The organism is Serratia nevei (assembly GCF_037948395.1).
In the GTDB taxonomy this organism is placed as follows: domain Bacteria; phylum Pseudomonadota; class Gammaproteobacteria; order Enterobacterales; family Enterobacteriaceae; genus Serratia; species Serratia nevei.
Genome location: NZ_CP149940.1, coordinates 1 through 228,623, shown reverse-complemented (window position 1 = coordinate 228,623; position 228,623 = coordinate 1). Strand labels below are relative to the sequence as shown.

Annotated in this window: 201 protein-coding genes, 6 tRNA genes and 3 other RNA genes (1 of these 210 running past the window's edge); 63 read left to right on the top strand and 147 right to left on the bottom strand. The window is 61.3% G+C overall.

Translation table 11 applies throughout. The features are described 5' to 3' along the window. Together fadB and fadA are read left to right on the top strand one after the other, a co-directional pair. Positions 1-1,951, top strand: partial view of a fatty acid oxidation complex subunit alpha FadB gene (gene fadB, locus V8N38_RS01050; protein WP_147840564.1) — the 3' portion only. The gene continues 239 nt to the left of window position 1, outside the view; the window shows 1,951 of its 2,190 coding nt (coding positions 240-2,190); its start codon lies off the left edge, out of view; its stop codon occupies positions 1,949-1,951. 10 nt (positions 1,952-1,961) lie between these two features. Then, entirely contained in the window at positions 1,962-3,125 is a 1,164-nt protein-coding gene (gene fadA, locus V8N38_RS01045; RefSeq protein ID WP_025304928.1) for an acetyl-CoA C-acyltransferase FadA, read from the top strand. A 172-nt stretch (positions 3,126-3,297) separates the two neighbouring features. Here fadA and fre read toward each other — a convergent pair whose 3' ends face one another. From fre to pepE, 3 genes are all read right to left on the bottom strand, one after another. Next, entirely contained in the window at positions 3,298-3,999 is a 702-nt protein-coding gene (gene fre, locus V8N38_RS01040; RefSeq protein WP_004934474.1) for an NAD(P)H-flavin reductase, read from the bottom strand. A gap of 50 nt (positions 4,000-4,049) precedes the next feature. Continuing rightward, positions 4,050-5,546 carry a 4-hydroxy-3-polyprenylbenzoate decarboxylase gene (gene ubiD, locus V8N38_RS01035; protein WP_025304926.1) on the bottom strand — a complete coding sequence of 499 codons (1,497 nt, stop codon included), beginning with the start codon at positions 5,544-5,546 and terminating at the stop codon, positions 4,050-4,052. Positions 5,547-5,632: 86 nt separating this feature from the next. Then, a complete protein-coding gene (gene pepE / locus V8N38_RS01030) occupies positions 5,633-6,358 on the bottom strand; it encodes a dipeptidase PepE (protein ID WP_060424139.1) in 726 nt (241 codons plus the stop codon). Between the two features lie 246 nt (positions 6,359-6,604). On the opposite strand from pepE, the gene rfaH reads away from it, so the two are divergent. After that, positions 6,605-7,093, top strand: coding sequence for a transcription/translation regulatory transformer protein RfaH (gene rfaH, locus V8N38_RS01025; RefSeq protein ID WP_033644965.1), 489 nt, complete (start codon positions 6,605-6,607; stop codon positions 7,091-7,093). Positions 7,094-7,138: 45 nt separating this feature from the next. Here the strand turns inward: rfaH and hemB are convergent, their stop codons facing one another. The 12 genes from hemB to udp all read right to left on the bottom strand — a co-directional run bounded on the left by hemB (position 7,139) and on the right by udp (position 17,759). Next, complete coding sequence (gene hemB / locus V8N38_RS01020; protein WP_147840563.1) at positions 7,139-8,161, bottom strand: porphobilinogen synthase; 1,023 nt, start codon at positions 8,159-8,161, stop codon at positions 7,139-7,141. A gap of 14 nt (positions 8,162-8,175) precedes the next feature. After that, positions 8,176-8,958 carry a 3'-5' ssDNA/RNA exonuclease TatD gene (tatD, locus tag V8N38_RS01015; RefSeq protein WP_070915677.1) on the bottom strand — a complete coding sequence of 261 codons (783 nt, stop codon included), beginning with the start codon at positions 8,956-8,958 and terminating at the stop codon, positions 8,176-8,178. Between the two features lie 53 nt (positions 8,959-9,011). Beyond that, positions 9,012-9,782, bottom strand: coding sequence for a Sec-independent protein translocase subunit TatC (tatC, locus tag V8N38_RS01010; protein WP_004934456.1), 771 nt, complete (start codon positions 9,780-9,782; stop codon positions 9,012-9,014). Positions 9,783-9,785: 3 nt separating this feature from the next. Beyond that, positions 9,786-10,355 carry a Sec-independent protein translocase protein TatB gene (gene tatB / locus V8N38_RS01005; protein WP_060424141.1) on the bottom strand — a complete coding sequence of 190 codons (570 nt, stop codon included), beginning with the start codon at positions 10,353-10,355 and terminating at the stop codon, positions 9,786-9,788. Between the two features lie 3 nt (positions 10,356-10,358). Next, on the bottom strand, positions 10,359-10,622 hold the full coding sequence (gene tatA / locus V8N38_RS01000) for a Sec-independent protein translocase subunit TatA (RefSeq protein ID WP_004934452.1): 264 nt from the start codon (positions 10,620-10,622) through the stop codon (positions 10,359-10,361). 80 nt (positions 10,623-10,702) lie between these two features. After that, complete coding sequence (ubiB, locus tag V8N38_RS00995) at positions 10,703-12,334, bottom strand: ubiquinone biosynthesis regulatory protein kinase UbiB (protein WP_147840562.1); 1,632 nt, start codon at positions 12,332-12,334, stop codon at positions 10,703-10,705. Then, positions 12,331-12,939, bottom strand: a complete 609-nt coding sequence (gene ubiJ, locus V8N38_RS00990) for a ubiquinone biosynthesis protein UbiJ (RefSeq protein ID WP_060424142.1) — start codon at positions 12,937-12,939, stop codon at positions 12,331-12,333. The genes ubiB and ubiJ overlap by 4 nt, the downstream gene beginning before the upstream one ends. Before the next feature lie 13 nt (positions 12,940-12,952). Continuing rightward, the gene (ubiE, locus tag V8N38_RS00985) at positions 12,953-13,708 is read right to left on the bottom strand and encodes a bifunctional demethylmenaquinone methyltransferase/2-methoxy-6-polyprenyl-1,4-benzoquinol methylase UbiE (RefSeq protein WP_025304918.1); all 756 of its coding nucleotides are present in this window, start codon (positions 13,706-13,708) and stop codon (positions 12,953-12,955) included. Between the two features lie 78 nt (positions 13,709-13,786). Next, the gene (gene rmuC, locus V8N38_RS00980) at positions 13,787-15,334 is read right to left on the bottom strand and encodes a DNA recombination protein RmuC (RefSeq protein WP_147840561.1); all 1,548 of its coding nucleotides are present in this window, start codon (positions 15,332-15,334) and stop codon (positions 13,787-13,789) included. A 140-nt stretch (positions 15,335-15,474) separates the two neighbouring features. Next, complete coding sequence (locus V8N38_RS00975; RefSeq protein WP_141957706.1) at positions 15,475-16,005, bottom strand: DedA family protein; 531 nt, start codon at positions 16,003-16,005, stop codon at positions 15,475-15,477. A gap of 79 nt (positions 16,006-16,084) precedes the next feature. Further along, on the bottom strand, positions 16,085-16,867 hold the full coding sequence (locus V8N38_RS00970; protein ID WP_038874176.1) for a tyrosine-protein phosphatase: 783 nt from the start codon (positions 16,865-16,867) through the stop codon (positions 16,085-16,087). Between the two features lie 130 nt (positions 16,868-16,997). Beyond that, positions 16,998-17,759 carry a uridine phosphorylase gene (gene udp, locus V8N38_RS00965; RefSeq protein WP_004934432.1) on the bottom strand — a complete coding sequence of 254 codons (762 nt, stop codon included), beginning with the start codon at positions 17,757-17,759 and terminating at the stop codon, positions 16,998-17,000. A 487-nt stretch (positions 17,760-18,246) separates the two neighbouring features. On the opposite strand from udp, the gene V8N38_RS00960 reads away from it, so the two are divergent. Beyond that, entirely contained in the window at positions 18,247-19,074 is an 828-nt protein-coding gene (locus V8N38_RS00960; protein ID WP_147840560.1) for a dienelactone hydrolase family protein, read from the top strand. An 84-nt stretch (positions 19,075-19,158) separates the two neighbouring features. On the opposite strand, the gene metE is transcribed toward V8N38_RS00960, so the two are convergent. Next, entirely contained in the window at positions 19,159-21,447 is a 2,289-nt protein-coding gene (gene metE / locus V8N38_RS00955; RefSeq protein WP_075335012.1) for a 5-methyltetrahydropteroyltriglutamate--homocysteine S-methyltransferase, read from the bottom strand. Positions 21,448-21,537: 90 nt separating this feature from the next. On the opposite strand from metE, the gene metR reads away from it, so the two are divergent. Then, positions 21,538-22,482 (top strand): HTH-type transcriptional regulator MetR, encoded by a 945-nt coding sequence (gene metR, locus V8N38_RS00950; protein WP_038874173.1) that lies wholly within the window; start codon positions 21,538-21,540, stop codon positions 22,480-22,482. 36 nt (positions 22,483-22,518) lie between these two features. Here metR and V8N38_RS00945 read toward each other — a convergent pair whose 3' ends face one another. Further along, on the bottom strand, positions 22,519-23,379 hold the full coding sequence (locus V8N38_RS00945) for a carboxylate/amino acid/amine transporter (protein WP_048232416.1): 861 nt from the start codon (positions 23,377-23,379) through the stop codon (positions 22,519-22,521). Positions 23,380-23,530: 151 nt separating this feature from the next. Between V8N38_RS00945 and V8N38_RS00940 the strand changes: the two genes are divergently transcribed. Further along, entirely contained in the window at positions 23,531-23,860 is a 330-nt protein-coding gene (locus V8N38_RS00940) for a hypothetical protein (RefSeq protein ID WP_038874168.1), read from the top strand. Here V8N38_RS00940 and V8N38_RS00935 read toward each other — a convergent pair. The 12 genes from V8N38_RS00935 to V8N38_RS00880 all read right to left on the bottom strand — a co-directional run bounded on the left by V8N38_RS00935 (position 23,841) and on the right by V8N38_RS00880 (position 36,252). Further along, positions 23,841-24,797, bottom strand: a complete 957-nt coding sequence (locus tag V8N38_RS00935) for an AEC family transporter (protein ID WP_049202434.1) — start codon at positions 24,795-24,797, stop codon at positions 23,841-23,843. The two genes, V8N38_RS00940 and V8N38_RS00935, sit on opposite strands and share 20 nt — an antisense overlap. Positions 24,798-24,857: 60 nt before the next feature. After that, entirely contained in the window at positions 24,858-25,595 is a 738-nt protein-coding gene (gene ugpQ / locus V8N38_RS00930) for a glycerophosphodiester phosphodiesterase (RefSeq protein ID WP_047729384.1), read from the bottom strand. Beyond that, a complete protein-coding gene (locus tag V8N38_RS00925; RefSeq protein WP_060424153.1) occupies positions 25,595-26,665 on the bottom strand; it encodes a sn-glycerol-3-phosphate import ATP-binding protein UgpC in 1,071 nt (356 codons plus the stop codon). The genes ugpQ and V8N38_RS00925 overlap by 1 nt, the downstream gene beginning before the upstream one ends. A 5-nt stretch (positions 26,666-26,670) precedes the next feature. After that, positions 26,671-27,516, bottom strand: coding sequence for a sn-glycerol-3-phosphate ABC transporter permease UgpE (gene ugpE, locus V8N38_RS00920; RefSeq protein WP_019455301.1), 846 nt, complete (start codon positions 27,514-27,516; stop codon positions 26,671-26,673). Then, positions 27,513-28,400, bottom strand: a complete 888-nt coding sequence (gene ugpA / locus V8N38_RS00915) for a sn-glycerol-3-phosphate ABC transporter permease UgpA (protein WP_147840559.1) — start codon at positions 28,398-28,400, stop codon at positions 27,513-27,515. The genes ugpE and ugpA overlap by 4 nt, the downstream gene beginning before the upstream one ends. Before the next feature lie 78 nt (positions 28,401-28,478). Then, on the bottom strand, positions 28,479-29,798 hold the full coding sequence (gene ugpB / locus V8N38_RS00910) for a sn-glycerol-3-phosphate ABC transporter substrate-binding protein UgpB (RefSeq protein ID WP_049195230.1): 1,320 nt from the start codon (positions 29,796-29,798) through the stop codon (positions 28,479-28,481). A 312-nt stretch (positions 29,799-30,110) separates the two neighbouring features. Next, a complete protein-coding gene (locus V8N38_RS00905) occupies positions 30,111-31,298 on the bottom strand; it encodes a PLP-dependent aminotransferase family protein (RefSeq protein ID WP_049202437.1) in 1,188 nt (395 codons plus the stop codon). Positions 31,299-31,342: 44 nt separating this feature from the next. Then, complete coding sequence (livF, locus tag V8N38_RS00900; protein WP_038874157.1) at positions 31,343-32,044, bottom strand: high-affinity branched-chain amino acid ABC transporter ATP-binding protein LivF; 702 nt, start codon at positions 32,042-32,044, stop codon at positions 31,343-31,345. A 1-nt stretch (position 32,045) separates the two neighbouring features. Beyond that, positions 32,046-32,816, bottom strand: a complete 771-nt coding sequence (gene livG / locus V8N38_RS00895; protein WP_025304904.1) for a high-affinity branched-chain amino acid ABC transporter ATP-binding protein LivG — start codon at positions 32,814-32,816, stop codon at positions 32,046-32,048. Continuing rightward, the gene (locus V8N38_RS00890; protein ID WP_060441197.1) at positions 32,813-34,096 is read right to left on the bottom strand and encodes a high-affinity branched-chain amino acid ABC transporter permease LivM; all 1,284 of its coding nucleotides are present in this window, start codon (positions 34,094-34,096) and stop codon (positions 32,813-32,815) included. The genes livG and V8N38_RS00890 overlap by 4 nt, the downstream gene beginning before the upstream one ends. Beyond that, positions 34,093-35,019, bottom strand: coding sequence for a high-affinity branched-chain amino acid ABC transporter permease LivH (gene livH / locus V8N38_RS00885; protein ID WP_038874154.1), 927 nt, complete (start codon positions 35,017-35,019; stop codon positions 34,093-34,095). The genes V8N38_RS00890 and livH overlap by 4 nt, the downstream gene beginning before the upstream one ends. A 117-nt stretch (positions 35,020-35,136) precedes the next feature. After that, positions 35,137-36,252, bottom strand: a complete 1,116-nt coding sequence (locus V8N38_RS00880) for a branched-chain amino acid ABC transporter substrate-binding protein (protein ID WP_025304902.1) — start codon at positions 36,250-36,252, stop codon at positions 35,137-35,139. A 405-nt stretch (positions 36,253-36,657) separates the two neighbouring features. Here V8N38_RS00880 and panM point away from each other — a divergent pair, with 405 nt between their 5' ends. The 3 genes from panM to V8N38_RS00865 are packed head-to-tail and all read left to right on the top strand — an operon-like array spanning position 36,658 to position 40,326. Further along, a complete protein-coding gene (gene panM / locus V8N38_RS00875) occupies positions 36,658-37,050 on the top strand; it encodes an aspartate 1-decarboxylase autocleavage activator PanM (protein ID WP_060441198.1) in 393 nt (130 codons plus the stop codon). Beyond that, entirely contained in the window at positions 37,047-38,264 is a 1,218-nt protein-coding gene (locus V8N38_RS00870) for a DUF3142 domain-containing protein (RefSeq protein WP_147840558.1), read from the top strand. Before panM ends, V8N38_RS00870 begins: the two co-directional genes overlap by 4 nt. A 43-nt stretch (positions 38,265-38,307) precedes the next feature. After that, complete coding sequence (locus tag V8N38_RS00865; protein ID WP_371935056.1) at positions 38,308-40,326, top strand: hypothetical protein; 2,019 nt, start codon at positions 38,308-38,310, stop codon at positions 40,324-40,326. Between the two features lie 63 nt (positions 40,327-40,389). Here the strand turns inward: V8N38_RS00865 and rpoH are convergent, their stop codons facing one another. From rpoH to ftsY, 4 genes are all read right to left on the bottom strand, one after another. Continuing rightward, positions 40,390-41,247, bottom strand: a complete 858-nt coding sequence (gene rpoH / locus V8N38_RS00860) for an RNA polymerase sigma factor RpoH (protein ID WP_038874147.1) — start codon at positions 41,245-41,247, stop codon at positions 40,390-40,392. Positions 41,248-41,564: 317 nt separating this feature from the next. Next, positions 41,565-42,518: a permease-like cell division protein FtsX gene (ftsX, locus tag V8N38_RS00855; protein ID WP_033636680.1), complete on the bottom strand. Its 954-nt coding sequence runs from the start codon at positions 42,516-42,518 to the stop codon at positions 41,565-41,567. Further along, positions 42,508-43,179, bottom strand: a complete 672-nt coding sequence (gene ftsE, locus V8N38_RS00850; RefSeq protein ID WP_004934337.1) for a cell division ATP-binding protein FtsE — start codon at positions 43,177-43,179, stop codon at positions 42,508-42,510. The genes ftsX and ftsE overlap by 11 nt, the downstream gene beginning before the upstream one ends. 5 nt (positions 43,180-43,184) lie before the next feature. Continuing rightward, positions 43,185-44,855: a signal recognition particle-docking protein FtsY gene (ftsY, locus tag V8N38_RS00845; protein ID WP_147840556.1), complete on the bottom strand. Its 1,671-nt coding sequence runs from the start codon at positions 44,853-44,855 to the stop codon at positions 43,185-43,187. Between the two features lie 242 nt (positions 44,856-45,097). Here ftsY and rsmD point away from each other — a divergent pair, with 242 nt between their 5' ends. Beyond that, the gene (gene rsmD / locus V8N38_RS00840; RefSeq protein ID WP_033636678.1) at positions 45,098-45,718 is read left to right on the top strand and encodes a 16S rRNA (guanine(966)-N(2))-methyltransferase; all 621 of its coding nucleotides are present in this window, start codon (positions 45,098-45,100) and stop codon (positions 45,716-45,718) included. Next, on the top strand, positions 45,708-45,980 hold the full coding sequence (locus V8N38_RS00835) for a DUF1145 family protein (RefSeq protein WP_004934327.1): 273 nt from the start codon (positions 45,708-45,710) through the stop codon (positions 45,978-45,980). Before rsmD ends, V8N38_RS00835 begins: the two co-directional genes overlap by 11 nt. A gap of 3 nt (positions 45,981-45,983) precedes the next feature. Here the strand turns inward: V8N38_RS00835 and V8N38_RS00830 are convergent, their stop codons facing one another. After that, positions 45,984-46,340, bottom strand: coding sequence for a DUF2500 domain-containing protein (locus V8N38_RS00830; RefSeq protein ID WP_060424177.1), 357 nt, complete (start codon positions 46,338-46,340; stop codon positions 45,984-45,986). Positions 46,341-46,498: 158 nt separating this feature from the next. On the opposite strand from V8N38_RS00830, the gene V8N38_RS00825 reads away from it, so the two are divergent. Continuing rightward, positions 46,499-47,125 (top strand): lysoplasmalogenase, encoded by a 627-nt coding sequence (locus V8N38_RS00825; RefSeq protein ID WP_049200035.1) that lies wholly within the window; start codon positions 46,499-46,501, stop codon positions 47,123-47,125. Between the two features lie 40 nt (positions 47,126-47,165). Here the strand turns inward: V8N38_RS00825 and V8N38_RS00820 are convergent, their stop codons facing one another. Next, positions 47,166-47,543 (bottom strand): AprI/Inh family metalloprotease inhibitor, encoded by a 378-nt coding sequence (locus tag V8N38_RS00820; RefSeq protein ID WP_038874139.1) that lies wholly within the window; start codon positions 47,541-47,543, stop codon positions 47,166-47,168. A 55-nt stretch (positions 47,544-47,598) separates the two neighbouring features. Continuing rightward, on the bottom strand, positions 47,599-49,062 hold the full coding sequence (locus V8N38_RS00815) for a serralysin family metalloprotease (protein WP_084826269.1): 1,464 nt from the start codon (positions 49,060-49,062) through the stop codon (positions 47,599-47,601). A gap of 682 nt (positions 49,063-49,744) precedes the next feature. On the opposite strand from V8N38_RS00815, the gene V8N38_RS00810 reads away from it, so the two are divergent. Beyond that, on the top strand, positions 49,745-52,063 hold the full coding sequence (locus tag V8N38_RS00810) for a zinc/cadmium/mercury/lead-transporting ATPase (RefSeq protein WP_147840555.1): 2,319 nt from the start codon (positions 49,745-49,747) through the stop codon (positions 52,061-52,063). An 89-nt stretch (positions 52,064-52,152) separates the two neighbouring features. Here V8N38_RS00810 and tusA read toward each other — a convergent pair whose 3' ends face one another. Next, positions 52,153-52,398, bottom strand: a complete 246-nt coding sequence (tusA, locus tag V8N38_RS00805) for a sulfurtransferase TusA (protein WP_025304890.1) — start codon at positions 52,396-52,398, stop codon at positions 52,153-52,155. Positions 52,399-52,618: 220 nt separating this feature from the next. Here tusA and V8N38_RS00800 point away from each other — a divergent pair, with 220 nt between their 5' ends. The 3 genes from V8N38_RS00800 (at position 52,619) to V8N38_RS00790 (ending at position 54,398) form a co-directional block, all read left to right on the top strand. Beyond that, positions 52,619-53,278 carry a 7-cyano-7-deazaguanine/7-aminomethyl-7-deazaguanine transporter gene (locus tag V8N38_RS00800; RefSeq protein ID WP_060424186.1) on the top strand — a complete coding sequence of 220 codons (660 nt, stop codon included), beginning with the start codon at positions 52,619-52,621 and terminating at the stop codon, positions 53,276-53,278. Positions 53,279-53,319: 41 nt separating this feature from the next. Next, positions 53,320-53,754, top strand: a complete 435-nt coding sequence (locus V8N38_RS00795) for a GNAT family N-acetyltransferase (protein WP_147840554.1) — start codon at positions 53,320-53,322, stop codon at positions 53,752-53,754. An 80-nt stretch (positions 53,755-53,834) separates the two neighbouring features. Beyond that, positions 53,835-54,398 carry a DcrB family lipoprotein gene (locus V8N38_RS00790; protein WP_060424192.1) on the top strand — a complete coding sequence of 188 codons (564 nt, stop codon included), beginning with the start codon at positions 53,835-53,837 and terminating at the stop codon, positions 54,396-54,398. 35 nt (positions 54,399-54,433) lie between these two features. Here the strand turns inward: V8N38_RS00790 and glpC are convergent, their stop codons facing one another. The 3 genes from glpC to glpA are packed head-to-tail and all read right to left on the bottom strand — an operon-like array spanning position 54,434 to position 58,537. Further along, positions 54,434-55,633, bottom strand: coding sequence for an anaerobic glycerol-3-phosphate dehydrogenase subunit GlpC (glpC, locus tag V8N38_RS00785; protein WP_060441205.1), 1,200 nt, complete (start codon positions 55,631-55,633; stop codon positions 54,434-54,436). Further along, positions 55,630-56,898, bottom strand: coding sequence for a glycerol-3-phosphate dehydrogenase subunit GlpB (gene glpB, locus V8N38_RS00780; RefSeq protein WP_147840566.1), 1,269 nt, complete (start codon positions 56,896-56,898; stop codon positions 55,630-55,632). Before glpB ends, glpC begins: the two co-directional genes overlap by 4 nt. Further along, positions 56,888-58,537 carry an anaerobic glycerol-3-phosphate dehydrogenase subunit A gene (glpA, locus tag V8N38_RS00775; RefSeq protein ID WP_048795660.1) on the bottom strand — a complete coding sequence of 550 codons (1,650 nt, stop codon included), beginning with the start codon at positions 58,535-58,537 and terminating at the stop codon, positions 56,888-56,890. Before glpA ends, glpB begins: the two co-directional genes overlap by 11 nt. 364 nt (positions 58,538-58,901) lie before the next feature. Here glpA and glpT point away from each other — a divergent pair, with 364 nt between their 5' ends. Then, entirely contained in the window at positions 58,902-60,254 is a 1,353-nt protein-coding gene (gene glpT / locus V8N38_RS00770; protein WP_047729425.1) for a glycerol-3-phosphate transporter, read from the top strand. Positions 60,255-60,337: 83 nt separating this feature from the next. Beyond that, a complete protein-coding gene (glpQ, locus tag V8N38_RS00765; protein ID WP_015376272.1) occupies positions 60,338-61,417 on the top strand; it encodes a glycerophosphodiester phosphodiesterase in 1,080 nt (359 codons plus the stop codon). Positions 61,418-61,633: 216 nt separating this feature from the next. Here glpQ and yigL read toward each other — a convergent pair whose 3' ends face one another. Together yigL and pldB are read right to left on the bottom strand one after the other, a co-directional pair. After that, positions 61,634-62,431, bottom strand: a complete 798-nt coding sequence (gene yigL, locus V8N38_RS00760) for a sugar/pyridoxal phosphate phosphatase YigL (protein WP_019452532.1) — start codon at positions 62,429-62,431, stop codon at positions 61,634-61,636. Between the two features lie 4 nt (positions 62,432-62,435). Beyond that, positions 62,436-63,479 carry a lysophospholipase L2 gene (gene pldB / locus V8N38_RS00755; protein WP_147840553.1) on the bottom strand — a complete coding sequence of 348 codons (1,044 nt, stop codon included), beginning with the start codon at positions 63,477-63,479 and terminating at the stop codon, positions 62,436-62,438. A gap of 147 nt (positions 63,480-63,626) precedes the next feature. Between pldB and rhtB the strand changes: the two genes are divergently transcribed. Then, positions 63,627-64,247, top strand: coding sequence for a homoserine/homoserine lactone efflux protein (gene rhtB / locus V8N38_RS00750; protein ID WP_147840552.1), 621 nt, complete (start codon positions 63,627-63,629; stop codon positions 64,245-64,247). A gap of 48 nt (positions 64,248-64,295) precedes the next feature. On the opposite strand, the gene rhtC is transcribed toward rhtB, so the two are convergent. The 3 genes from rhtC to pldA are packed head-to-tail and all read right to left on the bottom strand — an operon-like array spanning position 64,296 to position 67,683. Further along, positions 64,296-64,916, bottom strand: coding sequence for a threonine export protein RhtC (gene rhtC, locus V8N38_RS00745; RefSeq protein ID WP_142109126.1), 621 nt, complete (start codon positions 64,914-64,916; stop codon positions 64,296-64,298). Positions 64,917-64,928: 12 nt separating this feature from the next. Further along, positions 64,929-66,761: an ATP-dependent DNA helicase RecQ gene (gene recQ, locus V8N38_RS00740; RefSeq protein ID WP_060424201.1), complete on the bottom strand. Its 1,833-nt coding sequence runs from the start codon at positions 66,759-66,761 to the stop codon at positions 64,929-64,931. Positions 66,762-66,804: 43 nt separating this feature from the next. Next, positions 66,805-67,683 carry a phospholipase A gene (pldA, locus tag V8N38_RS00735; RefSeq protein WP_004934270.1) on the bottom strand — a complete coding sequence of 293 codons (879 nt, stop codon included), beginning with the start codon at positions 67,681-67,683 and terminating at the stop codon, positions 66,805-66,807. Positions 67,684-67,886: 203 nt separating this feature from the next. Between pldA and V8N38_RS00730 the strand changes: the two genes are divergently transcribed. Continuing rightward, entirely contained in the window at positions 67,887-68,357 is a 471-nt protein-coding gene (locus tag V8N38_RS00730) for a thioesterase family protein (protein ID WP_033649641.1), read from the top strand. A gap of 66 nt (positions 68,358-68,423) precedes the next feature. After that, positions 68,424-69,311, top strand: a complete 888-nt coding sequence (gene rarD / locus V8N38_RS00725) for an EamA family transporter RarD (RefSeq protein ID WP_060424204.1) — start codon at positions 68,424-68,426, stop codon at positions 69,309-69,311. 16 nt (positions 69,312-69,327) lie between these two features. On the opposite strand, the gene corA is transcribed toward rarD, so the two are convergent. After that, positions 69,328-70,278, bottom strand: coding sequence for a magnesium/cobalt transporter CorA (gene corA / locus V8N38_RS00720; protein WP_004934262.1), 951 nt, complete (start codon positions 70,276-70,278; stop codon positions 69,328-69,330). A 445-nt stretch (positions 70,279-70,723) separates the two neighbouring features. Here corA and V8N38_RS00715 point away from each other — a divergent pair, with 445 nt between their 5' ends. Next, positions 70,724-71,197, top strand: coding sequence for a WbuC family cupin fold metalloprotein (locus tag V8N38_RS00715; protein ID WP_025160392.1), 474 nt, complete (start codon positions 70,724-70,726; stop codon positions 71,195-71,197). A 45-nt stretch (positions 71,198-71,242) separates the two neighbouring features. Here V8N38_RS00715 and uvrD read toward each other — a convergent pair whose 3' ends face one another. The 6 genes from uvrD to lptM form a co-directional block, all read right to left on the bottom strand. Further along, positions 71,243-73,405 (bottom strand): DNA helicase II, encoded by a 2,163-nt coding sequence (gene uvrD / locus V8N38_RS00710; RefSeq protein ID WP_038874108.1) that lies wholly within the window; start codon positions 73,403-73,405, stop codon positions 71,243-71,245. A gap of 78 nt (positions 73,406-73,483) precedes the next feature. After that, the gene (gene yigB, locus V8N38_RS00705) at positions 73,484-74,200 is read right to left on the bottom strand and encodes a 5-amino-6-(5-phospho-D-ribitylamino)uracil phosphatase YigB (protein WP_147840551.1); all 717 of its coding nucleotides are present in this window, start codon (positions 74,198-74,200) and stop codon (positions 73,484-73,486) included. Then, the gene (xerC, locus tag V8N38_RS00700) at positions 74,200-75,111 is read right to left on the bottom strand and encodes a tyrosine recombinase XerC (RefSeq protein ID WP_033654013.1); all 912 of its coding nucleotides are present in this window, start codon (positions 75,109-75,111) and stop codon (positions 74,200-74,202) included. The genes yigB and xerC overlap by 1 nt, the downstream gene beginning before the upstream one ends. Next, a complete protein-coding gene (locus tag V8N38_RS00695) occupies positions 75,108-75,821 on the bottom strand; it encodes a DUF484 domain-containing protein (protein ID WP_060424209.1) in 714 nt (237 codons plus the stop codon). The genes xerC and V8N38_RS00695 overlap by 4 nt, the downstream gene beginning before the upstream one ends. Beyond that, positions 75,818-76,642, bottom strand: a complete 825-nt coding sequence (dapF, locus tag V8N38_RS00690) for a diaminopimelate epimerase (RefSeq protein ID WP_049200051.1) — start codon at positions 76,640-76,642, stop codon at positions 75,818-75,820. Before dapF ends, V8N38_RS00695 begins: the two co-directional genes overlap by 4 nt. Positions 76,643-76,713: 71 nt before the next feature. After that, entirely contained in the window at positions 76,714-76,920 is a 207-nt protein-coding gene (gene lptM, locus V8N38_RS00685; RefSeq protein WP_048232385.1) for an LPS translocon maturation chaperone LptM, read from the bottom strand. A 78-nt stretch (positions 76,921-76,998) separates the two neighbouring features. Between lptM and cyaY the strand changes: the two genes are divergently transcribed. Then, positions 76,999-77,319, top strand: a complete 321-nt coding sequence (gene cyaY / locus V8N38_RS00680) for an iron donor protein CyaY (RefSeq protein WP_049200053.1) — start codon at positions 76,999-77,001, stop codon at positions 77,317-77,319. A 36-nt stretch (positions 77,320-77,355) separates the two neighbouring features. On the opposite strand, the gene V8N38_RS00675 is transcribed toward cyaY, so the two are convergent. After that, positions 77,356-79,908 (bottom strand): class I adenylate cyclase, encoded by a 2,553-nt coding sequence (locus V8N38_RS00675; protein WP_019452546.1) that lies wholly within the window; start codon positions 79,906-79,908, stop codon positions 77,356-77,358. A 316-nt stretch (positions 79,909-80,224) separates the two neighbouring features. Between V8N38_RS00675 and hemC the strand changes: the two genes are divergently transcribed. The 4 genes from hemC to hemY are packed head-to-tail and all read left to right on the top strand — an operon-like array spanning position 80,225 to position 84,250. Then, positions 80,225-81,166, top strand: a complete 942-nt coding sequence (gene hemC / locus V8N38_RS00670) for a hydroxymethylbilane synthase (RefSeq protein WP_038874089.1) — start codon at positions 80,225-80,227, stop codon at positions 81,164-81,166. After that, a complete protein-coding gene (gene hemD / locus V8N38_RS00665; protein ID WP_060441211.1) occupies positions 81,163-81,903 on the top strand; it encodes a uroporphyrinogen-III synthase in 741 nt (246 codons plus the stop codon). Before hemC ends, hemD begins: the two co-directional genes overlap by 4 nt. Before the next feature lie 22 nt (positions 81,904-81,925). After that, the gene (gene hemX / locus V8N38_RS00660; RefSeq protein WP_147840550.1) at positions 81,926-83,050 is read left to right on the top strand and encodes a uroporphyrinogen-III C-methyltransferase; all 1,125 of its coding nucleotides are present in this window, start codon (positions 81,926-81,928) and stop codon (positions 83,048-83,050) included. Positions 83,051-83,053: 3 nt separating this feature from the next. Next, positions 83,054-84,250, top strand: coding sequence for a protoheme IX biogenesis protein HemY (gene hemY / locus V8N38_RS00655; RefSeq protein ID WP_019452550.1), 1,197 nt, complete (start codon positions 83,054-83,056; stop codon positions 84,248-84,250). 707 nt (positions 84,251-84,957) lie between these two features. On the opposite strand, the gene V8N38_RS00650 is transcribed toward hemY, so the two are convergent. From V8N38_RS00650 to trxA, 20 genes are all read right to left on the bottom strand, one after another. Next, a non-coding RNA gene (locus V8N38_RS00650) (RtT sRNA) lies at positions 84,958-85,086 on the bottom strand. A 32-nt stretch (positions 85,087-85,118) separates the two neighbouring features. Next, a tRNA-Pro gene (locus tag V8N38_RS00645) sits at positions 85,119-85,195 on the bottom strand. A 74-nt stretch (positions 85,196-85,269) separates the two neighbouring features. Next, positions 85,270-85,356, bottom strand: a tRNA-Leu gene (locus tag V8N38_RS00640). Positions 85,357-85,397: 41 nt separating this feature from the next. Further along, a tRNA-His gene (locus V8N38_RS00635) sits at positions 85,398-85,473 on the bottom strand. A gap of 63 nt (positions 85,474-85,536) precedes the next feature. Beyond that, positions 85,537-85,613, bottom strand: a tRNA-Arg gene (locus V8N38_RS00630). A 135-nt stretch (positions 85,614-85,748) separates the two neighbouring features. Further along, entirely contained in the window at positions 85,749-87,152 is a 1,404-nt protein-coding gene (thrP, locus tag V8N38_RS00625) for a bifunctional threonine/serine APC transporter ThrP (protein ID WP_038874078.1), read from the bottom strand. Positions 87,153-87,517: 365 nt separating this feature from the next. Then, on the bottom strand, positions 87,518-88,258 hold the full coding sequence (gene wecG, locus V8N38_RS00620; RefSeq protein WP_147840549.1) for a lipopolysaccharide N-acetylmannosaminouronosyltransferase: 741 nt from the start codon (positions 88,256-88,258) through the stop codon (positions 87,518-87,520). A 14-nt stretch (positions 88,259-88,272) separates the two neighbouring features. Continuing rightward, positions 88,273-89,640: an ECA oligosaccharide polymerase gene (wzyE, locus tag V8N38_RS00615; protein WP_147840548.1), complete on the bottom strand. Its 1,368-nt coding sequence runs from the start codon at positions 89,638-89,640 to the stop codon at positions 88,273-88,275. Further along, complete coding sequence (locus V8N38_RS00610; protein ID WP_033649866.1) at positions 89,637-90,722, bottom strand: TDP-N-acetylfucosamine:lipid II N-acetylfucosaminyltransferase; 1,086 nt, start codon at positions 90,720-90,722, stop codon at positions 89,637-89,639. Before V8N38_RS00610 ends, wzyE begins: the two co-directional genes overlap by 4 nt. After that, on the bottom strand, positions 90,719-91,969 hold the full coding sequence (gene wzxE / locus V8N38_RS00605) for a lipid III flippase WzxE (protein WP_048232375.1): 1,251 nt from the start codon (positions 91,967-91,969) through the stop codon (positions 90,719-90,721). Before wzxE ends, V8N38_RS00610 begins: the two co-directional genes overlap by 4 nt. Before the next feature lies 1 nt (position 91,970). Further along, entirely contained in the window at positions 91,971-93,101 is a 1,131-nt protein-coding gene (rffA, locus tag V8N38_RS00600; RefSeq protein ID WP_147840547.1) for a dTDP-4-amino-4,6-dideoxygalactose transaminase, read from the bottom strand. Beyond that, positions 93,088-93,819, bottom strand: coding sequence for a dTDP-4-amino-4,6-dideoxy-D-galactose acyltransferase (gene rffC / locus V8N38_RS00595; RefSeq protein ID WP_147840546.1), 732 nt, complete (start codon positions 93,817-93,819; stop codon positions 93,088-93,090). Before rffC ends, rffA begins: the two co-directional genes overlap by 14 nt. After that, positions 93,797-94,678, bottom strand: coding sequence for a glucose-1-phosphate thymidylyltransferase RfbA (gene rfbA, locus V8N38_RS00590; protein WP_147840545.1), 882 nt, complete (start codon positions 94,676-94,678; stop codon positions 93,797-93,799). The genes rffC and rfbA overlap by 23 nt, the downstream gene beginning before the upstream one ends. A gap of 48 nt (positions 94,679-94,726) precedes the next feature. Then, positions 94,727-95,794 carry a dTDP-glucose 4,6-dehydratase gene (gene rffG / locus V8N38_RS00585; RefSeq protein WP_147840544.1) on the bottom strand — a complete coding sequence of 356 codons (1,068 nt, stop codon included), beginning with the start codon at positions 95,792-95,794 and terminating at the stop codon, positions 94,727-94,729. Beyond that, complete coding sequence (gene wecC / locus V8N38_RS00580) at positions 95,791-97,053, bottom strand: UDP-N-acetyl-D-mannosamine dehydrogenase (protein WP_147840543.1); 1,263 nt, start codon at positions 97,051-97,053, stop codon at positions 95,791-95,793. The genes rffG and wecC overlap by 4 nt, the downstream gene beginning before the upstream one ends. Continuing rightward, on the bottom strand, positions 97,050-98,180 hold the full coding sequence (gene wecB, locus V8N38_RS00575; protein WP_147840542.1) for a non-hydrolyzing UDP-N-acetylglucosamine 2-epimerase: 1,131 nt from the start codon (positions 98,178-98,180) through the stop codon (positions 97,050-97,052). The genes wecC and wecB overlap by 4 nt, the downstream gene beginning before the upstream one ends. An 84-nt stretch (positions 98,181-98,264) precedes the next feature. Next, on the bottom strand, positions 98,265-99,317 hold the full coding sequence (wzzE, locus tag V8N38_RS00570; protein WP_084826287.1) for an ECA polysaccharide chain length modulation protein: 1,053 nt from the start codon (positions 99,315-99,317) through the stop codon (positions 98,265-98,267). 20 nt (positions 99,318-99,337) lie between these two features. Further along, on the bottom strand, positions 99,338-100,435 hold the full coding sequence (gene wecA, locus V8N38_RS00565) for a UDP-N-acetylglucosamine--undecaprenyl-phosphate N-acetylglucosaminephosphotransferase (protein ID WP_004934192.1): 1,098 nt from the start codon (positions 100,433-100,435) through the stop codon (positions 99,338-99,340). Positions 100,436-100,731: 296 nt separating this feature from the next. After that, on the bottom strand, positions 100,732-101,991 hold the full coding sequence (gene rho, locus V8N38_RS00560) for a transcription termination factor Rho (RefSeq protein WP_004934188.1): 1,260 nt from the start codon (positions 101,989-101,991) through the stop codon (positions 100,732-100,734). 400 nt (positions 101,992-102,391) lie between these two features. Continuing rightward, entirely contained in the window at positions 102,392-102,718 is a 327-nt protein-coding gene (trxA, locus tag V8N38_RS00555; protein ID WP_004934187.1) for a thioredoxin TrxA, read from the bottom strand. A gap of 131 nt (positions 102,719-102,849) precedes the next feature. Here trxA and rhlB point away from each other — a divergent pair, with 131 nt between their 5' ends. Both rhlB and ppx read left to right on the top strand, forming a co-directional pair. Next, the gene (gene rhlB, locus V8N38_RS00550; protein ID WP_060424233.1) at positions 102,850-104,136 is read left to right on the top strand and encodes an ATP-dependent RNA helicase RhlB; all 1,287 of its coding nucleotides are present in this window, start codon (positions 102,850-102,852) and stop codon (positions 104,134-104,136) included. 5 nt (positions 104,137-104,141) lie between these two features. Further along, positions 104,142-105,638, top strand: coding sequence for an exopolyphosphatase (ppx, locus tag V8N38_RS00545; RefSeq protein ID WP_047729463.1), 1,497 nt, complete (start codon positions 104,142-104,144; stop codon positions 105,636-105,638). A 178-nt stretch (positions 105,639-105,816) separates the two neighbouring features. Here the strand turns inward: ppx and rep are convergent, their stop codons facing one another. Next, the gene (gene rep, locus V8N38_RS00540) at positions 105,817-107,841 is read right to left on the bottom strand and encodes a DNA helicase Rep (RefSeq protein WP_004934177.1); all 2,025 of its coding nucleotides are present in this window, start codon (positions 107,839-107,841) and stop codon (positions 105,817-105,819) included. Positions 107,842-107,950: 109 nt separating this feature from the next. Here rep and ppiC point away from each other — a divergent pair, with 109 nt between their 5' ends. Continuing rightward, positions 107,951-108,232: a peptidylprolyl isomerase PpiC gene (gene ppiC, locus V8N38_RS00535; RefSeq protein ID WP_004934175.1), complete on the top strand. Its 282-nt coding sequence runs from the start codon at positions 107,951-107,953 to the stop codon at positions 108,230-108,232. A gap of 24 nt (positions 108,233-108,256) precedes the next feature. Here ppiC and V8N38_RS00530 read toward each other — a convergent pair whose 3' ends face one another. The 9 genes from V8N38_RS00530 to bcsR form a co-directional block, all read right to left on the bottom strand. Beyond that, positions 108,257-109,759, bottom strand: coding sequence for a M16 family metallopeptidase (locus tag V8N38_RS00530; RefSeq protein WP_142109119.1), 1,503 nt, complete (start codon positions 109,757-109,759; stop codon positions 108,257-108,259). A 260-nt stretch (positions 109,760-110,019) separates the two neighbouring features. Next, positions 110,020-111,306 (bottom strand): dicarboxylate/amino acid:cation symporter, encoded by a 1,287-nt coding sequence (locus V8N38_RS00525; protein ID WP_038874048.1) that lies wholly within the window; start codon positions 111,304-111,306, stop codon positions 110,020-110,022. A gap of 273 nt (positions 111,307-111,579) precedes the next feature. Then, a complete protein-coding gene (gene hmsP / locus V8N38_RS00520; RefSeq protein WP_060424237.1) occupies positions 111,580-113,586 on the bottom strand; it encodes a biofilm formation regulator HmsP in 2,007 nt (668 codons plus the stop codon). Positions 113,587-113,814: 228 nt separating this feature from the next. Continuing rightward, a complete protein-coding gene (gene bcsC / locus V8N38_RS00515) occupies positions 113,815-117,288 on the bottom strand; it encodes a cellulose synthase complex outer membrane protein BcsC (RefSeq protein WP_147840541.1) in 3,474 nt (1,157 codons plus the stop codon). Next, complete coding sequence (bcsZ, locus tag V8N38_RS00510) at positions 117,270-118,382, bottom strand: cellulose synthase complex periplasmic endoglucanase BcsZ (RefSeq protein WP_141957658.1); 1,113 nt, start codon at positions 118,380-118,382, stop codon at positions 117,270-117,272. The genes bcsC and bcsZ overlap by 19 nt, the downstream gene beginning before the upstream one ends. Before the next feature lie 5 nt (positions 118,383-118,387). Next, positions 118,388-120,694: a cellulose biosynthesis cyclic di-GMP-binding regulatory protein BcsB gene (gene bcsB / locus V8N38_RS00505; protein WP_147840540.1), complete on the bottom strand. Its 2,307-nt coding sequence runs from the start codon at positions 120,692-120,694 to the stop codon at positions 118,388-118,390. Between the two features lie 62 nt (positions 120,695-120,756). After that, complete coding sequence (gene bcsA, locus V8N38_RS00500) at positions 120,757-123,360, bottom strand: UDP-forming cellulose synthase catalytic subunit (protein ID WP_147840539.1); 2,604 nt, start codon at positions 123,358-123,360, stop codon at positions 120,757-120,759. Next, the gene (gene bcsQ, locus V8N38_RS00495) at positions 123,357-124,097 is read right to left on the bottom strand and encodes a cellulose biosynthesis protein BcsQ (RefSeq protein ID WP_060424245.1); all 741 of its coding nucleotides are present in this window, start codon (positions 124,095-124,097) and stop codon (positions 123,357-123,359) included. Before bcsQ ends, bcsA begins: the two co-directional genes overlap by 4 nt. Before the next feature lie 3 nt (positions 124,098-124,100). Next, on the bottom strand, positions 124,101-124,292 hold the full coding sequence (gene bcsR, locus V8N38_RS00490) for a cellulose biosynthesis protein BcsR (RefSeq protein WP_033649881.1): 192 nt from the start codon (positions 124,290-124,292) through the stop codon (positions 124,101-124,103). Positions 124,293-124,481: 189 nt separating this feature from the next. Here bcsR and bcsE point away from each other — a divergent pair, with 189 nt between their 5' ends. From bcsE to bcsG, 3 genes are read left to right on the top strand one after another with little or no spacing between them, the layout of a single operon-like run. Beyond that, positions 124,482-126,050 (top strand): cellulose biosynthesis protein BcsE, encoded by a 1,569-nt coding sequence (bcsE, locus tag V8N38_RS00485; RefSeq protein ID WP_147840538.1) that lies wholly within the window; start codon positions 124,482-124,484, stop codon positions 126,048-126,050. Continuing rightward, positions 126,037-126,240 (top strand): cellulose biosynthesis protein BcsF, encoded by a 204-nt coding sequence (bcsF, locus tag V8N38_RS00480; protein WP_147840537.1) that lies wholly within the window; start codon positions 126,037-126,039, stop codon positions 126,238-126,240. The genes bcsE and bcsF overlap by 14 nt, the downstream gene beginning before the upstream one ends. Further along, the gene (bcsG, locus tag V8N38_RS00475; protein WP_147840536.1) at positions 126,237-127,892 is read left to right on the top strand and encodes a cellulose biosynthesis protein BcsG; all 1,656 of its coding nucleotides are present in this window, start codon (positions 126,237-126,239) and stop codon (positions 127,890-127,892) included. The genes bcsF and bcsG overlap by 4 nt, the downstream gene beginning before the upstream one ends. Before the next feature lie 299 nt (positions 127,893-128,191). Here bcsG and dppF read toward each other — a convergent pair whose 3' ends face one another. From dppF to V8N38_RS00400, 15 genes are all read right to left on the bottom strand, one after another. Beyond that, entirely contained in the window at positions 128,192-129,181 is a 990-nt protein-coding gene (dppF, locus tag V8N38_RS00470; protein ID WP_060424251.1) for a dipeptide ABC transporter ATP-binding subunit DppF, read from the bottom strand. Continuing rightward, a complete protein-coding gene (dppD, locus tag V8N38_RS00465) occupies positions 129,178-130,158 on the bottom strand; it encodes a dipeptide ABC transporter ATP-binding protein (protein ID WP_038874024.1) in 981 nt (326 codons plus the stop codon). The genes dppF and dppD overlap by 4 nt, the downstream gene beginning before the upstream one ends. 15 nt (positions 130,159-130,173) lie before the next feature. Further along, positions 130,174-131,076 (bottom strand): dipeptide ABC transporter permease DppC, encoded by a 903-nt coding sequence (gene dppC, locus V8N38_RS00460; protein ID WP_038874021.1) that lies wholly within the window; start codon positions 131,074-131,076, stop codon positions 130,174-130,176. Positions 131,077-131,087: 11 nt separating this feature from the next. Further along, a complete protein-coding gene (gene dppB, locus V8N38_RS00455; RefSeq protein WP_043129106.1) occupies positions 131,088-132,107 on the bottom strand; it encodes a dipeptide ABC transporter permease DppB in 1,020 nt (339 codons plus the stop codon). A 170-nt stretch (positions 132,108-132,277) separates the two neighbouring features. After that, entirely contained in the window at positions 132,278-133,885 is a 1,608-nt protein-coding gene (gene dppA, locus V8N38_RS00450; protein ID WP_047729481.1) for a dipeptide ABC transporter periplasmic-binding protein DppA, read from the bottom strand. Positions 133,886-134,486: 601 nt separating this feature from the next. Continuing rightward, a complete protein-coding gene (locus V8N38_RS00445; RefSeq protein ID WP_060441224.1) occupies positions 134,487-136,178 on the bottom strand; it encodes a glycosyl hydrolase family 18 protein in 1,692 nt (563 codons plus the stop codon). 424 nt (positions 136,179-136,602) lie between these two features. Further along, a non-coding RNA gene (locus V8N38_RS00440) (RtT sRNA) lies at positions 136,603-136,731 on the bottom strand. Positions 136,732-136,766: 35 nt separating this feature from the next. Further along, a non-coding RNA gene (locus V8N38_RS00435) (RtT sRNA) lies at positions 136,767-136,895 on the bottom strand. A 35-nt stretch (positions 136,896-136,930) separates the two neighbouring features. Continuing rightward, positions 136,931-137,007: transfer RNA gene (locus tag V8N38_RS00430), tRNA-Pro, on the bottom strand. A 120-nt stretch (positions 137,008-137,127) separates the two neighbouring features. Next, entirely contained in the window at positions 137,128-138,459 is a 1,332-nt protein-coding gene (locus V8N38_RS00425) for an MFS transporter (RefSeq protein WP_038875891.1), read from the bottom strand. A gap of 95 nt (positions 138,460-138,554) precedes the next feature. Continuing rightward, on the bottom strand, positions 138,555-140,099 hold the full coding sequence (uhpB, locus tag V8N38_RS00420) for a signal transduction histidine-protein kinase/phosphatase UhpB (RefSeq protein WP_147840567.1): 1,545 nt from the start codon (positions 140,097-140,099) through the stop codon (positions 138,555-138,557). Next, positions 140,096-140,686, bottom strand: coding sequence for a transcriptional regulator UhpA (gene uhpA / locus V8N38_RS00415; protein WP_038875895.1), 591 nt, complete (start codon positions 140,684-140,686; stop codon positions 140,096-140,098). The genes uhpB and uhpA overlap by 4 nt, the downstream gene beginning before the upstream one ends. Positions 140,687-140,804: 118 nt before the next feature. Next, a complete protein-coding gene (gene eptB / locus V8N38_RS00410) occupies positions 140,805-142,499 on the bottom strand; it encodes a kdo(2)-lipid A phosphoethanolamine 7''-transferase (RefSeq protein WP_060441225.1) in 1,695 nt (564 codons plus the stop codon). Positions 142,500-142,722: 223 nt separating this feature from the next. Next, positions 142,723-143,148 carry an organic hydroperoxide resistance protein gene (locus V8N38_RS00405; protein WP_004934114.1) on the bottom strand — a complete coding sequence of 142 codons (426 nt, stop codon included), beginning with the start codon at positions 143,146-143,148 and terminating at the stop codon, positions 142,723-142,725. A 160-nt stretch (positions 143,149-143,308) separates the two neighbouring features. Then, the gene (locus V8N38_RS00400) at positions 143,309-143,773 is read right to left on the bottom strand and encodes a MarR family winged helix-turn-helix transcriptional regulator (RefSeq protein ID WP_147840568.1); all 465 of its coding nucleotides are present in this window, start codon (positions 143,771-143,773) and stop codon (positions 143,309-143,311) included. 97 nt (positions 143,774-143,870) lie between these two features. Between V8N38_RS00400 and V8N38_RS00395 the strand changes: the two genes are divergently transcribed. Continuing rightward, on the top strand, positions 143,871-144,470 hold the full coding sequence (locus V8N38_RS00395; protein WP_049274352.1) for an HD domain-containing protein: 600 nt from the start codon (positions 143,871-143,873) through the stop codon (positions 144,468-144,470). Here V8N38_RS00395 and V8N38_RS00390 read toward each other — a convergent pair whose 3' ends face one another. From V8N38_RS00390 to V8N38_RS00375, 4 genes are all read right to left on the bottom strand, one after another. Then, positions 144,471-145,841 (bottom strand): carbohydrate porin, encoded by a 1,371-nt coding sequence (locus V8N38_RS00390; RefSeq protein WP_371935064.1) that lies wholly within the window; start codon positions 145,839-145,841, stop codon positions 144,471-144,473. It lies immediately after the preceding gene. A 151-nt stretch (positions 145,842-145,992) separates the two neighbouring features. Beyond that, positions 145,993-147,396, bottom strand: coding sequence for a glycoside hydrolase family 1 protein (locus V8N38_RS00385; RefSeq protein WP_038875902.1), 1,404 nt, complete (start codon positions 147,394-147,396; stop codon positions 145,993-145,995). A 14-nt stretch (positions 147,397-147,410) separates the two neighbouring features. Next, positions 147,411-149,273, bottom strand: coding sequence for a PTS beta-glucoside transporter subunit IIABC (gene bglF / locus V8N38_RS00380; RefSeq protein ID WP_147840569.1), 1,863 nt, complete (start codon positions 149,271-149,273; stop codon positions 147,411-147,413). A 260-nt stretch (positions 149,274-149,533) separates the two neighbouring features. Next, entirely contained in the window at positions 149,534-150,292 is a 759-nt protein-coding gene (locus V8N38_RS00375; protein WP_147840570.1) for an SDR family NAD(P)-dependent oxidoreductase, read from the bottom strand. A 114-nt stretch (positions 150,293-150,406) separates the two neighbouring features. On the opposite strand from V8N38_RS00375, the gene V8N38_RS00370 reads away from it, so the two are divergent. Both V8N38_RS00370 and V8N38_RS00365 read left to right on the top strand, forming a co-directional pair. Continuing rightward, positions 150,407-151,270, top strand: a complete 864-nt coding sequence (locus V8N38_RS00370; RefSeq protein WP_147840571.1) for a LysR family transcriptional regulator — start codon at positions 150,407-150,409, stop codon at positions 151,268-151,270. Positions 151,271-151,363: 93 nt separating this feature from the next. Beyond that, entirely contained in the window at positions 151,364-152,113 is a 750-nt protein-coding gene (locus tag V8N38_RS00365; RefSeq protein ID WP_060441230.1) for an NAD-dependent epimerase/dehydratase family protein, read from the top strand. A gap of 52 nt (positions 152,114-152,165) precedes the next feature. Here V8N38_RS00365 and V8N38_RS00360 read toward each other — a convergent pair whose 3' ends face one another. The 8 genes from V8N38_RS00360 to V8N38_RS00325 form a co-directional block, all read right to left on the bottom strand. Beyond that, a complete protein-coding gene (locus tag V8N38_RS00360; RefSeq protein WP_019452598.1) occupies positions 152,166-152,402 on the bottom strand; it encodes a DUF4282 domain-containing protein in 237 nt (78 codons plus the stop codon). A 192-nt stretch (positions 152,403-152,594) separates the two neighbouring features. After that, positions 152,595-153,761 carry an MFS transporter gene (locus tag V8N38_RS00355; RefSeq protein WP_039568202.1) on the bottom strand — a complete coding sequence of 389 codons (1,167 nt, stop codon included), beginning with the start codon at positions 153,759-153,761 and terminating at the stop codon, positions 152,595-152,597. 176 nt (positions 153,762-153,937) lie between these two features. Then, positions 153,938-154,450 (bottom strand): DUF962 domain-containing protein, encoded by a 513-nt coding sequence (locus V8N38_RS00350; protein WP_147840572.1) that lies wholly within the window; start codon positions 154,448-154,450, stop codon positions 153,938-153,940. Positions 154,451-154,521: 71 nt separating this feature from the next. Continuing rightward, positions 154,522-154,965 carry a universal stress protein gene (locus V8N38_RS00345; RefSeq protein WP_060423462.1) on the bottom strand — a complete coding sequence of 148 codons (444 nt, stop codon included), beginning with the start codon at positions 154,963-154,965 and terminating at the stop codon, positions 154,522-154,524. A 21-nt stretch (positions 154,966-154,986) separates the two neighbouring features. Next, positions 154,987-155,760 (bottom strand): siderophore-interacting protein, encoded by a 774-nt coding sequence (locus V8N38_RS00340; protein WP_060423466.1) that lies wholly within the window; start codon positions 155,758-155,760, stop codon positions 154,987-154,989. Continuing rightward, complete coding sequence (locus V8N38_RS00335; RefSeq protein ID WP_060441233.1) at positions 155,741-157,186, bottom strand: efflux transporter outer membrane subunit; 1,446 nt, start codon at positions 157,184-157,186, stop codon at positions 155,741-155,743. The genes V8N38_RS00340 and V8N38_RS00335 overlap by 20 nt, the downstream gene beginning before the upstream one ends. Beyond that, a complete protein-coding gene (locus V8N38_RS00330) occupies positions 157,183-158,226 on the bottom strand; it encodes an HlyD family secretion protein (RefSeq protein WP_147840573.1) in 1,044 nt (347 codons plus the stop codon). Before V8N38_RS00330 ends, V8N38_RS00335 begins: the two co-directional genes overlap by 4 nt. A 41-nt stretch (positions 158,227-158,267) precedes the next feature. Continuing rightward, positions 158,268-159,803 (bottom strand): MFS transporter, encoded by a 1,536-nt coding sequence (locus tag V8N38_RS00325; protein ID WP_147840574.1) that lies wholly within the window; start codon positions 159,801-159,803, stop codon positions 158,268-158,270. Between the two features lie 140 nt (positions 159,804-159,943). Between V8N38_RS00325 and V8N38_RS00320 the strand changes: the two genes are divergently transcribed. After that, positions 159,944-160,846, top strand: coding sequence for a LysR family transcriptional regulator (locus tag V8N38_RS00320; RefSeq protein ID WP_060424403.1), 903 nt, complete (start codon positions 159,944-159,946; stop codon positions 160,844-160,846). A gap of 20 nt (positions 160,847-160,866) precedes the next feature. Here V8N38_RS00320 and V8N38_RS00315 read toward each other — a convergent pair. The 3 genes from V8N38_RS00315 to V8N38_RS00305 all read right to left on the bottom strand — a co-directional run bounded on the left by V8N38_RS00315 (position 160,867) and on the right by V8N38_RS00305 (position 163,594). Next, positions 160,867-160,961: transfer RNA gene (locus V8N38_RS00315), tRNA-Sec, on the bottom strand. A gap of 98 nt (positions 160,962-161,059) precedes the next feature. Beyond that, positions 161,060-162,403 (bottom strand): esterase-like activity of phytase family protein, encoded by a 1,344-nt coding sequence (locus V8N38_RS00310; protein WP_147840575.1) that lies wholly within the window; start codon positions 162,401-162,403, stop codon positions 161,060-161,062. Positions 162,404-162,478: 75 nt separating this feature from the next. Next, positions 162,479-163,594, bottom strand: coding sequence for a cyanate transporter (locus tag V8N38_RS00305; RefSeq protein ID WP_309531289.1), 1,116 nt, complete (start codon positions 163,592-163,594; stop codon positions 162,479-162,481). Positions 163,595-163,804: 210 nt separating this feature from the next. On the opposite strand from V8N38_RS00305, the gene V8N38_RS00300 reads away from it, so the two are divergent. After that, the gene (locus V8N38_RS00300) at positions 163,805-164,659 is read left to right on the top strand and encodes a LysR family transcriptional regulator (protein ID WP_041037265.1); all 855 of its coding nucleotides are present in this window, start codon (positions 163,805-163,807) and stop codon (positions 164,657-164,659) included. Positions 164,660-164,665: 6 nt separating this feature from the next. Here the strand turns inward: V8N38_RS00300 and V8N38_RS00295 are convergent, their stop codons facing one another. Continuing rightward, entirely contained in the window at positions 164,666-165,106 is a 441-nt protein-coding gene (locus V8N38_RS00295; protein WP_147840576.1) for a DNA-binding protein, read from the bottom strand. Further along, positions 165,057-165,677, bottom strand: a complete 621-nt coding sequence (locus V8N38_RS00290; protein ID WP_147840577.1) for a nucleotidyltransferase domain-containing protein — start codon at positions 165,675-165,677, stop codon at positions 165,057-165,059. The genes V8N38_RS00295 and V8N38_RS00290 overlap by 50 nt, the downstream gene beginning before the upstream one ends. Positions 165,678-165,882: 205 nt before the next feature. Between V8N38_RS00290 and V8N38_RS00285 the strand changes: the two genes are divergently transcribed. From V8N38_RS00285 to V8N38_RS00275, 3 genes are all read left to right on the top strand, one after another. Next, a complete protein-coding gene (locus V8N38_RS00285; protein ID WP_147840578.1) occupies positions 165,883-167,271 on the top strand; it encodes an amidohydrolase family protein in 1,389 nt (462 codons plus the stop codon). 100 nt (positions 167,272-167,371) lie between these two features. After that, positions 167,372-167,923 carry an isochorismatase family protein gene (locus V8N38_RS00280; protein WP_060441240.1) on the top strand — a complete coding sequence of 184 codons (552 nt, stop codon included), beginning with the start codon at positions 167,372-167,374 and terminating at the stop codon, positions 167,921-167,923. Between the two features lie 2 nt (positions 167,924-167,925). Further along, a complete protein-coding gene (locus V8N38_RS00275) occupies positions 167,926-168,849 on the top strand; it encodes a GlxA family transcriptional regulator (protein ID WP_087762496.1) in 924 nt (307 codons plus the stop codon). Here the strand turns inward: V8N38_RS00275 and V8N38_RS00270 are convergent. Further along, on the bottom strand, positions 168,844-169,836 hold the full coding sequence (locus V8N38_RS00270) for an acyltransferase (RefSeq protein ID WP_147840579.1): 993 nt from the start codon (positions 169,834-169,836) through the stop codon (positions 168,844-168,846). The two genes, V8N38_RS00275 and V8N38_RS00270, sit on opposite strands and share 6 nt — an antisense overlap. Positions 169,837-170,053: 217 nt before the next feature. On the opposite strand from V8N38_RS00270, the gene V8N38_RS00265 reads away from it, so the two are divergent. Beyond that, positions 170,054-171,301 carry an MFS transporter gene (locus V8N38_RS00265; RefSeq protein ID WP_147840580.1) on the top strand — a complete coding sequence of 416 codons (1,248 nt, stop codon included), beginning with the start codon at positions 170,054-170,056 and terminating at the stop codon, positions 171,299-171,301. 53 nt (positions 171,302-171,354) lie between these two features. On the opposite strand, the gene V8N38_RS00260 is transcribed toward V8N38_RS00265, so the two are convergent. Next, positions 171,355-171,981 (bottom strand): LysE family translocator, encoded by a 627-nt coding sequence (locus tag V8N38_RS00260; RefSeq protein WP_147840581.1) that lies wholly within the window; start codon positions 171,979-171,981, stop codon positions 171,355-171,357. Between the two features lie 121 nt (positions 171,982-172,102). On the opposite strand from V8N38_RS00260, the gene V8N38_RS00255 reads away from it, so the two are divergent. Continuing rightward, positions 172,103-173,014 carry a LysR family transcriptional regulator gene (locus tag V8N38_RS00255; protein WP_147840582.1) on the top strand — a complete coding sequence of 304 codons (912 nt, stop codon included), beginning with the start codon at positions 172,103-172,105 and terminating at the stop codon, positions 173,012-173,014. An 11-nt stretch (positions 173,015-173,025) separates the two neighbouring features. Here the strand turns inward: V8N38_RS00255 and V8N38_RS00250 are convergent, their stop codons facing one another. The 10 genes from V8N38_RS00250 to fdnG form a co-directional block, all read right to left on the bottom strand. Continuing rightward, positions 173,026-173,301, bottom strand: a complete 276-nt coding sequence (locus V8N38_RS00250; protein WP_033636570.1) for a type II toxin-antitoxin system RelE/ParE family toxin — start codon at positions 173,299-173,301, stop codon at positions 173,026-173,028. Beyond that, entirely contained in the window at positions 173,301-173,561 is a 261-nt protein-coding gene (locus V8N38_RS00245; RefSeq protein ID WP_041037283.1) for a CopG family ribbon-helix-helix protein, read from the bottom strand. The genes V8N38_RS00250 and V8N38_RS00245 overlap by 1 nt, the downstream gene beginning before the upstream one ends. An 82-nt stretch (positions 173,562-173,643) precedes the next feature. Further along, complete coding sequence (selB, locus tag V8N38_RS00240) at positions 173,644-175,485, bottom strand: selenocysteine-specific translation elongation factor (RefSeq protein ID WP_147840583.1); 1,842 nt, start codon at positions 175,483-175,485, stop codon at positions 173,644-173,646. Further along, positions 175,482-176,876 (bottom strand): L-seryl-tRNA(Sec) selenium transferase, encoded by a 1,395-nt coding sequence (gene selA / locus V8N38_RS00235; RefSeq protein ID WP_147840584.1) that lies wholly within the window; start codon positions 176,874-176,876, stop codon positions 175,482-175,484. The genes selB and selA overlap by 4 nt, the downstream gene beginning before the upstream one ends. 68 nt (positions 176,877-176,944) lie before the next feature. Next, complete coding sequence (locus V8N38_RS00230) at positions 176,945-177,550, bottom strand: glutathione S-transferase (protein WP_038875954.1); 606 nt, start codon at positions 177,548-177,550, stop codon at positions 176,945-176,947. A 40-nt stretch (positions 177,551-177,590) separates the two neighbouring features. After that, positions 177,591-178,235, bottom strand: coding sequence for a DcrB-related protein (locus V8N38_RS00225; RefSeq protein WP_147840585.1), 645 nt, complete (start codon positions 178,233-178,235; stop codon positions 177,591-177,593). 114 nt (positions 178,236-178,349) lie between these two features. Continuing rightward, a complete protein-coding gene (gene fdhE, locus V8N38_RS00220) occupies positions 178,350-179,279 on the bottom strand; it encodes a formate dehydrogenase accessory protein FdhE (RefSeq protein ID WP_038875958.1) in 930 nt (309 codons plus the stop codon). Beyond that, entirely contained in the window at positions 179,279-179,914 is a 636-nt protein-coding gene (gene fdoI, locus V8N38_RS00215; RefSeq protein ID WP_004934017.1) for a formate dehydrogenase cytochrome b556 subunit, read from the bottom strand. The genes fdhE and fdoI overlap by 1 nt, the downstream gene beginning before the upstream one ends. Next, the gene (gene fdxH, locus V8N38_RS00210) at positions 179,911-180,813 is read right to left on the bottom strand and encodes a formate dehydrogenase subunit beta (RefSeq protein ID WP_033649532.1); all 903 of its coding nucleotides are present in this window, start codon (positions 180,811-180,813) and stop codon (positions 179,911-179,913) included. The genes fdoI and fdxH overlap by 4 nt, the downstream gene beginning before the upstream one ends. A 12-nt stretch (positions 180,814-180,825) precedes the next feature. Next, positions 180,826-183,873, bottom strand: coding sequence for a formate dehydrogenase-N subunit alpha (gene fdnG / locus V8N38_RS00205; protein ID WP_147840586.1), 3,048 nt, complete (start codon positions 183,871-183,873; stop codon positions 180,826-180,828). A gap of 418 nt (positions 183,874-184,291) precedes the next feature. On the opposite strand from fdnG, the gene sodA reads away from it, so the two are divergent. The 4 genes from sodA to V8N38_RS00185 all read left to right on the top strand — a co-directional run bounded on the left by sodA (position 184,292) and on the right by V8N38_RS00185 (position 188,619). Next, entirely contained in the window at positions 184,292-184,912 is a 621-nt protein-coding gene (sodA, locus tag V8N38_RS00200; protein ID WP_004934003.1) for a superoxide dismutase [Mn], read from the top strand. Positions 184,913-185,037: 125 nt separating this feature from the next. After that, the gene (locus V8N38_RS00195) at positions 185,038-186,966 is read left to right on the top strand and encodes a methyl-accepting chemotaxis protein (RefSeq protein ID WP_060424318.1); all 1,929 of its coding nucleotides are present in this window, start codon (positions 185,038-185,040) and stop codon (positions 186,964-186,966) included. A 99-nt stretch (positions 186,967-187,065) separates the two neighbouring features. Continuing rightward, the gene (yiiM, locus tag V8N38_RS00190) at positions 187,066-187,737 is read left to right on the top strand and encodes a 6-hydroxyaminopurine reductase (protein ID WP_087762489.1); all 672 of its coding nucleotides are present in this window, start codon (positions 187,066-187,068) and stop codon (positions 187,735-187,737) included. 102 nt (positions 187,738-187,839) lie between these two features. Next, positions 187,840-188,619 (top strand): class I SAM-dependent methyltransferase, encoded by a 780-nt coding sequence (locus V8N38_RS00185; RefSeq protein WP_060424323.1) that lies wholly within the window; start codon positions 187,840-187,842, stop codon positions 188,617-188,619. An 11-nt stretch (positions 188,620-188,630) separates the two neighbouring features. Here the strand turns inward: V8N38_RS00185 and V8N38_RS00180 are convergent, their stop codons facing one another. Both V8N38_RS00180 and V8N38_RS00175 read right to left on the bottom strand, forming a co-directional pair. After that, entirely contained in the window at positions 188,631-188,993 is a 363-nt protein-coding gene (locus V8N38_RS00180) for a YibL family ribosome-associated protein (protein WP_004933989.1), read from the bottom strand. Positions 188,994-189,066: 73 nt separating this feature from the next. Beyond that, positions 189,067-190,533 (bottom strand): PLP-dependent aminotransferase family protein, encoded by a 1,467-nt coding sequence (locus V8N38_RS00175; RefSeq protein WP_038875970.1) that lies wholly within the window; start codon positions 190,531-190,533, stop codon positions 189,067-189,069. Between the two features lie 142 nt (positions 190,534-190,675). On the opposite strand from V8N38_RS00175, the gene V8N38_RS00170 reads away from it, so the two are divergent. Beyond that, the gene (locus V8N38_RS00170; protein ID WP_025304783.1) at positions 190,676-191,284 is read left to right on the top strand and encodes a LysE family translocator; all 609 of its coding nucleotides are present in this window, start codon (positions 190,676-190,678) and stop codon (positions 191,282-191,284) included. Here the strand turns inward: V8N38_RS00170 and V8N38_RS00165 are convergent. The 7 genes from V8N38_RS00165 to V8N38_RS00135 form a co-directional block, all read right to left on the bottom strand. Next, positions 191,281-191,832: an MltR family transcriptional regulator gene (locus V8N38_RS00165; RefSeq protein ID WP_016929575.1), complete on the bottom strand. Its 552-nt coding sequence runs from the start codon at positions 191,830-191,832 to the stop codon at positions 191,281-191,283. The genes V8N38_RS00170 and V8N38_RS00165 overlap by 4 nt on opposite strands. Positions 191,833-191,926: 94 nt before the next feature. Next, positions 191,927-193,072 (bottom strand): mannitol-1-phosphate 5-dehydrogenase, encoded by a 1,146-nt coding sequence (locus V8N38_RS00160; RefSeq protein WP_147840587.1) that lies wholly within the window; start codon positions 193,070-193,072, stop codon positions 191,927-191,929. Positions 193,073-193,130: 58 nt separating this feature from the next. Further along, on the bottom strand, positions 193,131-195,050 hold the full coding sequence (locus V8N38_RS00155; protein ID WP_147840588.1) for a PTS mannitol transporter subunit IICBA: 1,920 nt from the start codon (positions 195,048-195,050) through the stop codon (positions 193,131-193,133). A 540-nt stretch (positions 195,051-195,590) separates the two neighbouring features. Further along, complete coding sequence (locus V8N38_RS00150) at positions 195,591-196,310, bottom strand: DUF3053 domain-containing protein (protein WP_016929578.1); 720 nt, start codon at positions 196,308-196,310, stop codon at positions 195,591-195,593. A 308-nt stretch (positions 196,311-196,618) separates the two neighbouring features. Beyond that, positions 196,619-198,688 (bottom strand): glycine--tRNA ligase subunit beta, encoded by a 2,070-nt coding sequence (gene glyS / locus V8N38_RS00145; RefSeq protein WP_038875981.1) that lies wholly within the window; start codon positions 198,686-198,688, stop codon positions 196,619-196,621. Positions 198,689-198,697: 9 nt separating this feature from the next. Further along, positions 198,698-199,615 carry a glycine--tRNA ligase subunit alpha gene (gene glyQ, locus V8N38_RS00140; RefSeq protein WP_004933966.1) on the bottom strand — a complete coding sequence of 306 codons (918 nt, stop codon included), beginning with the start codon at positions 199,613-199,615 and terminating at the stop codon, positions 198,698-198,700. Positions 199,616-200,360: 745 nt separating this feature from the next. Beyond that, a complete protein-coding gene (locus V8N38_RS00135; RefSeq protein ID WP_089186628.1) occupies positions 200,361-202,349 on the bottom strand; it encodes an autotransporter outer membrane beta-barrel domain-containing protein in 1,989 nt (662 codons plus the stop codon). Between the two features lie 196 nt (positions 202,350-202,545). On the opposite strand from V8N38_RS00135, the gene V8N38_RS00130 reads away from it, so the two are divergent. The 8 genes from V8N38_RS00130 (at position 202,546) to ghrB (ending at position 209,984) form a co-directional block, all read left to right on the top strand. Beyond that, on the top strand, positions 202,546-203,112 hold the full coding sequence (locus V8N38_RS00130; RefSeq protein ID WP_038875986.1) for a DNA-3-methyladenine glycosylase I: 567 nt from the start codon (positions 202,546-202,548) through the stop codon (positions 203,110-203,112). Continuing rightward, on the top strand, positions 203,109-203,555 hold the full coding sequence (locus V8N38_RS00125) for an N-acetyltransferase (RefSeq protein WP_049200599.1): 447 nt from the start codon (positions 203,109-203,111) through the stop codon (positions 203,553-203,555). Before V8N38_RS00130 ends, V8N38_RS00125 begins: the two co-directional genes overlap by 4 nt. Before the next feature lie 254 nt (positions 203,556-203,809). Further along, positions 203,810-204,472, top strand: coding sequence for an OmpA family lipoprotein (locus tag V8N38_RS00120; RefSeq protein ID WP_016929583.1), 663 nt, complete (start codon positions 203,810-203,812; stop codon positions 204,470-204,472). A 126-nt stretch (positions 204,473-204,598) separates the two neighbouring features. After that, positions 204,599-205,633: a LacI family DNA-binding transcriptional regulator gene (locus tag V8N38_RS00115; RefSeq protein ID WP_060424330.1), complete on the top strand. Its 1,035-nt coding sequence runs from the start codon at positions 204,599-204,601 to the stop codon at positions 205,631-205,633. A 166-nt stretch (positions 205,634-205,799) separates the two neighbouring features. Then, positions 205,800-206,552 (top strand): sugar phosphate isomerase/epimerase family protein, encoded by a 753-nt coding sequence (locus V8N38_RS00110; protein ID WP_147840589.1) that lies wholly within the window; start codon positions 205,800-205,802, stop codon positions 206,550-206,552. 7 nt (positions 206,553-206,559) lie between these two features. Next, positions 206,560-207,525: a sugar kinase gene (locus tag V8N38_RS00105; RefSeq protein WP_038876064.1), complete on the top strand. Its 966-nt coding sequence runs from the start codon at positions 206,560-206,562 to the stop codon at positions 207,523-207,525. A 139-nt stretch (positions 207,526-207,664) separates the two neighbouring features. Beyond that, complete coding sequence (locus V8N38_RS00100; RefSeq protein ID WP_147840590.1) at positions 207,665-208,933, top strand: MFS transporter; 1,269 nt, start codon at positions 207,665-207,667, stop codon at positions 208,931-208,933. 73 nt (positions 208,934-209,006) lie between these two features. Continuing rightward, on the top strand, positions 209,007-209,984 hold the full coding sequence (gene ghrB, locus V8N38_RS00095) for a glyoxylate/hydroxypyruvate reductase GhrB (RefSeq protein ID WP_060424337.1): 978 nt from the start codon (positions 209,007-209,009) through the stop codon (positions 209,982-209,984). A 1-nt stretch (position 209,985) separates the two neighbouring features. Here the strand turns inward: ghrB and V8N38_RS00090 are convergent, their stop codons facing one another. Continuing rightward, positions 209,986-210,138 (bottom strand): hypothetical protein, encoded by a 153-nt coding sequence (locus tag V8N38_RS00090; protein WP_187181583.1) that lies wholly within the window; start codon positions 210,136-210,138, stop codon positions 209,986-209,988. Positions 210,139-210,334: 196 nt separating this feature from the next. Between V8N38_RS00090 and V8N38_RS00085 the strand changes: the two genes are divergently transcribed. From V8N38_RS00085 to V8N38_RS00070, 4 genes are all read left to right on the top strand, one after another. Then, positions 210,335-212,398: an alpha-amylase gene (locus tag V8N38_RS00085; protein ID WP_147840591.1), complete on the top strand. Its 2,064-nt coding sequence runs from the start codon at positions 210,335-210,337 to the stop codon at positions 212,396-212,398. Between the two features lie 135 nt (positions 212,399-212,533). Next, positions 212,534-213,784 carry a valine--pyruvate transaminase gene (locus tag V8N38_RS00080; RefSeq protein ID WP_060441256.1) on the top strand — a complete coding sequence of 417 codons (1,251 nt, stop codon included), beginning with the start codon at positions 212,534-212,536 and terminating at the stop codon, positions 213,782-213,784. 75 nt (positions 213,785-213,859) lie between these two features. Further along, complete coding sequence (locus tag V8N38_RS00075; protein WP_004933932.1) at positions 213,860-214,081, top strand: ribbon-helix-helix domain-containing protein; 222 nt, start codon at positions 213,860-213,862, stop codon at positions 214,079-214,081. Next, on the top strand, positions 214,081-214,461 hold the full coding sequence (locus V8N38_RS00070) for a type II toxin-antitoxin system VapC family toxin (protein WP_147840592.1): 381 nt from the start codon (positions 214,081-214,083) through the stop codon (positions 214,459-214,461). The genes V8N38_RS00075 and V8N38_RS00070 overlap by 1 nt, the downstream gene beginning before the upstream one ends. A 10-nt stretch (positions 214,462-214,471) precedes the next feature. On the opposite strand, the gene V8N38_RS00065 is transcribed toward V8N38_RS00070, so the two are convergent. From V8N38_RS00065 to ibpA, 3 genes are all read right to left on the bottom strand, one after another. Beyond that, positions 214,472-216,130, bottom strand: a complete 1,659-nt coding sequence (locus V8N38_RS00065; protein WP_047729572.1) for a putative transporter — start codon at positions 216,128-216,130, stop codon at positions 214,472-214,474. Between the two features lie 167 nt (positions 216,131-216,297). Next, positions 216,298-216,726 carry a small heat shock chaperone IbpB gene (gene ibpB, locus V8N38_RS00060; RefSeq protein ID WP_147840593.1) on the bottom strand — a complete coding sequence of 143 codons (429 nt, stop codon included), beginning with the start codon at positions 216,724-216,726 and terminating at the stop codon, positions 216,298-216,300. Positions 216,727-216,826: 100 nt separating this feature from the next. Next, positions 216,827-217,240, bottom strand: a complete 414-nt coding sequence (gene ibpA / locus V8N38_RS00055; RefSeq protein WP_004933919.1) for a small heat shock chaperone IbpA — start codon at positions 217,238-217,240, stop codon at positions 216,827-216,829. Positions 217,241-217,549: 309 nt separating this feature from the next. On the opposite strand from ibpA, the gene V8N38_RS00050 reads away from it, so the two are divergent. Further along, positions 217,550-217,897 carry a YceK/YidQ family lipoprotein gene (locus tag V8N38_RS00050; protein ID WP_016929593.1) on the top strand — a complete coding sequence of 116 codons (348 nt, stop codon included), beginning with the start codon at positions 217,550-217,552 and terminating at the stop codon, positions 217,895-217,897. A gap of 30 nt (positions 217,898-217,927) precedes the next feature. On the opposite strand, the gene V8N38_RS00045 is transcribed toward V8N38_RS00050, so the two are convergent. Together V8N38_RS00045 and V8N38_RS00040 are read right to left on the bottom strand one after the other, a co-directional pair. After that, the gene (locus V8N38_RS00045; RefSeq protein ID WP_055316928.1) at positions 217,928-219,208 is read right to left on the bottom strand and encodes a DUF3748 domain-containing protein; all 1,281 of its coding nucleotides are present in this window, start codon (positions 219,206-219,208) and stop codon (positions 217,928-217,930) included. Between the two features lie 132 nt (positions 219,209-219,340). After that, positions 219,341-219,661 carry a hypothetical protein gene (locus tag V8N38_RS00040; RefSeq protein WP_147840594.1) on the bottom strand — a complete coding sequence of 107 codons (321 nt, stop codon included), beginning with the start codon at positions 219,659-219,661 and terminating at the stop codon, positions 219,341-219,343. A 36-nt stretch (positions 219,662-219,697) separates the two neighbouring features. Here V8N38_RS00040 and V8N38_RS00035 point away from each other — a divergent pair, with 36 nt between their 5' ends. Further along, the gene (locus tag V8N38_RS00035; protein ID WP_147840595.1) at positions 219,698-220,666 is read left to right on the top strand and encodes a threonine/serine dehydratase; all 969 of its coding nucleotides are present in this window, start codon (positions 219,698-219,700) and stop codon (positions 220,664-220,666) included. Continuing rightward, a complete protein-coding gene (locus V8N38_RS00030; RefSeq protein WP_147840596.1) occupies positions 220,653-221,594 on the top strand; it encodes an ornithine cyclodeaminase family protein in 942 nt (313 codons plus the stop codon). The genes V8N38_RS00035 and V8N38_RS00030 overlap by 14 nt, the downstream gene beginning before the upstream one ends. A 25-nt stretch (positions 221,595-221,619) precedes the next feature. Here the strand turns inward: V8N38_RS00030 and yidA are convergent, their stop codons facing one another. The 5 genes from yidA to dnaA all read right to left on the bottom strand — a co-directional run bounded on the left by yidA (position 221,620) and on the right by dnaA (position 228,623). Next, positions 221,620-222,435: a sugar-phosphatase gene (yidA, locus tag V8N38_RS00025; RefSeq protein WP_087762483.1), complete on the bottom strand. Its 816-nt coding sequence runs from the start codon at positions 222,433-222,435 to the stop codon at positions 221,620-221,622. Between the two features lie 124 nt (positions 222,436-222,559). Beyond that, a complete protein-coding gene (gyrB, locus tag V8N38_RS00020; protein ID WP_147840597.1) occupies positions 222,560-224,974 on the bottom strand; it encodes a DNA topoisomerase (ATP-hydrolyzing) subunit B in 2,415 nt (804 codons plus the stop codon). Positions 224,975-224,992: 18 nt separating this feature from the next. Next, positions 224,993-226,078, bottom strand: coding sequence for a DNA replication/repair protein RecF (gene recF, locus V8N38_RS00015; protein ID WP_033636531.1), 1,086 nt, complete (start codon positions 226,076-226,078; stop codon positions 224,993-224,995). 45 nt (positions 226,079-226,123) lie between these two features. Beyond that, positions 226,124-227,224, bottom strand: coding sequence for a DNA polymerase III subunit beta (gene dnaN / locus V8N38_RS00010; RefSeq protein WP_004933892.1), 1,101 nt, complete (start codon positions 227,222-227,224; stop codon positions 226,124-226,126). Positions 227,225-227,228: 4 nt separating this feature from the next. After that, complete coding sequence (gene dnaA / locus V8N38_RS00005) at positions 227,229-228,623, bottom strand: chromosomal replication initiator protein DnaA (RefSeq protein ID WP_004933889.1); 1,395 nt, start codon at positions 228,621-228,623, stop codon at positions 227,229-227,231.

Below are 228,623 nucleotides of genomic sequence, written 5' to 3'. Positions count from 1 at the left end.
GGCTGAAAAGCTGCAAGAGTGGCTGGTGTTCGCCAACAACGTCTTTAACCGGCTGGAAGATTTGCCGGTGCCGACCATTTCGGCCATTAACGGCTATGCGCTCGGCGGCGGTTGCGAATGCATTCTGGCGACCGATTTCCGCGTCGCCTCACCGGACGCGCGCATCGGCCTGCCGGAAACCAAATTGGGCATCATGCCGGGCTTCGGCGGTTCCGTCCGCCTGCCGCGCCTGCTGGGTAACGACAGCGCGCTGGAAATCATCGCCGCCGGCAAAGACGTCAGCGCCAAAGACGCGTTGAAAGTCGGTCTGGTGGATGCGGTAGTGGCACCGGAAAAACTGGCCGAAGCGGCGCTGAAAATGCTGCAACAGGCGATCGACGGCAAGCTGGACTGGCGCGCCGCGCGTCAACCTAAGCTGGAGCCGCTGAAGCTCAGCCCGATTGAAGCCGCGATGAGCTTCACCACCGCCAAAGGCATGGTGCTGCAGACCGCCGGGAAACATTACCCGGCGCCGATGACCGCGGTGAAAACCATTGAAGCCGCCGCCAAGCTGGGCCGCGATGAAGCGCTGAAACTGGAAACCGCCAGCTTCGTGCCGTTGGCGCGTTCCAACGAAGCGCGAGCGCTGGTCGGCATCTTCCTTAACGATCAGTTCGTGAAGGGCCAGGCGAAAAAGCTGGCCAAGAATGTGGATGCGCCGAAACAGGCGGCGGTGCTGGGCGCCGGCATCATGGGCGGCGGCATCGCCTACCAATCGGCGCTGAAAGGCGTGCCGGTGATCATGAAAGACATCAGCGACAAGCCGCTGACGCTGGGCATGAGCGAAGCGGCCAAGCTGCTCAATAAGCAGCTGGAGCGCGGCAAGCTGGATGGCCTGAAAATGGCGCAGGTGCTGTCGACCATTCAGCCGACGCTGGACTACGCCGGCATCGAGCGCGCACAGGTGATCGTTGAAGCGGTCGTCGAGAATCCGAAGGTCAAAGCCGCCGTGCTGTCGGAAGTGGAAAACCTGATCGCTGAGGACACCGTTCTGGCGTCGAACACCTCGACCATTCCGATTAATCACCTGGCAAAATCGCTGAAGCGCCCGCAAAACTTCTGCGGCATGCACTTCTTTAACCCGGTACACCGCATGCCGCTGGTTGAAATCATCCGCGGCGAACAGACCAGCGATGACACCATCGCCAAAGTGGTGGCCTACGCCAGCCGCATGGGCAAAACGCCAATCGTGGTGAACGACTGCCCGGGCTTCTTCGTCAACCGCGTGCTGTTCCCGTATTTCGCCGGCTTCAGCCTGCTGCTGCGCGACGGCGCCGACTTCCGTCAGATTGATAAAGTGATGGAAAAACAGTTCGGCTGGCCGATGGGCCCGGCCTACCTGCTCGACGTCGTGGGCATCGACACCGCGCACCACGCGCAGGCGGTAATGGCCGCCGGCTTCCCGGATCGCATGAGCAAAGACTATCGCGACGCCATTGACGTGATGTTCGACAACCAGCGCTTCGGTCAGAAAAATCAATTGGGCTTCTACCGCTACAGCCAGGACAGCAAAGGCAAACCGCGCAAGGACAACGACGAGCAGACCGACGCGCTGCTGGCCGAAGTGAGCCAACCGCGCCAGACCATCAGCGACGAAGAAATCATCGCGCGCATGATGATCCCGATGATCAACGAAGTGGTTCGCTGCCTGGAAGAGAAGATCGTCGCCAGCCCGGCGGAAGCCGATATGGCGCTGGTCTACGGCATTGGCTTCCCTCCGTTCCACGGCGGCGCGTTCCGCTACCTGGATACGCTCGGCACCGCCAACTATGTTGAGCTGGCCCAGCGCTACGCACACCTCGGCGCCCTGTATCAGGTGCCGGCCGGTCTGCGCGCCAAGGCCGAACGCAATGAAAGCTACTACCCGGTGGCGACACCGCTGTCCGACGTCGCTACCCGCCAACCGGCATGAGGTCATAAAGATGGAAAACGTAGTTATTGTTGATGCCGTACGCACGCCGATGGGCCGCTCCAAGGGCGGCGCCTTCCGCCAGGTGCGCGCCGAAGATCTCTCCGCTCACCTGATGCGTGAAGTGCTGAGCCGCAACCCGGCGCTGGATGCCGCCGAGATCGATGACATTTACTGGGGCTGCGTGCAGCAGACGCTGGAGCAAGGCTTCAACATCGCCCGCAACGCCGCGCTGCTGGCCGAGATCCCGCACCGCGTGCCGGCGGTGACCGTCAACCGCCTGTGCGGCTCTTCGATGCAGGCGCTGCACGACGCGGCGCGCGCCATCATGGTCGGCGACGCGCACGTCAGCCTGATCGGCGGCGTGGAACACATGGGTCATGTGCCGATGAACCACGGCGTGGATTTCCATCCGGGGCTGAGCCGCAGCGTGGCCAAAGCCGCCGGGATGATGGGGCTGACCGCCGAAATGCTGGCCAAGATGCACAACATCAGCCGCCAGATGCAGGATGAGTTTGCCGCCCGCTCCCACCAGCGCGCGCATGCGGCGACGCTGGCAGGTTACTTCAAAAACGAGATCATACCGACCAACGGCCACGACGCCGATGGCGTGCTGACCCGTTACGATTTCGATGAAGTCATTCGCCCGGAAACCACCGTCGAAAGCCTGTCGGCCCTGCGTCCGGCGTTCGATCCGGTCAACGGCACCGTCACCGCCGGCAGTTCTTCCGCCCTGTCGGACGGCGCTTCCGCCATGCTGCTGATGAGCGAATCGCGCGCCAAAGCGCTCGGTTTGAAGGCCCGCGCCCGCATCCGCTCGATGGCGGTCGTCGGCTGCGATCCTTCCATCATGGGTTACGGCCCGGTGCCGGCCAGCAAGCTGGCGCTGAAACGCGCCGGTCTGAGCGTGCAGGACATCGATCTGTTCGAGCTGAACGAGGCGTTCGCCGCCCAGTCGCTGCCGTGCATCAAGGATCTGGGGCTGATGGACAGCATCGACGACAAGATCAACCTGAACGGCGGCGCCATCGCGCTCGGCCACCCGCTGGGGTGTTCAGGCTCCCGCATCTCGACCACCCTGTTGAACAACATGGAACGTCGCGACGCGCAGTTCGGCCTGGCGACCATGTGCATCGGCCTGGGCCAGGGCATCGCCACCGTCTTCGAACGCGTTTAGCTGTGTCTATCTTGGGATGACCGCGTCACCACTTCAAATCGCGGCATCCCGCCAAGTTTAGTTGCCGTTCTTCCCGCCTGTCAGGGGCGGGTTTTTTATGCCTGAAGTTTGCCGGCGCCCAAATAAAAACGGGGCGACCCTCGGCCACCCCGTTCACTGCGCATCGCCTCTGTCAGATAAACGAAAACGCGTCGCCGAACATATGCGCTTCCAGCGCGCCGCGCTCGGCGCAGAAACGCTCACGGGCGATTTTCGCCATCTCGAAACGCCCGGCGATATAGATATCATGCTCCGCCAGCGTGCCGAAATCCTGCAGCACCGCGCTGAGCACGGTGCCGCTGCGGCCGCGCCATTCGGCTTCCGGCTGCTCGACCACCGGGATCACCTTCAGATTCGGATGCTGCAACGACAGCGCTTCCAGCTCGCTCAAATCGTACAGGTGCTTCAGCTCACGCCCGCCCCAGTAGATCGAAATGTCGCGATCGGGCTGCTGCTCCAACGCGGTCAACAAGATTGAACGCGCGTAAGAGAAACCGGTGCCGCCGGCGATCAGCACCAGCGGACGGCTGCCCTCTTCCCGCAGCCAGGCGTCGCCGTGCGGCACGTCGACGGTGATCGCCTGCTCTTTCAGGATGCGATCCATCACCGCCATGGCATATAGATTCAGCTCCGAAGCGCCGATGTGCAGCTCGATATAATCTTGCTGCGTCGGGGTAGATGCCAGCGAGAACGGACGCTTGTCGCGCTCGTCCATCACCACCATCAGATATTGCCCTGCCTTGAAAGAAAACGGCTGCTCGGGCACCAGACGTACCCGATAAACCGTATCGGTAATGGCCTCTACCGAGGTCACTTTACAGCTCAATATTGTCATGCGTTCCCTCTGTCGGGTCATCAATGCAAAGCTGAGAACAGGGCCTGACGCTACAGCGTCGGTTCCCTGTCACTGAAGATTGCGAGCTCATCCCAGATTTCGTCGACGCGCGCACGTACCTTTTCATCCATCTGAATCGGACGGCCCCATTCGCGATCGGTTTCACCCGGCCATTTATTGGTGGCGTCCAGCCCCATCTTCGAACCCAGGCCGGAAACCGGCGAGGCGAAGTCCAGATAGTCGATCGGCGTATTCTCCACCAGAACGGTATCCCTTGCCGGATCCATTCGTGTGGTGATCGCCCAAATCACGTCGTTCCAGTCGCGCGCATTGACGTCGTCATCGCAGACGATAACAAATTTGGTGTACATAAACTGCCGCAGGAACGACCAGACGCCCATCATCACGCGTTTAGCGTGGCCGGCGTACTGTTTTTTCATGGTCACTACTGCCAGGCGGTACGAGCACCCTTCCGGCGGCAGATAGAAATCGACGATTTCCGGGAACTGTTTTTGCAGGATCGGCACGAACACTTCATTCAGCGCCACGCCCAGGATCGCCGGCTCATCCGGCGGGCGGCCGGTATAGGTCGAGTGGTAGATCGCGTTGCGGCGCTGGGTGATGTGGGTGACGGTGAACACCGGGAACTGGTCGATTTCATTGTAGTAACCGGTGTGGTCGCCGTAAGGGCCTTCCGGCGCCATTTCACCCGGCTCGATATAGCCTTCCAGCACGATTTCGGCGCTGGCGGGCACTTCCAGATCGTTGGAAAGGCACTTGACCACTTCGGTTTTATTGCCGCGCAGCAGCCCGGCAAAAGCGTATTCAGACAAGGTATCCGGCACCGGCGTGACCGCACCGAGGATGGTGGCGGGATCGGCGCCCAGCGCTACCGCGACCGGGAAACGCTCGCCGGGGTGCGCCTGGCACCACTCCTGATAATCCAGCGCGCCGCCGCGATGCGACAGCCAGCGCATGATCACTTTGTTCTTGCCCAGCACCTGCTGGCGATAGATGCCGAGATTTTGCCGTTCTTTATGCGGGCCGCGGGTCACCGTCAGCCCCCAGGTAATCAGCGGCGCGGCGTCTTCCGGCCAGCAGTGCATCACCGGAATACGGCCCAGATCGACATCCTCACCCTGCCATACCTGCTCCTGACAAGGCGCGGATCCCAGCACCTTGGTCGGCATGTTCAGCACCTGCTTGAACTTCGGCATTTTGTCGAACAGATCGCGGAAGCCTTTCGGCGGCTCAGGCTCTTTGAGGAACGCCAGCAGTTTGCCGACTTCGCGCAGCGCGCTGATGTCTTCCTGCCCCATGCCCATCGCCACGCGATTGGCGGTGCCGAACAGGTTGCACAGCACCGGCATGTCGTAGCCTTTCGGGTTTTCAAACAGCAATGCCGGGCCGCCCGCCCGCAGGGTGCGATCGGCAATCTCCGTCATTTCCAGGTAAGGATCGATCGGCTGGCTGATGCGTTTTAGTTCCCCTCTCTTCTCCAGCAACGAGAGGAAATCGCGTAAGTCACGGTATTTCATGCTGATCATTATAACGGCCAGTGGGGAGGGCATTATAAGCCCTCTTCACGGTTGTTGCTGCAATTTTGTTAACGCCGCCCGCTGCGGGGTGGCCCTCAGCCGCAGTTGAACGGCACCAGCGTGGCCAGCGCACGCGTATCCTGATATTCGCGCGTCTCCTCGCCGTGGCGGAACACCTTGAAGCCCTGCCCGTTAGCGCTGAAGTAACGCAGCGCATCGCCTTCAACGTGCAGCAGGCTGCCTTCACGCAGCGCCACCACCGATTCACTCGGGTTGACCGCGCAGAACTCCGCCAGGCGCTCGTCACGGGTTTCGCCCATGTGGCCGCTGATATGCGCGTCGATGTAATGCGGGTTGATCTGCACCGGGAACAGCCCCAGCGCTGGCAGCACCACGCTGCAGCGCACCGGCATATCATTGGTGGTACGAATGCTCGGCGTAGCCACGTTGCAACCGGCGCTCCAGCCGACGTAAGGCACCTCACGCTCGCGCACCGCGCGCTGGATAGGCACGATCAGGCCTTGTTCGTGCAGCATTTGGTTCAGCAACCAGGTATTGCCGCCGCTGACCAAAATACACTCCGCCTGCGCGATCGCCGCCGCCGGCGAAGCGGCGTGGTGGATACTGGTGACTTCGATGCCCAGCGTTTGCGCCAGCTCCTGCGCACGCTGGTCGTAGTCATAACGGATCAGGGCGTAAGGGATAAAGACGGCGGATTTGATGCCGCGACGCGCAATCATCGCCAGCAGTTGGCTTTTGGCGTACCCCAGCAGCTCGGCTTCGCCAGACAGCTTGCCGTTGCTCAACAGAAACAGCTCCATTTCTTTCCCCCTCGGTCAAAAACGATGAATAGCGTCACAGCCGGTAGCGCAACGCCTTGCCATACTGTGACGGTAACAAATTTTCAGCCCTCTGTTATACCAGCGCCGTATCGATAAGTGTGTGACCCCTCGCTAATAGCCGCATATTCATAGAGATAGGTGATGTTACACGCTGAAACTTGCATCACTATGTATCCGGAATAGCTTTTGATATGCTTACCGGCTGGCAGAAAGGCATGTGAAATTATGGAATCCTGGTATCTACTTTATTGCAAACGCGGTCAGCTGTTGCGAGCGCAGGAACATCTGGAACGGCAGCAGGTAAATTGCCTCAGCCCGATCATCACGCTGGAAAAGATCGTGCGCGGCAAGCGCATCGCGGTCAGCGAACCCCTGTTTCCCAACTATCTGTTTGTGGAGTTCGACCCGGAGCGCATTCACACCACCACCATCAGCGCCACCCGCGGCGTCAGCCACTTCGTGCGTTTCGGCGCGTTGCCGAGCGTGATCCCGAGCAAGGTGATCGATGAGCTACGCACGCACACCAGCGAAACCTATGTCGATCCGGAAACCCCGCAGCCGGGGGATACCGTTCTGATCGTCGACGGCGTATTCGAAGGGCTGCAGGCGATCTACACCGAGCCGGACGGCGAGGCGCGTTCCATGTTGTTGCTGAACCTGATCAACAAACAGGTCAGTCAAAGCATCGACAACCGACAGTTCCAGAAGATGTAATGCAAAAGGCGCCCTCAGGCGCCTTTTTGTTGGCTCAGTTGGCGCTTAACGACGCATCGCGTCGTCGTGCAGCCACTGGGCGACACGCTTGGCGAAGTAGGTCAACACACCGTCGGCGCCGGCGCGTTTGAAGCACATCAACGATTCCATCACCGCAGGTTGTTCTTGCAGCCAGCCGTTCTGAATCGCCGCCATATGCATCGCGTACTCGCCGGACACCTGATAAGCGAAGGTTGGCACGCCGAAGGTATCCTTCACGCGGCGTACGACGTCGAGGTACGGCATGCCCGGTTTCACCATCACCATGTCCGCGCCTTCCTGCAGATCCTGTGCAATCTCCTGCAGCGCTTCGTCGCTGTTGGCCGGATCCATCTGATAGGTCTTCTTGTTGCCGCCCTTCAGGTTGCCGCTGGAGCCCAGCGCATCGCGGAACGGGCCGTAGTAACAGGAAGCATACTTGGCGGAATAGGCCATAATCTGGGTATTCACCAGGCCCTGCAATTCCAGACGATCGCGGATCGCCCCGATGCGGCCGTCCATCATGTCACTCGGCGCCACGATTTCCGCACCCGCTTCGGCATGGGACAGCGCCTGACGCACCAGGATGTCTTTGGTCACGTCGTTAATCACATAGCCCTGCTCATCGATGACCCCGTCCTGCCCATGCGTGGTGTAGGGATCGAGCGCTACGTCGGTCAGAATGCCCAGCTCAGGCACCGCGTCTTTCAGCGCGCGCACCGTGCGCTGCACCAACCCTTCCGGGTTATAGGCTTCTTCCGCATGCAGCGATTTCAGGCCCGGCTCGATCACCGGGAACAGGGAGATCACCGGCACGCCGAATTTTGCAATGGTTTCCGCTTCTTTGACCAGCAGATCGATCGTCATGCGCGATACGCCCGGCATCGAGGCCACTTCTTCCTGACGGTTGCTGCCTTCCATGACAAACACCGGATAAATCAGGTCGTTGACCGTCAGTTGGTTTTCGGCGACCAGGCGGCGGCTGAAGTCATGACGGCGCACGCGGCGCATACGGCGACCAGGGAAGGTACCCGGAAATGCATAGCTCATAGTTTTCTCCTAGCTCAAACCAGCCGGAATAGCCGGCGGGCGTTCTCATCGGTTTTTTGCCCCAGCCATTGCGGCTCTTCCTGTCGCCAGACGGCGACCTGATGCACGATATGGGGCAGGAAACAGGGTTCGTTGCGGCGAGATGCGGGTTTAGGTTGTAAATCCCGGGGCAACAAATAAGGGGCGTCCGTTTCCAGCAACAGACGCTCGGCCGGGATCTGCGGCAACAGGGCGCGCAATTCCAGGCCGCGCCGCTCGTCGCAGACCCAACCGGTAATCCCGATCGACAGGCCCAGCGACAGGCAGCTTGTTAATTCTTCGGCGGTGCCGGTGAAGCAGTGCACCACGGCCGCGGGCAGTTTATCCAACCACGGCGTCAGTAGCTCGGCAAAACGTGCGTGTGCGTCGCGGCAGTGGAGAAACACCGGCAGCGCCAACTCCGCCGCCAGCGCCAGCTGCGCGGTGAACGCCGCTTCCTGCTGCGCGGGCGTCGAGAAGTTGCGATTGAAATCCAGGCCGCATTCGCCGATCGCCGCCACTTCAGGGCGCGCGGCCAACGCATAAATCTGCTCGGCGGTGTGTTCATCCCAACCGCTGGCGTAGTGCGGATGCACGCCGGCGGTAGACCAACCGTAGCCCGCATGTTGCTGCGCCAGTTCGGCGGCCTCGCGGCTCTCCGCCAGATCGGTGCCGGTAATCAACATCCCCGTCACGCCCGCAACGCGGGCGCGTTCCACCACCGCCTGGCGGTCTTTGGCGAATTGGCTGCTGGTGAGATTAACGCCGATATCAAACATGGTTTTTTCCAAAGCAAAAGCCGCCCAATGGGCGGCTTCGCAATCAATGTGGATCAGGGTGCTGGGGGTTCGTCACCCTCGTCTTCTTCTTCCGCCTGCGGGCGACGTTTACCGGTATAGAAGCGAGCGAAGAACACCCCCACTTCAAACAGCAGATACATCGGTATTGCCAACAGGGTTTGCGAGAACACGTCCGGCGGCGTCAACAGCATGCCGACCACAAACGCGCCGACCAACACATACGGCCGTTTCTTCTTCAGATCTTCCGGCGAGGTGACGCCGCTCCAGCACAGCAGAATGATGGCGACCGGCACTTCGAAGGCGACGCCAAACGCCATAAACAGCGCCATGACGAAATCGAGGTAGTTTTTAATGTCGGTCGCAATGGTCACCCCCATCGGCGCGGTCTTGGCAAAGAAGCCGAAGGCCAGCGGGAACACGATGAAGTAGGCGAAAGCCATGCCGAGGTAGAACAGCAGGCTGCTGGACACCAGCAGCGGCATCATCAGGCGGCGTTCATGCTTGTACAGCGCCGGTGCGATGAATGCCCACACCTGATACAGAATCATCGGCGCTGAGACGAACACCGAGACGATCATGGTCAGCTTGATCGGCGTAAAGAACGGTGACGCCACGTCGGTAGCGATCATGCTCGCCCCGGCCGGCAGCTGCTTGAGCAGCGGCGCAGAGACCAGCTGGTAGATGTCGTTGGCGAAAAATACCAGCACCACGAACACCGCCAGCACGCAAATAATCGAGTTCAACAGCCGCTTGCGCAGCTCTATCAGATGACTGATAAGGGGTTGGGTATCTTCAACAGCCATGTATTAACGATCGCCACTAGGTTGGTGAGACGCTGGGGTTTTATCCGCAACAGGTTCGACAGGTGCCGGCGCGGTTTCCACCGGCGCTTTAGCCTGCTGCGCTGGCACTGGCGCGGCCGGTGACACAGGCGCGACGGCCTCAGGCTCCGCTGCCGGTTTTGGCACGGCGGCGGGCGCGCTGGCGCTGGTTGCCGCTTCCGCCGGCGTCACGCCGTCGTGCAAGGCTTCCGGATCGGTGACCTGCGGGTTATGAATGGTGTTCGCCAGCTCTTCTTTCTCGCCCCGGTAGGTGCGTTTCAATGATTCCGCCGCGTCTTTCAGCTCATCCATTGACGCCTTCAGCTCCGGCGTCAGGTTCTGCAAACCGGCCTGTTCCGCTTTTTTCAGGCTGTCCTGCAGCTCCTGCAGCTTCAGTTCCTGAGACAGTTCGTGCTGCACCGAGGCCGCCAGCGAGCGCAGCGCGCGGATCCAGCCCGACACCGTTCTGACCGCGACCGGCAACCGTTCCGGCCCCAGAACAACCAGGCCGATCACCAGCACCAGCAGCAGCTCACTAAACCCAATGTCAAACACGGTTTATACCTGCTCTTTGTTCTTCGACTCTTCCGGTTTCACTTCCGGCTGCTTATCGGTAATAGGCTTGGCCGAGAAGTCAGCGTCATCCAGGCTGCTTTTCTCAGCCGTGTTGGGGGTCGACGGCGTGTCGTCGCCGATCGCCTTCTTGAAGCCCTTGATCGAGGCGCCGAGATCGGAGCCCAGCGTGCGCAGTTTTTTGGTACCGAACAGCAGCACCACGATCACTGCGATGATCAACAATTGCGTAATACTAATACCGCCCATTTTAATTACCTCTAATTTTAAAGGGTCTTTCAAAGCCAGCCCGCATTATAGGGCCGACTTTACCAGAGTGACGAATTAAATCAGGTGGTTCGCTTCCAGCCAATCACCCAGCATACGATGCCGGCGGCCATCATCCAGGCAGGAAACACCTCGATTTGCCCCAGCAGCAACAGCGTGCCGCTTACCAAGAGTGTAGCGCCAACGCCGAACAAATAACGTGACTGCCCCTGACGAACCCGCTGAGCCTGCATTTGGTTGGTCAGCTTATCAACGCTTTGTTGCAACAGTTTATGCTGCTGCAGGCTGTCGTAAAACAGCTCGGGCAGTTCCGGCAGCTTCTCCGCCCAGAACGGTGCTTTTTCTTTCAGCGCGCGCACCACGGCAGGGATGCCGACCTGATCGCGCAGCCAGCTCTCAAGGAACGGCTTGGCCGTGGTCCACAAATCCAGCTGCGGGTAGAGCTGGCGCCCCAGTCCTTCAACATACAGCAAGGTCTTCTGCAATAACACCAGCTGCGGCTGCACTTCCATATTGAAGCGGCGTGCGGTGTTGAACAGGTTCAGCAGCACGTTGCCGAAGGAAATCTCCGCCAGCGGTTTCTCGAAAATCGGCTCGCACACGGTGCGGATGGCGAATTCAAAGTCTTCCACATTAGTGTCGCGCGGCACCCAACCGGAGTCGACGTGCAGTTCCGCCACCTTGCGGTAATCACGGTTGAAGAAGGCGATGAAATTTTCCGCCAGGTAGCGTTTATCATCCTTGTTCAGCGAGCCGACGATGCCGCAGTCGATGCCGATATAGCAAGGATCTTCCGGATGTTCGTAGCTGACGAAAATATTACCGGGATGCATGTCCGCATGGAAGAAGCTGTCGCGGAATACCTGGGTAAAGAACACCTGAACGCCGCGTTCCGCCAACAGCTTCATGTTGGTGCCCTGCTGCTCCAGCGTGGCGATATCCGAGACTGGAATGCCGTAGATGCGCTCCATCACCAATACGCTTTCACGGCAGTAGTCAGAATAAACTTCCGGTACGTACAGCATCGGGCTGCCGTCGAAATTGCGGCGCAGCTGAATGGCGTTGGCCGCTTCGCGCAGCAGGTTCAATTCGTCCAGCAAGGTTTTCTCGTACTCACGCACCACTTCGCTCGGGCGCAGACGGCGGCCGTCCGGCAACAGCTTCGGCACCCAGCCGGCCAAACGGTACATCAGGCGCACGTCGGCCTTGATGATCGGCCCGATATCCGGCCGGATCACCTTCAGCACCACTTCCTGGCCGGTGGTTTTCAACCGCGCGGTATGCACCTGCGCGATCGAAGCAGAGGCCAACGGCTGCTGATCGAAATCGTCGAACCAGGTTTCCAGCGGGCCGCCCATCGCCAGTTCAATATGTTTACGCGCCAGCGCGCCGTCGAAAGGCGCGACCCGGTCCTGCAACAAAGTCAGCTGATCGGCAATCTGCGGCGGAAACAGATCGCGGCGGGTCGACATCATCTGGCCGAACTTGATCCAGACCGGCCCCAGTTCCTGCAGCGCCAGCCGCAGGCGTTCACCCAGCGGCTTGTCCTTGTGCCGATTCGGCATCCAGAACAGCAGCCGGCGGCCGAAGCGCAGCGGCAGCGTCAAACGCATTTTAGGGATCAGTTCGTCCAGCCCATAGCTGAGAAAAACGCGGACGATAAAATACAAACGGCGCAGTTCGCCTGGGGTCATCGCTTGCCCTCCAACTTGTCCATGCGGGCAGACAGCGCTTCCGCGCTGCGGGCGAGTGCATCAACTTCCTCGTTGAACCACACCACTTCCAGCGGCCCCGGTGCCAGACGCCACTCTTCCGTCAACGCCTCCGCCATGTCCTGCTGCCGGCGCATAAAGCCGGTTTTCAGCAGCGAGGCGCCTTTTCCCAGCGCCTGCGTAATGCCCTGGGCGGCGATATCGCCGATATAGGGCGCCAGCCACTCCGCCGGATCCCACTCCGCCAGATCGAGCAGGCCAACCAGCTGTTGCACCACCTGAATATCGCCTTCCACCGTCAATTCGCCGCTGCGCATCAGCACCGGCAACTGCTGGCGATCGCGCAGCTTCAGTAAGGCGGGAATGCGGCTGCGCACGGTGCAATCGGCGCTGTCCTCAGACTGCCCCAGCACGTCCACGCGCAGTTCGCTGAACACCAGCACCAGCGGTGAAGCCAGCTCTTCCAGTTCGATACGCAGCACCTTGCCCGCCAGGCGTTGGCGAGCGGCTTTCATGCTGCGATCGCGAAACAGCAGATTATTCAGCGAGGTTTCCAGCGCACCGGTCAGCAGAGGGGTAAACAGCATCGGCATCTCCCTCTCAGAACTTGAAGCCGCGATGCAGGGCGACAATCCCACCGGTCAGGTTGAAATAGGTGACGTTTTCAAAACCGGCGTTGCCCATCATGCCCTTCAGAGTTTCCTGATCGGGGTGCATGCGGATCGATTCCGCCAGGTAGCGGTAGCTGTCCGGATCCTTCACCACCAGCTCGCCGATCTTCGGCAATACGTGGAACGAGTAGGCATCGTAAGCTTTGCTCAGCGGCGCCAGCAGCGGCTTGGAGAATTCCAGCACCAGCAGGCGGCCGCCCGGCTTCAGTACGCGGAACATCGAGCGCAGCGCTTTGTCTTTGTCGGTGACGTTGCGCAGGCCAAAGGAGATGGTGATGCAATCGAAGTAATTGTCCGGGAAAGGCAGCGCTTCGGCGTTGGCCTGCACGTAATTGATGTTGCCGACGATGCCACGATCGCGCAGCTTCTCGCGTCCCATCTTCAGCATCGAATCGTTGATGTCCGCCAGCACCACCTGCCCCTGCTCGCCGACCATGCGGGAGAACTTGGCAGCCAGATCGCCGGTACCGCCGGCCAGATCCAGCACGCGCTGCCCACGGCGCACGCCGCTGCAGTCAATGGTGAAACGCTTCCAGATACGGTGGATGCCGAACGACATCAGGTCGTTCATCACGTCATACTTTGCCGCTACCGAATGAAAAACGTCCGCCACCATGGCCTGTTTTTCGTCTCTAGCGACGGTGCGAAAACCGAAATCGGTGGTTTCCTGCGGTTGATCTGCCATTGTCCTGCCTGCTATTCAGTCAATTTTGTGTGGATGAGTGTACCAGAAGCCTGGGGAATACCCCACCTCGCCACGGCCTCAGCCGTGCGAAACGAAGCCCGGTTCCCCGGCGGTATCGTCATCGTCTTTCGTCTGCGGCAGCGCGGCGACATCATCGTCGTTCGCCTCTTCCGCTTCATCGTGTTGCGCGCCGGCTTGCTGCGCCAGCAGCGGGTTGATCGGCCGTTTGACCTCAACCCCCAACGCGCGGAAACCTTCAATTTGGCCGATAAGGTTACCACGGCCTTCGCTCAGTTTGTTCATCGCCTGACGATAACTGCCCTGCGCTTTGTCCAGGCTCTGCCCCAGCGCGGACATATCGTCCACGAACAGCCGCATCTTGTCATACAGTTTCGCCGCGCGATCGGCGATGCGCTGGGCGTTCTGACTTTGATGCTCATAGCGCCACAGGTTGGTGATAGTGCGCAGCGCCACCAGCAACGTGGTCGGGCTGACCAGCATGATGTTGTGCTTGAGCGCTTCGCTGATCAGCTCCGGCTCGCGATCGATAGCCAGCAGGAAGGCAGGCTCGACCGGAATGAACATCAGCACATAATCCAGCGAGCGCAGCCCCGGCAGCTGCTGATAGTCCTTGCGGCCCAGCATGCGAATGTGGCCGCGCAGCGAGGCGATATGTTCGCTCAGCGCCGCTTCGCGCTCCACCTCGTCTTCACCGTTGAAATAGCGCTCGTAGGCGATCAGCGACATCTTGGCGTCGATCACCACGTCCTTGCCCTGCGGCAGGCGCACGATCACATCGGGCTGCATGCGGCTCTGGTGATCCACCCGCACGTTGACCTGCGTTTCATACTCGTGCCCTTCGCGCAGGCCGGAGGCCTCCAGCACCCGGCTCAGCACCACTTCGCCCCAGTTGCCCTGCGTTTTGTTGTCGCCTTTAAGCGCCTTGGTGAGGTTAATGGCCTCGCGCGCCATCTGTGCGTTCAACTGCTGCAGATTACGTATTTCGTGCGTCAGCGTGTGACGTTCCCGCGCCTCCTGACCAAAGCTGTCCTGCACCTGACGGCGGAAACCGTCCAGCTGTTCACGCAGCGGCAGCAGCAACCGATCCAAGCTTTGCTTATTTTGCTCTTCCACCTTGCGGCCGCTGTGTTCAAAAATGCGGTTGGCGAGGTTTTCAAACTGGGTGGTGAGGCGTTGTTCGCTGTTGATAAGCAGGCGCTGCTTCTCCTCCGCCGCCATGCGCGTCTCTTCCAGACGGATGGTGACTTCGCGCAGCTCGGCCTCCTGCGCGCTGTTAACCTCGCGCTGGGCGCGCAGCTCCTGGTTGAGCAATTCGCATTCGTTGCGCCAATGGTTGAGCTGTTGAAGCTTTTCATGCCCGGCCGCCAGCTGGCTGTGCAGGTTACGCAGCTCCAGCTCGCTCTGCCGCAGCAGCTGCTCATGGCGCTGCAGAGCCTCCTGCCGCGCCGCCGTTTCCTGCTGCGCCTGCTGCAACGCTTGCTCCAGCAACCGCAGCTCGGTTTCATGCTGCGCATTCGTCTGTTGCACCCGCAGACTGGCGATCAACCACCCCAACAGCATGCCGATCGTTACGCCGCCAATCCCATAAATCAGACTGGTATCCACCCTGCCTCCTGTTGCACCTTGCCGTTCCGGCGTTTCGCACGCCCATTGCCCGTCACGTTAAGGGGAGCCTGTATGGATGTCCAGCCTGATTTTGCCCGCCGTGCACAATATTGCGCGGCGCTGCGCAATTTAGCGAGAAATCAGCCCAGCCACTGGCTGAGCCACTTGATGCCGAATGCCCCCGGCGCCAGAATGCCGAACGCCCAGATCATCGCCGACGTGACGTTGGCTAACTGGAAATAACGCTGCGGCATGCCGCAAATGCCGCCCACCAGCGGCACCACGGCGCGCAGCGGGCCGAAAAAGCGGCCGATGAAGATGCCCAGCACGCCCCAGCGTTCAAAGAACGCGTGGCCGCGCGCCAGCAGCTGCGGATTGCGCGACAGCGGCCACATATGCGCCACCCGGTCCTGATAGTGATAGCCGACCCAGTAAGAGAGCCAGTCGCCGAAAAACGCCCCTACGGCGGCAGCGGCCCAAATCGGCCAAAAGGCGATGCCGCTTTCGCCGATCAGCGCGCCCAGCGCCAGCAGGATCACCGTGGCCGGCAGCAGCAGCGACAAAAACGCCAGTGACTCGCCGAACGCCAGGAAAAAGATGATGGGAATGGCCCAGCCTTCGTGCTGACGCACGACATCGCTGACCCAGTTGATAACGTCATTGAGGCTCAATGCGGGGCTCCTGATACGCGATAATTCGCCGCCTAGGATAGGCCGGGGCGAGTTAAACCCCGGCTAAACGCGCGGCGATTTACTCGAGGTAGAACGCCTGCAGCGCTTCGCGCTGGGCTGCGCCCAGGCCGTATTCCGCTTCCAGCCAGCGGTCGGTGGAACCGTATTGCTGACGGATGCAGCCCAACGCCGTCATCAGGAACTCCTCGCGCGCGCTGAGCACGTAGGCGAATTGCTCCAGCGCCGCCGCATTCAGCTTGATAGACAGCTGATCCAGCATCTGCTCGCGGAAAGTGGCCAGCGTGGTTTCGGTCAGCAGATAGTCTTCCAGCACCGTCGCTTCGTCGGCCCCCAGCGCGAACAGCACCAGTGCCGAACCGACCCCGGTGCGATCCTTGCCGACCGCGCAGTGCTGCACGATGGCGCCGCCGCCAGGATTGCTCAACAGCTGCGCCAGCCGCTGATAGGCCGCATTGCCGAACGGCAGGCGGCGATACAGCTCCAGCATGAACGCCCGGGCGTCGAAAGCGGCCAACGTTTCGTTGGTGAGCTTCTCCAGGTTGGCGTTGACTTCGCTGCTCAGCGGGTTAGCCGGCACGTGGTGATAGTCGGCGCCACTCCACAGAATATCCGGCTTGGCCTGCACCTCGTCGGCATCGCGGTAGTCCAGCACCGAGCGCACCGGCACGCCGGCGAGAAAGGTGCAGTCGTTTTCCGTCAGCCGCTCGAGGGAACCGGAGCGGAACAGCAGGCCGCGCTTGATGCGGCGCCCGTCGGCCACGCCGTTGCCACCGAAGTCGCGGAAATTGATGCCGCCGTCGAGCGGCGCGAGCGAAGGATGAAGCAGGATCTGGGCGGTCATAAACGTCCTCGTTGTTTTTGTTATGACAACGCGCGGCAGCCATCGGCGCAGCGCTGAGGAGTATCACCGTAACAGATTCGCCGCGAATGGAAAAACGGGCCGCGTCGGCGGCCCGCTGGGGGAAAGGCGATTACAGCAGGCGGCGGGCGGCGTCCACCACGATCTGCACCGCTTTGCTTTCGGTGTTTTTCATGGTCTCGGCGTTCGGGATCTCTTGCTGGGTGCGGTTGACGATCACCCCGGCCACCATGCCGGCACGCAGGCCCTGGCTGGCGCACATGGTCAACAGCGTGGCGGATTCCATTTCATAGTTCATCACGCCCATCGCCTGCCACTCTTCCATCGAGCCTTTGAAGCGGCTGACTACGCGGCCGGAGTAAGTGTCGTAACGCTCCTGGCCCGGATAGAAGGTATCGGAGGAGGCGGTCACGCCGATGTGCGTGGTAGCGCCGCTGGCCTTGGCCGCTTCCACCAGCGCGGTGGTGCAGGCGAAGTCAGCGACTGCCGGGAACTCCATCGGCGCAAAGTGCAGGCTGGCGCCGTCGAGGCGTACCGCCGCCGTGGTGACCAGCACGTCACCGACGTTGATGTTCGCCTGAATGGCGCCGGTGGTGCCGATGCGCAGGAAGGTGCGAATGCCCAGCTGCGCCAGCTCTTCCACCGCAATAGAGGTAGACGGGCCGCCGATACCGGTAGAGCAGACGATCACCGCCTTGCCGTCCAGCTCCGCGCGCCAGGTAGTGAATTCACGATGGGAGGCCAGATGCACCGGATTTTCCATCAGCTTGGCAATCTTCTCTACGCGCTGCGGATCGCCCGGCACGATGGCAAGCTGGGCCCCTTGTAAATCGTTCTTGGTGAGGCCGAGATGAAAAACGTCAGACTGAGACATACGAGACTCCTCATGGATCATGTTTATTGGGAGGAACAAAAAAGCACTCTACTGAAAATCGCCGCTTAATTTCGTGACGATAGTCACTATGAAAAGAGAAACAAATTACATGCTACATATTTTTTGTGATTTTTATCACAAAAAAGCACTATAACGCCCCCAGAGCGCACCGCTATACCTCAGTCTAGCCGACAAATCTTGCCGCCCTCTGCCCGTCGGTTGCCGGCTGAAACTATTTAGCTGATCAATCCCAAATAACCCCATCTTATCGGTTGCTTAGGGACAAAAAAGCCCTCTAACGCACCTTATGGCACTTACGCGGGGCAAAACGCGTAATAACATGATAAAAAGCGCTTAAAAATGCCGCAAAGCCAGATAATTAGCCGTTTTTTATCAACTTGTCCGAAAGTGCGCCACGCAGCGCCAATAATGGATAATCTTTCCTATAGTTAATCTCAGCGCTTTTTTCTATTGCACGGAGACCGCAATGAAAACCGAACATGTGATGACATTAGAACTGGCTCAGGGGGGATTCGCCCCGGCCGCCGCGCCGTTGGCCGCCTCCGCGATTATCACCGACGAACAGGGCATTCACGCCGGGCAAACGACCATTCCTTCTCAGGGCGACGCGCTGCCGGCCTACGTCGCCAAACCCGCCGACCAGAGCGGCCCTTTCCCCATCGTGCTGGTGGTGCAGGAAATCTTCGGCGTCCATGAACATATTCAGGATCTGTGCCGCCGCCTGGCCAAGCAGGGCTATCTGGCGATCGCGCCCGAGCTCTATTTCCGCCAGGGCGACGCCAACGACTACACCGATATCGGCGAGCTGTTCCAGCAGTTGGTCACCAAGGTGCCGGATCGTCAGGTGCTGTCGGATCTGGATCACGCCGCGCACTGGGCTATCCGCCACGGCGGCGACGCCGGCAAGCTGGCGATCACCGGTTTTTGCTGGGGTGGCCGCATCACCTGGCTGTACGCGGCGCATAACCCGCAGTTGAAGGCGGCGGTCGCCTGGTACGGCAAACTGGTCGGCGAGAAAACGCTGAATTCACCGAAGCAGCCGGTCGACGTCGCCACCCACCTGTCGGCGCCGGTGCTGGGGCTGTATGGCGGGCAGGACAGCGGCATCCCGCTGGAGACGGTGGAAACCATGCGTCAGGCGATCCGCGCCGCCAACGCCGAGGCCGAAATCGTGGTGTATCCCGAGGTCGGGCATGCGTTCAACGCCGATTATCGTCCCAGCTACAACGCCGAAGCGGCGCAAGACGGCTGGCAGCGCATGCTGGCATGGTTCGCCCAGCACGGCGTCAAATAATTTCCCGCGCATAAAAAAGGGCGCCGAAGCGCCCAATCATCACACCAGTAAATCTATAAGCGGCGGTTTATCCGCCGCACGGCATCACGCGTGCTCGCGCAGGCGCTGTGCCGCCAATACCATGTTGGCCAGCGACTGTCGGGTTTCCGGCCAGCCGCGGGTTTTCAGGCCGCAATCCGGGTTAACCCACAGGCGTTCCGCCGGGATGTTCTGCGCCGCTTTACGCAGCAGCGCTTCAATCCATTCCACGCTCGGCACGTTCGGCGAGTGGATATCGTAGACGCCCGGCCCGATTTCGTTCGGGTATTCGAACTCTTTGAAGGCTTCCAGCAGATCCATATCGGAACGCGAGGTCTCGATGGTGATCACGTCGGCGTCCAGCGCGGCGATGGAGTCCATGATGTCGTTGAACTCGCAGTAACACATGTGGGTGTGGATCTGGGTGTCGTCCCGCGCCACGGCGGCGTTCAATTTGAAGGCGTCCACCGCCCAGTTCAGGTACGCGGCCCAATCGGATTGACGCAGCGGCAGCCCCTCACGCAGCGCAGGTTCGTCGATCTGGATGATGCCGATACCGGCTTTTTCCAGATCTTCCACCTCGTCGCGCAGCGCCAGCGCAATCTGCTTGGCAATCACTTCGCGGGTCACGTCTTCACGCGGGAACGACCAGCACAGGATGGTCACCGGCCCGGTCAGCATGCCTTTCACCGGCTTGTCGGTCAGCGACTGGGCGAATTTGGCCCATTCGACGGTGATGGCTTCCGGGCGGCTGACGTCGCCGATGATGACCGGTGGCTTCACGCAGCGGGAGCCGTAGCTCTGCACCCAGCCGTTTTGGGTAAACACGAAGCCGTCCAGGTTCTCGCCGAAATACTCCACCATGTCGTTACGCTCGGCTTCACCGTGCACCAGCACGTCCAGCCCGAGGCGCTCCTGCTCGACGATCGCCTGTTTGATGTGCTCACCGATGCTGGTGCGGTAGTTGTTGCCGTCCAAACGGCCCTGTTTGAAGTCCAGACGCAGGCCGCGGATCTCGGTGGTCTGCGGGAACGAACCGATGGTGGTGGTCGGCCAGGCCGGCAGGTTGAAACGCTCGCGCTGCGCCCTGGCGCGCTCGGCGTAAGCGCTGTGGCGTTCGCTGTCCTGCGCGGTGATCGCGGCCAGGCGACGCTCAACCTGTGGGTTGTGCACGCGGCTCGACTGACGGCGGGCGCGGATCGGTGCGCTGTAGGCATCCAGTTCAGCCTGCCTGGCCGCGTCAGGCGCGTTCAGCGCCGAGCTCAACAGCGCCAGCTCGGCGCATTTTTGCAGCGCGAAGGCGAACCAGCTTTTCACTTCTTCGTCCAGACGGCTTTCCACGCTCAGGTCGATCGGGCTGTGCAGCAGTGAACAGGAGCTGCCGATCCACAGTGGGCGGGTGCCCACCAGCGGCTGAAGACGTTCGAACCAGCGGCTCAGATCGGCGCGCCAGACGTTGCGGCCGTTGATGACCCCCAGCGACAGCAGCCAGTCGTTCGGCAATGCGGCGCTCAGCGCGGCAATATCGTCATGGCCGGCGACCAGATCGACGTGCAGCCCCTGCACCGGCAGCGTGCGGACGGTATCGAGGTTGTGGCCGACGCTGTCGAAATACGTGGTCAGCAGCAGCTTCACCTGCCCCTGCAGCGCGTCGTAAGCCGGTTTGAACGCATCCAGCCAGGCTTGCGGCAGCTCCAGCACCAGCGCAGGCTCGTCAATTTGCACCCACTCGACGCCGCGTTTCGCCAGCTCGGCCAGCACCTGTTGGTAAACCGGCAGGATGTCTTTCAGCAGCGACAGGCGGTCGAACGGCTCGCCCTTCACCTTACCCAGCCACAGATAGGTCACCGGGCCCAACAGCACCGGCTTGATGCGATGGCCGAGCGCCAGCGCTTCGTCCACTTCGTCCAGCAGCTGAGTCCAGCCCAGCTTGAACTGCTGGCCTTGCTGGAATTCGGGCACCATGTAGTGATAGTTGGTGTTGAACCATTTGGTCATTTCCGCCGCGGCCGCCGGCTCGCCGGTCGGTGCGCGGCCACGGCCGATGCGAAACAGCGTGTCCAGATCGATCGAGCCATCCGCATTCTGATGGCGCGCCGGCACGTTGCCCAGCAGCAGGCTGGTGGTCAACACATGATCGTACCAGGCGAAATCGCCGACCGGCACCAAATCCACCCCGGCCTGCTGCTGTTGCTGCCAATGACGAGCGCGCAGCTCGCGGCCAACCGCCAACAGCTCTTCCTGCGTTGAGTTGCCGGCCCAGTAGCTTTCCTGAGCTTTTTTCAGCTCACGTCGTAGCCCAACGCGAGGAAAACCCAGTGTGTGATTCAAAATTGCCATCGTCATATTCCCCATTTAGCCGTCCAGATGTTTACACATCCATAATCAGCAGGTACTGTATTAACCACAAGCGCAATTTATTCACTGTCAATGTGAAGGACTCTCATGATCGAACTGAAACATTTACGGACGCTGCAGGCCCTGCGCAACAGCGGTTCGCTGGCGGGGGCGGCGGCCCAACTTCATCAGACGCAGTCTGCCCTGTCGCACCAGTTCAGCGATCTTGAACAACGTCTGGGCTTCAAGCTGTTCGTGCGCAAGAGCCAGCCCCTGCGCTTCACCGCCCAGGGCGAGATCCTGCTGCAGCTGGCGGAGCAGGTGCTGCCGCAGATCCAGCAGGCGCTGCAGGCCTGCCACGAGCCGCATCAGACCACGCTGCGCATCGCCATCGAATGCCACAGCTGCATTCAGTGGCTGACGCCGGCGCTGGACAACTTCCGCCGGCGTTTCCCGCAGGTGGTGATGGACTTCACTTCCGGCGTGACTTTCGATCCGCAACCGGCCTTGCAACAGGGCGAACTGGATCTGGTGATGACGTCGGATATTCTGCCGCGCAGCGGTCTGCACTATTCGCCGATGTTCGATTTCGAGGTGCGCCTGGTGCTGGCGCCGGATCATCCGCTGGCCGGCAGGCCGCACATCGAGCCGGAAGACTTGAGTGACGAAACGCTGTTGATTTACCCGGTGCAGCGCCAACGGCTGGATATCTGGCGGCATTTTCTGCAGCCGGCGGGCGTCAGCCCGGCGTTGAAGAACGTCGATAACACGCTGCTGCTGATCCAGATGGTATCGGCGCGAATGGGGATTGCGGCGCTGCCGCACTGGGTGGTGGAGAGTTTCGAACAGCAGGGTCTGGTGGTGACCAAAACCCTGGGTGACGGCCTGTGGAGCCGCCTGTACGCTGCCGTGCGCGACGGTGAACAGCGCCAGGCGGTGACCGAAGCCTTTATCCGCTCGGCCCGCCAGCACGCCTGCGATCATCTGCCGTTTGTGCGCGACGCCGCACGTCCCGGCGCGACCGGCGCCAAAGCGTTGGCGGCCGGCGTATAAACTTTCGGGCCCCCCGGACCGGGGTGGCCCGCCCGCTTAGCCGAGCTGTTTCGGCGCCACCCAGCGGCGATGCACCCACAGCGAAGCGACGATCACCGCCCCGCCGATGATAAAGCTCGGCCAGTGCGGCTGCTGTTGCCAGATGGCCAGGTTGACCAACAAACCGGCCGGCACATGCATATTGTTCATGATGCCGAGCGTGCCGGCATCCACCTGCGTCGCGCCGTAGTTCCACATGAAGTAGCCCAGCCCCGACGCCACCACGCCCAGCCAGATCAGCACGCCCCACTGCAGATTGGTGGTCGGCAGCTGCTGCGGATTGCCCCACAGGAACCAGGCCACCACCGCCACCGCCGCCGCCCCCAGGTAGAACCAGGAAAATGCGGTGTGCTGCGGCAAGGGGTGCACTTCCATCAGGCGCTTATAGCCGACCATGCCGATGGCGAAGCTGATATTCGCCGCCTGCACCAACAGCAGCCCCCACCAGAAATGCTCACTCAGCTGGTGATAACGGATAATCGCCGCGCCCAGCACCGCCAGCAACGCGCTGAAGACATAGCCCCAACGCAGGCGTCGGCCGCTCAGCAAGTCGTAGATCAGCGTGATGTACAGCGGCGTCAGCACGGTGAACAGCAGGAATTCCGGCACCGTCAGGTACAGATAGGCGCGGAAGCTGAACAGGTACATGATGCCCAACTGGAAGGCGCCCACCAGCATATACAGCAGGATCACCTTGAGTTTGATGTTGCGCCAACGCAGAAACGGCAGAAACACCAGCGCCGCCAGCCCGATGCGCACCAGCGCCGAGAATCCGCTGTCGACGTGGCCCGCCAGGTACTCGCCAATCAGGCTGAAAGAAAATGCCCACAGAATGGTGGTTATAACCAAAAGCAGCACGATGGGTTCACCCTAAAAAGACCGAAAGGGCGATTGTAACGGAAGATGCGCACCGCGTTGGTGAAAAGGCGGTTTACATCCGAACAAAAGATAAACTACCGGCAAAATTTCACCGCTGGGTTAGGCTTAATAAAAAGGCGAGGTAACCATCATGAAAACTTCTCACATCCTGTTCGCCCTGCTGTGGCTGCCCGGCCTGGCTGCGGCGGCCAACGGCGTAACCGATCTGCGTTCACAGCAGCAGTTTCTCAACCAAAGCAGCCAGCAGGCCCAGCAACAGCGCCTGTTGAACAATCGGCAAATGGACCAACGCCGCCTGCAGCAACAGCGGCAGTTCGACAATCAGCGGCAACAGCTGATGCAAACCACGCCGAACGGCGGGCAACTGCTGCCTAATGGCAATCAGCCGCGCGATCCGTTCAATCGCACCGCGCCGGCGGTGCCGCAGGCACCGATGCCGGCTACGCCCGCACGCCCATAACGGTGAGGATCAGCGGCGTGGTGATCGCCGCCAGCACGGTGGACATCACCAGGCTGGTGGCGGCCGGGCCGGTGAGCGTATTGAACTGGCGCGACATCAGGTAGACGTTCACCCCCACCGCCATCGACCCCAGCAGCACCACAACGCGGGTTTCCATCGGCGGCAGATCCATCATCCAGGCCAGCAGCCAAATCACTAGCGGCTGCACCAGCAACTTCAGCACGCAGATGGCGCTGCTCAGCTGCCAGCCTTCGCTGATGCGGTACTCGGCAAGCCCCATGCCCAGCACCACCAGCGACAGCGGCGCCGCCACCTGGCCGAGCATGCTGACCGGCCGATCGACGAAGGCCGGCAGCGGCAGGCCGGTCAGGCTGAACAGGGTGCCGGACAAGATGCCGACGATCAGCGGATTGGTCAGCACGCTACGCGCGGTTTTAACGAAACCGCTCAGCGTCGGCGAACCATTGCGCGCCCATTCGATCGACACCGTCACCAGCGTCCACAGGATCAGGCCGTTGAACACCAGCACCAGCGCCACCGACGGGATCGCCGCCTCCCCCAGCATCACGCCGGCGATCGGCAAGCCGAGCATCACGTTATTGGAGAAAATACCGCCCAGCGCAAACACCGATCCGGCGACGCCATCCAGCCGGAAGAGATGCCGGGCGACGAGGCGGCCAAGCACAAACACGATCAGGCAACTGCCGAAGAACGCGATCAGCAGCCGGGCGTCGACCGCCGGGCGCTGCGAGAAGTCGCACATCATGCGAAACAGCATGGCGGGCAAGGCGAGGGAAAACACGAAGCGCGTCAGGCCATCGGTGATGCTGGCAGGCCATTTCCCCCAGCGAATCAGCCCATAACCCAACGCAATCAGGACGAACAGCGGTAAAGACAGCACGATCTGGTGCCACAGTGACAGGATAAAGCCAGGCATCGCATTCCTTCCGGTGGTGCGGCGGCAAGGCTTGTCGTCGCGGGATTCATCGGTGCCGGATTAAAAATCCGGGCCGATCAAATCTATCCGGTCGGTGCAAATGCAGTCAACGCCCCAGTCGAGCAGCAGGCGCGCGCGATCCGGTTGGTTGACGGTGTACACCAGAATGCGCAGCCCGGCGTCTTTCAACGCTTTTACCCGCTCGGCGGTCAGCGCTTTGTGATCGATATGCAGCGAGACGCAGTCCAGGCGTTCGGTCAGCTCGCGCCAGTTGTCGTCCCAGTCCTCGAGCAGCAGGCCGCGCGGCAAATCCGGCACGGTGCGCTGCGCCGCCGCCAGCGCTTCTACCGAGAAGGAGGAAAGCAGCGGATCGGTCTGCCCTTGCCACAGCAGCCGCGCCGCCAGCGCCACCACCCGGCCGGTTTCATCGTCGCTGCCGGTGGTCGGCTTGATCTCGATATTGGCCATCAGGCCGTGTTCCTGGCAGCGTTCCGCCACCTCCGACAACAGCGGCAGCCGCTCGCCCTTGAAGGCCGAGCTGTACCAGTTGCCGGCGTCCAGCTGCACCAGTTTGTCCCACGGCAGCTCGCCCGCCACGCCCCAACCGTTGCTGGTGCGATCCAGCGTGTCGTCGTGCAGCAGAAAAATTTGCCCGTCCTGCGCCAGCTTGGCATCGAACTCGATCATCTTGTGGCCGTGGCGCGCGCCGACGTCGATCGCCGCCAGGGTGTTTTCCGGCGCCAGAGAACCGCCGCCGCGGTGGGCAACGATATGAGGGTAAGGCCAGGGTCTAGTCATCAATCCATCCGTAATCCGCTGTGGGTGTCAAAGAAGTGCAGCGCCTGAGCAGGCAGCTGCAAATATAGCGTACAGCCCGCCGCCGGCAAGGTTTCGTGCGACAGCCGCGCGATCACCCCGTGGCCGCCCCACTGGCCGTGCGCCAGGTTGTCGGCCCCCAGCAGTTCCAGCGTCTGCAGCTGCAGCGGCACGCCCTGGCCTTGCGCCACCAGTTGAATATGCTCCGGCCGAATGCCCAACGTCAACTGCCGCCCCGCCCACTGCGGTTTGGCCGCCGGCAACGGCAGCGCCATGCCGTCCGCCAGCAGCAGCTGGCCGCCGTCGGCGCTGAGGGTGCCGGGCAAGAGGTTCATCGCTGGCGATCCGATAAAGCCCGCGACAAACAGCGAAGCCGGCCGTTGATACACTTCGCTCGGGGTGCCGATCTGTTCCGCCACGCCCTTGTTCATTACGATGACCCGCTGCGCCAGCGTCATCGCCTCCACCTGATCGTGCGTCACGTACAGGCTGGTGGTTTTCAGACGACGATGCAGCTGTTGCAGCTCCAGGCGCATCTGCACCCGCAGCTTGGCGTCCAGGTTGGACAGCGGCTCATCGAACAGGAATACCGCCGGTTCGCGCACGATGGCGCGCCCCATCGCCACGCGCTGGCGCTGGCCGCCGGAAAGCTCGCGCGGTTTGCGTTTGAGCAGCGGCTCCAGCTCCAGGATGCGCGCCGCCTCCTCCACCCGCTGGCGGATATGATCCTTGCCGAAACCGCGGATCTTGAGGCCGTAGGCCATGTTGTCGTACACGCTCATGTGCGGATAGAGCGCGTAGTTCTGGAACACCATCGCGATGCCGCGATCCTTGGGCTCCAGATCGGTCACGCGCCGGGTATCGATATAGATATCGCCGCTGGTGGTGCGTTCCAGCCCGGCCACCATACGCAGCAGCGTGGATTTGCCGCAGCCGGACGGGCCGACCATCACGATGAATTCGCCGTCCGCCACATCGAGGTCGATCTGTTTGATCACCGGCGTTTTACCGTCGTAAGACTTGGTGACCGCCTGTAGTTTTAATCCTGCCATCGTCGTTATTTCTCGCTATCAACCAGACCGCGCACAAACCAGCGCTGCATCAGAAGCACCACCGCCAGCGGTGGCAATAAAGTCAGAATCATCGCCGCCATCACCTGGTTCCACTGGGTCGGCGCGCCGGAAGTGGAGATCATGCTCTTGATGCCCGCCACCGCGGTGCCCATCGAGGCGTCGCTGGTGATCAGGATCGGCCACAGGTATTGGTTCCAGCCGTAGATAAAGGTGATGACGAACAGCGCCGCCAGATTGGTTTTCGACAGCGGCAGCACGATGTCCCAGAAGAAACGCATCGGCCCGGCGCCGTCGATGCGCGCCGCCTCCAGCAGCTCATCCGGCAGCGTCATGAAGAACTGGCGCAGCAGGAAGGTCGCGGTGGCCGAGGCCATCAGCGGCAACGTCAGGCCGGTGTAGCTGTCCAGCAGGTTGAGGTTGGAGATCACCTCCACCGTCGGGAAAATACGCACCTCCACCGGCAGCATCAGGGTGAGGAAAATCAGCCAGAAGAACAGGCTGCGCAGCGGAAAGCGGAAGTACACGATGGCGTAAGCCGACAGCACCGACACCGCAATTTTGCCGAAGGTGATCGCCAGCGCCATGATCACGCTGTTCAGCAGCAGCAGCGAGAACGGCACCTTGAGGTTGCCCACGCCGCCCTGCCAGATATTGCGGATGTTCTCCCACAGGTGGCCGCCGGGCACCAGCGTCATCGGTACCTGAAACACCTGCTTGTCGTCCAGCGTGGCGGCGACAAAGGCCACGTACAGCGGGAACAGCACCACCAGCACGCCGATAATCAGCATCACATGGCTGAAGATATCCAGCCCGCGTCGATTCTCAATCATTGATAGCGCACCTTACGTTCAACAAAGCGGAACTGGATCACCGTCAGGCCGATCACCAGCAGCATCAGGATCACCGACTGCGCGGCAGAGCTGGAGAGATCCAATCCGGCGAAGCCTTCGCGGTAGATCTTGTAGATCAACGTGGTGGTGGACTGCACCGGCCCGCCGCCGGTGGCGGCGTCGATCACCGGGAAGGTATCGAAGAAGGCGTACACCAGATTGACCACCAGCAGGAAGAAGCTCACCGGCGCGATCAGCGGCAGCACCAGATGGAAGAAACGCCGCACCGGGCCGGCGCCGTCGATGGCCGCCGCCTCCACCAGCGAGCGCGGGATCGACTGCAGCGCCGCGAGGAAAAACAGGAAGTTATAGCTTATCTGCTGCCATACCGAGGCCAGCACCACCAGGAACATCGCCTGGCCGCTGTTTTGCGCATGGTTCCAGTTATAGCCCAGCCCGTTGAGGAAATGGGTGATCAACCCCAGGCCGGGGTTGAACAGAAAGATCCACAGCACCGCCGCCACCGCCGGTGCCACCGCATAGGGCAGGATCATCAGCGTGCGATAGAGGCGGCTGCCGCGCAGCACGTAGTCCACCAGCGCGGCGAAGAACAGCGACACCGCCAGCCCGATGCCCGCCACCAGGAAGCTGAAGATCAGCGTGGTGTAGAACGAGTCGAGATAGTAAGGATCCTGAAACAGCTGCTTAAAGTTATCCAGCCCAACAAACTGGCTGGACAGGCCGAACGGATCGAGGCTCTGCACCGAATACCACAGCGCCTCGCCGGCGGGCCATAAAAAGAAGATGGCGGTAATCAGCAGCTGCGGCAGCACCAACGCATAGGGCAACCAGCTGCAGCCGAAACCGGGACGGGAAGATGACATAGCAGTTAAACCATTAATCGGGTACGGAAGGATTGGCGTGAAGACGCGAGCCCGATCGGACGGGCCCGCGACGCAGGGTTACTTGGTTGATGCTTCGAAACGCCGCAGCAGCACGTCACCGCGCTGCACGGCGGCGTCCAACGCCTGCTGAGGCGTTTTCTTACCGGTCCACACGCCTTCCAGTTCCTCATCCACCACGCTGCGGATCTGCGGCATGTTGCCCAGGCGCAGGCCCTTGGTGAACGGCAACGGCGGCTTGTTCAGCATCTGGCGAGTGGCGACGTCGGCACCCGGGTTCTTGTCGTAGAAGCCCTGCTGCTTGGTCAGATCGTAAGCCGCGGTGGTGATCGGCAGATAGCCGGTCTTCTGGTGCCATTCGGCGGCGATTTCCGGCTGCGCCAGGTACTGCAGGAACTCGGCCACGCCCTTGTAGGTGGCGGCGTCTTTGCCGTTCATCACCCACAGGCTGGCCCCGCCGATGATGGCGTTCTGCGGCGCGTTTTTCGCGTCAGCGTCGTACGGCATCATGCCGACGCCGTAGTTGAATTTGGCGTAGTGCTTGATGTCCGCCAGCGAACCGGAAGAAGCGGTGGTGATGGCGCAGTCGCCGTTATAAAACTTCTCGGTGGATTCGTCTTTGCGGCCGAAGTAGGTGAAATCGCCCTTCTTGTTCATCGCCTCCAGCAGCTCGATGTGCTTGACCTGCAGCGGCTTGTTGAACTCCAGCTTGGCGTTGGTGCCGCCGAACCCGTTGTTTTCGCTGGCGAACGGCACGCCGTGCCAGGCGCTGAAGTTCTCCAGCTGGATCCAGCCCTGCCAGCCGCTGGCGTAGCCGCACTTCATGCCGGCCTCACGCAGCTTGGCGGTATCCGCCGCCAGCTCCTGCCAGGTTTTCGGCGGCTGGTCCGGGTTCAGGCCGGCCTTCTTGAAGGCGTCTTTGTTGTAGTACAGCACCGGCGTGGAGCTGTTGAACGGCTGAGACAGCAGATGGCCGCTCTTGTTGTCGGTGTAATAGCCGGCTACCGTCGGCACGAACACCGACTCGTCGAAGTTGATGCCGGCCTCTTTAAACACTTCGTAGACCGGTTTGATGGCCTTGCTGGCCATCATGGTGGCGGTGCCCACCTCGTAAACCTGCAGGATCGCCGGCGCCTTGCCGGAGCGGTAAGCGGCGATGCCCGCCGCCAGGCTCTGTTCGTAGTTGCCTTTATAAACCGGCACAATCTTGACGTCGCTGTGCGACTGGTTGAAGCGATCCGCCAGGGAATCCACTTCCTTACCCAGTTCGCCTTCCATCGAATGCCAGAACGGGATCTCGGTCGCCGCCAGCGCCTGAGTGCTGACCGCCAGGGTCAACGCGACGCACAGCGTGGTTTTGCGAATAGCGTAGGTGAGCATGCCTAACTCCTGAAAAAAGCTGGTGTAAAAGCGCGTGAGCGAAAAGAATCAATTCTTGATGAGGGAGTGCCCCCTATAGCTTTCGAGTTGCAGCTAGGCGGCAACCTGCTGGCACCCTGGAGCTTAGCTAACTAAGTGACAGGGGGGCAGTCGGGCAGCCAACAACGCTGCGGCTCGAAAGATGACGGGGGATAACATGCCATGCGCGGATGACAGAAAAATAACCGTTATATGACAGCCACATGACGGCAAGGTGAAGTGAAGATGGCGGTTTGATGTCGGCGGCGGGCATGGGCTCCGCCGCCGCGAGGATTACAGCGAACGGCGCAGACGCGCCACCGCTTCCTGCATCTGCTGTTCGGTGGCGGTGGCGAACGACAGGCGGAAGGTCGAACGATCCGGGTTGTCGGAGAAGAAGTATTCCCCCGGCACGAACACCACGCCCTGCTGCAGGGTAGCGTTCAGCCATTCGGTGGCGTTGAACGGCTGGCGGAAACGCGCCCACAGGAACATGCCGCCCTTCGGCTTATCGAAGGTGATGTAGTCGCCCAGCTCCTGCTCCACCAAACCGGCCAGGATCTCGCCCTTCTGTTTGTAGGCGGCGCGGATCTTGTCGATCTGCGCCGGCAGGCGGCCCAGGCCGAGGTAGCATTCGACGATGCTCTGCGACAGCGCGCTGGCGTGCAGATCCGCCGCCTGCTTGATGATCGCCACTTTATGCAGCAGGAACGGCGGCAGGATCGCCCAGCCCAACCGCAGGCCCGGCGCCAGGATCTTGGAGAAGGTCGAGGTATAGATGATGTGGTCGGTGTTGCCCAGCACCCGCTGTGACACCTGATGCAGCGTCGGGTGGCGCTCTTCGGTAAAACGCAGCTCGCCGTACGGATCGTCTTCGATGATCAGGAAGTTATGTTCGGCGGCCAGCTTCACCAGCAGTTCGCGGCGCGCGGCGCTCAGGGTGATGCCGCTGGGGTTGCCGAAGTTCGGCACCACGTACACACCCTTGATGCGCTGGGTTTTCAGCAGCTCGGCCAGCTCTTCCACCACCATGCCGTCGCTGTCGGACGAGACCGACATGATGTTGGCTTCCGCCAGCTCCAACGTTTGCAGCGCCGCCAGGTAGGTCGGGCGCTCCACCACGAACACGTCGCCGGGGTTGACGATGGCGCGCATCACCAAATCCAATGCCTGCTGCGAGCCGGCGGTGACCATCACCTCTTCCGCGCCAGCGGTGACGCCGCGCTCGGCGCACAGCGCGCAAATGCGCTCACGCAGCAGCGGGCTGCCCTCGGTCAGGCCATACTGGAACGCGCTTTTCGGCTGTTCGGTGATCGCCTGCTGGGTGGCGATGCTCAATCCTTCGAAATCGAACAGCGCATCAGAGGGGATGCCGCCCGCCAGCGAAATGACGTGTTCCATCTTGCTGTGTTTAAGCAATTCACGGATGGCCGAACTTTTTACGTTAACGATGCGCTGCGCGAGTAACCCTTCTGTCTTCATTTCTTCTTCTCGTACCTGATTATTTTAATTCGTAGGGGGGCGGATTAACCGCCCAGATACGCCGACCTCACTGCTTCGTTGGCTAACAATGCAGCCCCCGTATCTTCCAACACCACGCGGCCGTTTTCCAGCACATAACCGCGGTCCGCCAATTTCAGCGCCTGATTGGCGTTTTGTTCCACCAGGAAGATGGTCATGCCCTCTTCCCGCAGCTGCTGAATGATGTCGAAAATCTGCTGGATGATGATGGGCGCCAGCCCGAGCGAGGGCTCGTCGAGCAGCAGCAGCTTCGGCTGGCTCATCAGCGCGCGGCCGATGGCCAACATCTGCTGCTCGCCGCCGGACATGGTGCCGGCACGCTGGCTTCGGCGTTCCAGCAGGCGCGGGAACAGCGTGAACACCCGTTCGATGCGCTGTTGATACTGCCGGCGATCGGCGAAGAAGCCGCCCATCGCCAGGTTTTCTTCCACCGTCATGCGCGAGAAGACGCGCCGCCCTTCCGGCACGATCGCCACCGCTTCGCGCATGATGCGCGAGGTTTGCCACTGGGTGATGTCCTGGTTCTGAAAGACGATGCTGCCTTCGCTGGCGCGCGGCTCGCCGCACAGGGTGCCGAGCAGCGTGGTTTTACCGGCGCCGTTGGCGCCGATTAACGTCACGATTTCCCCCTGGCTTATCGTGAGACTGACCTGATGCAGCGCCTGAATTTTGCCGTAATGGGCGGATACCTGATTGAATGACAACATATTATTCTTCGCCCAAATAAGCCCGGATCACGTCCGGGTTGTTGCGGATCTCCGCCGGTGTGCCCTGCGCCAGCGGCGTGCCCTGATTCACCACGTAAATGCGGTCGGAAATGCCCATCACCAGCTTCATGTCGTGCTCGATCAGCAGCACCGATACCTTATGCCGATCGCGCAGCTCGACGATCAGGTGATCCAGCTCGTCGGTCTCTTTCGGGTTGAGGCCGGCGGCCGGTTCATCCAGCATCAGCAGCTCCGGCCGGGTCACCATGCAGCGGGCGATCTCCAGCCGCCGCTGCTGCCCATAGGCCAGGTTGCCCGCCGAGCGGTTGGCCATTTCCAGCAGGCCGACGCGCTCCAGCCACTCCGCCGCGCGCGCCAGCGCTTCGGCTTCGGCGCGGCGGAAGGCCGGGGTTTTCAGCAACCCGGCAAACACGCCGCTTTTCAGGTGCTGATGCTGCGCCACCAGCAGGTTTTCGATCACCGTCATTTCACGGAACAGCCGCACGTGCTGGAAAGTGCGCACCACCCCCATGCGGGCGATGGCCTGCCCCGCCAACCCTTCCAGGTGGCGATCGCGCAATTTGATGGTGCCGCCGGTCGGGCGGTAAAAACCGGTCAGGCAGTTGAACACCGTGGTCTTACCGGCGCCGTTGGGGCCGATCAGCGACACGATTTCACCTTCGTTCAGCGTCAACGCCACGTTGTTGACCGCCAGCAGCCCGCCGAAACGCATCGACAGGCCCTCCACCTGCAGCAAAGGTTGAACGCTCATGCCTGCTCCCCCTTGCCCGCGTGAATGTCCGCCGCCTGCAGCTTCAGCTGCGGCCGTTTCATCGGCAACAGCCCCTGCGGCCGCCAAATCATCATCAGCACCATCAGCGCACCCAGCAGCAACATGCTGTATTCATTCAGATCGCGCATCAGCTCGCGCGACACCACCAGCAGGATCGCCGCCAGAATGACCGCGAACTGCGAGCCCATGCCCCCCAGCACGACGATCGCCAGTACGAAGGCCGATTCGACGAAGGTGAAGGATTCCGGGCTGACGAACCCCTGGCGCGCGGCGAACAGCGTGCCGGCAAACCCGGCGAAAGCGGCGCTGATGGTAAAAGCGGTCAGCTTGATGCGCGTCGGGCTGAGGCCCAGCGAGCGGCAGGCGATCTCGTCTTCGCGCAGCGCTTCCCAGGCGCGCCCCAGCGGCATACGCAGCAGGCGGTTGATGACGAACAGCGTCAGCACCACCAGCAGCAGCGCCACCAGGTACAGGAACACGATGCGATCGCTCGGATCGTATTTCAGGCCGAAGAAGTTATGGAAGGTATCCCAGCCGCCGTCGCGCACGCTGCGGTTGAACTCCAGGCCGAAGAAGGTCGGTTTCGGGATCTGGCTGATGCCGTTCGGTCCGCCGGTGATCTCGGTATTGTTCAGCAGCAGGATGCGCACGATCTCACCGAAGCCGAGCGTCACGATTGCCAGATAGTCGCCGCGCAGCCGCAGCACCGGGAAACCGAGCAGGAAGCCGAAGGCGGCGGTGACGATGCCCGCCAGCGGCAGGCTCTCCCAGAAGCCGAGGCCGTAATAGTGATTCAGCAGCGCGTAGGTGTAGGCGCCGATGGCGTAGAAACCGCCGTAGCCGAGCACCAGCAGACCGGACAAGCCCACCACCACGTTGAGGCCGAGGCCCAGCATCACGTAGATCAGCGTCAGGGTGGCGATATCCACCGTGCCGCGCGAGACCAGGAACGGCCAGGCGACCGCCGCGACGATGAGCAGAGCCGCCAGCAGCTTTTGCCGCGGCGTGGTGCCGTCGAAGCTCGGCAGCACGAACGCCGGGCCGGAGACTTTTTTCAATCCCTGCTGCAGCAGCGGGCGCAACAGCTGGAAGAAAAAGACGATGACGCAGCCGATGCCGATCCACATCCAGCGCACTTCCGCCGCGCCGTGCACCACCAGCTTGGTGCCGTCCAGGCTAAGCTGCATGCCCATCAGGAATGACGCCATCACGAACAGCACCGCCGTGGCGATCAGCGCATTGAGCAGATTGAGTTTCATACTTTCTCAACCTCCGGACGCCCGAGGATGCCGGTCGGCATGATCAGCAGCACCACGATCAGCAACGCGAACGACACCACGTCTTTATATTCAGTGCTGAGGTAGGCGGAGGTCAGCGCTTCCGCCACGCCCAGCACCAGGCCGCCGATCATCGCGCCGGGAATGCTGCCGATACCGCCCAGAACCGCGGCGGTGAAGGCTTTCATACCGGCCATAAAGCCGATGTAAGGGTTGATGACGCCGTAGAACTGGCCGAGCAATACCCCGGCCACCGCCGCCATCACCGCCCCGATGACGAAGGTCAGCGAGATCACCCGGTCGGTGTTGATGCCCAGCAGGCTGGCCATCTTCAGGTCTTCCGCACAGGCGCGGCAGGCGCGGCCCATGCGCGAATAACGGATAAACAGCGTCAGCGCCAGCATCGCCAGGAAGGTCACGAGCCAGATGATCAGCTGCATGGTGCTGATGGTGGCGGCGAAGCCGTTGCTTTCCCCCAGCACCCACTGGCCGGTCACCAGGCTGGGCAGCGCCAGATCGCGTGAGCCCTGCGTCAGGCTGACGTAGTTTTGCAGGAATATCGACATGCCGATGGCCGAGATCAGCGCAATCAGGCGCTTGGAGTTGCGCACCGGCTTGTAGGCCACCCGCTCGATGCTCCAGCCGTAGGCGCTGGCGATGACGATCGAGACCAGGAACGCGGCGCCGATCAGCAACCAGCCGACGTCGATACCGAGCATCATCAGGGCGGCGATGACGATAAAGGAGACATAGCTACCGATCATGTACACCTCGCCGTGGGCGAAGTTGATCATGCCGATGATGCCGTAAACCATGGTGTAACCGATGGCGATCAATGCATAGGTGCTGCCCAACGTTAAGCCGTTGAACATCTGCTGCAGAAAATAGAGGAGCTGCTCTGACATACTCTGAACCCTTGGCTGCGAAACCCGCCGGCGGAGAACCGGCGGGTAAAGGGAGACGGGGCCGGCAAGCCGACCCGCCGGGCGCAGCGGGCTGCGCCCCACCCTAATCATTATGGCTTATTTGATCGGTGTGGACGTGCCGTTGGCATGCCATTCGAACACGCCGAACTCGAAGCCTTTCAGATCGCCCTTGTCATCCCAGGTCAGCGGCCCCATCACGGTCTCCACCGGCTTGCCGGTTTTCAGATCCTTGACGATATCCGCCGGCTCCTGGCTGCCGCTGCGCTCCATGCCGGTGGTCAGCGACTGCAGCGCGGCATAGGTGGTCCAGACGAACGGGCCGGTCGGATCCAGCTTCTTGGCTTTCAATGCATCGACGATCGGCTGGTTGGCAGGCACCTGGTCGTAGCGTTTCGGCAGCGTCACCAGCATGCCTTCCGAAGCGGCTCCGGCGATGTTGGACAGCGAGGAGTTGCCCACGCCTTCCGGCCCCATGAAGCGGGTGGTCAACCCGGCCTGCTTGGCCTGACGCAGGATCTGGCCCATTTCCGGGTAGTAACCGCCGAAGTACACGAAGTCGATATTTTCTTTCTTCAGGCGCGCCACCAGGGTGGAGAAGTCTTTGTCGCCGGCGGTGATGCCTTCGAACATCGCCACTTCGGTGCCCTGTTTTTTCAGGCTGTCGCGCACCGAGCGGGCCAGGCCTTCACCGTATTGCTGCTTGTCGTGCACCACGGCGATGCGCTTCGGCTTGATGTCGCTGAGGATGTATTTGGCGGCGGTCGGGCCCTGATCCGAGTCCAGGCCGGTGGTGCGCAGGATCATCTTGTAGCCGCGGGTGGTCAGATCGGCGTTGGTGGCCGCCGGGGTAATCATGATCACGCCTTCGTCTTCATAGATATCGGACGCCGGCTGGGTAGACGAGGAGCACAGGTGGCCGATCACGTAGCGAATGCCGTCGTTGATCACCTTGTTGGCGACCGCAACCGCCTGTTTCGGGTCGCAGGCGTCGTCGTATTCCACGCCAACCAGCTTGTCGCCCTTGATACCGCCCTTGGCGTTGATATCGGCAATCGCCTGGCGCGCGCCGGTAAACTCCATGTCGCCATACTGCGCGACCGGGCCGGACATCGCCCCGACGATCGCCACCTTGATGTCTTTCGCCATGGCCGCCTGGCTCATGGCCATCGCAATACAACCCGCCAGCAGTGCCTTACCTGTTGTTAATTTCATCCGCAAATCCCCATCTGTCGTTGTGAACGTACCTGTTGTGTTTGCCTGCGCCCGATCGTTATTGACCGCTTTTGTTATAAGTAATAATGATTTAGGCGTTTTATCGGCATTATTTTCTAATAAGACTTTATTTTTCATGCCATTAAACAGGAATTTTCTTCTGCAAATCAACTTCATCCGGCAGAAACAAGCGGTGTAAACAGGATAAAATTCGAATTAAATCTGCGCTCTTTACCTTGAGGCGTAGTGCGTTGTGCTGGTTAACAATCCGTTTACTAACTATTTACTCGGAAAATGCCCCGTGCAAAAAACATATTGCACAGTAATCGTACAGAAAAACTTACACAACGCTCTGCACAAGATCTATTACACTGTCGGCATCATTTAGCTGCGCGGAAATTCTGCATGAAACTGACCATCGAGCGCCTGACCGCGCTGTCCCCGCAAGACCTTATCGACCTCGGTAAAATTTGGCCGCACCAGCAGCCGGAACAGTGGCAGAGCTGGCTGAGCAACGGCAAGGCGCTGTTCGCCGCCCGCTTCAACGAGCGGCTGCTGGGGGCGGTGAAAATCGCGCTGCAGGACGACCGCGCCGAACTGCAGGACCTGCTGGTGCGCGAAGTGACGCGCCGCCGCGGCGTCGGTCTTTACCTGGTGCAGGATGCGCAGCGTCAGCTGCCACAGGTCGCCCACTGGCAACTGTCGACCGCCGGCCTGGCGCCGCGCGAACGCGGGGAAGTCGATAACTTCATGCGCGCCTGCGGCTTCGCACCGCTGGGCGATCTCTGGCAAAAATGAAACGCCGGCTGGCGGCGCTGGTCTTGATTGCGCTGGGGCTGGCGGCCGCGCTCCTCGGGCGCCAGCAGGCGCTGCGCCTGGCCTCAGGCTGGGATCAGCAGGTTTATGTCTGGCAGCGGGTCTGGACGCCGCAGCACGCCGATGCGCTGGCGCACAGCCGCGATCTGTTCGGTGGGCTGCGCGTGCTGGCGCTGCAGGTACATCCGCGCGAGGGCTGGCGGGAGATCCCAGCCGATCTCAGCCTGCTGAAGCAGGACGGCCGCCCGCTCTGGCTGGTAGCACGCCTCGACGGCCAGCTGCCGCAGCTGGACCAAGAAGCCATTATCCAACGTCTGCTGGCGCTCACCCAACGCTGGCAGGCGGCCGGGCTGCCCGTCACCGGCGTCGAGATCGATCATGACGCCGCCACCGCCCGCCTGCCGGACTACCAACGCTTTCTACAGCGGCTGCACCAACGGCTGCCCGCCGCTTTGCAACTCGGCATCACCGCTCTGCCGGCCTGGATCGGCTCACCCACTCTGCCCGGCGTACTGCAGCAGGCCGACAGTTCCGTCCTGCAGGTGCATGCCGTGCTCTCGCCGCAGCAGGGGCTGTTTGACGGCCCCTTGGCGCTGCGCTGGGTGCGGCAGTACGCCGCCGTCACACCGAAGCCGTTTCGCGTCGCGCTGCCGGCCTACGGCATGGCGCTGCTGGGGTTTGATGCGCAGGGCGCGCAGGTGGAGAGCGAATCCTCGCTGCGCGTGGCGGGCAACGGCCGCGAGCTGACGGTCGCGCCGCAGCAGATCGCCGATTTTCTGCAAGCGCTGGCGCAGCAAACGCCGCCCCGGCTGCGCGGCATTATCTGGTTCCGCTTGCCGCTGGCGGACGATCGGCGCGCCTGGTCGCTCGCCACGCTGCGAGCGGTGATCGAACGGCGGCCACTGAACGTCGACTGGCAGGTAAAATTTAGGCCTCAGCCACAGCAAAACGGGCTGTATGATCTGATAATTCATAACAACGGGCCGGTGGACGCCCCGCTGCCGCAAGAGGTGGTCATCCGCGCCGACGACTGCCTGGCAGCGGACGCGGTCGGCAACTACCGGCTGGAATCCGCACCGCAACGGCAACGCTTTATCCGCATCAGCGGCGACCAGCTGCGCGCCGGGCAATCCCGGCCGCTGGGCTGGCTGCGCTGCCAACAACTGACGCCAGGAGGCACCCTTGTCACACCTTGATTCGCGCGCGGCACGGAACACCCGCCGCCTTCTTCCGCTGGCCATGCTGATCGGCGCCGCGCTGGCGCTGCCGCTGAACGGCTATGCCTGCGGCCCGGATTTTCCTAACCGGCTGCTGATCGACCGCAACGGCACCCTGCTGTATATGCCGGAGGGCAATTTCGCCTTCGAAGCCGGCCGGCTGGTGCCGGCGGATAAACAGTTGCCGCACTGGCAAGCCCCGCCGCCGCCGATGCCGCCGAAACCGATGCCGCAATCGCCGGAAACGGTGGCGATCGGTAAAATGCGCGCCGCCAAAACGGTGGAAGAAGCTGACGCCGTCAATACGCAGGGGTTGTCCAACGCCGCGCGTCTCTATCAACTGGGCGCCGTCGCTTTCGCCAGCCACGATCCACGCGCCACAGACTATTTCCAGCAGGTGCTGAAGCTGCCGGCCGCCGAGCAGGGCGACTGGGGGCTGCGGGCGCAGTATTCGCTTGGGCGGGTCTTGATGGCTGACCACGGTACGCCGGTGAATGAATCGGGTGAAGCGGCGCCCGCCGCCGAGCATCCGCCTAAAGCCGAACTGGAACAGGCGCTGGCGGCGTTCCAGCAGGTGATCGATCGGGTGAAAAGCGGCGCCGCCGACCCCGATCAGCTGGCGCTAAGCAGCCTCGGGCAGCAGGCGCGCATCCACCTGTGGCTGGGTGACGTCGCCCCCGCCGCCCACCTGTACGCACAGCAGGCGGCGCAGGGCGATCCGAGCGGCGGGCAGTCGCTGCAGTACGTCTCCAGTTTCCTGGTCAATCCCGACCATCTGGAAACGCTGAAACAGGTTATCGGCGATCCCTTAATCCAACAGCTGGTGACCATTGAACTGTTCGCCCGCAGCGGCAACCTGCAGATGGCGGATACCGACGGCAACGGCCGCTCCGCACAGATCATCAGCCAGATCCTGACGCTGCTGGACGGCACGGTGAAAAGCGGCTTCGCCGGCAGCGATCGGCTGGCGGCATTGGCCTACCGTTCCGGGCAGTACCCGATGGCGGCCAGCCTGCTGAAAAACGCCGGCGACAGCGGCCTGGCGTGGTGGCTGCGCGCCAAAATGGCGCTGCGTGACGGTGACGTGAAAGCTGCCACCGCCGCCTATGCCAAGGCGGCAAGCGCATTCCCCGCCGACGAAAGCTGGGGCGAACAGCGCAACGCCGACTTCGTCGCGGAAACCATCGTGCCCGAGTGCCGGGTGGCCGGCGAACAGGCTATCCTGGCGCTCAACCGCGGCGACTATCTGCAGGCGATGGACCTGCTGTATCGCGGCAAGGCGATCTACTGGGCCGACGTGGCCGACGTGGCGGAGCGGGTGCTGACCGTCGATGAGTTGAAAGGCTTTGTCGATAAGCACGCCCCGGCGCCGACGACGCCGCTCAAGCCGGTTAACCCGGACGACTACGGCGGCCAGCAGATCACGCCGGAAGTGCAGCTGCGCGAGCTGCTGGCGCGGCGCTTGATGCGCGCCGGGCGGGCCGCAGAGGCGCAGGCCTACTTCGATATCCCCAACTACCGCCAGGCGGCGCAGCAGTATGCCGACGAGCTGAAGGCCGCCAAGGACAAGTCCGCCGCGCCGCTGACGCGCGCACAGGCTTACTATCGCGCCGCCAACCTGCTACGCGCCCAGGGGCTGGAGTTTACCGGCTATGAGATGACGCCGGACTACGCCATCTATGGCGCCGGCTATTCCTATCTGGGGGATGCGTTCGATACTCGCGAGCTGAAGCACAAAAGCTGGATAGACAGCGCAGAAGCGGCGCGCGCCAAGGCGGCGCTGCCGACGCAGGACAACCGTTTCCTGCACTATCGCTGGCAGGCCGTGGGGTTGGCGCAGCAGGCGGCCGATCTGCTGCCGCCGAAAAGCCAGGCCTACGCCGCCGTGCTGTGTAACGCCGCCAGCTGGGTTATCAAGCGTGACGCCAAGACCGGCCGGGCACTTTATCAGCGCTACATCAACACCGGCACCCGCTACCCGTGGGCGGCAAAATTCGGCTACGACTGCCCGGCGCCGGACTTCGCCACTGTTGCGCCATAACGCCGAATTTCAGGCATGAAAAAGCCCGGCTTGCCGGGCTTTTTTTTCGAATATCGCATCGACTCAGGCTTCGATCGCCATTTTCAATTTCTTCATGGCGTTCTTTTCCAGCTGGCGCACGCGCTCGGCGGAAACGCCGTACTGATCGGCCAGCTCCTGCAGCGTCGACTTGTTGTCGTCGTCCAGCCAACGGGCGCGGATGATATGCTGGCTGCGCTCGTCCAGACCTTCCAGCGCATAGGCCAGTTTGTCTGCGGCGTTGCTTTCCCAGTTATCTTCCTCGATGCCTTCGGCGAAGTCGGAGCTCTTGTCCTGCAGGTACAGCACCGGCGCCATCGCCTGGCCATCGCGGGCCTCGTCGTCCGGAGTCGGATCGAAGGTCATGTCCTGCGCCGCCATGCGAGATTCCATCTCGCGCACGTCTTTGCTGGTGACGCCCAGCTCGCGGGCCACCAGCTCCACTTCGTCCTGGTTGAACCAGCCTAAACGCTGTTTGGTTTTGCGCAGGTTAAAGAACAGCTTGCGCTGCGCTTTGGTGGTCGCCACTTTCACGATGCGCCAGTTGCGCAATACGTACTCGTGGATTTCCGCCTTAATCCAATGCACCGCAAAGGAAACCAGACGCACGCCGACTTCAGGGTTGAAGCGGCGAACGGCTTTCATCAGGCCGATATTACCTTCCTGAATCAGATCCGCCTGCGGCAGACCGTAGCCTGAATAGTTGCGGGCAATATGAGCGACAAAGCGCAGGTGAGACAGGATGAGCTGCTTAGCGGCATCCAGATCGCCCTGATAATGCAGCCGTTCAGCCAGCTCCCGCTCTTCCTCTGCCGTCAGCATCGGATAGGCGTTGGCTGCCCGGATATAGGCTTCCAAGCTACCTTGGGGTACTAAGGCTAAAGTTTGCATTTCTTTGGTCATTCAAACCCTCTCTATGAGAATACAAAATCATGCAGGTGATTATTACAGCGGGGAAATGATTGATTCTACGGCAGTTGCTGAAGCAAAAGCGGTTCCACACGCCGGGCACCTTAACATTTGCTGCAATTTTTGACCGTACTCCGCCCTATAAGTTCACCCTTTTTTGCAAGCATTGTTGCTGACAATACGTGACGAAGGTGCAGGCCGATAGGGAATTTGTGCGCTAAGAAGAGAGGTGTGGTGCTGACTTCGCTTGAGGTCACTCTTCTCCCGCAACGCGATCAAAAGCAGCAGGAGAAGAGTATACCAAAAAAATCTTACTGTGGTGTAAATCGGCGTAAATGTTGCACTGTCGCCAGCCAGGCGGCGATCCAGCCGATCATCGCGGAGATGATCAGCAGCAGCAGCGCCTCGTCCCAGCCCAGCCCGTGCAGGGTGAAGGTGGTGCCGAATACCTTGGCTACCCCGGCGACTACCGACTCCAGCTGCCACACCAGCGCGCCGGAGAGCACCAGCGACAGCAGCGCGCCGGCAAAGCCCAGCATCGCCCCGCCGTTGAGGAACGGCCGCAGGATAAAGCCGTCGGTGGCGCCGATCAGCTTCATCACGTTGATGGTGTCGCGACGGCTGAAGATGCTCAGACGCACGCTGTTGCCGATCACCAGGAACACCGCCACGATCATCAGCACGCCGATGATCGCCGCGATCTGGCCCGCCAGCCCGGTGAGCGCCGCCAGGCGGGCAAACCAGCTGTCATCCATACGCACTTCTTCCACGCCCTGCACCGCCGCTACGCGATCGCGCAGGGTGTTGAGGGTGTCCGAACTCTGGAAGCTCATCTTCGGCGTGACGATCGCCACCGCCGGCAGCGGGTTCTCTTCCAGCATGTCCAGCGCGCCGCCAAAGCCCGACCAGTTGCGGAACTCGCCGCGCGCTTCTTCACGCGACAGGTAGTTCACCTTCTCCACGCCGGCTTCCGCCTTGATGGCATCGAGCACTTTCAGCGCCGCGTCGTCATCGAGCGACTTATCCAGGTAGACCGTCAGCTGCGGCGTCGGGTACCACTGGCTGGCCGCGGTGCTGACGTTTTTCCACACGATGTAGCACACGCTCGGCAGCGTCAGGGAGATGGCGATCACCATCACCGTCAGCAGCGTCGCCAACGGCTGACGCAGCATGTCTTTGATGGCGTTCATCCAGGCGTAACGCCACTGTTCGCGCCAGCCGCCGCGCAGCGCCTTGCTCTTGGCGGTTTTTGCGTTATTGGCCATGGTGAGCGCCCCCTTGCATGCGGCCCTGGCTCAGCGTCAGGATGCGGTAATTACGGCGGGCGATAAGCCCGGTGTCGTGCGTCGCCATTAATACGGTGACGCCGACGCGGTTGAATTCTTCAAACAGGCGCAGAATGCCTTCCGACAGCGCGTCGTCCAGGTTGCCGGTCGGCTCATCCGCCAGCAGCACCGCCGGCTTGTTCACCACCGCACGGGCGATGCCCACGCGCTGCTGCTCACCGCCGGACAGCTGAATCGGGAAGTTTTTCGCTTTATCCAGCAAACCGACCTTGTCCAGCGCGGCGGAGACGCGGCGACGGATGTCTTCGGTACTGGCGCCGGCGATGATCAGCGGCATCGCCACGTTGTCATACACCGTGCGATCCAGCAGCAGATGGTGATCCTGGAAGATCATGCCGATCTGCCGACGCAGGAACGGCACCTCGCGGTTTTTCAAACGGCTGATGTCGTGGCCGCCAAACCAGATGTGGCCGGCGCTGGGCCGTTCGATACCGCAAATCAGTTTCAGCAGGGTACTTTTCCCCGCGCCGGAATGGCCGGTCAGAAACGCCATTTCCGCCGGGCGCAGATGGAAATCGACCCCCTGCAGCGCTTGCCGTCCGCCCAGATAAGCTTTACTGACCTGTTCAAAGCGAATCATCCGTATTAATCCTCTCGGGCAAAAAGTGCCTCAATAAAATCGTCAGCCTTAAACGGCCGCAAATCTTCGATGCCTTCCCCGACGCCGATATAGCGAATCGGGATACCGAACTGATCGGCGATGGCGAAGATCACCCCGCCCTTGGCGGTACCGTCCAGTTTAGTCAGCGTGATGCCGGTTAAGCCCACGGCCTCATTAAATAATTTCGCCTGACTGACCGCATTCTGGCCGGTGCTGGCATCGAGCGTCAGCATAACCTCATGGGGGGCCTGGTCGTCCAGTTTTTTCATGACGCGGACGATCTTCTTCAACTCTTCCATCAGGTGCGATTTGTTCTGCAGACGGCCGGCGGTATCGGCGATCAAGACATCGATGCCGCGCGCTTTGGCAGCCTGCACCGCATCGAAGATCACCGAAGCGGAATCCGCGCCGGTATGCTGCGCCACCACCGGGATACGGTTACGTTCGCCCCACACCTGCAGCTGCTCCACCGCCGCGGCGCGGAAAGTATCCCCCGCCGCCAGCATCACCGACTTGCCTTCCGCCTGGAACTGACGCGCCAGCTTACCGATGGTGGTGGTTTTACCCACGCCGTTCACGCCGACCATCAGGATGACATACGGGGTTTTCCCGCTGACATCCAGCGGCTGATCGACCTTGGCCAGAATTTCGGACATTTCCTCCTTCAGCTTGCCGTACAACGCTTCGGCGTCTTTCAGCTGCTTGCGGCTGGCGTGCTGGGTCAGGGAGGTGATGATCTTGCGCGTGGTATCCACGCCGACATCGGCGATCAGCAGCTGTTCTTCCAACTCGTCGAACAGGTCGTCGTCGATCTTTTTACCGCGGAACAGCCCCATAAAGCCGGAGCCAAGGTTTTGCTTGGTCTTCAGCAGGCTGCGCTTCAGGCGAGCGAAGAAGCCTTCTTTGGTCGGGCGCTCCTGCTCTTGCGCAGCGGCCGGCACCACAGGTTCAAGCGGCGCTTCTTCTTCCGGCTCGGGTTCTGGTTCGACGACTGGCTCAGGCTCAATGACCGGCTCAGGCTCGACGACCGGCTCAGGTTCAACGACCGGCTCAGGTTCAACGACCGGCTCAGGTTCAACGACCGGCTCGGGCTCAACGACCGGCTCAGGTTCGACGACAGGCTCAGGTTCGACGACAGGCTCTGGCTCAACACTCGGCTCAGACTCGACGACCGGCTCAGGTTCGACAACCGGCTCTGGCTCAACAACCGGCTCTGGCTCAACAATCGGCTCGGGCTCGACGACCGGCTCAGGTTCAACAACTGGCTCTGGCTCAACGACCGGCTCAGGTTCGACAACCGGCTCTGGCTCGACGATCGGCTGCTGCTGCGCCACTACCTGCTCGGTCACGCTGACAATCTCTTCGGCCAACGCTTGCGCCGTTGGGTGTTCGGCCGCCGCCGGCAGGTTCTCCGCGATTTGTTCGCCGGCCTGACCGTTATCCCACTCTCCCGGGGTGTCGACGGAGGCGGCAGGTTCAGATTCCTGGGCGGGGAGCTTGTCATCCAGCTTGGCGGCTGCCGGTTCAGCCGGCGTCTCCGCGGCCTGAGGCTCCGCCTGCTCTACCGGCTGCTCAGGTTGCTGTTGCTCTTCTTCCTTTTCCTTCTGGCCAAAGCCCAGCCAGGAGAAAAACCCACGTTTCTTATCTTTTGCCATGTTATGACTCTACTCCGTACCGAAGGCTCGCTTACCCTACATACCTGAAGGATATATGCTGACAATAATCCGCCGAGTCTATCACTTTCCCTCGCGCAGCAACACGCATCCGGCATGCTTTCCGGTGTGAAATCAGACAACAAAGTTTTACCGTTCCCCCCGACGCCCGTCACCGGTAGAATAGGGGCAACTTTTCGTTAACCTCTGCGGCCCCGCGCCGCAAAAGAAATCAAACAACGCTTATGACAAGACTCTCGCCACGGGCGGCGGCCAAAAAACCGCCCCAGGCCGCAGCCGGACAGATCCGCATCATCGGCGGCCAATGGCGCGGTCGCAAGCTTCCGGTGCCGAACAGCCCGGGGCTGCGCCCCACCACCGATCGGGTGCGTGAAACCCTGTTCAACTGGCTGGCGCCGGTGATTCAGGGCGCGCGCTGTCTGGACTGTTTCGCCGGCAGCGGCGCATTAGGGCTGGAAGCGCTGTCGCGCTACGCCGGCAGCGCCACGCTGCTGGAATTCGAACGGCCGGTGGCGCAGCAGCTGGAAAAAAATCTGGCGCTGCTGCAGGGCAAAGGGGTGGTTATCAACACCAACGCGCTGAGCTGGCTGGCGGGCGAGGGCCAACCGTTTGACGTGGTGTTTCTCGATCCGCCGTTTCGCAAAGGCCTGCTGGCGGAGACCGCCTTGTTGCTGGAGCAGCGAGGCTGGCTGGCCGACGAGGCCTGGATCTATGTAGAAGCCGAGGCGGAAAGCGCCGCGGCGGACGTGCCTGCCAGCTGGCAGCTGCACCGGGAGAAAGTCGCCGGCCAGGTGGCCTATCGCCTTTATATTCGTTCGCAAGAGAAAACCGACCATGCTGATTAATCTGGGCCGCCTGCTGATGCTGTGCGTGTGGGGCTTCCTGCTCTCTAACCTGTTCCATCCGTTTCCCAAGCCGCTAAAGTATTTCATCGACGTGGCGCTGTTCTTTATGGTGGTGATGCACGGCCTGCAGCTGGTGCTGCTGAAATCCACCCAGCCGAAGGATCAGCCGATCAGCTACTGGCAAGAAGCCAAGATCTTTATCTTTGGCGTGTTCGAGCTGTTGGCCTGGCAGAAGAAACAGCCGCCCATCAAGAAAAAGTGACCGCTACGGCTGAACGGTGAAAGAGACGAAGCGCGTGCCCTGCATGTTCAACGTGCCCTGCGCGCCTTGTTCTATCGGGTTGTATTGCCACTGTTTCAGCCGAAGCTGGATGTCTTCACCGCCCTGTACCGGGCGGAACACCACCTCGTAATACATCGGCTCATTGACCAGCGGTTCGCGCTGCGGCGCACGGGTTTTGGCGACCGGGAAGCTTCGCTTGTCGCTCACCGTCACCTGCAGACTGCGCATCGGTGCGCGGTCGTTTTCCGCCTCCTGCTGGCGCTGTTTGAAATAGCGTTGCGTGGCCAGCACGGCGATCAGCGCAATCACGGCGACAAAAAACAACGGTGGCTTACTCATCGGTTTCCCATTTCCTTCGCGGCCAAATCGGCGTAAACATAGCATTCTCAAGAAAGCATTGTCGATCGTCGGCAGGCTACCTACACTGAAATAAGAAGTGACATGGGTGACAGTTTGGAGCCGGTTGTTGCCGCTCCCTCATACATAAGGAAGACATAATGAGTTGGCCGTTCCTTGCCGTATTCTTTTCCGGTTGGCTGTTCGTCGACGCCTCATACCGTGGGCCGCGCTGGCAACGCTGGGTGTTCAAACCCGTCACGCTGCTGCTGCTGTTGCTGTTGGCCTGGCAGGCGCCGGTGCTCAGCGCGGCAGGTTATCTGATCGTACTCGGCCTGCTGGCGACGCTGATCGGCGACGCGCTGCTCCTGTTGCCGCGCGAGCGGGTGCTGTACGCCATCGGCGCCTTTTTCCTCTCCCACCTGCTGTATACCCTGAGCTTCGCCAGCCAGATGACGTTCAGTCTGTTCTGGCCGCTGCCCCTGGCGCTGCTGGCGATAGGCGCGTTGCTGCTGGCCACCCTTTGGACCCGGCTGGAAGAGATGCGCTGGCCGATCGTCACCTACGTGGCGATGACGCTGCTGATGGTCTGGTTGGCGGGCGAACAATATTTCCTGCGCAGCACCGATTTCGGCTTCTCGCTGCTGACCGGCACCTCGCTATTGCTGCTGGCCAACGTGGTTTGGCTGATCAACCGCTACCGTTTCACCTTCCGCGCAGCGGACGCCATCGTCGCTTTCTGTTACTTCTCCGGCCACTTCCTGATCGTGCGCTCACTCTACCTGTAACGACCTGCCGCGGGTTCGGCACGCCGAACCCGTTCCCACATCAAGCCAACGCTTTCAACGTTAAGGCATCATCGGCACCCAGCTGGTTGCGATACAGATCGCCGTCGCGCGAGAAGAACGCCAGCGTGCTGCCATCCGCCCGCAGCAGGGCGATGCCGTCCGGCGCCGGGCGCCAGCCCACCACCTCGGCCGCAAACACGCTTTGCAGACAACGTTGCCGATCCACCAGCTGATAGCCGTTGGTTTCACTTTGCTCATTCGCCAAAAACTCGATTTGGCATTGCCGTTCGCTGTCGGCCACCTGCCATTGCCCCGCCAGCGACTGCGCGGTCGGCAGCGCCAGGCTGCCGGCCATGACCGCACTCGTCACCATCATGCCGCCCGCCGCCAGAGCGGTGCGCGTTAAAGTACCTTTCATACCGGGCTCCCGCATCACGCCCGGCCGAGACTGCGCCGGGCGTGTCGTTGCTGTGTTACACGATAAAGTCGGTGGCGACGTCTACCTGACCGACGATTTTCACCAGGAAGTCCGGCGCCTGATGACCCCCGATGTTCACCGACAAATCGGTCACGTTGTTGGAAGCGTTGTAGCTGAGCAGCGCTTCACCGGCCGCGCCGCTGAAGTGATCGACGAAGTGGATGAAATCACTGCTCTGCGCCTCTTTGTTGAAGAACGACAGGTCAATTTTGTCGATCCCTTTCTGGAAGTCGCGGATCCAGTCCGAAGCACCCGGTGCAGAATCGCTGGCGGCAGAGAACACGAAGGTATCCTGGCCGGAACCGCCCCACAGCTCATCCGCCCCACCGCCGCCGAACAGCACGTCATTGCCCGCACCGCCTTTCAGGACGTTGTTGGCCGCATTGCCGACGATCACGTCATTGCCGGAACCGCCAATGGCGTTCTCGATGGTCACCCCGGCGGCGATCGAGACGTTGCCCTTCAGGCCGCCCACGTCGGAGAACGACTTCTCGTTCAGGTTGATGCGCTGGTTAGCGGTATAACCGGAGAAATCGAAGGTATCGTTGCCGCCCGCATCCCAGACCGCAAAGATCACTTTCTGCGAGTTGCTGGTGGTGCTGAGGAAGTCACGACCGGTGTTGGAGTTAAAGCCGTACACGGTGTCGCCGGTGCGGGTCGACAGGTTGGCGCCATACAGATGTTGAATGGCGGCAATGTCATCCAGCAGAGGAGCAGCGGCGTAATGACCGCCGTTGTCCCCACCGGTGTTGGTTTCGCTCCAGTAGCTCATCAGGCTGAACTGACGGGTATCTTCCGCGTAAGTGACGTCGCGGTAGGTCGGGTTGCCTTCACCGGCGTTGTAATCGCCCGGATGGCTCAGACCCAGCGCATGGCCAATCTCATGGGTGAACGTCTGGCGGCCGTAGTCTTCGGTCGCCGGATGCTTCACGTTGGACTGGTTGACGTTGTACCAGGTCTGGCCGCCCAGATCCTGGCCCTGCCAAATGGTGTTCGGCAGGAAGGCATAGGCCTGAGTGCCGTAATCATAGTGGCCGGGGCGATCCTGGCTGTAGTTGCCGAAGGTGATGTTGGCCTTTTGACCGGCCGCCACTTCGGTGAAGGTGATATTGGCGACGTCAGCCCAGGACTGCAGCGACAGCTTAGCCTGCTGCTGCTGTTCCGCGCTGAACTTGCTCAGCCCGGTGTCGCCGGCGACGTTGGTGGCAGAGAACTTATAGTCCGGGAAGGAGAAGGTTAATTTAACCGGTTGGCCAAATACCTTGTAACCGTTCCAGGTTTGGTTCTCACGGGTAATAAACAGCCCAGCTTGCTCGTTAGAAAATGAATCCTTGCCATTAATCTGAATCCCGTTGCCACGCTCATGATAATGCAGCAGGTCGGCTACAGCATCGTAGCCGGTTTTGGCGGCTGCGAAGTTGGATTCAGTAATTTCAATTGCCTTTTTAGTAGATTGCATTGGTTCGATTCCACTCATTATCTGATCGTTATCAATCAGACAGATAGACATAACCTCCCCGTAAGCTACGGTTAATGAACCTTAAGCTTGCTGGAAGGGGCTTATGCGCCGTTGCCGGCAGTGTGTTAGGTAGAATTAATGCATATATATCAGCAAATAAGATTTCCATTAAAAATGGTAATCGATTCCAATTATAGGCAGGGCCGCGAAACTGAACATAAAATAATCAACCTTTTATTGTCTCAACGAAAGTTTGTTATGCTGCTTTTTAGGCTTCTTTACAAAACAAATGAAACTTAACGAGGATAAGTTGGCACCAAACTTCAATAACAATGCGGCCTGCAGGCACAAGCGAATCATGCTGGCTTGGCACGGGCAAAAAGGTAAATTTTGCTAAAGCGTTATAGGTTAATAACTCTTTATTATTAGGTCAGGCGACTTTTTAGTTTCTATAGGAATATTATTTTCTTATTTAAACTAACGGCAGTGAGGCTTTTCACCCAAATAGGGGATAAGAAAAGCCTATAGATTTAAATTCGCATTATTCATTATTGAATGAATACCCCTTTATACACTCGAACGCCGTTAGCAATAATTCTCATCCGGCGCTTGACTCTGGAGTTGACTCCAGGGTGTAGAGTCAGCTGAGCAAACCCGTTTAACAGCCCGAAGGGGGGACGTTATGCACAATCAGCAAAACCATAATCATCAGGAACATCACCACACCGAAGGCGGATGCGGCTGCAACCACAGCCACAGCAAAACCCAGCATGGCTGCAGCAGCGAGCCGAAAAACGCCGCCGCACAGGCCGAACACACCCACCACCATCACGATCATGGCGATAGCGGCTGCTGCACCGCCGCGCCCGACGATCCGGATGAGGAAAGCGACAGGCTGGCCGCCGCTCCCCCTTCCGGTAGCCAACGTTTCAGCTGGAAAGTCACCGGCATGGACTGCCCCAGCTGCGCCAAGAAAATCGAAAATGCCGTCACCGCACTCCCCGGCGTCGACAGCGCGCGCGTGTTGTTCGCCACCGAGAAACTGGTGGTCGACGCGCAGTCCGACATCAGCCTGCGGATCCAGGACGCGGTCGCTCAGGCCGGCTTTACCCTGCTCGGCACTCAGACCGCCAAAGCCGCCGCGCCGAAAACTTCACGCTTCGGCGAATTCGCACCGCTGCTGCTGTTAACCACCCTGATGGTCGTCAGCTGGGTGCTGGATCGGGTTAACCCGGAGCTGGGCCGCATTGCCTTTATCGCCACCACGCTGGTCGGATTGGCACCGGTCGCCGCCAAGGCGCTGCGTCTGATTCGTTCCGGCACGCCGTTCGCCATCGAAACGCTGATGAGCGTGGCGGCCATCGGCGCGCTGTTCATCGGCGCCACTGCCGAGGCGGCGATGGTGCTGCTGCTGTTTATGGTCGGTGAACTGCTGGAATCCTACGCCGCCAACCGCGCGCGGCGCGGCGTGACGGCGCTGATGGAGCTGGTGCCGGAAGATGCGCTGCTGCTGCAAGGTACCGAGCGCAAACGCGTGCCGGTCGCCAGCCTGCGTCCGGGCGATGTGATTGAAATCGCACCCGGCGGGCGCCTGCCGGCCGACGCCGAGCTGCTCAATCCGTTCGCCAGCTTCGACGAAAGCGCCCTGACCGGCGAATCGGTGCCGGTCGAGCGTCAACAGGGTGAGAAAGTGGCCGCCGGCAGCCTGTCCGTCGATCAGGCGGCGCAGATGAAGGTGATCTCCGAGCCCGGCAAAAACGCCATCGACCGCATTTTGCAGCTGATTGAAGAGGCCGAAGAGCGCCGCGCGCCGATCGAACGCTTCCTCGATCGGTTCAGCCGTTATTACACCCCGGCCATTATGCTGCTGGCCGTCGCGGTGATCCTGGTGCCGCCGCTGCTGTTCTCACAGCCGTGGGATACCTGGATCTATCGCGGCCTGACGCTACTGCTGATCGGCTGCCCATGCGCATTGGTGATCTCGACCCCGGCGGCGATCACATCCGGGCTGGCAGCCGCCACGCGGCGCGGCGCGCTGATTAAAGGCGGTGCGGCGCTGGAGCAACTGGGCCAGATCCAAACTATCGCCTTCGATAAAACCGGCACCCTGACCGAAGGCAAGCCGACGGTGACCGACGTGCTGCCGATCGGCACACTCACCGAACAGCGGCTGCTGCAGCTTGCCGCCGCGGTGGAAGCCGGTTCACATCACCCGCTGGCACAGGCGATCATCAACCGCGCCGCCGAAAGCGGGACGGAGCTGCCGCTGGCGCAGGCGCGCCGCGCGCTGGCCGGCGTCGGCGTGGAAGGGATCGTGGACGGCAAGACCGTGCTGATCAGCGCGCCAGGCAAGCTGGCACCAGGCCTGCTAGACGCCCAATGGCAGAGCCAGGTAGACAAGTTGGAAAACGCCGGCAAAACGGCGGTGGTGGTGCTGGAAGACGGCGCGCCCATCGGCTTGCTGGCGCTGCGCGATACGCTGCGCGGCGACGCCAAACAGGCCATAGCCGAACTGAACGCGCTGGGTATTCGCGGCGTGATGCTGACCGGCGACAACCCGCGCGCCGCCGCAGCGATCGCCGGCGAGCTGGGGCTCGACTATCGCGCCGGTCTGCTGCCGGAAGATAAGGTCAGCGCGGTCACCGAACTGAGCGAACTGCGCCCGACGGCGATGATCGGCGACGGGATCAACGACGCCCCGGCGATGAAGGCCTCCAGCATCGGCATCGCCATGGGCAGCGGCACCGACGTGGCATTGGAAACCGCCGATGCCGCCCTGACCCACAACCGGCTGGTAGGCGTCGCGGAGATGATCCGCATCTCGCGCGCCACCCACGCCAATATCCGGCAAAACATCACCATCGCATTGGGGCTGAAGGGGGTCTTCCTGATCACCAGTCTGCTGGGGCTGACCGGTTTGTGGCTGGCGGTGCTGGCCGACTCCGGCGCCACCGCGCTGGTCACCGCCAACGCGCTGCGGCTGTTGAAAAAGCGCAGCTAAGTTCGGAAACCAATACGGGCGCGGCATACCGCGCCCGTTGTCATTTCGGGGAAAGAGACTTTTCTTTCATCGACACGATCATGCCGCCGTTATACGCCTTTACGCAACAGATAACGGTATGGCGCCTGCTCGGTCTCCTGCGCCACCAGCGTGTGTTCCATAAAACGGCAGAACCCCGGGATATCGCGGGTGGTAGCCGGATCGTCGGCGATAATCAGCAGCGTTTCGCCGTTGTCCATATGGCGCACGGTTTTACGCACCATCATCACCGGTTCCGGGCAACGCAGGCCCAGCGCGTCGAGCGTCTGGTCTGCCTGGGCAAATAAGTCAGTCATGCAATTTTTCTCGTTCAAAAACGATCGGCGAACGCTCGCCGCATCTCATTAGCGCCTAGTTTACGCCGGTAGTTTTTCTGTGCAAGATGCGTTAACGTTTGCGTTAAATTTAACCATTGCATTGGTTGCGCAAACGCGTATCATGCCGCCGCGCAGCGTTTTTTGCTGTTTTAACAAGACACACTGGGTTCCCTCACCCCACTGCTAAAAAGGCTACAATATGTATTCGTTTACCGCACAGCAGCGCTTCACGGCGTTGGTCTGGCTTTCGCTGTTTCATATCGCCATCATTACCTCCAGCAACTACCTGGTGCAGCTGCCGATCACCGTTTTCGGCTTCCATACCACCTGGGGCGCCTTTACCTTCCCGTTTATCTTCCTGGCGACCGATCTGACCGTGCGCATTTTCGGCGCGCCGCTGGCGCGGCGGATTATCCTGGCGGTGATGGTGCCGGCGCTGTTCATCTCTTACGTGATCTCCACCGTCACCTATCAGGGAGAGTGGCAGGGATTCGCGGCGCTGGGCAGTTTTAACCTGTTCGTGGCGCGCATCGCCGTCGCCAGCTTTATGGCCTACGTGCTCGGCCAGATCCTCGACGTTCACGTCTTCAACCGCCTGCGCCAGCGCAGCGCCTGGTGGGTGGCGCCGGCAGCGGCGATGTTCTTCGGCAACATCAGCGATACGCTGGCGTTCTTCTTCATCGCCTTCTACAAGAGCAGCGATCCCTTCATGGCCAACAACTGGGTGGAGATCGCGCTGGTGGATTACAGCTTCAAGGTGATGATCTGCCTGCTGTTCTTCCTGCCGATGTACGGCGTGTTGCTGAACATGCTGCTCAAACGCATCGCGGCGCGCAGCGGCAGCCTGCAGCCGAGCTGAGCCGTGCTATTCTGGGCGGCCCTATCCTTTGGAGGCCGCCCATGACCCCAATCGTTCGCAACGCCACGCTCGAAGAAATCCACCGTCTTTATCAACGCATCCCCGAATTCGGCAACCTGCATAGCCTGGCCGATCTGCAGCGGCGCATCGGCATCCCCCCCGCCAGCCTGTTGATCGCCGAAATCGACGGTCAGCCGGCCGGTTTTAAGCTCGGTTATCAACAGCAGGAAACGGTGTTTTACAGCTGGTTGGGCGGGGTGCTGCCGGCGTTTCGTCGCCACGGCGTGGCGCAGGCCTTGTTGGCCGAACAGGAACGCTGGGCGCAGGCGCAGGGCTATCACCAGCTGACGGTCAAAACCCGTAACCGGTTCCGCGCCATGCTGACGATGCTGCTCACCCATCACTATCAGATTGTTCAGCTGGAAAAGAAAGGCGAAGTGGCTGATTATCGGCTATTACTGGAAAAAAACTTGTGACAACATCTGCCTTGCATTTCAACCTGGAATAGGTTGCGATACGACAGTGAATCCCTACCGGAAAGGAATAAGGAAGCCCGATGCGTAAAGTAGCGAAATTGATGGGTATCAGCCTGCTGGCGCTTGGCCTCGCGGCCTGCGACGGCAACACCAAAGACACCAAGGCAGCGCCAGACGGCGCGGCGGCCAGCGCGCCGGCCGGGCAGCAGGTGAGCCTGCTGGACGGTAAACTGACGTTCACCCTGCCGGTCGGCATGGCGGATCAAACCAGCAAGTTGGAAAAACCGGCCAACAACATGCACGCATATGCTGACAGCACCAGCCAGCGCCTAGTGGTTGTGATCCTGGGCGACAAGACCGCCGACAGTCTGGAAACCCTGGCCCAACGGTTGGAAAACAACCAACGCGCGAACGACGCCAATCTGCAGCTGATTACCAACAAGGCTATCGACGTAGACGGCGTGCCGCTGCGTCAGCTGGACAGCATCGTCACCAACAGTGGCAAGAAAGCTTACTCTTCCATTCTGGTTGGCGCACTGAACAACAACTTGCTGACCATCCAGATCTCGCTGCCGGCAGACAATCAGCAGCAGGCGCAGACCGAAGCCGAAGGCATCATCTCCACCCTGAAGCTGAAGCAGTAATCCCACAGGGGGCCGGTTTGCCGGCCCTTTCGTTTTTACGCCAGCGCCTGCGCCAGCAGGGTGATCGGATGTTCACAGCGCTTGCTGGTGGACATTTCTATCTGCCATTTGCAGGTCTCGCAGTCGGTCACCACCAGATCCACCCCGCTCTCTTCTATCTGCCGGAACAGCGGCGCGCCGATACCTTGCGAAGTGGCATAGTTCTCCGATTTGAACCCGTAGGTGCCGGCGATGCCGCAGCACTGCGAATCCAGCACCACCAGCTCCAGCCCCGGTATCTGCCGCAGCAGCTCCAGGGTGTAGGCGGTCCAGCCCATCTTCTCCATATGGCAAGGCGTGTGATATGCCACCCGCAGCGGCGTGTGCTTCAACGGCAGGCTACGCCCCTGATTGATCAGGCGATAGAGATAGCGCGTCGCCAGCTCCACCCGATCGCGCACCGGGGTGGTGTCCACGTCCAGCAGATGAGGGTATTCGTCGCGCAGGGTGAAGGTGCAGCTCGATGAGGTTGCCACCACCGGGATACCGCGTTCCAACACCGTTTCATGCAGCGATTCGGCGTTGACCCTGGCCTGCTTTTTGGCCTGCTCGATAAACCCGTTGGCGATCAGCGGCACGCCGCAGCATTTCTCGCGTTTCAGCAGCTGCACGCCGATATCCAGCGCGTTGAACACCCGGATCAAATCCTTGCCCAGCTGCGGATGGTTATAGTTGACGAAGCAGCCGTGGAAAAACGCCACCTGCTCGGCGTAACGCTGCTGAGCCTGCGCCTGTTGCCGGTACCAGCGGCGGAAAGTGCCGAACGAGTATTTCGGCAGTTCACGGCGGTGATCGATCTTCAGCGCCTTGTCCAACAGCTTGCGCACCGGTTTCAGCCCGGTAGCGGCGTTGACGATCGGCGCGAACGGCGTCGACAGCGAGCCCATGATGTCGGTGTGGCTGAGGATGGCGTCGCGCAGCGTCGGCTTGCTCTGGGCGAAGTCGGCGCGGGCGCGCTGAATGATGTCGCCGATTTTGACGTCGGACGGGCAGGCCACTTCACAGCGCTTGCAGTTGGTGCAGTATTTCAGCGCTTCGTCGTACAGCGCCGGATCTTTCAACCGCAGCCGCTCGCCGTCCGGCCCCGCCTGTTTTGGCCCCGGATAGAGCGGGTTCACTTTGGCGACCGGGCAGTAGGTGGTGCAGACGGTGCATTTGATGCAGCTTTCAAAGCTGTGGTCCTGATGCAGGCTCATGCGTTTTCCTCCGCGGCGATCTGCTGCGCGACGTGCAGCGCACCGATCAATGACACGCCGGCGCCGCAGCCCTGCTGCAGCGGATCGTAGCCGCCGGCGACCGCGCCGATGGCATACAGATTGTCGAACGGCATTCCCTGTTTCATCGCCCGCAGCCTGCCGTCGGTGCGCACGCCAAACTGCAGATAAGGCTGCGGTGCAAACAGCTCGCGCCGGCTCCAGTCGGCGCGATCGGCGCGGCTGTGCACGTCCAGCCCGAAGATCGGCTCGCGTACCCCGTCGAAATCCGCCACCAGCCCATTGCTGAAGAAGCTGCCGCTGGCCAGCACCACCTGCTGCGCCCGCAGCGGAATATCGCCGTGGTTGCGGGTATATAGGCCGGTGACGCGGCCGGCTTCGCACTCGGCGCGCAGCACGCTGTCGCCAGGCATGAAAACGCCGCCCAGCTGTTGAAAACGCCGCCGCAGCGCCTGATGCAAACGCATGCCGGGCACCGAAGGCGGCAGCGTCGGCAGCAGCCGGATAGGTTTGCCGACCGCATCCTGCAGCACCGCCAGCGACGCGTCGTCCTCCAGGCCCAGACAGGCTGGCAGGAAGAGCGCGTCGGCCTCGCCCGCCAGCCGCCGCAGCTCCTCGGCCATCGGCGGCAGGCTTTCCATCAAATCCAGTACCCGGGCGATGTTCACCGCGCGGAACTCGCTGGGGTTATTGCGCAATCTGTCCAGCGCCGGCATGTGCAGATAGGCCACGTCCGTCTGCACACCGAGCTCCCGGCTCAGAGAGTCGGCGGCCATCTGCGGCTGGAAGTCGAGGAACCCCTCGATGCCGATCACCGCGATGCGCCGCCACGGCAGTTGGCCGGTCAGCGGCAGCGTCGGGATCGCCTGCGGGCTGAGCCAGGTGGCGCGGCGCGTGCCCAGCGGCGTAATGCGCAGATGGTTATTGGTACCCTCGCCCTGCAGGTTCAACCCGCAGCGCGCCAGCAGCCGCTGTGCGGCGGCGGACAGCGCCGCCACCCGACCGGGCCCGATCAGGGCATACGGATGCTGCGGCGCCTGCTGCGCCAGCTGCGGTAACGCCGCCAGCGGCATCTCGACCGGCGTGCCGTCCGGCAATCTCGCCAGCAGATCGAGCGAGCCGGAGGAGAAGTAGAGCGCGCTCTGGCCGGAACTGACCACCGCGCAGCGCTTGCCCTGTTCGGCCACGGCAATGGCGCAGCTCAGGCCGGCCAGGCCACCGCCAATCACCACTACGTCAAATCGCATCATCCGCCTCCTGCTCCTTGTCGGCCTGGGCCTCAAGCCCGCATAACCCCTGGTAAACCCAGCTGGTAAATTCACTCTCACGCAGCGCATCGCCCCAGGCGATCGGCCGTACGCCTTTCCACCGTTCGTTGAGGAACTGCGACAGCTGTGCGATGGACTGCTGCGGCGTGCTGACCTTGAAGCGCGTCAGCAGCCCGGCGGCGCGGCAGGCGCAGAGTTCCCCCTGGCAGGTGCCCATGCCGACGCGGGTGCGGCGGCGCAGATCCACCAGGTTATTGACGGTCAGCGAATTGACCGCATAGCGCACTTCCCCGGCGGTCACCGCCTCGCATTCGCACACCAGGCTGGTGTCGAGCCGATCGGCCGCCGGCACCTGGCTGGCGCGATCGCCGTGGCGGTAAATTGCCGAGCCGCGAATGCTGGCGGGCAGAGAAACCACGCTGCGCACCGTTTCCTCCGCCGACTGGCGGGAGCCGGGCAACGCGTCCTGCGCGGTGGTACACGGGCGGTTTACGCCAAGCTTTTCGCACACCTTATCGGTGGCCCACTCCGCCATCAGGCGGTAGGTCATCAGCTTGCCGCCGGTGATGGTGATAAACCCTTCCAGCCCGTCGCGAGCGGCGTGATCGAGCAGCACGATGCCGCGGCTGACGTTGCGCCCGCTGGGATCGTCGTCGCTGGCCACCAGCGGCCGCACCCCGGCATAGGCGCGCAGAATGCGGGTCTGCGCCAGGGTGGGCGCCAGCAGCGCTCCCTCGCGGATCAGAATGTCCACCTCCTGCGGGGTCACCAGCATGTTGTCAATTTGGTCGTAATCGATATGGGTCGAGGTAGTGCCGATCAGCGAGATGGTGTCGCCCGGCACCAGGATGTCGGCATCCGCCGGTTTGCGACAGCGGTTGATCACCATGTTGTTGATACGGTGGCCGAGGATCAGCAGCGCCCCTTTGGCCGGGAACATGCGGATGCGCAAGTCGGCGTATTCGGCGATCTGCTGGCCCCAGATGCCGGCGGCGTTGACCACCACCGGCGCATGCAGCTCATAACGCCGCTGATTCTGATGGTCGTAAACGCGCACGCCCGTCACCCGGTCGCCGCTGCGCAGCAGCCCCACCACCTGGTGGTAGGTCAGGATCTGCGCGCCGTGTTCACGCGCGTCCAGCATGTTGGCGGCGGTCAGCCGGAAGGGATCGACGGTGCCGTCCGGCACCCGCACCGCGCCGATCAGCGCCGGGTTGGCCGCCGGCTCCAGGCGCAGCGCCAGCTGCGGGTCGATCGCTTCGGCGTCGATGTCGGCCTGGCGACAGGCGGCGATAAACTGTTGCTGATAGTCCAGCGAGTCCTGCGGCAGGGTGATGAACAGCCCATCGGTGCGCTCGATGCAGTGGTGGGCAATGCGTTTCAGGATGCGGTTCTCTTCGATGCACTCGCGCGCCGACTCGCCGTCGGTCACCGCATAGCGCGCGCCGCTGTGCAGTAAACCGTGGTTGCGGCCGGTGGCGCCGGTGGCGATGTCGTGGCGCTCCAGCAAGATGCAGCGCAAGCCGCGCCGCGCACAGTCGCGGGCGATGCCTGCACCGGTGGCGCCGCCGCCGATGATGATCACATCCGTTTCGCCGCCGTCAAAATAGCTGCTCATGTCGCTCCCTCAGGATCGGTAGTTATGAGCCTATTGAGCCACGGTTATTAGGGTCTTTGTTTGATAAGGAACAATAACGAACATGAAACGAAATAAAAATGTCCACAAAAAACCATCAATGTGATCATAATCACGATTTTTGGACGTTTTTCTATTTCATAACGTTAACGAATCGCTCAAAATCCGCCGTGGTTTCATGAAAGTGTAACAATTGCGCCATTCGTCACAGCGACACCAGGCGTATTTGATGACAATGGCGCTCGTTATGGAACACAAAAACACCACATTCGATATCCGCTCAATCATCAAATGAACGTAAAAGGTCATATTGATGTGATAACAGATAAAGCCATCGGAGGCGCTCATGTTGAGTATTTTTAAGCCGGCCGCACACACCGCCCGTGTGCCGAGCGATAAGGTAGACCCGCTCTACCGTAAGCTGCGCTGGCAAATTTTCCTGGGGATCTTCTTCGGTTACGCCGCTTACTATCTGGTGCGTAAGAACTTCACCCTGGCCATGCCTTACCTGATCGAACAAGGCTTCAGCCGCGGTGACCTCGGCTTCGCGCTGTCGGGCATCTCCATCGCCTACGGCTTCTCCAAATTCATCATGGGTTCGGTCTCCGACCGTTCCAACCCGCGGGTGTTCCTGCCTGCCGGCCTGATCCTGGCGGCGGCGGTGATGTTGTTCATGGGCTTCGTGCCGTGGGCCACCTCCAGCATCGCCATCATGTTCGTCCTGCTGTTCCTGTGCGGCTGGTTCCAGGGCATGGGTTGGCCGCCGTGCGGCCGCACCATGGTGCACTGGTGGTCGCAGAAAGAACGCGGTGGCATCGTTTCCATCTGGAACTGCGCCCACAACGTGGGTGGCGGCCTGCCGCCGCTGCTGTTCCTGCTGGGTATGGCCTGGTTCAACGACTGGCACGCGGCGCTGTACATGCCGGCCTTCGGTGCCATCCTGGTGGCCCTGATCGCCTTCGCCCTGATGCGCGACACCCCGCAATCCTGCGGCCTGCCGCCGATTGAAGAGTACAAAAACGACTATCCGGACGACTACAGCGAAAAAGACGAAGAAGAGCTGACCGCCAAGCAGATCTTCATGCAGTACATCCTGCCGAACAAGCTGCTGTGGTACATCGCGGTCGCCAACGTGTTCGTCTATCTGCTGCGTTACGGCATTCTGGACTGGTCGCCGACCTACCTGAAAGAAGTGAAACACTTCGCGCTGGACAAGTCGTCCTGGGCCTACTTCCTGTATGAATACGCCGGTATCCCGGGCACCCTGCTGTGCGGCTGGATGTCGGACAAAGTGTTCAAAGGCAACCGCGGCGCCACTGGCGTGTTCTTCATGACGCTGGTGACCATTGCCACCGTGGTGTTCTGGATGAACCCGGCCGGTAACCCGACCGTGGACATGATCTGTATGCTGGTCATCGGCTTCCTGATCTACGGCCCGGTGATGCTGATCGGCCTGCACGCACTGGAGCTGGCGCCGAAGAAAGCCGCCGGCACCGCCGCGGGCTTCACCGGCCTGTTCGGCTACCTGGGCGGCTCGGTTGCAGCCAGCGCCATCGTCGGTTACACCGTGGACTTCTTCGGTTGGGACGGCGGCTTCATGGTGATGATCGGCGGCGGCGTGCTGGCGGTTATCCTGCTGCTGCTGACCATGCTGAACGAAAAGAAACACCACGCGGAAATCGCCGCCAAGCGCGGTTAAGCGTCACACGACTTTTGCATGATTTAAAGGCCGCCCTGCGGCCTTTTTACTACCCTGCCCCCAACAACACGGAGAAAAACGGAATGCGGACTCAAGTCAAAGCCCTGCTGACAGGGATCATTCTCGCCACCTCGATGGTCAGCGCCGCACAGGCAGCGGACAAAGTGGTGATCGCCCACCGCGGCGCCAGCGGCTACCTGCCGGAACATACCCTGCCGGCGAAAGCGATGGCCTACGCCCAGGGCGCCGATTACCTCGAACAAGATCTGGTGATGACCAAGGACAACGAGCTGGTGGTGCTGCACGACCATTACCTCGATCGCGTCACCGACGTCGCCGAACGCTTCCCGGACCGCGCGCGCAAAGACGGCCGCTACTACGCCATCGACTTTACGCTGGCGGAGATCAAATCGCTGAAGTTCACCGAAGGCTTTGAAATCGAAAACGGCAAGAAGGTACAGGGTTATCCTGGCCGCTTCCCGATGGGCAAATCCGACTTCCGCGTACACACCTTCCAGGAAGAGATCGAGTTCGTGCAGGGTCTGAACCATTCGACCGGCAAAAACATCGGCATCTACCCTGAAATCAAGGCGCCGTGGTTCCACAAACAGGAAGGCAAAGACATCTCCAGCAAAGTGCTGGCGGTACTCAAGCAGTACGGTTACACCGGCAAGAACGATAACGTCTACCTGCAGTGCTTCGACGCCAACGAGCTCAAACGCATCAAGAACGAGCTGGAGCCGAAGCTGGGCATGGATCTGAAGCTGGTGCAGCTGATCGCCTATAACGACTGGCAGGAAACCTACGAGCAGAAAGCCGACGGCAAGTGGGTAGAATACGACTACGACTGGATGTTCAAGCCGGGCGCGATGAAGAAAATCGCTCAGTATGCCGACGGCATCGGGCCGGACTACCACATGCTGGTGGTCGCGGATCAATCCAAGCCGGGCCACATCGTGCTGACCGACATGGTGAAAGAAGCGCATGCCAGCAAGCTGGCGGTGCACCCGTTCACCATCCGCGCCGATGCGCTGCCGAAGTACGTGACCGACGTGAACCAGCTGTATGACGTGATTTACAACCAGGCCGGCGTCGACGGTGTGTTCACCGACTTCCCGGACAAGGGCGTGCAGTTCCTGCAGAAGCAGGGCCAGCACAAGTAATGCCAAGGGCGCCGCAAGGCGCCCTTGAATTGCTGACAAAGGAGGAAAAAACGTGGTTTTTCCTCCTTTGTGGATATCAGTCGAAAATCAATAAATTGATTTTCCTTGTTTTTTAGATATTGCCCACTGTCAGCTCGGCAACGTCATCCGGTTTATCATTGACTTTAAGGGCGCCGCAAGGCGCCCTTGTTATTTCAGAGAAACGGCCGGGTGATTTCAGAGGAACATCTTGCGCAGGTAGTGCGGCACCGCGTTATCGACGTTGGAGCCGATCACTTCCAGCTCCGGCAGCATATCCTTCAGGCGCTGATGCGCATCGCGCATGATGCAGCCCTTACCGGCCATCGACAGCATCTCCAGATCGTTCATGCCGTCGCCGAAGGCGATGCACTCTTGCAGCGTATAGCCGATGATCTTGGCCACTTCTTCCAGCGCATGCCCTTTCGACACGCCACCCGCCATCACTTCCAGGCAGGTCGGGAACGAGAAGCTGACGTTGACCCGATCGCCCCAGCGCGCGTTGATGGCATCTTCCACCTGCAGCAGCCGCTCGTGATCTTCGCAGGTGAAGTAGACCTTACAGACGCCGTCGGTTTCCAGCAGGCCCGGCTCGAACAGCTGATATTTGAACACCGACTCCTGGAAGAACTCTTCCTGCTCCGGGCTTTCGCGGTTGATGAACCAGTCATCGTTGCGGTAGACGTTAGTGGTGATCTCCGGATCGTCGTGCAGCATGCCGTACAGATCGCGGGCGATATCCCCGTCCAGGTTATGGCTGAAGATCAACTCGCCGGCGGTGTTATGCACCCGCGCGCCGTTAGAGGTGATCATAAAGGCGCTGATCTCCAGGCTGTCGCGGATCTGCGCCACGTCGATATGGTGGCGGCCGGTGGCGAACACGAAATGCACGCCGCGCTGGGTCAGCAACTTCAGCGTTTCTTTGGCGTACGGCGACAGGGTATGGTCGGGAGACAGCAGCGTGCCATCTAAATCGGAAGCGACGACGTGATACATAGCGTTATGTTCTAACCTCTGATGGAGTTGTCGGCGGCAGCGCGCCGCCTAAGTGTTGAGCAAAGAAGCGCAGGATTGCGTTCAGTGCTTCGGCGCGCATCGCGTCCCGCTCGAACAGGATCTCATGGCGTGCGCCGTTGATAACCCACGGGAGCCCCCCTTCGCAAGGGCGCCCCGCGTCTGACAGAGCCTGACAAAAAGCCTGATGCGAACGGTTGTCGACCACCCGTTCCTCACCGGCCTGCAAAAGCAACAGCGGCGTTGTTATCTCCCCGGCCTGAGCGATAATCTGCCGGCCGGCGCGGATGCTCTCCCGCACCCAATGGTAGGTCGGCCCGCCCACCTGCAGCTCGGGGTAATCGGCGTAATAGCGCAGGCTGCGCCGATAGCGCTCGCGGCTGTGGGTCAACACGTTGACCACATAGGGCAACGGACGCCACTGGCCGGTGCCCACCGCGTAATAGTCGCGGATCGCCGGGCGGCTCTCCGCCCAGTCGAGGATGCGATCGGCCAACCAGACCGGCATCGGCAACTGTATGCCGAACATCGGCGCGCAAAACGCCGCCGCGTCGAACGCCTGCGGCCGGCGCTGCAGAAACTGCGCCAGGATCGCGCCGCCCATCGAATGCGCCAGCGCGAAGCGCTGCCGATAACCGCGCGATTCGACCTCGCGTTGCCAAAGCTGCTCGAAATCGTCCACGTAGTCGGCGAAGTTTACCACATGACCGCGGTGCGTATCCGCCAGTAAACGGCCAGAGCGCCCCTGGCCGCGATGATCGATGATCACCACGTCGTAACCGCAGTGGAACAGATCGTAGGCCACCTCGGGGTATTTCACGTAGCTTTCGATGCGGCCGGGGCTGACCACCACCACCCGCTGATGTCGCGCGGAGCGAAAACGCACAAAGCGGATCGGCACGCCGTCCACGCCGCTGAACTCGCCCTCTTCCCGCAGCCGCCAGAAGTCCAGCAGCGGCCCGGTGGCGAAGGCAGCGAACTGCGTTTCACGCGTTAACCAGTCATCGGAGCTGAGAGTGAACGAGGTCATCGAGAGCGTTTTCCCTGTGGGGCCGGCGGAAAATGTGACCGCTGGCACAAGAAATCATACTAGCGTATTGTGATTCAATTCTTACAAAAAACGGCGCCGCCTCGGCGCATTGTGGCACAAAACGACACTTTCAGGGAGCCGAGAACCATGACCTTGGACTGGTGGTTAACCTACGTGCTCACCACGCTTATCCTCAGCCTGTCCCCTGGCTCAGGCGCCATCAACACCATGAGCACCGGCATCAGCCACGGCTATCGCGGCGCCGCCGCGTCGATCGCCGGGCTGCAGGTCGGGTTGAGCGCGCACATCGTGCTGGTGGGCATCGGTCTCGGCGCGCTGATTTCTCAATCGCTGCTGGCGTTCGAGCTGCTGAAATGGCTGGGCGCCGCCTACCTGGTGTGGCTCGGCATCCAGCAATGGCGCGCCGCCGGGGCGCTGGATCTGCATGCGCTGGCGGGCAGCATGCCGCGCCGCCGTCTGTTCCGCCGCGCGGTGCTGGTCAACCTGACCAACCCGAAAAGCATCGTGTTCCTCGCCGCGCTGTTCCCGCAGTTCATCTTGCCCAATCAGCCGCAGGCCGAGCAGTATCTGGTGCTCGGCGTCACTACCGTGGTGGTGGATATTCTGGTGATGATCGGTTACGCCACCCTGGCGACGCGCATCGCCGGCTGGCTGAGAACGCCGCGCCAGATGCAGCTGCTCAACCGGGTGTTCGGTTCGCTGTTCATTTTGGTGGCGGGGCTGCTGGCGACCGCCCGCAAAGCCTGACAAAAAAGGCCGGGCATCGCTGCTCGGCCTTGGGCATGTCACTGCCGATCAGCGGGTAAAGATCAGGTGTAACCCGAAGCCGGTGAACAGCACGCCCGCCACCCCGTCGATCCACTTGGCCAACCGCTGGTAGCCGCGGCGCATCGCCGGCAGCGCGAACACCACCGCCACCAGGCTGAACCAGACGAAGGTCTCGGCGACGATCAGCAGGAACAGTCCCCAGCGCGCCCCGGCGCCGACGCTGTCGCCAACGAACAGCGAGAACACGCTGCCGAAATAGATCACCGCTTTCGGGTTGGACAGATTGGTCAGGAAGCCGCGAATAAAGCTGCGCCCGGCCTTCGGCAACGCCACCTGAGTCTCCGCCGCCGGCTGCGCTTGCTGCGCCCGCGCGGAACGCAGCAGCTGCCACCCCATCCAGCACAGGTAAATGCCGCCGCCGACCATGATGATCTGATGCAGCCAGGCCATCTTCTGCAGGATCAGATGCAGACCCATCAACGCCACGCCGGCCCACACCACGATGCCGAGCGAAATACCGACCACGCCCATCATCGCCTCGCGGCGCGAGCGGCTGGCGGCGGTTTGCGACACGAAAAAGAAGTCCGGCCCCGGGCTCATCAGCGCAATCAGATGCACCAGCGCCACGGTGAGAAACAGCATCAGCATGATTTATCGCCCTCAGTCTTCATCATTGTCGAGATGGTCACGGATCATCGCCATAAAGGGCGCGCCGAAACGCTCCAGTTTGCGCTGGCCGACGCCGTTGACGCTCAGCAGATCGCCGGCCTTGATCGGCATCTGTTCGGCCATTTCCAGCAGCGTGGCGTCGTTGAACACCACGTAAGGCGGAATGTTTTCTTCGTCGGCGATCGATTTGCGCAGTTTGCGCAGCTTGGCGAACAGCTTGCGATCGTAATTGCCGCCGTAGGATTTCTGGTTGGCGCTGCTGCGCGACTTCAGGCTCTGGATGCGCGGCACCGCCAGCTGCAGCGCCACCTCGCCGCGCAACACCGGACGCGCCGCCTCGGTCAATTGCAGCGCCGAGTGCATGGCGATGTTCTGGGTGATAAAGCCCAGGTGGATCAGCTGACGCAGCACGCTGGTCCAGTGTTCGGTGGTTTGATCGCGGCCGATGCCGTACACCGGCAGCTTGTCATGGCCGTATTCGCGAATGCGTTGGTTGTTGGAACCGCGCAGCACTTCCACGATGTACCCGAGGCCGAAGCGCTGGCCGACGCGGTACACGCAGGACAGCGCCTTGCGCGCGTCCTCCAGCCCGTCGTAGCGCTTGGGCGGATCGAGGCAGATGTCGCAGTTGCCGCAGTTCTCGTGCTTGCCTTCGCCGAAGTAGTTGAGCAGCACCAGACGGCGGCAGGTTTGCGCCTCGGCGAACGCGCCCATGGCGTTCAGCTTGTGGCGCTCGATGTCCAACTGCTGCCCGGCGGGTTTTTCCTCCAGGCAGCGGCGCAGCCAGGCCATGTCGGCCGGATCGTACAGCAGGATGGCTTCGGCCGGCAGGCCGTCGCGCCCGGCGCGGCCGGTCTCCTGATAATAGGATTCGATATTGCGCGGGATGTCGAAATGCACCACGAAGCGCACGTTGGGTTTATTGATGCCCATGCCGAAGGCGACGGTAGCCACCACCACCTGCAGATCGTCACGCTGGAACGCTTCCTGCACCTGCGCGCGGCGATCGTTGTCCAGCCCGGCGTGGTAGGCGCCGACGCTCAGCCCGCGGCTTTGCAGACGCGCGGCGGTGTCTTCCACCTTGGCGCGGCTGTTGCAATAGATAATGCCGCTCTTGCCGCGCTGATCCTGCACGAAGCGCCACAGCTGATCGAGCGGTTTGAATTTTTCCACCAGCGTGTAGCGGATGTTCGGCCGGTCGAAGCTGCTGACCTGCACCAGCGGGTCCTGCAGCGACAGCAGGCGCACGATATCGCCGCGGGTGGACTCGTCGGCGGTGGCGGTCAGCGCGATCACCGGCATCGACGGGAAGCGCTGTTTCAGCTGACCCAGCGCGCGATATTCCGGCCGGAAGTCATGGCCCCACTGCGAAATACAGTGCGCCTCATCCACCGCCAGCATCGCCGGCGGACAGTGATCGAGCAGGCTGAGGAAACTTTCCATCATCAGCCGTTCCGGGGCGATGTACAGCATCTTGATGGTACCGTTGCGGCAGCCGGCCATAACGTCCAGCTGCTCCTCGCGGGTTTGCGTCGAGTTGTAGCAGGCGGCGGAAACGCCGTAGGCCAACAGTTGGTCGACCTGGTCCTTCATCAGCGAGATCAGCGGGGAAACCACCAGCGTCAGGCCGTCCATCACCAGCGCCGGGATTTGGTAACACAGCGACTTGCCGCCGCCGGTCGGCATCACCACCAGGCAATCCTGCCCGCCGATCGCGGCGTTGATAATCGTTTGTTGGCCCGGACGGAATTGCTGGTAGCCAAAGGTATCGCGCAATACCTGTTCGGCCAGCAACTCTCTGTTAATCACTGCTGCGGTTGACACACACTTCCCCATTTTTTAATCGGTACACACCCAGCGGGTATGATTACATAATATCGTTCAGCATGACACCAACGCCCACCCGTGTCTGCCGGAAGTTATAGTCGATCAGCGATTCGCCGTAGCCGCTGAACACCTGGGTATAGAAACGCACGTTGCGGGTGATCGGATAGCTCCAGCCCAGCTCCGCGCCGCCGTAGCCGCTGTTCCAGTTGTAGTGGCTGTCGACGCTGAACACGCTGTCGCCCCAGGCGTAACCGACCTTCAACCGGTAGTATCCCATGTATTTGGTGATGTCCGGGTTGTCGTCGTTGCTCGAGCTCTCCGAGAAACGGAACCAGGGCTTGAGATCCACCTGCCAGTTGCCGTTTTGCGCCATCAGCCGCGCATAGCCGCGATTCCAGCTGCGCGACGTCGGATCCGAGCGGCCGTTAGACTGATGGTTAACGCCGATTTCAACATCGCGCAGCGTCCAACCGGCAAAGCGGTAATCGGTCGCCCACCCCACGAACAGCTGCGGCTCGTAGTTGGTTTCGCGGAACGGCGAAGACTCGCCGCGGTTGGACAATTGCCACCAGGAGCGCTGAGTATAAGATGCGCCGAGCACCGAGTTGTCGCCGGCAATGCCCCGCCACAGCGGAAACGCCAGGCTAAGCTGGTATTTCACCTCGTCCTTGCGCGCCTTGTCGGCCCAGTTGTACGTCTTGATGGCCTCTTTGTTGATATCGCTGGTGTCGGTGTACAGCAGGTAATTGGGATCGTAAGGATACAGCGTGAACGGATTATCGTGCTCCTGCAGCAGGTTGGCGATAATGCTGCCGCGCACCGCCGGCTTATCGTGAATCTGCTGCTCTTTGGCTTCCTCAGCCAATGCCAGCGCCGGCATCAGCAGCGTGGCGGAAACGATCCCTGACAAAATGCGCATAACCTCTCCTCACTCCAACGAAAAAGGGCAAGCCCGGAAAAAATCAGGCCATTTTACACACAAAGGAGGCTTTACCGCAGCGCAGGTCGGTTTTATTGGAATAGTCTGGAAAGCAACAAAGGTTAAGCATAAAATCAACATTCCATTAACCTGGACTGACCAGTTAGCTCCCTTAAAACGCAAAAGAAAAATGGAAACCCGCTATGTCGACCACACCACTGACCCTGGAAGCCGCCCGCCGCAAGATCGGCGAAATCTTTGTCTACCACATGCCGTTCAACCGCGAGCTTGGCCTGGAGCTACGCCGCTTCGACGATGATTACGTCGAGCTGAGCTTCACCAACCAACGCAAGCTGGTGGGCAACGCGGCACAGGAAATTCTGCACGGTGGCGTGATCGCCGCGGTGCTTGACGTCGCCGCCGGATTGGCCTGCGCCGGCGGCGTGCTGACGCGCCTGGAGCCGCTGATCGAAGAGGAGATCGCCGCCAAGCTGTCGCGCATGGGCACCATCGATCTGCGCGTCGATTACCTGCGCCCTGGCCGCGGCGAGCACTTCGTCGCCTCCGCCAGCGTGCTGCGCAGCGGCAACAAGGTCGCCGTCGCGCGCGTAGAGCTGCATAACCACGACGGCCTGCATATCGCGAGCGCCACCGCCACCTATCTGGTCGGCTGATGATTGTGTGCGGTGAGCGTCTTCAGTACACTCACCGCATCTTACGTTCCCCACCCGAGTGACGTCATGGACGCAAAGCAAACGCGTCAGGGCATTTTCTTCGCCCTGGCCGCCTATTTTATGTGGGGCATCGCCCCGGCCTATTTCAAACTGATTCAGCAAGTGCCCGCCGATGAGATCCTCACCCACCGGATCATCTGGTCGTTTTTCTTCATGCTGGCGCTGATCTCGCTGGGCCGCAGCTGGCCGAAAGTGCGGGCCGCCTGTCAAAATCGCAAACGGCTGCTGCTGCTGGCGGTCACCGCGCTGTTGATCGGCGGCAACTGGCTGCTGTTCATCTGGGCGGTGAACAACCACCATATGCTCGAGGCCAGCCTGGGCTACTTCATCAACCCGCTGGTTAACGTGCTGTTGGGGATGCTGTTTCTCGGCGAACGCTTCCGCCGCATGCAGTGGGTGGCGGTGGCGCTGGCGTTCACCGGGGTGCTGGTACAGCTCTGGCAGTTCGGCTCGTTGCCGATCATCGGTCTGGGGCTGGCGTTCAGCTTCGCCTTCTACGGCCTGCTGCGCAAGAAAATCGCCATCGACGCCCAGACCGGCATGCTGATCGAAACGCTGTGGCTGCTGCCGGTGGCGGCGGCCTATCTGTTCCTGTTCGCCGACAGTCCCACCAGCCACCTGAGCGCCAACCCGTGGTCGCTGAACCTGCTGCTGGTCGCCGCCGGCATCGTCACCACCGTGCCGCTGCTGTGCTTCACCGCGGCGGCCACCCGGCTGCGCCTGTCGACGCTCGGTTTCTTCCAGTATCTCGGCCCGACGCTGATGTTCCTGCTGGCGGTCACCTTCTACGGCGAAACCGTCGGCCAGGACAAACTGGTGACCTTCGGCTTTATCTGGGCGGCGCTGATCCTGTTCACCCTCGACGCGCTCTATACCCAGCGCAAGCTGCGCTGAGCCCGGCGCCGCCGGGTTACAGCCAGTTCTTGCGCTTGAAGTACAGGTAAGGGGCCAGGCCGGCCAGGATCATCAAGGTGATGGCGCCCGGGTAGCCGAACGACCATTTCAGCTCCGGCATGAATTCGAAGTTCATGCCGTAGCTGGAGGCCACCAGCGTTGGCGGCAGGAACACCACCGACACCACCGAGAAGATCTTGATGATGCGGTTCTGCTCGATGTTGATGAAGCCCATCGCCGCCTGCATCAGGAAGTTCACCTTCTGGAACAGCGATTCGTTGTGCGGCAGCAGGGATTCGATGTCGCGCAGCACTTCACGCGCCTGCTCCAGTTGGCCGGTCGGCAGACGCGCCTTGCGCACCAGGAAGTTGAGCGCGCGCTGGGTATCCATCAGACACAAACGCACCTTCCAGCCGATATCTTCCAGCTCCGCCAGCGTCGACAGCGCGGCGTCGTATTCGTCGCCCTGATGCCCTTCCATGATCACCCGGCTGAGCTGTTCCAGATCGCTGTAGATGTTCTCTATCTCGTCCGCCAACTGCTCAATCTTGGTTTCGAACAGATCCAGCAGCAGTTCGTAGGCGTTGCCTTCGAGCATGGTCTGGTTGCGGGCGCGCATGCGGTACAGGCGAAACGCCGGCAGTTCACGCTCGCGCAGGGTATACAGGCGGCCGTCGCGGATGGTGAACGCCACCGTGGAGTTGCCGGCATGATCTTCCGCATCTTCAAAGTAGAAGAAGGAGTGGATATGCAGACCGTCTTCGTCTTCGAAGAAACGGGCGGAGGCTTCGATGTCGTCCAGCTCGGGACGCGTCGCCAGGCTTTGTCCCAGCTCATTCTGCACGCGCTCACGCTCGCCCTCTTCCGGCTCGACCAGGTCAACCCACAGCGATGACGTGAGATCATCCGAGTCGTCCAGCTCCAGACGGGACAAGCGGCGGTTATCTAATTTAAAAGCGCTCAGCATGTGCCAAAACTCCGTGAAGGTAACGGGTGCGGACAACGCGTTGAAGCACAGAAACAGAGGGGATGCGTATCACCGATTTGTTTCAGACCATGAAGAGATCTGACTCATAGCGACGCTTTGCGGGGTCGCCGACAACCACGAAGGCTATCAGCAAAAACGGAGAGCCTTAGAAGTTATACCTGCGGCGCAGGTCAGTGAGCCAGTATCTACTGGGTGTGTCCAAGGCGTCTGTCCTCAATGATAATAGTGCGCGCATGTTACGCCGAGAGGAAAAAGCCTGTCAACACGTTAGGCGGGATAATTGCGCAACAAATCATCACGATGATCAATGGTAAAAATGGCGCTTAAACCGTGCTGAAAAAGTCGCGGCGATCGCTTACCGCCACCAAGAATGTTGTTAAGATGACATCACCCTAATGGTACGACAAGCATGCGGATTTAAATGATGAAACAGATTACCGCCCATGAACTGACCGCGATGAGCGAACAGGCCGCCAGCGTGGCCCGCCTGCGCGCGCACCGCACTTTACACGAAGAGTTGAGCGACCCGGTGCAACGCCTGGCGATCGCCATGGAACCCGGCACCTATATCCGCCCGCACCGTCACCCGCAAACCTGGGAATTGCTGACGCCGCTGCGCGGCCGTTTTGTCGTATTGCAGTTCAACGATGACGGCGTCGTCACGCAGCGCACCCTGCTCGGCGAAGAAACCAAAGTGCTGGAGATGCCGGCATTTACCTGGCATGCGGTGCTGTCGGTCGATGCCGGCGGCGTGGTATTCGAAGTGAAGCAGGGCCCGTATCAGGCACTGACCGAAGAGGACTGCATGCAATGGGCGCCGCAGGAAGGCGGCGAAGGCACCGAAGCGGTGATGCGCTGGTATGCCACCGCGCAGGTCGGCGATCGCTACCCTCACTGATAATGAACGATTGCAGGGGCGTGCCCCTGCAACTCTCCCCGCTCTTTATACCGTTTCCAGGCGAGCGTAGGCCGCCACCAGCCACTTGATGCCCTCACCCGGGAAAGCGATCTGCAGCCGGCTGTGCTCGCCGCTGCCCTCCAGATTGACGATGGTGCCTTCGCCAAACTTGGGATGGCGCACGCGCTGGCCCAGCTTGTAGCCGGTATCGTTCTCGCTGATCGGCGTGCCCATGCGGCGGTGATTGACCGGGCGCGATACGCTGGCGCGCAGGCGCACTTCTTCCACACACTCTTCCGGCAGCTCGCCGATAAAGCGCGACGGCCGGTGGTAAACCTCTTTGCCGTACAGACGGCGCGTTTCGGCATAGGTCAGCGTCAGCTTCTGCATAGCGCGCGTTACGCCCACATAGGCCAGGCGGCGCTCCTCTTCCAGACGGCCGCCTTCATCCAGCGACATCTGGCTCGGGAACATGCCTTCTTCCATGCCGACGATAAACACCAGCGGGAACTCCAGGCCCTTGGCGGAGTGCAGGGTCATCAGCTGCACCGCGTCCTGATAGGCGTCGGCCTGGCCTTCGCCCGCCTCCAGGGCCGCATGCGACAGGAACGCCTGCAGCGGCATCAGATCCTGATCTTCTTCCTGATAGCTGAACTGGCGCGTCGCCGTCACCAGTTCCTCAAGGTTTTCGATGCGCGCCTGCCCCTTTTCGCCTTTCTCCTGCTCATACATGATGAACAGCCCGGAATCGCGGATCACCCGGTCGGTCTGCACGTGGAGCGGCATGTCGGCGGTTTCATGCGCCAGCGACTCCACCAGTTCGATAAAACGCTGCAGCGCCGACGCGGCGCGGCCGGCCAACACTTTGTCCTGCATCAGCTCGCGCGTCGCCTGCCACAGCGTCAGCTGGCGATCGCGCGCCGCCTGGCGCACCACGTCGAGGGTACGATCGCCGATGCCGCGCGTCGGGGTGTTGACCACGCGCTCGAAGGCCGCATCGTCGTTGCGGTTGGAAATGAGGCGCAGGTAAGCCAGCGCATCCTTGATTTCCTGGCGTTCGAAGAAGCGCTGGCCGCCGTAGATGCGGTACGGCATCGCCGTCTGCAGCAGCGCCTCTTCCAGCACGCGCGACTGGGCGTTGCTGCGGTACAGGATGGCGCAGTCGTTCAGAGCCCCGCCGTTGTCCTGCCAGGTCTTGATGCGGTTGACCACGAAGCGCGCTTCGTCGAGTTCGTTGAAGGCGCAGTAGATGGAGATCGGTTCGCCTTCGCCGCCTTCGGTCCACAGATTTTTGCCCATGCGCCCGTCGTTGTTGGCGATCAGGGTGTTGGCCGCTTTCAGGATGTTGCTGGTGGAACGGTAGTTCTGCTCCAGGCGGATGGTTTCCGCGCCGGGGAAATCTTTCAGGAAGCGCTGGATGTTTTCCACCTGCGCGCCGCGCCAGCCGTAGATCGACTGGTCATCGTCGCCGACGATCATCACGTTGCTGTTGCCGCCCGCCAGCAGACGGATCCAGGCGTACTGGATGCTGTTGGTATCCTGGAATTCGTCCACCAGCACGTTGGTGAAACGTTCGCGGTAGTGGTTGAGGATATGCGGCTTGTTCAGCCACAGCTCGTGCGCGCGCAGCAGCAGCTCGGCGAAATCCACCAGCCCCGCGCGATCGCAGGCTTCCTGATAGGCCTGATAGATGCGCAGCCAGGTGGCCTCTACCGGGTTGTTGTAAGTTTCGACGTGCTGTGGCCGCAGGCCCTCGTCTTTCTTGCCGTTGATGTACCACATCGCCTGACGCGGCGGCCACTGCTTCTCGTCGACGTTCAGCGCCTTGATGATGCGCTTGAGCAGCCGCAGCTGGTCGTCGCTGTCGAGGATCTGGAAATCCTGTGGCAGGTTGGCTTCCAGGTGGTGGGCGCGCAACAGACGATGCGCCAGGCCGTGGAAGGTGCCGATCCACATGCCGCCCTGGCTGGTGCCGATCAGATGTTCGATACGGTGACGCATTTCCGCCGCCGCCTTGTTGGTGAAGGTCACCGCCATGATCGAATACGGCGAACAGTTCTCCACCGACAGCAGCCAGGCGATGCGATGCACCAGTACCCGGGTCTTGCCGCTGCCCGCCCCGGCCAGAACCAACAGGTTGCTGCGCGGCGCCGCCACGGCTTCACGTTGTTTTTCATTCAGGCTGTCGAGCAGATCGGAGACGTCCATAGGCACCACTAATGGTTAAGGGAAAACCCGCCGCTGACGGGTTTTTCACTGGAAATTTATACAGAGTTCTGGCAGGGATTATAACAATGCTGTCAGCGATGCCAACTGCGAAATCTCAATATGCGGCAGCAGGCGGCTGTCGGCGGCCCGCATCAGATCCCGTTGCCGATCGTTGATCCAACAGGCCTGCAGCCCCGCGCGCAGCGCGCCGGCGATGTCGGTAGTCAGATCGTCGCCCACGTGCAGGATCTGCTCGGGCGCCACGCCCAGCCGCTCGACGGCCAGGTGGTACATGTCCTGGTACGGTTTGGCGCGGCCGTCCGGCCCGGAGCGCAACACGAACTGGAAGTAGCCGTCCAGGCCACACTGTGCCGGATCGGCGTTGCCGTTGGTGATCGCCACCAGCGGATAGCGCGCGGCCAGCGCCTTCAGCGTGGCGTGGGTCGCTTCCGGTACCTCGATGCGGCTGCGCCACAGCGCGAAGTTTTGCATCGCCGCATCGGCCCCGATCGCCGCGTCGGCATCGCGCAGCCCCTGCCGGCTCAGCGCCAGATGAATGGCGCGCCAGCGCCACTGGGTGACGTCGTGGTAGATCTCCGGATCCTGCTCGCGCAGCTCCTGGCGCAGGCGGTGGAAATCCGCCGACTGGAAGCTGTTCAGACCGGGATGGTAGCTCTGCAGGAAGGCCACCGACTGTTGTTCGGTCTGTCTAATCACCGGGCGATTGTCATACAGCGTGTCGTCCAGATCGAAAGTCAGCGCCGCCAGCGGGCGCAGCGGGCGATAAAAATGCATCAGGATTTCCCCCGTTTGGCGCGCGGATGCGCGGCATCGTACACGTTCGCCAGATGTTGAAAGTCGAGGTGGGTATAAATTTGCGTGGTGGTCAGATTGGCGTGGCCGAGCAGCTCCTGCACCGCGCGCAGATCGCCGCTGGACTCCAGCATGTGGGTAGCGAAGGAGTGGCGCAGCTTGTGCGGGTGGATATGGCTGTTGACGCCCTGTTTCACGCCCCATTCGGCGAAGCGCTTTTGCACATTGCGCGTCGAAATGCGCCGCCCCTGATTGGACAGGAACATCGCGTCATCTTCCGGCCCGAACAGATCGCGCATCGCCAGCCAGTGTTCCAGCCAGGTGACGGCGGTGCGCCCGATCGGCAATTTGCGCTCTTTGCTGCCTTTCCCCATCACCCACACCTCGCCGGCGGCCATGTCGACATGGCGGCAATCCAGCCCCACCAGCTCGGAGAGGCGCAGGCCGGCGCCGTACATCACCTCCAGCATGGCGCGATCGCGCACCGCCAGCGGATCGTTGAGATCGATCTCCAGCAGCTGGTTCATTTCATCGACGTCGATGTTTTTCGGCAGATGGCGGCCGCTGCGCGGCGTGCGGATGCCTTTGGCGGGGTTGGCGTGCAATACGCCCTGGCTGACCAGCCAGTCGAGGAAACTGCGCAACGAAGAGAGCCGCAGCGCCAGGCTGGCGGACTGCAGGCCGGCGCGTTTGCTGCGCGCCGCCAGCATGCGCACCCGGGCGGCGTCCAGCGCCGTCCAGTCGGTGACGCCAATCTCCTGCGCCAGGCGCATCAGCGCCGCCAGCTGGCGCGAATAGCTGAGCTGCGTCAGCGGGCTGAGTTGCCGTTCTACCTTGAGATAACGCAGAAAAGCGTCCACCGGCTGCTGCAGGCTGGGCGCAATCGGCGTCATGCGCGTTCGACCCAGCGTTCCAGCAGTTCCGGCAGCATGCGCGCCAGTTGATTGAGCATCACCGTGCCCATGCCCTGCTGATAGTGTTGCGTATCGCGGCTGCTGAAGATCACCATGCCCAGTTCGCCGTCGTCGCCCAGCATCGACAGCGCCACCGAGCCAATCTGGCCAATCTGTTTGGCCTGCGGCAGCAGCAGCAGCAGTTCGGGGCCGTTCAGGCCGCCGAGGTAGTGTTGTTCGCTGCCCAGCCGCTGAATGCGGAACGGCTCGAACGCCGAACGCGTCAGCGCCAGGTGGGTAAAGTCGGAAGGCGCGCCGATCTTCCAGCGTTCGGCGAACAGGCGCACCGTGGCGCCGGCCAAACCGAAGCCGCGCGCCCAGCGCTGCAGCCGGTTGAGCATGTCCTGCAGGCTATCGGCGGTGGCCAAATCGGCCTGCAGGTGCAGCAACCGGGCGAACAGCGCTTCGTTGGCGCTGGCCTGTTCCATCAACAGCGTGATCTCTTCTTCCAGCCGTTCGATGTGATTGCGCTGGCGGGCCAGATGCCATTCCACCAGCGAAACGGTGCCGCGCACCGGGTGCGGCACGCGCATCTGCTCAACCTGGCGTGCGTTGCGAATAAAGAAATCCGGGTTCTGCAGCAGATACTGCATTACGGTGTCGTCATCCAGCGCCAGGCCGGCGACGCTCTGTTCTTCTACGCTCTTCATAGATGAATAAATCCGTCATAGACATGGGTTGCCGGGCCGGTCATAAACAGCGGGTTGCCCGGCCCTTTCCAGCGAATATGCAGGCTGCCGCCCGGCAGTTCTACATGCACCTCTTCTGACAGCAATTCCTGTTGGATCCCCACCGCTACCGCCGCACAGGCGCCGCTGCCGCAGGCCTGCGTTTCGCCGGCGCCGCGCTCGTAAACGCGCAGCTTGATGTGATCGCGGCTGACCACCTGCATAAAGCCGATGTTGGCCCGTTCCGGGAAGCGCTCATGCCCTTCCAGCACCGGCCCGAGCAGCTCCACCTTGGCGGTTTTTACATCATCCACCTGCAAAACACAATGCGGGTTGCCCATCGACACCACGCCGCACAGCACGGTCTGTTCCGCCGCGCGCATGATGTAGGTCTTTTCGGCCTTGGCGGCACGGAACGGCACCGCCTGCGGATCGAAGTTCGGCTCACCCATGTTGACGCACACCAGATCGTCGTCGGTGACGCTGAGCACCATGCGCCCGGTTTGGGTGCTGACGCGGATATCGCGCTTGTTGGTCAGCCCTTTCAGCCGCACAAAGCGCGCGAAGCAGCGCGCGCCGTTGCCGCACTGCGCCACTTCGCTGCCGTCGGCGTTGAAAATTCGGTAGTGAAAATCCAGCTCGGGATCGTAAGGCGGTTCTACCACCAGCATCTGGTCAAAGCCGACGCCCAGGTGCCGATCGGCCAGCCGGCGGATCAGCTCAGGTGAAAAATAGACATTCTGTGTAACGGCATCGACCACCATAAAGTCGTTGCCCAGACCGTGCATTTTGGAGAACTGCATATCATACTCCGCTATCTGGACGCGCTATCCGTCTTGATTTTGCGGCGGCGCTCGCCACCGCAAACAGGGTGTTACTGGTCGACCATCGACGGTTTTTGCTGAGAGCCAGACTGCTCCTGCTGGTTCTTTTGCACCTGATCGCCCGTTTGCACCGGCGGCTTGGCCGGTTTTTGGCCGGCGGAATCGGCAGGTGGGAAGTAAAGCGGGCCCTTCAGACCACAGCCGGCGAGGCCGGTAAGCAGAACTGCCATCAGCGCATAGCGTAGTTGTTTTTTCATTTGCATTAATGCCTGTAATTCATGCGTCCAAGGTCTCTATAATCGCAGGTGGATCATGAAAAGCAATAGGAATTGAATATGAACGACAGCGAGTTTCATCAGTTGGCCGACCAGCTGATGCTGAATATTGAAGAGACACTGGACGATTTTGACGGCGATGCGGACATCGATTACGAAACCAATGGCGGCGTGATGACGCTGAGCTTCGAAAACGGCACCAAAATCGTCATCAACCGCCAGGAGCCGCTGCACCAGGTGTGGCTCGCCACCAAGGCCGGCGGTTACCACTTCAACTACCGCGACGGCGTCTGGCTATGCGATCGCAGCGGGCAGCCGTTTTATCAGCTACTCAGCGAAGCGGCCAGCGCACAGGCCGGTGAGGAACTGCAGTTTTCCTGAGGCGATGCAGGGCTCGGCAACCGAGCCCTTGCGGCGTCAATGCAGCTGGAACTGCTGTTTGAGCGGCTGCGCCGCGCCATCGGCCACCGTCACGCACAGGCTGGACAGCACGTTGCTGCGGAACGGGATCACCTGCGTGCGACCGTCGAGCTGCACGATCTGATAGAACTGCGGCAGGTTGAAGTTGATGAAGCTGGAGCCGTAGGTGAAGCGATCGTGCGATGAGGAGTAGAAGCGGCTGACGTCGCGCACCAGCTCCTCTTTACTGCCCTCGCAGTGGTGATACACCTCCACCCGATTCGACTCGTCCAGAATATAGATGTTGAAGCCCTTGTCGTCCGAGGTGTCTTCGAAGAAGAACTGGATGATCCCCTCGCTGGCGAAGCCATCTACCACCGGCGGCAGATGCACCTGATCGGTTTCCACCTTGATAGACAGGCCGTGCAGCTTGTTGTTGGAGATGGCGCCGTAAAACTCCACCGCGTTCTCCAGCTTTTGCACCGACACGCTCAGGCGTTCGAAGAACAGCCCCCAGGTCTGCCCGGCGACGCGTACCGCCTTGAAGCGGCCGGGCTCCAGGCGGGTGCTGGACAGGCGCAGCTCAATGCACTCCGACACCAACTGCTGGATGCGGGTGCGGATCAGGCCGCGCAGGTGCTGGCTGTAGCAGAACACTTCCACCGACTCCGGCGGCGCGGCGTCCTGGTGCATTTTGCCGAGAATGGTTTTCAGCGCTTCCAGCACCGACTGTTCGCCGCTGAAATGCAGGGTGCGCACTTCGTTCCAGGAGTTGCGGTACAGCAGATCGATGCTGCCGACCAGGCACTGCTGCTGCTGGCCGAAGCTGAACACGTCCAGCTTGCGGAAATCGAAGTGCACCACCTGATTGCGGAAGGCGGCGGTCGGATCGTTTTCCAGATTGACGATGATCGCCAGATGGCGAATTTCGCACGGGCTGTACAGCGCTTTCGGCGTCGGCGCCGGCAGGCGCAGCGGGAAGTGATGAGAAACGTCGGCCACCAGTTCCTGCAGCTTGGCGGTGTCGCACAGGTTGCCGCTCTTGATGTGCAGGCGGGTCTGCGGAGTCAGCAGGCCGTTGAAATAGGCCCAGGCCACCAGCTTGTTCAGGTAGCGGTTATATTCCAGCGGCTGATGGCTGACGATCGAATCCATGGCCGGCGCCTGATTATACAGGTACCAGCCGGTGCGGTTGGCACGGCCAACCGGCACGTGAATAAAGGTTAAATCGTTTTCCGACAGGTCCGGCGAAATCTGCGGGTTCACCAGCGTCACCTTGCCGGGCAGCGCCTCGAACGCCGCGTACAGTTTGCGGGTCAGCACGCCGATATCCTGCGGGCTGGCGCTGACGCTGAGGTTGTTGCGGCGGGCGAAACGGATCAGGTTGCGGTAGCTCTGCATCATCGCGTCGAGCAACTCGTTATGCGCTTCACGCACCCGTTCGATTTTCCAGTTGGCGCGGTTGTCCAGCATCGCCAGACGCTCTTCGCTCCAGCCCCACTCGCTGACCAGCTGGCTGAGGATCTCGCGCCGCCAGCCGACGCAGGCCTTGGCCAACGACAGCTTTTCACACACTTTCAGGTAGAAACAGCGGCGGGCCAGATCGAGGCGGGTGGTGTCGTTGATGTCGGTCAGGTAGCGGGTCACGCGCTCGAGCATCATGCAATAGGCATCGAGCCCGAAGCTGACGATCTCCCCCTGATGCAGGCGGTGTTTGATGTCCGTCGCCAGCAGCTGGGTATTGGGATATTCCCAGGAATAGGCTTCCAGCAGCAGGGTCTTCAGCACCGCCTTGTAAGGCGAATCGATGCTCTTGTACAGCTGCCACAGGCTGGCGCCGAAGTACTCTTCTGCCGACAGCGAACTCAGGCCGCCGAGATCCAGCCACTCGTTCGGCGTCAGCGCGCCCTGCGCATACAGCGACAGCACGTATTCATCGTAGTGCGCTTCTTCTTCGCCCGGCACCATGTTCCACAGGATGCGTTTGCCGGCCAGGCGCACCGCGGTGCGATAGAATTCGTCGAGTAACAGGATATGCTGCGTCGAGCCGCAGTCTTCGCCGCCCAGGCTGCCGCTTTCATTATGGCGGAAGCGGTTTTCGTCGATCAGGAAGAAGCTGACTTCCACCCCCATCGAGGCGGCCCACTTCTCAAGCAGGCTGCATTTTTGCTGCAGGCGGGTGCGTTCTTCGTTGTCCAGCCAGGACTGGTGGCAGACCCAGATGTCGAGATCCGAGCTGCAGCTTTGGCCGATAGACGAGGTGCTGCCCATCGAGTAGACGCCGGTGATCGGCAGCTCGCCGCTGGCCGGTTTGTCAAACGGGCTGCCCCATTTGTCTTCTAAATCGTTCAGGTAATCTTGTTGAGTTTCATCAGGCGTGTAGAGGCAAATGCCATGGGGAACGTTACCGTTCAGGTAACCCGGCATCAGCGGGTGGTGGTGGTGCAGTAAGGTGGGCAGCAGACTGTATACCCGTTGAAACGCGGGCTTCATAGCCGCCAGGGCGCGATCGACGCGTAGCTGATTGATCGCATCCAGTCTCTGCTTCAATGTCTCGATGTAGAGGTACAAGACGTCTCGCCTGATTATCCCGGTGTTTAGAAAAAAACCCGTATTCCATAAGCGCCGTTAGTGTAAGAAGAATATTTGGCGACTTATTGCTGGAAACGTGATCAATTTAACACCTTGCTGATTGACCGTAAAGGAGGTAACGCTTCACAATTATTGTAGCGCTTCCCTAAACGATTTACCCGCAGTGTTAACTGCCCCAAAGCACATCACACGTCCCTTTGATTCCGTTGTCCTTTTTCCGCCTCCGGCTTCTTGCACTGACAGTATTGGCTCTCAGTGGTAGGATGGATGGCGAAATATAAAAACGGTAACAAGCATGTTAGACAAAATTATTCGAATTGCCACCCGACAAAGCCCGCTTGCACTTTGGCAAGCACATTATGTGCAGCAACGTCTGATGGCCTGCCATCCCGGCCTGCAGGTCGAGTTGGTGCCGATGGTCACGCGCGGCGACGTTATTCTGGATACGCCACTGGCGAAAGTCGGCGGTAAAGGCCTGTTTGTTAAAGAACTCGAGCTGGCGCTGCTGGAAGGCCGCGCCGACATCGCCGTGCACTCGATGAAAGACGTGCCGGTCGATTTCCCTGCCGGCCTGGGTTTGACCACCATTTGCGAACGCGAAGATCCGCGCGACGCTTTTGTTTCCAACCGTTTCGCCTCGCTCGATCAACTGCCGCAGGGCAGCGTGGTCGGCACTTCCAGCCTGCGCCGCCAGTGCCAGCTGCGTGAACGCCGCCCGGATCTGATCGTGCGCGACCTGCGCGGCAACGTCGGCACTCGCCTGGCCAAGCTGGACAACGGCGATTACGACGCGATTATTCTGGCGGTGGCCGGCCTGAAACGCCTGGGGCTGGAGCAACGCATCCGCAGCCCGCTGAGCGCCGAAGAGTGCCTGCCGGCGGTCGGCCAGGGTGCGGTCGGCATTGAATGCCGCCTCGACGATAGCGTCACCCGCGCGCTGCTGGTGCCGCTGAACCATGCGGCCACCGAAACCCGCGTACGCGCCGAACGGGCGATGAACACCCGTCTGGAAGGCGGCTGCCAGGTGCCGATCGGCAGCTATGCCGAACTGGATGGCGACAGCCTGTGGCTGCGTGCCCTGGTCGGTGCGCCGGACGGCAGCCAGATGGTGCGCGGCGAACGCCGCGGCCCGGCCGCCGAGGCCGAACGGATGGGCGTTGAGCTGGCGGAAGAGCTGCTGGCGCGCGGCGCACGCGAGATCCTGCGCGAAGTTTACCAGGGAAATCCGCCGGCATGACGATCCTGGTAACCCGCCCATCGCCTTCGGGCGAGCAGTTAGTGAGCCGGCTGCGCGCACTCGGCCGGGTTGCCTATCATGCACCGCTGATCGACTTCGCCCCCGGCGGCGATCTGCCGCAGCTGCCGCAGGCGTTGCAGCAGCTTAGCGTCGGCGATCTGGTGTTCGTGCTGTCGCAGCATTCGGTGAACTATGCCGATTCGGTCATCGGCCGCGCCGGGCTGAGCTGGCCCGCGCACCTGACTTATTACGCCATCGGCCGCACCACCGGGCTGGCGCTGCACCGCATCAGCAGTTTGCCGGTGGAATACCCGCGTGAACGCGAGATCAGCGAAACGCTGCTGCTGCTGCCGGCGCTGCAAAAACTGGCGGGCAAACGCGCGCTGATTTTGCGCGGCAACGGCGGCCGCGAGCTGCTGGGCACGACGCTGAGCGAGCGCGGCGCCGACGTCAGCTATTATGAATGCTATCAACGCAGCCCGGTGCACTACGACGGCAGCGAGCAAAGCGCCCACTGGCAGCGTGCCGGTGTGGATACGCTGGTGGTGACCAGCGGTGAAATGTTACAACAGCTCTATACTTTAGTTCCTGATTACTATCGTTCTTCATGGCTGCTGCGTTGCCGCCTGGTAGTAGTGAGCGAACGCCTGGCTACCCTCGCCCGGGACTTGGGCTGGCGTACGATTCGGGTAGCTGACAACGCCGATAATGACGCGCTGATCCGCGCGCTACAATAATCTGACTATGGGATGTGCCACTATGACGGAACAAAATACCCCATCCGCCCCGGTTGAAGAGCCAACCACCGCGGTTGAGAGCTCCCAGCAGCCAGCCGCTGCCAGCCGCAAAGGAAAGAACACCGGCCCGGTGCTCGGCGCGATCGCTATCGTGCTGGTCATCGCCCTCGGCGCGGGCGGCTATTACCACACGCACAAGCAGGCGCAACAGCTGATCGCCGCCAATCAGGCGCTGCAGCAGCAGCTTGAAGGCGTGAAGCAGAGCCAACAGCAGGAAAGAAATGCGCTGGAGGGCCTGTTGCAGCAGCAGGGTAAAACCCTGGACGCCGCCGACCGCGAGCAGGCGAATCTGGCGCGCCAATTGAGCGAACTGCAGGAAAAAGTGGCGACCATCTCCGGCAGCGACGCCAAAACCTGGCTGCTGGCGCAGGCCGATTTCCTGGTGAAAATGGCCGGCCGCAAGCTGTGGAGCGATCAGGACGTCACCAGCGCCGCCGCGCTGCTGAAAAGCGCCGACGCCAGCCTGTCGGACATGAACGATCCGAGCCTGCTCGACGTGCGCCGCGCCATTACCGAAGACATCAGCACGCTTTCTACGCTGACCCAGGTCGATTACGACGGCATCATCCTCAAGGTCAATCAGCTGTCCAATCAGGTGGATAACCTGCGTCTGGCGGATAACGACACCGACGAAGCGCCGATGGATCAAAACAGCAGCGAACTCTCCAGCTCGATCGGCGAGTGGCGGCAGAACCTGGCCAAGAGCTGGCGCAATTTCATGGCCGACTTCATCACCATCCGTCGCCGCGACACCAGCGCCGAGCCGCTGCTGGCACCGAACCAAGACATCTACCTGCGCGAAAACATCCGTTCGCGCCTGCTGGTGGCCGCACAGGCCATCCCGCGCCACCAGAACGAGACCTACAAGCAATCGCTGGAAACCGTCTCCACCTGGGTGCGCGCCTATTTCGACACCACCGATCCGGCGACCAAGGCCTTCCTGGAAGAGCTGGACAGCCTGAGCCAACAGTCGATCTCGATGGACGTGCCGGATCAGCTGAAAAGCCAGCCGCTGCTGGAAAAAGTGATGCAGACCCGGGTGCGCAACCTGATGACCCAGTCCCCTGCCGCTCACCAGGAGGGTTAAGCCATGTTACGCGTGCTATTTCTGTTCCTGGTGGTGATCGCCAGCGTGGTGCTCGGGCCGATGCTGGCCGGGCATCAGGGCTATGTGCTGATCCAGACCGACAATTACAATATTGAAACCAGCGTCACCGGCCTGGTGATTATGCTGGTGCTGCTGTTCGTGGTGCTGCTGGCGATCGAGTGGATCCTGCGCCGCATCTTCCGTACCGGCGCCCGCACGCGCGGTTGGTTTATCGGCCGCAAGCGCACCCGCGCGCGCCAGCAAACCAAAGCCGCGCTGATCAAGCTGGCGGAAGGCGACTACAAACAGGTCGAGAAGCTGATGACGCGCAACGCCGACCACGCCGAACAGCCGGTCGTGAACTACCTGCTGGCCGCCGAGGCCGCACAGCAACGCGGCGACGACTTCCGTACCAATCAGTATCTGGAGCGCGCCGCCGAAGCGGCCGACACCGATCAGCTGCCGGTGGACATTACCCGGGTTCGCATCCAGCTGGCGCAGGGCGAGAACCACGCCGCGCGCCACGGCGTCGATCGCCTGCTGAACCAGGCGCCGCGTCATCCGGAAGTGCTGCGTCTGGCGGAACAAGCCTATCTGCGCACTGGCGCCTACGCGTCGCTGCTGGAAGTGCTGCCGTCGATGCGTAAAATCGAACTCCACAGCGAAGAACAGCTGCAGGCTCTGCAGCAACAGGCGTACATCGGGCTGATGAATCAGGCGATGGCGGACGAAGGCAGCGAAGGCCTGAAGCGCTGGTGGAAAGATCAGAGCCGCAAGACGCGTCACGAAGTGCCGCTGCAAATCGCGATGGTGGAACACCTGATCGAATGCAACGACCACGAACTGGCGCAGGAGATTGTGCTCGACAGCCTGAAGCGCCAATATGACGAGCGCCTGGTGCTGTTGCTGCCGCGGCTGAAATCCGGCAACCCCGAGCAGTTGGAAAGAGCGCTGCGTCAGCAGATGAAACAACACGGCGCGACGCCGCTGCTGAACAGCACGCTGGGGCAGCTGTTGATGAAGCACGGCGAGTGGCAGCAAGCGGCCGACGCCTTCCGTGAAGCGCTGAAACAGCGCCCGGATGCCTACGACTACGCCTGGTTGGCCGATACGCTGGAGAAACTGCATCGTTCGGATGAAGCGGCGCAGATGCGGCGTGAGGGACTGATGTTAACGCTGAAACAGAACGGCGGCGAATAACGCCCTGCCTGAGAGAGAAAAGCGCGGCCCCGATGCCGCGCTTTTTTTTGCCCAATGGCTTTCTGAAGCGCAAAAAAAAACACTTGCCGCAGGGCAAGTGTATAAAGAAGCAATCAGGTCTAGGACAACAGGGGCGGTGCCTCACTCAACGTTCTGCCCTGAGCGTGATGACGGGTTAGTCATCGTTCTCGTGGGCGATAGGCACCCTAAATCGGCTCTGCGTCATTCCCAGGGTTTATGAGGCCTAAGGCGAACATAAGAGGTGGAATGAGCATCTACGCAAGAGATATTGCATTTGGCGTGCCAACTTTTAAATTCAGGCTCTAAAATAGAAAAGCATACCTCAATATATTGAAATTATTGGATTTTTATTTAACCCTTCCTTTCCCGTCACAAATCACTCTCTGGTGTTCCTTGCCGGCGGCCTTTATCAGGTTGTCGCCTCGAAACGACGACTTAAGTCAAAGCTAGCTTTATCTTTTAAAATCAATGAATTATTTGTCTCAACCTGACGACAGCGCAGGATGGTATTGTCGCTGAAAACCAACACGTTTGCAGGCCGACACCAGATGCTCCCCCTGGAAGGCAAAAAGCCCGTGCGGTGCTGCACGGGCTTGTCGATGCTCCCTTCGTCATGCTGAGAAGAACTTGCTTTCATAAACGACAGACGAAAAAAAACCTGCTTTAAAAAGCAGGCTTTTCGAATGTGGTCGGCGAGAGAGGATTACGCGCATCTTTGATGCGCGCCCTGCGGGCCGTTGCTGAAGCAACGTTGTCTCGCTACGCGAGGCTCGAACCTCCTGCGGAGGTGCTCATCCTCATAAACTGCAGGCGTAAAAAAACCGACTTGCGTCGGTTTCTTTGAAAGTGGTCGGCGAGAGAGGATTCGAACCTCCGACCCACTGGTCCCAAACCAGTTGCGCTACCAAGCTGCGCTACTCGCCGATTTGTGTTGCTCATACTACCTGATTTATCAGACCGTTGTCCATATAAATCTTATATTTATCAGATATTTTGCGTGGTGCGAAGAGAGGGACTTGAACCCTCACGTCCGTAAGAACACTAACACCTGAAGCTAGCGCGTCTACCAATTCCGCCACCTTCGCACTGTCACAAAATACTGCTAAATCTTCACTTCGTTAGGAAGTGGGGTGGCTAATGGGACTCGAACCCACGACAACTGGAATCACAATCCAGGGCTCTACCAACTGAGCTATAGCCACCATTACTACTTCTTCTTACTCACGCGGTAATATTACCACCGCAGCTCCTGCGCACAAACTTAATGGCGCGCCCGACAGGATTCGAACCTGAGACCTCTGCCTCCGGAGGGCAGCGCTCTATCCAGCTGAGCTACGGGCGCGTAGCGCCGTTGCGGGAGGGGATACTACGGATTTACGCCAATTCTGTCTAGTGCTTTTTCGCAGAAATGTTGCGTTTGATTACGCTTTGCTCACTCCCGCGCACAAAAGCGCACTCCGTAGCCCCTTTTCACCGTTTATTGGCGCGTTTCTACCCGATTTTCAGCCGGATGATGTTTCTTGTGCATGCCGAAAGCGAAGTAGCACAGGCTGACGCCGGCTAAGAAAATCGCCCCGACCAGCAGGGAAATCCGCGTATCCGGGTTGATTCCCATGCCGACCAGCACGCAAATCAGAAAAGCGATGGTCAGATAGTTCACATACGGGAACATGATCGACTTAAAGCTGTGATTTTTGATCGCTTCCTTATGGGCACGGCGGAAATAAAGCTGGCTTATCAGCACCACGAACCACGGCACCATGCCCGGCAGCACGCTCGCGCTATAGACGTAGACGAACACCTGCTCCGGATTCGGGATGATGTAGTTCAGCGCGGAACCCACCAACAGGCAGCCGATGGTGACCGCGATGCAGTTCACCGGCACGCCGCTGGCGGAAAGCTTGGTCAGCGCCGCCGGCAGCTGGCGGTTCTTGGCCAGGGCGTACAGCATGCGGCCGCCGCTGTACATGCCGCTGTTGCAGCCGGAGAGCGCGGCGGTCAACACCACGAAGTTGATGATGCCGGCGGCGGCAACGATGCCGATCTTGGCGAAGGTCAGCACGAACGGGCTGCCGGTGGTGCCGATGCCGTTCCACGGGAAGATGGTGACGATGACGAAGATTGCGCCGACATAGAAGATCAGGATGCGCCACAGGATATTGTTGATCGCGCGTTTCAGCGTCACCTGCGGGTTCTTGGCTTCTCCGGCGGTGATGCCCACCAGCTCAACCCCCTGATAGGACGCCACCACGATGCACAGCGCAAACAGGAAGCCTTTCCAGCCGCCGGCAAAGAAACCGCCGTGCGCCGTCAAATTGGCGAAACCGATAGGTTCACCGCCGTTGCCGAAGCCGAAGAAGATCACCCCCAGCCCCACCAGAATCATCACGATGATGGTGGTGACCTTGATCATGGCGAACCAGAACTCCAGCTCCCCATACAGGCGCACCGCCGCCAGGTTGGCCAGCGCCACCATCGCCACGGCGATCAGCGCCGGCACCCACTGCGGTATTTCCGGGAACCAGAACTGCACATACACCCCGATGGCGGTGATCTCGGAAATGCCGACGGCAATCCACATAAACCAGTAGCCCCAGGCGGTCAGGTAACCGAAATAGGGATTCATGTACTTATGCGCGTAAACGGCAAACGAGCCCGCGACCGGCTCGAGGAACAGCATTTCTCCCATCGAACGCATAATGAAGAACACGAACAGCCCGGCGATGATATAAGCCAGCAGCACCGACGGCCCCGCCCACTTCAGCGTACTGGCCGACCCCATAAACAGGCCGACACCGATGGTGCCCCCCAGAGCGATAAGCTCGATATGCCGGGCCTCAAGGCCCCGGTGTAGCCCTTGCGGTTTCTCTTTGTGTGCCATAAATCCTCAATAATTTTTCTCGGGTTGTGTTTGCCTGCCGGCCGCTGCCGGTCGTTATTGTCATTATTAAAAGAATAAATCATCCCCTGCCGATCGGGTTGGCATCAACGGGTAGTCGGAGCGAAGTTACCGTGAGAGGGACATCGTTCAGCGCTGTCGCATCAGGCTTCAGCGGCCAGGGATAATTTCCGGGCGGTATCGTTTCGCATTTCGCCGCTATAAGCAAACCGCAATTTAAAACTTTATGGAATAAATGCAGCGACGTTTAGGGCCGGGGGTTATAGATATGCGGGAGAAACGTGCAAAAGCAGATTATTGGTACAGCAGACCGGAGCGGAACAGCACTTTCCGCCCCGGATGAGGGATTACATCTTGCCGCTGTAGTAGTAGCCGACAAACTTCAGCAGCTTCAACTGTCGGCCGATGCGGCTGGGCTGGCTGAGCAGGCGGTAGAGCCATTCCAGACCGAGGTTCTGCCACACCTTGGGCGCACGCTTCACATGGCCGGTAAAGACGTCGAAGGTGCCGCCCACGCCCATGTACAGCGCCTGCGGATGCACCTTGCGACAGTCGCGCATCAGAATCTCCTGCTTCGGCGATCCCATCGCCACCGTAACGATAGCGGCGCCGCTGGCGCGAATACGCTCGAACAGCGCCTCTCGCTGATCCGGTTTAAAATAGCCGTCCTGGCTGCCCACCAGGTTGACATTCCACTGGCTGCGCAGCTTTTGCTCGGTTTCCCCCAAGACCTCGGGCTTGCCGCCGACCAGGAAGACCGGCGTGCCTTCACGGCCGGCGCGCTGCATCAAGGCTTCCCACAGATCGGCACCCGCCACGCGCGAAACGTCCGCCGCCGGGTATTTGCGGCGAATCGAACGCACCATGCTGATGCCGTCGGCGTACTTGTACTCCGCCTCATCCAGCAACGCATGCAGCGCCGGGTCCTCTTCCGCCTTCAGGATCTTTTCCGCGTTCATGGCTACTAGCGTGCCCTGTTTTACCCGGCCGCCGTCGAACAAAAAGTCCATGCAGTGCGCCATATCGCGAAAGCCCCACAGGCTGAAACCGCGCAGCTCATACTGCGGCACCGAAATCTTTGCTTCCATCGTTCTCATTACCCTTACAAAAAACCGTTCGCCCGGGGCGGAGACGCCAGCGCGCGGGTGCGCGTCACTCTGGCCTTGATCAGCCCGGCGGTATCGAACAGCCAATACAGCAACTTCGCCAGCACCAAACAGGCGCCGAAAATAATGCAGAAGAACACCACGCGCGACACGAATGAATCCACCCCTTCGCGCGCCAACACGATGATGTTGAACACCGCGCCGAAGCAGAACCCCTGCAGAATGGCCGCCTTATAGCGGTTCGGCTCAGTTTTGCCCAACTCATACAACCAGTCGAACCACTTGATGATCATGCCCACCAGAATCGCGCCGAGCGGGATAAACAGCGCGCCGCCCATCACCACCAGCGAACCGATCAGCGTCGGCGAAATCGCCAGCCCGGAGTGATTGTTCAGCACTTCCCAGGTGAAATAGTTGGCCGAGTTCAGCACCACGTCCGGCCGGCCCGGCCATAGCCAGGTTGGAATAAAGACGTAGAAATCACGCACGATCGGCGCCAGGCCCTGGAAATCGATCTTGTCGTAATTTTGCAGCAGCAGCGCCAGGTTTTCCCACGGCGAGAAGGTATCGCGGGTCAGGTAGAGGAAGGTATAGAACGCTTCCGCGCCGCTGACGTCCAGGCTGTAGCGCTTCAACGCCAGCCAGAACATGCCGACTACGCCGAATATGCCCGCCGCCGCCAGCATCCACAGCGTGATCCAGCCGCGCACGATGCCGATAAACAGGAACAGCGCGAAGGCGATGATGATGTTGGCGCGGGTGCCGCCGACGATCACGTAGGTCAGAATACCGAACGCCACCGTCGCCACCAGGAACAAGAACCAGGCGCGCAGATCCTGCCGCAGGAAATAGACCACCAGCATCGCCGGAATGAAGAAGTAGAAGAACCGCTTGAGCGCCACGCCGGACACGTCGCTGGAGAAAATCTGGCTGTAGGAATTGAGCTTGAACAGCAGGAAGCCGTTCTGCATGAAGAAGATCCCAACGGTACCGATCGCCACCAATGCCAGCAGCACCCAGGTCATATGAGTCTCTACCCGGTTCATGGTAAACAGCGCCGTACGCGACTCTGTGCGGCGCTTGCGCAGCCGGGTCTTGTAGGTGACGTAATAGATGGCGTAAAACGCCGTCGCCGACAGCAGGGCGTACAGCAGAAACTCCACCGGCACCACCTCGACGTCAAACTGGAACACCAGCAGGCAGGTCAAAGGAAAACCGAAATAGAACGTCAGCAAATACAGCAGCGAAAAGAAGACGTTGAAGTTAAAGCGCACGCGCCGAAACTCCTGGTAGGTCAGCGTCAGAATAAACGTCAGGCTGACCAGATAGACGACAAACAGGCCGCCGAATTGCGCCAACGTCATGAGTGCTCTCCCGCCGCCAACGCCAGGGCTTGCTGCCAGCCGTCGACATAGTTCGGATTGAAGAAGGCGATCGCCTGTTTATCCACCGCCGCCAGCTGACGCTGCGCTTCGCGCACCACCGCCTCGTCCAGCGAATCGCCGTAGAACAGCACCGGCAGATGCTGTTCCGCCAAATCCTGCCAGAACGGGTTTTGCCGGCTGAGCACGAAAGGCACGCCGAACTGAATCAGCAGGCACAGGGTGCCAATCCCCTGCTGGCGATTGAAAATGAAATAGCCCAGATCGCAGGCGCGTAAAATATTGAGATAGTCCTCAAACGCCACCTGCTGCGTGAGCAGCTGCAGGTTTTTCTCGCCGAACAGCGGCAACCCGGCGGCGCGCACCTGCTCGATGTAGGCATCGTTGTTGGCCGGATAACCCATCGGCAGGATCACGCGCACGTCGGCGCCGAACTGCTGATGAATCGCCTGCAGCGCTTCGATATGCCGATTGCTGCGATCGCCGGAGTTGCCTACCAGAATCGTCATCGGCCCGGCCAGGTTTTTCTCGACGTGAACGTCGGTCAGCGCCGGATCCATGCGGGTCGGGAAGTACAGCAGCGAGGCCGGCACCCGCGCATGGCGCTGCTGGTAGTGAATCACGTCGCCGCGAGTAGCAAACACGTTCCCTACTCGCCCCTGCGCAATGCGGCGCAGCAGATAGAACAGCCGGAATTTCCAGCTGGTGGCGTCTTCATACAGATCGGCGCCCCAAATATGCCAACTGACCTGACGCGCCTTGATCTTGCCGCTCAGCAGCGCCAACCACAGCCCCGGATTGAACTGGCCGTGCAGAAAGAAGCGCGCATCGCGATCGGCCTGGGCACGGGCGATGACCGCCGCCGCCAGGCTTTTCTTGTCTGCGTAGGGCTCAATGTTCAGGGCGGGGAAATCACCCAGTGCCGCCACATCCTTGGCCGCCACCATAAAATGCCGCGTCTGCTCAGCCGGCAAACGCGGCGCCAGCACGTCGTTGAAGAAGCGCAGCACCGTCTGGTTATGATGCGGGATATCGGATCCCAGAACGTGAATCAGTGTGGTCATACTCGTCTACGATAAATAAGGAACACGCAGCTACAGAGCGCGAAATACACGATGTAGGTTGCCATATAGGCCTGAGCCGCCCCCAACGCGCCGTGCAGCGGGATCAGCCAGTGCGAGAACAGCGTCAGCAGCAGAAACTGGCTGACTTCCGTCAGGATATAGAAGCGCAGTGACGCTTTGGCGATCACCAGATAGCCGAACACATAGGCCCCGACTTTCAGCACGTCGCCCACCAGCTGCCAGGCAAACAGATCGCGCATGGCGACAAACTTGTCCGAGAACAGCAGCCAAATAGCGAAATCGCGCAGCACCCAAACCGTAAAGCTCGCTGCCGCTACCGCCGGCAGCACGAATTTCAGCGAACGCACGATCTCCCGTGAGATGGCGCCCTTGTCCGTCAGCCGCGACAGCGTCGGCAGCAAATAGACGGTAAACGAAGCGGTGATAAACTGCAGATAGGCATCGGAAATGCTGCTGACGCCCTGCCAAATCCCCACCTCATCCCAGCCGTAATGGGCGGCCAACAGGTTACGCATCATCACGTAGGCCACCGGCAGCGTCACCGACGTGATCAACGCCATGAGGGTGAATTTGCCGAGATTGCCGGCCACGAGTTTGTCCCAACGCGGCGCCAGATAGCGCAGCGGCAGCGTTTTGCGCCGCCACAGCATCAGCCCGGCAGGCAACACCACCAACGCCGGCACCAGCGCCAGCCCCGCCAGCGCGCCTTCATAACCACCCAGCTTAAAGCATAGGTAATAAGCCACCACGCCAATCAGGCTGCCGCCGATCACCGCCAGCGCATTGCCCATCGCATCGCGATAGCCTTTCAGCACCGCCATGAACAGGTTGGCGTAGGCGATGCCCATCTGAATGAAGGCGACGGCGCGCACCACATCGACGTAATCGGCATGCCCGAACAGCCCGATGCTGATCGGTTCGGCGGCGAACAGAAACACCAGCGCCAGCAAGGTCGAAAAACCCAGCACGATGCTCGACGCAGTGCCTACCGCCAGACGCAGACGCTGCGGATCCTGGTGGTACTCCGCCACGTATTTGGTGATGCCATTAAAAATGCCCGCGCCGGACAGCACGCCCAGCACGGTAATCAACTGGCGGAAGTTACCCGCCTGCCCCACCCCGCTGGGGCCAAACGCCACCGCCAGCAGCTTCACCACCAACAACCCCACGCCGATTTTGATCAGCGTGGAACCGGCGGTCCATATCGATGCTTTTGCCAGCGACATATCAGGCGAAGAAGCTCAGTATGCTATTGATAACCGTACGTTGATTAGCATCGGACATATTGTAGAACAGCGGCAAGCGCACCAGGCGCGCGCTTTCCTGTGTGGTGTAACGATCTTCACCGGCAAAGCGGCCAAAGCGTTCACCGGCCGGGCAATCATGCAGCGGGATATAGTGGAACACCGCCATGATTTCGGCTTCCTTCAGGTAGTCGATAAAGGCCGTGCGCTCTTCGATATCACGTAGCTTGATATAGAACATGTGCGCGTTATGCACGCAGTCGGCCGGGATTACCGGCAACTCGATGCGCCCTGACTGCGCCAACGGCAGGAAGCTGTCGTAGTACTTCTGCCACAGTGCCAAACGGCGCTGGTTGATGCGTTCCGCCACTTCCAGCTGGCCCCACAGGTAGGCGGCCTGCAGGTCAGACATCAGATAGCTGGAGCCGATGTCGCGCCAGGTATATTTGTCGACCTGACCACGGAAGAACTGGCTGCGGTTGGTGCCTTTCTCGCGGATGACTTCCGCCCGATCGACCAGAGCCGGATCGTTCACCAGCGTCGCACCACCTTCGCCGCCGGCGGTATAGTTTTTGGTTTCATGGAAGCTGAAACAGCCGATGTGGCCGATGGTGCCCAATGCCTTGCCTTTGTAGGTCGACATCACGCCCTGTGCGGCGTCTTCCACCACGAACAGGTTATATTTCTTCGCCAGCGCCATGATGGTATCCATCTCGCAGGCGACGCCGGCATAGTGCACCGGCACGATTGCGCGGGTTTTATCAGTGATCGCCGCTTCGATTTTGGTTTCATCGATGTTCATGGTATCCGGACGCAGGTCGACGAACACCACTTTGGCGCCGCGCAGCACAAAGGCGTTGGCGGTGGAAACGAAGGTAAAACTCGGCATGATCACTTCGTCACCCGGCTGTATATCCAGCAGGATGGCGGCCATTTCCAACGACGCGGTGCAGGAAGGCGTCAGCAACACCTTCGCGCTGCCGAAACGCTGTTCCATCCACTGCTGGCAGCGGCGGGTAAAGCCGCCGTCGCCGCATAGCTTGCCGCTGCCCATAGCAGCCTGCATATATTCCAGTTCAGTGCCAACAACCGGTGGAGCGTTAAATGGAATCATGTCTACCTCTGTATAACCAGTACGCGGTGCTTTCAATCACGGCACCCTGTCGTTGATAGAGTCGTAATGCGGCGATATTGCTTATCTGGGTCGCGACCCGCAGGCGCTGCATACTTTGACGCCGACATTCGGCGATCGCCACCGTCATCAGCCGAGTGCCAATGCCCCGGCCGGATACGCCGGGAAAAGCCGCCAGCAGACCGATACGCGTTTCCTGGCCGCCAATGTCACGCAGGCTGACAAAGCCTTCGGGTTGCCCCTGACTGTTCAATACCAACAAGCATTGATGATCAAAGGTACCCAGCACCGCTTTTTCGATCCAGGCCGCATAGAATCGCCCACTATCGGCGCGATCGTACCACGGTGCACGAAACCGGCTGGCGGCGAACACCTCACCGGCGGCAGCGCGCAATGACGGGATATCCTCGGGAACGGCCAGACGCACCGCAGCCGCCGAAGCGACATCGGCCGTCGTGCTTTCCGGCGCAACGTTCACTGCCAGGTCCACTTCCCCTTCGACCAACCGGAATCCCAGCGCCGACAGCGCATCGGCCCACTCCAGGCGGCAAGCGGGGATTTTGGCTTGCACCAATGCATAAGCGTTCAAATCAGCTTCAGCTACAGACGCCGCCGAGTTATCGAAATGTAACTTGGCGCTTTCCAAGTGGAAGAAGTCGCTCTCCCACTGCAGCGGTTCAATACTGGCGTGGACGCGCATGCAATAAATCCAGTAAATATTTGCCGTAACCGGTTTTGGCCAGTGTCTGAGCCGCACGTTTCACGCCCTCGTCATCCAGCCAGCCATTGCGCCAGGCGATCTCCTCAAGACAGGCGATTTTAAAGCCTTGACGTTTCTCGACCGTCTGTACGAAGCTGCTGGCTTCCAGTAAGCTGTCGTGCGTGCCGGTATCCAACCAGGCGAAACCGCGCCCCAGCAGCTCGACAGCCAACTCTCCGCGCTCAAGATACATCTGGTTGATGCTGGTGATTTCCAGCTCGCCGCGCTCAGAAGGTTTCACCTGTTTGGCAAACTCCACCACCTGGCTATCGTAGAAGTACAGGCCGGTCACCGCCCAGTTGGACTTCGGTTTAACTGGCTTTTCTTCGATCGACAGCGCGCGGAAGTGGTCGTCAAACTCCACCACGCCAAAGCGCTCGGGATCCATCACCTGATAGCCAAACACGGTCGCGCCGATGGTGCGCGCTGCAACGCTTTTCAGCTTGGGACTGAACCCCTGACCAAAGTAAATATTGTCACCCAATACCAGACAGCTCGGCTCACCGGCCAAAAATTCTTCGCCGATCAAAAATGCCTGAGCCAAGCCATCGGGACTTGGCTGTTCGGCATAGCTGAGATTAATGCCGAATGCTTCGCCGCTGCCCAAAAGCCTCTTGAATGAAGGCAGATCTTCCGGCGTGGAGATAATCAGAATGTCTTTGATTCCCGCCAGCATCAGTACCGACAACGGGTAATAGATCATCGGCTTGTCATAGATCGGCAGCAGTTGCTTGGACACGCCACGAGTAATCGGATGCAGACGCGTACCGGAACCGCCAGCCAGAATAATGCCTTTCATACAGACTCCAAAGCCCGCCGCGCCGGCACAAAGCGACGCGGCGTTAAATTAATCTGACAGCCCCAAACGCTCACCGGCATAAGAGCCGTCTTGCACCCGGCGCCACCAGGTTTCGTTGGCCAGATACCAGGCCACCGTCTTGCGAATGCCGCTTTCGAAGGTTTCCTGCGGCCGCCAGCCCAACTCACGATCGATTTTGCCGGCGTCGATGGCATAACGCATATCGTGGCCCGGGCGATCCTTCACGTAAGTGATCAGATCGCGGTAGTTCGCCACGCCCTGTGGCTTGTTCGGTGCCAGCTCTTCCAGCAGATCGCAAATGGTCTGCACCACTTCGATATTCTTGCGCTCGTTATGGCCACCGATATTGTAAGTTTCGCCCACCACGCCTTCGGTGACGACCTGATAGAGTGCGCGCGCGTGATCTTCGACATACAGCCAGTCACGCACCTGCGCGCCGTTACCGTATACCGGCAGCGGCTTACCGGCCACCGCATTCAGGATCACCAGCGGGATCAGCTTCTCCGGGAAGTGATAAGGGCCGTAGTTATTCGAACAGTTGGTCACGAGGGTCGGCAAACCGTAGGTGCGCAACCAAGCGCGCACCAGGTGATCGCTCGACGCCTTGGAGGCGGAATACGGACTGCTCGGCGCATACGGCGTGGTTTCGGTAAACAGATCGTCGGTACCGTGCAGGTCACCGTACACTTCATCGGTGGAGATATGATGGAAACGGAAAGACTGCTTCTTCTCCGCCGCCAACGGCTGCCAGTAGTGGCGCGCCGCTTCCAGCATAGTGTAAGTGCCAACCACGTTGGTTTCGATAAAGGCCGCCGGGCCGTCGATAGAGCGATCGACGTGGCTTTCCGCCGCCAGGTGCATCACCACGTCCGGCTGATACTGGGCAAACACCCGATCCAGCTCGGCGCGATCGCAGATGTCGACCTGCTCGAAAGCATAGCGCTCGCTCTCGGCCACCACCGCCAGAGACTCGAGGTTACCGGCATAGGTTAGCTTATCCACCACCACCACGCTGCAGTGGGTAGCCTCGATGATGTGCCGTACGACCGCGGAACCAATAAAACCGGCGCCACCGGTCACCAAGATACGCTTCAACGCCAGACTCCCTTGGTATCCACCACCCAACTTTGCCTGATCTCTTCCGGCCGGATGGCCTTGAACTGCTGGTGGTCGACCAACATCACGATCACATCGGCCTGCTGCAACGCCTCGGCAATGGTTTTCAACGCCACATGCCCCACCAGCGACTTCGGCAGCTGTTCGACGTTCGGTTCAACCGCCAGCGTTTCACCGACGTGCCATTCGGCAATCAGGTGTGTCACTTCTACCGCCGGGCTTTCACGCAAATCGTCGATATTCGGCTTGAAGGCCAGGCCGAAGCAGGCAATTTTCACTTCGGACGCGCGCTTGTCAGTGGCGGCCAGGCAATCGGCCACCGCCGCTTTCACCCGGTCGACCACCCACAGCGGTTTACCGTCGTTCACCAGGCGTGCGGTGTGGATCAGGCGCGCCTGCTGCGGGTTTTGCGCCACGATAAACCACGGATCGACGGCGATGCAGTGACCGCCGACGCCCGGCCCCGGCTGCAGAATATTCACGCGCGGATGGCGGTTCGCCAGGCGGATCAGTTCCCAGACGTTGATCCCCTGTTCGGCGCAAATCAACGACAATTCGTTGGCAAAGGCGATATTCACGTCGCGGAAGCTGTTTTCCGTCAGCTTGCACATCTCGGCAGTGCGCGAGTTGGTGATCACGCATTCGCCCTCGAGGAAAATCTTGTACAGCGCGCTGGCTCGTTCCGAGCACTTTGCCGTCATGCCGCCGATCACACGGTCGTTTTTAATCAGCTCTACTATCACCTGCCCCGGCAGTACGCGCTCCGGGCAGTAGGCGATATTCACGTCCGCCGCTTCGCCCGCTTGCTGCGGGAAACTGAGATCGCTGCGCGTTTCGGCCAACCATTCCGCCATCTGTTCAGTGGCACCCACCGGCGAGGTGGACTCGAGGATCACCAAATCGCCTTTTTTCAACACCGGCGCCAACGATTTCGCCGCCGCTTCGACATAGGCCAAATCCGGCTCATGATCGCCTTTGAACGGCGTAGGCACCGCGATCAAAAACGCGTCGGCCGGTTGCGGTTTGGTCACAGCCTGCAGGAAACCGCCATTGACGGCCTCCTTAACCACTTTGTCCAGATCCGGTTCGACAATATGGATCGCACCACGGTTAATGGTGTCTACCGCATGTTGGTTAACATCAACGCCCACCACTTTTTTCTTGCGGGAGGCAAAAGCCGCCGCCGTTGGCAAGCCGATATAACCTAGACCAATGACAGAAATAGTGTCAAAGCTCATAGTGCCACCTGATGATTCTTTAAGGCTTCGAGGATACGCTGGCAGGCATGTCCGTCACCGTATGGGTTATGCGCCCGGCTCATGGCTTGATATTCGCTTTCGTCCGTCAACAGCCGGGTCACCGCATCAACAATTTTGGCCACGTCGGTGCCGACGAGACGCACAGTGCCCGCATCCACCGCCTCCGGACGCTCGGTGGTGTCGCGCATCACCAGCACCGGTTTGCCTAACGACGGCGCTTCTTCCTGAATGCCGCCGGAATCGGTCAGGATCAGGTGCGCTTTGGTCATGAGATAAATAAACGGTAGATAATCCTGCGGTTCGATCAACATGATATTGTCGATGCCTTTCAGAATCCGATTTACCGGCTCACTGACGTTTGGATTGAGATGCACCGGATACACCACCTGTACGTCCGGGTGATTGCGGGCGATCTCCGCCAGCGCGCTGCAGATTCGCTCAAAGCCGCCGCCGAAACTTTCCCGGCGATGGCCGGTGACCAAGATCAGCTTCTTGTTAGCATCGAGGAACGGATAACGCTGCGCCAGGTTTCCCTGCAGCGCGGCATCGCTCATCACACGATCGCGCACCCAAAACAGCGCATCGATTACCGTATTGCCGGTCACGAAAATCTGATTATCCGGCAGTGTTTCGCGCAGCAAGTTTTGACGTGAATTTTCGGTTGGCGCGAAATGGAATTTCGCCAAATGCCCCGTCAGAGTTCGGTTGGCTTCTTCAGGCCAGGGAGAGTACAAATCGCCAGTACGCAACCCGGCCTCGACATGTCCAACAGGGATACGCTGATAAAATGCTGCCAGGCTGGTCGCCAGCGTGGTGGTGGTATCGCCGTGCACCAGCACCACGTCCGGTTTGAACTCTTCCAGCACCCCTTTCAGCCCTTCCAGGATGCGGCAGGTGATTTCCGTCAGCCCCTGGCCGGGTTTCATGATGTTCAGGTCGTAATCCGGAGTGATCTCAAACAACCGTAATACCTGATCCAACATCTCACGATGCTGTGCCGTTACGCAGACCCTTGCGTCAAAGGTCGCATCCTGAGCCAAAGCATGTACCAGCGGCGCCATTTTAATGGCTTCAGGTCTGGTGCCGAAAACAGTCAACACTTTCACAGAGAATCTCTTTTTGGTCAGTTAAGCGCAGGCGTACCTGCGAACCGAGCGCACTAAGCGCCCATCGGTAAGTTAAATCTATGATTAATTCGACGGCCGACGCGCCAAGGCAACACCCGCGCCAACCAAAGCGCCCATCGCACCCCACAGAATCAGCCAGAAGACCCGGCGTGGGCTGTCGCGTTTTACCGGCTCTTCCGGCGTACGCAAATAGCGATAGGTCTGGAACTTCTCATCCAACGTTGGGCCAACGTTCAGCGTCGCCAGCATCGCGCGGTTCTGATCGTAATCCAGGTCATAGGTCGGGCCGGAAGCCTGCAGGCCTTCCAGACGCGCCTGCAGCATTGGCCGGCCCAGCAGGAACAGATCCGAATCCGGCAGTTGCTCGGCCGGGGTGTCGGTTTGCGTGCGACTTATCCCCTGGCTCTCGGCGATTTTCAGCGCCTGCTGCGTGGTGTTCAGCTCACGCTTGTAAACCGACTCCGCCACCGCTTCCTGACGTTTGACCTGCGCCTTCATCGAGGTGGTGCGGGCGGCCCACGCTCCCTGGATCTCTTCGTTCAGGTGCAGGGCTGCGCGGTGGCTGGCGAAGGCCACGTATTGACGCAGCAGGCGGTTGGCGTCGGCGGCGGTTTCCGCCGTCAGCTTCACGCCGTCGTTCGGCACTTTCTTGTCGTCGCGCGGCGTGAACAGGATGTTGTTGATCAGCTCGTCGAGCAACGCCGCATCGGCGCGGGCATCCCCTTCCTGACGCTGCTTGTAGTAATCGCTCTGCAGCCAGAAATCGCGACGCGTATCGTAAGCCGCCAGTTGCATGATGAACTCATTGTACGCTTCGTCCGCGATGCTCGGCTGATCGCCGGCCGTCGCCGGCAGCGTACGCACGTCCAGATTACGCAGGAACTGCTGCTGCGAGTAGTAACCGCCCAGCGCATTCACCGTCGGTCTGTCAGTGATGGCGGTCGCGCTCCACTCTTGCTTAACCAGATAAGAGACGATCAGCGCGACCGCCGCGAACAGCACCGCAATGCCGATAATCCACGGTTTGCCGCGCCACAGGGTGCAGCACAGGCCGCGGATATCGAGTTCGTTATCCACCGCCGGGGTATGCTTGTCAGACGTTGTTTCTGGATTCATCACAGCCAAAAAGCCTCTGGTTAAGATACTTGCTTGTTATCGCTCGAACGCCGCAGGCGACGCTTGATACGCTTAATGTACCGCGCAACCCGCCAGGCGCGCTTGATGCAGTAACCGTACAGGAAGAAAGCAAGCAAGAATAATGCCAACATAACCCACTCTGGGATAAAAGTCAGGCGTTCGCCGATCACGCCAACCGCCGCCAGCAATGCGGCCGCCAGGGTGATCAACACGAAAGCCTGCCGCGGCGTAAAGCCGGCGCGCATGATCAGGTGGTGAATATGTTGACGATCGGGAGAGAAGGGGCTCATCCCCTTGCGTAAACGACGATACATGATTGCTATCATGTCCATCAGCGGAATAGCGATGATCCACAGCGCGGTCACCGGGTTAATCGAGTGTGCCTTTCCCTGCGAGCTTTGCAGCAGCAGCCAAATGGCGGTAAAGCCGATCAGGGTACTGCCGGCGTCCCCCATGAACACCTTATAACGGCGGCCAAGGATGCCGAGGTTGAGCAAAATATAGGGAACGATGGTGGCAATCATCGCAAAGCACCAGAACGCCAGCTCATGATGGCCGCTCAGGTACAGCAACAGGCCCAGCGCGCCGAAGGAGACGCACGACAAGCCCCCCAGCAGGCCATCGATGCCGTCGACCATGTTGAAGGCGTTGATCGCCGCCCATACCGCGAACAGCGTCACCAGATAGCCGAACGGCCCCAGCAGCATCTCCCAGTCGCCCAGCACATGGCCGAAGCTGCGCAGATAGAGGCCCGCGAACACCATCATGGCGATGCCGACCAACGCCTGCACCAGGGCGCGGATTTTAACGCTGATGTCGAAACGATCGTCGAGCGCGCCCACAAACACCAGAATGCCGGCGCAGGTAAGATAAAGCTTGGCGTGCGCGATAGGTTGTTCAGAAATCCAAAACGCGAAGCACAGCCCGGCATAAACGGAAATACCGCCGACCAGCGGAATCAGCCCCTGATGGCGTTTGCGATAATTGGGTTTATCTACCAGACCAATACGTTTTGCCGCCTTGCGGGCAACAAAGAGAAAAGCCAAAGAAAACAGGAAAACAAATAGAATTTCAGTACTCATAGTGAGTAAGTTCACAGTTAACAGATCTCTGTAGAAGATAAGGCAGCTTACCACGGGCAATAGCTTGTGCCATCGGCCCCCGCCACCTTTCGGTCATTTCCTATGACAACGGTGATTCATGCCTATTTTCTTCGCTTCGGCTGACAAAACGACAGCAGCAAAGCCGACCGGCGAGAAACCGACCGACAAACAAGATGAATTCTCAATAAGTCGAGGAAACAACTTACTTTTCCATTACTGCTACTTATCGTATCCGCCAAAAGCGAAAAACGCCACGACTAGGCGTGGCGTTCAGCGAATTTTTTAACGAATTATGAGCGTTTCATCATATCGAAGAATTCATCGTTGGTTTTAGTCATCGCCAACTTATTAATGAGGAACTCCATCGCGTCAATCTCACCCATCGGATGGATGATTTTGCGCAGGATCCACATTTTTTGCAGCTCTTCGGAGGTGGTGAGCAGCTCTTCTTTACGGGTACCGGAGCGGTTGTAATCGATCGCAGGGAATACGCGTTTCTCGGCGATTTTACGCGCCAGATGCAATTCCATGTTGCCGGTACCTTTAAATTCTTCGTAGATCACTTCGTCCATCTTCGAACCGGTATCAACCAGCGCGGTCGCGATGATGGTCAGGCTGCCGCCCTCTTCCACGTTACGTGCCGCACCGAAGAAACGCTTCGGACGATGCAGGGCGTTGGCATCCACACCACCGGTCAGCACCTTGCCTGAGGCCGGTACCACGGTGTTGTAGGCACGCGCCAGACGAGTGATGGAGTCGAGCAGAATGATCACGTCTTTTTTGTGTTCAACCAGGCGCTTGGCCTTCTCGATCACCATTTCGGCCACTTGCACGTGACGCGAAGCCGGTTCGTCGAAGGTCGATGCGATCACTTCGCCTTTCACCAGACGCTGCATCTCGGTCACTTCTTCCGGACGTTCGTCGATCAGCAGCACCATCAGCACGCAGTCAGGGTGGTTGTAGGCGATGCTCTGCGCAATGTTCTGCAGTAGCATGGTTTTACCGGCTTTCGGCGGTGCCACGATCAGGCCACGCTGGCCGCGGCCAATCGGCGCCGCCAGATCCAGTACGCGCGCCGTCAGGTCTTCGGTCGAACCGTTGCCGCGCTCCATCCGCAGACGGGAATTGGCGTGCAGCGGGGTCAAGTTCTCGAACAGGATCTTGCTGCGGGCGTTTTCCGGCTTGTCGTAGTTGACCTCGTTGACTTTCAACAGGGCAAAATAGCGCTCGCCTTCTTTTGGCGGACGAATCTTACCGGAAATGGTGTCACCTGTGCGGAGGTTGAAGCGGCGGATTTGGCTAGGGGATACATAGATGTCGTCGGGACCGGCGAGGTAGGAACTGTCTCCAGAGCGGAGGAAACCGAATCCATCCTGCAATATCTCGAGCACGCCGTCGCCGAAGATATCTTCTCCGCTTTTCGCATGTTGCTTCAGAATGGAGAAGATAATGTCCTGCTTGCGCATGCGGGCAAGGTTTTCCAGCCCCATATTTTCGCCGAGAGTAATCAGCTCAGAAACCGGCGTATTCTTTAATTCGGTAAGATTCATAGTGGTGGGTTCTTAAACTCGGGGTATGTCTCGAACTTGTATCGTGAATGGTATGGCAGCGAGATGCGTGCCTGTTTACTGGACGTTCGATCACCGGGCGCAGAGCCGTCGCGGTAAGAAATGGCTTACATCGGGCGCACGCATTGACGGTTGAAGATCGAAGGTACCTTAAAAATGATTTTTGCAAAACCGTTTGATTGCCAAAACACGGGCTGAGTTCAGTTTACTTTCAACGCCAGTGGTTCGACACAGAGTATAGCTTTAGATTCAAACTCTTTAGATTTAAAACTTCGGGCAAGTTCTATATGCAGTGTGGTTAAACTTAACACGCTTCTTGGCAGGCGTCTAGCGGTGAATTGAACATCACCGCCAGGCGCCTGATACTGGGCTTCCCGCCCGATTACAGATTCGCGTTCAGGAAATCTTTGAGCTGACCTTTGGACAACGCGCCAACCTTGGTCGCGGCCACTTCACCGTTCTTGAACAGCAACAGCGTAGGGATACCACGGATACCGTACTTAGGCGCGGTAGCCGGGTTCTGATCGATATTCAGCTTGGTGATGGTCAGTTTGCCTTCGAACTCTTCGGCAATCTCATCCAGAATCGGAGCAATCATCTTGCACGGCCCACACCATTCAGCCCAGAAATCGACCAGGATCGGCCCTTCCGCTTTCAGCACATCGGCTTCGAAGCTGCTGTCAGTCAGGTGAATAATTTTATCGCTCATGTTCTACTCCACAGGATTATGTCTACCTTGTTGGTGTAGCATTAACCAACTCAAGGTGATTTTATTGCACCGCGTTTATTTCAACGGATGTGCTTTCGTAAAGCAATAGTTAGCTGATATTCTACCACACTATGAGCAAAACACACTTGACCGAACAGAAGTTTTCCGACTTCGCCCTGCACCCGTTAGTCCTTGAAGCCCTTGAGAAAAAAGGGTTTCACAATTGCACGCCCATCCAGGCGTTAGCATTGCCGCTCACGCTCTCCGGGCGTGACGTTGCAGGTCAGGCGCAAACCGGTACCGGAAAGACGCTGGCGTTTTTGGCGTCTACTTTTCACTATTTGCTGACTCACCCGGCGAAACAGGATCGCCAGACCAATCAGCCGCGCGCCTTGATCATGGCGCCTACGCGTGAACTGGCGGTGCAAATCCACTCCGATGCAGAAGCGCTCTCCCAGAGCACCGGCCTGAAACTGGGCCTGGCCTACGGCGGCGACGGCTACGACAAACAGCTGAAAGTGCTGGAAAGCGGCGTGGACATTCTGATTGGCACCACCGGCCGTTTAATCGATTACACCAAACAGAACTATGTCGATCTCGGCGCGATGCAGGTCGTCGTGCTGGATGAAGCCGATCGCATGTACGATCTCGGCTTTATCAAAGACATCCGTTGGCTGTTCCGCCGTATGCCTACGGCCGATCAACGCCTGAACATGCTGTTCTCCGCCACCCTGTCCTATCGCGTACGCGAACTGGCCTTCGAGCAGATGAACAACGCCGAATATGTTGAAGTGGAACCGGAACAGAAAACCGGCCACCGCATTAAAGAAGAGCTGTTCTACCCGTCCAACGAAGAAAAAATGCGCCTGCTGCAGACGCTGATCGAAGAAGAGTGGCCGGATCGTGCCATCATCTTCGCCAACACCAAGCACCGCTGCGAAGACATCTGGGGCCATCTGGCCGCCGACGGTCACCGCGTCGGCCTGCTGACCGGTGACGTGGCGCAGAAAAAACGCCTGCGTATCCTCGACGACTTCACCAAGGGCAACCTCGATATCCTGGTCGCCACCGACGTCGCTGCGCGCGGCTTGCACATCCCTTCCGTCACGCACGTTTTCAACTACGATCTGCCTGACGACTGCGAAGACTACGTGCACCGCATCGGCCGTACCGGCCGCGCAGGCGCCAGCGGCCACTCCATCAGCCTGGCGTGTGAAGAGTACGCGCTCAACCTGCCGGCGATCGAGACCTATATCGACCACAGCATTCCGGTGAGCAAGTACAACAGCGATGCGCTGCTGACCGATTTGCCGGCGCCGAAGCGCCTGTCGCGTCCGCGCGGCGGCAACGGCCCACGTCGCAACTCCGCGCCTCGTCGCGGCGGCGCGCCGCGCAGCAACCGTAAACGTTCGAGCTGATCGCCATGCTCAGTTCCAGCACGCTTTATGCTGCCATCGATCTCGGCTCCAACAGCTTCCACATGTTGGTGGTGCGCGAGGTGGCCGGCAGCATTCAGACTCTGGCGCGGATCAAGCGCAAGGTGCGCCTGGCGGCCGGGCTGGATCAGAACAATCACCTGTCGCATGAGGCCATGCAACGCGGCTGGCAGTGCCTGCGGCTGTTCTCCGAACGCCTGCAGGACATTCCGCGCGAGCAGATCCGCGTCGTCGCCACCGCCACGCTGCGCCTGGCGTCCAACGCCGATGAGTTTCTGCAGGTCGCCGAGCAAATCCTCGGCTGCCCGGTGCAGGTGATCAGCGGCGAAGAAGAAGCGCGGCTGATTTATCACGGCGTTGCGCACACCACCGGCGGGCCGGATCGGCGGCTGGTCGTCGACATCGGCGGCGGCAGCACCGAACTGGTCACCGGCACCGGCGCACAGGCATCGCAGCTGTATAGCCTGTCGATGGGCTGCGTTACCTGGCTGGAACGCTATTTCAGCGATCGCAACCTTGGGCAAGAAAACTTCGAACGCGCCGAACAGGCCGCGCGCGAAATGGTGCGGCCGATCGCACCGCAGCTGCGCCAGCAAGGTTGGCAGATCTGCGTCGGCGCTTCCGGCACCGTGCAGGCGCTGCAGGAGATCATGGTGGCGCAAGGCATGGATGAACGCATCACCCTGCCCAAGCTGCGCCAGCTGAAACAGCGCGCTATTCAGTGCGGCAAGCTGGAAGAGCTGGAGATCGAAGGGTTGACGTTGGAGCGCGCACTGGTCTTCCCGAGCGGCCTGTCCATTCTGTTGGCCATCTTCCAGGAGCTGGGCATCGAGAGCATGATGCTGGCCGGCGGGGCGCTGCGTGAAGGCCTGGTTTACGGCATGCTGCATCTGCCGGTGGAGCAGGATATTCGCATCCGCACCATCCGCAACCTGCAGCGTCGCTACCTGATCGACACCGAGCAGGCCGAACGCGTCAGCCAACTCGCCGCCAACTTCTCGCAGCAGGTCGCCAACGAGTGGCAGCTGGATGCGCGATGTCGCGAGCTGTTGCACAGCGCCAGCCTGATCCACGAACTCGGCCTCAGCGTCGATTTCAAGCAGGCGCCGCAACACGCCGCTTACCTGATCCGCCACCTGGACTTACCCGGCTTTACCCCGGCGCAGAAAAAACTGCTGGCCACCCTGCTGCAAAACCAGAGCAACACCCTCGACCTGTCGCTGTTGAACCAGCAAAACGCCCTGCCGCCGCGCACTGCGCAGCGTCTGTGCCGCATTTTGCGCCTGGCGATCATCTTCGCCAGCCGCCGCCGCGATGACACGCTGCCGGCGGTGCGGTTACGCGCCAATCAGGACGACGAACTGACGGTGATCTTGCCGCCGGGTTGGCTGGAACAGCATCCGCTGCGCGCCGAGGCGCTGGAGCAGGAAAGCCACTGGCAGAGCTACGTCCATTGGACGCTGCGGTTGGAAGAACAGCGTTGAAATGACCAGGGCGCGATTCGCGCCTGAAGGTTAATGGCAAACCTGATGACATTGCCAGGTTTACAGAAGACAGCATATAAAAAATAAGGAAAATCAATTCATTGATTTTCGGCTGATAACCTCAAAGGAGGAAAAACCACGCTTTTTCCTCCTTTGTCAGTAATCTAGCCCTGTCTTTTTAATTCCCGCCTTTGGCCTTGGCCAGCTGGGCGCGGATATTGGCCAGATGGCTCTGCCCCTTCTGCATCCGCTCCTGCGGGCTCACCACTTTACGCTCGGTTTCCCACGCCAAATCGTCCTGCGGCAGTTCCAGCAGGAAGCGACTCGGCTCCGGCCGCACCAGTTCGCCGTACTGACGGCGCTCGCGGCACAGGGTGAAGATCAGCTCTTTTTGCGCGCGGGTGATCCCCACATAGGCCAGACGCCGCTCTTCATCGACATTGTCTTCATCGATGCTGCTCTGGTGCGGTAGCAGGCCCTCTTCCATGCCCACCAGGAATACGTAGGGGAACTCCAGCCCTTTGGAAGCGTGCAGCGTCATCAGCTGTACCTGATCCAGCTCTTCTTCGCTTTCACCGCGCTCCATCATGTCGCGCAGGGTGAAGCGCGTCACCACCTGGGTCAGCGTCATCGGCTCGTCCAGATCGTTGCCTTCCAGCATCTCGGTCATCCAGCCGAACAGCGTGTTGACGTTCTTCATCCGCATTTCGGCGGCCTTCGGGCTGGTCGAGGTTTCAAACAGCCAGCTCTCATAGTCCACGCCGCGGATCAGATCGCGCACCGCCGCCACCGGCTCACGTTCCGCCTGCTGGGCGATACCGCCGAGCCAGTGGGTAAAGCGCTGCAATGACTCCAGCCCGCGCCCGGTCAAGTGCTGGCTCAGCCCCAGATCGAAACTGGCGTGGAATAAACTCTTGTTGCGCTGGTTGGCCCATTCGCCGAGCTTCTGCAGCGTCGCCGGGCCGATCTCGCGCTTGGGGGTATTGACGATGCGCAGGAAGGCGCTGTCGTCCTCCGGGTTGGTCAGCACGCGCAGGTAGGCCAGCAGATCCTTGATCTCGGGGCGCGAGAAGAACGAGGTGCCGCCGGAAATCTTGTACGGGATGCGGTTCTGCATCAGCATCTTTTCAAACACCCGCGACTGGTGGTTGCCGCGGTACAGGATCGCATAGTCGCCGTAGTTGGTCTTTTTCACGAAGTGGTGGGCGATCAGCTCCCCCACCACCCGCTCGGCTTCGTGATCCTCGTTGTTGGCGGTCACCACTTTCAGCTCTTCACCATATCCCAGCTCGGAAAACAGCCGTTTTTCAAACACGTGCGGGTTATTGGCGATCAGAATGTTAGCCGCCTTCAGGATACGCTCGCTGGAACGGTAGTTTTGCTCCAGCTTGATCACCTGCAGCGCCGGGAAATCTTCCTTCAGCAGCACCAGGTTCTGCGGCCGCGCGCCGCGCCAGGAGTAGATCGACTGGTCGTCGTCACCCACCACGGTAAAGCGCGCGCGGTTGCCCACCAGCAGCTTAACCAGCTCGTACTGGCTGGTGTTGGTATCCTGGTACTCATCCACCAGCAGATAGCGAATACGCTGCTGCCAGCGTTCGCGCACCTCTTCGTTGCGTTGCAACAACAGCGTCGGCAACAGGATCAGGTCGTCGAAGTCCAGCACGTTGCACGCCCGCATATGGGCGTGGTACAGGCCGTAGCAGTGGGCGAACAGCTTGTCGCGCTCCGAGCGCGCCAGCTCCGCCGCCCGCTGGGGATCGATCAGGTCGTTTTTCCAGTTGGAGATGGTCGAGATCAGCTGCGCCACCAGCGTTTTGTCGCTTTCCAGCCACTTTTCGGTCAGCTCTTTCAACAGCGCCAGCTGATCCTGGTCATCGAACAGCGAGAAGTTGGACTTCATCCCCAACGCCACGTATTCCCGTTTGATGATCTCCAGCCCCAGGGTATGGAAGGTGGAAATCATCAGCCCGCGCGCCTCTTTACGCCCCAGGGTTTGCGACACGCGCTCTTTCATCTCGCGTGCGGCCTTGTTGGTAAAGGTCACGGCGGCGATGTGCCGCGCCTGATAGCCGCAGTGGTGGATCAGGTGGGCTATCTTGTTGGTGATAACGCGCGTCTTGCCGGAACCGGCACCGGCCAACACCAGGCAGGGCCCGGTAACGAATTCGACGGCTTGTTGTTGGCTGGGGTTTAATCGCATGGTGCTGGCTTGCTCGACTGTAAAACGTGGAAGGGAATTGTAGCAGAAAGCGCCGATGAGATTTAGCGGGTATAATCAGCGCAATTTTCGCATCGACAAAGGCATTACCATGGCAAAAACGGCGTGCGCCCTGCACATTCTGGTAGACAATGAAAAGCTGGCCAACGAGCTGCTGGCCAAGCTGAAGCGCGGCGTCAGCTTCGACACGCTGGCGCGCAAATACTCGAGCTGCCCGTCAAAACGCAACGGCGGCTCGCTGGGCGAATTCAACAAGGGCGCGATGGTGCCGGCGTTCGATAAAGCGGTGTTCAGCATCCCACTGCTCAAACCTTACGGCCCGGTCAAAACCCAGTTCGGTTACCACATCATCAAGGTGCTGTACCGCAACTGAGGGGGCCTGAGCCCCCTGCTGCGATTACTGCGCGCCGGCGTCCGTCGCTGGCGCAGCCACCGCGGTGTCGGCCGGTTTGGCTTCTTCCGTCACCACCGCCGGCGCCGGCATCATGATGCCGTTATAGGTTTCCTGCAGCTGCTTCATGCTCATTTCCGGCTCGCCCTTCGGCTGCATCAGCACCAGCGTCGCCTCCTGAGAAAGCTGCAGCTTCAGCGCCTGATTCAGCGTCTCCAGCGTCAGGCTGGACAGGAACTCCTGACGCAGCTTCTGATACAGCTCCGGCGCGATATCCACCACCCCGCTCTGCTGCGAACGCAGGCGCTGGCTCATCAGCACGTCGGTATCGGTACGGGCGTAGGTCGCGAACAGCTTGCTCAGCTGATCGTTTTTCTGCGCCAGCAATGCATCGAATTCCTCTTTGGACAGGCCGTTGTCACGCACGTTGGCCAGCTCGCGGGCGATAAAGCCCAGGCTGCCGTTCAGATTGTTGTTCGGCGTATCCAGATGGATGGCGCACTGCCCGCGCTGGTACTGCACGCGGCAGTCAAAGCCCAGATGCAGGTTCTTCTGGTCGCTTTTTTCCAGCGTCTGCTGGAGATGCCAGAACAGCGCCTCGCGAGCAAGATCGCCACGCCAGTAGCGGAGCAGGCTCTGCGAATCGCGAATCGGATGCCACGGCGAATCCCACATGATAGACAGCGTATCCTGCTTCACCTGCTCGCTGATCAGGCTTACCGGCTGCTGTGGCAGCGGCGTCAGCGTCGGCATCGGGGCCGGGGTTTCACGTTTGCCCTGCAGCGGCGAGAACGCCTTGTTGATCTGTTCGCCCAGGCTGCGGCTGTCCACCTTGCCGACCACGAACAGCGTCATGGCGTCCGGGGTATACCACTGTTGATAGAATTTCTTCAGCTGCTCGAGATTGACCGGCCGTTTCGCCGGCTGCGCCGGATCGTGCGCCAGCAGCGTCGAGCCTTTCAGGCGGTAACGCCACCAGGCGTCTTTGGTATTGGGCGGGAAAGTGCCGACCGGATTGATGCTGGAATTCATCACCGCGTGCACCGTATGCTCGTCGATCGCCAGTTTGCCGGTGGTGTCCGCCAGCCAGGCCAGCGCTTCTTTCAGCAGGTCGGGCCGGTTGTTCGGCAGGCTGAGGTTATACATGGTGAAATCATACGAGATGATCGCCGGCGGCAGCGGCCGCTCGTTATCCACGCTCTGTTGCCACAGGGCGCGCAGCTGCGGCGCGGTAAAGCTTTCGCTGCGCGCCAACGCCAGCCGCGGCAGCAGATGGGCGAAGCCGGTCTGCTGCGAAGACTCCACCAGGGAGCCGGTATTGACGATCAGCCGCAGTTCCACGCGGTCGCTTGGCCGCTGCGGCGTATCGAGAATCTGCCATGAAAACCCGTTGGCCAGCGACCCCTGCTGCCAGGCAGGATCGGGTTGTAGTGCTTCAGCCTGCACGCTGCTACTGGCGGCAGCCAATAGCAGCCCACCAACTATAAGATGAATTCTGGTGCCCTGCATGTGAACCCCTACTTAATGACTATCCAATTTCTTATGCAAATGCGTGTATTCCATTCAATGGAATCATAAAAATACGCCCTGAGTTTCACAGTGGGGCGGAAAGCAGAAAGTGTACCATCGTGTTAGACCGCGCGCCTTTGCGGATGTCACTCATTAGAGTGAAAAATAATAGATAGCGGGGTTTTTAATGCAAGAAATCGTTACGAGGCAGGGGTTTTCCCTCACCGGCCGCGGCTGCGGCCGGTGATTCGCCGCCAATATCAGGCGGAAGGCTGCGTTTTGTCCGCGCCGGCGTTTTTGTTGTTCAGCGTGTCTTTCAGCTGTTTCTCATCCAGTTGGTCGCACCACTTCGCCACCACCACGGTCGCCACCCCGTTGCCCACCAGGTTGGTCAGCGCGCGGGCTTCCGACATGAAGCGATCGATGCCGAGGATCAGCGCCAGGCCGGCCAACGGCAGATGGCCGACGGCGGAGATGGTGGCGGCCAGCACGATAAAGCCGCTGCCGGTCACGCCCGCCGCCCCTTTGGAGGAAAGCAGCAGCACCACCAGCAGAGTAACCTGATGCATGATGTCCATGTGGGTATTGGTCGCCTGCGCGATAAACACCGCGGCCATGGTCAGGTAGATAGACGTGCCGTCCAGGTTAAAGGAGTACCCGGTCGGGATCACCAGGCCCACCACCGATTTCTTGCAGCCCAGCTTCTCCATTTTATCCAGCATGCGCGGCAACGCGGACTCGGACGACGAGGTCCCCAGCACGATCAACAGTTCTTCTTTGATGTAGTTGACGAATTTGAAGATGCTGAAGCCGTTGGCGCGGGCGATGCTGCCCAACACCACCACCACGAACAGGATACAGGTAATGTAGAAGCACACGATCAGCTGGCCGAGTTGCACCAGGGTGCCGACGCCGTATTTACCGATGGTAAACGCCATGGCGCCGAAGGCCCCCAGCGGCGCCAGGCGCATGATCATGTTGATGATGCCGAAAATCACCCGCGAGAAGCTGTCGATCACGTTGAAGATCAGCTGCCCTTTCTCACCCAGACGATGCAGGGCGAAGCCGAACAGCACCGCGAACAGCAGCACCTGCAGAATGTTGCCGCTGGCGAACGCGCCGATCACGCTGCCGGGAATGATATCCAGCAGGAACGGAATGATGCCCTGCTGCTGCGCCTGCTCGGCGTAGACCGCTACCGCTTTGGCGTCCAGCGTGCCGGGATCGACGTTCATGCCAGCGCCCGGTTGCACCAGGTTGACGATCACCAGGCCGATAATCAGCGCGATGGTGCTGACGATTTCAAAATACAGCAGCGCGATGGCGCCGGTGCGGCCCACCGCCTTCATGCTTTCCATGCCGGCGATGCCGGTCACCACGGTGCAGAAGATCACCGGGGCGATAATCATCTTGATCAGTTTGACGAAGCCATCGCCCAGAGGTTTCATCTCGGCGCCGAGGTCAGGGTAGAAATGGCCAAGCAGGATACCCAGCGTGATCGCCGTCAGCACCTGAAAATAGAGGCTCTTAAAGATTGTTGTTTTCATATGAACGTCCTATGGGGGGAAGACACGCACCAGGCAGCAGTCTAAACATCCAGCCTGTTCATCGCTTGCGCGGAAAATAACACCCACTTAACAACATGGAAATAATTTGTTGCACCCGCCCCACGGGGTTGATGTGAATTTAAGAGCTGAAACGCGTCAGTCTGGGTGCAAAGCTGAAAATTGCGTAAGCCTTTGTTTGCACTAACTCAAAAGAGGTAGGGAGAGAATGGCGATTTTCGGACGGGGAAAAGTACCGGAAAGGTAACGCGACGCTCACGGCGCCGCGCGGCAAAACTCGGCTTCGAACGCTTCGCGCGGCAGCGGCCGGGCAAACAGGAATCCTTGCCCGCTGCGAATGCCGTGCTTCAGCAGCCAGTCGCGCTGCTCGGCGTTTTCCACGCCTTCGGCCATCACCGGCAACGCCAGCACTTCAGAGATCGAGCTGACGATGCGCACCATCGCATCGTCGGCCGGCAGCCCCTGAATGAAACTGCGGTCGATTTTAATCAGGTCAATCGGCAGGGATTTCAAGCGGTTCAGGTACTCCAGGCTGGAGTAGCCCATCCCGAAGTCGTCCAGCGCGATCGACAATCCCAGATCGTGCAGCTCACGCAGCAGCGCCAGCGCACGGTCGAGATCGTCGATGCGTACCGTCTCGGTGATCTCCAGCAGCAGCTTGCGCGGATCGATCCGATACTGCGCCAGCAGGTTTTTCAGATGCGGAACGAACGCCTCATCCTGCATCTGAATACCGGAAACGTTGACCGCCAGCGGCAGCTCAATGCCGCGTTGCTGCCAGTCCGCCAGGATACGGCAGGACTCTTCCAGCACCCAGTTGCCGAGGGGCACGATCACGCCCAGCTCTTCCGCGAGCGGGATAACGTCGGCCGGCAGGGTATAGCTGCCGTCATACTGCTGCCAACGCAGCAACGCTTCGGCGCCGATCACCTCGTTGGACTGCATGTCGATCTGCGGCTGCAGGAACAGCGTAAAATGCCGCTGTTCGATGCCGTGCAAGATCTCGCTCTCCTGCGTCAACCGCTTCTGCGTGCGTTCCGTCAGGCTGGGTTCGAAGAACAGGATCTGATTTTTTCCTTCGCGGTGCGCGGACATCATCGCCGAGGTGGCGCTGCGCAGCAGCTGTTCCGCACTTTCCCCCTGATTAAGGTAGTGCGCGATGCCGATGCTGGCGTTGGGCCGCAGCGCCAAGCCTTCCAGCGTCAACGGCGCGTTGATCTCCGCCATGATGCGCCGTGCCAGCTGCATGGCGTGGAACGGCCGCTCGATGCCCTTGGCCAGGATGGCGAATTCGGTATTGCTCAGCTGCGCCAGCACGCCGTTTTCGTCGATGCAGCCGCGCAGCTTCTTCGCCAGCGCCAACAGCAACGCTTCACGCATCGCCGGGCTCATCACGCCCGAGGCCTCATGCAGCGTCTCGATGCCGATCACCAGCAGGTTAAAACGCTCGGGGCGCAGGCTGGAAGCGATATGCTGTTCCAGCAACGCGTTCAGCAACGCCGGATTCGGCAGTTCGGTCACCGGATGGCGGGTGCTGAGGCGGCTCATGTCGGCATGCGCCTTGGCCAGCGTCTGTTGATTGCGGTTGTAGTTGCGCACCAACAGGCCGAGCTCGTCGTCCTGGTGCAGCGCCGGCAGCATCAGCTGGTGATAGGGCGCTTCGTCCTGCGAGATGTTTTCCAGCTCCTTGGCCATCGCGCGCAGCGGATGCACCATCAGCCGGTTCATGCACCAGGTGATGGCCACCGACAGGATCAGCGCCAGCAGCAGGTAGGTCGACAACATGGTCGACAAAATACTGAGGATAAACTGGTACATGCGGAACGAGTCGGCCTGCAGCACCAGATAGGCCAGCGGCTGCTGGTTAGCCGGCACCCGCTCCAGCGAATAGAGCGGTACGGAAATTTGGATCGGCAGTTCAAACAGCCGGGCGATCAGCGTCGGCACCGGCCTCTCAGGCGGGAAATTGGCGTGCAGCGCCTGAAACTCGTTCGGCAAGACGATATCCGCCCGGCTCAAAATGCCGACCGGCAGCAGCGTATTCAGCACCTTTTTGGCTTCCGGCACGTCCATGCGCAGCACCGCTTCCGCCAACGGCTGGCGCACGGAATGAGCGATATTCTCCAGTTGCTGGGCGTAGTCATCCCTGCGCTGCTGCACAAAGTGGAATAACTGGATCACGATAAAGATACAGATCGTGACCAGTGCCACGCCGGACACCGTCGCCATCTGCTTAATCGTTAACGAACGCCTGACCCGCAAACCTGCTCTCCGTGAAATCGGGCTGAAACAAAAAGGGGGCTGACTCTCACCCGCCCCCTCGAACCGGGCTGAGTATACTCGATCATCGGCTGTTTTAATCTGGCTATGCCGCAGGCAAAGCCAAGAAAATCGCGGGTTTCAGTCTTTTCCTAAAGCGAACAAACGCGACCCGGACACAGGGTAACAAAACTCCCCGGTGTCCGACACTCCGAATCTTTCCCCTCCCGGTTACTTGAAGTCGGCGTAAGGCGTCAGCGGTTGCGGCGGCAAATCGAGATCTCCCTGCCAGCCGGCCAGGGAATAACGCAGATAAATCAACGCGTGGCTCGGCGTATAGTCCTTCGCCTGCTGAATGTCGATGCCGGCGCCGAGCGTCCAGTGCGAACTGAGGCGGCGTTCGACGATCGCCCGCAGCGTATAACCGACGCCGCTCGAGGCGCTGCCGTCCTCGACGGCGAACTTATCGGGCAGTGAATCCGGGATCAGCCCCTGCAGCGGATAGCGGCGCTGGCTATCGGTTTTCGAATGGGACATCGAAACCGAACCGCCCAGCTCCCACGACCAGTTCTCGGTGCGCTGGCGATAGTTGACCGGCAGCGACAGCGACAGATATTGCTGCGGGCTGTAATAGCCGCCCTGCCCCAGCGAGTAGCCGCTCAAATCCTTCTGGTAGTGCCACAGCATGGTATTGAGCCCGACGCTCAGACGGCGATTGTCTTCGTTGATCAGCTTGTAGTAGTAGCCGGCCATCAACCGCTGCCGCTGGTTGTCCGCCACGTTCTTGCCGGTAATCTGGTGCGCGCTGAGATCGGCCCACACGCCGTTCGCCTCGCCGCGATCGTAGCTCGCGCTCAGGCTGACGCCGGTGGCGCGCACGCCGCCCCAGGTGGTGCCGGTGTTCGGATCTTTGGCACCGCCGAACGCCAGCAGCGAGCTGGAGATCGGCCGCCGCGAGGCCGCCAGCGTCCAACCGATGTGGTTCCAGTCGCCGCTGTAGGCCAGGCCGCCGGTCCAGTCGACCACCTCAAAGCCCATCGGCGTCGTGCCGATGTCGGCGGCCCAGCGGTCGTTTTTCCAGCCGGCCGCCACGCTGGTGCCGGTGGTTTTCTGGTGTTCATCGCCGCGGCACCCTTGCGTATTGCAGGTGCCGAAGGTCTCGTAGTACTTGCCGCTGCCGTCGGTCGAGAAGCGGCCGGCGTCCAGCTGCACGGTGTCGGTGCGCAAGAAGGCGCGCCCGTCATACAGCGGCATGTCCACCTGCAGCATGGTGTCGTGCGCGTTGAAGTCGGAAATGCCGCCGGTGCCGCTCGAGCGCCAGTAATCGTGATCGAGCGTGACGTTCACGTCTTGCTGCCGATACAGATCCGCGGCGTCGGAACGGATGCCGCGTTTCAGCCAGTCGTCGCTCGGGTTATTGCGCGTCAAATAGGTGTAGCTGTCATTGTCCTGCGGCAGCGTCGGCGTGATGCCGCCGGCCACCATCGCCTGGCGGTAGTCCTGCTGCGCCCGCTCCGGCTGCCGCTGCGCCCGTTCCAGACGGGCGGCGTCGCGGTAGATCAGCGCCTTGGTCTGCCCCACGGGCTCCGAGGCCGCCGCCGTTTTCAGCCGGTTGAAGAGCGCGTCGGCCTGCTGCGGATCGCCGACCGCACTCCAGGCGTTGGCCACCCGCCGTTGGCTATTGAGCGAAGCGTCTTGCGGCTGCGGTTCGGTTTTCAGCCGCTGGCGCGCCGCGTCCAAATCCCCTTGCGCGACATAGGCTTCGATCTCGCCCAGTTGCGCATCCGGGTTGTTCGGTTCGCGCCGTTTCACCCGCTGATAATCCTCCAGCGCCGCCGCATACTCCCCGCGCGCCAGCGCCCAGTCGGCCAGCAGCAAATCGATGCGGGTGTCCGCCGGCTGCCGGCGCAGATAGGCTTCCGCCGCCGGTTCGTCGCCGGCCGCCCGCAGCCGTTCGGCCTGCGCGATCACCGCCTGCATTTTCAGCCGCTGCGCCAGTTCGCGCATGTTGTCGTTCCACTGCGCCACAGGCAGCGTATTGAGCTGCGCCAGCGCCTGGTCGTCGCGATCGCTGCCGGAAAGGTAGAGCGCATAGGCATAGGCCAACTGCGGATTGACGCGCTGACGCTGCGCCAGCTGCCGGAACAGAGCGTCCGCCTGCTGCGGCTGCCCGGCCTGACGCAGCGCCTGCGCGTAACGATAGGTCAGCCAGACATCGTCGGGATCCATCGGCTGAGCGCGGCGATAGATTTCCGCCGCCTGCTGCCACTGCTGCTGCGCCGCCAGCGCCTCCGCCTGCTGTTTCAACATATCGAGCCGCAGCCCGTCGAGGGTGCTACGCAGCTTGGCCTGTTGGCTGCGCGGCAGGCCGTTGAGGTAGGCCAGCGCTTTTTCCGGCGACTGCCGTTGATAGAGATTCACCAGGCCGCGCAGCGCGCTGCCGTTGCCGGGGTCGCGCCGCAGCGCCTGCTGATAAAATCCTTCCGCCGCGGCGTCATCCTTGCTCGCCACCGCCACATCGCCCAGGCCGATAAACGCATCGCCGTCGCTGTCGTCGAGCTGGCGCGCCTGCTGGTATTTCTGCCTGGCCAGCGCGAGATTGCCGGCCTTCAGCGCCTTGTCGCCTTCGTCGATCGCCAGCCAGTAGCCGGTGCTCTTGATCAGGCTTTGCCACTTGCCGCTGTCGTAGCCGTTCTTGTCGGCGGCCAGCGCCTGGCGGAACAGTTTCAGCGCCTGCGGGCGGTTGCCGGCGCGCGAATAGGCCTGGCCGAGCGCGCCCAGCACCTCGGCGTCGTTCGGCGCCGCCGCCAACGCCTTTTGCAACTCCGGAATGGCCGCCCGGCTGCCGCCTTTATCCACCTGTGCCAGGCCGCGTACCCGTGCCTGATACGCCGGATCGGCCAACAGTTTCTGCTGTCTGGCCAGCTCTTCGCGGGCGCTGGTCGCCTGATCGCCGGTGTCGAACACGCCGAGGAAGCGGTTGAGCGCCGCCACGCTTTGCGCGCTGACCGGCATCGCTTTGACCTTGTCCAGCCACAGATCGGCGGCATCGCCGCGCCCGGCCGGATCGGCGGCGATCTTCTGCAGCAGCTCATAGGCCTGCGCGTCCTGGTTCTGACTGAACAGCATGCGCGCCAGCGACATACGCAGCGCCACGTTGCCGGAATATTGCTGATCCAGCGCCTGCAGCTGCTTCAACGCCTTCGCCTCCTGCCCCGGCAAACGCGCCACCAGTCGCCAATATTCCACCGCCAGATCGAGCGTCGGCGGCTCGCCGTGGAACAGCGCATCGTACTGCGCCTTGGCCTCCGGCAACCGACCGGCAGTCGCCATCAGGCGGGCCTGCTGCAGCTTTTGCCGGGTTTCCGGCTGCGTCAGCAGCATGTTCATTTGCGCCTGGCGATAGGCGCTGGACTGCGGCGCGAGGGTTTTCAGCTTGTCCAACTGCTGCTGCGCCAGCGCCATGTTGCCCTGCCGCAGCGCCAAACGCATGCGCGCGGCGATCACGTCCGGGTTGTTCGGATCCATCAGCTCGAGCCGGTACAGCGACTGGCGCACCAGATCGTCCTTGTTGCCGGCCTCGCCAATACGCACCTGCTCCAGCAGCCACTGCTCCGGGGCCACGGCCTCCGCGGCGCGTGCCTGTGGCAACATCGCCAGGCTCAGCGGAATCAAATTCAGCCAGTTTATTTTGAAGTTGTGCATTGGCCGTCCCACGAGGGTTGCAATTCACCCTGACGATTAAAGCGATAACGTTGTTGATCCCACCCCTGACCGAACAGCGTCAGCGAGGCGCTGAAATAGGCGTCGTCACCCGGCGGATGTTCGCTGATGCGTTGCCGCTGTGTCGTCAGCGCCTCGGCCTGCGTCGCCAACATCGGCAGCATCGAGGCAGAAAAGCCGATCGGGCCGGTGCCGGTGGTTTTGCCGCTGGCGGTATCGGTTTTTTCCGGCGGCACGCCCTGTTTGGCGGTGAGATGCGCCATCGGCTGGAAGCGTTCGAGCAGCGCCGCCTTGTGCTCATCGTCGTCCGCCAGCATGCCGGCCCACAGATAGACCCGAATGGCGTCGTAGCTGCCGACGTTCGGCTTGACGGTATCCGGCTGCCAGCCGGCACCGACCCGCCACACCACCCAGTCCGGTGAGAAGCCGTGCGGCGCGGTGTCCAGCCACAGCCGCTGATTGACCTGGCGCATCGCGCGCCACGGGCCGTTCAGCGCCGCAAAACGCGCCAGCAGCTGCGGCGGCAGGTAGCTGGGGTTCAGCCGCCAGCGATCTTCCGCCACGAACCCGACTTTGCCCGGCAACAGCATCAGGCCCAGGCCGGGAATGTCGGCCACTTCCTCGCGGCCGATGCGTTGCAGCAGCAGCGTCCCCAGGGTTTGATAACGCCGGCTTTTCCACAGGCGGCCGGCTTCGAGCAGGTTGTAAGCTATCCACAGATCGGCATCCGACGCTGAGTTGGCGTCCAGCACCTTCCACTGCTTGTCGTCGCTCTCGCCCCACAGCCAGGCGGGCAAACGGGCGCTGAGATCGCCCGCCGCCAGGTTGTTCTCCGTCCAGGCCAGCAGCCGATCGAAAGTCGGCCGGTCGTTGGCCACCAGGGCGAAGAACAGGCCGTAACTCTGTCCCTCTGAGGTGGTGATTTTGTTCGGGCTGCTCGGATCGATCACCCGCCCCTGCGGGCTGATGTAGTACTGCTTGTACTGTTGCCAGCCCGGCCACTCGCAGGCCGCCGCCGCGCTGAACGCGCACAGCAGCAGCATGCCGAGCGACAGGCGTTGCAGCATCGCGCTCACCGCCGTCAATCCCGATCTTCAGGCGCCAGACGACGCCGGCTGAAGGCCTTCAGGCCGCGCCACAGCATCAGCCCCAGGATCACCACCAGCACTACCGCGATCACCGCCAGCAGCACCGGATGGGTGGACAGGGCATACCACAGCCGCTCCCACCACGGCAGGTGGCCGACATAGTAAATATCGCCGACGCGCAGGCTATTGACCCCCGATTCGCGGATCACCGCCACCGAGCCGAACACAGCGGCGCGCTTGCCGCTGTCCAGCAGGGCATCGTTCAGCAGCTCATAGCCGCGCGGGCTGTCCGCCAGCAGCGCCACGATGCCGCGCTGGTCGTTGAACGGCGACTGCACGCCGATGATCGCCGACATCGCCCCCTCGGAGCTGACGCTGGTCTTGCTGTCCGGTTTGGTATCTTCCGCCAGCACTTCCGCGCTGGGCAGCGGCGGCTGCCGCGTCGGCTGTTTCACCCAGCTTTGGGTCGCGTCCACCAGCAGGCTGATTTTCTTGTCGTCGCGCAGCTCCGGCGGGATGGTGCCGACCATCAGGATATCGTCGTCGCGATCCTTGGCCTGCGACCAGTCGTCGCTGAGCGTGAAGGCCAGCGCCGGGTAGCCGGTTTGCGCGCCGATCACCCCCAGCGCGTTCAGCAGCGCGCTGACCTGCGCCGGCTGCGGTTTCTGGTTCACCAACACCAGCGTTTGCGACAGATCCGCCAGGCGGCTGAACGGGAAGCCGGCGTTGGCGAAGGCGCGCAGGTCCGGCATCGCCATAAAGTGGCGGTAGCCGGAGAAATCGATGGTGGACGCGCCGTCGATCACCGCGTGGTTTTGCGTGAAGGAGTAGGTTTCGCAGCGCCCTTCCGCGCCGCTGGCCAGCAGCGTGGTGTAATCGAAGTCAAAACGCAGCTGGTTGGTGGCGCCCAGCCGCAACGCCGGAATACTGACGTTCTTGTCGGAGTCGAGCAGCCCCTGCGTCAGCGGCAGGCGCAGCAGCTGTGCGCCCTGTTCGTGTTCCGGCACCAGCGAGTAAGCCTGCACGAACTGGTTGTTCAGACTGACGCTCAGCCGCGAACCGTCCTGAATGCGCGGCGCGGTATAACGGTATTTCAGGTGCATGTCGATGCCGGTGCTGCGGATCAGGAACAGATCCGGCGGCAGGTTCATGGTCAGCGAGATCGGGCCGGGTTCGATGCCGCTGGTTTGCAGCTGCTCGGCGTATTGCTGCAGCTCGGCGAAGGTCATCGGCCGATCGGTGCGCACCCAGTTCGGCGCGTCGTAAGGCTGACGCGGCGCGAGCTGTTCCACCTTGTCCACCGTCACGTTCTGGCCGCGGAACAGGATGTTGCCCTGCGCGATGCCCTTCACCGCGGTGATCAAATCGCTGTCGTCACGCCCCTGAATCAGCAGCAGTTTAACGTACGGGTTATCGGGGTGGCTGATCATCTCCACCGTCGGGCCGTTGACCGCCGGATAATCGCGCAGGAAATCCGGGCGCTGCTGGTTGGTGGCGAACACCACCGCGTGCTGCGTCGGCAGCGCGTTGTACAGCGCCGGGAAGGATTGCCCGCGCCACTGCGCCTTGCTGCCGAACCAGGAAGCCAGAATGCCCGCCGCGCGCTGCTGGGCGAGATCAGGCTGGCCGGCGAACACCATCGGCAGCGTCAGCGGCCGATTATCGCGGCTGTCGAAGAACGGCTCAGGGAAGTGCGACAGCTCGTTTTTCACCGGCAGCGTCTGGAAACGCAGCTTCAACGCGCTCGATTTGCTGACGTCGAGCCACAGCGAAGTGCTGGCCGGGTTTTCGCAGATGTTCTGATAATGGCCGACGAACACCAGCCGGACGCGGTTAAAATCGGTGATATAGCGCGGATCGATCGCCATCTGGATGCGATTGGGCTTGCCCAGCTGCTCCTTGGCGATCGTGGTCACCCCCATCAGCTCGTCGTTCAGGTAGACCTTGACGTGCGACTCCACCGGGATCAGCGCCGGCGACGGCGTAAACTCCATATCGAGCATCGCCTGCGAGACCACCTCATCGCTGCGCACGCTGAATTCGATCTGCCCGTCCGGCCGGGTGCCGCGCAAAACAAAGGTGCCCGGCGGCGGCGCTATCTGCGCAAACGGCAGCGACACGTCGCGCACCGGCGCATTCGGATCCTGCGGCGCGGCGGCCGGCGGTGGCGCGGTCGCCGTATCGGCCGCCGCGGCGATCGGCGGCTGGGCCGACACGGTCGGCGCGGTGGCGGTTTCGGCCTGCGACAGGGTGCTGATGCCTAAGGCCAGAGCAGTTAACCAGGTTATTTTTCTCGTCATCGTATCATCATCAATGTTGGAGCCTGTTCACCGGGCGAGTGAGCGGGCGGTTGAACTCGCAGCTAACCCACTGTTTCTTGTTGACCCAAGGTCGGATCCCTGCCGACGCCGCGCGGAATAAACGACACTACCCAGGCGGTCAGCGACGTGACCCCGACCAGCAGACCGCGCACCAGCGGCGGCGCATAGTCCGCCATGCGCACATACCCCCGGAAGCCCAGCGCCAGCACGTCGCGCAGGCTTTCGATCGGCCGGTCTTCAGGGAACCCGTCCTGCCATAGCGCCCAGGTATCGGCGCGGGCGAAGGTGCACTGAATGAAATCGATGTGTTCACGGGTGGAGAGGTCGGCCAGGCGCACCCCCACCTTGTTGCCGAAGGCGCGCGTCACCACGCAGGGGAAGCTGTACTCCTGCTGGCCGCGCTTGAGCAGCAGCGAGGCTTTGTCGCCGTCTTTCAACGCGTTTTCCACCCGCATCTCAATGCCCACGCCGCCGTCGGAGTAATCGCGCAGCGTGCAGGGATACAGATGGCCGTCGGCGCGCGCGATCGCCGCCGGCATGGCGATTTCCACGCGGTGCGCCTGACGCACCTGCTTGGCCTCCACCGCCACCGCCACCGCGCCGCCGAGAATCGTCATGTTGTACAGCACCCATACCAGGCTGATGATCACCGTCATCACCTCGTCCGTCGGGCCATAGGCCAACCGCCAGACGCCGAACGCCAGCCCGGCCAGGTTCAGGATCACCAGGAACATGTAAGGCCGGGTGATCACCCAGTCGACGTGCTCCTCCTCCACCAGCCCGCCCTTGGCGGTGACGTTGAATTTGCCCTTGTGCGGATTGAACAGCGCCACCGTCGTCGGCCGCGCGATATACCAGGCCAGCACGGTTTCATAGATTTCGCTCCAGAACGAATGGCGGTATTTCCCCTGGATACGTGAGTTGGTCAGGCTGGCGTGGATCATGTGCGGCAGCACATAAAGCGCGATCGCCAGCGCCGGTGCGAAGATGATGTAGGCATGCAGCAGCAAAAACGCCAGCGGCGCGGTGAGGAAGATCAGCCGCGGAATGCCCGACAGGAAGTGCAGCATGGCGTTGGCGTAGCACAGGCGCTGCGCCAGTTTCAGCCCCTTGCCCAACAGCGGGTTGTCCAGCCGGAAGATCTGCACCATGCCGCGCGCCCAGCGAATGCGCTGGCCGATGTGCGCCGACAGGCTCTCGGTCGCCAGCCCGGCGGCCTGCGGAATGCGGATGTAGGCCGAGGTGTGCCCGCGCCGGTGCAAGCGCAGCGAGGTGTGGGCGTCTTCGGTGACGGTTTCCACCGCAATGCCGCCGATCTCGTCCAGCGCGCTGCGGCGCAGGATGGCGCAAGAGCCGCAGAAGAAGGTGGCGTCCCACATGTCGTTGCCGTCCTGCACCAGCCCGTAGAACAAGGTGCCCTCGTTGGGCGTCTGGCGGAAGCGCCCGAGGTTGCGCTCGAACGGATCCGGCGAGAAGAAGTGGTGCGGGGTTTGCAGCATCGCCAGCTTTTTGTCTTTGAAGAACCAGCCCATGGTCAGCTGCAGGAAGGAGCGCGTCGGCACGTGGTCGCAGTCGAAAATCGCCACGAACTCGCCGGTGGCCTGCTTCAGCGCATTGTTGATGTTGCCGGCCTTGGCGTGTTCGTGGGTCGGCCTGGCGATGTATTTCACCCCCACTTCGTCAGCGAACGCCCGGAATTCGGGACGGTTGCCGTCATCGAGGATATAGATGTTCACCTTCTCTTTCGGCCAGTCGATGCCCAGCGCCGCGTAGATGGTGGGCTTCACCACCCCGAGATCTTCGTTGTAAGTCGGCACCATCAGATCGATAGTCGGCCAGGTGGCGCTATCGGCGGGCAACGGCACCGGCTGCCGGTTAAGCGGCCAGACGGTCTGGAAATAGCCCAGCACCAGCACCACCCAGGCGTAGGTTTCCGCCACCAGCAGCAACAGGCCGCACACCAGGCTGAGCGGATCGTCCCAGTTCAGCGTGGCGGTATAGCGCCACCACAGGTAGCGACAGGATACGGTCAGCGACAGCACGATCAGCATCAACCCCGGCAGGCGCCCCGGCACCCGGCGCACCACCATCGCGATCCCCCACAGCAGCAGGACGAACACGAACTGCGCCGGCAGATCGAACGGTTGCGAGATGCACAGCATGGCGAGGATCGCCGCCAGCACGCTGACCAGAATAAACAGCGCGCGCCGCATGCCGCGGCTCATGCGGCCGAGGCGCTCCACCGAACGCTGCTCCACGCCGGCGTTCTTCAGCCGCTGCGGCAGGCCCTGCAGCCAGTCGGCACAGCGCTGCTGCAGGCGGCGCCAACCGGCGAAATAGTCGCGCTGCACCGGCGCGCGGCCGCTGCGAAACAGCAGCAGCCACAGCCCCTGCAGCAGATAACGCAGCGCATCCGCCGGGCGCGGGCGGTCGGCGGAGAGATGCGGGAACCAATAAGCGCGGCCGGCGCGCACGCGCTGCCAGGCCGGCGATTCGAAGCGCAGCAGCAGCCAGCCCAACGCCACCAGCAGCGTGGCGAAAAAGGCGGTTAGCGCCGACGCGCCGTTGCGCCGATAGCCGCGGTAGCGCGTCTGCACCGCCTGACGCACCGGCGGCACCAGCAGTAGGCTCAGCACCCGGCTCATGGCGCAACGCCCCGCTTGAGGTTGATCAGGCACCAGTTGGCCAGCGTCAGCACTTCATCCGCCGCCAGACTCTCGGGGCGGTACTCGCCCAACGGCTGCTTGACCGCCAGCGCTTCCGCCAACGCTTCGTCGCGATGGATCACCACCGGCAACAGGCCGCTCAGCGTTTGCAGCCACAGCTGATGCAGATCCTGCTGCAGCTGGCTGGCGGAGGAGTAGTGATTGACCAAGAAACGGCAGTCGTTCGGCAGCGTCTGCTGATGGAGCCGTACCTGGCAGTTGGCGTCGGGGTTCAACAGCACGAACACGCTGTCGGCAAGCTGCAGCGCCTGCTGCGCCAGCACGCCGTCCCCGACCGGAACATCCAGCAGGATCCAGCGCAGCGGATCGCCGGCGATCAGCTGGCGCACATTGTCGCGCCAGCGTTCCGGCTGTTGCTGACACTGGCGCTGCACTTCCAGCCGTTCCGCTGCATTCAGGCGGCCAAAGGGCAGAAAGTTGAGGTTTTCACAGTAACGCAGCGCCCCTTCCTGCCAGCGCCCGCCGTCCCGCTCCGCGCGGGCCCAGCCACGCGCCAGCTCGAACGGCGTGTTGAAATGCAGGCGCAGCAGATTGTCCGGCGTGAAATCGATCGCCAACACCGATTCGCCCAGCTGCTGCAACGCCCAGGCGAGCGCCGCCGTGACCGACGTCGTCCCCATTCCACCCCGCAACCCTTGCAGCGCGATCACCGGCATAGATCAGTGGCTCCCCGTGGTCTGCGCCAATTCGGCCAACAACGGCCAGCGCGTCATCATTTGCGTTAACCGCTCCTGCCGCGAAATATCGACATAGCTTAATTTCGGCAATGAAAAAGCCTGGCTGAGCGCCTGCAGGTCATCCTGGCTCTCCCCAGGTGCCGCTGCACGAAAATGGGTGGGTGCGTTATTCATTCTTCCGCCTTGGCGAAAATAGGCTATGTTAATTAACTATAGCAACGATACAAAAAGAGAGAGGCAATAAGATGATTCTCAACAAATATTGTTGCAGAGCGTCGGAGATTTGTTATTGCCAGAGTAAAAATGGCTATCTTTAAATATAAACGCCTTTAGTCGGCTTTCAACGAATGTAGAACACATCCTATGGCGCACTCTTTTTCTCTAGGCATTCGGCAGATTTGGGAAGAGCTGTCGGTGATGCAGGCCCCCGGGCTTTATTGGATCAATATCGACAGGCAAAGCGACGCCGCGCTGCTGTGTCGCCAGGTCATCGCCGCCCAACCGGCCACCCATAAAGTCGCCCTGATCTGCAGCGGCGATAAACCCGATCGCCTGCTGGCCGAGCTGGCTTCGCCTGCTTTGCAGAAGCTGCCGCTGTATCAATTACCGGAGAAAAAAGCCGCGCTGACGCAGCTGAGCGACGATCTGATGCGCGCCCTGCGGCCGCAAAATCGCTTACTTATCCTGCTGGCCCACGCCAGCCTGTGGCAAACCTTCACCACCGAAGAGCTGCGCGAGTGGACCCGTACCCTCGCCGCCTGGCTGCGGCGGCAGGGGTGTACGCTGTTGATCCTCAGCCACGGCGGCGGCATCAATAAGCTCAAGGGGCAGCTCAGCGCGCAGCATCGCATCCTGAACGGCCTGTCCAGCCTGCAATGGCAGCAGGACAGCGCGCAGTATCTGGTTAACTGGTGGAGCACCGAAAACGGCATCAATGCCAATCAGCTGCTGACGCTGTACGCCGCGGAAGGCGGCTGGCAGGGTGAGGATGAAAATAGCCAACCCTCCCCCACCGCCTTGCGCAGCGACGAAGGCCTGTATCTGGCCGAGCGCAGCATCCTGGAAGGCGCGCCGCCGCTGTCCGCCAACTGGCAGCTGCTGGAGAGCAACGACGAACTGGCGCAGCACGGCATGCTGAGACTCTCGGCGACGTTGATTTTCGCGCTGTACCAAAGCGACCAAATCGATCACCTGGCGCACCAAATCCACACCCTGCGCCGCAGCCGCGGCAACGGCTTGAAAATCGCGGTGCGCGAGATGAGCGCCAGCCTGCGCTACAGCGACGAGCGGCTGCTGCTGGCCTGCGGCGCCAACCTGATCGTACCGCACGTCGCGCCGCTGTCGCGTTTTCTGACCATGCTCGAAGGCATTCAGGGGCAGCGCTTCTCGCGCCATGTCCCCGCCGACATCGATGCGCTGCTGGCCGGCTTGCGCCCGCTGCAGCTCAAAGGCTATATGCGGCCGGAACCGTTCAGCCAGGCGGTGCTGTCGCTGATGGGCAACACGCTGCTGCCCGAGGACGGCAAAGGGGTGATGGTGGCATTGCGACCGGCCACCGGCCTGCGCGCCGAACAGGCGATGACCCTGTGCCACCTGCGGCGCTTCGGCGACGTGATGACCGTCGTGCAGGGGCGGCTGGTGCTGTTCCTCTCCACCTGCCGCATCAACGATTTGGATACCGCGCTGAAGTTCATCTTCCGCCTGCCGGTGGATGAAGCCTTCAGTAACCGGGTAGTGTGGCACCAGGACGTCGATATCATTTCGGAAATCAAACGCATGGCCCAGGGGCGCTGGCAGATTTCGGCCACCGGCACCGCCGGCGCCGCGCCGCGCCCCAGCGTGAAAGTGGCCGAGATGCCCACAGAACGGCGGCAGCCGGTCGCCTTCACGCTGCCGCTCGGCCCGCAGGAGGAACCGCATGCTGAACCTTAACGACATCGTGCAACTGATCCTGCTGTGCGCGCTGATCTTCATTCCGCTGGGCTACGTCTTTCACCGGCGTTTTCCGCATTTGCGTCAATACTGGCAAAACCTGTTGTTATCGCCGCGCTATTTGAAATCCGCCGGTTTGTGGGTGCGCACAGGCTCCTCATCTCAGATTAAACGTAAGAAGCAGCCATGAATCCAAACTCGAAGACGCAATCCGATAACGCTCTGTGGCGCTACTGGCGCGGGCTGGGCGGCTGGAACCTCTACTTTCTGGCCAAATTCGCCCTGCTGTGGTTCGGCTACCTGAATTTCCACGCGCTGCCGAACCTGGTGTTCATGGCATTTCTGCTGATGCCGATCCCCTCACAGCGTCTGCACCGCTGGCGCCATTACCTCGCTATCCCGATTGGCATCGCGCTGTTCTACCACGACACCTGGCTGCCGGGCATCAACAGCATTCTCAGCCAGGGCTCGCAGCTGGCCGGCTTCAGCGCCCAGTATCTGCTGGAGCTGATCAACCGCTTTATCAACTGGCAGATGGTCGGCGCGGCCTTCGTGCTGCTTATTGCCTACCTGTTCGTCGCGCAGTGGGTGCGCGTCACGGTGTTCACCGTGGCGGCGCTGGTGTGGCTCAATATCGTCAACATCGCCGGGCCGGCGGTCTCACTGCTGCCCACCACCTCCACGGCCTCGGCCGGGGGCGCCAATACGCCGGCCACGTCGGTGCCAGCGGCGGGGGATGCTGCGCCGGCAGACAGCCTGCCGCCGACCAGCGCCAATCTGACGGCCTACCTGAATCAGTTCTACGAGCGGGAAAAAGGCCGCGTCACCGCGTTCCCGGCCACCTTGCCCGCCGACGCCCAGCCGTTCGATCTGCTGGTGATCAACATCTGTTCGCTGGCCTGGGCCGATATGGAGGCGGTCAACCTGCAGAATCACCCGCTGTGGTCGAAGATGGACATCATGTTCGACAGCTTCAACTCGGCCACCGCCTACAGCGGCCCGGCGGCCATCCGCCTGCTGCGCGCCAGCTGCGGCCAGCTTTCGCATCACGACCTGTATCAACCGGTGAACCAGCAGTGTTACCTGTTCGATAACCTGGCAAAGCTCGGCTTCAAGGAACAGCTGATGCTCGATCACTCCGGGGTATTCGGCAACTTCCTGAAAGAACTGCGTGAACAGGGCGACATGCAGGCACCGCTGATGTCACAGGCCGGCATCGGCAACGAGCTGACCTCGTTCGACGGCGAGCCGATTTATAACGATCTCGAATTGCTGACCCGCTGGCTGGATCAACAGCAAAAAGGCGGTGACGGCCGCACCGCCACCTTCTTCAACATCATTCCGCTGCACGACGGCAACCGCTTCGTCGGCTCCAGCAAGAGCGCCGACTATCAACCGCGCGCGCAGAAACTGTTCGATCAGCTGAACACCTTCCTTGACCAGCTGGAGAAATCCGGCCGCAAAGTGGTAGTGGTGATCGTGCCGGAGCACGGCGCGGCGTTGGTGGGCGACAAGATGCAGATGTCCGGCCTGCGCGATATTCCCAGCCCGAACATCACTCATACGCCGGTCGGCATCAAACTGATTGGGATGAAGGCGCCGCATCAGGGCAGCCCGCTGCAGATCAAAACGCCGAGCAGCTATCTGGCGCTGTCTGAACTGGTGTCGCGCCTGGTGGACGGCAAGGTCTTCAGCGAGTCCAGCGTCGATTGGCAGGCATTGACCCAGGGGCTGCCGCAGACCCCGGTCATCTCCGAAAACGACAACGCCATTGTGATGCAGTATCAGGGCAAGCCTTACATTCGCCTGAACGGCGGTGACTGGGTGCCTTACCCGCAATAAGCGCGGCCTCATCCCCCCAAAGCACGCCGCCGGCGTGCTTTTTTATTGGGTTTTTATAATAAAAACAGTGAAACCGCTCGACCGACAGAATGTTATTAACAACAAACCGTTGAATTCTATTATTCGATTATTATTTCAATACGAAGATTCTTAAAAAAATAACAATTTGTCAGAATAGCGTTAAGGGAAGAATTTAAAAAACGGGTTGTCGCGATCGTTTACTGACTAACACATTGATTGAATAATAAAAAACGCCGGCGCAGTGCCGGCGTTTGGTTTAAGCAGGAAAATCCGACGCTTTACGTCCCCGGATGCTCGTCCTGATCGACCGCAAAGCAGGCCACCATCTGCTCACCGTACTGTTTCAGCTGCGGCTGCAGCTGCACGCAGGTGCCGAAGGCGCGGCGGCAGCGGGCGTTGAACGCGCAGCCCGGTGGCGGGTTCATCGGGCTGGGCAGTTCGCCGGTCAGCTTGATGCGCTCGCGGCGCATATCCGGGTTCAACCGCGGCGTCGCCGACAGCAGCGCCTGAGTATAAGGATGGCGCGGATTGTTGAAGATCGCCTCTTTGCTGCCCTTTTCCACGCAGCGGCCGAGGTACATCACCATCACCTCGTCGGCGATGTGTTCCACCACCGACAGATCGTGTGAGATGAACACATAGGACAACCCCAGCTCCTGCTGCAGATCCATCATCAGGTTCAGCACCTGAGCACGCACCGACACGTCCAGCGCCGACACCGGTTCATCGGCGATCACCACGTCCGGGTTCAGCATCAGCCCGCGGGCGATGGCGATACGCTGGCGCTGGCCGCCGGAAAACATGTGCGGGTAGCGGTCGTAATGCTCGGTCTTCAGGCCGACCTTCGCCATCATCTCCAGCGCTTTTTCCCGCCGTTCGGCGGCGCTGAGCGGGGTATTGATCAACAGCGGTTCCTCGAGGATCTGCCCGACCTTCTTGCGCGGGTTGAGCGATCCGTAAGGATTCTGGAACACGATTTGGATCTTCTGGCGGCGCAGTTTCTCGGCCGAGACGTCCGGCTTCAGCAAATCCTGCCCCTGATAGTACAGCTCGCCGCCGGTCGGCACTTCGATCATCGTCAGCAGGCGGCCGAGCGTCGATTTGCCGCAGCCCGACTCGCCGACCACCGCCAGCGTTTTGCCGCGCTCCAGGGTGAAGGAGACGCCGTCCAGCGCCTTGACCAGCCGCTCCGGCGCGAACAGGCCCTTTTTCACCGGGTAATGCTTCTTCAGGTCGATCGCCTGCAGTAAAGGTTGATTCTGGCTCATACGGTCGGCCTCCCCGCATCATCCAGCGGTGTGTGACATTTAACCTGACGGCCGGGAATGCTGCGCAGTTCCGGCTCCTCGTTACGGCAGCGCTCGTTGGCATAGGGACAACGCGGGTTGAGCAGGCAACCGGTCGGGCGATCGTATTTGCCCGGCACCACGCCCGGCAGCGAAGCCAGGCGAGCCTTGTCGGCGGCGAACTCCGGCAGCGCGCGCAGCAGCGCCTGGGTATAAGGATGGCGCGGCGCGCGGAAAATCTCCGCCGCCTTGCCGGATTCCACCACCTGACCGGCATACATCACAATGATGTGGTGCGCGGCTTCCGCCACCAGCGCCAGATCGTGGGTGATCAGCACCAGCGCCATGTTTTCGCGCTGCTGCAGGTCCAGCAGCAGTTCGATGATCTGCGCCTGGATGGTCACGTCGAGCGCGGTCGTCGGCTCATCGGCGATCAGCAGCTTCGGCCGACAGGCGATGGCCATGGCGATCATCACGCGCTGGCTCATGCCGCCGGAAAGCTGGTGCGGGTACACGTCCAGCCGCGAGGCCGGATCGGGAATGCCCACCTGGGTCAGCAGGTCGATAGCGCGCTGGCGGCGAGTGCGGCGGTTGCCGCCCTGATGCACCTTCAGCGCCTCCATGATCTGGTAACCGACGGTATAGCACGGGTTCAGGCTGGTCATCGGATCCTGGAAGATCATCGCCACTTCAGAACCCACCAGCTGGCGGCGCTCTTTTTCGGAAATCTTGCGCAGATCCTGGCCGTTGAACTCCAGCTTGTCGGCCATTACCTTGCCGGGGAAATCGATCAGGCCCATGATCGCCAGCGAGCTGACGGATTTGCCGGAGCCGGATTCACCGACGATGCCGACCACCTGGCCTTGCTCCACGCTGTAACTGATGCGGTCTACCGCGCGGAACGGGGTGCCTTCGTCACCGAAGTGCACCGAAAGCTTGTCTACATTCAATAACGCCATCTCTCTCGTCCTCTGTTACTGCTTGAGTTTGGGGTCGAGAGCGTCACGCAAACCGTCCCCCATCAGGTTAAATGCCAGCACCGTCAGCAGGATCGCCAGGCCGGGGAAAGTCACTACCCACCAGGCGCTTTGCGCGAACTGCAGCACGTCGGAGAGCATGGTGCCCCACTCCGGCGTCGGCGGTTGCGCGCCCATGCCCAGAAAGCCGAGAGCGGCCATGTCCAGAATGGCGTTCGAGAAACCGAGAGAAGCCTGCACGATCAAAGGCGCCAGGCAGTTAGGCAGAATGTTGACGAACATCTGGCGCAGCGCGCCGGCGCCCGCCACCCGCGAAGCGGTGACGTAATCGCGGTTCACTTCCGCCAGCACCGCCGCACGCGTCAGACGTACATAGTGCGGCAGCGCGACGAAGGTAAGCGCCAACGAGGCGTTGACGATCGACGGCCCGAACACCGCCACCAGCACCAGCGCCAGCAGCAGGCTCGGCAGGGCCAGCATGATGTCGACGACGCGCATGATCACCGCATCCACCGCACCGCCGAAGTAGCCGGCCAGCAGACCGAGCACCACGCCCATGATCAGCGACAGCACCACCACCAGGCAGCCGACCAGCAGCGACAGGCGCGCACCGTACATCAGGCGCGACAGCACGTCGCGGCCCACGTCGTCGGTGCCGAGGAGATATTGCCAGCTGCCACCCTCTTGCCACACCGGCGGCTTGAGCAGCGCGTCGCGGAACTGATCCGCCGGCGCATGCGGCGCCAGCACCCCGGCGCCGAGCGCGATCACCAGCATCAGAACGATATACACCAGGCCGACCACGGCCCCTTTATTGCGCTTGAAATAGTGCCAGAACTCCTGAAACGGGGTCATCGGCTTCGGCGCACCTTTAACTGCAGACTCAGTGATTTGAGACATGAGAGCGCCCCTTATTTCTTGTGGCGAATACGCGGGTTGACCACGCCGTAGAGCACGTCTACCAGCAGGTTAACCAGAATGATCATACAGGCGACCAGCAACACCCCGCCCTGCACCACCGGGTAATCGCGGCGCTGCAGCGCGTCGATCAGCCAGCGGCCCAGCCCCGGCCAGGAGAAGATGGTTTCCGTCAGGATAGCGCCGGCCAGCATGGTGCCGACCTGCAGCCCGATCACCGTCACCACCGGCAGCAGCGCGTTGCGCAGCGCGTGGACGACGATCACCCGCATGCGGCTCACGCCCTTGGCGCGCGCGGTGCGGATGTAGTCTTCACCCAACACTTCCAGCATCGAGGAGCGGGTCATGCGCACGATCACCGCCAGCGGGATGGTGCCCAGCACGATGGCCGGCAGGATCATGTGCATCACTGCGTCGATAAAGTCGCCCGGCTCGCCCCAGATCAGAGTGTCTATCAGCATGAAGCCGGTCAGCGGATGGCTGTCGTCGAGGAAGACCGTGTCGCTGATGCGGCCCGACACCGGCGTCAGGTTAAGCTGCACCGACACCAGCATGATCAGCATCATGCCCCACCAGAAAATCGGCATCGAATAGCCGGTCAGCGAGATGCCCACCGCGGTGTGATCGAAGACCGAGCCGCGCTTGACTGCCGCCAGCACCCCGACCGGGATGCCTACCAGCACCGCAAACAGCATCGCGCAGAAGCCCAGCTCCAGCGTGGCCTGAAAGCGCGGAACGAACTCGCTCCAGACGGAGATGCGGCTTTTGAGTGAGGTGCCCAGATCGCCGTGCAGCACGTTGGACACGTAGGAGAAATATTGTTGATAGAGCGGCTTGTCCAGCCCCATTTCCGCCATCAGCTGCGCGTGGCGCTCGGCGGAGATACCGCGTTCCCCGGCCATGATGGTCACCGGGTCGCCGGGGATCATATGGACGAATGCAAAAGTCAGCAACGTAATGCCGATAAACGTTGGGATAACTAACCCCAAACGTCGGAGTATGAACTGCAACATATCCCGAACTCTCTGTATCAATGCCCGGCAGCTCATCGTCCGCCAGGCTTATTAACGCTCACATGCCTTTGAACGATTCGACGGCCATACGCCGGAGACTGGTCAGCAGGGGCGCAAACCTGTTGCGCCCCTGCAAGTCCATTCGTGCGTCTCCGGTAAAGCGGTCGAAATCAGTCTACAGAGACATTCTCGAAGTGATGCTTACCGAGTGGATCCACGACGTAGCCTTTCACTTCCTTACGCACAGGCTCGTACACGGTGGAGTGTGCGACAATCAGCGCCGGAGCCTGATCGTGCATCACCACCTGCGCCTGCTTGTACAGTTCGATGCGCTTGTCGTGGTTGGATTCGGCGCGCGCCGGTTGAATCAGATCTTCAAACGGCTTGTAGCACCAGCGGGAGTAGTTGGAGCCGTCTTTCGCCGCCGCGCAGCTGAACAGCGTGGCGAAGAAGTTGTCCGGATCCCCGTTGTCGCCGGTCCAGCCCATCATCACCGTCTGGTGCTCGCCCGCTTTGGCGCGCTTGAGGTATTCACCCCACTCATAGGTCACGATTTTGGCTTTCACGCCGATCTTGGCCCAGTCGGCCTGGATCATTTCCGCCATGCGGCGCGCGTTCGGGTTGTAAGGACGCTGTACCGGCATCGCCCACAGGTCGATGCTGAAGCCGTCGGCCATGCCCGCTTCTTTCAGCAGTGCTTTCGCCTTGGCCGGATCGTAAGCGTAATCCTGCACCGCGTCGTTATAGCCCCACATGGTCGGCGGGATCAGGTTCTTGGCCGCCTGGCCCGCGCCCTGATAAACCGCGTCGATGATCGCCTGCTTGTTGACCGCCATGGTCAACGCCTGGCGCACCTTCAGGTTATCCAGCGGCTTTTTCTCGACGTTGAACGACAGGTAACCCACGTTCAGGCCCGGCTGTTCCATCAGGTTGATGGACTTGTCTTGCTTCATGCGGGCGATATCGGCCGGGTTCGGGTACGGCATCACCTGACATTCGTTTTTCTGCAGTTTGGCGTAGCGCACGGAGGCGTCAGGCGTGATGGAGAACACCAGGCGATCGATCTTCGGCTTGGTGCCCCAGAAACCGTCGAATGCCTTGTACAGGATCTTGGAGTCTTTCTGGTATTGCAGCAGCTGGAACGGCCCGGTGCCGATCGGATTCAGGTCGACTTTCTCCGGCGTGCCGGCTTTCATCATCACGTCGGCATATTCGGCGGACAGGATGGACGCGAAGTCCATGCCCAGGTCAGCCAGGAACGGCGCCTCCGGGCGGTTCAGCACGAAGCGCACGGTGTTGTCGTCCACTTTTTCAATCTTGGCGATCAGCTTAGGCATGTCCATGCCTTCAAAGTATTCGTAACTGCCGCCGGACACTTTGTGGTAGGCGTTGTTCGCATCCAACTGGCGCTCAAAGGAGAACACCACGTCGTCGGCGTTGAAGTCGCGCGTCGGTTTGAAATCTTTGCTGCTCTGCCACTTCACGCCTTTGCGCAGGTGGAAGGTGTAGGTTTTGCCGTCTTCGCTGACGTCCCACTTCTCAGCCAGGCCCGGCTGCAGTTCGGTGGTGCCGATTTTGAATTCGACCAGGCGGTTGTAGATCGGTACCGAGCTGGCGTCGTAGGTGGTGCCGGAGGTAAACAGCTGCGGGTTGAACCCTTCCGGGGAACCTTCAGAACAGTAAACCAACGTCTTGGCCTGAACGCTGGCCGCCACGGTCAGCGCGATCAGCCCAATGCCGAATTTCAGAACCCCCGATTTACCCAAGGAACGTGTCATCGTTAGTGCTCCATTGTGTGATGTGATGTGTGTAATTGCCGCCAGACCTGTATTTTTTATTGCGTGGCCTGTGCGATCGGCGCCCGAAGGCAGAAGGCGTACGAGGAGAGAATGCCGGATGGAACGCATCGCGGCGGGGACGTCTGAGCGCGTGGAATTCACTCAAACAACTCTCGCTCTTACCCCTGAGGCTATCAAGTTGCCAACTGTTTGGGGTGTCGTCAATATAACCAGTGGGGATTTACGCAGACTGTGAGAAACAGCAAACAAACATAAAAAAAACCTTTTGTTAACAGTTCCAGCATGAAAATTTATGCTAAGCGGTCATTTTTAGCGCATTGGTCTGACCCTCACAAACTTACTGGTTTTTAACTCCGTTAAAAAACCCCAAAACTTTGTTGCTGAATGATGAATATCTGAACGGTTATTTTTGTGATCGCCGTTAAAGACAGGAGGAAATGCTGAAGGATTACCCAAAAGGGTGAGTCCGATGGCCGCGTTTTGCGCCGGCGAGGGCCACAATCTGTGCGGCGTAAAAAAACTTTCGGCGGTGAAAAAGCCGGGGGCGAAAGGATATCCCCCGGCAACGCACTGCAACCGATTATTGAACGCCGGCGCTGTTGCCCAGGCTGGCGTTCATGCTGTTGAGAATATCGCCGTTGTCCGCATCGATCTCCCAGGAGAACAGGCCGCCCAACTGCTTATCCAGCACGTACTTGCCTTTGGCCTGCACCGAGCGGGCATCGTCGAAGGTGATCAGATCGCCGGTGGAAGGCTTGAACACGTAAGGCGCTTCCGCCGTGGCGTCGTAGGTGTACTGCCACTCGCCGCTCATGAACTGGCTGGCGATTTGGCGGTAGTCCACGATGCCGTTCTCCCAGGTGCCTTTAACCGGCCCGCTGGCGGTGCCGGTAAACGGAATATTGTTCTGGTAGCCGTTCACCCCGGTCCAGCCGCGGCCATACATGGCGGTGCCGACCACGATCTTGCCCGGCTTGACGCCCTGCGCCAGCAGCGCATTGACGCCGTTCACCGTGGTGTAGGCGGTGTCCGGTTTCCAGGCCGGCGCATTCAGCGCGGTCTGGTGCCCCAGGTTCTTCAGATCGAAGGCGCCGTAGAAGTCGTAGCTCATCAGGAAGATGTGATCCATCGAGTTCTGCGCGACGTTATAAGCCACCTTGTCGATCTTGTCCTTGCCGGCGCTGATGGCGGAGGTCAGCTCATACTTGCGGCCGGTTTCCGCCGACAGCTGATCCAGCATCGCCCGCAGCTCCTTCATCAACAGCACATAGGTTTCCCCGTCCTGCGGGCTGCCCAGGTTCGGGTTGGCGCCTTTGCCGCCCGGGAACTCCCAGTCGATATCCACGCCGTCGAAGAACTTCCAGGTCTGCAGGAACTCTTTCACCGAGCCGACGAAGCGATCGCGCTTCACCTTGTCGCCCATGAAGAAGAACGGGTCAGACAGCGTCCAGCCGCCGATCGACGGCAGGATTTTCAGGTCAGGGCGCGCCTGCTTCAGCGCCATCAGCTGGCCGAAGTTGCCCTTGTAGGGGTCATCCCAGGCGGTGACGCCCTTCTGCGCTTTTTGCAGCGCGGCAAACGGATCGTGGATCGAGACCTTGAAGTCCTCGCGGCCCTGACAGGAGCGCTGCAAGGCCTGGAAACTGCCTTCGATCTCTTTCAGGCTGTCGTTGATGCCGTTGCCGCCGCAGATCGGGATAAAGCCGTACAGCAGGTGGGTCAGGTTTTGCGCCGGGATCTTGTCGACGGTGAAATTGCGCCCGTAAACGCCCCACTCGACGAAATAAGAACCGACGACTTTGCCGGAGTTTTGTTTATAAGGTTTGTTCTTTTCCAGCAGCGGCTCTTTCAACGGCGCCAAATGGCTGCCGTCGGTGTCGGCCACCACAATTTCGGTGGCGTCGCTGGCGGTGCAGCCGTCGGCATTGCACAACGCCACCTGCATTTGATAACGGCCGCCTTTATTCACTTTAAAATTCGCCGTACCGGAAGAGCCGGTTGAAGGACCGCTCCACGCCTCTTTGCCATTTAATAAAATTTTTGCCGTCGTGCCGGTGTCGCCATTCCATAAATTCCAGGAGACCGAAACGTCGGCGGCATTTTTTACCTTCACCAGATTATTATAAGCGGTGGCCGCCTGATCGACTTCGACGATGGCGAACTTGGTGTTGCCCCAGGCGATGGTCGGTTTGCCCGGTGCAGCGGCCTGCGCCGCGGAACACAGCGTGCTGCCGATCAACAGCGCCAACAGCGGTTTATTAAATTTGCGCATAACTGATTCCTTTATTCCGAGAGGATAAACATAAAAGAGTTAATCGACGCCACGCATTGCCGGAGAAAAATGATCCCGCAATAATCCACGAAGATTAACGTTAATAAATAATCACGGTATTTCCCACGCGGCGGGAATAAGAGCTCCCGCGTTGTCCATTCAGACTATAGGTAAAAAAAACGTGAAAACAAGAGCGCTATCAACCGGGTTTTATTTGGCAAGCATGAATTTATTTAAATATAAAAATAAGAACCTAATGGGAATAAGGAGTGTGAATTAATTAAGCGTAAAGGATAAATATATTTCACGAGGACGGCAGATTGAGGCACGCCATAAAGCGAAGCCGACCGTATCGGAGGAGGTACTCATCCTCATAAACGACGGGCGAAAAAAAACCTGCTTTAAAAAGCAGGTTTTTCGAATGTGGTCGGCGAGAGAGGATTACGCGCATCTTTGATGCGCGCCCTGCGGGCCGTTGCTGAAGCAACGTTGTCTCGCTTCGCGAGGCTCGAACCTCCTGCGGAGGTACTCATCCTCATAAACGACGGACGAAAAAAAACCTGCTTTAAAAAGCAGGTTTTTCGAATGTGGTCGGCGAGAGAGGATTACGCGCATCTTTGATGCGCGCCCTGCGGGCCGTTGCTGAAGCAACGTTGTCTCGCTTCGCGAGGCTCGAACCTCCTGCGGAGGTACTCATCCTCATAAACGACGGACGAAAAAAAACCTGCTTTAAAAAGCAGGTTTTTCGAATGTGGTCGGCGAGAGAGGATTCGAACCTCCGACCCACTGGTCCCAAACCAGTTGCGCTACCAAGCTGCGCTACTCGCCGATGCGGGGCGCATCTTACTGCTGGCGGTTATAGGCGTCAATCACTTTTTTGCCCCTGCATTTCAAGTGGTGATAAAAGCGCCATAATGCGCTGCGCCGGGGGTTGCGCAGCGTATTTCACTCAGGCGTTGGCAGTTTTCAGCGCCGGCGTCTGCGCACGCAGGAACGGCAGCAGGAACAGCGCCGACAGGCAGGCGGCGATGGAAATCACCACGAAGAAGCCGTTCCAGTGCCAGATCTCCATCACCCGCGCAATCGGGTAGCCGGACAGCGCCGCGCCCAGGTAGGCGAACAGGCCGACGAAACCGGTCGCCGCACCCGCCGCATCCTTGTGCGAGCACTCCGCCGCCGCCATGCCGATCAGCATCTGCGGGCCGAAGATGAAGAAGCCGATGGCGAAGAAGCAGCAGGCCTGCAGCAGGTAGGTCACGCCCGGCATCAGCCACAGCGCCGCCACCGACAGGAAGATACCGATGGCGAAGATCAGGTTCATCGGGCCGCGGTTGCCGCGGAACAGCTTGTCGGAGCCCCAACCGGCCACCAGCGAACCGATAAAGCCGCCCACTTCAAACAGCGAAATGGCCGAGTTGGCGGTCATCAGCGAATAGCCCTTTTCCTGCGTCAGGTAGAGGTTGCCCCAGTCGTTGATCGCGGTGCGCACGATGTACACCAGCACATAAGAGACCGCCAGCAGCCAGATGTACTTGTTGGTCAGCACGTAGCGTTTGATGATCTCGCGGTTGCTCAGCCCCTGGCCTTCCGATTCCTGCACCAGCTCCATGGCGTCGTTACGCCATTTGCCGACGCTCGGCAGCCCCAGGGTGGATGGCTTGTCGCGCAGGCGCCAGCACATCAGCAGCCCCAACACCACGCCGATGATGCCGGGAATGATCATGCCGTAACGCCAGCTGAAGTGCAGCGAGATAAAGCCCACCAGCAGCGGGATCAGCGCGCCGCCGACGTTGTGCGAAGTGTTCCAGATCGCCCACCAGCTGCCGCGCTCGGAGCGCGAATACCAGCTGGTGAGGATTTTGGAGCACGGCGGCCAGCCCCAGCCCTGGAAGAAGGCGTTGAGGATCCACAGCGTGCCCAGCATCAGCAGCGACGAACTGAGGCCGAAGAAGATATTCAGCACCCCGGTCATGATCAGGCCCAGCCCCATAAAGTAACGCGGGTTGGAGCGATCGCTGATCATGCCGGAAATGAATTTCGAGCAGCCGTAGGTGATGTAGAACAGCGTGCCGAGGATGCCGACGTCGGACATCGTCAGGCCCAGATCGCTCAGCATCGCCGGCATGATGAAGTTGAAGCTTTTGCGCGTGAAGTAAAACGCGGCGTAGCCGATGTACATGGTGCACATCAGCTGGATGCGCCAGTATTTGTAGCTGGCGTCGATCTGCCGTTGATCGGTGACCTGCGGCGCGTCCGAGCGGCTTTTAAGGAAAGACCACATGTGGAACCTCAGAGGATTGAATAAAGTGCCGCTATGATGCTCCTCGCGCGCGCGGGAGGCTTACGCCGGATTCCCGAAGCGGCTAGGAGTTTTTCCTAGTTTGGCGCTTGCGCCGGTGAAACTGTGGGCAAGATCACACTCAAACAGGCGCCCCGTTCAGCGGTGAACCGCAGGCTGCCGCCGAGGGCGCTGATGCGCTCCTGCATACCGCGCAGGCCATACCCCGGCTGATGGTTTTCCGCATCGAAACCCAAGCCGTTGTCGCGGATGGTCAGGGCGATCAGCGGCGCGGCGCCTTTGCGCGGCTGCAGGCGCGCGTCCAGCTCCAGGCGGCTGGCGCCGGCGTGGCGGCACACATTGGTCACCCCTTCCTGACACACCCGGTACAGCGTGATTTTCAGCGTTTCATCCAGCAGCTCGTCCGGCACCTGCCATTGCAGGCTGCTCACCAGCGACGCGTCCTGCGGCAGCGACTCCCGCAGCATCGCCGCCACCGCCGCCGACAGCGGCAGGTTGTTCAGCGCCGCCGGCCACAGCTGGGTCAGCACGTCGTGCACCCCGTCGTAGACCCGCAGTGCCAACGCATCGATGGCGTCGGCGCAGCCGATCACCGCCGGTTCCGGCGCCAGGCGCTTGACGATGCTGGCCTGGGTGCGGATCACAGTGATGGTCTGCCCCACTTCATCGTGCAGCTCGCGCGCCACCTCGCGCCGGGTTTGCTCCTCCGCCGTCACCAGCGCCCGCGCCAGCTGGCGGTTCTCCGCCAGCCGCAGCCGAAGTTGCTGATTCAGCTCGCGCTGGCGCTGAATGCCGGCGCCCAGCAGCAGCCCGGTCAGGCTTTGGGCCAGCAGCGACAGCAGCAGATCGCGGTGCGACTCCGGCTGCGGCGGCTCGTTGACCATCAGCGCCACGCCGTTGAGCAGCGTCGCCAACAGCGCGCCCTGCCAGCCGTAGCGGTAAGACATGAACACGATAGGAATGGCCAGGCAGAACGGCGCGAAACGGCGCAGCTCGGCGGCGTTCACCTGCTGCTGCAGCCAGATGCTGAACGCAAACAGCAGCAGATAGCTGGCCAGGTGGCCGAGGCGCAGCTCCACCGGCTTGTGGATCAGCCCCGGCTCCAGCGGCACCCAGATTTGGCGCGCCAGATAGTGCCACAACAGCAGGCAGGTCGGCGCGATGGTGAAACCGCCGGTCAGGCCGAGCAGCAGCGCGCGGGCGCCTTCGCCGCTCACCAGCTGCCACACCAGCGCCTGCAGCAAGGCGGCGGCGGCCACCACCGCGCCCTGCAACAGCGGCCACCGCCATTCGCTGTCGCTCTGCTGATGGCGCAACAGCCACGGCGAGGCCAGCAGGCTGAGCAGCACCGTCAACACCAGCACCGCCACCGACGCCCACAGCGCCGGGCCGTAACCGAACTGGTCCGCCAGCAGCGCCATCAGCAGCAGATCGGCCAGCAGGATCCCCGGCCAGAAACGGTACGGGCTCTGCAGCAAAATGCCCATGCGCAGGCCGAATGGGAACAACAGCAGCGCCTGCCAGGGCGGGTCGATCAGCGCAGTGCCGATGCCCCACAGGCAAAACGCGCTGGCGGCGTAGATGAAAAACAGCGCCAGCTGGGTGATCAGGCGCTGCGTCACAGGTTCAGCATCCGTCTGGCCAGCTCGACGTTATTGTTGATACCCAGCTTGGCGAACAGATTGGCGCGATGCACATGCACCGTCTTCGGCGACAGCCCCAAGGCGGCGGCAATCTCGCGCACCTCCTGGCCCTGCGCCAGCAATAGCGCGATCTCGCGCTCGCGGCGGGTCAACGGATCGACCCTCACCCGCGCCAGCTGCTGGGCGATTTCCGGCATCAGGTAGACGCCGCCGCCAGCGACGGTGCGCACCGCGGTGATCAGATCTTCCGGCTTGCAGCGCTTGGAGAGGAAGCCGCTGGCGCCGCGATCCAGCGCCATTTCCACCAGCGCCGGGTTGTCGTGCATCGACAGCATCACCACGCGGATGCCGGAGGGAATGTCCGCCAGCAGATCCAGCCCGCTGCCGTCCGGCATCGAAATGTCGCAGATGCAGATTTCCGCCTCCAGCCCCGGTAGGCCGGCGCGCGCCTGCGCCGCGCTGCTGAACTCGCCCACCACCTGAATATCGGCCTCCAGCGACAGCAGCTGCACAAAGCCCGAGCGCACAATGTCATGATCGTCGATAAACGCCACGCGCAGGGTCATGGAAATCTCCGGTTAGAAGGGAAGTGCGCAAGTATACCGTATGCACACACCGGAATAATTGATGAAGAGAATGTATTGAGTGAAATTACCGGGTGCGCAAGGCACCCGGCGGGAAGGATTACAGGCGAGCGGGCGCCGTTTTATGCTGCGGCAGAGAGCACCAGTTGTTTTTATCCACGATGCCGCCGTTCGGCGAGGTGTAGCCGAGGCAACCGAGGATGGTGTCGAACAGCTCGACGTGGCGATGCGTTTTGCCGATGCGCTGCTGCGCCTGCAGCTGCTCAAAGGCGCTGAGGTGCTGCGGGTTCTCGAGGAACTTGTCCGACGCCCATACGATCATCGGCACGCGGAACTGCTCCGGCGGCGCCATTTCGCGCGGCGTGCCGTGCAGGTGCGTGTTCTCGCCGATCGATTCGCCGTGATCGGCGGCATAGAACACGATGGCCTTCTTGTCGCGCACCTGGTCGATCACATTGCTGATAAAGCTGTCGGTGTACAGCACGGTATTGTCGAAGGCGTTGATCAGCTGCGCCTTGGTGCAAGAGTCGTCCACCCCCATGCACTCCGGCTGATAGCGCGCATAGCTGCGCGGATAACGCTGCGAGTACAGGTAGTGCGAGCCTTTGGTATGCAGGATCACCAGGTGTTTGCCCTTCGGATAGCGCGCCAGCGACTCCTTCATTTCGTCCACCAACAGCATGTCATCGACCGCCTTGCCGTCGTTGCGCTTCTCGGACGCGATCATCTCGCGGAACGAATAGTTGTTCACCTCGGTGTTGTTGTAGAACCACACCTCGCTCTGCATGGCGAACAGCTCGGAAGAGAAGCCCAGATCCTTCAGCACCGCGAACACGTTCTGCTCTTTCAGCGTGCGCTGCGGGTTATCCTCGGTGCCGCCTTCGCGCACGAACATGCAGCGCAGCGACAGCTTGGTGGCGGTGTCGCACGACTCGCCGCGAAACGCCACCAGGTTCTTCTCTTTCGACAGCCGCGGCGTAGTATCGCGCTCATAGCCCAGCATGCCCATGTGATCCCAGCGCGTGGTCTCGCCGATGATGAACACCACGTAGGTATCGTCGATATCCGCCGGCGGTACATAGGTGAAGTGTTTGCCCGGATCGAACATCGTGCTCTGGTCCTGGCTTTCGTCATAGCGGGTATAGGCAAACAGCCCCAGCGCCGACAGCCAGTTGGACGGCAGATACGAGTGCGCCACCACGCCGCCGTAGCTCGGCAGATCAACGTTGGCGAGCTTCTCCTGCACGCTCTGCTCGTCGTCCAGCATACGCAGCGGCAGCCAGACCAGCGCCACCACCGCCAGCAAGACCAGCAGCGGCTTGATGCGATGACCAGGGGTTTTCAGCTGTTCGATCAGGGTGTAACGCAGGCCGTTTTTCCAGATCAGCAGCAGCGGCAAGGCACTGAGCGCCACCATCCACAGCACGAAGTGCAGGCCAACCACCTCTTTCGACAGATCGATGTCGGTGGTCATCACCGACACCACGATGCCGTAGCCGATCACCACGTTGAAAAACGTCATGTAGTAGCTGGCGGCGACCGAAATCAGCACCAGCAGCGAAGCGACGATGCGATAAAACAACCGGCCGCCGAGCGACACCAATCGCATGATAAAGAAAGTGAATAAAACGATGGCGATCACTTCCGTCACCGCCGAAATAAGCTTAATCCCCTGAATGCCGTGCGCAAGCGAGTCAAAACGGCGATAGAAAACGGACAGGTTTAAAAAGATGCCGATATAGATCGCTAACAATAACGATAAATTCTGCTGTGATAGCGATTTTATTTTGTTCATGTAGTGCGGTGGCTCCGGAGGGCGATAGCAGTTCTGAGTTTTTCAGACAGTCAATGCGGCTGCAGGTTCAGCCAACCGGCAATAAGCGTGGTTTTGCAGGCGACAATCAAGAGAATTCTCACAAAACAGGTTTTTTTTACCCTGTTGTGCGAACTCTGGAAGGGAAAGCAAGACAAGAAATGGAGGGAGGCCCCTCCATTTTTCAGAGCGTCGGCGAAAAACGTTATTTCACGTTCAACGTCACGTCGATATTGCCACGGGTGGCGTTGGAGTATGGGCACACCACATGCGCCTTTTTCACCAGATCTTCCGCCACGCTGCGCTCGATGCCCGGCAGCGAGATATCCAGCTGCACTTCGATGCCGAAGCCGTTCGGGATCTCACCGATGCCGACGGTGCCGTCGATCTTGGCTTCGGCCGGGATTTTGACCTTTTCTTTCGCCGCGACAAACTTCAACGCGCCGAGGAAGCAGGCCGAGTAACCGGCGGCGAACAGCTGCTCAGGGTTGGTGACTTCGCCGCCGGCGCCGCCCATCTCTTTCGGTACGCCCAGTTTCACGTCCAACACGCCGTCGGAGGAGGTCGCACGGCCGTCGCGGCCGCCGGTTGCGGTGGCGTGAGCGCGGTAAACCACTTTCTCAATAGACATCGTTCATTCCTTCTTGCTGGTTGGCGAGATGACTACGGCTTCCACGAGGTAAAGCCGGTCACATATTTATCTTTTGCGATTAAATCGCGCACTACTTATTTTTGACACTTATTAACCAGTGTAGACCACCCGCGCCGTTCTTGCGTCCGGCGGCGGCGGGTCAAATCTGATCGATCAGGCTGCCGCGCAGCTTTTCCAGCTGCTGTTTGAGCGAGACGATCTCGTCCAGGCTGCAGTCGGTGGCGCACATCACCGCCTCGGGCACCGATTGCGCCCGCTCGCGCAGCGCGCGGCCGGCTTCGGTCAGGGCGGTGATCACCTGCCGCTCGTCGGCGGTGGCGCGATAGCGCACCAGCAAACCGGCGGTTTCCAGCCGCTTCAGCAGCGGCGTCAGCGTGGCGGAATCGAGGAACAGCCGCTCGCCGATATCCGATACCGTCACCCGATCGCGCTCCCACAGCACCATCATCACCAGGTATTGCGGGTAGGTGAGTTCGAGCTGGCTCAACAGCTTGCGATAAACTTTGTGCAGCGCCAGGTTGGCGGAGTACAGCGCGAAACAGAGCTGCTGATCGAGCTGCAGCAGGTTCTTCGCCTTGGGTTGTTCGGTCTCGGTGCTTTTCATGTGTGTGAATATAGATAGCGCACGATGTAATCGCAAGCTATTTCTTGTGAGGTATGCTACATTTTTTTCATGCAGAGGATGCTCGGAGGGAAAGGAAATGACGAACACGCTTGCAGAACGCGCGCGCCGCTACGCCACCAAGGCGCATGCGGCCATCGATCAGCGCCGCAAATACACCGACGATCCGTACATCGTCCACCCGCAGGCGGTGATGGAGCTGGTGCGCAGCGTACCGCACACCGAAGAGATGCTGGCGGCCGCCTGGCTGCATGATACGGTAGAAGACACGCCCACCACCCTCGGCGATATCGACAGCCATTTCGGGCCGAAGGTGGCAGAGCTGGTGCGGATGTTAACCAACGTCAGCCACGCCGAGGACGGCAACCGCTTTGAGCGCAAAAACCGCGATCGGCGCCACAGCGCCGGCGCATCGCCGCAGGCCAAAACCATCAAGCTGGCGGATCTTATCGACAACACCCGCTCGCTGCTGGACTACGACAGCCACTTCGCCCAGACCTACCTGATCGAGAAACAGCGCCTGCTGGAGGTGCTGACCGAAGGCGACCCGACGCTGTGGCGCCAGGCCAGCCATATCGTTGAACAGGGGCTGCTCAGGTTGCAGCAGCCGCCGCACAACGTGCCCGCCAGCTGGTTCGAACACGCCCGCCGGCGCTACCGCGAGAGCGACGCGGCCTGATCAGAAGGTCACCACCGTTTTCAACGCCGTCACCCAGGCGTCCTGCGTCTCGCTGACGCCCGCCGGGTGATGCCAGTACTGCAGGCCCGGCTGCAGCTGCAACCACGGCGTGACGTTAACCCGGTAATACAGCTCCGCCGTCACCGAGTGGCCCGGCACCGGCCGGTAGTTCGGATCGTGATAATCGCTGATGCCGCTCATCTGGTTGAGATAACGCTGATTGTCTTTGTAGCGGTCGCTCAGCTTCACCACCGAGACACCGAACCCCAGCCAGTCGTCCGGCCGCGCATCGAACAGCCCGCGGTAACGGATGCCGGTCGAGGTAGACCAGTGCAGGTAGTTGCTGCGCTGATCTCCCAGCCCCAGGCTGTAAAACACGCTCAGGCCACGGTTGACGTCATCCGCATGGCGCGTCACCTGCTGGTTGAAACCGGTATACAGGAACCAGGTGCGATCGTGGCTGCGATAGCCCTGCGGATCGCTGGCACCCGGCCCACCGGACACCCCTTCATAAAGATCGCTCTGGCGCGCGTTGGTGAACAGCACGCCCAGGTTATACACCCCCGGCAGCTGGTTGACGGCGTGGGTTTTCAGCTCCAGCTCCATCGGCAACAGGAAGCCTTTGCTGCCCTTGGTGGACCAACTCCAGGCGTGGCTGCGGCTGGGGGCGCTCGGGTTCTGCTCCATCACGCCGCCCTTGAGCGTCAGGCCGTCGGTCAGCTTGTATTGCAGCGTGGTGCCCCAGTAATGCACGTTCCAGTTATACCAGGTCAACGAGTTGGCGGACTTGCCGCCGCACAGCGTCAGCGTCTGAAAATCGCAGGGAATGATCTGATCGAAATCCTGCACCTTGTTCATCATGCCGATGCGCCACTGCAGCCGGCGATCGAGGAAGGAACGGCTGAAGGTCAACCAACCCAGCCGGGTAATCGACTGCCCGCCAAAGCTCTCCTGCGACAGATCGGTCAGGCCGACGCGCGGATCCTGCAAGCGATCGCGGGTCAGGTTGTTGTCATGGTTGCGGTTGACGATATTGCCTTCGATCGCCGCGTCCGGAATGCCGGTCAGCGCCTGCAAATCCTGGCTGAAGGTCAACGAGAACTGGTCGATGTACGACGCCTGTTTGTCGTGGTTGTAACCGCCGCCGGCGTTATACGACAGCTGGCTGAGGTAGCCGAGGTTATAGTGGAAGCCGTGATCCTCCAGGATCGGCCTGATCCCCAGCATATCCCCCAACAGCCCGGGCTGTGGCGGCTCAAAGCCGAGCGCTACCCCTTCCCATTTGGCGGTGGGGGCTTCGACGTCCTTGCCGGTTTGCAGCGTTTCCGCCTGCGCCTGGCTACAGAGCAGCGCCAGCGCCGCCAGGGTCATGGAACGAGGTAATAAGCTTTTCATCATTATTATATTTCTCCGCATAACGGCTGACTGCGGGCAACAGCATTCCCTGGGAGAGAATTTCCCATCATGAACAGCAGCGAATAACGTTAGGTTAACGCCCGGCGCTTGCCGCCGGGCTTAGAGGCTAGCGCCGGTCTTTCAGGCTGGCGCCGTTGCTGTGGATCACATCGCGATACCAGTAGAAACTCTTCTTGCGGCGGCGCTCGAGGCTGCCGTTGCCGGCATCGTCCCTGTCGACGTGAATGAAGCCGTAGCGCTTCGACATTTCCGCCTTCGAGGCGCTGACCAGATCGATCGGCCCCCAGCTGGTGTAGCCCATCACCTCGACGCCGTCGTCGATCGCTTCCGCCACCTGCACCAGATGGTCATTAAGGTAGTTGATGCGGTAGTCGTCGTGGATGCTGCCGTCGGCCTCGACGCGATCTTTGGCGCCCAGCCCGTTCTCGACGATGAACAGCGGCTTCTGATAGCGGTCGTACAACACGTTGAGCAGGTAGCGCAGCCCGATCGGGTCGATTTGCCATCCCCACTCCGAGCTGGCCAGGTGCGGGTTCGGCACCATATCGAGAATGTTGCCGCGCGCCGTCTCGTACTGCGCCGGGTCGGCGGTGACGCAGCCGCTCATGTAGTAGCTGAACGAGATGAAATCGATGGTTTCGCGCAGCGTTTGCCGATCTTCCTCGGTGATCGCCACCTGAATGCCGTTTTCACGGAAGAAGCGCTGCATATAGGCCGGGTAATAGCCGCGCGCCTGCACGTCGCCGAAGAACAGCCAGTCGCGGTTTTGCCGCTGGGTTTCCAGCAGATCTTCCGGCTTGCAGCTCAGCGGATACAGAATGCCACCCAGCAGCATGTTGCCGATTTTGCCCTCCGGCACGATCTCGTGGCAGGCCTTCACCGCTCTGGCGCTGGCCACCAGCTGATGGTGGATCGCCTGATAGATGGCGCTTTTGTCGCTCTCCTGCGGCAGGCCGACGCCGGTGAAGGGCGCGTGCAGCGACATGTTGATTTCGTTGAAGGTCAGCCAGTGTTTGACCTTGTGCTTGTAGCGTTCGAACACGGTGCGCGCATAGCGCTCGAAGAAATCGATGGTGCGCCGATCGCCCCAGCCGCCGTAGTGCTTCACCAGGCCGTAAGGCATCTCATAGTGCGACAGCGTGATCAGCGGCTGAATGCCGTACTTCGCCATCTCGTCGAACAGCCGATCGTAAAACGCCAGCCCGGCTTCATTCGGCGTCTCTTCGTCGCCCTGCGGGAAAATGCGCGTCCAGGCGATCGAGGTGCGCAGACACTTAAAGCCCATTTCGGCGAACAGCGCGATGTCCTCCGGATAGCGGTGATAGAAATCGATCGCCACATCCTTGATGCCGCTGTCGCCCGCCGTGCGCGGCGTAATGGCGCCGAAGATGCCCTGCGGCTGCAGATCGGAGGTCGACAGCCCCTTGCCGTCGGCCTGATATGCGCCTTCTACCTGGTTCGCCGCTACCGCGCCGCCCCACAGAAAATGTTGCGGAAACTTGCCGTTCATCGCTTGCTCCTCAATTAGCGTAATAAAGTCAGCAGCGGCGCCTGTTCCTGCACCGGAGACAGGCCGCTGGTCAACACGTCCACGTAGTCATCGCTGTTGCTGATGATGATCGGCGTGGTGGTGTCATAGCCGGCGGCATGGATCGCCGCCTGGTCGAACTCGATCAGCAGATCGCCCGGGGCAACCCGCTCGCCTTCCCGCACGTGGGCGGTGAAATGCGCCCCGTCCAGCTTCACAGTATCGATACCGACGTGGATGAGAATCTCCGCGCCGTCGTCCGATTCGATGCCGATGGCGTGTTTGGTTTTGAACAGCGACGCCACGCTGCCGCTCACCGGCGCCACCACGCGCCCCTGCTGCGGCGCAATCGCCACCCCTTTCCCCAGCAGGCCGCTGGCGAAGGTCGCGTCGTTCACCTGATCCAGCGGCACGATGTCGCCGGCGATCGGGCTGAGGATGGCCTGCTTGCGGTTAAGCGGCGCGGCGGCTTCAGGCTGCGCCGCGTCTTCCGCCGGCGCAACGCCGAACAGGTAGCTGGCCAGCGCGGCAAACACGAACGACAGCAGGGTGCCGCCGATCGCGCCCCATACCGTGGCGTCGATGCCGCCGCCGGGGATGATCTGCGCGAAGGTGAATACGCTCACCAGGCCGAACGAGTAGACCGAGGTATGGAAGTAGCCGATCACCGCACCGCCCAGCGCGCCGCCGATGCAGCCGAAGATGAACGGGCGTTTGTTCGGCAGCGTAACGCCGTACACCGCCGGTTCGGTGATGCCGAAAATCCCGGCGCCGATGGCCGAAGCGGACAGCACCCGCAGCTTGGCATCGCGGGTGCGCAGCATCACGCCCAGTGTGGCGCCGACCTGCCCCATTACCGCCGGCAACAGCAGCGGCACCATGGTGTCGCGCCCCAGCACGCTCAGGTTATTGATCATCAACGGCACCAATCCCCAATGCAGGCCGAAGATCACGCACACCTGCCACATCGCCCCCATAAAGGCGCCGGCGATGATCGGGTTAAAGGCGTAAATGCTCTGATAGCCGTTGGCCAGCAGGTGGCTGAGCCAGGTCGCCGCCGGGCCGATCAGCAGGAAGGTCAACGGCACGGTGATCGCCAGGCACAGCAGCGGCGTGATGAAATTGCGCAGCGCGCTGTGGATCACCCGGTTAAACAGCGGCTCCAGGCGGCAGGACACCCAGGCCGCGAAGATGATCGGGATCACCGACGAACTGTAGTTGATGAAGGTCAGCGGAATGCCGAAGAAGTATTCGCGCACCGCCCCCGGCTGCTGCGCCGCTTCGAACGCCGCCATCATCAGCGGATGTGTCAACGCGCCGCCGATCGCCATGGTGACGAAGGGGTTGCCGCCGAATTTTTTCCCGGCGGTGTAGCCGAGCATGATCGGGAAGAAGTAGAACAGCGAGTCGCTGGCGGCGAACAGCATTTTGAAGGTGCCGCCGCTCTCCAGCAGCCAGCCGCAGGCCAGGCTCAGCGCCAGGAAGCCTTTCAGGATCCCCGAAGCGGCCATCACCCCGAGCAGCGGGGTAAAAATACCGGACACCAGATCGATAAAGCGGCTGAGCAGGTTGTCTTTTTTGCCGCCCGCATCGTCGCTCGGCGCGCCCTCGGCCAACCCGCCAACGCGGTTAACCGCGTCGAACACCTCCGCCACGTGGTTGCCCACCACCACCTGGAACTGGCCGCCGCTCTCCACCACCATGATGACGCCGGGGTTTTTCTTCAGCGCTGCCGCGTTGGCGCGAGTGTCGTCACGCAGCTTGAAACGCAGGCGGGTGGCGCAGTGCACCAGGCTTTTCACATTGTCGCGGCCACCGACGCCGGCCAAAATCTCACTGGCTAATGTGTCATATTTCATACGGTTATCCTTAGACTTCGCGTTCTGCCGCTCCCCTCCCCGCACTGGCCTGGCGCTAAGGCGGAATTCGGCGCAAAAAAAAACCTAAACCTCGCGGCCTCTGCCCCATCGGGGAACAGAAACACGAGGTTTAGGTTTTGCCTGCCGTAGCAGTAACAACCCTAAATCGGTTGAGTTATGACGTTAACACCGCAGATTTTGCCGAGGCAAGCCTTTGCGCCGGCAAATTGCCGAACTGTGATCGCGGGGGCAAAACGGCCTCAATGCGCGAAATAATGCATGCCGCCATCTACCGGGATCACCGCGCCGGTGATATATCGCGCGAGCGGGGAGCAAAGAAACGCCGCCAGATAGGCCATGTCTTCCGGTTCGCCGAAGTAGCCGATCGGGATATGTTGCGCAATGAACGCCTGGCGCGCTTCATCGCAAGCGTATAAGCGCTCACGGATCTGTTCACTGTTGATACGTCCGGGTTGCAGCGTATTGACGGTAATCCCCTGCGCAGCCACGTCGCTGGCCAATCCTTTGGCCCACAGATGCAATGCGCCCTTGGCGGCGCTGGCGGCGCTCAGGCTGCGCGGCTCCATCGATCCGCTGATGTTGATCACCCGGCCCCAGCCTTGCGCCTGCATGGCCGGCAACAGCGCCTGAGTCAATCTGCGGGCCGGCGTGAAGTTCAAAGCGAAAGCGTCATCCCAGCTGCGATCGCTGTCGTTCAGCGTCGTGGGGTGAAACGCACCTACCGCGTTGATCAGGATATCAACTGTCCCCACCTGGCGCAGTGCCTGCGCCGCCAAACGGGCTATCGCCTCAGGGTCGGTCACGTCTGCAACGATCACCTGCGGACGCACCGCCCCTTGCCGTTCCACCTCATCCGCCAAGGCCTGCAGCCGGTCACCGCGTCGTGCGGTGGCCACTACCTTGACACCTTGAGCGGCCAATACCCTGACCATGCCGGCACCGATCCCTTCGCTGGCGCCCGTGACCAATGCCGTGCGTTGCTGCAATTGCAAATCCATAAGAAAACCTAATTGAATAATTCAATTTAAAAGGAAACGTTCACACATTGAATCACGCCGTTATTCGTGTGAATATTCCCGAAAATCGCATCATTAATGTGCAGGAATTCACCGATGTTTGACTGGCAGGATTTAAAACACTTCGTGGCGCTGGCGCGCACCGGTTCGTTGTCGGCGGCAGCGCGGGAGCTGGGTTGCGATCACGCCACCGTCGGGCGACGCGTAGCGGCGCTGGAACAGGCGCTCGGCCTGCGTTTGATCGTGCGCCATCCGCGCAGCACACCGTTGACCCAGGACGGGCAGGCCATCGCCGGGCTGGCGGCGGAGCTCGAGGCGCAAAGCCAGGCTATTGCCCGCCATGCGCGCAGCGCCGGCGCAACGCCCCAGGCCGCCGTGCGCATCAGTGCGCCGCCGTCGATCGCCGCGCATATTCTCGCGCCGCGCATTGCCGCATTTAACCAGGCTTTTCCACAGATCGTCGTCACGCTGTCGGGTGAATCGGCGCTCGCCGAGCTGGATCGCGGCGAAGCCGACATTGCCGTGCGCATGGTGCGCCCGCAGCAACCGGAACTGCTGACGCAGCGCATCGGCATGATGCGCTACGCGCTGTATGCCGCACCGGAGCACGCCGCACTGCCCGACGCGGCGCGCCGCTTTCTCGCCTATGACCATCACTACCAACAGCAGCCGCATCAGCAATGGCTGCAACAGCTGTTGCAGGGGCGTCCGGTGGTCTTTCAGGCCAGCGATCTGTTTTCACTGCAACAAGCGGCGCGTTCAGGGCTGGGTGCCGCCGTTTTGCCGACTTTCGTCGCCGATGGCGATCCGGATCTGGTCCCGTTGCCCACGGCCAATGCCGCGCCAACGCGCGAGCTTTGGCTGGTGACGTATCCCGATTTGGCGCGCACCGCTGCCGTGCGCGCGGTGATGAATTTCCTGGTCGAAACGCTCGGCAAAACGTGCCCATTACCGGCATAAAGCATCAGAATGACTAATATAAATACTGGACAAAAGTCACGCGGGGGATTATTACTGGTCAACACTTAATCGAGAGTAGGGATGGCAGTCATCATGGTGTTGCGTACTGATGTAGGACGGATTCTGATCACCGGCGCCGGCGGCCGGGTAGCCACGGCGTTTCGTCAGGCAATGGGCGATCGCTACGCGCTGCGCCTGGCGGAACGCGACATCAGCCTGCTGAACGATCTGCAACCCGGCGACGAAGTCATCAGCTTCAACATCGCCGATCTCGACGCCTGCCGCGCGGCCTGCACCAATATCGACACCGTGTTGCATCTGGCGGCCGATCCCTCCCCCGACGCCGACTTCTGCGGCTCGTTGATGGACAACAACATTCTCGGCACCTTCAATATCTTCCGCGCGGCGAAAGACGCCGGCTGCCGCCGGGTGGTGTTCGCCAGCAGCGCACAGGCGGTGGAAGGCTATCCGCTCGACTATCAAATCCGCCCGGATGACGCGCCGAAACCGAAGAACCTGTACGGCGCCAGCAAAGCCTTCGGCGAAGGCATCGCCGCCTACTTCGCCCATCAGGAAGGGCTTTCCGCCCTGTCGGTGCGCATCGCCAACTTCACCACCCTCAGCCCGGGCGATCGGCTCAGCGCCCGCGATATGAGCGCGTTTCTCAGCCATCGCGACGCCGCCGATCTGCTGGAGCGCTGCATTCGTGTCGAAGGGGTGCAATATGCGGTGGTGCACGGGGTTTCCAATAACCGCTACACGCGTTTATCGCTGGAAGAGACCCGTCGCCTGTTGGGTTACGCCCCGCAGGACGATGCGTTCAGCCTGCTCGGCTTCGAATAGCCAAGACCGGAGAGGAAAACAACGCCGGGCAATATCCGGCGTTTTGGCATAGTTACGGTTTTTCGGCGATCTTGCGCAGATATTCGTTATTTTTAAACGCAATGATGATCATCTCGAACGCCACGCGCACGAACACGCCGCCGACGATGATGCCGAACAGGCCGCGGAAGAATTCGCCGTAGAACATCATGCCGATGCCGCTGATCAACACGCCCAACAGCGCCAGCCAGTAAACGGCGGTGATGATTTTTGGCGTCAGCATCGCGTCGAAGAAGAAGATATTTCTCATGTGGATCTTTCCTTAGGCAGGTCTTTCATTATCCCAGAGGTGCCGTGCAAGCGGCCACCATGTATATACATGGTTAATGATAGCGGCTAAGAGTTGATGCCGAACAGATAAATGGGGGCGGGAGAGGATAAGCGTTTATGTTTTATGCGGCTAACGGCGTGCGGCGGATAAAAAACCGCCGCACGCTGTCACTTAGCCGTTGGCGTAAACGACTTTTGCCGCGGTGCGGCTGGTGAACAACACCAACAGCAGCGCCAACCCGGCGATAATCGCCCCCATCACCGGCACGAAGCTGTAGCCCAGACCGGCGGAGACCACCGCGCCACCGGCGGCGGCGCCCAGCGCGTTGCCCAGGTTGAAAGCGCCGATGTTGACCGAAGACGACAGCCCCGGCGCTTCGCTGGCCACGCGCATCACGCGCATCTGCAGCGGCGGCACCACGGCAAAGGTCGCCGCGCCCCAAATCACCATGCTCACCGCAGCGCCGATGTCACTGCGCGCCAGCAGCGGGATCAGCAGCATGATGGCCACCAACAGCAGCAGGAAGCCCTTCAGCGTCGCGCTCTCGGAACGGTCGGCGAACTTGCCGCCGAGGTAGTTGCCGATCGAGAAACCGACGCCGATCAGCACCAGCATGACCGTCACGAACAGCGGCGTCGCCTCGGTGATGTGCTGCAATACCGGCGAAATGTAGGTATAGAGCGTGAACATCGCGCCCGCCCCCAGCACGGTCGTCAGCAGCGCGGTCAGCACCTGCGGCCGCACCAGCACCGACAGCTCGCGTTTCACGTCAGGGCGCGCGCCGGCGCTGCCTTTCGGCAACGAGAACCACAGCCCCAGCATGGCGATCACGCCCAGCCCGGCCGTCGCCAGGAACGACATGCGCCAGCCGATGGTTTCACCCAGCCAGGTCGCGGCGGGCACCCCGCCGATATTGGCGATGGTCAGCCCCATAAACATGGTCGCCACGGCGCTGGCCTGTTTCTCTTTCGGCACCACGCTGGCGGCCACCACCGATCCGAGGCCAAAGAAGGCGCCGTGGTTCAGGCTGGTGATGATGCGCGACAGCATCAGGGTGGTGTAATCCGGCGCGATGGCCGACAGCACGTTGCCCAGGGTAAAGATCGCCATCAGGAAAATCAGCGCGCTTCTGCGCGCCCGGTGCGACAGCAGCAGCGTCATCAGCGGCGCGCCGACCATCACGCCGACGGCGTAGGCGCTGATCAACATGCCGGCCATCGGAATGGAGACGTCCACCCCTTTGGCGATGGTCGGCAGCAAGCCCATGGGAGAGAATTCGGTGGTGCCGATGCCGAACGCCCCCACCGCCAGCGCTAACAAGGGATAATTCACTTTCATGCAACAACTCCGGTTTACCGCTGCCGAAGCGCGGGAACAGTTAAGATGCCGAAAGTATGACATTGATCACAACAAAGATAAGCAGGCGGGAGGCTAAAAGACTTTTGCAAATTTGTTAAAAGTGCAGCGGGAGGGGGCGGACATCAGCGTCCGTCACTGTAGGAATCAAGCCCACCTCATGCCCTCCCACTGCGCACTTTGCCCGATCGCATTTCGATGTTCCGCTGCAGTTCGCGCAGCCCGCCGGCCAGGAAGCAGGCTTCCGCCAGTACGAACAGCGGGCCGATGATCAGGCCCGTCACGTCGTCCATAAACGCCGGTTTTCTCCCCTCCCAGAAATGCCCGACAAACTGAAACAGCCAGCCGATGACGAAGCCGCCGATACCGACGCTCAACCACGCCGCCGTCGACAGCGACGCCACCCAGGCGCCGAACACGAGGCACACCAGCAACAACGCCAGCATCATGGCGCCAAGGCGCAGATTTAGCCGCAGGTAATAGAAGGCCGCGACGAGCACCACCGCGCAGGCCGGCGAAAACGGCAGCCATCCCGCGTCCCACGCCGGCCGGGAGAGCAGCGCCAGCAGGCTGACGACGATCAGCGGGATGCCGATAAAATGCGTGGCAATATTGCGCGCATCGCGGTGATAGGCGGCATAAGCGGCAAGTTGATCTTCCAGACTTCGCATGTTGACCTCCGGTATGTACGGCCTTCGTCGCCGAACGCGCGCCGCCGCATGCGGCTGCCCTTACCCATAGCTTAGCGCGGGATCACCAAGACCGGTTGGCCAATCTCATCCAGCAGGCCGCGCGTGACGGAGGCGTTCAGCCAGCGCCCCAACGAAGACAGGTGGCGGTGCGAGATGATCAGCAAATCGCAGTTGAACAAAGCCATCTGGTCCGGGATCACCTCGATGGGCGCCCCCGCAGCCAGCAGGCCCTGGGCGTTGAAGCCCATCTGTTTCAACGCCCGCGTCACCTGCCCGACCTGCTTTTCCGCCAGCGCCTCTTCGCGCTGGGCGGCGGGATATTCTTCGCGCTCGTCGCTGTCGAAGCGCAGGCCGCTGCGGCTGAGCGTGAAGGCATTGTCTACCACCGTCAGTACGATCACGCCGCCGATGCTGCCTTGCAGACGCGCCATAAAATCCAGCGCGTTGCCGCTGTGTTCAAAGCAGTCCACCGCCAATAACACTCTCTCAATCATAACCATCCTCATTCGCCCGAGTTACATCGCGCCCTTGAAATTAGCTTCGCCCTTTTTCCAATAACCTTTGGCAAACAAGGCGGCGCGGGAGATGCCCATTTCGTTGATAAAACGCGCCTTCAGATACGCGGCGACCTGGTGTTCGCAGGCCAGCCACACCTGCCCTTCCCCGGCCGGCAGTTCGCAGTGGCTGACGGCCTGCACCAGCGGGCTGTTCATCACGCTGTCGAAATGCCGGGTGCGTATTTGCCAGCTGTTCATCTGCAAAAAGGAGCAATCGACATCCTGAATCTCCTGCGCATCGCCCACTTCGGCGAACCACAGCACCGGCAGCGGGGTAGACAGCGAGGCGAGGATAGTGCGCATGGCGGGCAGCGCGGTCTCATCGCCCAGCAACAGTAGCCAGCGAGTTTGCGGCAACAGCCGGAAGCCGCCGGAGCAAGGGCCGGCGAACCCCAGCTTGTCGCCCGGCATCGCGTCGCGCGCCCAGTTCGACGCTGGGCCTTCGCCGTGCAGCACCATATCGATATCGAAGGTGCGGGCGAGTTTGTCGATGCCGCTCAGGGTATAGGCCCGCCCGGCCAGCGTGTCGCGCCACGGGAAGAACACCTTGATCCAACTGGCCGGCTCCTGCGCGCGCGGGTCGGCGATAAACTTATCCACATCGTCGCCGCTCAACGTGATGCGGCGGATCCGGGCGGTGACTTGCCGCACGGCGCTCACCCTGGCCTCGCGTTTACGGCGGGTATCCCTTTCCAGCATCTCGTCGACAATCTTATTCAGCGTGTTGTGCATCAGCCTTCTCCTGTGGCGCCGCAGACGGGTAGGTGTGTTCCCAGCCGCCGCCCAGCGCTCGATAGATATTCACCACGGCGATCGCCGTCTCCTCCTGTGAAACAATTTGCGCGGACTGCAGATCCAGCAGCGCGCGCTGCGTGCTCAGAACGTGGATAAAATCGCTGGCGCCGTTCAAATAGCTGTCGCGCGCCAGCGCAAACGCGTGTCGGTTGGCGGCCAGCGCCTCGGCCAGGTGCGTCTGGCGGCGCTGCTGGGCGCGGTAACCGGAAAGCGCGTCGTCGATCTCATGCCAAGCGCGCAGCACCGTTTGCTGGTAGGCGATGGCCATTTCCTGCTGCCGGTATTCGCTCAGGCGCACCCGCTGGGTGATTTTCCCCCCGTCGAACAGCGGCAGATACAGGGTGGGGCCGATGGCGAAGGTATGCGTGGACCAGCTGCCCATATCCGCCAGCGCCAATGCCTGGTAGCCCGCGTTGCCGGTCAGCGTGATGCGCGGATAGTAGTCGGCGGTGGCGACGCCAATCTCGGCGGTCGCCTGATGCAAACGCTCCGCCGCTTCGCGAATATCCGGCCGGCGCAGTGCCAGATCCGACGGCACGCCCATCGGCACCGCGCGCACCAGCGCCGGCAGCGGCCCCGTCGGCGACAACATCGCTTTCAGCGCGCCCGGCCGCTCGCCCAACAGCAGGCTGATGGCGTTGATCAAGCGTTCCTGTCGATCGAACAGCGTCGGCAGCAGGGCATCTACCTGCGCCAACTGCACCTGCGCCTGATCGATATCCAGTTCGTTGCCCGCGCCGCTTTGATAACGGCTTTGCGTCAGCTGCAGCGTGCGCAGCGCCGTGGCGCGGTTTTCCTGCGCCACCGCCAGCTGCTGCTGCGTGGCGCGCAGACGCAGATAGTCGCTCGCCACCTCCGCCGTCACCGACGTCAGCAGCGCGCGCCGATTCTCCTGCGAAGCGGCGAAGCCGGCGCGCGCGCTTTCCGATGCGCGACGCAGCTTGCCCCACATGTCCAACTCCCAGGTGGCGCTGAATCCGCCGCGCCAGAGGTTATAATCCGCCTCTCCGCCGTTGCCGGACGGATCCATGCTGCCCACCGAGGTGGCGCGCTGGCGCTGATAGGCGCCGTCCAGGCTCAGATCCGGCATCAGCGCCGCCTCGGTCACGCCCAGCAGTGCGCGGCTTTGCTGCATGCGCGCCGTGGCGAGCTGCAGATCCAGGTTGCCGGCCGCCGCGCGCTGCACCAGTTGCGTCAGCGACGCATCGTTGAATATCGACCACCAGGCCACCGGCAGCGCCCCGCCGCCGGCCTGCTGACCCCAGCTCTCGGGCAGCGCGTTTTGCGGCCGAGCGTAGTCCGGCCCTACCGCCTGGCAGCCGCTCAGCGCAATCAACAGCAGCGGGATCACGGCCCTGTTCATTGCACGCCTCCGTCCAGCGTATTGATGCTGACGTCCGCGGACATGCCGACGCGCAGGGCGCTCAGCAAGGCGGCATGCTCTTTATTGATATCAAACACAATCTTCACCGGGATGCGCTGAACGATCTTGGTGAAGTTGCCGGTGGCGTTCTCCGGCGCCACGGCCGCGAAGCTGACGCCGGAAGCCGGCGCAATGCTGTCCACCTGCCCTTTCAGCGTTTGGCCGGGAAAGGTATCGATATGGATGTCTACCGACTGCCCGTGCGCAATTTTTTCCAGCTGGGTTTCCTGGTAGTTGGCGATGATGTACAGCTTGTCCTGCGGCACGATGGCCAGCAGCGCATCGCCCGGTTTGACGAACTCCCCGACCCGCAGGCTTTTCTTGCCGACCACGCCGCCGATCGGCGCGGTGATGCGGGTATAAGACAGGTTCAGTTCAGCCATCGCTTTCTTCGCCTGCGCCAACATCAGCTCGGCATCGCTGTCCGCCAGCTTGGCTTGTAGCACCTGCTCCATGTTTCGCGCCGCTTTGAGCGTCGCCTCCGCCTGCGCCACATTGGCGGAAAGCGTGTGCACCCGCGTTGTCGCCTGCTGCGCCGCCTGCTGCGAACCCGCGCCGCTGCTGGCCATTCTCTGGTAGCGGTTCTGCTCCTGGCGTGCAAACGCCAGCTCCGCCTGCGCCGCCTGCCGCTCCGCCAGCGCGGCGGCGATCAGCGCGCTCTGGCGGGTGAGGTTAGCCCTGGCGTCGTCCTGCCGGGCGCGGGCCGATTGCTCCTGCGCCGTCGCCTGCGCTAGGGCAACGTTGAATTCACGCGGGTCGATCACCGCCAGCAACTCCCCCTGTTTGACCCACTGATTGTCCCTGACCAACACCTGCGCAATTTCACCGGCAATCTGCGGAGAAATACGCGAGATATCGGCGCGAATATATGCGTCGTTGGTATTCTGCTGTGTCTCTTTAATAAAAAACTTATTGATTAATAATCCCAGCGTAATGACGGTAACCGCCAATACGGCGACGGCGACTTTCTTGTTAGCCATAAAAGTGACTCCACTTAATATTTATTTCTGATGATAAAATGTCAGGCGGCGACCGAACGCGGCGGATAAATACGGGTCGGCATAAATAAAATCAGCGCGGTCAGTAATAACGCCAGGCCGGCAACCAACAGATAAAGATCGGCGCTGGCCAGCACGTGGCCCTGCCGGGCGGCAAGCTGCGCCAACTGCTCCGCCGACCCCGATGCGCGGCTGTAGGCCGAGCCAAAACCGTCGGCGATCGTGCCGGCGTGATAGTCCCCGCGCTGCCGGCTGAGCAGCGCGATGGCGCCGCCGGCTGCGGTGGCGGCGAAACCCTTCACCGCGTTGAACCAGGCCGCCGCAAACGGCCCGTCGGTCGGCAACAGCCCACCGGTCGCCTGCATCAGCAACGGGATGATCGCCATCGGTTGAGCGACCGCCTGCAACAGCGCGATAACGCGAAACGTGTCGCCGTTCCATTCCGGCGTCAGCTGGGCAGCCAGCACGCAGGCGGTGGCCATCAACAGCAGGCTGATCGCCAGCACCCAGCGGCAATCCACCCGCGGCGTATTGCAAATTATGGCGACGATCGGCAGCGTAATTAATTGCGGCAATGCGACCCACAGCATTAAGTCGGAAGTTTGTTCCTGACGATAGCCCTGAATCGCGGATAAATATCCCGACGTGATATTAACCAGCGACACCATAATTAACAGCACGCCACCCAGCGTAATTAAGGAGAAAGACAAATTCCTTTTGCTTAATAGCTGTAAATTAAAAAAGGGCAGCGGGTGGTACCATTCGTTAATCAGAAATAACGCCAATAATCCGCCGCCACCCAATAATAAAACGTAGATCAGCGGCGAGTTCAGCCAGTCGAGGCGCTCCCCCTGTGAAATGCCCACCGTCAGCATGCCGAGCGCCACGCCGCCGAGCAGCAGGCCGCGCCAGTTGAACTGCCGCAGGCGCTCCAGCCGCAGCGGATCCTGTGGCAGACCGTAGCCGATGCACAAGGCGGCGATCGCCATCAGCGGCAGGTTCCAGTAGAAGTACCCGCTCCAGCCCCAGTGGAAGGCGAAGGCGGCGGCGGTGGCACCCAGCGTGGCGCTCCAGGCCGAGACCCAGCCGTAGGCACCCAGCCCCAGCACCTTGATCAGCGGCGGCATAAAACGCAGCACCACCGTCATCAGCATCGGCGGCAACGCGCCGCCGGCGAAGCCCTGCAGGCTGCGCACCGCCAGCAGCACGCCATACTGTTCTCCCAGCCAGGGCGTCAGCAGCCCACCGGCCAGGTAAATGCCGCACATCGTCAACGCCACCCGGCGCAGCGAAAAGGTCGGCCAAAAACAGGGCGTGAACCCGGAACCGATCACAAAGCCGGTGACGTAACAGGTGGTCAGCCAACTGCCGGCATCGAAGCTCAGCAGCATGCCGCCCTGTATATCCGCCAGCGCGAACTTGCTGGCGTTTTCCCCCACGCCGCTGGCCATCACCGCCAAAAACACGCCGAACAGCCCCAGCCAGGTGCGGCCGTTGATTTCGCCGGCGCTGGCGAGCCATCGATTTTTGTGGTGCGGCGTAACAGACACCTCAACCATTCCCCACTCCTGCTGTTTCAGCCTCAATCTTTGTTGTCGTGGGCAGTATCCGGGCTTATTTCGATTGTTTAAAATGAAATGATGTAATTAACTAGTTGCACAAAACGCAATCCATTGAGCGCACCACCACCGGAGAGGCCATGCCGCAAAAAATTGATTTCAACCTGATCTATGCGCTGAATCTGCTGCTGGAAGAAGGCAGCGTGAGCGGCGCCGCCGAGAAGATGAATCTGAGCGCCCCGGCGATGAGCCGCATTCTGGGGCGCATCCGCCGGCAGTTCGACGATCCGATCATGGTCAGGGCCGGCAAGCATCTGGTGCCGACGCCGCGCGCGCTGGAGTTGAAACGCCAGCTCGGCGAGATCATCGAGCAGGCCGCCGCGCTGATCGCGCCGAGTGAATCCTTCGAGCCCGGCAAGCTGACCCGAACCTTCACCATTCGCGCCAACGACATTTTTATCGGCGCGCTGGCGGGCGGCTTGCTGGAGACGCTGCGGGACATGGCGCCGTTAAGCGGCCTGAAGTTTATCGCCGAAAGCGACGGCGAAGATGACGCGCTGCGCAGCGGCAAGGTGGATCTGGTGATCGGTTCCTCACGCGACTGGCACCCGGAAATCAAGACGCAGAGCCTGTTCACCAGCACCTTTCAGGCGCTAGTGCGCCCTGGTCACCCGATCATCGGCCAGGTAACGCCCGAAACCCTGACCCATTACCCGCATATCAGCGTTTCTCGCCGCGGGCGCACGCAGGGGCCGATCGACGATGCGCTGCGCGATCTCGGCCTGCAGCGCAACGTCGCTCTGACCCTGCCGGGCTTCCATTCGGCGATGATGCTGACCATGAAATCGGACTTCATCCTGCCGCTGCCGCGCCACGTGCTGCAGGGGGTGAGCAACATCCACCTGCCATTGGCGGAGATCGAGCTGCCGCTCGAGCTGGAGTCGGTGTTTATCGTGCAGGCCTGGCATCCGCGCCTGGATCGCGATCCGGCGCACCGCTGGCTGCGGCAGACCATCAAGCAGTTCTTTTTGCAGAGGGAGTAAGGGGGTTATTGGCGATAAGGTGGCGGAAGATCACAGGAGTCGAACCTGCCCAGGACCGCTGGCGGCCCCAACCGGATTTGAAGTCCGGCCGCCCCACCGGGGACGAGGATCTTCCTTGGAGAAGAGGGAAGCAAGGCGCTGATTATAGCGCAGTTTGTTCGCTGCGCTAAGCAGGAAATGGCGGCCGCCGGCGATTCGGCGGCCGGGGGGGAGCTACTTCAGAAAATCCTTCACGTCCAGCAGGATGAATTCGTTGTCATCCGCCATATTGGGCTGGCGGCTGGAGGAGAACGGGAAGTTGTTGTCGTTGCCGACGATGATGTGGTTGGCGTCCACCACGTCCACGTTCTCGATGGTGAAGAACGGGAAGGTCAGCACGCCGTCGTTCAGCGGCTTGCGCGCCAGCTTGTTCGGATCCTGAATGTTCATCAGGTCGATATAGCCCAGTTTCTCGACCGGTTTGCCAACGTTGGCGTCCGAGAAAGCGATTTTATACACCCGCTTGAACTTGGCCACCTGGCTGAAGCAGTTGTCGGTCGGCGCACCGGCGGCGCAGGCTTTATCCGGCGTGCCTTCGCCGTTGTCGCGCTCGATCACCAACCCGTGGGTGGCGTCGATCATGTTGAAGTCGCCGATGGCATTCTGGTTGTCTTCCAGCACGTACTGCCAGCTGCGACCGGTCCAGGCCTGCTGTTTCACGTCGAACTCCAGCACCCGCAGATAGCGTTTGCCGCCGACGTTCTCGAACTGCTCGCCGTCCCACAGCGCCCCTTCCAGCAGCGGGTACAGCTTGCTGCCGTCCGGCGAGGCGGCCATGCCTTCAAAGCCTTTGGAGCGTGCCACCTGGAAGTTCTGCTTGCCGTCCGGCGCGCCCGGCAGGGTCAGCGTCGGGTTGTCCGGCGATTTCACTACCTTGCCGTCCACCAGGGTGTCGAACACCGCCAGCACTTTGCCGTTCAGGTCGGCCTTGATCAGGTAAGGGCCGAATTCTTCGCCGATCCACAAGGCATCGTCGGCAAACTGGAAGCTTTCCGGATCGAAATCGCTGCCGGTCAGATAGCGCTTCTCGGTGCTCTCATTGATGATATGGAACGGCACCTTTTTATCCGGATCGTGCAGGAACACCGTCTTCAGCGGCGCAACCGTGCCGTCTTTGAAATCGATCTTGTAGTGGTTGAGGTACAGCATGGCGTCCGGGGAGTTGGCTTTGCTGCCGAAGCCGTTGTCGGTCAGCACCCAGTAGGTGCCGTCGGGCATGTGCTTGATGCCGGAGTGGCCCTGCAGCGGTTGGCCGTCGATCGGCAGGCCGATGCCGGTCAGGCGATCGGCGGATTTGCCCGCCACGCTGCCCAACTCGGTGACGCGTTTGCCGCTGGTGTATTTGCCGCTCTGCTGCAAATCGCTCGGCGCATCCTTCGGTGTGGAAACGGCGGATTTCACCGGCAGCAGCGCATGCCCCGCCAGCGTCGCCTGCACCGGCTGCGCCTCGGCCCACAGGTTGGCGCTCAGCGCCATGCAGCCGACCAGCAGCGCCAGCCGGGTTTTGGTGTTGTGCATGTCATTGTTCCTTTTCGTTGTTATCGCCCAGAAGTAAAAGCAACGTCACTATAGGGAGCGGCAATGACAGAAATATTATTCGGCGAACGCCCGCCGATAGCTGTGCGGGTGGAAGCGCCAGGTGATGGCGATCAGCACCACCACCAGCAGCGCGTGGATCTGCCAGTCCAGCACGAAGCCGCCGCTGTAGTCGCGCAGCAGGCCGGAAAGGTAAGGCGTGACGCCCGCCAGCAGGAAGCCGACGCCCTGCATAAAGGCCACCAGCCGCCCTGCCGCCGCCGGCTGGTGCAGGTGATCAAGCGCCAGCACCAGGCACAGCGGGAACGCGCCGCCCAGCCCCAGCCCGGAAACCAGCACCCACAGCCACGGCAGCGTTTGCGGCAGGTAAATCAGGCCGATAAAGCCGATCAGTTGCATCATCAAGGCCAACAGCAGCAGCGGCCGCCGGTCATGATTGCGCGCCAGTGCCGGCAGCAGCAGCGCGCCCATCACCTGGCCGAAGGTCATCAGCGCCAGCAGCGAACCGCTGGCCTGCGGCTGCCAGCCGAGCTGCATGTAGTACGGTGGCAGCCAGGCGATCAGGCTGGTATAACCGCCGTTGATCAGGCCGAAATAGGCACCGAGCAGCCAGGCGCGCCGGTTGCGCAGCAGGCTTGGGCCGCGGTGTTCTCCCGCCGCGCCCAGGCGAGACAGCCCGCGGCTGACCGGCCACCAGGCCAGCAGCGCCACCAGGGCCGGCAACGCCCACCAGGCCAGCGCGCTGTGCCAGTCGCGCCCCGTACTCATCAGCCATGGGGTGATCGCCGCCCCCAGACCGCCGCCACCCATCAGCGCCGCCGACCACAGCCCGGCCACCAGCGCCATGCTTTTAAGGAAGTGATGCTTGATGATGCCGGGCATCACCGCCTGGATCACCCCGATGCCGAGCCCGCCCAGCACCGCGCTCATTAACAGTTGCACGCTGCCGGGGGCCAGTTCGCGCCAAAGCGCGCCCAGCCCGATCGCCAGCAGGCTCAACGTCACGGCGCTGCGTTCGCTGAACAGCCGATTGATGGCGCCGCCCGCCAGCGCCATCAGCCCCATCATCAGCACCGGCAGCGTGGTCAGCAGCGCCGCGCCGCCAAAGCTCAGTCCGGTGGCCTGGCGCAGCGTCGGCAGCAACGGGCCGATCGAGGTCAACAGCGGCCGCATGTTCAGGCCGATCAACACCAGCGCCAGCAACAGGGGGTTGAACCAGCGACGTGGAGAAGGTGAATTAACAGAATGATTTAACACGGTATATTCCTGGTACTGCGAAATGAAGAGTGCGGCGTCACAGCGCGATCGCCGCAGCGTTGCGTTACTGTAGGCAACGCCGCTAGTATTGGGAAATTAAATAATAAAATAGCCAACAGTGGGAAAATGAATCGCTACCCGATGTTCAATCCGCAGCTGCTGCTCAGCTTCGTCGCCGTGTGCGACAGCAACAGCTTCACCCGCGCCGCAGAGCGAGTGTTCTTGTCGCAGTCCACCGTCAGCCAGCAGGTGCGCCGGCTGGAAGAGATGTTGGGCAAACCGTTGTTTGAACGCTCCTCGCATCAGGTGCTGCTGACTGAAGAAGGCGTGAAGCTGTTGAGCTACGCGCGCCGCATCATCGCGCTGAATGAAGAAGCCCACGACGCGCTGACCGGCATCTGGCGCGACGGCGTACTGCGGATCGGCATGCCGGAGGATTTCGCCGTGCCCACCACCGAGCTGCTGGCCGACTTCAGCCGTGAGCACCCGCACCTGCGGCTGGACGTCGCCAGCGGCCTGAGCGCCGATCTGCACAGCGCCTACGCGCGTGAAGAGCTGGATCTGATCCTGGTGAAGCAGCGCCGCCGGCAACCGCCGCGCGCCGCGCGGCCGGAACCGCTGCTGTGGCTGGACAGCCTGGCCTTCCCGGCCATCGAGCAATCGCCGGTGCCGCTGGCGGTATTTCCGCTCAGCGGCCTGTACCGCGACGAGCTGTGCCAGGCGCTGGACAACCTCGGCAAACGCTGGCGCATCGGCTACAGCAGCGCCAGCCTGGCGGCGCTGACCGCCGCTTCCGCCGCCGGGCTGGGCGTCACCCTGCTGCCGGCCGGCTGCCGTCTGCCCACGCATCGGGTGTTGGGCGAAGCCGAAGGATTACCGCCGATAGACAGCTTCGAACTGGCGCTCTACTACCGCGACGGCGCCCCCGCCGCCACGCTGGCGCTGGCCCAGCGGCTGGCGGTGTTTTGCGGGTTGAAGTGAGGCCGCTTACGCCACTATCTGCGGATATTCGCGCTGCAGCCAGTCGATAAGCCGCCCCCACAGCGCCTCTGTCTGCTCAAGGCAAGCCTGTACCGCAGCGTCCGTCACCAAATCGCCGGAATAATCCGCCACGTTGCGCTGCTTTCGCAATGCGTCCAGGCAGATCATTGCCTCGCGCGGCAGCCCGACGGTGAGCGGCAACGATTGGATCATGATCTGGTGATGGCCGGGTTTGCTGGTCAGCGTGCGGTATCCCTTGGCTTGTAAAGCGGCATTAGCCATTTGCATGACCGCCTTATATGCCGTGTCGAAACGGCTCTCATTGCTGAGCTGAGTGATACCCGCATCGCGTCGGTTGCGAGCGGCGGCGGCCAGCAATTTTTTAATCGCCCTCGCGTCAGGCGTTATCACCTCCAGTCCCAGCCCGACCAGATTGTCCAGCGTCATCCTTGTCTCCCACAATCCAGAGTTGGGGTTTATCCATAATGTCCTGAATAAACGCGGAGTTCTCGGCCAAAGCCGCTTGCCACTCTTCCGGCGAGTACAGTTTGGGGTTAATTTCCCGACCCAGCGTTGCCTGCAGTGGATAAACCGCCTGAATCACATCCGCAAAAGACAGTTTACCGACGATCAGAATATCGATATCACTGGCCGCCGTCGCTTTGCCACTGGCGACGGAACCAAAGATGAAAGCCCGTTCGATGTCTTCCCCAAATCCTGTCAACACCTGCCGTAAGCGTGCAGCCGGCCCGCAGGCCTTGCGGAAAATCGCCGCCAGCTCGGGAAAAATCAGGCAATCGGCGTTGGCCTGATAGCAAATTTGGTTGCCCTGCCGCTGCCTGAGCAAGATGCCGGCTTCAGCCAGCCTGCTCAACTCTTTGTGTAAAGTCCCGGCCTGAGTTGCGGTGCGCCGCGCAATTTCTCGCACATGAAACACCTGCCCGGCTTCAATAAACAGCAGGCTTAGCACTTTTCTACGGTATTCGCTGAACAGCAATTCGAGCATCGGATCGTGCATCACGCTGACCTCAATGTAGCTTTAATGACTACAAATGTAGCCATTAAAGCTGCGAAAGAGCAAGCCAAGAGCCCCCTTCCGCCAGCAGACGCCGATCATTACCAAATCGAATAGTCACCAGTGGTAAATGTCGCTGCCAACCGGCCGGTTCCTCTCCTAAATTGGGGGATGTTTCACCCCTCACCTCTGGATTAAGGAACCGAACGTGGAAAACCCTCAACAACCGGGCCGCAGAGCCTTCCTCAGCCAAACCGGCAAACTCACCACCGCCTGCGCGGTGATCGGCCTGACCGGCGGCATGGCGCAGGCCGCGTCACCGGGCGACGGGCAGTGCGCACCGGCACCGATGACCCTGACCGATCGCCACTACTGCCTGAGTGAGGTGCGGCTGGAAGACGGTTTTGAATACGACGGCGAAACGGTGATCGGCACCCGCACCGCGCTGTACACGCTGGAGATCAAAGACGGCAAGATCGCCGCCATTCACGCCGCCAACGCCTCCCTGCCCGCCGGCGTGCCCCGCTATCAGGCGCAGGGCCAGCTGCTGCTGCCGGCGTTCCGCGACATGCACATCCACCTGGACAAAACCTTCTACAGCGGCCCGTGGCAGGCGCCGCGCCCGCGCCAGGGCAAGACCATCATGGACATGATCGCGCTGGAGCAGACGCTGATCCCGAAACTGCTGCCCACCTCGCAGCAGCGGGCGGAAAACCTGATCGCCCTGCTGCAGTCCAAAGGCAGCACCGTGGCGCGCAGCCACTGCAATATCGATCCGGTCAGCGGCCTGAAAAGCCTGGAGCACCTGCAGCGCGCGCTGGAAAACCACCGGGCGGATTTCAGCTGTGAAATCGTCGCCTTCCCGCAGCACGGCCTGCTGCACTCCAGGGTCGATGCGCTGATGCGCGAAGCGATGCAGATGGGCGTGCAGTACGTCGGCGGGCTCGATCCGACCAACGTCGACGGCGCGATGGAGAAATCGCTGGACGCCATGTTCCAGATCGCCCTCGATACCGGCAAAGGCGTGGATATTCACCTGCATGAGACCAGCCCGGCCGGGGTAGCCGCCATTAACTACATGATCGCCACCGTGGAGCAAAACCCGGCGCTGCGCGGCAAGGTCACCATCAGCCACGCTTTCGCCCTGACCACGCTGACGCCGGGCGAACTGGCGGAAACCGCCACCCGGCTGGCGGCGCAGCAGATCACTATCGCCTCTACGGTGCCGATCGGCGGCCTGATGATGCCGCTGCCGCAGCTCAGCGAGAAAGGGGTGTTCGTGATGACCGGCACCGACAGCGTGATCGACCACTGGTCGCCGTTCGGCACCGGCGACATTCTGGAGAAGGCTAACCTGTATGCCCAGCTGTACCGCGGCTCCGACGAGTATCACCTGTCGCGCGCCATGGCCATCTCCACCGGCGGCGTGCTGCCGCTGGACGATAAGGGCCAGCGCGCCTGGCCGAAAGCCGGCGACGCCGCCGAGTTCGTGCTGGTCAACGCCAGCTGTTCCGCCGAGGCGGTCGCCCGCCTGCCGGCGCGCAGCGCCACCTTCCATCAGGGGCGTCTGGTGGCCGGCCAGGTGAGCAAAGCCTAAGGTCGGTCCGCTGTTGTCATCATGATGGCCGTTTTTGGCCTTCTGCCAGAGTAAGGCGCGGCGCAAGATGGTCGCTACACACACTGGCGGAGGGCCGAAAATGTCACAGAGCGCGTTATTGATCATCGATGTCCAGCAATCATTCCAGCACCGTCCATTCTGGCAGGAGGACGATCTGCCGGCGTTTCAGCAGGCGCTGACCCGCCTGATCGCGGGCTGCCAACAACGCGGCGCGGCGCTGGTCGACGTGCTGCACGTTTCGCCGCAGGGGCCGTTCTCGCTGGCATCAGGCCACGTGCAGCGCCTGCCGTTCCTCACCCACCAGGCGGATATCACCGTGCATAAGCATGTGCACAATGCGCTGACCGAATCCGGCCTCGACGCCTGGCTGCGCGAGCGGGATATCAACCACCTGATCGTCTCCGGCATCCGTACCGAGCAGTGCTGCGAAACCACCACCCGGGTGGCGTCCGATCTCGGTTATCGGGTGACCTTCGTCACCGAGGCGACGCTGACCTTCCCGATGCGCCATCCCGACGGCGAAGTCTTTACCCCCGCGCAGCTGAAGCGGCATACTGAAACCGTACTGGTCGATCGTTTCGCCCGCATCGCCAGCGTGGATGAGGCGCTGGCGCAACTCGCACAGGAGTAACCATGTCGCAGGCCGTCTATTTTCTGCTGTTGCCCAACGTGCTGTCGCTGGACGTCAGCGGCCCGGCGGAAACCCTGCGCCTCGCGGGGCAGTTCAGCCTGCGTTATCTCAGCCCGTCGCCACAGATCATCTGCTCCATCGGCATGACGCTGAGCGGCCTGCAGCCGTTGCCCGAACGCTTGGAAGACGGCGCCATCCTGGTGCTGCCGGGCGTCGGCGATTCGCAGCGCTATTTCGCCGGGGAAGAGGCCGAGCAGGCGCGTCGCTGGCTGGCGACGCTGCGGCCCGATCTGCAGCGACAGCGCATCACCCTGGTGTGCATCTGCTCCGGCGCGCTGCTGGCGGCGCAGGCCGGGCTGCTCGACGGCTATCAGTGCACCACCCACCACGACGTTATCGAGCGTATCCGCCGGCAGGCACCGGCAGCGCAGGTGAAAGAGAACCGTATCTTCGTCGAAGATCGCGGCGTCTACACCAGCGCGGGCATCACCACCGGCATCGATTTGGCGCTGCACCTGGTCCACCGCCACTGCGGCTCCGGCCGGGCGCGCGACGTCGCCCGCGATATGGTGGTCTATTTCCGCCGCGCCGGGGACGATCCGCAGCTGTCGCCCTGGCTGCGCTACCGCAACCACCTGCACCCGGCGGTGCACCGCGCGCAGGACGTGATGGCCGCCGAGCCGGAGGCCGACTGGTCGGTGCCGCAGGTGGCGGAAAAAGCGCACGTCAGCAGCCGCCATCTGGCACGGCTGTTTCGCAGCCACGTCGGCATCAGCGTGCGGGAATATCATGAGCAGCTGCGGCTGGCGGTGGCGCAACAGCGTCTGCAGCAAGGATATGGGTTGGAGAAGGCCGCGTTGGCGGCCGGCTTTTCTTCCGGGCGGCAGCTGCGCCGCGCCCAGCAGCGCCAGCGCTCGCCGCTATGACACCAGCCGGCGGGTATCCAGCCGCTGCAGGCCGACAGACAGCAGCAGGCTGAGCCCCAGCGCCACACCGAACACCCAGAAGATATCCAGCAGCGGGTGGCCGGTGAAATCCAAGTGCCGGCTGCGCATCACGTTGACGATCAGGGCGTGAAAACCGTAGATCGCCAGCGAATGGCGGGAGAACGCGCTCAGCCAGCCGATCGGCTGCGGCAGACAGTGTTTCACCCACACCAGCAGCGCCACCGCCGCCATAAACACCAGCGGGCCGCTGTAGATATAGTAGGTATCGGCGAAGTTGCCGTTGATGAACAGCTGGTGCTTGGTGCCGCGCGCGATCAGCGCCACGCACAGCGCAAATCCCAGCGCCGCCAGCCAGCCCACGACGCGCCCGCGCGCCTCCATCATGCCAATCGCCCGCCCGGCCAGCGCATACAGCAGGTAGTAGAAGGTATCGCCGTAGATATACAGGTTAACCGGCAGCAGGTGCACGTTGCCGAAGGTCAGCTTGTCGGTATTCGGGTTGGCGATCGCCGCCAACACCACCAGCGCGGCGGCCAGGTAACGGCGCGACACCGGCTTGACGCTGATCAGCGGCGACAGCAGGTAAATCACCGCAATGGCATAGAAAAACCACAGATGATAGAACACCGGCTTTTGCAGGATGGCGCGCAGCGACGGCCAGAAGCCGATCTTGGTAAAGGTCGCGATATAGATCAGCGCGATGGCGCTGTAGAACAGAATGCAGCAGGCGATACGGGTGAAATGCCGCCGGCCGGCGCTCTTGTCGCCGAAGAACAGGTAGCCGGAAATCATGAAAAACAGCGGCACCGACACGCGCGACAGCGAGTTCAGCACGTTGGCGATATCCCAATTGTGCAGCCCTATCGCCGCGCCGTTGGTGACGTAATAGGTGGTGGCGTGGATCATCACCACCATCATGCACGCCATCGCCCGCAGGTTGTCTATCCAGCCGATTTTCTCGCTCAAACGCTCGCCCGATCTTGTGTCATATTGATATGTTAAGAAGAGGTTATCGGGCACGGCGTTCGGCGACAACCCAAAAGCGAAATATCAGAATGCACTTAAACAACACCTTATTATTGCGAAGGTGAACAATTGGCGGCAAAATAGCCGCCACAACTCGCTCAGTTTGCGCTTCCCGCCCTGGCAGTTCCTTTTTCTCTTTTACTATCAGTACAATAATATGAAAACGACATTACCACCTGCGGCACGTTTGGGCCGACAGGCGCTTTTATTCCCTCTTTGTCTGGTGCTGTTCGAGTTCGCCACCTATATCGGCAACGATATGATTCAGCCGGGCATGCTGGCCGTCGTGGCGGATTTCAACGCCGGCGAAGAGTGGGTACCCACCTCGATGACCGCCTATCTGGCCGGCGGCATCTTCCTGCAGTGGCTGCTCGGGCCGCTGTCGGATCGCCGCGGCCGTCGCCCGGTGATGCTGGCCGGGGTGGCGTTCTTTATCGTCGCCTGCCTGGCGATCCTGCTGGTCACCACCATCGAACAGTTCATCGCCATGCGTTTCCTGCAGGGCATCGGCCTGTGCTTTATCGGCGCCGTCGGCTACGCCACCATTCAGGAGTCGTTCGAAGAGGCGGTGTGCATCAAAATCACCGCGCTGATGGCCAACGTGGCGCTGATCGCCCCGCTGCTCGGGCCGCTGGCCGGCGCGGCGCTGATCCACGTCGCGCCGTGGCAGAGCATGTTCGTACTGTTCGCCGCGCTGGCGGCCATCGCCTTCTACGGCCTGTGGAAAGCGATGCCGGAAACCGCCACGCTGCAGGGCGAGGCGTTCTCCGCCGCCAACCTGTGGCGCGACTACCGCCAGGTGCTGGGCAACCGCCGCTTCCTGTGCGGCGCGCTGGCGATCGGTTTCGCCAGCCTGCCGCTGCTGGCCTGGATCGCCCAGTCGCCGGTGATCCTGATCAGCGGTGAGTCGCTGTCGACGCTGGACTACGGCCTGCTGCAAATCCCGGTGTTCGGCGCGCTGATCCTCGGCAACCTGACGCTGGCGCGCCTGACCGGCAAAAACAGCGTGGAGCGCCTGATCAAGCTGGGCGCAGGCCCGATGCTGCTGGGGTTGCTGATCGCCGCGCTGGCAACCCAGTTCTCCAGCCACGCCTACCTGTGGATGACCGCCGGCCTGAGCCTGTACGCCTTCGGCATTGGCCTCGCCAACGCCGGGTTGTACCGCCTGACGCTGTTCTCAAGCAACGTCAGCAAGGGCACGGTATCAGCCACCATGGGCATGCTGAGCATGATGGTGTTCACCGTCGGCATCGAGCTGGCCAAGGTCGCCTACGTCTGGGGCGGCAGCGGGCTGTTCAACCTGTTCAACCTCATCAGCGGCCTGTGCTGGCTGACGCTGGTGGCGCTGTTCCTCGGCAAACGCCGCAACGGCGACCCCACGCCGCAGCCGACCGGCGCGGCTTAAATGCCACGATAAAACGCCGGTCCGGTTTCCCGACCGGCGTTTTTTATGCGGCTTCAGCCGAGCAGCCCCCACAGCGCATACCCCGCTCCCACTACCGCCACCCCCAACAGCAGCGACGCCGACAGGACAGAGATCGCCCGCCGCGCGTGCTGCAGCGCCATTCCCGACAGCAGGGTGATATAGGTCAGCAAGATGGCGAAGTCCGCCAGCACCCACAGCGCGGTCAGTAGCGTCAGGCTGGCGCCGATCGAGGGGGTGACGGCGATGAACTGCGGGAAAAAGGCGACGAAGAAGACAATGTCTTTGGGGTTGGCGATGCCCACCAGAAAACCGTTCAGGATCGCCGAGCGTTTTTGCGGCGGCGCAACGGGCTGCGCATCGGGGGTTCGCGCGGATAAATCCTCATACAGCGAGACGATCGCCATACGGCCGATAAACAGGCAACCCAGCAGACCTACCCACTGCAGCATGCGCATATCCACGGCGAACAGCCCGGTGATAATCAGCGCGGCGATGCCGATCAGCAACAAGGAGGCCCCGTTGCTGCCCAGCGCGGTCAACAGCGCACGCCGGGCGCCAAAGCGCGCGGCGGTGTTGGCCACCATCGCCACCACCGGCCCCGGCGTGGCGATCAGCAACAAAATGGCGGCGAAATACGCCGCCAGTAACGACAGGTTCATCTTTATTTCACTCACATTCAGTCAGTTGGCGTCGCGCCATTATCATGCCGCCGCCCCCGCCTTGAAAAAGGAGTAATCCTGTCGTTTACTGTGAATCAGACTCATTATTAGAGACGCCGAGATGGCCAGTTCCCTTCCGCCGCTTTACGCCCTGCGCGCCTTCGAAAGCGCCGCCCGCACCGGCTCGTTCACGCTGGCCGCCGAGGAGCTGCATCTCACCCCGAGCGCGGTCAGCAAGCACATCAAAACGCTGGAGCAGCACTTCGGCTGCCGGCTGTTCCAGCGCAACGGCCCGCGTATCGAGGTCACGCCGCAGGGGAAAATCTTCGCCGCCGAGCTGCAGCAAGGGTTTGGCCGCATCGAGCAAGCCTGCGAGCTGTTCAGAAGCCACCGCGATCTGCTGCGGCTGAAGGCGCCCTCCACCCTGACCATGCGCTGGCTGCTGGACTGCCTAAGCCGGTTCCGGCAAACGGCGCAGGCGTTCGACGTGCAGGCAGCCAGCGTCTGGATGGACATCGACAGCGTGGATTTTTTCAGCGAACCCTACGACTGCGCCATCCTGCTCGGCAACGGCCATTTCGGCGCCAACACCGCCGCCGCCAAGCTGTTCGACGAATGGCTGATCCCGATTTGCGCCCCCGCGCTGCTCGCCGACGGGCAGCGCGATCTCGCCGCCTGCCCGCTGATCCACCCTTCACCCGATCGGCGCGACTGGCGGCGCTGGCTGCAAAAAAGCGGCATCGCGGCCCCGATCGATCTTGCACGCGGCCAGGTATTTGATTCGCTGGAACAGGGCAATGCGGCGGCCATCGCCGGGCACGGTGTCTCGATCGGGGATCTGGCGCTGAGCCTGCGAACCATTGAGGAGGGGTTATTGGCGCTGCCTTGTGACGCCGCCGTGCGCACCGGCGACGGTTACTATCTGGTTTGGCCGGCGGAGTCGGCGAAACGGCCGCTGATCGAACGCTTACAGGCGTTTCTCGCCGCCCAAACGCCCGACGTCAGCCGGGCCGCCGTCAGGTTTATCGGCTAGGGGAATTCGGCCTATCGCTCTTCGCGGGTATGCCAAATACGCAGAACATAAATCGTTGCCGGCTGCACCTGGTAACGTATCTCATAGCGGCCGACCAGAATACGCCTCACCTCCTGCGGTAAAAACTCGTCCAACCTTTCACCCAAGCGAGGATTATCGAGCAACGCTTTAGGCGCGGCGACCAAAGCCTTCACCGAATTCGCTGCCGCAGTACGGTTAGCCAAAGCAAGAAACTCAAACAAACGCGCCAAATCCGATAGCGCCTTACTCGTCCATTTTAACTCCATCAGCGCGGTACCGGCAGCGGATCGTCACTGTCCAGGCTGGCAGCCCAGGCTTCTACCGACTCATGATCGATAACGTTTTGCTGTTCGACATCGGCCAGCGCCGCCAGCGTTAATCGACGGCGCTCTTCCTCTTGCTCAAGCCAGGCGGCGAGGGCTTGCTTCACTATCCATCCCCGTGAGCGGTCAAGTTTGGCGGCCATTTCATCCACCTTTTCAGCCAAAGGCAGCGGCACATGAGCGGTGATGACTTTCGTATTCATCGTCTTGCTCCTCAATACAATCGACATCAATCAAAGTGATTAAAGCTGATTATACCGCCATCAGAGAACAAAAAACACGCAATCAGTTGCCGAACAACCCGCCGTCGCGCAACAGATGCTCGTTACCCTTGCGGCGGGTAAAACCGCTGCGATCGAAGAACTCCAGCACCTGGATCGCCAGCTTGCGCCCGACGCCGAGCCGATCGCGGAAGTCGGCGGCGTTGGCGCCGCCACGCTCCGCATCCAGCTCGCGGATCAGCGCCGCGAACTGATCGATGCGTCGGCTGAGGTAGTAGCGATCCACCACCACCGCCGTCACATAGCCCAGCTGAGCCGCCTTGCGCAGCAGCGCCCGTACCCGGCTCTCTTCCTCGCCCAACTCGCTCGCCAGATCGCGCACCCACCACGGCTCGTCGCCGAACAGCGGTTCGATGCGCGCCCACAGCGGCGCCTCTTCGGCGCTGAATGCCAGACCGTGTTCCGGCAAATGCAGCCAGCCGCGCGTATTGCGCAGCGCACCGGCCTTCAACAGCCGATCGATCATCATAAACACCAACGCTTCCGGCTGCTGAGGCAGCGCCATGCGCCGCAGGCGGGCGCGCCCTAACCCCAGCTGGTCGGCGTGCTGTTGGTGGTACTCCGCCAGCACCTGCAGCAGCCGGCTCTCCGCCTGTTGCACCTGATCCTGCGCCAGCGCCCGGTCACCGACGATCAGCAGATCGCGATCCGCCAGCAGTGCCGCCAGGCCGTCGTCGGTCAACTGACGCGCCCAGGCGAACGCCGCCAGCGACAGCGCGCCCTGCGGCAGCTCAAGCGCCAGCACCTGCGCATCGTCTTGCGCCTGCGCCAGAGCCTGCAGCCATGCCAGGTAGTCCGGCTGGCGCTTGCCGCGCTTGGGCGCGCTCAGCCTGAGCACCCGGGCCGCGCCCAGCGTTTGCCGTGCGCCGATGTCGCGCAGCACCAGCCGATCGTTTTCCGCCAGCCACAGCGGGCGATCGAGGATCAGTTCCGCCAACCCGTCGTTCAGCAGCGAAATGCGCCCGGTGATGTGGCTGGCGGCATGGTGCAGATGCAGCGGCTGCCAATGGCGGATCGGCCGATCCGCTTCCAGCGCCACCAGAATGCGTTCCGCCGCTTCCGGTGGACGCTGCGCCAGCAGCCAGTCGCCGCGCGCGATCCGGTCTTTATCGACATCGCCGCTGATGTTCAACGCAATGCGTTGCCCGGCCTGCGCCTGCTCCACGGTCTGATTTTGGGCGTGCAGGCCACGCACCCGCACCGGCGCGTCGGCGCCGGTCAGCCACAGCGAATCCCCCACCTGCACCCGGCCACCGAGCGCGGTGCCGGTCACCACCAGCCCCGCCCCTTTGACGCTGAACGCACGGTCTACCGCCAGGCGAAAACGGCGCGTCAGCGCGTGCTCGCCGGAGGGCAGCGCCAGCAAATGCGCGCGCAGCGCCTCGATGCCTTCCCCCGCCGCCGCCGCGGTAACAAACAGCGGCGCATCGGGCCAGCCCTGGCGCACCAGTTCGTCGCGCACCTGGCGGCGTACCTCGTCGACACGCGCCGCGTCCACCCGGTCGGCCTTGGTCAACGCCACCGTCAGCGCCGGGCGCCCGCTCAGGCGCAGGATCGCCAGATGCTCGCGGGTTTGCGCCATCACGCCGTCGTCGCAGGCCACCACCAGCAATGCATGGTCGATACCGCCGACGCCCGCCAGCATATTGGCGAGGAATTTCTCGTGGCCGGGCACGTCGATAAAACCCAGCACCCGGCCGTCCGGCTGCGGCCAGTAGGCGTAACCCAGATCGATGGTCATGCCGCGGCGCTTTTCTTCCGGCAGGCGATCCGCGTTGATCCCCGAGATCGCCTGCAGCAGGGTGGTTTTGCCATGATCGACATGGCCGGCGGTGGCGATGATCATGAGGCGTTCAGCGCTTCGATCAGCGCCCCTTCCTGTTCCAGACAGCGCAGATCCAGCCACAGCCGGCCGTCGCCGAGGCGGCCGATCACCGGCTGGGGCAGGCGGCGCCAGCGTTCAGCCAGCGCCTCCAGCGTGGCGCCGCGGCCGTCGCGCGGCGTGAAGGTCAGCGCATAGCTGGGCAGGCGATCCACCGGCAGTGAACCGCTGCCAATCTGCGACCAGCACGGTTCGGCGCGCAGCTCGAAATCGGCGGTAAACCGTGGCGTCAGCGCCGCCAGCAGCCGCTCGGCCGCCTGTTGCATCTCCAGCTGCGGGCGGGTCAGCAGCCGCAGCGTCGGCAGCTGCTCAGCCAGTTTTTCCGGCTGCAGATAGAGCCGCAGCGTGGCCTCCAGGGCCGCCAGCGTCAGCTTGCCGACGCGCAGCGCGCGTTTGAGCGGATGCTGCTGCAGGCGAGCGATCAGCGCCTTTTTGCCGACGATGATGCCGGCCTGCGGGCCGCCCAGCAGCTTATCGCCGGAGAACGTCACCAGATCGACGCCGGCGGCCAGCAGCCGCTGCGGCATCGGTTCGGCGGGCAGGCCGTACTGCGCCATGTCGATCAGCGAGCCGCTGCCCAGATCGGTGGTGGTCGGCACGCCCTGTTCGGCCCCGAGCTGCGCCAGTTCGGCCTCGTCGACCGCCGCGGTAAAGCCCTGAATGCTGTAGTTGCTGGTGTGCACCTTCATCAACAGGCCGGTCTGCTCGTTGATGGCCTGGCGGTAATCTTTCAGATGGGTGCGGTTGGTGGTGCCGACCTCCACCAGTTGGCAGCCCGCCTGGCGCATCACGTCGGGTATGCGGAACGCGCCGCCGATCTCCACCAGCTCGCCGCGCGACACCACCACCTCTTTGCCGGGGGCGATCGCCGCCAGCATCAGCAGCACCGCCGCCGCGTTGTTATTGACGATGCAGGCGTCCTCCGCGCCGGTCAGCCGGCACAGCAAATCCGCCACCGCCCGATCGCGATGGCCGCGCCCGGCGCCGTCCAGATCGTACTCCAGCGTCACCGCCTCCCCCATCACCGCGCTTACCGCGTCCTTCACCGGCTGCGCCAGCAGGGCGCGCCCGAGGTTGGTGTGCAGCACGGTGCCGCTGAGGTTGAACACCGGCAGCAAAGCCGGGCGTTGCTGCCGGGCCAGCTCCGCCCGCAGCGCCTGTGGCCAGTCGTCGCACCAGGCGGGTAAACATTGCTGTTGCTTGATAGCGGCGCGCGCCTCGGCCTGCAGCCGGCGCAGCAGTTCGCCGATCAGCGTCTGGCCATGCTGCGCCACCAGCGGTTCAATCGCGGGTTCTCGCAGCAGGCGGTCAATGGCGGGCAGTTGGCTGTAAAGAAGGTGGGATTCAGTGCTCATGGTCGCTCGGTTTTCAGTTTAGACGTATCGGCATAGCAAAACCCCGCCGCGGCGGGGGAGAAAAAAGCTCAGGGAGGCGAGGTGCGGGCGAAGCTTTCGCGGGCGAACAGGCGTTCGGCCAGCTTGACCAGCGCCGGGCGCTCAACGCACCAGTTGGGCAGGATGCGGCGGAAATTGAGGTAGCCCAGCGCGCAGCCGGTGGCGATATCCGCCAGCGTCAGCCGCTCGGCATTGAGCCACGTTTTTTCCCGCGCCAGCGCCTCCAGCGCATCCAACCCCTGCGTCAGTTTGTCACGCTGGCGCAGCATCCAGTTTTCGTCCTGTTTTTCCGGCGCGCGCCGGCTTTCGCGAAACAGGGTCGCTGCCGCTTCGGTCACGCCGTCCGCCAGCGCCGCCACCTGGCGGACGCGCAACGCGGCGGCGCGATCGGCCGGCAAGAACGCCGGTTCCACCGCCAGCAGCTCAAGGTATTCGGCCACCACCGGCGAGTCGTAAAACACCTCGCCGTCATCGGCGATCAGCACCGGCACCTTGGCGAGCGGGTTCAGCTCCTTCACCCGGCTGCCGGGCTCATACGGCGGATCGTTGACGAATTCGAACGCGATCCCCTTCTCCAGCAGCATCACGGAAATCTTGCGCACAAAGGGACTGGTGTAACTGCCGATAAGCTTCATCCGTTCTCCTCCGCTTCGTCCTGGCCGCGGCGCGGCGCCCTTACTTCACCGCCAGGGTATCGATAATCCGCTGCACCAGCGCCTGGTGCACTTCCGGCGTTTTGGCCGGCGACAGCATTTGCAGCGTCACCACCCGCTTGTTGAACACCGTCAGCACCAGCGTGGACACCACCTTCTGCCCGTTGACGGTCTGCTCGGTATCCACCCGACGAAACTTCTGTTTGCCGACGGTGAAGTTCTCTTCTTTGGTGGTCTGGATATTCTGATAGCGCTCGGCCAGCACCGTGATGGCGCTCTGCGCCAGCTCTTTCAGCATTTTGTCGCTGGTGTTGAGCTTCATGTCGTCCGGCGGGATCACCTCGGACGAAACCGCGCTCTGGCGCGACTTGCCGTCGAGGAAGCGCTGAATGGTGGAGGTGCTGTCGTTGATGATGCCGCTGTTCAGCGTCTGATCGCTAAAGCCCGGCGGCAGCTCGAAGGTGATTTTGCCCTTCTGCAGCGACACGTTCAGCCCCGGTGGCGCGGACGGGGTTTCTGCCGGCGCAGGCGGTGGCGCGGGCTGCGTCACGGTCGGCTTGGTGTCCGGTGACGGCACCGCCGGTTTGGTGTCGTCTTTGTTGTCGCAGGCCGCCAGTCCCATCGCCAGCACGGCGACCGCGGTCAATTTTGCCAGGGTGTTTAACATCGTGGTTCCTTTCGCTTGGCGCGTTATGGCCTAAACGTAGCAACTCGCCCGGGTGAATGCCAGAAGCCCGTTCTGAAATTGCTGGTCCGGCCCCGCGCGAACGGGGCCGGGCGGTTACTCCGCCGGGAACAGGAACGGATTGATGCTGCTGCGGCCGAAGCCTTCTTCTTCCATGCGGGCGTCCAGCACCAGCGAAGCCAGATCGTCGGCCACCGCTTCGACCTGCGGGTCTTTTTCCTGATAGAGGATCTTCAGGTAAGTGCCGCAGTCGCCGCAGCTCTCCGCCTTCACCGCCGCCTGCTCGCTGTCCAGCGACCAGTAGTTGAGATCGCGGGTCTGCTCGCAGTTGCTGCACTTCACCCGCACCACGTGCCATTCGCTTTCGCACAGGTTGCAGTGCAGGTAGCGCAGGCCGTTGACGGTGCCGATGTGCACCATGCTGGAGACCGGGATGCTGCCGCACACCGGGCAGAATTGGCGCTGCTCGCCGTATTCGGCGCGCGCCTTGCCGGGGATCAGGCTGGCCATCTGCGCCCAATAGAGCGACAGCGCGGCCCAGAGGAACGGCGCCTTCTCGCTGCCCACCTTGCCGAACTCGCGGTTGAGCAAGGCGTCGGCCATCAGCTCCAGCTCGTGCGCCGAGGCTTTCTCCAGGTTGTCCAGCACCGCCAGGATATGCTCCGGCGCCTGCGGGCGCAGCTCGGCGATCAGCGACGTCAGCAGCTTGCGCCAGTGCTCGCTACGCGGGAACACGCTCAGATCGAGCGGCGGTTTGCCGCTGGCGGCGCCCTGCGCCAGCGCTTCGCTCAGATCGAGCTCCAGCGGGTTATCGTGCAGCGCATGCTGCTGCGCCTGCGCCAGCTCGGCGGCGAAGTTCAGGTAGTCGCCCAGCGGATTGTCGACCGCCAGCTGACGCAGACGATCGGCGCGGCGGCTGTACAGGCTTTTCAGGTTGGCGAAAAGTAACGGCGGGATGTTCTCCGCCGTTGTGGACTTCTCACGCTGTGCCCCTAACTGCTCTTTAGGAACGATGCGGATACTCATCAGGGTTTATCTTCCTGTCGTTTCTCGCGGACCTCACGGTACCAGCGCGGATGATGTTTCTTGGCCCAGGCCGCCGGCACCCAGCCTTCCACCATCGCGGTAATGGTGCCTTTTACCCACAATGCGGCGTAAATGTGCACCATAATCACGATAATCAGGCCGACCGCGGCCAGCGAATGCACCAGCAGCGCGATGCGGATCAGCGGGATGGAGAACGACGGCGCAAAATACGGCCGCCAGATCACCACGCCGCTGGCCAGCAGCAGCACCAGGCTGATAATCGCCGCCCAGAACACGCACTTCTGGCCGAAATTATAGCGCCCGGTGTCACCCACTTCCTCGTTCATGGCGATTTTGTGGATGTTCTTGGCCCAAACGATATCTTCCCGGTTGATCAGGTTATGCTTCCAGTAGCGCAGGAACATCAGCAGGAACGCGGCAAACATGATCACCCCGACAAACGGGTGCAGAATGCGCGCCAGCTGCGGCGTCCCGAAGATGTTCATCAGCCAGTTGAAGGAGGGGAAGAAGAACCCCAGCCCGCTGATGGCGGCGAACACGAAGCAGAACGCCACGATCCAGTGGTTGATGCGCTCCGGTGCGCTGTAACGCTGAATGGGCTTTTCCTTTCTCATTTGCGCGTCTCCTCGTCATGCGACTCGTCGTGCTCGTCCTCATCGTCGACGCGGTTAGGCCCGACGCCGACATAGTGGAACACGCTGGCCGCGAAGGTGGCGGCAAAGCCGATGGCCGCCAGGGGTTTCCACACGCCCTTCCAGAAGGTCACCGCCGGGCTGATGCTCGGGTTGTCCGGCAAACCGTGGTACAGCTGCGGTTTGTCGGCGTGGTGCAGCACGTACATCACGTGCGTGCCGCCCACCCCCGCCGGATCGTACAGACCGGCGTTCTGGTAGCCGCGGGTGTTCAGCTCGCTGACGCGATCTGCCGCCACCTGCTTCATCGCTTCCTTGGTGCCGAAGTGAATGGCGCCGGTCGGGCAGGTTTTCACGCAGGCCGGTTCCTGGCCGACGTCCACGCGGTCGACGCACAGGGTGCACTTGTACACCCGGTTGTCGTCCTTGTTCATGCGCGGTACGTCGAACGGGCAGCCGGCGATGCAGTAGCCGCAGCCGATGCAGTGCTCGGACTGGAAGTCGACGATGCCGTTGGCGTACTGAATGATCGCGCCTTCCGACGGGCAGGCCTTCAGGCAGCCCGGATCGGCGCAGTGCATGCAGCCATCCTTGCGGATCAGCCATTCCAGCTTGCCGTTTTCCTCCACCTCGGAGAAGCGCATCACCGTCCACGACTTGGCGGTCAGATCGGCGGGGTTATCGTACACCCCGACGTTGTGCCCCACCTCGTCGCGGATGTCGTTCCATTCGGAACAGGCCACCTGACAGGCCTTGCAGCCGATACAGGTGGTGACATCGATCAGTTTGGCCACTTCTTCCTGGTGGTCACGGGCGCGCGGCGCCGGTGTGAAACCATTGGTGGCGGATTTACGAATGATGTCTTGAGATTGCATGGCCATAATTCGTCTCCGTTACACCTTTTCCACGTTGACCAGGAACGCCTTGAACTCCGGCGTTTGCGTATTGGCGTCGCCGACGAACGGCGTCAGCGTGTTGGCGATAAAGCCTTTCTTCGCCACCCCTTCGTAACCCCAGTGGATCGGGATACCGATGGTGTCGACTTCCTGGCCGTGCACCTGCAGCGTGCGAATACGCTTGGTCACCACCGCCTTGGCCTTGATGTAGCCGCGGTTGGAGCTGACCTTCACGGTGTCGCCCTGCTTGATGCCTTTCTTCTCCGCCAGCTTCTCACCGATCTCCACGAACTGCTCCGGCTGCGCGATGGCGTTCAGCCGCGCGTGCTTGGTCCAGTAGTGGAAGTGCTCGGTCAAACGATAGGTGGTGCCGACGTAAGGGAACTTGTCGGATTTGCCCATCGCCGCCAGATCGTCCTTGAACACGCGCGCCGCCGGGTTGGACACCACGTTCGGGTGCAGCGGGTTGGTGCCGAGCGGCGTTTCGAACGGCTCGTAGTGTTCAGGGAACGGCCCTTCCGCCATCTTGTCGGTGGCGAACAGGCGGCCCATGCCCTCCGGCTGCATGATGAACGGCCCGACGTCGCTGCCCGGCGCGGCGGTGCTGTAGTCCGGGATATCGGCCCCGACCCACTTGGCGCCGTCCCACTCCAGCAGCTGGCGTTTCGGATCCCACGGTTTACCCTGCGGGTCCGCCGAGGCGCGGTTGTACAGGATGCGGCGGTTGAGCGGCCATGCCCAGGCCCAGCCCAGCGTATTGCCGAGGCCGGACGGATCGGCGTTGTCGCGCCGCGCCATCTGGTTGCCGGCCGGCGTCCAGCTGCCGGCGAAGATCCAGCAACCGCTGGCGGTGGTGCCGTCGTCGCGCAGCTGCGCGAACGAGCTAAGCAGCTCGCCTTTTTTCACCAGCACTTTGCCGTCGGCATCCAGCAGATCCGCCAGCGCCTTACCGTTATTCTCCTGCGCCACCTCTTCCGGCGACGGGTTGTCCGGCGTCAGGTAGTCCCAGCGCATGTTCAGCACCTGTTCCGGCACCGCACCGCCGTCGCGCGCATACATCTCGCGCAGGCGGCTGAAGATGCCCGCCAGGATCTCGCCGTCGTTCAGCGCTTCGCCCGGGGCATCTGCGCCTTTCCAGTGCCACTGCAGCCAGCGGCCGGAGTTGACGATCGAGCCGTTCTCTTCGGCGAAGCAGGTAGACGGCAGGCGGAACACTTCGGTCTGGATCTGCGAAGGATCCACCTCGTTGAACTCGCCGTGGTTCTGCCAGAAGTTGGAGGTCTCGGTGTTCAACGGATCGATGGTCACCAGGAACTTCAGCTTGGACAGCGAAGCCACTACCTTGTTTTTATTTGGGAACGACGCCACCGGGTTAAAGCCCTGGCAGAAGTAGCCGTTGACCTTGCCCTGCGCCATCATTTCGAAGTACTGCAGCACGTCGTAGCCTTTGTCCCACTTCGGCAACCAGTCAAAGCCCCAGCTGTTGTCCTTCTGCGCCTTGTCGCCGTAGAAGGTCTTCATCATGCTGACGAAGAATTTCGGGTAGTTGCCCCAGTAGTTCACCTGGCCCGGCAGCAGCGCCTTCGGCGTGTTGGCCTTCAGGTAGGTCTCGAGATCGGTCTGTTTCTCCGACGGCAGCGTCATGTAACCCGGCAGGCTCTGCGACAGCAGGCCGAGATCGGTCAGCCCCTGGATGTTGGAGTGGCCGCGCAGCGCGTTGACGCCGCCGCCCGCCATGCCCATGTTGCCGAGCAGCAGCTGGATCATCGCCATGGTACGGATGTTCTGCGCGCCGACCGAGTGCTGAGTCCAGCCCAGGGCATACAGGAACGAAGCGGTTTTATCCGCGACGCAGGTTTCGGCGATGTATTCGCACACCTTGAGGAAATCGTCCTTCGGCGTGCCGCAGATGTTGGCCACCACGTCAGGCGTGTAGCGGCTCACGTGCTGTTTCAGCATGTTCCACACGCAGCGCGGATCCTGCAGCGTGACGTCGCGCTTGGCGAAGCCGTTCTCGTCGAACTGGTAGTTCCAGGTGGTTTTGTCGTACTTGCGGTTTTCCGCGTCGTAGCCGCTGAACAAGCCGTCTTCGAAGGCAAAGTCTTCCCGCACCAGCAGGCTGGCGTTGGTGTAGGCCTCGACGTATTCGCGGTTGAACTTGTTGTTGGTCATCAGATACAGCAACACGCCCGACAGGAAAGCGATGTCGGTCCCGGAGCGGATCGGCGTGTAAAAGTCCGCCACCGATGCGGTTCGGGTAAAGCGCGGATCGATCACGATCAGCTTGGCATTGTTGTGTATTTTGGCTTCCATCGCCCAGCGGAACCCCACCGGATGCGCTTCCGCCGCATTACCGCCCATGACGATAATCAAATTCGCGTTCTTGATATCAACCCAGTGGTTGGTCATCGCACCGCGACCAAATGTTGGAGCAAGACTTGCTACCGTTGGTCCGTGTCAGACACGCGCCTGGTTGTCTACGGCAAGCATGCCGAGAGCGCGACTAAATTTTTGCGACAGAAAACCGGTTTCGTTGCTGGCGGCCGAGGCGCACAGCATGCCGGTGGTCAGCCAACGGTTGACGGTAACGCCCTGGTCGTTGGTTTTGATGAAGTTGGCGTCGCGGTCTTCTTTCACCAGCTTGGCGATGCGGGTAAAGGCGTCGTCCCAGCTGATGCGTTGCCATTTGTCCGACCCTGGAGCCCGATATTCCGGGTACTTGAGGCGGCTTTCGCTGTGGATGAAGTCAACCAGGCCGGCGCCTTTCGGGCAAAGCGCGCCGCGGTTTACCGGATGATCCGGATCCCCTTCGATATGGAAAATGCTTTCTTTGGCGTTCTTGGCGCCATCACCAAGGCTGTACATCAACAGCCCACAGCCGACGGAACAATACGTACAGGTATTACGGGTCTCGCGGGCGCGCAGCAGTTTGTACTGCCGGGTTTCCGCCAACGCCACTTCGGGGGCAAAGCCCAGCGCGGCCACCGTCGTTCCTGCCATACCGCCAGCGCAGATCTTAAAGAACTGCCTTCTGCTGACCTGCATGGGGGTCTCCTTTCACTCTCGATTGTCACATTGTTCAAATGCGCCTGCCCCGCTAGCGCGGCAAACGCGAATGTCACTGTTGTTATGCTTGCTACGAACGCCGGCCATATTACCACAGCGTGCTTGTGGTTGTTACACACTCGTGCTCATTCAGTGAACGCATTGGCACATTTCGATACATTTCGGCGTTGGCGCTCCCTACAGTATAGAGAGTAACCCACGCGCCGGATCGACGGCTTGACGCGGCCATCCGCCGCCCTCTTTTATCAGTATGTTAGCGCAGCGATTAGTTCATTAACCACACAATTCACAGGGCATTGATAATCATTTTCAATATCATTTAATTAACTATAATGATCCGACTGCTTACGCGGTGCTCGCCCTTTGCGCCGCCCATACACCACTGGAGATGATGATTATGAGTTATTCACTGCCATCCCTGCCGTACGCTTACGACGCACTGGAACCGCATTTCGACAAGCAGACGATGGAAATCCATCACACCAAACACCACCAGACCTACGTCAACAACGCCAACACCGTGCTGGAAGCCTACCCAGAGCTGGCCAAATACAGCGTTGAAGAGCTGATCCAGGATCTGGATAAAGTGCCTGCCGACAAACGCACCTTCATGCGCAATAACGCCGGCGGCCACGCCAACCACAGCTTCTTCTGGAAAAACCTGAAAACCGGCACCACGCTGGGCGGCGATCTGAAAGCGGCCATCGAGCGCGATTTCGGCAGCGTTGAGAAATTCCAGGAAGAGTTCGAGAAAGCTGCAGCCACCCGCTTCGGTTCCGGTTGGGCCTGGCTGGTGCTGAAAGACGGCAAACTGGCCGTGGTGTCTACCGCTAACCAGGACAGCCCGCTGATGGGCGAAGCCGTCGCCGGCGCTTCCGGTTTCCCAATCATCGGTCTGGACGTGTGGGAACACGCTTACTACCTGAAATATCAGAACAAACGCCCTGACTACATCAAGGCGTTCTGGAACGTGGTCAACTGGGACGAAGCCGCCGCACGCTTCGCCGCGAAGAAGTAATTCGCTCCCGTTGATGAAGATGCCCGCCACCGGCGGGTATTTTTTTGCCTGAAATCCGCTAAAGTTTGACCACTTCTTGCCGATGGTTTGTTCAATTGACGTTCGCCCGGAGAAGGAAAAACGCTATGGCGGCATTGCAAGCATTGGCAGGAAAGTTCACTCATCTCACCGTAGGTAAAAAGCTCGGTCTCGGCTTCGCGCTGTTGCTGCTGTTGGCGGTCGTCATCGCCGGCACCGGGGCGCAATATCTGCACATCATCGAATCCCGCGCCGATCGCATCGACTTCAGCAACCGGCTGAACGAGGAGATCAACCAGGCCAAATACAATCGCGCCATGTACGGCCAGACCTACCGGCCGGAGTACATTCAGAACAACCGCGCCAATATTGAGAACGCCGTCAAACTGATAGACCAGGGGCAGGCGCTGGACTGGGACGCCCAAAGCCGCAAGGATCTGCAGCGTCTGGTGACGCTGATCGGGGAATATCAACAGCAGCAAAAAGTCTTTGAGCAGGCGGTCACGGCGAAAGACGCGGTGCGCCAGAGCTGGAACATGTCGGAAGTGCAGGCCAGCCTGAGCCAGGTGGAACGCCAGCTGACCAACGGCGATCTGCAGCTGGCCTTCATCCAGCTGAACCAGAAGCTGACCCAGGTGCGCTACGGCGCGCGCGGCCTGCTGCTGAGCCTGAACAAGGAAACCGAAGCCCCGCTGATGGCGGCCATTGACGACGCGCGCGACGCGGCCAACGCCCTGAGCCGCAGGGTGAGCGACGCGCAGCGCCCGCAGCTGCAGCCGCTGCTGGCCGCCCTGGACGATTACAAAAACCGCATCGCGGCTTACCTGCCGGCCTATGAGCACGAGCAGCAGATCAGCCGGCAGCTCGGCGAACGCGCGCAAGCGATCGGCATGCTGGTCAACGCCTTTATGCAGGACGAGCTGGTGCAGACGCGCAACAACATCAATCTGGCGCAGCTGCAAATGGGCATCACCACCCTGATCGCCATCATCGCCGGGGTGCTTATCGCCTGGCGCATCACGCTGCAGATCACCCGTCCGCTGCACAGTACGCTGGCGATGGCGGAACGCATCGCCGGCGGTGACCTGCGCCAGGCGCAGACCAGCACCCGCCGCGACGAGCTGGGGCAGTTGCTGAACGCGGTGGCGGCCATGAGCCAAAACCTGCGCACCATGATTGAGAAGATCCAGATGGGGGTCAGCCAGGTTTCTACCGCCTCTGCGGAAATCGCCGCCGGCAACACCGATCTCTCTTCCCGCACCGAGCAGCAGGCGGCGGCGGTCGAGGAAACCGCCGCCAGCATGGAACAGCTGACCGCCACGGTGAAACAGAACGCCGACAACGCCCATCACGCCAATCAGCTGGCCACCGACGCCTCGCAGACCGCGCAGCAGGGCGGCAAGCTGGTGGAAAACGTGGTCAGCACCATGCGCGATATCTCCAGCAGTTCGCAGCGTATCGCCGAAATTACCACCCTGATCAACGGCATTGCCTTCCAGACCAACATCCTGGCGCTCAACGCCGCGGTCGAAGCGGCACGCGCCGGCGAACAGGGCCGGGGCTTCTCGGTGGTTGCCAGCGAAGTGCGCAGCCTGGCGAGCCGCAGCGCCCAGGCGGCCAAGGAGATCGAAGGGCTGATCGCCGAATCGGTCAGCCGGGTGAAAACCGGCACCGAACTGGTGGAAAGCACCGGCAACACCATGGAACAGATCGTCCGCTCGGTCACCCACGTGCGCGACATCATGGCTGAAATCGCCGCCGCCTCCGATGAGCAGACGCGCGGCATCGCCCAGATTGGCCAGGCGATCGTCGAGATGGACCACACCACCCAGCAGAACGCCGCGCTGGTGGAAGAGTCCGCCGCCGCCGCCGATTCGCTGGAAGAACAGGCCGACATGCTGCTGCAAAGCGTCTCGGTGTTCCGTTTGGCGGAGCAGACCGAGCCCGCCGCCGTGAAAGCCGCCGCGCCGAAAGCGCCGGCGGTAAAACCCGCGGCCGCCAACGCCGCAGCGGAAGAGAACTGGACCACCTTCTGATGCTCCACCGCCCGCCCGACGATTTTCGGGCGGGTTGTTATGTCCCCCCGGCACAACTCAGGCTATGCTGAGCCCTCGACGCGAGACACGGAGGCGCACATGCATCACCCAGACGTTTACATCGGCAATATTCAACCCTACGAAGGCGGGCGCCCCAGCGCCATCGCCAAACGCCAGGTGGATGGCGCCATCCGGCTCACGCCGCTCGGCCTGGAAGGCGACGAACAGGCGGAAAAAAGCTACCACGGCGGGCCGGACCGCGCGCTGTGCCACTACCCGCGCGAGCATTACGCCCACTGGCGCGAGCAGTTTCCGACGCAGGCCGAGCAGTTTTGCGCCCCGGCCTTCGGCGAGAATATCTCCACCGAAGGGCTGACCGAACACAATGTGTTTATGGGTGACATCTTCCGCTGGGGCGAAGCGCTGATCCAGGTCACCCAGCCGCGCTCGCCGTGCTTCAAGCTCAATTATCACTTCGCCATCGAGGACATTTCGGTGCTGATGCAGCAAAGCGGCCGCTGCGGCTGGCTGTATCGGGTGGTGTCGCCGGGCGCGGTCAGCGGCGATCGTCCGCTGGAGCTGGCGGCGCGCAACAGCGATGTGTCGGTCGCCGAAGCCATCGCCATCGCCTGGCACATGCCGTTCGACGCGGAACAGTATCGCCGCCTGTTGGCGGTGGCCGGCCTCTCCGCCAGCTGGAGCAAGACCATGCTCACGCGGCTTGCCGAAGGGCGCCTCGAGGACTTCAACCGCCGCCTGCTCGGCCGTTGAAATCGCGGGCGGAAAAGATGAAAAACGTGCGCCGAATGCCGCGTTAACCCTATTCTTCCGCCTATACTGTAGCCGCACGTTTTTTCAGCCAGGAGCCAGGTAATGACCACCCCGATCCATTCGATTCATCACGCCGCCGCCGAAGGCTATCAGGCCAACGCCGATCGCTATGTGAAAGGCCGGCCGGATTACCCGCCGGAAATCGCCGTCTGGCTGCGTGAAACTATCGGCCTGCACGCCGGCATGACGGTCATCGATCTTGGCGCCGGTACCGGCAAGTTTACCCCGCGCCTGCTGGAAACCGGCGCGCAGGTGATCGCCGTCGAACCGGTGCCGCAAATGCTGGAAAAACTGTCGGCGGCGCTGCCGCAGGTGAAAACGCTGGCGGGCACCGCCGAGGCGATCCCGTTGCCGGACGAGTCCGTCGATGCGGTGGTCTGCGCCCAATCCTTCCACTGGTTCGCCACGCCGCAGGCGCTGGCGGAAATCCAGCGCATCCTCAAGCCCGGCGGCAAACTCGGTCTGGTGTGGAACATGCGCGATGCGCGCGTCGGTTGGGTGCGTAAATTGAATCAGATCGTCGATAGCCACGAAGGCGATGCGCCGCGTTTCTATACCGGCGAATGGCGCAAATTCTTCCCGTTCAAAGGCTTTGAACCGCTGCAGGAGCAGGTGTTTATGCTGGGTCACCGCGGCGCGGTGGAGGACGTGATCTACAACCGGGTGCGTTCAACCAGCTTTATCGCCGCGCTGCCGCAGCCGCAACAGGAGCAGGTTATCGAGCAGTTGCGCCAGCTGGTGGCGGAAGAAGAGGAACTGCGGGGCCAGGACACGGTCACCGTGCCCTATCAGACCAAGGCGTATTTCACCACCAAGGTCTGATGCCCGGGGGTTCAGAACGCTTTCTTGGCGTAACCGGTGACCGCTTTCAGGCCCATCTCGCGGCCCAGCGCGGTCATCGGGTGCACCACGATCAGCCCGCGCGCGCTTTTCTTCAGCGCACCCATATCGGCCTGCTCTTTCTTGGTGATCTCGCGGCTGAACGGCAGCTTGCTCAGCTTCTGCGCTTCGGCGCTCAGCTTCTCGCCGCGCACGTTTTTCAGGCGTTCGATCTCCGTCGCCAGTTTCTCTTTCTCTTTGGTGTGCTGCGCGATCAACTCAGGGTTGCCCTGTTGGATCACGGTGGCGTCTTTGTGGTTCAAGGCGTCCAGCAGGTCGCTCAGGCGCTTGATCTCTGCCTTTTCTTTCTCTTTCATGGTCTCTGGCCCGTTGTGCCCAAAATGGCACGCTAATCAATGATACCGGCATTGTAGCAAAAGGCGCGCGCCGTTACCCGTCCTGCGCAATGCCGGGCGGCAGGCCGCTCATCTCGCAGGCCCTGGCGCCGAGCCGGGCCAACGCCTGGGTGTAGCGCGCGTTGAACGGGTAGCAGCAGGAGAGCCGCAGCGCGTTGCGGTAGCGCCCGCTCGGGGAATACAGGGTGCCCGGCGTCAAACAAATCTGCTCCTCCAACAGCTGATGGAACAGTGCCACGCTGTCCACGCCGGGGGGAAATTCGACCCAAAACACGAATCCGCCCGCCGGCTGCGTGGCCAGCGTGCCGCGCGGGAAATGCCGGGCGATCAGCGCCCGCGCCTCGTCCACCTGCGCCGCATAACGCTTGCGCAGGTTGCGCAAATGATGATCGTAGCCGCCGCTCTCCAGGAAGGTCGCCAGCGTTTCCGACAGCAGCTGCGACTCGGACATCGATGACACCGCCTTCAGCTTGCGCAACGCCTCGTGGAAACGGCCGCCGCAGATCCAGCCGACGCGAAAGTCCGGCGCCAGCGTTTTGGTAAAGCTGGAGCAAAACAGCACCCAGCCGTCGCGATCGAACGCCTTCACCGCCGGCGACAACGCGCCGCCGAACTGGATCTCGGCATACAGCCCGTCTTCAATCAACGGCACCTGATGATCGTTCATCAGCCGCGCCAGCCGCTTTTTCGCCGCCAGCGGCATAGTGCAGCCCAGCGGGTTTTGCACCGTCGGCATGGCGATCACCGCGTTCAGCCGTTTCTCGTTCAATAGCAGTTCCAGCGCGTCCAGCGACAGCCCCAGCTGCGGATCGGTGGGGATTTCCAGCGCTTTCAGCCCCAGGCTGGCCAGCAGCGGCAGCAGATAGAAATAGGTTGGCGACTCCAGCCCGACGCAGTCGCCCGGTTTGGTGGTGACGCGCAGCGCCAGCTGCAGCGCTTCCATGCAGCCGTGGGTCAGCACCACGTCGCCCGGCTCCAGCAGCATGCCCAGCGTCATCGAGCGGCGGGCGATCTGCTGACGCAGCCGCAGGCTGCCGGGCGGCAACGGGTACTGCCCGATCAGATCCGGCTGGCGGCGCAGCTGAGAGGACAACATGCGCCCCAGCTTGCCGCCGGGATAAAAATCGCTGGTCTGCGGGCAGGCCAGCGCAATGTTGGTGAAAGCCGGATTTTGCTGGGCGGCAAACACGGTGTCGATCAGCGCCAGCACGTCGTCCGCCGGCGGTTCGATGCGCCCGCTGGGCGCCGAGGCCATCTTCAACGCCGGCAGCGTGCTGCGTACATAAAACCCCGACTGCGGCCGCGCTTCGATCAGCCCGCGATCCTCCAGCGTGCGGTAAGCCGACACCACCGTATTGATGCTGACGCGATGAGTTTGCGCACAGCGCCGTACCGACGGCAGGCGGTCGCCGGGCCGCAGCGTGCCGCGGCGAATGGCCTCGGCCAGCGTATCCGCCAGCTGCAGGTAACGGGTATCCGGGGTTTCATCGAGCAGGGTCACAGTTTCTCTCCAGGCAATGGGTACAGTTTACATTTTGCACAACTGTAACCATGACAATATCCGATTTGTGGTTCTGTCACCATCCCATCGCAGCGATTATGCTGATCCTCTCGTGATTACCGCCATTTTCAAGGAACCTGTCATGCTGGACTCCGCCTTTGTCAGCTACGTCACCGTCATGTCGATTACCCCCGGCCCCAACAACCTGCTGCTGGCCTCGTCGGGCGTCAACTTCGGCCTGCGCCGCACCCTGCCGATGCTGTTCGGCATCTGCGTCGGCTGTGCGGTGCAGCTGGCGATCATTATTCCACTGCTGGCGCTGGCGCTGAGCTGGGCCGGCGTCATCCGCCTCCCGCTGGCGGTGATCGGCTGCGCCTACCTGCTGTGGCTGTCATGGAAACTGTTCCAGGCGGCCTCGCCGGACGCCAAAGAGCAGGCGCAGCCGATGAGCCTGCTCAATGGCGCGCTGTTTCAGGCGGTCAACCCCAAGGCCTGGCTGATGGTGATCAACGTGGCGATCCTGTTCACCCCGCGCGAAGGCGCCACCTTTGTCCATACGCTGTCGGTCATCGCCGGCTTCGCGCTGCTGAACCTGCCGTGCGTGCTGCTGTGGGCGGTGCTGGGCGACCGGTTGCGCAACGCGCTGCGGGTCACCTGGAAACTGCGCGCCTTCAACGGCGTGATGTCCGGCCTGATGGCCGCCACCGCGCTGTGGTTGTTGTTCGACGAGTGGCGCGCGGCCTTTGCTTAGCCGCGGCCGAGAGGAGAGAGTCGGGAAGGTTGTTTGGCGCCGATACCGGCGATCAGATCGGTAATGGACAGCACCATGGTGGAGCGCACCATCTGCTGATAGCGCTGGCGCTGCATGGCGATCAGCGCTTCATCCGCTTCGCCCGGCTGCAGGAAGGTCGGCACCGGCGGCAGCGCGGCCACGCAGTGCAGCTCGCCGAAGGGCCCGAGAATTTCGTCGTCGACGAAGCGGTATTCCGAGCCGTCGTGGTTCAGCTCTTCGCGCATCGCCATCAGCAGCTCGGCGTCTTCATATTCGTGGCGGGAGATCACCCCCAGCCCGTACATCAGCTTCAGGCGCACCGACAGCTCCCCGAGCGGGCCGCTGCCGGACAATAGCGGTTCGACGGCATATTTCACCGCGTAGTCATCCTTGCGGAATACCTGCACCACCAGCACGTTGAGCGCTTCCGCCAGCAGCTCTACCGCCGCGATCAGGAAGCTGCGCACCGTTTTGCCCGCGTTCAGCTTTTCCAGAACCTGGTTTTCAAATGCCTGTGCTTCTTCCATCGTCGCTTTTCGAAAGGCGTGGGGAGGGCCGTCGATGCCGAACTCGGGTTGCAGGAGCGCAGCAAGCTGCGCTCGGGTGTTCATCATCACGATTCTACTTGTGCATGGCGTTATACACAGCAACGGCCTCTTCTACAACCTCGCTTTCCGCCGGCAGGCCGGAAATTTGCGCCAGCGCGGCTTTCGGCCCGAGCGTGTTCAGCAATTCCGCCAATTCCAGCGCCTGCGGATCCTGTTCGCTGCGGTAGCTCATGGCGGCGGCGATGCCCTGGATCAGGTTGGCGTGCGGCAGGCCGTATTCCAGCGTGCCCAGCAGCGGTTTGATCAGGCGATCGCCGGCGCTCAGTTTGCGCAGCGGCTGGCGGCCCACGCGCTCGACGTCGTCGTGCAGATACGGGTTTTCGAAGCGGCCGAGGATTTTGTTGATGTAGGCGGCGTGCTTGTCGGCGTCGAAGCCGTAGCGCTTGATCAGCACCGCGCCGCTCTCTTCCATCGCCCCTTTCACCACGCGGCGGATCGCCGGGTCGAGAATGGCGTCACGAATGGTTTGCAGCCCGGCCTGTTGGCCGAGGTAGGCGGTGATGGCGTGACCGGTATTGAGGGTGAACAGCTTGCGCTCGACGAACGCCATCAGGTTGTCGGTCAGCTCCATGCCGGCGATCGCCGGAGGCTGGCCTTTGAACTGGGTCTGATCGACGATCCATTCGCTGAAGGTTTCCACCGTCACTTCCAGCGGATCGCTGCTGTCCGCCGGCGGCACGATGCGGTCGACCGCCGAATCGACGAAGCCGACGTGCTGCTCAACCCATGCCTGCTCGTCCTGCGGCAGCGCGGCGAACACATGCTGTTTCAGTTGGCTGGTGCCGCGCACCATGTTCTCGCAGGCGATGATGTTCAGCGGCTGCACATTGCCCTGCTGATGACGCAGCACCAGCCCTTTAGCGATCGTGCCGGCGATTTTACCGAGAATTTGCGGGCCAACGGCGGTGGTCACCAGATCCGCCTCAGCGATCAGCGCCACCGCCGCCTCGCTGCCGCTGTTGACGGCGCTGACGTTGTTGACGTTGTTGACGCGTTCTTGCTCGCCCACCACGTGCACCGCGTAGCTTTTACGGCTGTTCAGCAAATCCAGCACCGTTTGATTGACGTCGGCGAAGGTCAGCTCAACCCCTGCGTCCGCCAGCAGCTTGCCGATAAAACCGCGGCCGATGTTCCCTGCGCCAAAATGTAATGCTTTCATAACTCTACCTTCTTAATGTCGAAGGGTGCAGCAAGCTGCACCCTTTAAAATGATTCTGTTATCTGGCTTTTTTGCCGCCGAGCAGGTCCAGCACTTCCTGCACGCTGGTGGTATTCGCCAGCCGCTCGATCACGCTCTCGTCATCCAGCGCGTTGGTCAGGCTGGTGATCACCTGGATATGCTCGTTGTTGCGCGCGGCGATGCCGATCACCAGGCGGGCCACTTCATCCTCTTCCTCGCCGAAGCGCACGCCCTGCGGGTACTGGCAGAACACCACGCCGGTGCGCAGCACCCGGTCTTTGGCCTCGATGGTGCCGTGCGGCACGGCGATCGACTCGCCCAGGTAGGTGGAGGTGAGTTTCTCGCGCTCCAGCATCGCCGGCACGTACTCCGCCTCGACGTAGCCGCCTTTCACCAGCTGCTCGCCGGCGAAGCGGATCGCCTGCTCTTTGTCGCTGGCCTGCAGGTTGAGGAACACGTTGCTCTCGCTCAGCTTGAACAGGTTCGGCTCACCGGCTTCGAAGCTGTCGTCCAGCGCGCCCAGCACCTTCTGCTGGTTGTCGCTGGTTTTGTTGACCGCCACCAAGCGATCGACCAGATCGCTGTACAGCTTGCTGTCGAGGAAGTTGGTCAGCGAGATGTGCTGGGCCTGCGGCGCGTGGCGCATCGCGCGCTCGGTCAGATCGCGGTGGGTGATCACCAGATCCACGTCGTCCGGCAGGCTGTTGATGGCGCTGTTGGTCACCGAGATGTTCTTCAGCCCGGCGTCGGCCACTTTCTTGCGCAGCACCCCGGCGCCCATGGCGCTGGAGCCCATGCCCGCATCGCAGGCAACGATGATTTTGCGCACGGTGCTCAGATCGCCGTCGACCGATGCCGACGCCGCTGCGCCGCCTTTGGACTGCGATTTCATCTCTTGCATGCGACGGGTTGCGGCTTCCAGATCGTCATCCTCTTTCACCTTGGAGGTTTTCAGCAGGAAAGCGGACACCACGAAGGAGACGGCAAAGGCTGCGCACACCGCCGCAATGTTGGCGAAGTAGGCGCCTTTCGGCGTCATCGCCAGCACCGCCAGGATCGAACCCGGAGAAGCCGGAGAAACCAGGCCGCCGTTCAGCATCGTCAGGGTGAAGACGCCGGTCATGCCGCCCAGGATCACCGCCAGCAGCAGGCGTGGGTTCATCAGCACGTAAGGGAAGTAGATTTCGTGGATGCCGCCCAGGAAGTGAATGATTGCCGCACCGCCGGCGGATTGCTTGGCGCTGCCGCGGCCGAAGAACATGTAGGCCATCAGTACGCCCATGCCCGGGCCTGGGTTGGCTTCAATCAGGAAGAACACCGACTTACCGGCTTCCGTAGCCTGCTGGATACCCAGCGGCGAGAAGATGCCGTGGTTGATGGCGTTATTCAGGAACAGGATTTTCGCCGGTTCAACGAAGATGGACGCCAATGGCAGCAGGTTGTTCGTCACCATGACGTGTACGCCCGCCGCCAGCAGCTTGGAGAGCACCTCCACCAGCGGCCCGATGCCGAGGAAGGCCAGGATCGCCAGCAGCATGCCGATGATGCCGGCGGAGAAGTTATTCACCAGCATTTCAAAGCCGCTTTTGATCTTGCCGTCCACCCAGCGGTCAAAGTGCTTGATAGCCCAGCCGCCCAGCGGGCCGGCGATCATCGCGCCGAGGAACATCGGCATGTCGGCGCCAACGATGACGCCCATGGTGGTGATGGCGCCGACGACGCCGCCGCGATCGCCGCCCACCAGCCGCCCGCCGGTATAACCGATCAGCAGCGGCAGCAGGTAGGTGATCATCGGGCCGACCAGCTTGGCTAAGGTTTCATTCGGCAGCCAGCCGGTTGGAATGAATAGCGCGGTGATAATCCCCCAGGCGATAAAGGCGCCGATGTTGGGCATCACCATGTTGCTCAGGAAGCGGCCAAAGTTTTGTACTTTGACCTTGATGTCTGGTGAAAACATAAAACACACCCCTATTGTTACGCGCTGACAATAGAGCGCGTGATTATTGTTGTGACGATCCAGCCGTGTTGCCGCTGTATGCGAAACGGACTCTATCACGCTGTTTTTGTCACGCGAACTTCACGGATTTTTTGTGATACAAATCACATACAACACCCCAACAAACCACCCTTCATAGTGACAAAGATCACATTTATGGCGTGTAAAAAAAGCACAGTGAGAAAAAAACCGCCTTGAAACCCATAATAATGTGATATTTGTCACATTTTTAAATTAGTGATTTGTTTTTAAATTGTGACAAACATCACAATTTATTTTTGGCTGCAGCGCCCGATCGCGACGCTCTGTTTGATCTTCCCTGTGAGCACTCATCCCGCCGGGAACTAGCGAAGTGATGAATGAAAGAAAACTACATTGCCGAATGAATGGATTAATTGAAGTGTAGTACAGAAGCCTGCGCAATAAACCAGCAAGCTATTGGAAACGCTGAGGGGAAATAAAACAGGCCGGCAATGCCGGCCTGCTGCGTGCGTGGAGGCTTTATTGCGTCACGCTTTGAATGGCTTTCTGCGCGTTTACCAGGTTCTGCTGTTTGGCCACCAGATTCGACATCATGGTGTTGTACTGCGCCACCTGCTGCGCGGTACGGAACTGCACGCCGTTGTTGTTGAAGCTGACCTGATTGCCCTGGCTCTGCAGGAAATCGCCAACCTGCACCAGATCCTGCACGAAGCTGGCGGTGGTCGGGATCGCCGGCATCAGGGCGTTGGCCGGTGCGGTGACGATTTTGTCATAGGCCTGGTTGTATACCGCCTTCAGATCGTCGGGCTGCTTCAGCGCCGCACGGGCGGTATCCGCCTGTGATTTGGCGGACTGGATCTGCTGGCCCAGCAGGTTCAACGCCCCGACCGATTGCTGCAGCGCATCGCGTTTGTTCAGATAGTCCTGCGCGGTGCGGATCTGGTTAATCTGATCCAGCGCCGGGGTCAGGCTGGCGCCGACCGACTTGGACAACTGCTGCGAGAAGCCGACCAAAATCGCGTAATCGCCGGCATAGTTGCCGAACTTCTGCTTCTGATCTTCGCTCAGCGTGGGGATGTTCGCCCCGCTGCGCATCACGGTATTCTGTAAGTAATCGATAAATGCTTTGCGCTGTTCCGGCTCTTTATCGCCGCAGGCGGTCAATTGCATGACCACCAACAATGCCAATACCGGTGCCAACCAACGCGCGAAACCTCTGCTCTGGATCCCTACCGCCATGTGACATAACTCCTGTTATAAACCTGCTTTTTCATTGGACTCCGCCCCTTTTTCCGCACTCCGTGCGCCTATAAGAATAGATCAACTGGCGGCGTTCCGATACGCGATTCCGCCTGCGGTGAGCATTACCCCGGCCGGATGCGGTTGAAAATCGTGCGCAAAACGCACTGAGGTTCATTGCCGTCGGCGACCGGACGCTTCAATTTCCCCAAGTCGCCCCCCAAGTCGCCAGGCGACCTTGCCTTCGCGCCCAGGAAACGGAAATAAAAAAAGGCGCCCGCAGGCGCCTTTTCACGGCAGAGAATCGCTTACTGCAGCACGGAGATGTCCGCCACCTGCAGGAACAGTTCACGCAGCTTGCTCAGCAGCGTCAGGCGGTTCACGCGCACTTCCGCATCGTCCGCCATCACCATCACGTTATCGAAGAACGCATCCACCGGCTCGCGCAGCGCGGCCAGCTCCACCAGCGCTTCCTGGTAGTTGCCCGCCGCGAAGTACGGCTGCAGCTTGTCGCGCAGCACCACCAGGTGAGTCGCCAGCTGGATCTCCGCCGCGTCCTTCAGCACCGAGGCACGCACGCTGTCGTTCAGCGTTTCGGTGGACTTGGCCAGAATGTTGGAGACGCGTTTGTTGGCCGCTGCCAGCGCCGCCGCCGCTTCCAGCGTGCGGAAGTGAGACACCGCCTTGACGCGTGCGTCGAAGTCGGCCGGCTTGGTCGGACGGCGCGCCAGCACCGCCTGAATGGTATCGACCGCGTGGCCTTCTTCCTGATACCAGGCGCGGAAGCGGCCCAGCATGAATTCCACCACCTCGTCGACCACCTTGGCGTTGGTCAGCTTGCTGCCGTACAGGCGCACGGCCTCTTCGGTCAGGGTCTGCAGATCCAGCGGCAGGTTTTTCTCGACGATGATGCGCAACACGCCCAGTGCGGCGCGGCGCAGCGCGAACGGGTCTTTATCGCCTTTCGGATGCTGCCCGATGCCGAAGATGCCGGCCAGGGTGTCCATCTTGTCGGCGATCGCCAGGGAACAGGCCACCAGCGACTGCGGCAGCGCATCGCCGGCGTAGCGCGGCTGATACTGCTCGTTCAGCGCAACGGCGACGTCTTCCGCCTCACCGTCGTGGCGCGCGTAGTGCATGCCCATCACGCCCTGGGTGTCGGTGAATTCGAACACCATGTTGGTCATCAGGTCGCACTTCGACAGCAGGCCCGCGCGGGTGGCGTGGTTGACGTCGGCGCCAATCTGGCCGGCAACCCAGCCCGCCAGCGCCTGAATGCGGTCGGTTTTGTCGCGCAGGGTGCCCAGCTGCTGTTGGAACAGCACGGTTTCCAGGCGCGGCAGGTTATCTTCCAGGCGTTTCTTGCGGTCGGTGTTGAAGAAGAACTCGGCGTCGGCCAGGCGCGGACGCACCACCTTCTCGTTACCGGAGATGATCTGTTGCGGGTCTTTCGACTCGATGTTGGCCACGAAGATAAAGTTCGGCAGCAGTTTGCCCGCGGCGTCATACACCGGGAAATACTTCTGGTCGCCCTTCATGGTGTACACCAGCGCTTCCGCCGGCACCGCCAGGAATTTCTCTTCGAATTTAGCGGTCAGCACCACCGGCCATTCCACCAGCGAGGCCACTTCTTCCAGCAGGCTGTCGCTCAGATCGGCCTTGCCGCCAATCTTCTGCGCCGCCAGCTCGGCATCGCGCTTGATGAGGGCTTTACGCGCTTCATAGTCGGCGACCACTTTGCCGCGCTCCAGCAGGATCTGCGGGTATTGGTCGGCGTTGTCGAGGGTGAACTCGGCTTCGCCCATGAAGCGGTGGCCGCGCACGGTGCGCGCAGAGTCGATGCCCAGCACGGTGCCTGGGATCAGATCGGCGCCCAGCAGCATCGTGACGGTATGTACCGGACGCACGAACTGCACGTCGGAGTCGCCCCAACGCATCAGTTTCGGGATCGGCAGTTTAGCCAGCGCGGTGCTGACCATGCCGGCCAGCAGTTGCTGCGCCGACTGGCCTTTGACGTGGGCGCGGTACATCAACCACTCGCCCTTGTCGGTCACCAGGCGTTCAGCCTGATCGACGGTGATGCCGCAGCCGCGCGCCCAGCCTTCGGCCGCTTTGCTCGGTTTGCCTTCGGCGTCGAACGCCTGGGCGATCGCCGGGCCGCGTTTTTCAATTTCGCGATCGGCCTGCGCCGCGCTCAGGTTGGCCACTTTCAGCGCCAGGCGGCGCGGTGCGGCGAACCAGCTCACGTCACCGTGTTCCAGGCCGGCGTTGTCCAGCTCGGCGGTGAAGTTGGCGGCGAAAGATTCCGCCAGGGAACGAAGCGCCTTCGGCGGCAGCTCTTCCGTGCCGATTTCCACCAGGAAAGTCTGTTGAGTCATGGCTGCCTCTTAGTTCTCGTTCTTCTTGTTGCACATCGGGAAGCCCAGCGCTTCGCGGGAAGCGTAGTAGGCTTCGGCAACGGCTTTGGTCAGCGTGCGGATGCGCAGAATGTAGCGTTGACGCTCGGTCACCGAAATCGCCTTGCGCGCGTCCAGCAGGTTGAAGGTATGGCCCGCCTTCAGGATGCGTTCGTAGGCCGGCAGCGGCAGCGGTTTTTCCAGCGCCAGCAGCGATTGGGCTTCTTTCTCGTACTGCTCGAAGCAGGAGAACAGGAAGTCGACGTCGGCATATTCGAAGTTGTAGGTGGACTGCTCCACTTCGTTCTGATGGAACACGTCGCCGTAGGTGGTAACACCCAGCGGGCCGTTGCTCCACACCAGATCGTACACGCTGTCCACGCCCTGGATGTACATCGCCAGGCGCTCCAGGCCGTAGGTGATCTCGCCGGTCACCGGCTTGCACTCCAGGCCGCCGACCTGCTGGAAGTAGGTGAACTGCGTCACTTCCATGCCGTTCAGCCACACTTCCCAACCCAGGCCCCAGGCGCCGAGCGTCGGGTTTTCCCAGTTGTCTTCCACGAAGCGAATGTCGTGGATGGTCGGATCCAGACCCAGCTCTTTCAGCGAGCCCAGGTAGAGTTCCTGAATGTTGTCCGGCGACGGCTTAATCACCACCTGGAACTGGTAGTAGTGCTGGAGACGGTTCGGGTTTTCGCCGTAGCGGCCGTCGGTCGGGCGGCGGGATGGCTGCACATAGGCGGCGGCCATCGGCTCCGGCCCCAGTGCGCGCAGGCACGTCATCGGGTGTGAGGTTCCCGCGCCGACTTCCATGTCCAATGGTTGAACGATGGTGCAGCCCTGGCGCGCCCAATAATCCTGCAGTGTCAGGATCAGGCCCTGGAAGGTCTTGGTATCAAACTTTTGCATGTTGAATTCGCACGCGATACAAGTGGATTTAGATGGAATGGGCCAGTATACCCTTTGACCGTAAGATATACAGCCAGAATCCGGCAACAAGTGCGAATCGGGGCGAGAAGCGCTGGATTTTCACACGTCGGCCGCAGCGTGAAGACACAGCGCTCCGGCCGGCCCCCTCGCCATCCACGAGCCGGCCTGAAAGGCGTGACGCCGCCAAATCCATTAGATGAGCTTAACAAAAATATCACTCACCGCCGTTTAAATAAGCAATTAGCTGAACGCGATATCTCCCCTCGCCGGCCAAATTCAGGCTGATTTACGTACGCATATCCTTATATTTGCCACAAGATAAAGTTGCGCCAATGTTATTTTTGTTAATTTTATCAACTAAAAAACTCCCCTCACCGAGAGATAATGTGATCAAGTGCCAGATTATTTCTTATGAACGTGAAAAATAAGGCGATAGCGCACGGCGGACCGAGGCTCTGGGTATGAAGGGAAGGTCAGGGATGAAATACGGCGCAAACGGGCCACAGAAACAAATTGACAGTTAATCTTTGGTTATACAATAATAAATAAAATTTTCCCTGGTGTTGGCCAAGTGGCTACCTGATCCTTTCATAGGATCAGTTTTTTTTTGTATTTCCGCCAACGTCATTGCGGCCCGCATAATTCACGCCAGGCCGCCCCCCGCTTAAATCCCTTATCAGCCCTTATGGCTTCTCCTGCGCCGTTGAGCGCGCCGATGGCCAATTCAAAAACGCGCGCTGACGCCGACGTTATACATAAACTGCTCGCCGCTGCTCAGCCCGCCGGTTTGCGACACGGTGGCGAAGGCCGATACCCTGTCCGTCAACGGCATGTTGGCCCCCAGCGTGACATCCACCCAGTTTTTGTCCTGGCCCGCACTGTCGCGGGTGAACGAGGTTTGCGTCGATTTCAGGCCACCGCCGGCGCGGTAGACGTCGTCGCCGAACTGATGCTGATAACTCACTTCCGCATAAGGGTTAAACACGCCGAATTGCGTATCCAGCCGCCAACCCAGCGCGCCGATCTGCGAGTGATAAGTTTGATCGTTGAAGCGCATGGCGGTGCTGTCATCGCCATCTTCACCGTAGCCGGAAACGCGGCTGTAATCCCAGGCGAACTGCGCGACCGGCCCGGTGGTCAGGTAAGAAGTAATCGGGAAGTCATAGCCGGCGGTCACGCGCGCGCCCCACTGCTTGCCGGTGGTCGAACCGGTTTCGGTGCGCGTCAGCGGCCCCAGCCGCATGCTGCGGCGGATGTCGTCATAATCCATCGTCGCATAGTGCAGATCGGCGTTGACCCAGCCATGCTCGAATAGCGCCAGCGAACTGAAGGCCGACAGCAGCAGCCCGCGCGACTTGTAATCAAAGCGGCTGGAAGGATGCTGATCGTCGTTGGAACCGGCGATCAACGCGCCGATTAACCAACCGTCGGTCAGCTGATAGTCCACGCCGACGGTCAGGTTGTGGGTAGTGGCGTTGCCGTCCCCCGCCGCCCGGTTATCGGCATAGTCGTAGTGCTGGCCGGCGTAACCGCCGAACACGCCCAGCGATCCCTGCGGGTTGTCGCCGTTGCGCAGCTGCTGGAAGCGACTGTCGAGCGTGGCGCGGCTGTCGCGCGCCATCGCCGCGGTCGCCTGATTCAGCGCCACCACCTGCGCCGGGCCATCCAACACCGCCTGGATATAATCCGCAATCAGCAGGTGCGCCTGCGGGCTGGGGTGGAAATGGTCGGAGAACAGATAGGACTGGCTGGCGTCGAAGCCGGGCATATCGGAACGGCAAACCGCCGAGGAAACGCCCGGCGGGCAAGCCATACCGGCGGTGTTGGCGAAGCCGAACTGCGCCGGATTGGCGATCGCTTCGGCGAACAGCTTGTTGACATCCACCCGCACTATATTGCCGCCGCCCTGCGCCAGCAGACGGTCTTCACTTTGATTATAGAAATCGGTCAGCTGGGCGGCCTGCGCGCTCAGGCTGTCATACGCCGCGATAAGCTGCGCGGCGATCGCCTGCTGCACCTGAGGAATGGCGCTGCCCTGCTTCGCCGCGGCGGCCAACGCCGCGTGGATCGCCTGCGTGCGTGAAGCGTTGTCCGGCGTCGCCACCGAATTAAGCGTGGCATAGGCCGCCTGGATCGCCGCCCCCTGCACCGGCGACAGCGCCTGTTGAATGATCAATTCCATCAGCTGCGGCGTGGAGCCGATGTTCGGCACCGTTGGCACGATCACCGTGCCGGCGCCGGCGTTCAGCAGCGAATGCACCTGCGCAGCGGCGGCCGCAGCGCTGTTATAGGCCACGCCGGGCGCGGTAGCGGCATTCAGCGCCGCCGCCGCCAGATCGTTGCCGCCGATCCAATGAATATACAGCCCGTCGCCGTCGGCCTGGCCATTGACCCGGTTCAGGTAGCGCTGCACCTGATCCTGGGTGTTGTCGACCGGGTTCAGGCCCGGCACCGCCACGGCGCCGCCGGCGGCGTAGTTTTCACCGCCGTTGTCCGAAGCCACCAGCGCCGCCCCGATGCGTTGCGCCAACGCTTCGTCGTACAACAAGTGCTGGTTGCCGTCATAGGTGAACCGGCCGTTGTTGCCGGTATCGCTCAGGCTGTCGCCAAAGACGTACAGTTGATCGTACGCCTGAGCCGGTAGGGTCACACTGCAAAGTAGCGCCACTGCAAGCGCCGCCGGGCGGGGCATGCACGTTATTTTTAGAGGCATGAATCGACTCCTGAGAGCCTGCAAATGAAGGCAATGTCGTTTTTATCGTTGACCGGTTTTCCACCGGCCATGTAGTAACTATTGTCGGCTTTTTCGTCACGTCAAGCGGGCTGATGACAAAACAATCAGAGGCTTGCCAAGTTCGGCGCTACGAGCGATGATTACTGTTCATAAACACAGCATAAGGACAGTCAGGATGGCAGACGAACGTTGCGGTTGGGTGACGGCCGATCCGTTGTATCTCGAGTATCACGACAAGGAATGGGGCGCGCCCACCACCGACGCGCGCGAACTGTTTGAAATGCTGTGTCTGGAGGGGCAACAGGCCGGCCTTTCCTGGATCACCGTTCTGAAAAAGCGCGAGAATTACCGTCGCGCTTTCCACGGTTTCGATCCGCAGCGTGTCGCCGCCATGACCACAGAGGACGTGGAAAACCTGCTGCAGGACAGCGGCATCATCCGCCACCGCGGCAAGATAGAAGCCATCATCACCAACGCCAAAGCCTATCTGGCGATGGAAGCGGCCGGCGAAGATTTCGTCGCTTTCATTTGGGACTTCGTCGGCGGCCGGCCGCAGCTCAATCGCTGGCAGGCGCTGAACCAGGTGCCGGCCAAAACCGAACAGTCCGACGCCATGTCCAAAGCGCTGAAAAAGCGCGGCTTCAAGTTTATCGGCTCCACCATTTGTTACGCCTTCATGCAGGCCAGCGGGCTGGTGAACGATCATCTGACGGGGTGCATCTGCTACCCAAAGCCACGGTGATCCGCCCCTGTGGACCGGAGGATATCGAACGGCTGATGGCGCTGTGGCTGCCCAGCACCATCGCCGCCCATCCGTTCGTGGCGGAAAAGTACTGGCGTGAGAGCGCCGCGCTGGTGCGGGAAAACTACCTGCCGCGCGCTCAAAGCTGGGCCTGCTGGCATCACGACGAGATCGTCGGCTTTATCAGCGTGCTGGACGAGCAGTTCATCGGCGCACTGTTTGTCGATCGGGCGTTTCACGGCCGCGGCGTCGCCCAGGCGCTGATGACGCACGTGCAGCAGCGCTACCGCCGGCTCAGCCTGGAGGTGTACCAGCAGAACCTGCGTGCCTGCGCGTTCTACCACAAGCACGGCTTTCAGGTGACGCAGCGCCTGTTCAATGAAGAAACCCAGGCCTATACGCTGATCATGAACTGGTCGGCAGTCGAAAATTCAACCCATTAGGCTTAAAAAAGGCGCATCCGCACCCCGGATGCGCGCAATTAGGAATCCGCTGCATGGCGCCGCCCGGCGTTTTGTCGCATAACTCCCCCCAGCACTTCCCCGCGCTCATCATTTGTCACGTTTTTCTCCGGAACTGCCGGCGAGTCAACGCGTCATAGTAGCGCGGTGACGCGGGCCCCACCTGCGTCGCCTATTTTTTGCGCCCCCGTTTTGGGCAGGCGCGTACAGATTTTGATGCCATTAAGGACAAGAACATGAAAAAACGCATTGCAATTATTGCCGGCGCAGTGAGCGTAGCGCTCACGCTGTCGGCCTGTACCACTAACCCATACACCGGCGAATCCGAAGTCGGCAAATCCGGCATCGGCGCAGGCCTCGGGGCCGCACTGGGCGCCGGTGTCGGCGTGCTGTCCTCATCCAAGAAAGATCGCGGCAAGGGCGCGCTGATCGGCGCGGCGGCCGGTGCGGCACTGGGCGGCGGCGCAGGTTATTACATGGACGTGCAGGAGGCCAAACTGCGCGACAAGATGAAAGGCACCGGCGTCAGCGTCACCCGCCAGGGCGACAACATCGTGCTGAACATGCCGAACAACGTGACCTTCGACAGCAGCAGCGCCACGCTGAAACCGGCGGGCGCCAACACCCTGACCGGCGTCGCCATGGTGCTGAAAGAGTACCCGAAAACCGCGGTCAACGTTGTCGGCTACACCGACAGCACCGGCTCCCGCTCGCTCAACATGAACCTGTCGCAGCAGCGCGCCGACGGCGTAGCCAGCGCGCTGATCACCCAGGGCGTGGCGGCAAACCGTATCCGCACCACCGGTGCCGGCCCGGACAACCCGATCGCCTCCAACAGCACCGCGGAAGGCAAGGCGCAAAACCGCCGCGTCGAGATCACCCTCAGCCCGCTGCAGTAATCCCGTGCGGGGCGCGCAACCGGCGCCCCGCCGCCTCCCTGCGATTTTCTCCTTACCCTTCAATACTCCCGCCCGCACATCGGGTATGGTAGTCTCCTTGGCAATTAACCGCAGGAGGGATCGGCTGTGAGCACTGTCAAGGCAACGCGCGCCTCAGGGCGCGCCACCATCAGCGATGTGGCCAACATCGCCAAAACCGGCAAGACCAGCGTGTCGCGCTATCTGAATGGTGAACAACACCTGCTTTCCGACGATCTCAAACAGCGCATCGAACAGGCGATCCGGCAGCTCGACTACCGGCCAAGCCAGATGGCGCGCAGCCTGAAAGGCGGCCAGACCCGCCTCATCGGCCTGATCCTCGCCGATATCACCAACCCTTATTCGGTGGACGTGATGCGCGGCATCGAGGCCGCCTGCCGCCAGCACGGCTTTACCCTGCTGGTGTGTAACACCAACAACGAAGTCAATCAGGAACAGCACTACCTGCAGCTGCTCAGCAGTTACCGGGTGGAAGGCATCGTGGTCAACGCGGTCGGCATGCGCGAGGAAGCGTTATCCACGCTGCAACAGTCGATGCTGCCGATGGTACTGATCGACCGCAAAATCCCCGACTTCGCCTGCGACGTGGTGGGCCTGAACAACCGCGAAGCCGCCACCGTCGCCACCGAACATCTGCTGCAACAAGGTTTCGAAGCAATCCTGTTCCTCAGCGAGCCGCTCGGTACGGTCAATACCCGTCTCGAACGCCTGCACGCTTTCAGACACACCATGGCGCAGCACCCCACGCTGTTGGCGGAGCAGGCCGAAACGCCGCTCAACGATCGGCAGAAGCTGGAGCAGGTGCTGAGCGATTTCAGCGGCCGCCATCGCGGCATGCGCAAGGCGGTGATCTCCGCTAACGGCGCCCTGACGCTGCAGGTGGCGCGCGCCATGCGCCGGCTCGGCATTCAATGGGGCAACGACATCGGCCTGCTGGGCTTCGACGAGCTGGAGTGGGCGGAGCTGGCGGGCGTCGGCATCACCACGCTGAAACAGCCCACCTACCAAATGGGGCACGCGGCGCTGGAGCGGCTGGTGCAGCGCATTCAGGGCCTGGCCGCCCCCAGCGGCGAGCAGATGTTCTCCGGCGAGCTGATCGTCCGCGGCTCCACCACCCGCTAACCCGCCTTCTCCAGGGCCGTTGCCCGCCCCGCCCTCATCGGCTATTTTTTGCTCAGCTTCGTGATTGCGATCATATTTTTACACTCTGTCGCTTTCCGCTGGAACCGGTTCCATTTAACGTACCGGTAACAGCAGCGGCGGCGACAATGCCGCCTCAGGAGTCAAAATGAAAACAGAAATCATCGTGGTCACCGGCGCCTACGGCACCGATACCGTCAAACAACACGGCGGCCAGCGCGCGCTGTTGCCCATCATCGCCGGCGCAGGCGCCGACGGGGTCGAGATCCGCCGCGAACTGTTCGCCGCCGGCGAACTGGACAGCCTGCCGGCCCTGGCGCAAGAGATCGATCGCCAGCAGCTGTTCGCCGTCTACTCCGCCCCTGAGGCGCTGTTCACCCCGCAACATACGCTGAACCCCAACCTGCCTGCGCTGCTGGCAGAAGCGCAGGCGCTGAACGCGCGCCGGTTGAAGCTGTCCCTCGGCCATTTCCGCCCCGGCTTCGATTTTACCGAGCTGAAAGTGGCGCTGGAGCAGCACCCGGTCAAATTGGTGGTCGAGAACGATCAGACGACGGACTGCGGCATTTTGTCGATGCTGAACGCCTTTTTCCACGCCGCGGAAGATAGCCACCTGCCGGTCAGCATGACCTTCGATATGGCCAACTGGCTGTGGGTGGGGCAAGACGCCTTCGCCGCCGCCGAACGCCTGGCCCGCCACGTCGGTTACGTGCACGTCAAAGCCGCCACCCAAGGCCCGCGCGGCTGGCGCGCCGTCGCGCTGGACGATACCGACGGCAGCTGGCGCGATCTGCTGGCCCGCCTGCCGCACGATGCGCCGCGCGGCATCGAATTCCCGTTGCAGGGCGATGATCTGGAAGCCGTCACCCGCCATTACGTCAATATCTTGCGTGCGGAGTAACCCCATGATGACAACGTTAACGGCAACGACGGCGCAGCAGGCGCCCCTGGATGTGGTCACGCTGGGCGAAGCCATGGCGATGTTCGTGGCGGCGCAAACCGGCGATTTGGCGGAGGTGGAAACCTTCACCAAACGCATCGCCGGCGCCGAATTGAACGTGGCGATCGGCCTGGCGCGTCTGGGCATGAACGTCGGCTGGGTCAGCCGCGTCGGCAACGATTCGTTTGGCCGCTTCACCCTGCAGCAGCTGAAAAAAGAAGGCATCAACTACCGGCAGGTGACGGTCGACGGCCACTATCCGACCGGCTTTCAGGTGAAATCCAAAACCACCGATGGTACCGATCCCAGCGTGGAATACTTTCGCAAAGGCTCGGCGGCCAGCCACCTGTCGGTCGCCGATTTCAACCCTGAGTATTTCGGTTCCGCACGCCACCTGCACCTGAGCGGCGTTGCAGCGGCGCTGTCCAGCGAGTCGCTGGCCCTGTGCCACCATGCGGCGCGCGAAATGCGCGCCATGGGCAAAACCATTTCGTTCGACCCCAACCTGCGTCCGGTGCTGTGGCCTAGCCGCGAGGTGATGATCGAGCAGCTGAACCAGCTGGCATTCGCCGCCGACTGGGTACTGCCGGGGCTGAAAGAGGGGCAGATCCTCACCGGCCAATCGACGCCGGAAGGCATCGCCGATTTCTATCTGGAACGTGGCGTGCAGGCGGTGATCATCAAAACCGGCCCGGACGGCGCCTGGTTTAAAACCGCCGCCGGCGACAAGGCGGCAGTGGCCGCAGTGAAGGTCGACAACGTGGTGGATACCGTCGGTGCCGGTGATGGCTTTGCCGTCGGCACCCTCAGCGCCCTGCTGGAAGGAAAAACGCTGATACAGGCGGTGCAGCGCGGCAACAAAATCGGTTCGCTGGCGATCCAGGCCATCGGCGACAGCGAAGGCCTGCCAACCCGCGCGGCGCTGGCCGAATAACAATAAAAAAACGACTTCTCCGCATGACGTCAGCCTCTGGCCCTACAACCGGGACGCGTCGGGAGAGCATCTGCCCCTTTGTCTTGCATGCCCAGCGTGCCGGGCGAAGGGGATGCAACACCACTGAAGGATACTGAACATGAACAAAGCGACTGTCGCGGCCAAACGCTGGTGGTACATCATGCCCATCGTGTTTATCACCTACAGCCTGGCCTATCTCGATCGCGCCAACTTCAGCTTCGCCTCTGCCGCCGGCATCAATGAAGATCTCGGCATCACCAAAGGCATGGCCTCGCTGCTGGGTGCGCTGTTTTTCCTCGGTTATTTCTTCTTCCAAATTCCCGGCGCCATCTACGCCGAACGCCGCAGCGTCAAAAAATTGATCTTCTGGTGCCTGATCCTGTGGGGCGGTTGCGCCTCGCTGACCGGCGTGGTCAGCAATATCCCGATGTTGGCCGCCATCCGCTTTATCCTCGGCGTGGTGGAAGCGGCGGTGATGCCGGCGATGCTGATCTACATCAGCAACTGGTTCACCAAATCGGAGCGCTCACGCGCCAATACCTTCCTGATCCTCGGCAACCCGGTGACGGTGCTGTGGATGTCGGTGGTGTCCGGCTACCTGATCCACGCCTTCGGCTGGCGTGAAATGTTCATCATCGAGGGCATTCCGGCGGTTATCTGGGCGTTCTGCTGGTGGGTGCTGGCGAAAGACAAACCGGCGCAGGCCGGCTGGCTAAGCGTCGAGGAGAAACAGGCGCTGCAACAGCAGCTGGACGAAGAGCAGAAAGGCATCAAGGCCGTGCGCAACTACGGCGAAGCCTTCCGTTCGCGCAACGTGATCCTGCTGTGCGTGCAGTACTTCGCCTGGAGCATCGGCGTGTACGGCTTCGTGCTGTGGCTGCCTTCTATCCTGCGCAGCGGCATGCAGATGGGCATGGTGGAAGCCGGCTGGCTGTCGGCGGTGCCTTACCTGGCGGCGACCATCGCCATGATCGTGGTCTCCTGGGCGTCGGACAAAATGCAAAACCGCAAGCTGTTCGTCTGGCCGCTGCTACTGATCGGCGCGCTGGCGTTCTTCGGCTCTTACGCCGTCGGCACCAACCACTTCTGGATCTCCTACGGCCTGCTGGTGGTCGCCGGCGCCGCGATGTACGCCCCCTACGGGCCGTTCTTCGCCATCATTCCGGAAATGCTGCCGAAAAACGTCGCCGGGGGCGCCATGGCGCTGATCAACAGCATGGGCGCGCTGGGGTCGTTCTTCGGTTCGTGGTTCGTCGGCTATCTGAATGGCGCCACCGGCAGCCCGGCGGCCTCTTACATGTTTATGGCCATCGCACTGGTGGTGGCGGTGGTGCTGACGCTGATCGTCAAACCCGCCCGCAACGAGATCCAGCCACAATTGGCTTGATCCGGTTATACTTTTTATCTGTTAACCCAACCGGGGGGGCGCCATGCCCCCTTTGGCCCAGCTGGAGTTCGTGATGAAGCCTTCTATCGTATTGTACAAAAGCCTGCCTGCCGATCTGCGTGAACGTCTGGAACAGCACTTCACCGTGCACGCCTTCAACGGCCTGCAGCCGGAGAACCGCGACGAACTGCGCCAGGCGCTGCAGCAGGCCGAAGGGATCATCGGTTCCGGCGGTAAAATTGACGAAGCCTTCCTGCAGCAGGCACCCAAACTGCGCGCGGCCTCGACCGTTTCCGTCGGCTACGACAACTTCGACGTCGAGGCGCTCAACGCCCATAACGTGCTGCTGATGCACACCCCGACGGTGCTGACCGAAACCGTCGCCGACACCATCATGAGCCTGGTGCTGGCGACCGCGCGCCGGGTGGTGGAAGTGGCCGAGCGGGTGAAGGCCGGCGAATGGCGCGGCAGCATCGGGCCGGACTGGTTCGGCGTCGACGTGCACCATAAAACCATCGGCATCCTCGGCATGGGGCGCATCGGCCTGGCGCTGGCGCAGCGCGCGCATTTCGGCTTCGGCATGCCGGTGCTGTACAACGCCCGCCGCACGCATGAAGAGGCGGAACAGCGCTTCAACGCGCGCCGCTGCGATCTGGACACCCTGCTGGCCGAGTCGGATTTCGTTTGCATCACGCTGCCGCTGACCGAACAAACCTTCCACATGATCGGCCGCGAACAGCTGGCGAAAATGAAGAAAAGCGGCATTCTGATCAACGCCGGCCGCGGGCCGGTGGTGGATGAGCAGGCGCTGATCGAAGCGCTGCAAAACGGCGTGATCCACGCCGCCGGGTTGGACGTGTTCGAGAAAGAGCCGCTGCCGGCCAACTCGCCGCTGCTCAGCATGCCGAACGTGGTGGCGTTGCCGCACATCGGCTCCGCCACCCATGAAACGCGCTACGGCATGGCCGCCTGCGCGGTGGATAATTTGATCGCCGCGTTGACCGGCACGGTGAAAGAAAACTGCGTCAACCCGCAGCTGTTGCGGAAATAACTCAGCGCGGCCGGTGCTCTGCGGATAACCGGCCGTGTTGCTCTTCCTGCTGCGGTGCGAACAGCGCCTGCAGCTGATGTTCTTCGGCGAAGTGCTGCAATTCGGCATCCTGAATTGCCTGAACGATCTCTTCTCGCCAGTTTTTGTCCGTCATCGCTAACCTCCTTTGATGTTCATCGTTTAATCTGCCGCAGCGCGCGCGCAAAGCCAAGCCGAATCAATCCGAAAACGCTCCGCCCTTCCTCTCCACCCCCGAAAACCCCCCGCAGGGAGGAGGCCATTTTTCCACCGTTTGCCACACTGGGCGCTACCCTGCGAAAAAACGCTTCCTGCCGCGCGTAAGGAGAGCCATGAAACTGTTACCCCTGCCCTTGTTGATGCTGCTGTCGCCTTCGGCGCTGGCCGGCTGGACGCTGCCGGGCTTCCCGGCCTTCGACGAAACGGCCGCCGGGCTGTTCGCCAGCCAGGCCGCGCTGCCCAAAGGCCAGCTGCCGCTGCGGCTGTATCAGGATAACCATTGCTGGCAGCCGGCCGAGGCGGTGAAGCTTAACCAGACGCTGTCGCTGCAGCCCTGCGGCACTCATCCGCCGGTCAGCTGGCGGCAGTTCCGCGCCGGCGACTATCAGGTGCGTATCGACACCCGCAGCGGCACGCCGACGCTGCAGCTCAGCCTGAGCAGCGCGCCGGAAAGCACCGCCGTTGCCGTCCGCAGCTGCCCGCGCTGGGACGGCAAGCCGGTCACGGTCGACGTCGCCTCCACCTTCGCCGAAGGCGAAACGCTGCGCGATTTCTATTCCGGTCAAACGGCGCAGGTGAGCCAGGGGAAAATCACGCTGCAGCCCGCCGCCGCCAGCGGCGGCCTGTTGCTGCTGGAATCCGCCGCCACGGCGAAACCGGCGGCGTTCAGCTGGCATAACGCCACGGTTTACTTCGTGCTGACCGATCGCTTTGAGAACGGCAACCCGGCCAATGACCACAGCTACGGGCGCCGCAGCGACGGCCTGCAGGAAATAGGCACCTTTCACGGCGGCGATCTGGCCGGCCTGACGCAGAAGCTGGATTATCTGCAGCAGCTGGGCGTCAACGCCTTGTGGATCAGCTCGCCGCTGGAGCAGATCCACGGCTGGGTTGGCGGCGGCACCAAAGGCGATTTCCCGCATTACGCCTATCACGGCTATTACGCGCTGGACTGGACTCGCCTCGACGCCAACATGGGCACCGAACAGGAGCTGCGCACGCTGGTCGAGCAGGCGCATCGGCGCGGCATTCGCATTCTGTTCGACGTGGTGGTGAACCATGTCGGTTACGCCACGCTGGCGGATATGCAGACGTTCCACTTCGGCTCGCTGTATCTGCAAGGTACAGAGGTGGAGAAAACCCTGGGGAAAAACTGGAGCGACTGGCGCCCCGGACCGGGGCAAAACTGGCACAGCTTCAACGACTACATCAACTTCAGCGACAAAGCGGGCTGGCGCCAATGGTGGGGGAAAAACTGGATCCGCACCGACATCAGCGACTATGACTCACCGGGCTATGACGACCTGACGATGTCGCTGGCCTTCCTGCCGGACATCAAAACCGAAGCGCCCGGCGCCAGCGGCCTGCCGCTGTTCTATCGCCACAAACCCGACACCGCCGCGCGCGACATTCCCGGCGCCACCACCCGCGATTACCTGACCGTCTGGCTCAGCCAGTGGGTGCGCGATTACGGCATCGACGGTTTCCGCGTCGATACCGCCAAGCACGTGGAAAAACCGACGCTGGCGCTGTTGAAACAGCGCGCCACGGCGGCATTAGCGGCGTGGAAAGCGGAGCATCCGCAGCAGGCGCTGGATGACGCGCCGTTTTGGATGACCGGCGAGGCCTGGGGCCACGGGGTGATGAAAAGCGACTATTACCAAAACGGCTTCGACGCGATGATCAACTTCGACTTCCAGGACCAGGCGGCGCAGGCATTGGGCTGCTTCGCCGACATCGACGCCACCTACCGGCAGATGGCCGAGCGGCTGCAGGATTTCAACGTGCTGAGCTACCTCTCTTCACATGACACCCGGCTGTTCTTCGCCAGCGACGCCAAAGGCTCGCTGCCGCTGCAACAGCGGGCGGCGAACCTGCTGTTGCTGGCGCCGGGCGCGGTGCAGATTTACTACGGCGATGAAAGCGGCCGCCCGCTCGGCCCAACCGGTTCCGATCCGCTGCAGGGCACCCGCTCCGACATGAACTGGCGCGAGCTGCAGGGGGAAAAAGCCCCGCTGCTGGCCCACTGGCAACGGTTGGGGCAGTTCCGCGCTCGCCACCCGGCGATCGGCGGCGGCGTGCAAACCCCGCAGCCGCACGCCGCCTACTACGCCTTCAGCCGCCGGCTCGGCGACGATAAGGTGATGGTGGTGTGGGCCGGCGAACGGTCACAATAATCCAGCGTAATATGCTGCTAATCGGCCAATGGGCGAAGTTTGTGCCCATTGGTCGATTTGTCGGCCGCGTTGCAGCGGGATTTGTCTGGCGGTATGGTGGGGGATTACCTGCTAAGAAACAGTACTGCTGCACCTATGACTTTCTCACTTTTCGGCGAAAAATTTACCCGTTATGCGGGCATTACCCGTTTGATGGACGACCTGAACGAAGGCCTGCGCACCCCCGGTGCCATCATGCTCGGCGGCGGCAACCCGGCGCAGATCCCAGAGATGGAAGCCTACTTCAAACAGCTGTGCCAGGAGATGCTCGATCAGGGCAAACTGACCGAAGCGCTGTGCAACTACGACGGCCCGCAAGGCAAGGACGCGCTGCTGAAAGCGCTGGCCAATCTGCTGCGTGACGAGCTCGGCTGGGAGATTTCGCCACAGAATATTGCACTGACGAACGGCAGCCAAAGCGCGTTTTTCTACTTGTTCAACCTGTTCGCCGGCCGCTATGCCGACGGTTCGCGCCGCCGCGTGCTGTTCCCATTGGCGCCGGAATATATCGGCTATGCCGACGCCGGGCTGGACGAAGGGCTGTTCGTCTCCGCCAAGCCGAACATCGAGCTGCTGCCGGACGGCCAGTTCAAGTATCACGTTGATTTCGAACACCTCACCATCGGCGACGACATCGGCATGATCTGCGTTTCACGGCCGACCAACCCGACCGGCAACGTGATCACCGACGAAGAGCTGATGAAGCTCGACCTGCTGGCACAGCAGCGCGATATTCCGCTGGTGATCGACAACGCCTACGGCGTGCCTTTCCCCGGCATCATCTTCAGCGACGCCACGCCGCTGTGGAACCCGAACACCATCCTGTGCATGAGCCTGTCCAAGCTCGGCCTGCCGGGCTCGCGCTGCGGCATCGTGATCGCCGACGAGAAGGTGATCACCGCGCTGACCAACATGAACGGCATCATCAGCCTGTCGCCGGGCAGCATGGGGCCGGCGATGGCGACGGAAATGATCGCACGCGGCGATCTGCTGCGCCTGTCGAACGAGGTGATTCGCCCGTTCTACAAACAGCGCGTCGAGCACACCATCGAGATTATCCGCCGCTACCTGCCGCCGGAGCGCTGCCTGATCCACAAACCGGAAGGGGCTATCTTCCTCTGGCTGTGGTTCAAGGATCTGCCGATCACCACCGAAGTGCTGTATCAGCGCCTGAAAAAGCGTGGCGTGCTGATGGTGCCAGGCCACTACTTCTTCCCGGGGCTGGAGCACGACTGGCCGCACACCCACCAGTGCATGCGCATGAACTACGTGCCCGACCCGGAGAAAATCGAGCGCGGCGTGGCGATCCTGGCGGAAGAGATCGAACGCGCGCATCAGGAAGGCTAACGCCAGCTGATTGAAAATCGACCGATAAAGATATACGATGCATATATCGTATATCTTTTTTTTGGAGGGCTAGCGATGACCCGCATCGTGATCGATTTACCTGAAGAAGACCTGCGGCAGCTCGACAATCTGAAAAATATCCGCCACGTTCCCCGGGCCGAAATCATCCGTCAGGCCGTCTCCCGTTATCTGACGGAGAACCACGTTGAAGATCCCAGCAATGCTTTCGGGCTCTGGTCCGGGGCAATGGGCGATGGCGTAGACTACGAAAATCGTCAGCGCGAGGAGTGGGAATAATGGTGGTTCAACGGGCGCTATTCGACACCAATATCCTGATCGATTATCTCAACGGCATTCCTCAAGCCAAAGACATTCTGACCGAATACCACATCAACCCGGCTATTAGCGCCATCACCTGGATGGAAGTGATGGTGGGTGCCAAAAAACAGGGGCCGGCGCTGGAGCTGAAAACGCGCCAGTTTTTAGGGCAATTCCTGCTGTTGCCTATTACCGATGAAGTTGCCGAACGCGCCGTAGAACTACGCCACTCACAGCATGTGAAGCTGCCGGACGCCATTATCTGGGCCACCGCGCAGGTGGGGTTCCGGACGCTCATCTCCCGCAACCCCAAAGATTTCGGCACTGACAACGGCGTGTTAATGCCTTACCGGCTGTAGTCGGGCAGCGTTACAGCGTCCAGAACAGCACCGCCAGCAGCTGCGGCGACATGATGCGCAGGAACATCGCCAGCGGATACACGGTGGCGTAAGACAGCGCAGCGGCGCCGCTGGTAGGATGCAGACCGTTGGCGAAGGCCAGCGCCGGCGGATCGGTCATCGATCCCGCCAACATGCCGGACAGCGTCAGGTAGTTCATCTTGCCCACCGTGCGCGCCAGAATGCCGACGCTCAGCAGCGGAATGGCGGTGATCAGCGCGCCGTACCCGACCCACGTCAGCCCCTCGCCGTGCAACAACGTATCGATGAAGTTGCCGCCCGACTTCAATCCAACCACCGCCAGAAACAGCACGATGCCCAGTTCGCGCAGCGCCAGGTTGGCGCTCGGCGGCATAAACCAATACAGCTTGCCGATGCTGCCGATGCGCCCCAGGATCAGCGCAGCCACCAGCGGCCCGCCGGCCAACCCCAGCCGCAATGCCGCCGGGAAGCCGGGCACGAACAGCGGAATGGAGCCGAGCAGCACCCCGAGCCCGATGCCGATAAAGACCGGCAGCATCTGCACCTGCTGCAGTTTTTGTTGGGCGTTGCCGACGATTGCCGTCACCGCGTCGATGGCCTCCGGTCGACCGACCAGGTTGAGAATGTCGCCGAACTGCAGCGTCACGTTGCTGCCGGCCACCAGCTCCACGCCGGCGCGGTTGAGGCGTGAAATCACCACGTCATACTTCTGCTTCAGGTTCAGATCGCGGATTTTCTTGCCCAGCACCTGCTCGTTGGTCACCACCGCCCTCACCACCTGCAGCGCGGTGCCGCGCGTCGACAGCGAGGCGTCCACCTCTTCGCCGATCACCAGCCGGGCATTTTCCAGATCTTCGCGTTTGCCCACCAGATGCAGGTAGTCGCCAAGCTCCAGCCGCTCGTGCGGCGCCGGCACCATCAGCAGCTCCCCGCGTTTGAGGCGCGAACAGACGATCGCTTCACCGTTGAGCAGCGGCACCTGCTTGATCGCCATGCCCTGCAGATTGGGATTGCGCACCGCCACGTTCATGGCGTGCAGCAGCTCACGCTGATTGCCCAGGCTGCTTTCAAACGCCTGCGCCTCGCGCTCGATGTTGATGCGGAAAAACAGCCGGATCAGCCACATTACCAGCAGAATGCCGCATATGCCGAACGGATAGGCCATGGCGTAGCCCATGCCCATCCCGTCCACCAACGCCGGATCGGAACCGAGATCGGTCAGGATTTGTTGACCGGCACCCAGCGCCGGAGTGTTGGTGACCGCGCCGGAGAACACGCCGAGGATGATCGGCAGCGGCACATCGAACAGCTTGTGCACCGCCGCCGCCACGACGCCGCCGGTCAGCACCAGCAGCACCGCGAAGGCGTTGAGACGCAGACCGGAGACGCGCAGCGAAGAGAAGAAACCGGGGCCGACCTGAATACCGATGGTGTAGACGAACAGGATCAGGCCGAACTCCTGGATAAAGTGCAGCATGTCCCCGTTCAGGCTGATTTGCCCGCTCTGGGCGAAGTGACCGACCAGGATGCCGCCGAACAGCACGCCGCCGATGCCCAGTCCAACGCCGTACAGCTTCCAGTTCCCCATCCACAACCCAATGACGGCCGCCAGCGCCAACATGCTGACGGTCAGGGCGATATCGCTCATAGGTCACATCCTTGCCAAAGTTGAAACGGGAATTCACGGTTAAAAGCACACAATTAACAAGGATTATGACATCGGACAGACGGGGGGACTGTGGCGTGCGCCACATAACGCAGCGGGGGAGATCCGTCTGGATCTCCCCCGCATGATGATGACCGTTTTTCAGTCGGTTATTTGGCTTCCAGCTCCGGCGTCGCACCGATGGCGATGCGCTGCGGCTGCAAGGCTTCCGGCACCTGACGCACCAGATCGATGTGCAGCAGGCCATTTTCAAATTTGGCCTCGGACACCTGCAGATGCTCCGCCAGGGTGAAGGTCAGCTGGAACTCTTTGCACACCAACCCCTGATGCAAGTATTCGACCTGTTTTTCCGGCGGCGTAGGTTTACCGCTGACGGTCAACCGCGGCCCTTCCACTTCGATATTCAGTTCGCTCTGCCGGAAACCGGCCAGCGCCAGAGAAATGCGGTAGTGATTGTCATCGCTTTTCTCGATGTTGTACGTTGGGAACCCTTGGGGTTCCTGGCCACCCATTGAACTGGCCAATTTATCAAAACCAATCCACTGACGCAGAAGCGGGGATAAATCGTAATTACGCATAGGAACAACTCCTTTCATTAAGCGAGATGTGTTTATTCAGCCCCCTGACGGCAGGCTAGGTATTATTTGCCGGCAGCGTACCTGCCGGCGAAACGGAAATTTATTTAATTTCGATGCGGCGCGGTTTTAATGTTTCCGGCACGATGCGTTGCATGTCGATATACAACAGGCCATTCTCCAGTTTGGCGCCTTTAATTTGAATATGTTCGGCCAGCTGGAATTTACGCTCGAAATTACGCTCGGCGATGCCCTGGTATAAATAGGTTTTTTCTGCCGGTTCGTTATTGTGCGCCCCGCGCACGATCAGCAGATTATCTTGCGTGGTGATCTCCAGCTCCTGCTCGGCAAACCCGGCTACCGCGATGGCGATGCGATAATGATTTTCGTCCACCAGCTCGACATTATAAGGCGGATAACCGCCGTTGCCCTGACTCTGGCCGGCTTCCAGCGCGTTGAACAGGCGATCGAAGCCAATGGCGGAACGGTATAGCGGGGAAAGATCAAAATTACGCATAAAACAGCCTCCTAAGGCACTTCAGCGAGGTTGAAATAAATACGCCTTCCACTCTGGACAGGCTAATTAAGCCAGAATTCCCTTACGGCGAATTCTCAATTCGGCTCTGATGATAAAATGGGGGTTGATTTCATCAATTCAACAGGCGAGGATCAAAAAAACTTCGCACCGATTAGGCGAAAGTTTTTTTACCACTTACACTAAAGTGAGAGAGCCGCCACAGAGCGGGATTTTGCTTCTTTAAAAGCAGCAACAGGATGTTATAAATCAGCTTAATTTAGGGGAACAGCAACCCTGCAGGATGGATTAATGACGACGATGAAAGCGATAGCGACGGGCTGCATGTTGTTGGCGACCAGCGGTTGCTCCAGCGTGATGAGCCATACCGGCCCGAATCAGGGTTACTACCCCGGCACCCGCGCCAGCGTGGACATGCTGAAGGACGACAACACCAGCTGGGCGATGATGCCGCTGGTGGCGCTGGATCTGCCGTTCTCAGCGGTGATGGACACCGTACTGCTGCCTTACGACTATCTGCGTTCCGGCAACGACGCCACCGCAGACTCGCCAAAAGCGCGCATCCTGCGCAGCGAGCAGCAGAATCTGGCGGCAACCGGCAATCCCGGCGAAGGCAACGACAGCACCGCCACCCACTAATCGCGCACGCAGCGGGCCGCCAGGCCCGCCTTACACCTCAACCACAAAGATCTGGTTGAACCCCGCTATCTCGCGCATAAACGCCACTTTCTTGCCATCCGGTGAAAACACCACGGCATCCGCCGACGGCGGTTGCGCGCTGCGCTGCGTTAAACGCTGCAGGCGGCCGCCGGCGACCTCGCACAGCATCACGCTGTTGTCGCACACCAAGGCAATCGCCCCGCCCTGCGGGTGCCAGCTGAACGCTGACTGGATGTCATGCTCGCTGCGGCTCACCTGCCGCGGCTCCCCGCCGTTCGGCGACACCGTCCACAGCTGCACCACGCCTCCGTCGTCCTTCATCAAAAATGCGATTTGGCTGCCGTCCGGCGAGCTGCGCAGCCAATGGCGCGGCGCACCGGCAACGCCCGGATAACGACGATCGCCGGTAAAGGTTACCCGCCGCTGCCTGACGCCCTGCGGCGGCGCCGGCAACTCGCTTTCCGTCCCCTGCAACGGCAAAGCGCCCGCCCTGGCGTAATCGGCATCGTTCTCCGGCAGATCGACAATAAACACCTCCGGCAGCTTCTCGCCGGCGGCGGACAGCGTATCGCCGATAAACGCCAACGCCCAGCGCTGCCGGCTGCCGTCGGCCTTACGGTAACCCTCGCGGCCGATCCAGCCTTCTTCGTAGGCGCGATTGATCTGATCGCTGCCCGGCTGCGGCTGCGGCACCGTCTCGCTGACCAGCACGCAATAGTGGCTACCGTCATACTCGCGCGGGTGCTGTTTCGGCGGATTGACCCCGTGCAGCGGCACGGCCACCCCGACGTTGCGCAGATCGCGCGCCGGATCGCGTTCGTGCATGACGTGGTCGTTGTAGGTAAAGCTGAGGCGGCTGCCGTCCGGACTGAAAACGTGCACATGGCTGCCGCCGCGCAGCGCACCGGGCGTGTAGGGGGCGGTGATATCCAGCGCGTCGAGGGTGATGGCCAACTCGCGATCCGGTTCGCTGACGATCACCCCGCGGCGGTGGTGAAAATCATACTGCCAGGCGCTGTCGGGGTGCTCCGGACCGTGGATAAAGGCATAGCGCGCCGGCGCATCGGGGCTGACCGTGACCACGCCGACGTGGGCGCCGTGCTGGGCGCGATAAACCACCTCCACCGCGCCGCTGGCGACGTTGACCCGCTCGATGCTCAGACCGGTGAAAGAGGCGCCGCGCGGGCGCACGTCATAAGCCAGCCATTGGCTGTCCGGCGTCCAGACGTTGATATTGGTTAACTGATGCCCGCGAGGGTCGAAAGTCAGTTGTTTTTCCCGATGGCTCATGGCGGTTCTCCTGCGCATGCCGGCACTGAGTCGCCATCTTACCGGATCGGCGACAGCGTTTCACATGGCCTGCGCGGGTAAGGCGGGAGGATTTTTCGGTTCGAAATGACGCAATTATTTTTCAGCGTCTTATCATTTAAGCCGAACGACGGCGTCGGCAGGAAATAAGCGGCCGATTAGGCGTTTGCATTCCTGGCGGCGAAACTCAACGGCGCCCATGCCGTATAGGCGGATGCCGCGAGCGCTATTTTTTTCATTCTCATTTCCTTTATCAAAATAATTCAGCGGCAGCGCCTTCCTTAACGCAAATAAATAAAAAATCGTGTCGCTAAACGACAGGTTAATGATTATTTTCAACGCCAACGCGATGCTCTTCCCCGGCCGTTGCCGCTGGCGGGCCGGGTTGCCCGGCGGTCGGGCGACGGGGTTTACAATCAATACAAAAAAGTACAAACTGGATTTTTAAGTCCAAAACATTCTGGAGCCGGTATGAACGCCCTCTTCGATGCCATTGTTTCTGCCCATCAGCAACTGCGCCCTCAGGTACGGGTCACGCCCCTGGAGCGCAGCGTGCTGCTTTCACAGCAGCTCGGCTGTGAGCTGTATCTGAAATGCGACCATCTGCAACACACCGGCTCCTTTAAATTTCGCGGCGCCAGCAACAAGCTACGGTTGCTGGATAGCGAACAACGCCGGCGCGGCGTGATTGCCGCCTCAACCGGCAACCACGGCCAGGCGGTCGCCCTGGCGGGGCAGCTGATGGGCGTTGGCGTCACGGTGTATGCGCCAGAGACGGCGGCGAGCATCAAGCTAGACACCATCCGCGCGCTGGGCGGCACCGTGGAATTGGTGCCGGGCGATGCGCTGAACGCCGAACTGGCCGGGGAACAGGCCGCCCGCGAACAGGGAAAAACCTATATTTCGCCGTATAACGACGAGCAGGTGATCGCCGGCCAGGGCACCTGCGGCATGGAGCTGGTTGAACAGCTCACCGGTCTGGACGCCGTGTTCGTGGCGGTGGGCGGTGGTGGCTATATCGCCGGTATCGGCACCGTTTTGCGGCAATTGTCGCCGAACACGCAGCTTATCGCCTGCTGGCCGGAAAACGCCACCAGCATGTACAGCGCGCTGGAAGCGGGCCATATCTTCCCGGTGGAAGAGCAAGAAACGCTGTCCGACGGCACCGCCGGCGGCGTCGAGCCGGGCGCCGTGACCTTTCCCCTGTGCCAACAGCTGATCGACCGTAAAGTGCTGGTCAGCGAGGCAGAGATCAAACACGCGATGCGCCGGATCGCCGCCAGCGATCGGTGGATTATCGAAGGCGCGGCCGGCGTGGCGCTGGCGGCGGCGATCAGGCTGTCGCCGGAATATCAGGGGAAAAAAGTGGCGGTGGTGCTGTGCGGTAAAAACATCGTGCTGGAGAAATACCTCAAGGCCATCGCCGATGCGCATCCTTAATCAGCAGCAAATCCTCGCCGCGTTCGACGCCGAGGCCATAACCGCGCTGCTGAAGCAGGGATTTATCGCCTATTCGCAGCGGCAGGTGCAACAGCCGCCGGTGCAGCATTTCCTGTTCGAACAGGCCGCCGGCGATTGCTGCATCAAATCCGCCTGGCTGGAAGGCGACGAGCTGTTCGTGGTCAAGGTGTCCGCCGGTTTCTATCGCAACGCCGAACGCGGCCTGGCCAGCAATCAGGGATTGGTGATGGCGTTCTCCGCCCAGACCGGCGAACCCCGGGCGCTGCTGCAGGATGAGGGCTGGATGACCGCGCTGCGCACCGCACTGGCCGGCCGCATCGCCGCCGAGCTGTGCGCGCCGCCGCATATTCAGGCGATCGGCATGGTCGGTACCGGCCTGCAGGCGCGGCTACAGCTACAATGCCTGAAACCGGTGACCGACTGCCGCGAGGTGTGGGTGTGGGGCCGCAACGAACAGGCGCTGACGGCGTATCGGCGCGATGCCGAGGCAGAAGGTTTTCGGGTGCTGACCACGCAGGACGCGGCGGAGCTGGCGGCGCACTGTCAGCTGATCGTGACCACCACGCCCAGCCGCGAACCGATCTTGCAGGCGGCGGATATCCGGCCCGGCACGCACATCACCGCCGTGGGCGCCGACGCGCCAGGCAAGCAGGAGCTGGCGACCGATCTGGTGGCCAATGCGGACGCGCTGCTGGTCGATGCGCTGGCGCAATGTGCTGACTACGGCGAGATCGCGACGGCTTATCGGCAAACTAGGCTCACTTCAACGCCAATCGTCGAAATGGGCGCCCTCTTGGCACAGGGCGGGCGGTTGCGAAGCGAGCCGCAGCACATCACCATCGCCGATCTTACCGGGCTGGCGATTCAGGATCTGCAGATCGCCAAAGGGGTGTTGGCGGCAATATAAAGGGGCGCCGCAGCGCCCCATTTTATCAGCCGTTGAGCACGAACTTCTCGATGGCGCGCGCCACGCCGTCTTCGGTATTGGCGCTGGTGACAAACTGCGCCACCGCTTTCAGCTCGGGAATGGCATTGCCCATCGCCACGCCGACGCCGGCATACTCAATCATCGCCGTATCGTTGGCCTGATCCCCCAGCGTCATGATGTTTTCCCGCGCCACGCCGAGGTGCTCGGCCAGCATTCTCACCCCGGCGCCCTTATCGACGTTCTTATGCAGGATTTCGAGGAAGTAAGGCGCGCTTTTCAGAATGGTGTAACGCTCGCGCGTTTCCGCCGGGATGCGCGCAATGGCGCTATCCAGCAGCTCCGGCTCGTCGATCATCATCACTTTAGGGAAACGCATCTGGCGATCCATCTCCTCCACGCTGCGGTATTTCAGCGGAATACCGGTCATTGCCGCCTCGTGTATGGTGTATTTGCCAATGTCTTTATTCGGGGTATACAGGGTGTCGAAATCAAACGCCTGGTAGTGAACGCCGAACTCGCGCGCCATCTGCTCGAAGTGCAGATAGTCCTCGAAGCCCAGCGTTTCCTGCAGGATGCAGGCGCCGTCGACCGCACGCAGCACCAGTGCGCCGTTATAGGTTATACAGAAATCGCCGGGGCCCTGAATGTCCAACTGGCGCAGATAGTCCTGCACGCCGACATAAGGCCGCCCGGTGGCCAGCACCACGTGCACCCCTTTGCGCCGCGCCGCCGCGATAGCCTGCTTTACCGCCGGCGTGATTTGGTGCTGCGGATCCAGCAACGTGCCGTCCATGTCGATCGCAATCAGTTCAATAGCCATTCAACGCTTCTCCCAGTGGTTTTTTCTCATGCTAACGCGTTTCAGCCTCGGCTGTCAGCGCCAGAAAAGGCGTAAAAAAATCCGCGCGGGTCGCCCGGCGCGGATTTTCACAGCCATTAACGCATCAGATATCGATGTTCGCCGCTTTCAGGGCGTTTTCTTCGATAAAGGCGCGGCGCGGTTCAACCGCATCGCCCATCAGCGTGGTGAACAGCTGATCGGCAGCGATGGCGTCCTTGACGGTCACGCGCAGCATGCGGCGGCTTTCCGGATCCATGGTGGTTTCCCACAGCTGCTCCGGGTTCATCTCGCCCAGACCTTTATAACGCTGCACCGACAGGCCGCGGCGCGACTCTTTCACCAGCCACTCCAGCGCCTGCTCGAAGCTGTCTACCGGCTGACGACGTTCGCCACGCTCGATGAACGCACCGTCTTCGATCAGCCCGCGCAGCTTCTCGCCCAGCTGGCAGATCTTGCGATATTCGCCGCCGTGGATGAAGTCGAAGTCCAGCTTATAGTCGGTATCCACGCCGTGGGTGCGGATGCGCAGCGCCGGCTCGAACATCTGGCGCTCACGGTTCTCGAAGATCACGAAGTCATAGCTGCTGCCGTGCTGCTCTTTGTCGTTCAGCGCCTGCACCAGCGAAGCGATCCAGGTTTTCACCTTGGCTTCATCGCTGAGATCGCCTTCGTTCAGCGTCGGCTGGTAGATCAGGCTGTTCAGCAGCGCGCGCGGGTAGCGGCGCTCCATGCGGCCAATCAGCTTCTGCACGCCGTAGTGTTCGGCCACCAGTTTTTCCAGCTGCTCACCGCCGAGCGCCGGTGCGCTGGCATTGGTGTGCAGCGTAGCGCCGTCCATCGCGATGGCGATCTGGTACTGATCCATCGCCTCGTCATCTTTGATGTACTGCTCTTGCTTGCCTTTCTTCACCTTGTACAGCGGCGGCTGCGCGATGAACACGTGGCCACGCTCGATGATTTCCGGCATCTGGCGGTAGAAGAAGGTCAACAGCAGCGTACGGATGTGCGAACCGTCGACGTCGGCATCGGTCATGATGATGATGCTGTGGTAACGCAGCTTGTCTGGGCTGTACTCGTCGCGGCCAATGCCGCAACCCAGCGCGGTGATCAGCGTCGCCACTTCCTGCGAGGAGAGCATTTTGTCGAAACGCGCTTTCTCGACGTTGAGGATTTTCCCCTTCAGCGGCAAGATAGCCTGGTTCTTGCGGTTGCGCCCCTGCTTGGCAGAGCCGCCCGCGGAGTCCCCTTCCACCAGGTACAGTTCGGACAGCGCCGGATCGCGTTCCTGGCAGTCCGCCAGTTTGCCCGGCAGGCCGGCCAGATCCAGTGCGCCTTTGCGGCGGGTCATCTCACGCGCTTTACGCGCCGCTTCGCGCGCGCGCGCCGCGTCGATGATTTTGCCGACCACGATTTTCGCGTCGCCTGGATTTTCCATCAGGTAATCCACCAGCTTCTCGTTCATCAGCGTTTCAACCGCGGTTTTCACCTCGGAGGAGACCAGCTTGTCCTTGGTCTGAGAAGAGAACTTGGGATCCGGCACCTTCACCGACACCACGGCGATCAGACCTTCACGCGCGTCATCGCCGGTGGCGCTGACCTTGGCCTTCTTGCTGTAGCCTTCCTTCTCCATGTAGCTGTTCAGCGTACGGGTCATCGCGGTACGGAAACCGACCAGATGCGTGCCGCCGTCGCGCTGCGGAATGTTGTTGGTGAAGCAGTAGATGTTTTCCTGGAAACCGTCGTTCCACTGCAGCGCCACTTCCACGCCGATATCGTCTTTCACGGTGGAGAAGTAGAACACGTTCGGGTGGATAGGGGTTTTGTTCTTGTTCAGGTACTCGACAAACGCCTTGATGCCGCCTTCGTAGTGGAAGTGGTCTTCACGGTCGGTGCGTTTGTCCTTCAGGCGGATAGACACGCCGGAGTTGAGGAAGGACAGCTCGCGCAGACGCTTGGCCAGAATGTCGTATTCGAATTCGGTCACATTGGTGAAGGTCTGGTGGCTCGGCCAGAAGCGCACCATGGTGCCGGTCTGTTCGGTTTCGCCCACCACGTTCAGCGGCGCCTGTGGCTCGCCGTGGCTGTAAGTCTGTTCGTGTACTTTGCCTTCGCGGCGGATCACCAGCTCCAGTTTCTCCGACAGGGCGTTAACCACCGAGACGCCCACGCCGTGCAGGCCGCCGGAAACTTTATAGGAGTTGTCGTCGAATTTACCGCCGGCGTGCAGCACGGTCATGATGACCTCTGCGGCTGAAACCCCTTCTTCAGGGTGAATGCCGGTCGGAATGCCGCGGCCGTCATCCTGTACCGATACCGAGTTGTCGGCATGGATGGTGACCTGAATGTCACTACAGTGGCCCGCGAGCGCTTCGTCGATAGCGTTGTCCACAACCTCGAATACCATGTGGTGCAGACCGGTGCCGTCATCGGTATCGCCGATATACATGCCCGGGCGCTTGCGCACCGCATCCAGCCCTTTTAATACCTTGATACTTGAGGAGTCATAAGAATTCGACATCAACGTTTCTCGCTCATTTTAGTCCTGTGGTTGAACCTCTATTTTACCCTGTTCCACGCGGAACATCTTGCCCTTTTCACCGGCCATGTCGGTCACTTGTTCAGCGCTGACCGCGCTGACAAAAACCTGGGCCTGGGTGGCTTTCAGGCGATCGGCCAGCAACCGGCGACGGCCGGTGTCCAGCTCGGAGGCAAAATCATCAATCAGATACAGGCAACGCCGCCCGCTCTGCCGGGTGAGAAACTCACCCTGCGCCAAGCGCAACGCGCACATCAGCAGCTTAAGCTGACCGCGCGATAACAAATCCTCTACCGGCGTGCCGTCGGCACGAATGCGGAAGTCCGCTTTATGCGGCCCCACCGCGGTATAGGTCAACGCCCTGTCGCGCTCGAACTGGCGCTCCAGCAGCTCGCCGTAGTCGCTCTCTTTGTCCCAGCCGCGCTGGAAGGAGAAGCTCAGGGCGAATTCAGGCAGAAACTGCGCGCAGGTCGCGGTGATATCCGCGGCGATCGCGTCGCTGTATTCCGCCCGCCATTCGCTGATGCGCTCCGCGAGCGGGATCAGTTCCTGATCCCAGGCGCGGATCTGCGCATAGCGACTCACCTGGCGCAGCGCGGCATTGCGCTGCTTCAGTAACCGTTTCAGGTTGCTCCAGGCGGTGAAAAAACCGGGTTCGTTATGAAAACAGCCCCAGTCAAGGAAGGCGCGCCGGAATTTCGGCCCGCCGTTCAGCAGGGTAAAACCTTCGGGGGTGATCAGCTGCATGGGCAGCAGCTGCGCCAGCTCGGCCACCTTGTGGCCGTCGCTGCCATCGATGCGTACTTTGCTGTCACCCTGACGGCTCTTGCTCAATCCTACCGACAGCTCGCGCTCCGTACCTTCTATGCGGCCGTGCAGCACGAACTCCGGCTGGTCGTGACGGATCACCCGACCGGCCTGCAGGCTGCGAAAGGCGCGGCCGTGCCCGAGCGTATATACCGCTTCCAGCACGCTGGTCTTGCCGCTGCCGTTGGCGCCGACCAGGAAGTTGAATCCCGGCGCCAGCGCCAAATCCGCCGCCTCGATATTGCGGAAATCTTTAATCAATAAACGCGTCAGAGCCATGCAATCTCTTTACCGATGACGGTGCTGTAATTCAAGGTAACGAGACTACAACCGCATTGGCATGACAACGTAGGCCGCCGCCTGGCTGGCGCCGTCTTCGATCTGCACGCTGGAGACCGAGTCGGTCAACAGCAGGCGCACGTCTTCACACTTGAGCGCGTTCAACACGTCCAGCACGTAGCTGACGTTGAAGCCGATCTCCATCTCCGCGCCGTCGTAGCTGACGTCGAGGATCTCTTCCGCCTCTTCCTGCTCCGGGTTGTTGGCAGTGATCTTCAGCTGGTTCTGGCTGACGTACAGCCGCACGCCGCGGAATTTCTCGTTCGAGAGAATGGCCGCGCGCGCAAACGCCTGCTTGAGCAGATCGCAGCCGGCTTCCAGCGTTTTATCCGGGTTCTTTGGCAAGACGCGGCGATAGTCCGGGAAACGGCCGTCAACCAGCTTGGAGGTGAAGATGAAATCGCCGACGTGGGCGCGAATGTTGTTGCTGCCGATCTGCAGCTGCAGCAGCGAATCGCCGCCGTCCAGCAGACGCACCAGCTCCATCACCCCTTTACGCGGCACGATCACCGAATGCGAAGGCAGCTGTTGGCCGATCGGCATCGAGCACACCGCCAGGCGGTGGCCGTCGGTCGCGACGGTGCGCAGCTCCTCGCCTTCGGTTTCAAACAGCATGCCGTTCAGGTAGTAACGCACGTCCTGATGGGCCATCGAGAACTGGGTGGCTTCGATCAGGCGCTTCAGCGTCGCCTGCGGCAAGGTGAACTCCACCTCGCTCTGCCAGTCGTCCAGGTTCGGGAAGTCCGCCGCCGGCAGCGTGGACAGCGAGAAGCGGCTGCGGCCGGACCGCACCAGCATGCGCTCGCTCTCCAGCGTGACGGCGATCTCCGCCCCTTCCGGCAGGCCACGGCAGATATCAAAGAATTTACGCGCGGGCACGGTGGTCGCGCCCGGCTCGTGCGGTTGGGACAGGGCGACGCGCGCCACCATCTCCATCTCCAGATCGGTGCCGGTCAGCAGCAGGGAGCCTTCCGTCACCTGCAGCAGCAGGTTGCCCAGGATCGGCAAGGTCGGGCGGCCGCCCAGCGGGCTGCTCACCTGTTGCAGCGGTTTTAGCAGATGCTCACGTTCAACGATAAATTTCATAGCGCTATGAAGATAATGTTCTGATTAAATTGGAGAAATCTTCTTTGATGTCGTGACTTTCCTCACGCAGCTGCTCGATTTTCCGGCAGGCGTGCAACACCGTGGTATGGTCGCGGCCACCAAACGCATCGCCGATTTCCGGCAGGCTGTGGTTGGTGAGTTCCTTCGCCAGCGCCATCGCCATCTGGCGTGGGCGGGCAACGGATCGCGAACGCCGCTTGGACAGCAAATCCGCGACTTTAATCTTGTAATACTCCGCCACCGTCTTTTGAATATTGTCGATGGTGACCAGCTTTTCCTGCAGCGCCAGCAGATCGCGCAGCGCTTCGCGCACGAAATCGATGGTGATGGCCCGGCCGGTAAAGTTGGCGTTGGCGATCACGCGGTTCAGCGCCCCTTCGAGCTCACGCACGTTGGAACGCAGGCGCTTGGCGATGAAGAACGCCACTTCGCCCGGCAGGCGAATGTCGTTCTCGTCGGCCTTTTTCATCAGGATCGCCACGCGGGTTTCCAGCTCCGGCGGCTCGATCGCCACCGTCAGCCCCCAGCCGAAGCGGGACTTCAAACGATCTTCCACCCCGTTGATCTCTTTAGGGTAGCGATCCGAGGTCAGGATGATCTGCTGATTGCCTTCCAACAGGGCGTTAAAGGTATGGAAGAACTCTTCCTGCGAACGCTCCTTGTTGGCGAAGAATTGGATGTCATCGATCAGCAAGGCGTCGACCGAACGGTAGTAGCGCTTAAACTCTTCGATGGCATTGTTCTGCAACGCTTTGACCATGTCCTGCACGAAGCGTTCCGAGTGCATGTAGACCACTTTGGCGTTGGCTTTGCGCGCCATGATGCCGTTGCCGACCGCGTGCAGCAGGTGAGTTTTACCCAGGCCGGTGCCGCCATACAGGAACAGCGGGTTGTAGGCGCCGCCCGGGTTGTCCGCCACCTGGCGAGCCGCCGCGCGCGCCAGCTGGTTGGACTTACCCTCGACGAAGTTGTCGAAGGTGTGCTTGGGGTTGACGTTGGAGCGGTAAGAGAGCTCGGGTTGCGCCGCCGCGTTGTCCCAGCTCGGGCGCGAAGGCGCGGCCGTGCGTGCCGCCGGGGCTGCGGGGGCGCTGCTGACGCTGGCGGTCACGGTCTGGCTGATCACCTGCGTGATCGGCTTGCTGCCGACTTCAAAACGCAGCAAAGGCGCATCCGTGCCGCAGAAATCATTCAGCAGACCATTGATGTTGTTTAAGTACTTATCGCGAACCCAATCCAGCACAAAACGGTTAGGCGCGTACAGCGCCAGGGTGTTGTCACTCAGTTCCGCCTGCAATGGGCGAATCCACATACTAAATTCTGTGGCAGGTAACTCATCCTGCAATCGGGCAAGACACTGCTGCCAAAGCGAAAGTGACAC

Excerpts from the sequence above, each read along its gene's own strand:
- fadA (WP_025304928.1), top strand. The coding sequence starts at position 1,962 with ATGGAAAACGTAGTTATTGTTGATGCCGTACGCACGCCGATGGGCCGC.
- fre (WP_004934474.1), bottom strand. The coding sequence starts at position 3,999 with ATGACAATATTGAGCTGTAAAGTGACCTCGGTAGAGGCCATTACCGAT.
- ubiD (WP_025304926.1), bottom strand. The coding sequence starts at position 5,546 with ATGATCAGCATGAAATACCGTGACTTACGCGATTTCCTCTCGTTGCTG.
- pepE (WP_060424139.1), bottom strand. The coding sequence starts at position 6,358 with ATGGAGCTGTTTCTGTTGAGCAACGGCAAGCTGTCTGGCGAAGCCGAG.
- rfaH (WP_033644965.1), top strand. The coding sequence starts at position 6,605 with ATGGAATCCTGGTATCTACTTTATTGCAAACGCGGTCAGCTGTTGCGA.
- hemB (WP_147840563.1), bottom strand. The coding sequence starts at position 8,161 with ATGAGCTATGCATTTCCGGGTACCTTCCCTGGTCGCCGTATGCGCCGC.
- tatD (WP_070915677.1), bottom strand. The coding sequence starts at position 8,958 with ATGTTTGATATCGGCGTTAATCTCACCAGCAGCCAATTCGCCAAAGAC.
- tatC (WP_004934456.1), bottom strand. The coding sequence starts at position 9,782 with ATGGCTGTTGAAGATACCCAACCCCTTATCAGTCATCTGATAGAGCTG.
- tatA (WP_004934452.1), bottom strand. The coding sequence starts at position 10,622 with ATGGGCGGTATTAGTATTACGCAATTGTTGATCATCGCAGTGATCGTG.
- ubiB (WP_147840562.1), bottom strand. The coding sequence starts at position 12,334 with ATGACCCCAGGCGAACTGCGCCGTTTGTATTTTATCGTCCGCGTTTTT.
- ubiJ (WP_060424142.1), bottom strand. The coding sequence starts at position 12,939 with ATGCTGTTTACCCCTCTGCTGACCGGTGCGCTGGAAACCTCGCTGAAT.
- ubiE (WP_025304918.1), bottom strand. The coding sequence starts at position 13,708 with ATGGCAGATCAACCGCAGGAAACCACCGATTTCGGTTTTCGCACCGTC.
- V8N38_RS00970 (WP_038874176.1), bottom strand. The coding sequence starts at position 16,867 with ATGACCGCCCAGATCCTGCTTCATCCTTCGCTCGCGCCGCTCGACGGC.
- udp (WP_004934432.1), bottom strand. The coding sequence starts at position 17,759 with ATGTCTCAGTCTGACGTTTTTCATCTCGGCCTCACCAAGAACGATTTA.
- V8N38_RS00960 (WP_147840560.1), top strand. The coding sequence starts at position 18,247 with ATGAAAACCGAACATGTGATGACATTAGAACTGGCTCAGGGGGGATTC.
- metE (WP_075335012.1), bottom strand. The coding sequence starts at position 21,447 with ATGGGGAATATGACGATGGCAATTTTGAATCACACACTGGGTTTTCCT.
- metR (WP_038874173.1), top strand. The coding sequence starts at position 21,538 with ATGATCGAACTGAAACATTTACGGACGCTGCAGGCCCTGCGCAACAGC.
- V8N38_RS00940 (WP_038874168.1), top strand. The coding sequence starts at position 23,531 with ATGAAAACTTCTCACATCCTGTTCGCCCTGCTGTGGCTGCCCGGCCTG.
- V8N38_RS00935 (WP_049202434.1), bottom strand. The coding sequence starts at position 24,797 with ATGCCTGGCTTTATCCTGTCACTGTGGCACCAGATCGTGCTGTCTTTA.
- ugpQ (WP_047729384.1), bottom strand. The coding sequence starts at position 25,595 with ATGACTAGACCCTGGCCTTACCCTCATATCGTTGCCCACCGCGGCGGC.
- V8N38_RS00925 (WP_060424153.1), bottom strand. The coding sequence starts at position 26,665 with ATGGCAGGATTAAAACTACAGGCGGTCACCAAGTCTTACGACGGTAAA.
- ugpE (WP_019455301.1), bottom strand. The coding sequence starts at position 27,516 with ATGATTGAGAATCGACGCGGGCTGGATATCTTCAGCCATGTGATGCTG.
- ugpA (WP_147840559.1), bottom strand. The coding sequence starts at position 28,400 with ATGTCATCTTCCCGTCCCGGTTTCGGCTGCAGCTGGTTGCCCTATGCG.
- ugpB (WP_049195230.1), bottom strand. The coding sequence starts at position 29,798 with ATGCTCACCTACGCTATTCGCAAAACCACGCTGTGCGTCGCGTTGACC.
- V8N38_RS00905 (WP_049202437.1), bottom strand. The coding sequence starts at position 31,298 with ATGAAGACAGAAGGGTTACTCGCGCAGCGCATCGTTAACGTAAAAAGT.
- livF (WP_038874157.1), bottom strand. The coding sequence starts at position 32,044 with ATGTTGTCATTCAATCAGGTATCCGCCCATTACGGCAAAATTCAGGCG.
- livG (WP_025304904.1), bottom strand. The coding sequence starts at position 32,816 with ATGAGCGTTCAACCTTTGCTGCAGGTGGAGGGCCTGTCGATGCGTTTC.
- V8N38_RS00890 (WP_060441197.1), bottom strand. The coding sequence starts at position 34,096 with ATGAAACTCAATCTGCTCAATGCGCTGATCGCCACGGCGGTGCTGTTC.
- livH (WP_038874154.1), bottom strand. The coding sequence starts at position 35,019 with ATGTCAGAGCAGCTCCTCTATTTTCTGCAGCAGATGTTCAACGGCTTA.
- V8N38_RS00880 (WP_025304902.1), bottom strand. The coding sequence starts at position 36,252 with ATGAAATTAACAACAGGTAAGGCACTGCTGGCGGGTTGTATTGCGATG.
- panM (WP_060441198.1), top strand. The coding sequence starts at position 36,658 with ATGAAACTGACCATCGAGCGCCTGACCGCGCTGTCCCCGCAAGACCTT.
- V8N38_RS00870 (WP_147840558.1), top strand. The coding sequence starts at position 37,047 with ATGAAACGCCGGCTGGCGGCGCTGGTCTTGATTGCGCTGGGGCTGGCG.
- V8N38_RS00865 (WP_371935056.1), top strand. The coding sequence starts at position 38,308 with ATGCTGATCGGCGCCGCGCTGGCGCTGCCGCTGAACGGCTATGCCTGC.
- rpoH (WP_038874147.1), bottom strand. The coding sequence starts at position 41,247 with ATGACCAAAGAAATGCAAACTTTAGCCTTAGTACCCCAAGGTAGCTTG.
- ftsX (WP_033636680.1), bottom strand. The coding sequence starts at position 42,518 with ATGGCCAATAACGCAAAAACCGCCAAGAGCAAGGCGCTGCGCGGCGGC.
- ftsE (WP_004934337.1), bottom strand. The coding sequence starts at position 43,179 with ATGATTCGCTTTGAACAGGTCAGTAAAGCTTATCTGGGCGGACGGCAA.
- ftsY (WP_147840556.1), bottom strand. The coding sequence starts at position 44,855 with ATGGCAAAAGATAAGAAACGTGGGTTTTTCTCCTGGCTGGGCTTTGGC.
- rsmD (WP_033636678.1), top strand. The coding sequence starts at position 45,098 with ATGACAAGACTCTCGCCACGGGCGGCGGCCAAAAAACCGCCCCAGGCC.
- V8N38_RS00835 (WP_004934327.1), top strand. The coding sequence starts at position 45,708 with ATGCTGATTAATCTGGGCCGCCTGCTGATGCTGTGCGTGTGGGGCTTC.
- V8N38_RS00830 (WP_060424177.1), bottom strand. The coding sequence starts at position 46,340 with ATGAGTAAGCCACCGTTGTTTTTTGTCGCCGTGATTGCGCTGATCGCC.
- V8N38_RS00825 (WP_049200035.1), top strand. The coding sequence starts at position 46,499 with ATGAGTTGGCCGTTCCTTGCCGTATTCTTTTCCGGTTGGCTGTTCGTC.
- V8N38_RS00820 (WP_038874139.1), bottom strand. The coding sequence starts at position 47,543 with ATGAAAGGTACTTTAACGCGCACCGCTCTGGCGGCGGGCGGCATGATG.
- V8N38_RS00815 (WP_084826269.1), bottom strand. The coding sequence starts at position 49,062 with ATGCAATCTACTAAAAAGGCAATTGAAATTACTGAATCCAACTTCGCA.
- V8N38_RS00810 (WP_147840555.1), top strand. The coding sequence starts at position 49,745 with ATGCACAATCAGCAAAACCATAATCATCAGGAACATCACCACACCGAA.
- tusA (WP_025304890.1), bottom strand. The coding sequence starts at position 52,398 with ATGACTGACTTATTTGCCCAGGCAGACCAGACGCTCGACGCGCTGGGC.
- V8N38_RS00800 (WP_060424186.1), top strand. The coding sequence starts at position 52,619 with ATGTATTCGTTTACCGCACAGCAGCGCTTCACGGCGTTGGTCTGGCTT.
- V8N38_RS00795 (WP_147840554.1), top strand. The coding sequence starts at position 53,320 with ATGACCCCAATCGTTCGCAACGCCACGCTCGAAGAAATCCACCGTCTT.
- V8N38_RS00790 (WP_060424192.1), top strand. The coding sequence starts at position 53,835 with ATGCGTAAAGTAGCGAAATTGATGGGTATCAGCCTGCTGGCGCTTGGC.
- glpC (WP_060441205.1), bottom strand. The coding sequence starts at position 55,633 with ATGAGCCTGCATCAGGACCACAGCTTTGAAAGCTGCATCAAATGCACC.
- glpB (WP_147840566.1), bottom strand. The coding sequence starts at position 56,898 with ATGCGATTTGACGTAGTGGTGATTGGCGGTGGCCTGGCCGGCCTGAGC.
- glpA (WP_048795660.1), bottom strand. The coding sequence starts at position 58,537 with ATGAGCAGCTATTTTGACGGCGGCGAAACGGATGTGATCATCATCGGC.
- glpT (WP_047729425.1), top strand. The coding sequence starts at position 58,902 with ATGTTGAGTATTTTTAAGCCGGCCGCACACACCGCCCGTGTGCCGAGC.
- glpQ (WP_015376272.1), top strand. The coding sequence starts at position 60,338 with ATGCGGACTCAAGTCAAAGCCCTGCTGACAGGGATCATTCTCGCCACC.
- yigL (WP_019452532.1), bottom strand. The coding sequence starts at position 62,431 with ATGTATCACGTCGTCGCTTCCGATTTAGATGGCACGCTGCTGTCTCCC.
- pldB (WP_147840553.1), bottom strand. The coding sequence starts at position 63,479 with ATGACCTCGTTCACTCTCAGCTCCGATGACTGGTTAACGCGTGAAACG.
- rhtB (WP_147840552.1), top strand. The coding sequence starts at position 63,627 with ATGACCTTGGACTGGTGGTTAACCTACGTGCTCACCACGCTTATCCTC.
- rhtC (WP_142109126.1), bottom strand. The coding sequence starts at position 64,916 with ATGCTGATGCTGTTTCTCACCGTGGCGCTGGTGCATCTGATTGCGCTG.
- pldA (WP_004934270.1), bottom strand. The coding sequence starts at position 67,683 with ATGCGCATTTTGTCAGGGATCGTTTCCGCCACGCTGCTGATGCCGGCG.
- V8N38_RS00730 (WP_033649641.1), top strand. The coding sequence starts at position 67,887 with ATGTCGACCACACCACTGACCCTGGAAGCCGCCCGCCGCAAGATCGGC.
- rarD (WP_060424204.1), top strand. The coding sequence starts at position 68,424 with ATGGACGCAAAGCAAACGCGTCAGGGCATTTTCTTCGCCCTGGCCGCC.
- corA (WP_004934262.1), bottom strand. The coding sequence starts at position 70,278 with ATGCTGAGCGCTTTTAAATTAGATAACCGCCGCTTGTCCCGTCTGGAG.
- V8N38_RS00715 (WP_025160392.1), top strand. The coding sequence starts at position 70,724 with ATGAAACAGATTACCGCCCATGAACTGACCGCGATGAGCGAACAGGCC.
- uvrD (WP_038874108.1), bottom strand. The coding sequence starts at position 73,405 with ATGGACGTCTCCGATCTGCTCGACAGCCTGAATGAAAAACAACGTGAA.
- yigB (WP_147840551.1), bottom strand. The coding sequence starts at position 74,200 with ATGCATTTTTATCGCCCGCTGCGCCCGCTGGCGGCGCTGACTTTCGAT.
- xerC (WP_033654013.1), bottom strand. The coding sequence starts at position 75,111 with ATGACGCCGATTGCGCCCAGCCTGCAGCAGCCGGTGGACGCTTTTCTG.
- V8N38_RS00695 (WP_060424209.1), bottom strand. The coding sequence starts at position 75,821 with ATGAAGAGCGTAGAAGAACAGAGCGTCGCCGGCCTGGCGCTGGATGAC.
- dapF (WP_049200051.1), bottom strand. The coding sequence starts at position 76,642 with ATGCAGTTCTCCAAAATGCACGGTCTGGGCAACGACTTTATGGTGGTC.
- lptM (WP_048232385.1), bottom strand. The coding sequence starts at position 76,920 with ATGAAAAAACAACTACGCTATGCGCTGATGGCAGTTCTGCTTACCGGC.
- cyaY (WP_049200053.1), top strand. The coding sequence starts at position 76,999 with ATGAACGACAGCGAGTTTCATCAGTTGGCCGACCAGCTGATGCTGAAT.
- hemC (WP_038874089.1), top strand. The coding sequence starts at position 80,225 with ATGTTAGACAAAATTATTCGAATTGCCACCCGACAAAGCCCGCTTGCA.
- hemD (WP_060441211.1), top strand. The coding sequence starts at position 81,163 with ATGACGATCCTGGTAACCCGCCCATCGCCTTCGGGCGAGCAGTTAGTG.
- hemX (WP_147840550.1), top strand. The coding sequence starts at position 81,926 with ATGACGGAACAAAATACCCCATCCGCCCCGGTTGAAGAGCCAACCACC.
- hemY (WP_019452550.1), top strand. The coding sequence starts at position 83,054 with ATGTTACGCGTGCTATTTCTGTTCCTGGTGGTGATCGCCAGCGTGGTG.
- thrP (WP_038874078.1), bottom strand. The coding sequence starts at position 87,152 with ATGGCACACAAAGAGAAACCGCAAGGGCTACACCGGGGCCTTGAGGCC.
- wecG (WP_147840549.1), bottom strand. The coding sequence starts at position 88,258 with ATGGAAGCAAAGATTTCGGTGCCGCAGTATGAGCTGCGCGGTTTCAGC.
- wzyE (WP_147840548.1), bottom strand. The coding sequence starts at position 89,640 with ATGACGTTGGCGCAATTCGGCGGCCTGTTTGTCGTCTATCTGGTCAGC.
- V8N38_RS00610 (WP_033649866.1), bottom strand. The coding sequence starts at position 90,722 with ATGACCACACTGATTCACGTTCTGGGATCCGATATCCCGCATCATAAC.
- wzxE (WP_048232375.1), bottom strand. The coding sequence starts at position 91,969 with ATGTCGCTGGCAAAAGCATCGATATGGACCGCCGGTTCCACGCTGATC.
- rffA (WP_147840547.1), bottom strand. The coding sequence starts at position 93,101 with ATGATTCCATTTAACGCTCCACCGGTTGTTGGCACTGAACTGGAATAT.
- rffC (WP_147840546.1), bottom strand. The coding sequence starts at position 93,819 with ATGCGCGTCCACGCCAGTATTGAACCGCTGCAGTGGGAGAGCGACTTC.
- rfbA (WP_147840545.1), bottom strand. The coding sequence starts at position 94,678 with ATGAAAGGCATTATTCTGGCTGGCGGTTCCGGTACGCGTCTGCATCCG.
- wecC (WP_147840543.1), bottom strand. The coding sequence starts at position 97,053 with ATGAGCTTTGACACTATTTCTGTCATTGGTCTAGGTTATATCGGCTTG.
- wzzE (WP_084826287.1), bottom strand. The coding sequence starts at position 99,317 with ATGAATCCAGAAACAACGTCTGACAAGCATACCCCGGCGGTGGATAAC.
- rho (WP_004934188.1), bottom strand. The coding sequence starts at position 101,991 with ATGAATCTTACCGAATTAAAGAATACGCCGGTTTCTGAGCTGATTACT.
- trxA (WP_004934187.1), bottom strand. The coding sequence starts at position 102,718 with ATGAGCGATAAAATTATTCACCTGACTGACAGCAGCTTCGAAGCCGAT.
- rhlB (WP_060424233.1), top strand. The coding sequence starts at position 102,850 with ATGAGCAAAACACACTTGACCGAACAGAAGTTTTCCGACTTCGCCCTG.
- ppx (WP_047729463.1), top strand. The coding sequence starts at position 104,142 with ATGCTCAGTTCCAGCACGCTTTATGCTGCCATCGATCTCGGCTCCAAC.
- rep (WP_004934177.1), bottom strand. The coding sequence starts at position 107,841 with ATGCGATTAAACCCCAGCCAACAACAAGCCGTCGAATTCGTTACCGGG.
- ppiC (WP_004934175.1), top strand. The coding sequence starts at position 107,951 with ATGGCAAAAACGGCGTGCGCCCTGCACATTCTGGTAGACAATGAAAAG.
- V8N38_RS00530 (WP_142109119.1), bottom strand. The coding sequence starts at position 109,759 with ATGCAGGGCACCAGAATTCATCTTATAGTTGGTGGGCTGCTATTGGCT.
- V8N38_RS00525 (WP_038874048.1), bottom strand. The coding sequence starts at position 111,306 with ATGAAAACAACAATCTTTAAGAGCCTCTATTTTCAGGTGCTGACGGCG.
- bcsC (WP_147840541.1), bottom strand. The coding sequence starts at position 117,288 with ATGCACAACTTCAAAATAAACTGGCTGAATTTGATTCCGCTGAGCCTG.
- bcsB (WP_147840540.1), bottom strand. The coding sequence starts at position 120,694 with ATGACGAGAAAAATAACCTGGTTAACTGCTCTGGCCTTAGGCATCAGC.
- bcsA (WP_147840539.1), bottom strand. The coding sequence starts at position 123,360 with ATGAGCCGGGTGCTGAGCCTACTGCTGGTGCCGCCGGTGCGTCAGGCG.
- bcsQ (WP_060424245.1), bottom strand. The coding sequence starts at position 124,097 with ATGCCGGTGATCGCGCTGCAAGGGTTGCGGGGTGGAATGGGGACGACG.
- bcsR (WP_033649881.1), bottom strand. The coding sequence starts at position 124,292 with ATGAATAACGCACCCACCCATTTTCGTGCAGCGGCACCTGGGGAGAGC.
- bcsE (WP_147840538.1), top strand. The coding sequence starts at position 124,482 with ATGGCGCACTCTTTTTCTCTAGGCATTCGGCAGATTTGGGAAGAGCTG.
- bcsF (WP_147840537.1), top strand. The coding sequence starts at position 126,037 with ATGCTGAACCTTAACGACATCGTGCAACTGATCCTGCTGTGCGCGCTG.
- bcsG (WP_147840536.1), top strand. The coding sequence starts at position 126,237 with ATGAATCCAAACTCGAAGACGCAATCCGATAACGCTCTGTGGCGCTAC.
- dppF (WP_060424251.1), bottom strand. The coding sequence starts at position 129,181 with ATGAGCCAGAATCAACCTTTACTGCAGGCGATCGACCTGAAGAAGCAT.
- dppD (WP_038874024.1), bottom strand. The coding sequence starts at position 130,158 with ATGGCGTTATTGAATGTAGACAAGCTTTCGGTGCACTTCGGTGACGAA.
- dppC (WP_038874021.1), bottom strand. The coding sequence starts at position 131,076 with ATGTCTCAAATCACTGAGTCTGCAGTTAAAGGTGCGCCGAAGCCGATG.
- dppB (WP_043129106.1), bottom strand. The coding sequence starts at position 132,107 with ATGTTGCAGTTCATACTCCGACGTTTGGGGTTAGTTATCCCAACGTTT.
- dppA (WP_047729481.1), bottom strand. The coding sequence starts at position 133,885 with ATGACACGTTCCTTGGGTAAATCGGGGGTTCTGAAATTCGGCATTGGG.
- V8N38_RS00445 (WP_060441224.1), bottom strand. The coding sequence starts at position 136,178 with ATGCGCAAATTTAATAAACCGCTGTTGGCGCTGTTGATCGGCAGCACG.
- V8N38_RS00425 (WP_038875891.1), bottom strand. The coding sequence starts at position 138,459 with ATGTGGTCTTTCCTTAAAAGCCGCTCGGACGCGCCGCAGGTCACCGAT.
- uhpA (WP_038875895.1), bottom strand. The coding sequence starts at position 140,686 with ATGACCCTGCGCGTGGCGTTTATCGACGATCATGACATTGTGCGCTCG.
- eptB (WP_060441225.1), bottom strand. The coding sequence starts at position 142,499 with ATGAACAAAATAAAATCGCTATCACAGCAGAATTTATCGTTATTGTTA.
- V8N38_RS00405 (WP_004934114.1), bottom strand. The coding sequence starts at position 143,148 with ATGTCTATTGAGAAAGTGGTTTACCGCGCTCACGCCACCGCAACCGGC.
- V8N38_RS00400 (WP_147840568.1), bottom strand. The coding sequence starts at position 143,773 with ATGAAAAGCACCGAGACCGAACAACCCAAGGCGAAGAACCTGCTGCAG.
- V8N38_RS00395 (WP_049274352.1), top strand. The coding sequence starts at position 143,871 with ATGACGAACACGCTTGCAGAACGCGCGCGCCGCTACGCCACCAAGGCG.
- V8N38_RS00390 (WP_371935064.1), bottom strand. The coding sequence starts at position 145,841 with ATGACCCTGGCGGCGCTGGCGCTGCTCTGTAGCCAGGCGCAGGCGGAA.
- V8N38_RS00385 (WP_038875902.1), bottom strand. The coding sequence starts at position 147,396 with ATGAACGGCAAGTTTCCGCAACATTTTCTGTGGGGCGGCGCGGTAGCG.
- bglF (WP_147840569.1), bottom strand. The coding sequence starts at position 149,273 with ATGAAATATGACACATTAGCCAGTGAGATTTTGGCCGGCGTCGGTGGC.
- V8N38_RS00375 (WP_147840570.1), bottom strand. The coding sequence starts at position 150,292 with ATGGATTTGCAATTGCAGCAACGCACGGCATTGGTCACGGGCGCCAGC.
- V8N38_RS00370 (WP_147840571.1), top strand. The coding sequence starts at position 150,407 with ATGTTTGACTGGCAGGATTTAAAACACTTCGTGGCGCTGGCGCGCACC.
- V8N38_RS00365 (WP_060441230.1), top strand. The coding sequence starts at position 151,364 with ATGGTGTTGCGTACTGATGTAGGACGGATTCTGATCACCGGCGCCGGC.
- V8N38_RS00360 (WP_019452598.1), bottom strand. The coding sequence starts at position 152,402 with ATGAGAAATATCTTCTTCTTCGACGCGATGCTGACGCCAAAAATCATC.
- V8N38_RS00355 (WP_039568202.1), bottom strand. The coding sequence starts at position 153,761 with ATGAAAGTGAATTATCCCTTGTTAGCGCTGGCGGTGGGGGCGTTCGGC.
- V8N38_RS00350 (WP_147840572.1), bottom strand. The coding sequence starts at position 154,450 with ATGCGAAGTCTGGAAGATCAACTTGCCGCTTATGCCGCCTATCACCGC.
- V8N38_RS00345 (WP_060423462.1), bottom strand. The coding sequence starts at position 154,965 with ATGATTGAGAGAGTGTTATTGGCGGTGGACTGCTTTGAACACAGCGGC.
- V8N38_RS00340 (WP_060423466.1), bottom strand. The coding sequence starts at position 155,760 with ATGCACAACACGCTGAATAAGATTGTCGACGAGATGCTGGAAAGGGAT.
- V8N38_RS00335 (WP_060441233.1), bottom strand. The coding sequence starts at position 157,186 with ATGAACAGGGCCGTGATCCCGCTGCTGTTGATTGCGCTGAGCGGCTGC.
- V8N38_RS00330 (WP_147840573.1), bottom strand. The coding sequence starts at position 158,226 with ATGGCTAACAAGAAAGTCGCCGTCGCCGTATTGGCGGTTACCGTCATT.
- V8N38_RS00325 (WP_147840574.1), bottom strand. The coding sequence starts at position 159,803 with ATGGTTGAGGTGTCTGTTACGCCGCACCACAAAAATCGATGGCTCGCC.
- V8N38_RS00320 (WP_060424403.1), top strand. The coding sequence starts at position 159,944 with ATGCCGCAAAAAATTGATTTCAACCTGATCTATGCGCTGAATCTGCTG.
- V8N38_RS00310 (WP_147840575.1), bottom strand. The coding sequence starts at position 162,403 with ATGCACAACACCAAAACCCGGCTGGCGCTGCTGGTCGGCTGCATGGCG.
- V8N38_RS00305 (WP_309531289.1), bottom strand. The coding sequence starts at position 163,594 with ATGCGGCCGCTGTTGACCTCGATCGGCCCGTTGCTGCCGACGCTGCGC.
- V8N38_RS00300 (WP_041037265.1), top strand. The coding sequence starts at position 163,805 with ATGAATCGCTACCCGATGTTCAATCCGCAGCTGCTGCTCAGCTTCGTC.
- V8N38_RS00295 (WP_147840576.1), bottom strand. The coding sequence starts at position 165,106 with ATGACGCTGGACAATCTGGTCGGGCTGGGACTGGAGGTGATAACGCCT.
- V8N38_RS00290 (WP_147840577.1), bottom strand. The coding sequence starts at position 165,677 with ATGCACGATCCGATGCTCGAATTGCTGTTCAGCGAATACCGTAGAAAA.
- V8N38_RS00280 (WP_060441240.1), top strand. The coding sequence starts at position 167,372 with ATGTCACAGAGCGCGTTATTGATCATCGATGTCCAGCAATCATTCCAG.
- V8N38_RS00275 (WP_087762496.1), top strand. The coding sequence starts at position 167,926 with ATGTCGCAGGCCGTCTATTTTCTGCTGTTGCCCAACGTGCTGTCGCTG.
- V8N38_RS00265 (WP_147840580.1), top strand. The coding sequence starts at position 170,054 with ATGAAAACGACATTACCACCTGCGGCACGTTTGGGCCGACAGGCGCTT.
- V8N38_RS00260 (WP_147840581.1), bottom strand. The coding sequence starts at position 171,981 with ATGAACCTGTCGTTACTGGCGGCGTATTTCGCCGCCATTTTGTTGCTG.
- V8N38_RS00255 (WP_147840582.1), top strand. The coding sequence starts at position 172,103 with ATGGCCAGTTCCCTTCCGCCGCTTTACGCCCTGCGCGCCTTCGAAAGC.
- V8N38_RS00250 (WP_033636570.1), bottom strand. The coding sequence starts at position 173,301 with ATGGAGTTAAAATGGACGAGTAAGGCGCTATCGGATTTGGCGCGTTTG.
- V8N38_RS00245 (WP_041037283.1), bottom strand. The coding sequence starts at position 173,561 with ATGAATACGAAAGTCATCACCGCTCATGTGCCGCTGCCTTTGGCTGAA.
- selB (WP_147840583.1), bottom strand. The coding sequence starts at position 175,485 with ATGATCATCGCCACCGCCGGCCATGTCGATCATGGCAAAACCACCCTG.
- selA (WP_147840584.1), bottom strand. The coding sequence starts at position 176,876 with ATGAGCACTGAATCCCACCTTCTTTACAGCCAACTGCCCGCCATTGAC.
- V8N38_RS00230 (WP_038875954.1), bottom strand. The coding sequence starts at position 177,550 with ATGAAGCTTATCGGCAGTTACACCAGTCCCTTTGTGCGCAAGATTTCC.
- V8N38_RS00225 (WP_147840585.1), bottom strand. The coding sequence starts at position 178,235 with ATGTTAAACACCCTGGCAAAATTGACCGCGGTCGCCGTGCTGGCGATG.
- fdhE (WP_038875958.1), bottom strand. The coding sequence starts at position 179,279 with ATGAGTATCCGCATCGTTCCTAAAGAGCAGTTAGGGGCACAGCGTGAG.
- fdoI (WP_004934017.1), bottom strand. The coding sequence starts at position 179,914 with ATGAGAAAGGAAAAGCCCATTCAGCGTTACAGCGCACCGGAGCGCATC.
- fdxH (WP_033649532.1), bottom strand. The coding sequence starts at position 180,813 with ATGGCCATGCAATCTCAAGACATCATTCGTAAATCCGCCACCAATGGT.
- sodA (WP_004934003.1), top strand. The coding sequence starts at position 184,292 with ATGAGTTATTCACTGCCATCCCTGCCGTACGCTTACGACGCACTGGAA.
- V8N38_RS00195 (WP_060424318.1), top strand. The coding sequence starts at position 185,038 with ATGGCGGCATTGCAAGCATTGGCAGGAAAGTTCACTCATCTCACCGTA.
- yiiM (WP_087762489.1), top strand. The coding sequence starts at position 187,066 with ATGCATCACCCAGACGTTTACATCGGCAATATTCAACCCTACGAAGGC.
- V8N38_RS00185 (WP_060424323.1), top strand. The coding sequence starts at position 187,840 with ATGACCACCCCGATCCATTCGATTCATCACGCCGCCGCCGAAGGCTAT.
- V8N38_RS00180 (WP_004933989.1), bottom strand. The coding sequence starts at position 188,993 with ATGAAAGAGAAAGAAAAGGCAGAGATCAAGCGCCTGAGCGACCTGCTG.
- V8N38_RS00170 (WP_025304783.1), top strand. The coding sequence starts at position 190,676 with ATGCTGGACTCCGCCTTTGTCAGCTACGTCACCGTCATGTCGATTACC.
- V8N38_RS00165 (WP_016929575.1), bottom strand. The coding sequence starts at position 191,832 with ATGGAAGAAGCACAGGCATTTGAAAACCAGGTTCTGGAAAAGCTGAAC.
- V8N38_RS00160 (WP_147840587.1), bottom strand. The coding sequence starts at position 193,072 with ATGAAAGCATTACATTTTGGCGCAGGGAACATCGGCCGCGGTTTTATC.
- V8N38_RS00155 (WP_147840588.1), bottom strand. The coding sequence starts at position 195,050 with ATGTTTTCACCAGACATCAAGGTCAAAGTACAAAACTTTGGCCGCTTC.
- V8N38_RS00150 (WP_016929578.1), bottom strand. The coding sequence starts at position 196,310 with ATGGCGGTAGGGATCCAGAGCAGAGGTTTCGCGCGTTGGTTGGCACCG.
- glyS (WP_038875981.1), bottom strand. The coding sequence starts at position 198,688 with ATGACTCAACAGACTTTCCTGGTGGAAATCGGCACGGAAGAGCTGCCG.
- glyQ (WP_004933966.1), bottom strand. The coding sequence starts at position 199,615 with ATGCAAAAGTTTGATACCAAGACCTTCCAGGGCCTGATCCTGACACTG.
- V8N38_RS00135 (WP_089186628.1), bottom strand. The coding sequence starts at position 202,349 with ATGCCTCTAAAAATAACGTGCATGCCCCGCCCGGCGGCGCTTGCAGTG.
- V8N38_RS00130 (WP_038875986.1), top strand. The coding sequence starts at position 202,546 with ATGGCAGACGAACGTTGCGGTTGGGTGACGGCCGATCCGTTGTATCTC.
- V8N38_RS00120 (WP_016929583.1), top strand. The coding sequence starts at position 203,810 with ATGAAAAAACGCATTGCAATTATTGCCGGCGCAGTGAGCGTAGCGCTC.
- V8N38_RS00110 (WP_147840589.1), top strand. The coding sequence starts at position 205,800 with ATGAAAACAGAAATCATCGTGGTCACCGGCGCCTACGGCACCGATACC.
- V8N38_RS00105 (WP_038876064.1), top strand. The coding sequence starts at position 206,560 with ATGACAACGTTAACGGCAACGACGGCGCAGCAGGCGCCCCTGGATGTG.
- V8N38_RS00100 (WP_147840590.1), top strand. The coding sequence starts at position 207,665 with ATGAACAAAGCGACTGTCGCGGCCAAACGCTGGTGGTACATCATGCCC.
- ghrB (WP_060424337.1), top strand. The coding sequence starts at position 209,007 with ATGAAGCCTTCTATCGTATTGTACAAAAGCCTGCCTGCCGATCTGCGT.
- V8N38_RS00090 (WP_187181583.1), bottom strand. The coding sequence starts at position 210,138 with ATGACGGACAAAAACTGGCGAGAAGAGATCGTTCAGGCAATTCAGGAT.
- V8N38_RS00085 (WP_147840591.1), top strand. The coding sequence starts at position 210,335 with ATGAAACTGTTACCCCTGCCCTTGTTGATGCTGCTGTCGCCTTCGGCG.
- V8N38_RS00080 (WP_060441256.1), top strand. The coding sequence starts at position 212,534 with ATGACTTTCTCACTTTTCGGCGAAAAATTTACCCGTTATGCGGGCATT.
- V8N38_RS00075 (WP_004933932.1), top strand. The coding sequence starts at position 213,860 with ATGACCCGCATCGTGATCGATTTACCTGAAGAAGACCTGCGGCAGCTC.
- V8N38_RS00070 (WP_147840592.1), top strand. The coding sequence starts at position 214,081 with ATGGTGGTTCAACGGGCGCTATTCGACACCAATATCCTGATCGATTAT.
- V8N38_RS00065 (WP_047729572.1), bottom strand. The coding sequence starts at position 216,130 with ATGAGCGATATCGCCCTGACCGTCAGCATGTTGGCGCTGGCGGCCGTC.
- ibpB (WP_147840593.1), bottom strand. The coding sequence starts at position 216,726 with ATGCGTAATTACGATTTATCCCCGCTTCTGCGTCAGTGGATTGGTTTT.
- ibpA (WP_004933919.1), bottom strand. The coding sequence starts at position 217,240 with ATGCGTAATTTTGATCTTTCCCCGCTATACCGTTCCGCCATTGGCTTC.
- V8N38_RS00050 (WP_016929593.1), top strand. The coding sequence starts at position 217,550 with ATGACGACGATGAAAGCGATAGCGACGGGCTGCATGTTGTTGGCGACC.
- V8N38_RS00045 (WP_055316928.1), bottom strand. The coding sequence starts at position 219,208 with ATGAGCCATCGGGAAAAACAACTGACTTTCGACCCTCGCGGGCATCAG.
- V8N38_RS00035 (WP_147840595.1), top strand. The coding sequence starts at position 219,698 with ATGAACGCCCTCTTCGATGCCATTGTTTCTGCCCATCAGCAACTGCGC.
- V8N38_RS00030 (WP_147840596.1), top strand. The coding sequence starts at position 220,653 with ATGCGCATCCTTAATCAGCAGCAAATCCTCGCCGCGTTCGACGCCGAG.
- yidA (WP_087762483.1), bottom strand. The coding sequence starts at position 222,435 with ATGGCTATTGAACTGATTGCGATCGACATGGACGGCACGTTGCTGGAT.
- gyrB (WP_147840597.1), bottom strand. The coding sequence starts at position 224,974 with ATGTCGAATTCTTATGACTCCTCAAGTATCAAGGTATTAAAAGGGCTG.
- recF (WP_033636531.1), bottom strand. The coding sequence starts at position 226,078 with ATGGCTCTGACGCGTTTATTGATTAAAGATTTCCGCAATATCGAGGCG.
- dnaN (WP_004933892.1), bottom strand. The coding sequence starts at position 227,224 with ATGAAATTTATCGTTGAACGTGAGCATCTGCTAAAACCGCTGCAACAG.